Raw genomic sequence first — 230,686 nt, forward strand, 5'->3', positions numbered from 1 at the left:
GCCGCAAATTCATTCGAATTTACAATTAATGCTGAATCAATTGCTGAAACTGGAATAGAAAATAACGGCAGCCCAGTTGTTATAAACGTTTCACCAAATCCAGCAACAATAAATAGTAATATTCAATTGCAATATAATATTAATTCAGGAGATGCGAAATATGAATTGTATTCTGTAACAGGAAATTTAATTCAGACAAATAACATAAATGCATTTTCAAATAATACAATTTCAATATTAAATATTCAGGCAGGAAATTATTTTCTGTTTGTTTATGATGGCGCAGAACGATTTGTAGCTCCACTTACGATAGTGGAATAATAATTTTGGATTTTGGTTTTGAGTATAGGCGGAAGGATGTTCAGTAAATGATATCCTTTCGCCATTTTTAATAAAAAAATAAAATGAAACATACAGTAAAATATATTGTTCTTTTGGGATTAATTGCCGGTGCGGTTCTGCATCAATCATGTAATGTTGATATTCCTGCATATACAAGTTATGATCCTTATTTATATTCTTCCATGGATGAAACAGGAGGTGATTGGGAGTTGATCTATCTGACCGGAACCAATTTATTTGAAATTCCCGAACCAAAAGATATTACCTCATCTGAATATTTAGCCGAATTGGAAGAATTGAAAAATTATAATTCAGCATTGAGCGAAGAGGAGCTGGCAGCAATTGAATATTGGGGAAATAACAGTATGATTCGCTGGATGGAAATTGCAGAAGAACTCACGGCGAAATATAATCTTGCACCTGCCCCCGATGCTAACGGAGAATATAGTGTACCCGATCCTGTATTTCCGGAACTCTACCCTTATTTTCCATTTTCCAATCCACCATATTCTTGCAGAGCTTATGCATATTTAAGTGTGGCTACTTATGATGCATTAATTACAACCTGGCATTATAAATATTTATATAATAGACCTGCGCCTTATAAAACTGATGTAAGTATTCAACCGGAACTTCCCGATAATGATATTCCTTCCTTTCCTTCAGAGGATGCGGTTATCGCTTCTGTTGCGCAGGAATTACTTACCTATTTATTTCCACTGGAAGTAAATTATATCAATGAAAAAGCAGATGAACTCCGCAATATGAGAAAATGGGCAGGCATGAATGTACAAAGCGATATTGACGCAGGTGATTCAATAGGTAAAACAATTGCAGAAATTTTTATTGGCAGAGCAAAAACGGATAGCATGAAATTCGCTCAGGTGGAAGAATATGAATATCCTGTATTCGAAACAAATGCAGATCTTTTATTTGGAGATCAATGGCCGCATTGGGAAAATTTAGAAACTCCACAAAGACCAATTGGTATCACACCTAAATTCGGACATGTGTCGCCCTGGTTTATTCCTTCAGTAGAAGCTGTTCGTCCGGGTCCGCCACCAGCATTTTTTTCTCCGGAATATGAAACGGCAAAAAATGAATTAATAGACCTTACCAAAAAAACTACGAAAGAGCAGGAGAGGATCGCATTTTATTGGGGAGATGGATTTAGCACTTATACTCCTGCTGGTCACTGGAATACCATTGCAATAGACTACATTGTTGAAGATAAATTAAATCCTTTGCGCACAGCAAGAGTGTATGCGTATTTAAATGCTGCAATGATGGATGCCGGTATCAGTTGTTGGGATACCAAATATTATTACATGTATCCTCGTCCTCCGCAGGCTGATGAAAATATTAAATGTTTATTCGGAGTGCCAAATTTCCCCTCCTATACTTCAGGCCACTCTACATTTTCAGCAGCAGCCGCAACGGTATTGGGATATATATTTCCGGCAGATGTAAATACATTTAATGAGTACGCAAAAGAAGCATCTGATTCAAGAATTTATTCACGTATACATTTTCGATTTGATTGTGAAGTGGGATTGGAAGTAGGAACAAATATTGGAAATTACGCAGTGGAAGTTGCAAAGGTGGATGGAGCGGATTAATTTATTCCTTTTCTAATTTATCCAGATCCTCATTCAATTTTTTTAATTCTTCAAGAATGGAATCCTGTTTAGTGTTATTATTAAAAATGGATTTCAGAAACGCACCGATTTCATGTCCGGTGGAATCGTTGATCAGTATATTTTCTTTAGAAATTCCTTTAATTACCTTGTTATGATCTAGTAAAGGGCCAGAATCTCCGGTAATTAAAACAATAGTGCCTTCACCTGAAAACCCGGATCTGATTCTAAAGGTTGCATCTGCATATAACTCTATTTCATTATCTATTTGCACTACGGTTATAACAGAATTTTTTTCATTAATATACATGTCTTTAACTTTCCCAACCATAAATCCGTCAATTGCAACCGGAGTTCCTTTTTTTATTCCATCTACAGAATCAAACTGTAAACTCACCTCATAGGTATTATTACAGGAAGCAATGATCAGTATTAATATGGGCAATATTTTTTTCAATAGTCCTTATTATAATAAAGTGAATAGGATTTGAAGTTAAACAAAAAAACCTTTCCGATAAACGGAAAGGTTCACAAATTTGTAATTTTTGGAATTTTAAACTCAAGGTTGTGAAGGATTTGCACCTCCACCGAACTCATTTTTCAATTGGTCATCCAGCCAATCTGCCCATAGACCCATGTCGTTAACACAGGTAACGGTCTCATTGTAATCCATACCGTTGATATCGCGTTCGTAGGTAGCATATACCCAATCTTTGTCGGGAGCAGCATTTGGAACAACCGTAAGTTTAACACCTAAACTTTGGTCGCTTATTTCCATACAACGGCGATAAAAATGTTCTTTGTTTGTAGCAGGAACCATCATCAAACCGCTGAAAATACGCAGGTAGTGACGGCTGGTGCCATCGTTTTGGGGGTGACTGGATACAAACACTTCCAATTTAGCAGAGCCTTTGAAAATGTAATATGCCTTGTTTTGTTCATTCCAGCAGGTTGCGGGATCAACACCAACACTGGTGATGAATTGTTTAACATTGTCCAGAATTTCTTGTGGAGTGGCCATAAAAATTGTTTTTTTGGATTAATAAAACGGAAAATTAATAATATTTTTTAATGTATAAAACTTTCACAGCAGATTCACTAAATATGATGAATCTGCGGTGAAAGTTTTACAATTCTTTAAAGTTTTTCTAATAATATCACTCAAATGTCACCTTCCCCACCACATACTTCTTCCCCTTCTCTGCATAAATGATCAATTCATTTTCATTCACCTGTTCTGAAACGATTGGACGCATAATAACACCTTCTTCTTTATTGCTGAAAAGGGCACTTTTTTCCCAATCACCATTTCCTTTAATACTTACAAGCGTAGCGTATGAATTTTTACCATCGTAAGCATATATCTTTTCGGGATTCTTTTCATCCAGATTTTTTTCGTTGTCATTAAAGATTAAATAGATCATATCATCTTTCACATGCGATGCATAAGATAAATAGAAACCTGAACTGGAAGCTTGTCTCTTGGGAATTTTTGTAGCCCATGCAACTGTATTATCGGGATTGATATTAATCACAATGATATCGTTGTAGTGATAAGTTGTTGTAGTGGTTGTACTTCCGTTGGAGTTTGTATAAGTGCTATGTGTGATATAATATTTTTCTCCAAGTAAAATAGCGCCACCATCTTCCCTTAAAATGATCTCATCCAGATCGAAATTAGATAATTCAGCACCTTTTTCTGCTTTATTATCAGAGACAAATAATTTTAAGAATTCCTTATCAAAATCAGTAACCCCTTTTGATAAAACAGATTTCGTTTCGGGATCTATGGTCATAAAAAATGTTCCTTTAATAGACGCTGTTCCTTTGTCGGAATAAAAACCAGTACATACTATTTTATTATCATTTGTTAAAGTAAAACTGCAATCTGTGATGAATTTTTCATCCAAAGAAATTTTATATTCTGCTTTATCTTTTCCGTTATTTCTGAATGCTGTGAGAATATATTGGTAATTGGGAAGACCACGAACTTTAGATTTTGCTTTTTCATTATACAATATTCCCATAAAATAAAAATTACCGGCATTGTCAAGATCTACACCTGTTATGCTATATAATTTTTCCTCATATGGTAAAGTAAAATCCATTTCCCATTTTTTCTCCATTTTATCGCCATAAACTGCTATACTTCCTTTCGTTTCTTCTTTATTCGAGCTGAATTGAATAGGAATTCCAGCCAATACCATCGATTTTTTAATATATCCTGGTAAGCCATAAAAGGCAAGCGTTTGTTCATCATTTGAAAGTACATAATTAGCTAATGCAATACTGCCATTATCCGTTTCCTGTATTGATTTTAATAAAACGGGATTCCCCTTTGTATTTAGCGTTTTAGGATCTACTTCGTGATAATAAACATTTGTTTTTTTAGTTTTTTTAATTATTGTGCTGCCAAATAAATAGATCTTATCGTGAAAATAAAAGGGATTGCTATAATGCATGTCCTCTCCATCCATTTCAAATTCATAATCTCGTATGGTCATGAATTTTAATGCCTTACTGTATTTCTCCATGGAAATATTTAAAGAGTAAAAACCTTTTCGGGTATATCTTCCAAATACAAATCCACCATCATCATAACCAACAACATCAAATACAGTTGAGTTTTTTGGTTCTTCATAAAGTTCACTGAGTTCTACATTCACTTTGTGTTGTGCAGAAACAGTAAATGTTATCAAGGTGAATAGAAAAGTAATTGCAAAATAATGTAAACCCCGCTTATGCAGGTGTAGTGGTTTTAGAATTTTCATTTGAATGGCTGTTTTATTTAGAGGCTAAAGATATTAAAAACCGCGTAATAATGTAAATAAAAAAATCCCGCTTGTTTAAAAGCAGGATTTTTAATCAATGATTTTACTAATAAATGCTTTACCTAAACACTCTCCTCAGTTAATTTAGCATCAGTACCTTTTGTATCTTTTTCATTCAACCTCCATCCACACCTATCGTAATAGTAGCTTTTAAACTTTTCTTTTTCTTCCGGAGTCATATGCTCCATTTTTTGTTCCATACGATGTTTCCAGTAGCTGCGGTCATACATTCCATGACCTTTCCAGGCGTGTTTGCTTTTCCAGTTATGCCGACCCATTCCGCCGAATCCCGTGAGTAATTTTCCTAATGCGAGCAAACCAATAGCCTGCCAGAAAGTGACGGTAACTCCGTTAAAAACTGCCGGTATAAGCCAGTTCCACAAATACATAGTTGCGAAACCCATTATAGTGATCATAAAAGCACCTGCAATTAACCAACCGATGCCGTATTTAATTTTTTTTGTGAATTTGTGTTTGAATTCTGCTTTGAATTCATCCTTAAATTCGTTTTTGTATCTGTTATTAGATTCCATAAAAATATTTTTTATTCTAGTTCTTTATTAAAAAAATCGTCGTATAAACCTTGTAGTTTTTCGCGTAAATGCAAAACTGCATAACGTTTTCGCGATAAAAGCGTGTTAACGGAAACACCTGTTTCTTCCGAAATCTCGTTGAAGCTTTTACTTTCCAATTCATGTAAAATAAAAACCTCGCGTTGTTCGGCAGGTAATTCGCTTAAGGCCTCATACATGGTTTCCCATACCATCTGGCGTTCAAATACCTGATCGGGATTATCAGAATCGGAGGCAGAAATAGTGGATAATCCTGAAAAATATCCATCCTCCTCATCATCACCATAAGCCGCTGAAGTGTCTATTGATTCTGTTTTGCGTTTGCGATACCAGTCTATGATCTTGTTTCTGGTAACCCTATAGAGCCACGAAGCCATGTTCTCTATATTTTCTACCATACCGCGGTTTGAAGCTAACTGGTAAAAGACATCCTGAAGAATGTCGCGGGCATCTTCCTCATTTGCCACACGGGTCTTGATAAACTGCAATAGCTTTTTGCGTTCATTTTTAACCGCTTGTTCAATAATGGCATTTTGTTGCTGAGTCATTAAGTTGCCCAAATGTAAACTATCGTCCATACAGTTTGTATTGACGATTTCAGGTGTAAAGATATTTTAAAAGAAGAGAGAATTGTGGTGAGAGTCCGCAGTTAACAGTCAACAGTGGGCAGTTGGCAGTTTGACGGGAAGGAGGTTTTCGTAAGCCCATAACTTACAACTCAGAAAATATTGGGTCAATGGTGAGTAGTGAGTGTTGAGTTTGATCCGAGAGGGGATCGGACTCACCAAATGAGTAATGAGTAATGAGTGATGAGTTTGATCCGCGAACTAACTCAGAACCCAGAACTCCGAACTTAATGGGTGGGTGGTGAATGGTGAGGGGTGAGGAAACCCATCAAAAACCGAGAACTAACTCAGAACTCAGAACTCAGAACACAGAACACAGAACTCAGAACACAGAACTCAGAACACAGAACACAAAACAAAAGACCTCCAAGTTTCATCCTGATCGCAATCCCGGCTGTTCAATTCTCAATTCTCAACTCTCAATTCTCAATTCTTTTGGAGCCATGCTGTAACCGCTTCCCAATAATACTCATTCGCCGGATCGCTGCTCCAGAGCGCTTTTGAGCCGTGGGTGCCTTTGGTGTCGGGGTAGAATTGTGTTAATACATTTTCGGGAAGGTGTTTAAATGCTTTTTCAAGAGCACCGGCTTCTTTTTCGGTGGAGGTGATAAAAATTGGTTTGGTATTGTAGTTTTTGAAGTAATCTGCAGCGGAAGTTCCATCATCAAATTTAGCGATCGGACTGAATCCTATCACAGCCTTCACATGTTCATTATCCATGGCAACCTTTAAACATAAAGATGCCGAATAACTGCTTCCCCAAAGGATCACGGGTTGACCCCAGGTTTCATATGCGAGATTTACACCTGCTTCAATATCGGGTAGCGAGGAGGGATAACTTGTAGCCTTATTTGCAGCAAGTGCATTGGCATTTGTTTTATTGTCGTGTGCGTCAATTGCTCCGCCACTTCTTTGGTCCAATGCAAGGCAATTGTAACCCATGGCATTCAATTTCGGTGCTATTTCTGCATATTCATAATTGTTCATTTTAGCCTGATGGCAAAGAACGATAACAGGTGAGGTGCTGTCGATGGAATACATCACAGCTCTCATTGTTAACCCATCGGCGGAGGGAAATTCAATAGTATCCTGACGCATGCCGCTTACAGTAATGGGTTGTTGTTCAGGAATATCCGTTATAGTATCCTGTTCCGATTTATCTTTTTTCCCTTTACAGGCCATTAATAATGAACCTGTAAGTATTAATACAAGCAGTGAATAACCTTTCATAAGATTTTTTTTGCGAAGATAAGGCACTTCGTAATTGTTAGAGAAATGTAAATTTTAAAAGCTATGTAAATATTTGGCTACCTTTGAAGCATAAACAAATCGTTTTTTGCGTTATCCCGCTAACTAAGATTATGCATTTCAGAAAGATCCGGGTTCACCTCCTTTTAACCATTTCCGCAATCCTCATTTTATCGACACAAAGTTGTCGCAGAGATATATTTGTAACAGATGCAAACGCTAAACTGCAATTCAGTGAGGATACAGTGCATTTCGACACCGTTTTTACAACGGTTGGTTCCATCACCATCCCCCTTAAAATTTTTAATACCTATAACGATCCCATTTCCATATCCACTATCGAACTTTCCGGTGGTGAAGCTTCTCAATTTAGAATGAATGTGGATGGAGAATCAGGTGTTGTTTTTCACGATATTGAAATTCCCGGAAACGATAGTTTATATGTATTTATAGAGGTAACTGTTGATCCGAATGCAGACGCACTTCCATATATTATCGAAGATTCAATACTTTTCGAAACAAATGAAAATTGGCAGAATGTGAAACTGATCGCACTTGGCCAAAATGCACATTTTCATTTTGGGGAAATTATTTGCGATACAACCTGGACAGATGATCTGCCGCATGTAATTATCGGGTCTGTGTTAGTGGATAGTTTATGCACTCTCACTATAACAGAAGGAACGAATATACACATGCATGGAGGAAGTTATTTTTATGTGTTAGGAACATTAAATGTGATCGGAACAAAAGATAGTATAGTTTCTTTTCAGGGAGATAGATTGGAAGATTTTTATAAGGATGTGCCGGGTCAATGGGAAGGAATTTATTATTTGCGCGGAAGTTTTACCAACACCATGATCTATGCCGAAATAAAAAACGCAAACGACGGAATTGCTCTTGGATACAGCACTACACCCGATCTGGAATATTATAAAGATTATTTACCGGAACTCACTATTTCCAATTCTATGATACACGATTGTCAGAATAACGGATTATTATCTCTCAACAGTAAAATAAAAGCGACCAATGTTTTGATATATAATATCGGACTTAGTAATTGTGCTTTATTTATGGGTGGAGATTATGATTTCAGACATTGCACATTCGCGAATTATAGTTCAACATATCTCGCACATCAAACTCCAATTTTAGGAATATTTGATTATTTTGCGTTCAATCAGGATAATATTATTCAGGATGTTTTAACTAAAGCAAATTTTACAAACTGTATTGTTGAAGGGTCGATTGCAGAGGGCAATGAAATTGTTATTGATACTCTTAATGAAGGTGATCCCTTAAATTTTAATTTCGAATATTGTATTCTGCGCACCGATATCAATCAGGATCTCCTAAACGATGCAAATTGCATCTTTAATGAAAATGCTTCTTTTGCAAATATTGGAGAAAGAAATTATTGTCCGGGTGAATTTTCACCTGCACTCAATGCCGGAACATTTATTCTGGCTGACCCTGTTATTGATGATATCAGAGGTGAAGTGAGACCATTTGCCGGTACTTTACCCGACATTGGGGCATATGAAACTACTGCTGAGTAGTTACCTTACATCAAATCTTTATTAAATTGTTGACATCTCTTTGGTTGTTTAGACATAGGTTTTCTATATTTGAATACATTTTTTAACCTAAAACCACAACTATGTTTAAATTCAACATTACCCACCAGGAGTCGTACTCCCGCGGTGAATTATTACTCCGATCCTTTTTTGGATGGTTGTATATTCTGATACCGCATATGATATTGCTTTTATTTTACGGAATCTGGGTAGCCATTGCACAATTTGTTGCATGGTGGATCATATTGTTTACCGGTAAAACACCTGAATTTTATTACACAGCCATGTTGGCATATACACGCTGGGGCTTAAGGCTCGGAGCACGTCTTGTGAACTTAAGTGATGGTTATCCTTCTTTTGGGCCTAATGGTACCGACGACAAAACAGAGGTACATTTTGATCATAATAATATTGGCCGCGGACAGCTATTATTGAGATCCTTTTTTGGATGGTTGTACGTTGGAATTCCTCATGGTTTTTGTTTGATGGTGAGAATGATCGGAGTTTATGTATTGGTTTTTCTCGCATGGTGGGTAGTTCTGTTTACAGGCAAATACCCTGCAGGCTGGCATAAGTTTAATGTAGGTACTTTTAGATGGGCTACAAGAGTGAATCTATATTTGTCATTTTTTCTTGATGTTTATCCTCCATTTAACGGCAAACCCGATGAAATGGAAGCAGAAGAAAAACCATTGGATCAAGTTTAATATTTGTTTAAATATTTTATATTTGTTAGAAACCGGCAGATTTGTTTTGCCGGTTTCTATTTTTTTTGGAGATGATAAACGATGTGATATATAATAAATTGCGACATTATTGTGCATATCAGGAGCGATGTCATGAAGAGGTGCGCACAAAATTATTATCGCTGAAAATTTACGGTTCTGATCTGGAAGAAATAATTAATAAATTAATTGAAGATGATTTTTTAAATGAGGAACGTTTTGCAAAAGCATATGCCGGTGGAAAATTCCGAATTAAAAAATGGGGCAGGGGAAAGATCATAAATGAATTAAAAAAACGCAAAGTTTCTGCCTATTGCATTAAAAAAGGAATGGAAGAAATAGGGGAGGAGGATTATTTAAATACCTTGAATAAACTTCTTTCCACCACCATAAAAAAATACAAAACAAACAACGATTACGAAACAAAAAATAAAGTTGCACGATATCTAATTTCGAGAGGGTTTGAATCGGAGTTGGTTTGGGGGATGATAAATAATAAATTTAGTGATTGATTGAAATGTAGAAACAGCCGGAACCCGCCAGTTGGCGGACAGGCGCGGATGACGCTGATTGGGCGGAAAAAAAAGGATAAAAAAAGTTGATATAGAAGTATAAACAATAATAATATTACCCTAGTTAAATTAATTCGACACGTTTAAGTCCTGAAAGGACGACACATCTTGTAACCACGGACTTCAGTCCGTGCGAATTAAAAAAGGGAACACGGATGACGCTGATTGGGCGAAAAAAAAAGGATAAAAAAAGTTGTTATAGAAGTATAAACAATAATAATATTACCCTAGTTAAATTAATTCGACACATTTAAGTCCTGAAAGGACGACACATCTTGTAACCACGGACTTCAGTCCGTGCGAATTAAAAAAGGGAACACGGATGACGCTGATTGGGCGAAAAAAAAAGGATAAAAAAAGTTGTTATAGAAGTATAAACAATAATAATATTACCCTAGTTAAATTAATTCGACACGTTTAAGTCCTGAAAGGACGACACATCTTGTAACCACGGACTTCAGTCCGTGCGAGGAAAACTGTAAGCACATACTTTAGGGCATAGATGAATAACCCCCGGCTTTAGCCGGTGGGAAAAGACGTAATAATGATCGGGCTTTAGCCCAAACGTCAATCATCAATGATAAGATATTGTAAAAATCGAATGAGAAAACAAAACCCATTCTACAAAAATTACATCAGTAAAATTTTCAATGCATAATAAATTTAGTAACGTAACTCTGATCCTCTGATACTACTTTTAAAAAATAATACCCTTGTTCTAAGTTTAAATCGCCAACAGTAAAATAATTTGATTCGGAATTATTACTGATCAATGTATTCTGATAAATAATTTGCCCTGTCGTATTAATTATTTCATATTCGAATTCTTCGGACTTATTGTTTGTAAAAACAAAGTGTAGCTCATCAGTGTTTGTAGGATTCGGAAAAATAGTTAATTTGTGATCAGTATCAGATAAATGTTCACCTGAATTCTTAAACAACGCCGGAGCCGGCGCCCACCAATTTCTGCTGATCACAATAAGGGATAATAATTTAATGGTATTACCATAATAACCATCGCGATTTAGGGAAACGGTTTTCATATAATTCCATAAACTATTTAGCCAAACCTGATTAGTATTATCAATCATAGCACTTACTGCAAATGGAGCTTGAAAGGAGAGGTCGTTGTAATTACTTCCGGGTAAAACAGTTCCGAGATCCAGGTCATATCCACTTTTAATATTTGCGGGAATGGAACCTGTTTTTGTTTTTATCCAGGCATTAATTGGCACTAATGCATTATAGGCACGTGCATCGCCATAAATTAAATAATCTGTTGCTGTGCGCCATGGGAAACGGCATGCATTGTAATTATAATCTCCATCATAATCTGATTCTAAAAAATTTGGTGGGGCAGGATCGGGTGACGTATTGGTATGGCGGATAAAATCAGGCATTAATCCTGTAGCAGGAGAAAAATTTGTTCTGATGGAACTATTGATAGTATAACATCTGTCAATGGTGAGGTTCCAGTTATTATCACCAGTAGCCTCATAAAAACTTCTAAAATGGTCAGGCATAAAATCGCTGGACCGTGTGGAATACGACATGGGTGAAGTGCTTCCGCTCACCCAATCGCCTAATTTAATTGTTTGATTATTGTGATTTATTTCTGAAGTATAAATAGCATCAATTAATGTATTTGCTTCTGACAAATAATTAATAACTCCGGCGCTTCCCCATTGTGCATGCGCCAGCAATAATGCATAAGCAATATCCAGATCGCCATCTGTTGCTGCATCCGCTCCGGGAACATCTTCACATCCTTCTATTTGCTGCCATGCCATTAAAGTGGGGTTAATTATACTTGGATGCGCTTTATAATAATTATACAAACCGTCGAAATACAGTTTTGCATTCAGATCATACCCGGCCATTATTGCGGTGATCATCATTCCATAACCTTGTGCCTCGCTTACGCATATTGCATTGGATGGATCTGCACCTCCCTCGTAATTATAAAATACATAATATTGTTCAGGTTCGCAGCCATTTACCAAATAACGTGTTTTCCATTTATTATAGAATTGTTTAACAACTTTATCTAATCCTGCTTGTGAAGCAACTGTGGGTTTGATGCTGCCTGCTGTGTAAGTTGTATGTTGTGGAAAGGGATATGCGGGGGATTGTGAATGTAATATTTGTATAAAAATTAAAGCTGTAAATATCAATACTATTTTCTTCATAAAATTATTTATAAAATTAATTAATAATTAAGTTGCAGATCTTCCAACATCATTTTAAGAAAAACGGAATCCTCCTCAGGTTTCAAAATTCTGTTATATCCCGACGATTCTTTATATTCTCTTTTTACAGAATTTATTTCTCATTGATTAAGAAGTTGATTTAATTCTGCCTGATCATAATATAATTCAAATGAAATAAAATGGTCTTTTTTATCCAAGGTTGAAACAGGGCGGCTATATTCGTAAGTATTTGGATATAAGAAAATAGAATCGGAATTCATTCTTGCAACTCGTAAATAATAATACATAGAACTATTTTCTTCAGAACGCATGCAATAAATATCCCCAACCTGTGGTGAAGCAACAAACGCGGATTTTTGTTTCGAAACATTTTGAGTATTAATAGTAATCCAGATGATCAAACATGCCACAAGCAATAATCCTGAAAACAAATAGATTGGAGTATTGGTGGTAGCCTGGTAATTATCCAACCTGTCACTGGAATTATTGCCATGTCCGCACTTAGTGCATGTTACAATGGTATCTTTTGAACCTAACGGAAAGAAGGGGATCCAAAAAATATGAAAATATTCTCTATACACTTCAAACTTCAAATCATGAGCACTACAGGTGGTGCATCGCCCTGTATTGTCGTAATGTGTTTTGATCTTAGCCTTTTTTCTTCCGTAAATTAATAACATGATGGAGATAAATTGTGGTTTAATTCCCAAATATAGAAATACTTGCCAAAATATTCTCAATTCTACTCTTCAATATCTCTATCAACTCCGGATCCAAATATTCGTACTCATCCTCAATATTAATATTTTCGATACGAGGAACGTTGGAAGTTCTGAATTGATCTTGTATCCGATTTTTCTGACTGTTATCCATTACAATTATCAGATCGGCCCATTCCACGAGTTTGGAATTTATTACCACTTCACTTTGTGCACTTAATCCGGCACTTTTAATATTGAGTCTGCTGTCGTTTTTATATAAATACTCCGCCGTTCTGCTTCGCCTTTTATTGCGACCGCAAACAACAAGTATATGGGGTTTAGTTTTGAATTCCGGCATTGTTTTAATGAGCAATTACAATTTTATTTTTTAATATAACTCCAGATTCGGTTATTATCTCTATAAAATATAAACCGGATTTCAGATCCCTAACATTAATTTTATTATAAGGATGAATTATCGAAATCGTTTTACTTCCGTGTAGATCGAATATGGAAAGAGAATAAATATTCTGATCCGATACATTTATAAATATTTCCTCAGAAGTTGGATTTGGGAAAACTTTGAGAACCATTTCTGCACCACCCGAAGTTATATTAATAGGTGGGAAATTATTTTTTACATACCAGGGATCTGCATCGAAGCGGTCGTTCGGATTTGTTGTGTTTGTATTCTGGTAAGCTACCACAAAACTCATATCCCCATTTGGTGCGAAGGAGGGCTCACCTAATGCAAGTGCATTCCCTTTTGAAATTACCATTTCTTCCTCTACCCAACTATCCCAATTGCCCGGTATTGCCTGTCGCGAACGATATATATCAAAATTGCGACCATAATATAAATAGGTATTTAATCCGTCAAAATATAATTGAGGAGTTTCCAAATGTCCTGCATCATTATTAAGAGAAGAAATAAGTGTAGGTTCATCCCATGTTAGCCCATCATCATAACTAAATACGTACATAAAATCCCGCAAAGCACCATCGGTATATTTTTCATAAATTAGTAAGAGTGTATCCGAATTATTTATTCTTTTTAATATGGGATTATCAGCAGAAAATTCATCCGAAGCTGGATTAATTGGTTCCGGAAGTCGAATGGCTGATGCTATATTTTCAGGATTTATACTTGTATTATTGATCATCCAGATATCATTATTACCTGTAAATAAAAAATGTTCAGCAACATTCGGATCTACGGACGATTGTAAAGGAAACGGTCCTCCTTCTATAAAAGCGGGTCTTTGCATTCCGGATAATTCCCAGGATTCGAAATTTTCGTCCAAACTATTTCTATGCGCATATAAAATATCAATATTTAATGCGGTATCACAACCAAAAATATTTGTTGTCATATCCATTCCATGATCATCTGCATAGGTTCGTAAAAATGCACCGGTACCAAATATATCGCAGGGTGGGAGAGCAATATTTAAATTGATATAATCGACCCAGGATAACAAATCGGCGGGGGCATATAATGCATAAAGATTTAGGCCATCAGACGAGATTTGCAATCCATCCTCCCATCCATAATCTGCCAAAGGCATTCGAAATGGAGTTTCGTACTGATCTGTAAAGGATCCAACAACAATAGGGTGCGTGTTGGTTTTCACAGAGTCCCAGATTTCGGATGGTATTGTCAATTGCGCTTGAATAGGGCTGCGCATTATTAGCAATACAATTACCAATATAAAAAGGTGTTTGAGCTTCATTATTACCCGATTTGTATTTATTACAAAGTACTAAGGTAACAAATAGGGACAAAAAAAGCCGGCAGATTGCGCTGCCGGCTTCGTTAAACAAAATTTAAATACTATTTTGTTATGAGTATTTTTTGTATGGATTGTTCAACTCCATTTGATACGGATATTAAATATAATCCAGATGATAATGAATTTGTATTAATTATGATATTATTATCACCCTTAACTATTGATTTATTTATTAAAGGTAGAATTACTTTTCCAGTTATATCAAGAACTGAAATTACTGCATCAAAACTTTCTGTTGCAATAACATTTGCATTAATAATATCAGTTGCAGGGTTAGGATAAATACTTATTGCATTAATACCTGTAAGGTCAGAAATTGCAACAGAAAAATTAAGTTGCTGCTCCGAAACATTTACATCGGCACAAGTTCCTACTGCAGTTAATGCTACATTAAATATTCCAAGATCGGTATAGGTATACGTGGGGTTTGCATCAGTGCTGAAATCAAGATCAGATAATGGATCACCAAAATCCCATGTATAAGAAACTGCATTGGAGGAAGTATTTGCAAAGTTTACTGTAAGTCCTACATTGTCAAAAGTAAATGATGCAATAGCCGGTGCTATGGTTCCGGGAACTTCACCATAATTTGTATTTTGCGGATCCCAGTTTGCCCAACATGATGTCCAATTCAATGTTCCGAATGCACCGCGATAAGCAACATTATTAAATCCGGCTAATTCGGGAGCAGCAAATGAAGCTCCTGTTAATAAAGGAGATCCAGCCATAGGAACACAATTTGGCGAGGTAACATTATATGCATCAGTTAGCATAAGGTCGCTGCTCAGATCATAAATTGTATTATTATAAGCAGGAGTATTAAACCATGCTGCAATGTCGAATGTACTTCCCACAGCTAATTCAAAATCATTATTATGACCTGCAATTATTGTGTTCTGAATTTTGAGTGTATTTGCTAAAGCGCTTGCTTCACATAATGCACCATCTATCATTATTCCACTTGGATAACCAACTATAACAGAATTAAAGATATCTGTAGATGTATTTCTGCGTAAATGTGCTCCGCGTTTATAATTAACATTAATGATATCACCTTCATTTTGAATTGCACCAATAACAGTGATATTACTGAAGGTAGGATTTGTTTGTGGTGAATTTGCGCTTCCTGTTGCATCATTATCACTTTCAAATCCATTTGAACCTGATACATCCGCAAAATTCGGGTCACGTTTCACTAAACCGAATTGAACTTTTCCGGAAAATCCGAAATCCGTATCAAAATCATCGTCATAAGTATTGTGTGCAATTAAATAATTGGCATTAACTGTTCCGCCAAAAAATTCAAAGGCATCATCACCTGAGCGGCTCACCATAACATGATCTAATAAAGTTCCGTTACCAACACCTCCGCAAGTAAGGCCGTTGATCTCATTTCCCGGAACGAATGCAATACCAGGATATTCAATTCGCACATATACCAGTGCTCCGGAATTATCAGATGCATTTGCACCACCATAAGAAGCATCGCCTTCCGGTGTATCAACTCCGCCTTCAATAACAGCAACACCTCCCGGAACGTTAATTGGTGCATCTCCTAAAATAATTAATCCACCCCAATCACCATAATTTCTGGTTCCTTCGGATTGATTACTTGTAAATACGATCGGTTGATCCACAGTTCCATTTGCATAAATTTTTGAACCACGTGTAATAATTAAAGTACCTTTTGTATCCTTATCGCCACGTATAATGGTGCCTGGTTCTATATTTAAAGTTGCACCATCTTCCACGTATACGAATCCGTTTAAAATATAAACGGTATCATTCACGAGATTGCGTGTTACACCTGAAATTTCACCTGATAAGGTGTGTGTTGGTAATTGTGCGTTTGTTAATGCTGTAATAAACAGCAAGGAGAAAATTGTTAATGTTAATTGCAGTTTTTTCATAATACTAGTTTTAAAATTTGTAATTAATAGATAATGATACTTTAGCACCACCGTCGATGCTTCGTATTGTGTTGTCAAGTGTTTCATCATATTTTCCATTCTCATCGAGATCCTGATAAAAAATTGCATTTTTATTTAAAAGATCGCTCACATTAATTTTAACGGAACCTTTTTCTTTTAAGAATGGAATGGATACTTGTGCGTCAAAAAGGGGTCTTGGGTTTTCATAAATATTGTCGTATTGTGCATTGCCATATTCAGAAATTCTACGACCGATCTGATTAAATAAGGTAGTAATTGATAAACCTGTTTGGGGATTGATGTAGGTGATTCCGAAATTCATTACGTAATCAGACTGACCTTGTAATTGTCTTTCAGCAGTTCCGGCCAAAGCAGTATCTGCTATATGTAATAAAGTATTCGAACGAATAAGGGATAGATTTGTGCTGAAAGTAAATTGTTCTAAAACTTTTGCACTGCGATTAATAAAAGCTAAATTTTTTCGCAACTCAAATTCAGCGCCATATACTGTTGCAACGGAATCATTTACCGGTTTTAATTCACGTGCAGTTCCAAAAAAGAATCGTTGTCCTATCGGATTAATAAATCTTTTATAAAATACACCTGCTGAAATAATTTGTCCTGCCCCAAAAAAATGTTCAACCTTGATATCACCGTTATAAATATCAGTTGCTAATAAAGATGGATTTCCAATTATACTTGAATTTGTTTCAATATCATAAAATCCGAAAGGTGCAAGTTCTCTTAATTCGGGACGTGCTACGGTTTTGTAACCGGATAAACGTAAATTAGACTTTTCATTTAAGGCATAGGTAATATTAATGGATGGTAAAAGATCAAATCTCAAACCAACACTATCCGTTTCTGCTGAATTTACTTCAATTGGTTCCGGATTTGGATTTGCTGTATATTCAAAAGAACTTAATGTCTGCACAAAAAATTCTGTTCTTACACCCCAAACAATACGCAGGTCTTTTCCAACTTTATTATCGAACATCGCATAGACCGATTTATTTGTTTGTTGAGCAGTGTAGCTATCGGAAGCGTTTGTAGTTTCATCTATATAATATAGGCTGTCGGAAAAATTTTCTGATGCAAATTGTTCAGCCGGTGTCATCGCAACAATTGCAAAATAATTTGGATTAAAGAATATTTCATTGGAAGTTGCAACACCCATGGTGCGGGCATCAAATACACGGTCTTTCAACATATATCCTCCTCCAAAACCAAAGTTTTGTTTTGTTTCTCCGATTAGGAATGGATAGGTAAAATCTATGTTAGCCGAATAGGTTTGTTCATCCATGTAAGAATAAAATATTCCCATATTATCGGGAGATGCAAATGGAGAAGGAGAGGTTTGAAAAGAAGTATCTCCCTCAAATGCAGGTGTGATATTTTTCAGATAATTTACCGTTCTGTAATTAGGCTGATCGCGAACTAAGGTATTTACACCTAAACCCCATTTTGCTTTTAATTTTGAACCCGGTAAATAATGATCACCGCCCAATATTGTGGAGAATAATTGGTTAGAACTAAAATAATAATATTCATTTTGTACATATGCGGCTTTAGAATAATTAATTCCACTGCGCATTGTTGTAATATCTGTAGAGTTTACAGAATAAGAATTTTTTAATGTGAATTTATTGTTGTCGTTAGCTTTAAAGGAAAGATTTAATAATCCACCCCATAAAATATTGTTTTTATATTGATTATCTTCATATTCATACAACGGGGTTATTTCATTATCAAAATCTTTACGTTCAGAAATATTGGTTACATAAGAATTGTTATAAGTTAGGGCACCTATCAACCCAAATTCACCGGCTCCTTTAAATTTTTGAATAATTCCGCCGGATAATTGATAACTCTGATCAACCGGAGCTGAAGGATTACTATATGCTCCCCAAGGCGAAAAATCTTTTCCAAGATTTGCTTTTTCCTCTAACGGTATATCAATAAATTCATCACGGGTGGAGGGGAAAGCAGAGGGAAGTTGTCGTATTCCATCATCAATACCAAGCCAGTCAGTTTTTCCTCCTGTATAAGTATAATATTCTTTAAAAGTACTAACTGTATTATATCCTGCACCAGCAGAAACCGAAAAAAAGTTTTGATCAGGAATATCTCTGGTATTCATGGAAATTATTCCTCCTGCAAAATCTCCGGGTAAATTTGGTTGTGCCGATTTATATACAATTAAATTATCCAACATCGCCGAAGGAAAAAGATCAAATGCAAATGTTTTTCTGTCGGGTTCAGTACTTGGCAATAGATTTCCATTTACAAGTGCGAGATTATATCTATCACTTAAACCACGAATCACAACAAATTTTTGATCAACAATGGATGTTGCGCTCATCATTTTTAATGCATCGCCGGTTGTTTTGCCGGGTGAACGAGAAATCACATCTCTTGACAATACTTCCGAAGGCCCCATATTGTTTTTCTGTATGGTTAAAACCGATTGAATAGTTTCTTGTCCGGGTCTACCTTTTATTATTAGTTGCAATGAATCTCCTAAAGCACTTCTGAACTCAGTATTTAATACTATATCTACTACAGTTACTTCATTATTTTCAACAGTAACACCTTCTACTAATTTTGTCTCATAGGAAACGTAGGTAATCTTTAAAGTATAAGTACCAGGATTTAAACCCGAAATATTATATCTTCCATCAATATCTGTCCCCGTAATAAACCCTGCAGCATTTTCAACATTAACTGTAGCTCCAATTAACGTTTCAGAATTATCAGCATCAATAATAACTCCCGCAATAGTGCCCGACTGCGCATAAATAATGCTTGAAATACCTGAAATTAAAAGGAAAAATACTATTTTGAGATTTCTAAACATGTTGTTTAATATTTACATGCAAAGAACTCGCTTTAATGTTACCTAATCTTTATTGTAACATTAGTTAAACATAAATCGAATGTAAACAAAAAAGCCTCCCGAACGAATTCGGGAGGCTTACAATCATACTGCAATTAACATTTTATTTACTTATTACTAACTCTTTGGTAACATTAACATTTTCACCGTTAACATTTACTAAATATATTCCTGATTCTAAGTTGCTTACAGAAAGGTCGATTGTAGTAAATCCATCAACCAAAATATTATTATTTTCATACACAACTTGTCCAACCATATTTACGATAGATACATTAACTGTTCCATTTGCTTCAATTGTCAATTCTACATTTTCAGAAGCAGGGTTAGGGTTGATCTGAATTAAATTCTCGTCAACAATAACATTGTTTTCTAAACGCAAAGGTAGTGTGGTGAAAGAAATAAATGCTGTTGGAGTAGATGCTCCACCACCACAATTGGTTATTATGCGCACTTGATATACTGATGAAGCGAGCAAGCCTGTAATTGTTTTTGTGTTAGTAAAAGCAGTTGGAAGCGAAGTCCAAGGTTTAACCGGAAATTTGCGATATTGAACTGTATAATTATTTGTTCCACAAACGTCAGACCAATTTATAATTGCTGAACTTGAAGTTATTCCTGTTGCAACAATACCTGTAACTTGGCTACAAAGAGCAGTTGTGGCAGTTTTTTTAGCCCATGCACTTTTTTCTGCAGTTGCACATTTCGATCTTATTTGAAAATCATAACTTGTGTTTGCTAATAAACCTGTAAAGGTAAAGTTTGTAACAGCACCAACATTCACTGGAGATGAATAAGTTCCACCAGTAATTGCATAACGTACTTCATAAGTAGTAGCACCCGGCGCAGCATTCCAACTTATTTTAGCACTGCAATGCTTAATTTCAGTTGCTACTAATGCAGTTGGTTTTTGAACAGTAACATCATTAACTGTGTATGTTGCAGATGCGGAACATCCATTACTTGTAACAGTAATTGTATAACTTCCTGCTGCTAAACCTGAACGGTCTTGCGTGGTTGGACCATCGCTCCAGGCATAAGTATAAATTCCAACTCCACCTGAAGGTGTTACATCAATTGAACCTGTATTTGGACAAGTCATGCTGCTAACTGTACCTGCAATTGTCGGATTATTATTAATTCCGGGAGTTGAATATGGTGTTGATTGAGGATCAAAATTAACCCATGATTCATCCGTCCAGTTGTTGGTAGTTGAAAATGCACCAGCATAACTTGTGGCAGTGAAAAAAGGATCACTTAATAAACCTGCAAAATATGTTCCGATAGTTGTAGGAGCCGAGCCTGCAGTTGGACGTGGGTCAGGGTTTGATAAATTAAATGCATTAACCAAACCTACTCCTGAATTTAAAAGAATAGTTTGATTACCGTTTGAAGAACCATATGTGTCAATATTAAAACCTGCATCGCAAGTGGTGCATAAATAATCGTCACCATTGCCGGAAAGAATATTGTTTTTGAATTGTAAATTATCTGCAGCAGCATTTAATGAAGTGTTTGTTCCTTCAATTTTAAATCCAGCTTCAGGATAACCCATGATAATAGAATTATAAATAGATGTCATTGTATTTCTTCTTTGATGAGCACCTCTTTTATAGTTTACGTTTATTACATCTCCTGTATTTACTTTAGGACCTGCAATGGTGATATTTGAAAATAATCCTCTTGAGATGGGTGTATTTCCTGAACCAGTTGCATCATTATCAGATTCAAATCCATTTGAACCTGAAACATCTCCAACATTTGGATCACGTAAAACATAACCGAATTGTACTTTTCCGGAATAACCAAAGTCAGTATCAAAATCATCGTCAAATCCACGGTATGCAATTAAATATTTAGCATTTACAGATCCACCAAACCATTCAAATGAATCATCACCTGAATAAGAAATTTGAATGTGATCAATAGTAGTTCCTGAACCAACTCCACCCATGGTTAAACCATTAATTTCATTACCCGGTACAAAAGGAATACCTGCAAATTCGATACGCACATATTTAAAAGTACCACTGTTGTCGGATGCGTTTGCTCCGCCATAAGCGCCATCTCCTTCAGGTGTGTCAACTCCTCCTTCAATAATTGCACTTCCACCAGGTACATTGATCGGAGCTTCTCCTAAAATAATAACTCCACCCCAATCACCATAGGTTCTTGAACCCGCAGGTTCATTAGAAGTAAATACAATTGGCTCGCAAGAAGTACCTACTGCATTAATGTTTCCGGTTTTTGTGATAATTAAAGTTCCTTTAGTTGCCTTGTCTCCTTTAATAATAGTGCCTTCTTCAATAGTTAAGGTTGCACCATCTTCAACATAAACAAAACCATTTAATTGATAAATATTGTTGTTGGTCCACGTTGTGTTGGTCGTTATCTCGCCTGATACGAAAGTAACCTGAGCTTGCATCGCGGTGAATCCTGTCGCGACTGTCAGTAAACCTAGTAATAATTTTTTCATTGTTTATTGCTTTTTAGTTAGAAATTAATGAGGGCAAAAGTAGAAGTGCAGTATTAATACCATTGTGATATTAAATTATAATAATCTGATTTAACTGTAAACTAAAATGTTGAAAATCAGGCGAGTGATAATAAATTGTAAAGTTAATGTGCCATTAAAAATGAAAGGTTGTATAACTGCTTACACAACCTTTCTACTAAACATATAATAATATGTAGATCAAAAATAGGATTTCATTTATAAGGAAAGATAATTTCGATAATAAATTACATTAAAATAACATTTAATGCATATTAAATAAATATACTGATAAATATGTACGAGAATATTACGAGGTGAATAAATTAAATGTAATAAATGATTGAGAAGATAAATTTAAACCATTTGGAGTTCACCAACCATTTGTATACATTCTTTTTTGATTTCTTCTCTTACAATTCGAAAATCAGCCAATATCTTATCATAATCATTTGATTGCAATGGATCCGGGAACCTGAATTCTTTTATAATGGGAGAGCCTTCTATAGATTCATTTGGTGTGGAATTAATAAAGATCACCAGATCAGGAATAAATACACTTTTGGTTTTCTTATCCGTTTCATATTCAATTCCATCTTCTGATAAAACCTGTTCTGCCAATGGATGAATCACCCTTGTTTTACCTGATATTGATACATTGAACCTATTTTCGCTGTAAAATCTCAGATATCCACTCATGATCTCTGCCAATCCCGATGTGGAATCGCTTTTGATCAATATATGGAGAGTCCCTGTCATGTTTGTGTATATTAATTTAACAACAAATTAATAGAACTGTTGATTTATGCATGTAAAAATAAAATTATAATACTAAATTGCAAACTCTATTTTAAATAACCATTTCGCGAGAGTAATGTTCAGAACCCAGTTTCCCATATTCCCTAACCCTGTAACCATTAGCCAGGAATCATCTGTGTTTTTGATCGGATCATGTTTTTCTGAACACATTTCTCAAAATCTGGCAAATTATAAATTTGATGTTTTGTCAAACCCTTTCGGTATTCTTTTTAATCCTGTTTCACTTGCCAATCAATTACGACGTCAAATGAAGGGAAATTGGGTGCAACCGGTAGAAATATTTGAAAATGTCAGTTTATTCAGATCCTTCGATTTTCACAGCAGTTGTACTCATCCCGATAAAGAGGAAGCAATAAGACGAATGAATGAGGCGATTCGCAGCGGCAAAATTTTTTTGGAAAAATGCACCCATCTTATAATTACCTTCGGAACTTCCCTGGTTTATTCATTAAAAAGTTCTGGTAGGGTAGTAGCAAATAATCATAAAATGCCTTCTGCTTTGTTTGAAAAAAGACAATTATCGTCTGACGAAATTGTTGCAGATTGGTCAGATCTTATCACGGAATTAAAAATAAAATATCCGCGATTGCAAATTATTTTTACCTTAAGTCCGGTTCGGCATTTAAAGGATGGAGCGGTTGAAAATGCTTTAAGTAAGGCAGTTTTATTACAATCCATTCATCAACTCAAAAATAAATTCCCGGATATATATTATTTCCCGGCTTATGAAATAATGATGGATGATCTGCGCGATTATCGTTTTTATACGAAAGACATGTTACATCCAAATGAAGTGGCAATTGATTATATCTGGAACATTTTTAAAAAAGTTTGTATAAATGAAAACTGTTATGATCTTATAGAACAATTAGATCAAATTCACACAGCAATGTTCCACAAACCATTTTTTCCGGAACTAAAGGAGCACAAGGAATTTAAATTAAACATGTTCGATAAAATCGAAAAATTGCAAAAGGAATTTCCGAAGCTGAATTTAAGTGTGGAACGAAATTTTTTTACGTGAATCGTAATCAAATTTCAACTCAGAACGTAGAACCTGAATGAAGTCGCAGTCACAGTCACAGTATTCAGTTTTGACATGAGCAAAATTTTACTCCGAATAAAACAATTTCAAACGGTTGAACGATACGTCGATAATTAATCTTGAACACAGAACTCAGAACCCAGAATAGAACTCATCCCTAAACTTTCAGCTCCGAATCCACAGCGTTCGCTACGCGTAACACTGTGGGGACACTTTATGGGGTGGTGAACTTAGAACCTAGAACCTGCCAGACGCTGACACAGTCGCAGGCAGGCTCAGAACTAAAACATGTAGTGATCGACGAAGGAGATCTACTACATGTCAGAACCCAGAACAATAATATCGAATAAAGAACAAGGAATAAAGAACAACAAACAAACCACACACGAGTGATTTTCCTCCGTCTTGAACCCAGAACGCAGAACCCAGAACCCAGAACTCAGAACGAAGAACAATCAATCATCCTCAATCATCGCATCATTAATTATCGTCCCAGGCAAAACCTTTTTCCCTTGCACACCAAGTTTTCTTAATTTCTCTGCCTGACCAATAAGATTTCCGCTGCCGTCTTTTAATTGTTTCATGGCATCTTCATAACTTTTTTGTGATCTTCCGATATGGTCGCCAATATCTACTAGATTTTCCACAAAGCCGACAAATTTATCATACATGGCGGCACCTCTTTCTGCAATAGCAACAGCATTTTTATTTTGTTCTTCTTTTTTCCAGATCTCGGAGATAAGTTTTATTGCTGCAATTAAATTAGTCGGGGAGATGAGTATCACTCTTTTTTTATATGCATAATTCCACAGGTCAGCATCTTTTTGAATTGCTAATAAATAGGCAGGTTCAATAGGAACGAACATCATGACAAAATCCAAACCTTTTACAAACTGTGAATAATTCCTTTTATTTAATTCATCCACATGATTGTATATTGCAGCGATATGATTTTGCAAAGCTACCTTCTGTTCCATATCTTCTTCTGAAGAATTATATCTTTCATAAGCACTTAAAGAAACTTTACTATCTATTATAACCTTTCGTTTATCGGGATATTGTAATATAAAATCCGGTTGCATTTTTTTTCCATCATCGTTCATGATGGTATTGCCTGCTTCGTCTTTAATAAATTCTTGTCTGAAATACTCCCTGCCTTCTGTTAATCCGCTTTCTTGTAAAATATTTTCTAAGATCATTTCTCCCCAGTCACCTTGTGTTTTTCGCTGACCTTTAAGTGCTTTGGTAAGATTATTGGCTTCTTCACTTATTTTCTGATTTAATACGACCAGATCTTTTATTTTTTCCTCCAAAGAGAACCGTTGTTTATTTTCTTTTTCATAGGTTTCTTCCACTTTCCTTTTAAAATCCTTGATATCATTATTAAGTGGCTCTAATATTAATTTGATATTTTTCTGATTTTCTTCAGTAAATCTTTTGCTTTTATCTTCTAAGATCTCATTCGCCAGGTTTTTAAACTGCGAAGTATATTTTTCACCTATTTCTTCAATCTCTTTTTTTATGGTATTGTTTTTTTCTTTTAATACTTCATTCTCCGATCTTATTTTGAGAATATAATCTTTTAATTCATTAGTTTGTGAAAGATTATTTTCCTGTATTGTTTTTAATTCCGTGTGATCCTTTTCGAGTTTTTCTAAAGATGTTTGTGATGATGCTAATAAAAGATTATTTTTTTCTTTTTCCTCTACAGCGCGTTTTAAATCCAGTTCTGTATTTGTAACCAGCTGCTGTAAATCGTTGAGTTTTTCCTGCAAAAAAGTAAGTTTACTTTCGGCCTGAGTGAGTTGGTTGCGTTTATCCTCCAGGTCAGTTCTTCCGACCATGTTTTTTTCTGCAACCAATTTTCTTATAAACCAGGCCAGTATTGCACCTATTGCTAAACCCGCCAATATATAAACCAAGGGATCCATGTTGTTAATTTGGGCATGAAGGTAATTAAAAAGTAGCGTTTTGCAGACCCGGTCATACAAAAAAGGTTTTTGATTAAAAGTTCGTATCTAAAGTTTGCCACTTTCTCGAATTATTCTCTACCTTGCATTTAAACTTTCAATCAATATGGAACAACAAAAGGATACGGGGTTGTTATACTTTATAAATAATATGCTTCCTATACATCGCTTGATAGTGAGTTTGGTAATTGCCATAATTACTTTTTTTTTATTTGCAAAAGGCACTGATCAATTAATGCGTTTTATGTTTTGCTGGATCGTCTTTTCAGCTGCATATCTAATTATAAGTTGGATCATTTTAATTAATAGAAAAGTAAAGGATATCCGTGTTCATGCAAACCTTGATGACGGCAGTAAATCATTTGTATTTATTATGATTCTGTTATCCTCGTTTAGTGGAATGTTGATGGTTTTATTATTAATGATCTCCTCTGCATCGGAAGCCCAGGATAAATGGATCTTTTTAATTATAGCCATATCAGGAATGTTATTATCCTGGATCATGGTGCATACTATTTTTACCTTTCACTATGCACATTTATATTACGACGATATTAATAAGGATAATAAAAAAGTTGCGGAAGGATTAAATTTTCCCGAAACAAAAGAACCTGATTATATTGATTTTGCTTATTTTTCTTTTGTTATTGGGTGTACTTTTCAGGTTTCAGATGTTGTTATTACATCTCCAAAAATGAGGAGAATTGTTTTGTTGCATGGTTTACTTGCATTTGGGCTGAATACTTTTGTTGTAGCACTTACCATAAATTTAGTTGCCGGATTAGGAAAATAAAAGTATTTGGTAATTTGGTAAGTGGATAATTTGGTAAATGTATAACCCGAAAAATTAAACCCATTTCTCGGAGCGAGATCGCCATTTGCTAATTTGCTAATCTTGTTTACCTTCCATGAAAAGAAAAACCCATCCCCTAGAAATATTTTCAATTGGAGGATGGGTTCATTTGATAATTTGCTAATCAACTGTTTTCAGTACAGTACATATTTAAATTATAATGGAATATTAATAACCCCTATATTGGTAACATTACCTGTCTGCACATTTACATCAGATACAGTAATTTCGGTATATCCAGCAACCGGTGAAAATGTTACATCATAATTTCCCGCCGGTACTCCACTAATTAAAAATGATCCATCATCCGCGATCAATGTTCCAATAGTATCCGTTGGAGTAGTAGCCATTACATAAAATGCCGCATCAAAAGGATTTATAGTTCCGGATATTGCACCGGTTTCCGCCTGAGTATAAACGTGGATTACCGGTTTGAGTGAATAATCTCCGTTACCTTTTTCTACTATCGATTGTTCTGCATCAAAATCCATCCATAATTCATAGGCAATTCCTGCTTCGAAAGTATAATGCACATTTAATTTTAAACCTGATGTTTCAGCAGATGGAGTTGCTAAGTCATGTATTACACCGTCAACAACAACACTATTATTATCCCCTAAAATCAACCTTATTTGAGAAATGGTTTGTGGGGCAATATCTTCATCAATGATGAGTGTATCAATTCCTGAATTAAATTTTAAAAGATCATAAATACCGGGATTAATAACATTTAAGGTCCTCCAACCATCCGCATCCGAATGTATTTCCACTGATTGAACATCAATATAAACCGCATCATATTCGGCAGGAGCATCCGTAAGATATATTTTTAATTGTGAAGTATCTCCATTGTTATTTCCGCCATCTTCCTTACATGATATTAATAGTGTTAAAACCAAGGCAAATATGCCCGAGGAAATGATAAACTTTCTCATACTGCAAATTTTATCAATAATGGTTCAAATAGTGTTCCATTACTCCAAAGTCTTGCTCACCAGCTATTATCTCCCAAAGAAAAATTGAAGATCACCGGGATTTGGGGAAAATTCGCACAGTTGTACATACACATTTTTTAATTTGTTAAGTGCTTAATTTGATAATTGTACAACCCCGAAAATTAAACACATAGCTCGAAGCGAGATCCCCATTTGCTAATTTGCTAATTAGCTAATTTGCTAATCATTTTCATTTTTGTTTGATCAAACTGTAATTAAAAAACCCAACTATCATTATCGATAATTGGGTTTATTCGTAGCGTGAGGGAGACTCGAACTCTCGACCTCAGCATTATGAGTGCTGCGCTCTAACCGGCTGAGCTACCACGCCATTGTTTTAAGTGAAAAAAACCAAAATTTCAATCACTTCGGGCGGCAAAGATAATAATTTGTGAATTTAAATGAAAGAATGGGGATAATACTTTAGCATATTTTAAAAAAGAGCAGTTACCGGAATCTCCGATAAGCTGTAAAATTCCTTTGGTCGAATGCCTTTATCTGTCATTTGCAGGGTGCAACATTCGTTAACGGCATCATGCTCAAAGAACAGGATATATTTTTTGTCATTAGCCTCCTTTAAAAAGCTCTCCTTTTCTTTAATCGAAACCAGTGGGCGAATATCGTAGCCCATAACGTAAGGGATAGGAATATGTGCATAGGATGGCAAAAGATCGGCGCAATACACAATGGTTTTATCCCTGAATTTAATTACCGGTAACATCATCGCTTCCGTATGTCCGTAGGTCCAGATGGTAGAAAAACCCGGAAATAATTCTTCGTGTTCCTCAATAAAATGAAGCACACCATGTTGTTGCAACGGTAAAATATTTTCCTTTAAAAAAGACGCTTTTTCACGTGAATTAGGATTTGTAGCCCAATTCCATTGTTTTTCATTGCTCCAATAGCGCGCATTTGGATATGCCGGAACCAGTTTGCCTCTATCATCTTTTTTAACAGCGCCACCACAGTGATCAAAATGTAAATGGGTTAAAAAAACATCCGTAATATCTTCGGGTAAAATGCCATTTTCTTTTAAATTACTATTTAGGGTAAAATCACCATGAGGTTCGTAATGACTGAAAAATTTTTCATCCTGTTTAGTTCCCATACCGCAATCGATCAACACAACTTTTCCGGAAGCAACTACTACCAGATTGCGCATTGCCCAGGTGCATAAATTGTTTTCATCAGCAGGAATTAACTTATTCCAGATCTTTTTTGGCACCACGCCAAACATGGCACCACCATCTAATTTAAACATTCCAGAGTTTACCGATATGAGTTGCATAGGGCTAAAGTAATTAATTATTTGCTAATGCGTAATTTTCCAGCAGTTTCCTGATCAAATAAAACATTACATATCCGGGCAATCCCCGAAATCCATATTAATCCGTGATTCCAATGTTGTGGCTTCCCGAAGACCTCTCCATTGTGCAGCAGTTTCCTAATCAATTAAAACATTACAAATCCGCGCAATCCGCGAAATCCATAATAATCCGCGATTCCAATGTTGTGGATTCGCGCAATGTTTGCATGCTAAATCAACCTCTCACGAAGTGCAGCCATTTTGAGAGCTGTAACTGCTGACTCATCCCCCTTATTTCCATATTTGCCACCAGAGCGATCTAATGCCTGTTGTTCATCATTTGTAGTGAGCACACCGAAAATAACCGGTGTGGAATAATCAATACTTAAATTCATAATGCCATGCGCTACTGCAGCAGCAATATAATGATCGTGTGTAGTTTCCCCTTTAATGATGCAACCTAAACAAATAATTGCATCCAATTCCTGCGATTCCAATAATAATTGAGCAGCCTGAGGTAATTCAAAACTGCCCGGAACATACACCGTAATAATATTTTCCGACTTTGTATTATATTTTAATAATGAGGCGTGACAACCCTGATATAATTTTTCGGTGATCACAGAATTCCATTCAGAAACAACAATTCCGAAACGAAATTTTTCGCCAGAGGGAACTGTTTCTTCACGAATATGTGAAAGATTCTGATGTTTAGAGCCCATTATTATTTATTCACCAAGTTTGGTTTCAGCATATGAAATATCGCTGTCGATATTCATTCCTTCCGGTGAAAGTGGATAGAGTTGTTTTATTTTTCTATACATTTCCAAAGCACCTTTTAAATCATTTTCCTCCGACATAAGATCGCCGGCGAATTTATAATATAAAGGACTTTGCAGATTATTATCCGCCGATTCTCCGGCTTTAATATATAGATCAATTGCTTTTTTATATTCTTTTTTATCGGCATACATATGACCTAATAATTCATACGTTTTTCCTGCAATTTCGTCGGTGCCTGGTTTGTAGGCTTCCAGTTGTTTTATTGCATTGTCAATATCGTTATTTTTCATATAACAAACACCTGCATAATAATGAGCAAGATTTCCTGTAGGAGTATTACCATACTGATCAATTATACTCAAAAATCCCATTGTAGCACCATCGCCATTTAATGCGAGGTCGATGGAATCTTTCATAAAATAATTCTGTGCTCCGGAAATTGTATTCTGTGCATCAGCTACACGCGGCTCCATGTATAATTTTTTATAACCGAAATATCCGCCTATTCCAACAACAATAATGGCAAGTACACCAATTATCATATTGCGGTTCTTCATGAAGAAGTCTTCCACATTTAAATAGGTTCCCTTTTCTTCTGCGGGAGTTTCTTCAGTTATTTTTTTAATTTCTGCCATAACGTATTTTATAAATTAGTCTTTAATAAATGGGTAATCTTGTTGCATATAAATATCTTCAAATATCGCATCATCCTGCGGATATGGAGATTCTTCCGAAAACTTCACACATTCCTCAATTTCTTTTTCAATGCGTTCATGCATATCATCAATCTCTTTCTGATTTGCATATTTTTTATCCAATATTTTCTGCAAAGTAGTTTCCAAAGGATCGCGCATTTTATATTCTTCCACCTCTTCCTTTTTTCTGTATTTTGCAGGATCGCTCATGGAGTGACCGCGATATCTATATGTTCTTATTTCTAAAAATGTTGGACCTTCTCCGTTTCTCGCTCTTTCCACCGCTTCATAAATAGATGCGTGCACTGTTTCCGGTTGCATACCATCTACGGGATAAGAAGGCATATCGTATGCAGCGCCAATTTTATACATGTCCAATTGATTTGTGGAACGTTCCAAAGAGGTTCCCATTGCATATCCGTTGTTTTCACAAATAAATACTACGGGCAATTTCCACAACATCGCCATATTGAAGGTTTCATGCACAGAACCCTGACGAACTGCTCCATCTCCAAAATAACAGAGACAAACATTGCCACTTCCCTTATATTGCTCGGCAAATGCTATTCCGGCACCCATTGGAATTTGAGCTCCAACTATTCCATGTCCTCCAAAAAAATAATTTTCTTTTGAGAAAAAGTGCATAGATCCACCCTTTCCTTTGGTGCATCCGGTAACTTTTCCAAACAATTCTGCCATGGCCGCATTACAACTTATTCCTTTTGCAATCGCTAATCCGTGGTCGCGGTAAGCAGTGATAATTGGATCTTCATGCTTAGTGGCACTAATGGTTCCGGCAGCAATTGCCTCCTGACCAATATATAAATGACAAAACCCTCTGATCTTTTGCTGCCCGTACAATTGCCCTGCTTTTTCCTCAAAGCGACGCATTTTGTACATCAGTTCATACCATTCGAGGTAGGTTTCTTTTGTTATTTTTGAGCGATCCATGTATCTTCTTCGAAAATTCGAAGTGCAAAGGTAAGAAAAGCGGGTTACAATTTAAACAAACAGTGTTTTTAACAGGTATTCACATCCTTCAATACAAGAACTACGGCGAGGTTTCCGTCAGTTTTGAGAACAAATTCTGCCTTATCAATGGTTTGAACGGCTCCGGCAAAACAAATCTCATTGATGCAATTCACTATTTGTGTATGTGTAAAAGTTATTTTACCCGCTCCGATCTTAACGTTCTTAACCATGGATCGGAGTTTTTTCGTTTGGATGGTGATTTTATGTTGGGGGATGAAAAAACCAGTATTACCTGCAAGTTCACGAAACAAAAAAAGGAATTTCTAAAAAACGGAGTTGTTTACGATAAACTCAGTGATCATATAGGAAGTATTCCCGTGGTAATGGTGGCTCCCGATGATATTGGCATAATTAACGATGGGAGCGAGGAGAGGAGGCGATTTTTAGATGCTGCCATTGCACAGGTGAATAATATTTATTTGCAGAGATTAATCACCTATAATAAAATATTGCTACAGCGCAATTCGCTATTAAGAAATTTTGGTAACACAGAATTTCCCGATGAAACTTTATTAAATGTTCTTAGCGGACAACTTGCAGGGCATGGTGATTTTATTTTTGAGGAAAGAAAAAAATATCTGGATGCATTTTTACCGGTATTTTCAAACTTATATGGATTGATTTCCGAAGAAAAAGAAGTAGGATCCATAGAATATATTTCCAATTTATCCATGGAAAATCATATACAATTATTAAGGGAAAGTTTGCGGGAGGATATAAATGCACAGCGCACCACAACCGGAATTCACAAAGATGATATTCGTTTTTCCATCAACGAAAATTTGTTGCGCGATATCGGCAGTCAGGGACAAATTAAATCATTTCTCATTGCGTTAAAATTGGCGCAATTTAAAATGATGTATTTGTTAACCGGAAAAAAAGCGATCTTGTTATTGGATGATGTTTTTGAAAAACTGGATAAACGCCGGCTCGAAATATTATTTAAAATTTTATCCACCGAAGAATTCGTTCAAATATTCATCACCGATGCCGATGAACACCGCAGCGTTGAGTTTTGTGAAGAACATTTGGAAATATTTGATCATTTTAACGTAGTTAACGGAACAATTCACTAAATTTAATCTGTGAAAAAGGACAACGAAAAAGAAATAGGTAAAGAAATAAAACTTTTATTCAAAAGTTACCATCTCGACGAAAAGATCGCAGAAGTTCGTATTAAAGAACTATGGGAAACCATCATGGGTAAAAGCATAAAAAATTACACCACCGGTATGCATTTGTATAAAGGCGTATTAACAGTATTCATCGAATCAGCTCCCTTAAAACAAGACCTCAAATTTTCTAAAGAAAATATTATTGCACGCATTAATGAGGAGTTGGGGGAGAGGATGGTTAAGGACATAATCATAAAGTGAGTATTTAGTATATAGTATTTAGTAGTTAGAGTTTACGCCAAGGAGATTTTAGATAGATGAAACTATTTTTACCTTCTAATAAATATCGTTAAATTCGTTTATCACATGAAGCTATACATTTTTCTTATTCTTTTATTTCATACATTAAGTTCACATTCACAAATATTTAATGGTCCTGCTGATATGTATGGAGGCGATAAAAAACAAATAAAGGATTCATTAAAGGCAGTAGAAAAAAGCTCAAAATTATATGTGGTACCTGCAATTTATTTAGTGAATTCCAGCGATTTAACCAAACGTATTGAATTAGAATCAAATATTGGATTTAGTGTTGAATATGCAGAGGCTGTCAGCGATACTTTGTATAATATGAAAAAAACTGAAGTTGGAGGTTTTATTAAGTCGATTGATGATGATTTTTTTGTAATGAATGTTACCAGTGTAACTTTTAATTATTTAGATACTGTTGATAACAATTATTATGATTATATCAGAACAGATCAGTATAATACTGTACTACCTGATTATAGTCGTATTGATCTTTCAACTCAACCCATAATAACACGACAAAGTGGCTTCCAAATGGGAATGGAGAATTTTGCTGGTGCTGCATTAACAATTTCCTCTATTTCGGCCCTTTTAATTTCTCCGTTAATCAGCATTCGTTATAAAGAAGGAGGATTTAATTCCAATCTCTATTTTAAAGCCGCAGGATTCAGTCTTCTAGGCGCAGCTTTAACAATCCCGCTATTTATTTATTCAAGGGAAAGGCATTATTTAATTCAGCCTAAAGGGACGGTTTCTAGCGGTGATTACTGGTATCTTGAGGAGCAGTAGGTGTTACCTAGTTTATAGTATTTAGACCCAGGCCAAAATATTTTCCGATCAAATGTACTTATTTTACCCCATTTGCGCTAACACATTTCTTCTATACTTTTATTAAACAAAACTATGTTTTTCTGCAACAAACTTAATAAACCAGATCGAAAAAATTATATAACTAATATTAATTATCGAATAAATTATCTTTCTACTTATGGATAATTTTTTGCAATTCGCAATGAAACGAAGGTCGCCGTCATTTTTACCATAAAATTTAATATTAAAAACGTAAATTGCTATGAATCCTAAAAAAAGTATTATTTTAAATTCTGACCCGAACTGAACTAAATAGAGAAAAAGGGTAAAAAGGTTTAATATCTGTGGGATCGTCAAAAAAAATATGGTTATGCTGGAATGACGATCCTTATCCATCCACCATATATTTTTAATGGGTACATAAAACATATAAAAATAAAATTCATACAATTCCTTTAATATATTTATCATCAGAGGACATCCATTTAATTATATTCAAATTTTCATACGTATTGTAATAAAAGTTTAAAATAATATTTAAGTATTAATTCGAAGCAATTCGCTTCAATGTTTCAAACTGCCCACTGCCCACTGCTCACTGTTGACTTGTTACATACTTCAAAAATGTGAAACCTTTGTTAACTATTACACCTTTATTACAAATATATGCAACATCCCACCCCTTTTTTCCGTAAATTAGCGTTTGATAAAGAACACAGCCGAAATTATGGAGAATCTAACAATAGAAAAATTAACCCAGGACTATACACAATACACCCCCGAACATTTTAAGGTTTGGGAAATACTATTCGATCGCCAAATGGCCTTGTTAAAAGATCGTGCGGCTCAGGTGTTTATGGATGGCATTGAAACCATTCACTTTACTGCCGACTCCATTCCGAAATTCGACGAATTTAATATCAGATTAGACACACTTACAGGATGGAATGCAGTTGTGGTGCCCGGACTCATCGGCAACAAAGAGTTTTTCGAATTACTAAAGAACCGAAAATTCCCTGCAAGCACCTGGTTGAGAACCATGGAGCAATTGGATTATCTGGAGGAACCTGATATGTTTCACGATGTATTTGCCCATCTTCCGCTTTTAACCAATAAGACATATTGTGCATATTTATACGGCTTGAGTAAAATAGCACTCAGTTATATCGATAATCCCGTGGGAGTAGAACTTATTTCAAGAATCTACTGGTATACCGTGGAGTTCGGCTTAATTCGCGACAACGGATTGTTGCGCATTTATGGTTCCGGAATATTATCCTCCCAAGGCGAAAGTATTTATTGTTTAAAATCAGGAATTCCCTCCAAACGATTGGATTACAATCCCGATAAAATTTTAGATACTCCTTATATCAAGGATAAATTTCAGGCAACCTATTTTGTAATAGATTCCTGTCTCGATCTTTTCGAAAGTCTCCCCGACATTGAACAAGGAATTATCAAAAGAATCGAACATCCTGAACTCTTTATTCCCTGAACATCCAATTTTTTTGGTGATGCGTGGTAAAAAATAATAACCACAAAGCACAATGGAACACACAAGGGACACAAAGTGTTATTTGTATTTATAGTGTTCTTTGTGGGTTTCCTTGTGTCCATTGTGGTAAAAAAAAATAACCACAAAGCGCACAATGGAACACACAAGGGACACAAAGTGTTATTTGTATTCATAGTGTTCTTTGTGGGTTCCCTTGTGTCCTTGTGGTAAAAAAAATAACCACAAAGCGCACAATGGAACACACAATGGACACAAAGTGTTATTTGTATTCATAGTGTTCTTTGTGGGTTTCCTTGTGTCCATTGTGGTAAAAAAAAATAACCACAAAGCGCACAATGGAACACACAAGGGACACAAAGTGTTATTTGTATTCATAGGGTTCTTTGTGGGTTCCCTTGTGTCCCTTGTGGTAAAAAAAAATAACCACAAAGAGCACAAGAGAACACACAAGGGACACAAAGTGTTATTTGTATTCATAGTGTTCTTTGAGGGTTCCCTTGTGTCCCTTGTGGTAAAAAAAAATAACTCTATCGCATTTGAGCACACCGGTATCTTTTATTAAATTTGAGTTAGCACAATAATTTGGCACAAGATTTCGTATTTGTGTGTAATATGAATAAAAACCACGTTGCCGGATGTTTATAATACTGTACATCAGGCAATTACTTAACTAATAAGTTATACGATTATAGCCAATATCTCTACGCTTTTAGCTGTTTATTTGTATTTATAATTTAGGCAAGCTGAATCAATATTGTAAATTTATTTAAATAGATACTAATTATGGTTTTATCATTCATTCTGCAGATACAAGACACAGCTGTGTCAACACTTACCACTCCCGCTGTTGAACCAGTGGAAAAATTGAGAATATTTGAACTTCTTGCAAAGGGTGGTCCGGTAATGATACCGATCGCAATTTTGTTGGTGATCACAATTTATGTTTGGATATATAAATTTATCACCATAAATGCACAATCAAAAATTGATAACAGATTAATTCCGCAGGTAAGAGATCAACTCGTTTTAGGAAATTTAAAGTCTGCAAAAGGATATGTAGCAAATGTAAATACTTCCGTAGCCAGAGTTGTTGACACAGGTTTGGACATGGTTGGTAGTCCGATGAATGAAGTGGAATCCGGTTTGGAAACTGCTTCCAATATCGAAATTCTGGAAATGGAAAAACATATGGGTGTGTTGAGAATTGTTGCAGGTATAGCTCCCATGCTCGGATTTATAGGAACCATTGCCGGTGTTATCACTATCTTTTATGATATATCCACAACAAATGATATCAGTATCTCTGTAATCTCCGCAGGTTTATATCAGAAAATGATCACCAGCGGTTTCGGATTGCTTACAGGTATTATCGCATATGGTGCATTTAATTTACTTACGATGAAAATTGAACGTTTTGCATTGAGATTGCAACGTGCAGCTTTCGATTTTATACGTATCATTAATACTAAAGAATAATGAAAATAGGAAGAAAAAAACATTACGATCTCGAAGTGTTTTCATCAACGATGAACGATATCATGTTCTTCCTGATGTTATTCTTTTTGATCATTTCCACTTTGGCAAATCCCAATGTGATAAAAGTATTACTGCCGCAAAGCGGAACTACAGATACCTATAGCAAACAAGATGTAACCCTCACCGTTAATGCTGCAAAAGAATATTTTATTGACGATCGCCAAGTGAGTTTCGACATGCTCGAAATGGAACTCAACAACGCAACAGCTAACTCTGCAGAAAAAGTAGTTGTACTTCGCGCAGATGCAACATTAACTATTCAGGATCTTGTGGATGTGCTTCAAATTGGAGCTAAGAATCATGTGAGGATTGTTATGGCTACGGATAAGAGTAATTTCTGAGGGGAAATAGGAAGTAGGAAATAGGAAGTAGGACATAGGATTGACATAGGACATGGGAAATCGGACATAGGATTTGATTTGATTTTAATTGAGAATTAATTTCTAATTGGAGATTTTTTTCAGGCCGTAAATTATGCCTCGGAGGAGTGAGGCTCTCGCTCTTCGCGAGGGTCTCACTAAAGGTATAGAAAGCAGAAAGGACATGGGAAATCGGACATAGGATTTAATTTGATTTTAATTCAGAATTAATTTCTATTTGGAGATTTTTTTCAGGCCGTAAATTATTCATCGGAGGAGTGAGGCTCTCGCTCTTCGCGAGGGTCTCACTAAAGGCATAACAATACAACATAGGGATAGAAAAAGACATGTCATATCAAAATTTCGCCAGAAATTTAAACTCCTATTTTGGTATCAGGAATCAAGTATCAGGAAAACAAACTCAGTGATTTGAAAAAAAATCGAAGAAATTTCAACTCCTTTCTCATTTCTCATATTTTGGTATCAGGAATCAAGTATCAGGAAACACATAATAGTGTTTAGCAAAATTTCGCCAGAAATTTAATCTCCTTTCTCCTCTCTCCTCACTCCTTTTTAAATTTGATCTAAATTACCGAAATTTGGTGAAAATTGACCAAACCCTCTTAACTATAACCTAAACCACACTACTCATGAAATTTTCACTAAAATTTATTTGCATTATTTTTTTATTTTCTATTAATTTATTAGTGTATGGGCAAATAAAAGTTCATTATTATTCAAAATCAGTGTTTGCAGAAAACATTGAGACGTTAAAGAAAACTACTTTGGTTTTTGTGGTCACAGATAACTATAAAGATTCTTTAGATGTAATTGAAAAGGCCTTAGAAAAATCTTGGACACTAACAAAGTACGAAGTGATCACATACGATGAGTTAAAATATTATGTGAATGAAGATGGATATTCTTACATGAAAATGCAAGGATTTCTTGCTACTCCCAAAATTTTATCAACTGTGTATTTTGAATTACAATTAAAAGTAGAAAACTCAGATAAGACTAAAATAACGTGGAAACCGATTGCTTACATGAACCTATATATTGATAGGACAAATAATACGGAAGGAATTGAAAAGGGAGAAGAATATCTTTATGAAATACAATATCATAATTATAATGCCGGTTTTTTAAAATTATTTGTGAAGACGATAAATGACTATATTCTTGCAGGAAAACCTATAGGCGAATTTGATACTGATATATCTATCCCTTCTGAGGTCGAAAAATTAAAAATGGATACCTTATATATTCCGGACTACACATTGAAATTGTCTAAAAAATACGTAAGCGAAAGTAAATTTAAGGTCAGAAGTCACGAAGAATTTCTTGAGGATTATCCTTATGAGGCCACAATATTGAGCGCAGATGAGTTAGGTAATAAAATTTTAAATGGCTCTATTGACTATGCACTTATTTATACGAGTGATAGTGAATTAATTTCTTTTATGGTTTACAACGTTAAAACCGGTGAATTAATTTATGGAAAATTTTTAGAGTTTAAGGAAAATCTTAAATCGAAAGATCTTTTAGATATTTTTGAGGAAAATTAGAAGTAGGACATAGGACCTAGGACATAGGACCTAGGACCTAGAACATGACAAGGACATGACAAGGACATGACAAGGACATGACAAGGACAGAAAAGAGTGGGGTAAATTTCGCAAGAAATTTAAACTTCTTTTCCAATATTCCTGCCTCTGAGTAGTAAGACATACACTTTAAATTATTCTACTTAAGCTTATTGCTTCACAAATTTTTGCGACCATGAATTCATTCCATCTTCTATTTTAATTATATAAATACCACTTCCAACATTTTGCAAATCGATAATGAAACTGTTTTCAGATGTAATTATTGTTTGCAGAATTTGACCTATCGCATCGGTTAAATAAATTGATTTTTCGGTAGAGAAATCTGTTTCGATCGCGATGTAATTAAATGCAGGATTTGGGTATATTGAAAAAGTATTTTCTACTGTATTGTTAGCTTCTCTGCATGGCACACTCACAGTAATTGTATTTGAATTTTTGAAACAACCGGTAGCTATTTTTGTTACACGGCATTTATAATTTCCGGTGGTAGTGGCTATATAGTTTGTTGATGTTGCACCGGATATTACTGATGCACCTTTGTACCATTGATAGCTGCTTGCTCCTACAGGAACCTCGGTTAAGGTTACACTTCCTCCTGCACAAAAGGTAGTTGCACCCGTTGCGGTTATAGATGCACCGGGGTTTTTATTTACAATTACTGGAATTAAAGTTGAAGTTGCTGTGCCACATATACTTGTTGTTTCACATGTATAATCCCCTTTTTTAGTAACTGTATACGAGGTACCGGTTGCACCTGCAATATTTACTCCGTTCTTTTTCCACTGGAGAGATGTGCCAGAATGTATTGCAGTTAAAACAACAGAACCTCCCTGACAAAACGTTGTAGCTCCGCCGGCAGAAATGGAAATGGTTAACACAACTCCATCATCAATTATTCCATTGCAATCATCATCCAAAGAATTACATGTTTCCGGAAAAGGTGTGCAAGCAGGTCCAACCAGTTTTACAACCCAATAATCACTACCACCTAAGTTTGCTTCGGTTTTATCACCGGAAATTCCGGATTGTGAGTATCCCCCGAGAATATATCCGCTATCAGTGGTTTGTTGGAGGGTAATCAGATAATCATAATGACTCCCTCCAATGGTATTCTGCCATTCGATGGCACCAATGCTGTTTATTTTCACTACCCAATAATCATTAGCACCCAACAATGTTTCAGTTTTATCACCGGAAATACCAGAAAAGGAGTATCCCCCCATAATATATCCACCATCGGTGGTTTGTTCGATGGATATCAGAAAATCATTATTGTTCCCACCAATGGTATTTTGCCATTCGATTGCTCCGCTGCCGTTGAGTTTCACTACCCAATAATCATAATCACCCAAGGAAGCTTCGGTTTTATCCCCGGAAATACCAGACCCAGAGTATCCCCCCAGAATATAACCGCCGTCGGTGGTTTGTTGAATGGAAAACAGCAAATCATCACTGCTCCCCCCAATAGTATTCTGCCATTCGATTGTACCGCTGCTGTTGAGTTTGACTACCCAATAATCGGAAATACCACCCAAAAATGCTTCGGTTTTATCACCAGAAATTCCGGAATTAGAGTATCCACCAAGTATATATCCGCCATCGGTGGTTTCTTGTATAGGAAAAAGGAAATCATCACCGCTTCCCCCAATTGTATTCTGCCATTCGATTGCGCCGATACTGTTTAATTTCACTACCCAATAATCATCAACACCCAACGATGCTTCGGTTTTATCCCCTGAATTACCGGAAGTGGAATATCCCCCCAGTATATATCCGCCATCTGTGGTTTGTCGGATTGAACGCAATTGATCATCATGACTACCTCCAATGGTATTCTGCCATTCGATCGTGCCGCTGCTATTTAGTTTCACTACCCAATAATCACCCAAACCCACTGAACCTTCGGTTTTATCGACCGAAATACCAGAATAGGAATATCCCCCTATTATATATCCGCCATCGGTGGTTTGTTGGATGGTAGCCAGATAATCTCCAGCTCCTCCGCCTATAGTATTCTGCCACTCAATAGTGCCGCTACTGTTAAGTTTCACTACCCAATAATCATAACTACCTGATAAGAGTTCGGTTTTGTCACCGGAAATACCGGAGCTGGAGAATCCACCTAGTATATATCCGCCATCGGTGGTTTGTTGTAAAGACCGCAGATAATCAAAATTACTCCCTCCAATAGTATTCTGCCATTCGATTGCAGGTGCCTGTGCAAATAAGTAATTAGTAATAACTAAGAAGAAGGAAAAAATCAGCGGCGATATTAATTTCAGTTTATTCATGTGTTTTATTTTTTAGGTGGGAATATTTATTATTTAATAAATTTTTGACATATTCGTTATCATTAATGTTTATTTAAATATAAAACATGCAGATGCGAAATTGAATTTTATAATGCACTTCGGTTTAAAGACTGGATTTTAGACAAATATCGTTGTTTTTAAATTCCTGTGTAACTTTTTGATCATTCGTAGGTTAGCATAATATACTATTGAACATTCTTCACCCAATTTTCCCCTAACTTTACACCATGTTATTCAACACAATTCCACTCGCCGAACGCCTTCGCCCCAAAAACCTCGATGAATTTATTGGGCAGCAGCATTTAGTGGGGGAGGGACAGGTTTTGCGGAGGATGATACAAAGCGGAAAATTGGTTTCCATGATATTCTGGGGACCACCGGGAGTTGGAAAAACCACTCTCGCCAATATTATAGCAAGATCGGCAAACCTTCCGTTTTTTTCGCTGAGTGCAGTTTCTTCGGGGGTTAAGGATGTGAGGGAAGTAATTGAAAAAGGAGAACGTGGCGGAAAAATAGTTTTATTTATTGATGAGATACATCGTTTTAATAAAGCACAACAGGATTCGTTGTTGGGTGCAGTGGAAAAAGGGACCATTTTATTAATTGGTGCCACTACGGAAAATCCTTCCTTTGAAGTTATTTCCGCATTATTGTCGAGAAGTCAGGTATTTGTATTAAAAGAATTTACCAAAGAAGACTTACAGCAATTAATTAAACGCGCAATTACGGAAGATGAAATATTATCCAAACGAAAAATAATTATTGAAGAAGAAGAGGCGCTTTTACAATTAAGTGGAGGTGATGCAAGAAAATTATTAAACCTGCTCGAATTAATTGAAGAATCTGTAGCCGAAGAAAAATTAATTATTACCAATGATCTCGTAAAACAAATTGCACAGAAAAAACTTGTTTTATACGATAAGAATGGCGAACAACATTACGATATCATTTCCGCATTTATAAAAAGTATGCGCGGAAGTGATCCTAATGCTGCGATATATTACATGGTGCGCATGATAGAAGGAGGGGAGGACCCGAAATTTATAGCCCGACGCATGTTGGTGCTTGCAAGTGAGGATATTGGAAATGCAAATCCCAACGCTTTATTATTAGCAACAAGTTGTTTTCAGGCAGTCACCATGTTAGGTTATCCCGAATGCCGACTAACCCTCGCACAAACCGTTATTTATCTGGCAACCTCACCAAAAAGTAATGCCTCTTATGTCGCTTTACAAAATGCCACCAATATTGTAAGAGAAAAAGGTGATCTGCAAATTCCTTTACCCATAAGAAATGCTCCCACCAAATTAATGAAGGAATTAAATTACGGTAAAGAATATAAATACGCCCACGACTACGAAAATAATTTCACCGAAATGGAATTTCTCCCCGAAGAAATAAAAGGCACAAAAATTTTCGAACCCGGAAATAATGCGAAGGAGAATGAGATGAGGAGGTTTTTGAAAGAGCGCTGGGGGGATAAGTACGGTTATTGAGACACGGGATATGGGACACGGGATATAGGACACGGGACACGGGACACGGGACTGGACATAGGACATTGGAAATGTGACATAGGAATCCAAAATTGTATCGGGTATAATGTATCAGGAAAGCAATTGGTGGGATTTGCAAAAATTTCGCAAGAAATTTAAACTCCTTTCTTGTGAGTATCAAGTATCAGGTATCATGTATCAGGAAAACAAACGGTGGGATCAAATCAAATTTCGAAGAAATTTAAACTCCTTTCTCCTTTCTCCTCTTTCCTTTCTCCTCTCTGCTCTCTCCTCTCTCATTTTTGTTTTTTATTTATTATTTGTATATCATTATCTTCCACAATATATTCCGGAAGTTTTTGACTGTCGAAGCTTTCAAATGCTCCAAGTTTGTAACCCATGTTTTTAAGTGAGTCGATAGTATTTTCTGGAGGAAACCAGGCATAAACATTTTTAGAGGAATAAAACATTGCATCTATTTCACACATCGATTTGCAATTAAAAATAATATCAACATCCGGGGCGATATTGTCGATCTCTCTATAAATTGCAGTGTTCCATAACTTCAAGTCCTTTTCGTTTTCAGTATACATGCTTTTGCCTTTAACATGGGAGAATTTGATGTCTCTAAATGAAATGATATATGCAGAAATTCCAAATAAGGTGACAAATAAAAATGCATACTTAATATAATTTTGTTTAAAAAAATCTGAGATATAATCAATCACTACAATGAGTCCCTTGCTGAAGATCAAAATTATTAGTGGAGCAATATAGTATACATAGGAATATGATTTGGACTTCGCAATGCTAAAAACAACATATACGATTATTATGCAAGTAATAAATGAAATCCATAATGTTTTATTTTGCCCCTTTCTGAAAATGAATATTAACCCTAGAATAAGTAATAGTATGGAAAATTGTCCATACTGCTGTAAATATAAATTTAAATAATGATACCATTCTCCGGAATGTCCTTCCAAAACTTCCGTGAAATGTCTTTTATTAAATTCGTATTCATAAGCACTTTCTAATGGCCATTTTTTCCAAACGTAAATCTGCCACGGCATAAATGTCAGGAAACTAAGCAATAATGCACCTGTAATTTTAAGATATTCTATATTTTTATGTATAATTAATCTATCGAGAAGCGAATGAATTCCCCAAACACCAAATATGAACAATCCCGGAAGCCATTTATTTAATATCGCAATTCCGGAAAATACGCCAATTCCCACAACATAAATAATACTCCCTTGTTTCAAATATTTTAAATAACACCAAATACTTAAAGTGGTATAGAACATAAATGATATATCATTATGATCCATGCCAATTACTCCGGCCGTTTGTTCTAACTGGTAAAATGAAAAACAAAACATCAGAGCGGCAGCAAATCCCACCTTTTTATTAAATAAATAGGTCCCCATGCTTAAAATAAGAATAGTAGCGAGCGCTCCCATGATTACACTAGGCAACCTTACGGCAAATTCAGTTGGACCTAGTAATTTAATACTCGCAGCAATTTGCCATAAAAAGAAAGGTTGTTTGTGTACCCAAATGTGATTTCCTGTCCACGAAGTATAATCATATGGTAAGACCGGTTCAGTTCTTAACATGGGTTTAAATGGATGTTCAGCCATGTTTTTACCAACAAGAGCATGATATCTTTCGTCATAATTATGTAAATAATTATCCTGCTCCGCAATAAACACTCTAATAAGAAAGGCACTTGTAAAAAGAAATAAATACATACCTGCTTTTATGTTTTTCAACATAAAAATAAATGCGATCATGCCTGATAAAAATGATAAATATATTAAATAGTCCTTTTCCATTAATTTTTATTGTATTAAAATTGGATGTTCCCAATTCTAAATGCGGGTAATGCTATAAAATATTTCAATTTGTAAAATTACAAAATAAGATTTGAAGGAAAACCTGAGCGCCCTAGCAACTGCATTTTTAACATGAATAAAAGTCTGCTAAACTGCATGTGATTAAAAACTAGATTACACCAATATGTATATTTTTTACTACACTGTATAAATACTACTTTTTTTCTTTTAGAATGTTTGATTATCTTTAATTGAATTAATTAATATTAAAGTGAGACCTATGAAACTCCAGTTTTTAATTCTTCTTCTTTTTTATCCTTTGTTTTCCTTCACTCAATGTAAGTTGGATTACAGTGGTTGGGGAACTCCGGTTTTTGAGGACGATTTTAATTATACCTCTATATCAGAATTATCACCCAAGTGGCTTTTTGAATACTATGGGGGAATTAGAACTCTTAATTATGATAGTGAATGGGGAAACATAGAAGATGAATTGTATTTTCCAGATCAATTTGAATTACCCGGTGATGGAACTGTTAAAATAATTGCGGAAAAACTGGATACTCAGGAACCCTATTTTTGGGATGGCAATTTTCTAGGTTTCTATCATTATCATTCAGGATTACTTCGTGCAAATTATGCTAATAACGCGTGCAGTGGTTATGGACAAACACATGGTTTTAATTATGGTTTATATGAGATAAGATGTAAAATGCCCTCTCAGTCGGGCATGTGGGCAGCATTTTGGCTGCAATGGGGCCCCACTGAATTTGATATTGTAGAGTTATTTAATGAAGAAACATTTACCGCAAGAAGGTTTCTTTCCAATGTATTTAATCATAATGAGTCTTATAGTTCTAGTGTTAATTTTTTATATGGTGCTGATGATGATCTATCAGATGATTTTCATACTTATTCCTTAGTTTGGATTCCTGCCATTGGTGCAAATCCACCACAAGCAACGTTCTTTTTTGATGGTTATGAATTATATACTGTAAGGGCTCCGGAAGTTCCCGGAAATGTTTGCCCTTTAGATATGCATATTAACCTTGCTGTACACAGAGATAATGATCCGGCCGATTATGGAGATTTTATAATTGATTATGTTAGGGTTTACCAAAAAACGGATTATTCAGCGCCATACAAGGAAGAAGAAACATACATGAGTGCTCCGCTTGATTATTCATTTAATCCTGGAAGAGCAGCTTTTAACGGTAAAAATACTATTGCCGTAAATTCTAACGATACCAGGGTTTATTACAGAGGTATTGATAATAAGATGCATTTATATACCTGGTTAAATGCAACCAATAGTTGGCAAAATAGTTTACTTTACCTTGCAGATGTATCGGAAGATCAGAAAATTTCAGGTGATATTGTTGCCTCAGGAACTAATACCGTATTCTATAGGGGAGAGGATGAATATTTACAAAGTTATAGTAAAGTTGATGGTGCTTGGAAGCATACTTTTTTAGGAGTGTCAGACTCAGACCCCTTAACACATAGAGTATCTTCTTCTAACAAATCAATATCAATGGGACCAGATGGGAATGTTTATTATAGAGGAGCAGATAATAAAATTCATAGATATTATTATACTGATGGAATTTGGGAGCATGAATGGATCGACAACACCGTTCCCACTTTAGAAAGAGTTTCTGGTGATATCGCAGTGGCGCCGGATGGAAAGATATTTTATCGCGGTAATGATGGTTTTATTCAATACTACTCATTTAATGGTACGATATGGCAACATTTTTGGATCGAATCAAATACAGCTGATGTTTCAACAAAAATATCAAGTGAACCTAATTCCCTTGCAATTTCAAATGACAATAAAGTTTGTTATCGCGGCACGAATAATAAAATACACAGATATATTAATTCTGGTGATGCCTATGTTCATTCGCAAATTACAGTACCATTTGTTGATTATCAAGTAAAGGGCAATTTACAATTAGGTAATAACGGGGAAATTTATTTTTTAAATGACGAAAATTATATTCGTTATGTAAAACCTGGTCTGGTTGTTTGGAAAATGTATGAAATTGAAAATAAAACTTGGTATGATCCAAGGATATCACCCTATTTTACTGCTGCCGGAGTAGGTAATAAAATTTATTGGCGACATGAAGATGGTGACATTTTTAATTATTATTTTGATGTATGTGAAAATTTAAATCCCGTTGAACAAACCTGGATCTGCGAACCCTATTGCGAACCAATATTTAAACATGCGAATACCAGTTTCAACAAAGACTTGCAAATTGAGATTTATCCAAACCCAAGTTCAAATTTTTTAAATGTTGAATTTACCCAATTAATGCCGGAAATGATAGTAAATATATACGGTTTGAACGGTGAAAAAATTTATTCGCTTTCATACAACAATATCTACAACCTGACAATAGATGTATCTGCAATTTCTAATGGTGTTTATTTTATTGAATTTATTACTAATGAAAACACAATAGTTAAAAAGTTTATTAAAGAATAGGGGGGAAAGGGGAAATAGGAAGTAGGAAGTAGGAAATAGGACTTACTTATCTTAGGTCCTACGTCTTCCTACTTCCTACTTCCTACTTCCTATTTCACATTTTTCCTTACCTTTAACCTAAATTCATAATCAAATGCAACCAAACCTCGACGACAAACTCTGGAAAATGGCGCAAAAACGCGTTTCATTTCGCAGACATAGAATTGTATTTATACTTGTGAATATTGCATTGGCAGTAATTTGGTATTTAAGTTGGGATCAGACCGCTGAAAGGGGACCACTCACATATTGGTTTTTGTATACTTTATGTGGATGGGGAATTGGTCTAGTGATCCATTATTGGAATGCATATCATGATGATGAAAGTTCTGTTGAACGCGAATACAATAAACTCAAGGAAAATAAAATAATAGAACCTGAAAAAAAACCTGCTGAGCAAATTAAATCAGTAAACGAAAATCAATAATTTTTCAGGGATTTAATTCTACATCGTAGTCTTTTAAATAAAAATTTCCGCTGACTGGACCTCTTTCAGTTTGGGCAACAAATACATACATTCCTTCCGGATAATTTTCAACATTTAAAAGGAATTTATTAGTTTGGAGCGTATTAATATTTTCTGATAATATTTTTTCTCCTTCCAAATTATAAATAACACAAGAGAGTTCATTTTGTTTTATACCGGGAATTTCTATGGTAATTCCATCCATTGTTTTTGCAGGATAAAATTTAATTGCTTGTTCCACAGGATCGCGATAATTTAATTTATTGTTCTCAAAATATCCGGTGGTATCGTTTTCACATGCTTCCCATTGTGCGCCTGCTTTATACCACCAGCTTGCAACAGTATCGGTCTCGAAAAAATTGATCAGCATTTTTGCTTCCTTATATTTACCGATCTCCTCTAAATGAAATCCACCTCCGGTGTCGTCATCCCTGTAATCTTCGCATGGCCAGGTGAGAAAATCTCCACCTCTCGGATTAACACCATCCGCCCAAAAATATGGTCCCCAATTTACATAAGGTGCAACACGTCCTTCTCCCTCAAAATCCAATAAAGGATCTCCATTTATCTGCCGTTCAATTAATTCTTTTATTGCAAGATTTCCCCAATAACCTTTAGGCTCCACAAGAAAATCATATAACTCATGTTCGGGATGTGTGTATCCGGTGTAATGAAATCCGCTTAAATACACCATTTTTAAATTGGGCATACTATCGAGCATAACATGCATAAGGGTAGTGTATTGATCGGCAACATAATCAATATAATATGCAATATCGGGTGTATCTAATTCACTCTGTTCGAGGATCCAAACAATCTGCACCTGTTCCCAGGTATCATTGCGATTAAATAAACGACCTTGAAGCTCGTCCCAATAAAAAGTTGAAGTAGTATCTATCATATCGTGCAGATCCTTGCCGCCATAAAAAAGCCCTTTCACGTTCATACACTGACTGGTTCCTTTCCAATCGTAATGTTTCATAGTATCAATAAACATATTATAGGCATTGGACGCGTTGGAACCACCCATTCCTATAAAAAGAACTTGGCCGTTATCATAACTCACTGTTCCTGCATCATTTAAAGGTTCGATGGTATGTGATATGTCAATGCCTTTTTGTTGGTGCACAGCAGGTCGCGTATTGCTGCCACCCGGATATAATCCTCCCTGTATACCTTCGTAAAACCCTGTCCCTAGGTCGGTTAGCGGAATAAGTCCTGAGTTATCGTTCCCGCAATTTAAAGTTAACTGCGCATGGGAATACGGAGGAAATGCCAATACCAATAGTATGGTGATGATCCTGATATTTTTCATGTGTGTGTATGCAAGGCAAATGTAATATTTTTATTGAATTTCGGAAAGGCAATTTAGGTAAAATACAATTTACACCTGCTTAAGGAACCATTCTTTCATAAGAAATTCACTTTCAAGAATTTCCTTCCTGAGTTTATCCGCATTTTTTTGATCAGGATCTAATTTAAGTTTAATCATCAAATTCATTAATTTACAAAATGTAAGTCCCGACGTTTTAATAACACCTTCAATAGTCTCAGAATTGTAATTAATAAAATGTTTAAAACTGTCAATATAGGAATGCAATACCTGGAATTCACCCTTCTCAAAATAAATCATGGCCTGCAAAGTGCGTAAGCTGTATTTGATCACAATATTTTCTGATTCTATAGGAATTAAATATTGGTGAGCAGCTTCAGCTTCTCCTTTATAAAAACTTATCCAGGCATTACATAAATTAATAATATGACTGCGGACTGAAGCAGATATCAGCGGGCCATATTTTTCGATTACTTCCTCAGCATATTGTATTTTACCCAGGATCAATGACGTTTGTATGATATTTAATAATGAGGTGTAAGCAAAATCAGCATGTAATTTCCAGAAATTTTTATTTAATCGGAAGTCATATATCTCAAACATTTCATTTAACCATTTTCTTTCTCCGGTTTCGCCTCTCGGGAAAACAAAATCAATTAATACAACAAATAAATTGGCGCTATCGTTGGCCGGCAATGACTGATCATCCTCAAATAGAATTTCTTTTAATTTGAAATAGAATTCCTCATTCCCTGTAATGGCTATTTTTGTCGCAAGGTAATATGCATTAACAAAGCTATCGTTGCTAGTTAATCCTTTCTCATAAATATATAAATAATGTTCTACAAAACTGTAATCAAATTTTTCTTTTACAATCTTACTTGCTCTAATATGATTCAAAATATGAAGTAAAGATTTACCTAATGCATAATCCATTATTTTTTTTGGTCGATCAACATCTAACATCAGTTTAGTGATATTTTCATGTTTGTTTCGGTTCCTTCTGATATGCAAATTGATGGTATAATCATCTATCCGTATTTTCTGATATAATTTTTTGGGATGTGGCAACTGCGATTTGTCAATTAAAAGATCCGTTTGTTTAATATTTTTTTCTAAAAGATTAAATAATCCTGCTTTTAATAATGCCTCGTTCCTGAATTGCGCAATATCATGAGGTGCATTATGAAATTCTTCCTCCGCCAAATAATTAATTACAATTTCCAACATATCAGAACATAAATTTCTGTAATAGGAATCACTAAAATTTTTTCCCGATATTTTTTCACAAATTTGTTGTTTCTGAAGTTCACTTATTTCAAAATCCGGTGCAAATTCCTTTATCTCCTCCCAAAAACTTAAAAGAGTTATTTTTTTAGTGAAATACGGTGACCTCAAGTAATCTGAAAACGTTTTCAGGTCCTTTTTCATGAACTTCTGCAACACTTCCTGTAACTGCGTATTTTGCATATACGAATATAAAACGTTTTCTGGAAAGATAGAAAAATTTATAATTTGATAGTAGGCGGCACCCGTGAGATATGATATAGGAAATAGGACATAGGACATATGACATAGGACACAGAACATAGGAAAACAAAGGGTGGAGTTTGCAATAATACTTACTCCTTGAAGCTCTCGCTCGCATCGAGGTTTTCACTAATGAAAATGTCCATCACCAGTAAGGCTCTCGCCATTAGGGGGTCTCACTAATGATAATCTCCATCACCAGTGAGGCTCTCGCTCCCGCCGAGGTCTCTGCTTTGTCTTTTACCTTTATTGAGACCTTCGCTAAGAGAGCGAAAGCCTCAAAACTCCCGCCGGATGGGACTTTAGTTTACAAGTATAAACTAAAGGAAGTTATATATAAAGACAAATTATAATTCGAAGCAATTTGCTTCAATATTACAAACTGCGACTGCGACGGGCCCCCTGCCCCAAAGGGGAGTTAAGTTTTTCAAAAATTAAAAATATAATTTCGAAGCGAAAATCTCCAATGTTACAAACTGCCCACTGCCCACTGTTGACTGTTTACTGCCCCAAAGGGGAGTTAAGTTTTTCAAAAATTAAAAATATAATTTCGAAGCGAAAATCTCCAATGTTACACACTGCCCACTGCCCACTGCTCACTACCCCTACTACAATCTCCATTTTTTCTCCTTGCCCGATTCATTAAAAATGAGTCAATTTGCAGTATAAAATTTCAAACCTTTTATATGAAAAAAATATTACTCATCGCGATCTGTATTAGTACAGGATTGCACGCCCAATACACACTGGAGCTGATTAAGGACCTTAATCCAGGGGAACCGAACAGTGACCCCGGCTGGTTCGTGGAGATAAATGATGTAGTTTATTTCCCTGCTAACGACGGCACAAATGGAATTGAGCTATGGCGGACCGATGCTACTGAGGCCGGAACTTCGATGGTTAAAAACATTGGCACCGGCGCCAGTTCCATGTGCGAATCGGTGTATGGTTGCGGAAGCGAACATATAGTGATGAACGATATTTTGTATTTCAGGGCGACAGATAATGTGCATGGAGCGGAGATCTGGAGAAGTGATGGAACGGATGCCGGAACTTATATGGTAAAGGATATAAACCCGGGACTAGGTGATAACTCCAATTCGATATTTATGTCGGCGCAATATTTTGCCGAAATGAACGATGTTTTATATTTCGCTGCCGATGGTGGTGGAAATAATATTGAACTATGGAGAAGCGATGGAACAGAGGCAGGAACATATCTTGTGAAAGATCTTGCATTGGGTGGTAGTAGCGTTCCGGAATTTATAACTGCAATAGAAAATAATATTTATTTCAGGTGCAAAAACGACGATGGTGAATCTGAATTATGGAAAAGCGACGGCACCGAAGCAGGAACAATTTTATTAAAACAAATGTGGGTTACTGCCACAGAATATCAGAATATGTTTATCGCATACGATGGTTTTATTTATTTTAGGGGAGGAGTTGGAGATCCTTATGATCAGGAATTATGGCGCACAGATGGAACTCCTGCGGGAACAGAATTATTCATGAATATAAATGAAGACGATGGAGATGGGTCAGATCCAAAACAATTTTTTATATTAAATGATAAATTGTTTTTTGTGGCAGATAATGGTGATGATGATTTTATTTTCACCAGTGATGGAACAGTTGCAGGCACACAAAAATTATTGGACGAAAATGGTGATGATGTTTTACCCGGAAATTACGCATTTCTTCCCTCAGAAAATAAAATATATTTTTCTGCAACTAATGCTGATTTTGATGATGGTTTATGGGTGACTGATGGTACGAATGCAGGCACTAAATTTTTATCGGAATATGGTTCCGGTGCATTTGATGCATCAACCGCAACTGTGGTAAACGGCAATAATATTGTTTACAGTGGTTATGATGATGACAATGGTTGCACTACTGTTTTTCAAAGCAATGGCACTGTAGCCGGCACTTTTCAGTTATTGGAATGCGATGAGTTGAGTTATCCATATTCGATGATCACCTACAACGGAATGGCAATCTTAAATGGCAATGCAGATGCAGTAGGAGCGGAGCTATGGAAATTGGAAACGGAATTTGAAGTGGGTTTGGAGGAGAATAATAAACTGTCGAATATTAATATCTTCCCAAATCCAGCCGCAGATATTTTGCATATAAATAGTCGGAATGCGGAATTTGCAATATCTGAAATACAAATTTTTACGATTGACGGAAAATGTTTATTGCAAACAAAAGGAACTTCCCAATTAAATATTTCTGCATTTCCTGCCGGACTTTACTTCATCAGGATTTTAGATGCTTTTTATCAATTTGAAAAAATGTAGATTTCGGCAACAGCACCGATCAATAAATTAAAACCCTTATAAACAGGCTGTTATAAGTCATAAAAAGTTATGTAACCGTTTGGTTTCATAACTTTTTTATGACTTTTTGTTTTATTAAAACTTTCAGATACAAATTGAAAATTTTCTCTTTTATATCCTTTGCAATTCTCTGTTTTTTTGTCCTATTATTTTAACCTAAAAATTAATATTATGAAAAATCGAATCTATCTTTTTACGGCAATACTTATTTGTATTTCTGTTCAGCTAAAGGCACAAACAAATACATTTCCATTATCGGGAAGTGTGGGAGTTGGAACTCTTTCACCAAATGGATCTGCAGCAGTTGAAGTAGTATCAACTACCCAAGGATTGCTTGCCCCGAGAATGACCAAAGTGCAACGTGATGCAATTGTAGCACCTGCTACTGGTTTGTTAATATTTCAAACAAACGCCACTCCCGGATTTTACTTTTATACCGGTGCTGCATGGACACCAATTTCAAGCAAAGGAGCTAATACAAGTTTATCCAATTTGGTAAGCACTGCAATAAACCAGGCATTACTACCTAATGCTACCGGAACTCTTGATCTTGGAAGCTCTGCCATGCGTTGGGATGAAGGTTATATTAACACTTTGCGCTTTTCTGATGGAACATCCATGAACACAGCTGCAGTTGGCGGTGGAGGCGGAGTAGGAGGAAGTGGCACAACCAATTATCTTCCAAAATTTACCGGAACTACAACACTAGGTAATTCAGCTATTTACGAAAGTGCAGGATCAATTGGAATTGGAACTACATCTCCTTCCTACAAAGTAGATGTAAGAACTACAGGAACTTCCACTTTAATGAATATATCAAAAGCATGGACCGGAACAGGGACTACAAACTTTCCTCTTTTATTGGTAGGTAATACTTATACATTTGGATATGGAACTGGTATTCAGGCTGGTGGAGGCCAAACAGGTGTTAAAGGAACGGCATCGAATGGTGATCAAACCGGTTATGGTATTTACGGTCTAGGTTTTGGAGCTACGGGTGATACTTATGGTGTTTACGGAACGGCATCAACAACAGCAGGAACATCCTACGGTGTTTATGGAACCGTTACTGCCGGTTCAGGATGGGCTGGTTATTTTGTGGGAAAAGGATATTTTAGTGGTAATCTTGGATTAGGGGTTACATCTGCTGCCACAAGATTGCAAATAGACGGCGGAACTGACGCAGGTTTAGGATCTGGTGGATTTATTACAAATGGTTTAACAACCTCAACAAATCTTGTTCTCGACAACAATGAAATAATGGCGAGAAATAATGGTGCTGCTTCCACACTTTATTTAAATAATGATGGAGGAAATATCAGCATGTGTTATTCAAGTGGAAGTGTAATGATAGGTGCATCAGTTCCTGCAACAGGATATTTGTTCAGTGTGGATGGAAAGATCATGTGCGAAGAATTAAAAGTGCAAATGAGCGAAAGCTGGCCTGATTATGTTTTTGCAGATGAATATAAATTACCCTCTCTTTATGAACTGGAAAAACAAATTAAATTAAATAAACATTTACCCGGAATTCCTTCCGCAAAAGAAGTGGAAGCAAATGGATTTGAAGTTGGCGAAATGCAGGCAAACATGATGGAGAAAATTGAAGAACTTACACTTTACATCATCCAATTGCAAAAACAAATAGACCAATTAAAAGATCAGCAATAATTTGAATTCATCTTTAAACTTTATCTTATGAAAAAGTTATTAATAACAGGATGTTTTTTGTTGGTCTGTATCATAACATCAACAAAAGCACAAAATGTATCCAGAGAAGATCTGCAGAATAAAAAATACAGCTTGTATCTTCATCCGGAAAGCACACCAGGCTGGATAGAATTCAGGAGGGATGCACCCTACACGGCAGATGCACTATTTAAACAACAACCTGATATGTTTGGTATGAAGGGCGACGATGAAATGCGTATACTTAAAACCAATACCGATCTTGCCGGAAATAAACACTATAAATACGCGCAATTTTATAAAGGAATTCGTGTGGAAGGTATAGAACATATCACCCACGAAAGAAATGGAAAAATTCACCTCGCAAATGGTTATTTTGTAAACGATCTGCAATTAAATGTAAGTCCGGATATTTCTTCCCAGCGCGCCATTGAAATTGCATTGGCAAATTTTCCCGCAGAAAAATATATGTGGCAGGATGCTGAAAAAGAAAATTCTTTTAAAACAAAAAAGAAAGATGTCAATGCAACACTTTATCCAACTCCGGAATTATTGATCGTGAAAAAAAATGTGAAAGGAGAAATGAAAGCGGATAATTATGTATTGGCGTATCGCATGTATGTTTTTGCCATTCTGCCATATATTGCAGAGTATGTTTATGTGGATGCACATAGTGGTGAAATTATCAGAACAAAAAGTTTGGATGTAACATGTAATCCATCAACAATAGGAACAACTTTTAATGGCGATCAAACTGTAAATACAGATTATAGAACAGAAGATTGCGGAAGTGGTGGTGATGAAAGTACAGATTATTTTTCCATCGATGACTGTAATCCTTCTACGGAAATTAAAAGTTATTATTCTGCCTCCTATGGTACGTTTTATTATGGTGATGATTGGCTAATATGCGATAACGATAATGATTGGGAAGATTGGGTATCCGGTTCTAATAGGATGGTGCTCACTACATTATGGTCGGTTAAACGAGCATATACCTATTACGTAAATAATCATGGTCATTACAGTTTCGATGGCAGCGACGGATTAATTGATGCATTTAATAATAAAACATATTTTGATGATGACGATAATCCGTATTGCACCAATGCAAATTATACGAATATCATTGATAACCTGAATTTCGGGAGCGGAAACGATTGTGAGGAAGGATCATCTGATGATTATAATACACTCGATATTGTAGGACATGAATATACGCATGGAGTAATTGAATACGCACATTTTGATGCATTGGATTATTCGGAAGAAAGTGGTGCATTAAACGAATCGTTTGCAGATATTTTCGGTGAAATGGTGGAATATTATGTGGAAGGTGGAACATTAAGTTGGTTAATGGCTGAAGACAGAGGTGCAATTCGTTCTTATTCTGATCCTAATGATTATGGTGATCCTGATACGTATTTAGGTGATAATTGGGCAAGTTTAGATGGTGATGATAATGGAGGAGTGCACACAAATAGCGGTGTTCAAAATCATATGTTTTATTTGTTGAGTGAAGGTGGTGAAGGTACAAATGATCATGGTGTTGATTATCTGGTGGAAGGAATTGGTTATGATCATGCACGTGATATTGCCTGGCATGCGATGATGAATTATTTAAACAGTGATGATGGTTATTTAATTGCGAGAAGCGCGTGGATACAATCTGCTATTGATCTTTTTGGCAGTTGTTCTCAAGAGGTGATTTCTGTGGGCCAAGCATTTCAGGCAGTGGGTGTAACTTATTATACAAGTTATGATCTGGCGCAAATGTGTGGTACGTATATTTTATCCGGATTTATTGATGCTACTTATGGAATTGAAAATTCAACATTGTTCTTTGGAGGTTTTATCGGCGATTGTGTAACTACAGTGAATTCAACAGCAATAGTAACTTTAGAATCCGGATATTATGTAAATCTCAATCCCGGTTTTGAAGCCAAATCAGGTTGCACATTTGTAGCAATGATCGATGAATGTGAAGTAAGTGAATATGATCCGGATGATCTGAGAACTGCTTCAGAACAAACACCTGAAACAGAAAGTGAAGAATTATCATCCATTAATATTTATCCAAATCCTGCAAATACAGAAATAAAAATTGAATTTGATCTTGCTGATCTATCTGCAGTTGATATCACCTTATTTGATATTTCCGGAAGACAGATCGCAATTTGGAAACAAAATGAAATATTGGATGCAGGGAATCATAATTTTGAATTTAACACCTCCGAATTATTATCCGGTATTTATTTCTGCAGCATAAAAACAAATGATGGTATTTCAACAAACAAATTTGTAATACAACATTGATCACACCTTAATGATATTCGCCCAATAAGCGGATAGGTTTGAAATCCTGCCTCGTTAGTTCGGGGCAGGTTTTTTTGTGGAAATAGGAAGTAGGACATAGGAAATAGGATACAGGATGTTGGACTTGATATGGGACATTGGAAAAATGATATAGGACTTAGATTGATTTTACCTCAAAGTATTCATACGGTCTTAAATTGCCAATCATTTTATTAACTTGTCTTTTATATTTTACCATATAGACCCAAGTTGATTTTGAAATTATCATCCTATTTGTATCATTTCATCAATATTTTTTATCTTTTAAATCCACCCGATCCATGTCGTAGTAGGTTGGGTAAATAAAAACCCGGCTCCATCTAGCGACTTTACCGGGTATCCCCATGAAAACACAATCTTTATAATAATTTATTCTTTTACAAATTTTACACTTACATCTCCATCTTGCGTTTTAATTTTCAACAAATAAATACCAGATGTAAATATACTTACATCAATTTCTACTGGTGATGTTACGCTATCATCCATCCACAAAATTTGCCCCGAAATATTCATGATCACAATAGTCGATTTCTCATATCCCGTATATTCAACAAATAAAATATTCTCCGTCGGATTCGGATAAACTTTGATCGAATTTAAAATAGTTTCGTTTATCGCCAATCCCTCGTCAATCAATTCATTACAATCATCATCAATACCATTTAGTATCTCTTCTGCACCGGGATAAACGAAAGGATTGGTGTCATCGCAGTCAGAATCATCATCCACAAAACCATCTGGAATTTCGCAGGAGAGTGAATCAACGTTTATGTTTCCATAATTATCTGAATCAGCATCTTCGAAAGAATGAATATATGAGAGATTGTCGTCAATAATTCCATCACAATCATTGTCAAGATAGTCGCAGATTTCTATTGCGCCCGGGTAAATTAGATTGTTGGTATCATTGCAGTCGGTTGAATCAAAAACGTATCCTGCAATTATTTCTAAACAAGAAATGATAAATATATCTGCATTGCCAAAATTATCTGCATCTGCATCCACATAAAAGGTGTTGACCGTTAATCCCTCATCAATAGCCAGATTGCAGTTGTCATCAATATCGTTGCATATCTCGATTGCAAGAGGGTTTATTTCTGCATTCATATCATTGCAGTCTGTATTGTCGATCACATATCCGATTAAAGTATAACATGATAATGAATCAAGAAAGGGATCGCCAAATTCATCAGAATCGTTATCTAAATACCAGGTTGCAAATATTGCATCTTCATCAATTAAACCATTGCAATTATCATCCATTGTATTACAGATGTCTGTTGCGAAGGGAAATATTAATTCGTTTGTATCATCGCAATCGGTACTGTCTGAAACGTATCCAATTGGCAAACTGCATGCGAGTGAGTCATTAAATACATCTCCAAAACCATCTAAATCATTATCCGCGAAGTATATTTGTTCAATACAATTTCCTTCTAATTTAACCACCCAAAAATCTGATTCCCCATGATTAAAGGTTACATCAAAATCATCGGAATATGCAAAGCCAGCTATTATAATTCCATCATCGGAGGTAATTTCAATACTTTTGGGAATTTCCGTTTTAGTTCCACCCAATGTTTTTTCCCATATTATTTCACCTGCAGTATCAATATTGCATAACCAATAATCAGCATAAAAATAGCTTCCATGATGAAGCGTTACATTTCCATCGCTGGATCCAGAAGATCCTGAAACGATATAATTACCATCTATCAACTGCTTTAATGAAAAGCCTTGATCAGTTTTTGAACCTCCATAAGTCTTTTGCCACACTATTTCACCCAAAGTATTAGTTTTGACCACCCAATAGTCTGAAAACCCTCCATGAAAACTGCTTACATCACCATTATTTGAGCGAGTCCACCCACAGATAATGAAACCATTATCTTGAGTTTGCAGGCATGATTGTCCATAGTCCTCCTCAGAACCTCCACAAGAATTTTCCCATTCAATTTCACCTTCCGGATTTAATTTTAAGAGCCAGAAATCGGATAAACCTTGATTAGTGCTAACATCGAAATTATTTGAAAATGAATGTCCAATTACAATATATCCGCCATCTATAGTTTGTTTAATATCTTTCGCTTCATCGTCCAATGTACCTCCATAGGAACTCTCCCATTCCAGATTACCAATGTTGTCCATTTTTATTACCCATAAATCACTTGTACTGGCTGGACCATGATGGTTAGAAATATCACCATCATTAGATCGGGAATCACCAGCAAGAATAAAACCACCATCACTGCTTTGTAATATACTAGCTCCAATATCAGGCCCAGATCCGCCAAACGAACTTTCCCATTCTATATTCCCATTCTCATCAAGTTTAACGACCCAACAATCAGCGCCACCATTATTTATCGTCACGTCCCCATCATTTGAATAAGTATATCCTGTAAAAATATATCCACCGTCATTAGTTAAGGCAATAGATCTTGCATATTCACTCAAACTGCCACCATACGATTTTTCCCACTCAATAATGCCTAAATTGTCAACTTTTACAACCCAACAATCTGAGTTTCCATAATTTATACTGACATCACCATCAGTTGAGCTACTAGATCCAAATATTACATAGCCACCATCATTTGTTTGTTTAATACAATTGGTATCTTCAAAATCACTTCCACCATATGTTGCTTGCCATTCTATTTCGGGGGCCTGAGCAGGGGCATAAATAAAGAAAAGTAATGAACCTAAAACTAATAAAATTTTATGCATAATAAGTGGTTTAAGAGTAATAAAATTACAGACCTTTAGTGATATTTCCTAATAAAATAATTGGTTTTTTATTTTTCGATAAGGAATTTAATATAATTTTCTAGTTAAAAATTTGGAATTTAAAATTAAAAATACTAGATTTCGTTTTAATTGGAACCAATTCCCATATTCCCGATCTAGACGAGACTTTCCTTGTTCCAATTCGTAATCTATTAAACTCACTCACCATATGGTGGTAAATGACTTATTATGAAAAACTCTAAAATTGAGTTTTGGAGCCTCAGTGCTACCCAAGCTCGTTTAATTACAATTTCGCTGTTGTTATTTTTAATGCTTAATATAACTGCAAATAGTAAACACTTTATTGTTGGTGACAATAATGTATTATCTATTATACCTTTACCTGATACTTTATATGAAGATTCAACGGCTGCTTTTATTTCAGGTGATACTGTTGAGACATATTTGGATGGGCCTAATGAAGTCCATGTTTTGTTTAGTGATACAATCACAATTCCAGACAGTTTGGTGGAAAATCTGTGGTTATTTACTGATAACCAACCCTTGATAAGGATTGAGTTAGCCCATAATAATGGTGAGGTGGAAAAAGGGTTATTTGGAATAAATATTTCTGGAATGTTTGAAGAAGGGTTAGCAAAGCCTGGTGATTTAACTAAGTATGATTTAGATCCTGATCCTTGGGATTATTTGAGTGATTTAAAACCATCGGTTCTGAGATTTCCAAGTGGCGCCGGAAGTAAGTTTATGCAACTGCTAGGAGTTAGTGCTGGCGGAACCAATGTTTTTAAAGGATATGGTTATGATATAGATGAAATTCTTCCGTACTATGATAAAACTAACCTCTTTATGAATGAAGTCCTCTATTCTGAAATCTTAGATGATTTAGATGATAATGGACTGTGCGATGCTTGTGGAGAGTGGATGGACCTAACTTTTAAAAAAGATTTAGAAGGCGTTTTTAAAAAATGGGACGAACAAGAATTTTTTAATGCCTCTGGACTTGCTCTTTGGCAGCAAAATGATTTGGCCATAAACCAGTTCATTGATTTAATTGATAAAATCGAAACTGATAATATTGCCACCGGCCACATAGTGGATGTTATTGTATGCTTAGATATATTGAACACCACAGCAACTGAGGCAGTGGAGATAGTTGAATATTTACGTAGTAACAATAAGCATAATGTAAATGTAGTTGCGGTTGAATTAGGGAATGAGGTTATGGCAAAATTCTTCCGGCAAGCTATGTTTTTTAAGGGATTTGACTACTATTATGATTATATAAATGGTGGTAATTACTCGGGCCTTCCTGGTACTTTCGATATTTCTGATGCGGTTCCTACCGATGTATTAGGAGATCATAATTTTATTAGTGCACTAAAATCTGCATCGAGTATAAATGACATAGTAAAAATAGGCTTACCAGGTGCAAATTTACCAAATTGCGGTTTTTATCCATTTAAAACGGATCCTGAAGAAACGGATCAGGACGTATTTGAGATGTTAGGAATTGGTGACCCTTGTACATATCCTGAATGGAACACAGATATGCTTGATAATTACGATGACGTAATTACTACGGATTTTGTTTCCAGATATGCGTTTGATGCAATTGTAATACACCCATACTACACTGCAACAAATACACATGATCCAATTGAATTTATTAATACTAATTGGGGAGGAATATTGATACCAGAATATCCCGAGGTTTGTTTAGATGGTAATGATGGAACTGAAATATTAAATTATTATATAGGACAAGATCCATGGGATTATGTCACTATGGACACCAGATTACAATGTGCCTTTGAAGGATTAGTCGGGGTGGGTTTATTAGATGGCAACTTTAAAGAGTTTATTAAAATCCGCTACAACGATGCATATGAAAAACATGCAGAGGAACTTTTATTCGAGGATACGGATACCGATCCGGATAATAAGGAAATTTGGACTACTGAATGGAATTTTCAGGACAGCGAAGAAAATGCGACTGGAATTGAAAAAGATTTTTATGGGGTGGCGACCAACAGCTTTGTTCACGCGGAGTTGTTGCAGGAATGGTTTTTAAAAAATGTTAAAGCAAACTTTGACCCGCATTTCAGAGACAATTTTTTCACATATGCCACATTACAAAATTACATGGGAACTACGGGTATTAGTTTGCTAACTCCATCCAAATTGCGCGATCAAGTTGAATTAGGGCTAGAGGACGTTGTAGACTGCGACGATGATGAATTGGGAAATTATTATGTTCCTAAAACAACATATCATGAAATGGATCTATTAAAAGAAATTTCAAGTAATGATCTAAATTTCCTAAAATCCACAACAACAATGTACTCAGGAAATATAAATCAACCACCAACAGTATTTATTCCAGGCCCTGCGCCAGCTTTAGCTAATCAAGATGTTTATGTGTATTTTACTAATGTTAAAGATGACTATCAAATTTATTGCATTGATCCGGGTACTTTAGGACAAATATTCACTCCAGATTTGGAAATTGAATTAGATTTTGATGATATAACAGTTTTTTCAATTGAAGCAGATCAGCTGTATTCAAATTCTGGGACCAGTACACTATTTTCTATTAATGATCACTATGATGTTTGTGATGAATTAGAACCAAACATGTTTGAAATTAATGGCCTAACATCTTATGTTGGAAACGTAAGTTGTCCTGGTGGATGGGGTGTGGATGGTGGTGTTTGCGTTAGAGTAAATGCTTATAGCACAGGATATTTCATTATTCCATATGATGCTGAACTAAGAATAGGTGAGGTGCAGGATTTATTTATGATTTACCCTAACCCTGCTTCCACACATTTTATTGTTCAGCAGATGGATATTGAAATACAAGATCTGCAAAGCATGCAGGTTGAAATATATAACATCTATGGTGGGTTAATTCAAAAAGTTACTGCTGAGGAAGGTCAATCAATAGATATATCTCAACTACCTGTGGGAGTGTATACAGTTTTAATTGGAAGTGAAGGAAATAACCCTGAAACTGAAACTTTAATTAAAATGAAATAGAAGAATAAATTTGATAAATCAAAAACATTCAACAACCCGCTAAATTTTAAAGGCGGGTTGTTGAATAATTTAAAAAAAATCCTTTTGGGAGGAAGATGAATATAAATCCCAGATTTATTTTAGGACATATAAAATCTACATGAAATCATAGTTGAATCCCAAAACGATCAATCTGCAACTATTTTTAGTTTTTTATCAAATGCAATTTTAGAATTGAATCAAGTTAAAACTATAAGGCCGACTTTATTTAAGAAATCAGTTGAAACTTAATTATTAAATTTGTTCATGTTGATGTAAATTGAAATCGTTCGATTTGTTCAATACAATTTTTATAAAGTCTTCCAGACAATTCATTATTCTGAAATGGAAATGCAGGAAGAAGAAACCATTCAGCATCAATTTTAGCTTTTGCAAGCGCCATTCTAGACTCATCTATGTATTCACGTATGATTTGGAGATAAGTAACCCAATAAATAAGTAAAACTGGATAGAGAGGTAGAAACTCAATATTTATAGGGGTAAATTCTGCTTTATAAATTCCCTTTTCAAACTCAACAATTCTATCACTGTGAAATATTGCAGTATTAATTGTTATCAAACCAAAAGACTTTGGTTCTTCGTCAAAATAAAGCTGTTCAAATGCTTTATTGTGAGATCCATATATCCAAATCTTCGAATTTTCGCACTTCTCTCCCCCCTAAAACCTTCATTTATGTCAGAGTTTTTCCTAGAAAAGCTATTTTTCTGAAATTTTGTCTGACCTTTGCGCCTCAATTAGCAAAAATGCCCTGTGGCACAATATCTGACAGGCGGGCGGTAACACAAAACTTACTTAATCAACAAAAAATCAAATATGGCGAAGAAAATCGAAACGGCTAAGGCCAAAGTGAACATCACGATCAAACCTTTGGCTGATCGGGTATTGGTATTACCTGCGGAAGCAGAAACCGTTACTAAAGGTGGTATCATAATTCCCGATACTGCAAAAGAAAAACCACAAAAAGGCACTATAGTAGCTGCAGGTCCGGGTAAAAAAGATGAACCTGTAACTGTAAAAGTTGGCGATTCCGTTCTCTACGGAAAATATGCCGGAACTGAAATAAGTGTTGATGGAAAAGAATACCTAATCATGCGCGAATCTGACATTTTTGCCATTCTTTAATGGTCGGAACGTCACTCAATTATCAAATTAATAAACTAACAAATTACCAAATATAACTTATGGCAAAAATTATAAAATTCGATACCGAAGCACGTGAAAAACTGAAAGCCGGTGTTGATGCATTAGCAAATGCAGTAAAAGTAACCTTGGGCCCTAAAGGTCGCAATGTGGTTATTGAGAAAAAATACGGAGCTCCAAACGTTACCAAAGACGGAGTTACCGTTGCAAAAGAAATTGAATTGGAAGATCCTATTGAAAATATGGGAGCTCAGATGGTGAAGGAAGTTGCTTCTAAAACTTCAGATGTTGCCGGCGACGGAACAACAACTGCAACAGTTTTAGCGCAGGCAATTATGGCTTCAGGTTTAAAAAATGTTGCTGCAGGCGCAAATCCTATGGACTTGAAACGTGGTATCGACAAAGCAGTTGAATCTGTTGTAAATGAATTGAAAAAAATGGCTCAGCATGTTGGCAACGACAATAAAAAAATTGAGCAGGTTGCTTCCATTTCTGCAAATAATGATGCAGAAATTGGAAAATTGATCGCTGAAGCAATGATAAAGGTTACTAAAGATGGTGTTATTACTGTTGAGGAATCTAAAGGAACAAATACCTATAGCGAAGTAGTGGAAGGTATGCAATTTGACCGCGGATATTTATCTCCGTATTTCATTACAAATGCGGAAGACATGGAAGCAGAAATGGAACGCGGTTATGTATTGATCTATGATAAAAAGATCAGTGCAATGAAAGACCTTCTTCCAATTTTGGAAAAAGTTGCACAACAGGGTGCACAAATGTTGATCATCGCAGAAGATATTGATGGTGAAGCTTTGGCTACATTGGTTGTAAATAAAATAAGAGGAACCATTAAAGTATGTGCCGTTAAAGCACCTGGTTTCGGAGATCGCAGAAAAGAAATGTTACAGGATATCGCAGTATTAACCGGTGGTATCGTTATAAGCGAAGAACAAGGATATAAATTGGAAAATGCTGACCTTACTTATTTAGGAAAAGCAGAACGTATCACTATCGACAAAGACAATACTACAATTGTTGGTGGAAAAGGTAAAAAAGAAGATATCAAATCTCGTATCGCTGAGATCAAAAATCAAATTGAAAAAACAACTTCTGATTACGATCGCGAAAAATTGCAGGAACGTCTTGCTAAATTAAGTGGTGGTGTTGCTGTTCTTTATATCGGTGCAGCTACAGAAGTTGCCATGAAAGAAAAGAAAGATCGTGTTGATGATGCATTACATGCAACCCGCGCTGCAGTGGAAGAAGGAATTGTTCCTGGTGGAGGAGTTGCTTATATCCGCGCAATGGTTGGTTTAGATAAAATGAAAGTGGTGAATGATGATGAACGTATTGGTGTTGAAATTATCAAACGTGCATTGGAAGAACCGATCAGAACCATTGTTGCAAATGCAGGAATTGAAGGTTCCATCGTTGTACAAAAAGTAAAAGAAGGAAAAGACGATTACGGATTTAATGCCCGCACAGAAAAATACGAAAATCTGTTAAAAGCAGGTGTTATCGATCCGGTAAAAGTAACCCGCGTAGCATTGGAAAATGCAGCATCAATTGCAGGTCTCCTTTTAACAACCGAATGCACCATCGTTGACAAACCTGAGAAAAAAGACAATCCAATGGGCGGAGGAATGCCTGGTGGAATGGATGGAATGATGTAAGATGGTGAGTGGGGAGTGGTGAGTAGTGAGTAGGGTGGTGAGTAGAAAGTAGTGAGTGGGATCGAAACCCGAAAAGCATCGCTTCGAATTTATACTTTAATGAAATTAAAACCTTTCTGGAGTTTTTCAGGAAGGTTTTTTTATGAATGAGTAATGAGTTATGAGTAATGAGTTTGATCCTGCTCACATTGGTGCTTTGAATTCCTTTTTGAAAATTTTGCTAACCTGATGCTCAGAACCCAGAACTCAGAACCCAGAACTCAGAACCCAGAACTCAGAACCCAGAACTCAGAACCCAGAACTCAGAACCCAGAACTCAGAACCCAGAACTCAGAACCCAGAACTCAGAACCCAGAACTCAGAACCCAGAACTCAGAACCCAGAACTCATTACCTTTGCAATCCAATGACCTCCGTCTTTTTATTCACCCCACCCTTCACCCAACTCAATACCCCTTATCCTGGTACCGTTTATTTAAAAGGCTTTTTAAATACACGCAATATTTCCTGTTATCAGGCGGATCTTGGAATTGAAGTTACAGACACCATTTTTTCAAAACAGGGTTTGATCAATTTATTTGAAGCAGTAAATACAACGGCCGAAAACATATCAGAAAATTCCTCAAGAATTATTGCTCTTAAAGAAGATTATATCAATACAATTGATCATGTAATGCATTTTTTGCGTGGGAAAAATCCTTCTTTAGCTCATGTAATTTGTTTAGGTGATTTTTTGCCTGAAGCATCGCGATTCGAACAGATTGAAGATCTCGAATGGGCTTTCGGAACCATGGGAAAACAAGACCAGGCGAAATATCTTTCAACTATGTATCTGGAAGATATTTCAGACCTTATCCGTGAATGCGTGGATCCCTTTTTTGGATTTAGCAGGTACGCAGAGAAACTTGGTAGATCGGCAAACAGTTTCGATGAACTATACGAGTTATTGCAGGGCCCAAATACCTATGTTGACGGCATTTTACTAAACATCTTAAAACAAAATTTGGACAATGTCCAAATTTCTATAGTTGGTATTTCCGTTCCTTTTCCGGGAAATTTATATTCCTCATTCCGATGCGCGCAATTCATCAAAAAACATTACCCGCATATAAAAATTATTATGGGAGGAGGATTTCCAAACACCGAATTGCGATCTCTTTCCGACCCGCGTGTTTTTGAATTTTATGATTTTATTTGTCTGGATGACGGCGAAGCACCTCTTGAAAATATAATTAAATTTTCGAAAGGGGAGATACAACTAAACGAATTAAAAAGAACATTTACCTTAATTGATGGAGTGGTTACCTATATTAATAATCCGGCAACTAAAGATTATAAACAAGGGGAGATAGGTACACCGGATTACAGTGATCTGTTTCTGGATAAATATATTTCGGCAATTGAGATCATGAATCCCATGCACAGTTTATGGAGCGATGGACGCTGGAATAAGCTTACCATGGCGCATGGATGTTATTGGGGTAAATGTACTTTCTGTGATATTTCATTGGATTATATAAAACTCTACGAACCTGTTGCAGCATCGCTTTTAGCCGATAGAGTAGAGGAACTAATTAAACAAACAGGACAATCCGGATTTCATTTCGTAGATGAAGCAGCACCACCGGCATTAATGCGTGCATTTGCCATTGAAATTATTCGACGCAACATTAAAATAAGTTGGTGGACGAATATTCGTTTCGAAAAAAGTTTTACAAAAGACCTTTGTATTTTATTAAAAGCAAGTGGATGTATTGCAGTGTCGGGAGGATTGGAAGTTGCCTCCGACAGATTATTGGAATTAATTCAGAAAGGTGTGACTGTCGCACAAGTTGCAAAGGTTAATCGCAATTTTACGGAAGCGGGAATTATGGTACATGCATATTTAATGTACGGTTTTCCCACTCAAACTACGCAGGAAACTATTGATGCACTTGAAATGGTGCGACAACTATTTTCTGCGGGAATAATGCAATCGGGGTTTTGGCATCAGTTCGCAATGACTGCCCACAGTCCTGTCGGATTAGATCCATCATTTTTCAAAGTAAAAAAAATAAATGATACTATTGGAACCTTTGCTAATAACGACATCGAATTTATAGATGATACAAGAACCGACCATGAAAAATTCAGTTTCGGATTAAAAAAATCGTTGCTTAATTACATGCATGGAATTGGGTTGGAAGATGATCTTCAAAATTGGTTTGATTTTAAAATACCGAAAACTTTAATTCCACCTAATTATATTAAAAGAGTTTTAACGGAAAAGGATTTTAAGGATATTAATCCCTCAACAAAAATTATCTGGTTGGGAAATCCGCCTGTAATGGAAAATGTATCATCAACAAAAAAACCATCCGATATTGAAATGGTCAGACTTTTGTTTGTTGATAAAACAACAGAATTCAATATTTTATTACAAAAAGATCATGGATTGTGGCTGACTAAAGTTTTGCCAAAACTTTCCGTAAATAATTCCTTAATAATGACATTAAAAGAACTACAGGAAACTTATACTACCGCTGGCCTGACTCAATTTGAACAATTCATTAACAGCAAGCCTATGGCGGGTTTGTTCGATAATGGATTATTACTCCTATAATTTTTCGAAATAATAATTTTGAGATAAACCATTTATTTCAATTCGAATCAAATAAATTCCTGGAAGTAATTCCGATGTATTTATTGAATTGCCATTTAAAAGTATTTCGTTTTTAATACAAGTTCCATCAATTGCAAAGATGGAAAAATTAATATCTGTTAAAACATCAGGATTCTTTATAAAAAGTTGATCCGTCGCCGGATTAGGATATAAAATAAACGTTTGATCTGATATATTATGTTCATCAAGCGAAGTTATTACTTCATTTTTATAGGCTACTCCTACAAATCCGTTTGCATAAACAAAGGCTCCATCATATTCCAAATTAGTAATTTTATATGGAGTAATAAGATCCTGAATCCAATCGGCACCACCATTTGTAGTTTTGTAAATAATAGTATCATTTGATACTATGAATCCATTATTTTCGGTGGTGAAAACTATTGCTTCTATATCTGTATGTCCTACATTCTCCACGAAATTCCACATATCCCCGCCATCAGAAGTTTTAAATAATAAACCATCTGCAGAAATTACAAAACCAATTTCTGTATCTACAAAACTCATATCTGTAAAGGGAAAATTGGATAAAGTATTTACCGTGATATATTCAAAATTAATTCCACCATCCTCACTTTTAATTACAACGGAATCACTTATAATAATAAATTGTGCTGGCCCGTTTGAAATTATTTTATTTGCAAGAAATCCGGGTGTAACTGGTGTATCTTCCCATGTTTCCCCTGCATCTATACTGCGAAAAGTGCCTGCAAGTCCGCTATAAAGTCCAATATTTTCATTTGCAAAACAGATGGAAGTTATTAGGCAACCACAATTATCTACAATATTCCAATCCTCACCACCATTTATAGTTCTTTGAATTTCACCCAAAGGTCCGCTGGCAAACCCTATATTTTCATTGATAAAAAATCCTGCAAATCCTGCTGCACCTGTCGGGTATGAAATATCTGTAAAAGTTTCGCCACCGTCAAAACTTTTTAAAACTGTTCCATAATCACCGAACATAAAAAGGCTATCCTTGCCAAGACATTGCAATTCAAATAGAGCGTCTTCTGTTTCGGTTTCGAGTGATAACCAGCCTGTTTGAGTGAAACTTTTGCAAAAAAGGCAGCATACTGCCAGAAAAGTTATAAGTGTTTTTTTCATTGGGGATGGATTCTTTAGTGAAGATAAAAAAAAAGAAATATCCGTTGCTTTAAGCTTGTAAATCTCCCAAAAAACGTTTCTTTTTAAGACTCCACTTATATTCTGCCTATCTTTGCACCATGCAGAAGGCTAAATACGATCTGAATAAGATACTCAATAATTTTAAAATTGATGCACTCAATGAAATGCAAATTGCAACCATTGAGGCAAATAAAAAACATGCGGATGTAGTTGTTCTCTCTGCCACAGGTTCAGGTAAAACACTTGCTTTTTTATTGCCTGTTCTTGAATTGCTGGATCAAAGTAATAAAAAAACACAAGCGATGATCATTGTTCCTACGCGTGAATTGGCTTTACAGATCGATCAGGTTTTTAAAACAATGGGCACAGGGTTTAAGATCAGTTGTTGTTACGGGGGACATAAAAGAGAAACAGAGGAAAATAATTTAATTCAACCTCCTGCCTTAATTGTTGGAACTGCAGGAAGATTGGCAGATCATATTCGAAGAGGAAATATCACAACTGATACAATTACCACTCTAGTTTTAGACGAATTTGATAAAAGTATGGAAATGGGTTTTACTGATGAAATGTCTTTTATAATTTCTTCACTACCATCCATCAATAAAAGAATATTAACTTCTGCAACACATACCCATAGCATCCCCGAATTTATCGGAATTAAAGATCCGGAATATCTTGAATTTGTGGGTGAGGAAAAAAGTGCTACAACACAATTAGCGATGCAAATTGTTTTTTCTCCGGATAAGGATAAAGCGGATACCTTATTCAAATTATTATGTTATATCGGCAACAGATCAGCAATAGTATTTTGTAATCACCGTGAATCAGTAGAACGCACGAGTGAATTATTAACTCAAAAAGGAATATATAATGTTTTTTATCACGGTGCAATGGAACAGCAGGAGAGGGATAGTGCATTAATTAAATTCCGAAATGGAACTTTTGATGTTTTAGTAACCACAGATCTTGCAAGTCGCGGATTGGATATTCCGAATATTCGTTATATCATCCATTATCATTTACCCCACACCGAAGACATGTTCATTCACCGCAACGGGAGAACAGCGCGCATGGATGCCAGCGGAACAATTATATTAATTTTATCAGAGGAAGAAAAATTACCGGAATACGTTAAACATGTTGACGAAGAAATTCAATTACCCGAAACAGAAATTCTTCCCGACAAACCAAAATGGTCAACATTATATATTTCAGTCGGCAAAAAAGATAAAGTAAATAAAATAGATATAGTTGGCTATCTCACCAAACGCGGCGATCTTAAAATGGAAGATATCGGATTAATAGAAGTAAAAGATTTCTTCAGTTTCGTTGCAGTGCGTAAAACAAAAATTAATCAGGCCTTGCATCTTTTAAAAGAACACCGGCTTAAGAATAAAAAGGTGAAGGTGGAAGTGGCGAAGTGAGCTGGGGCAGTGGGCAGTTTTCAGTTGGCAGTGGCAGTAGGCAGTTTGTAACATTGGAGATTATTTCTTCGAATTGAAATTTTTTTTTTATTCGAACGAAAACTTAAGCTCTCATTGGGGCAGGGAATAGTCAACAGTCAACAGTGGGCAGTGGGCAGTTTGTAAAATTGGAGATTATTTCTTCGAATTGAAAATTTTTTTTTATTCGAACGAAAACTTAAACTCCCCTTTGGGGCATGGTATAGTAAACAGTCAACAGTGGGCAGTGGGCAGCTTGTAACATTGGAGATTATTTCTTCGAATTGAAAATTTATTTTTATTCGAACGAAAACTTAAACTCCCCTTTGGGGCATGGTATAGTAAACAGTCAACAGTGGGCAGTTTGTAACATTGGAGATTTTAGGTTCGAAATAAAATTTCATTGTAAGAAAAACTAAACTCCCCTTTGGGTTGGGGGCCTGTCGCAGTCGCAGTCGCAGTCGCAGTCGCAGTCGCAGTCGCAGTCGCAGTCGCAGTCGCAGTCGCAGTATTATTAAATGTTAATTTGAAAAAAGTTCAGTCTTAATATAAATATCTTGCAGATCTAAAATGTTTCATTCAAAGTAATCGTCGGCTGTTCCATTTGCTAATTAGCCGAAGGCCTCCACATTTGCTAATTAATAATACTTCGGCCGTTCCCGTCGCAAGAAGTATAGGCATTGGTACATTAATTTGAATGTTCATCGGTACATTGGTACATTTAGACCGTAGGTCCGGCTGTTCATCGGTACATTGGTACATTTATACCGCAGGTCCGGCTGTTCATCGGTACATTGGTACATTTAGACCGTAGGTCCGGCTGTTAATCGGTACATTGGTACATTTAGACCGTAGGTCCGGCTGTTAATCGGTTCATTGGTACATTTAGACCGCAGGTCCGGCTGTTCATCGGTACATTGGTACATTTAGACCGCAGGTCCGGCTGTTCATCGGTACATTGGTACATTTAGACCGCAGGTCCGGCTGTTAATTGGTACATCAATAAGTTATCGCAAAGTTTCAACATACAACTCCTCCACCTTCTTCCTCGCCCAAGGCGTTTTTCTTAAAAAAGTTAAACTTGATTTTATACTCGGATTATCGTTAAAACAATTGATCCTAATTATCATTCCAAGATCTTCCCATCCATATTCTTTCACAAGAAATTCTAAAATATATTGTAATGTTTTTCCATGTAAAGGATCTTTGTTTATTTCTGTCATTATTTAGATTATAATTTCACAAATTTAAAAGTTTCCCTCTTAATTCCGCTGTTAAATGTAATAAAATAAATGCCCGCAGCAAGATCAGCGACGGAAATTTCATCTTCCGAAATTGCAGCATCCATAGTGGTTTCAAAGTTTTTTACTACTACGCCATTTATATCAATTACACGCACATTAATGTTTGCATCCGGCTTGTAATTTAAAGTGTAATGCAACAAATCATTCACCGGGTTGGGAAATATTTGTGCTGAAAATCCATTCGAAGGCGCCTCTAATTTTGCTCCGCTTATATCACCGCTTGCAATAATTTCTATTTCGGCAATTGCTCCAATTTCGTTACCATAAAATGTCCCACTTATATCTTTTAATTTAACGCGAACACTTTGTGCTATCACATCGGCAAAAGTTGCATGTTTTCCATTTACCGGAACATTATTAATATTTTTTGATATGATAGGAATTAATCCATTGGCATCAGAATATAAAGTAACAGTAGTTTTATTTAATGCGATGGTGGAATTACCTTCCCCACCAGAAGGAACGTTATATAAAACAATAGTGCGTATAGTAATTGGAACCGGAAATTTTAATAATACCCATTGATTATCACTGGTTCCAATTGCTGAATTCCACACTTGCCAGTCTTCGCCTTTTTGCACTCTTCTGTCAATTACATGTTTATTTAATGCAGCATCTCTGGTACTCGAAACTTCTACAGTTGCACCGGGAGCAAGGTTAGTAAATTCGGAAGCTTCACGAGTTGCGGGAACAGGTATCATACTGTGGCCGCTATGACATCCCACACATGTTGCTTTTGCACCTTCTCTGCTGAAATTCATTCCCGCAACATGTGCAACTCCATTATCAAAAGGTTCTCCTGCCATCGGAACATTATAACCTAATGGATTACTGCTCCTTAATTGTTCAAATAATGGAACATTTGCTGGTGCATTTGGTTCGGAAACAAATCCATCCGGTTTTATGGTTTTTTCATTTAATAAAATAGGCCAATCCAATGTTGGAAATGATCCAGGACTAGTGCGCTGATGATCAATAAAAAAACGAATTGTTTTTGCAGATCCAATTGCCGGTGCACTCGCGATATCTACATCTATCTGATCGTTATAATAAACATTAAAACATTCGAAAGTAAATACACCATCACCATTAAATGGTCCTGCAGCTGTCGGTGGTAATAACGAGGGAAACGTAAATACCGAATCTGAAATAATAGGAGGGAGTGGTCTTGCTTTAACTGCTTTTATTCTCAATTCCGTTGTTAAAGGATTGTCGTAGATCAAAGTTTTACCTGAACCATCTGCATTCATAACATATAAACCATATTGCTGATTGTAGTCGGCACACCAACTGAACATAATTCTTCCGTCAGGTAAAACATCAGGTTCGCCTGCATATTCACTGTTGTAAATTCCATATGAAGTGGGATCAGTTTCATGCGCATAATTATCAACGGAAATATCTGTTATGCCGAATAATTGTTCGTAAACACCGGGACCTCTTTCGTATTTTCTCAAACCTCCAAAACCCGCAGCTTCAGTCATGTTAAACATTGGAAAAAAATTGGTTATTAAATCTCCTGAGGGTGTAAATGCACAGCCATAAATATGATTTGCAACATCACTTTGTATTCCTCCTGCAAACATTTTAATATCAGATCCGTCGGGATTTATTGTTGCTGCGTGCCAGGCATTTCTCCACATCATATCCGCTCCGCCAACCATAATATTTCTATCTGATGATAATCCTGATTTAAATAAAAATCCATCTCCATCAGCAACTGTAGTCATTTCATCATAAGGGAATCGATGATTTCTCCACCAACGCGAATAAACTATACGTCCGGTTTGCGGATCCACAACGGGTCTGTCGGCACCATTGCGTTCACTTGTGATGCGATGTAAATTGGAGCCATCCGCATTTACAACAAATAAATTGGTAGTTCTTACGCCACTATATTGCGCAAAAGAAGGATATCGTGTAGAAGAAAATACAATTCTTCCATCAGGCAAATAACATGGATCCGTATCGTCATATCCCATAAGTCCACTTGCAGCATCTCCAAACTGAGAATAATCCAAAACCATATCGCTAAAGGTCAATTGCGTTAATCCTGATCCATCTTTATTAATGGTATATAATCTCCATGCATTGGGATTGGAATTCGGAGCAGTATCATATTCCTCTCCAACCGGAGCAGCAGGTAAACCTGCAAATACGATCTTATTTCCCGCATAATTTACTTCAGGAGCGCTTACATCTATCAAATACAGTGATGCAGCTGTAGGATTACTGCCATCTATTAAAGTAACCAATGCGCCATTTGCCTTATACATCAATAATTTGCCCGGCGAACACACTCTGAAACGCGAATGTGGCCCAACTCCGGGCATGTCGTTTGCTTCATCCCAATAAATACTTCCGTTTTCGGGAATTTGTCGCGATACAAAAACAACGGAATAAGGGACAGGGCTTGGTATCAAAGGGGAAGCAGCCAAAAACGGAGAGGTAAAACTTAAATTTTCCAACCCGGAACCGCTAACATCCTTTTTATAAATTGAGCCAACAAATAGGAGGAGTGTCAATAAAATGCCTGTGGAAAGAAATAACAGATTGGTTTTACGGGGAAGAACTAAAGAGTAGATATTTTTAGGCATATCCGGAAAGTTTAGGGTGACTGAAACAAGAATAAAATTAACATAACCAGGGAAAAAAAGGTAATTTCTGTAATTTTTTATGAACCTGTATTTTAATTGTGCTAAAAATACCCTGTGTTGAATGAAATTCGTTTCTTAAAAATACTTATTAATATCTTTACTAAAAATAAGAATACAAATAATGAAAATAATAATTACCGGTTTTTTATGCTCCTTTGTTTTCCTTTTATCTGCTCAAACATATACTGAAAAGTTAGAGGAGCACAGAGAAAAATATATCAGTGATTTTTTGACGGATGAACATTCTCCGCTTACTAAAAAAGACATTAAACATTTGGATTTTTATGCTATCGATTCAACATATGCCGTAACTGGAATGATCACCCTTACCCCGGATGCAATTCCTTTCGACATGGCAACATCCCTCGGTATTATTAAAAGATATGTTCAATATGGAACAATTACTTTTCAGTTACACGACTCCACGTTCACCCTGAGTATTTATCAAAGTATGAAATTGCGTGAGCAGGAGGAATACAAAGATTATTTATTTGTTCCCTTCAACGATAATACAAATTATACCGAAACTTATGGCGGAGGCAGATATATGGATTTCAGGATGGGCGAAATAGTTGAAGGTAAATTACTAGTTGATTTTAATAAAGCCTATAATCCATATTGTGCTTACTCAGGAGGATATGCCTGTCCTGTTCCTCCTGCAGAAAACAAACTGAATACGAATATTAAAGCAGGAGAAAAGCAGTATAAAAAGAAATAAAAACAACTAACATTTTATTAGATGCAAAAACAATATCGCACAAACGGAGCTGCCGGTGCATTTATGGATATTTATGAAAATGTATTGGAAGAATTAAAATATATTATTTCCGATATAAGCACTGATGAATTAAAACATATAGCGGATCCACTTACAAAGGATGTAAATTGCAGGTCGATACAAACTGTACTTTCGCATGTGGTAAAAGCAGGCCATAATTATGTAATTGCCATCAGAAATAATTTGGGGGAGGAGAATACATTTCATGAAATAATATTGTTGGACAACATTCCGGAATATATTTCTGCGATGGACGAATTGATTCGAATCACTGAGAAATTATTTAATGATTTTCCCAACATACAATTGGAGGTTTTTAATAATGATGATAAAATAGTTTCCCGTTGGGGACAACAATACGATCCCGAACAATTATTGGAACATGCGATTGTACACGTAATGCGTCACCAGCGCCAGATAGAGCGATTTTTGCAGGGTATGAGACTACATTTTAATTTTTAGTGAATTTATTTCCTTCCCTATTGTTATTGGTGAAAATTAACTTATGAAAGTAGAAATTTGGAGTGATGTAATGTGTCCCTTTTGTTATATTGGTAAACGTAAATTTGAACTTGCGCTGGAAAAATTTCCTCAACGCGATACTGTAGAAATTACCTGGAAAAGTTTTCAGCTTAACCCCGATATGATAACAGATCCTGATAAAAACATCAACCAATATTTGGCAGAAGTTAAAGGTTGGAGCGTGAAACAAGCGGAAGATGCCAATAATTATGTAACGGATATTGCTAAAAAAGTAGGGTTGACCTATAATATGGATAAGTCTATTGTCGCAAATTCTTTTGATGCACATCGTTTATCTCATTTGGCGAAAAAATATAATAAACAGGATGCATTGGAAGAACGTTTATTTCTAGCCTATTTTACCGAAGGTAAAAATACAGCTGATCATGATACATTGATTGCGATAGGAGTAGAGATAGGATTGGAGGAAAATGAAATTAAATCCATGTTGGAAAGTAACGAATTTTCTGCCCAGGTGAACAGAGATATACTCGAAGCGCAAATGGTGGGCGCACGCGGAGTGCCATTTTTTGTTTTCGACAGAAAATATGCTGTTTCCGGTGCGCAGGATCCTGCAGCTTTTGAACAGGTTTTAAATACAATTTGGGAGGAACAAACAAAACTGACCCCCATTACATTAAATGAGAATGCAGGTGATGTTTGTGGTCCCGATGGTTGCGATTAATTATATTGTCACTGTTTAATTAATTTAGAAAAAGTAATATTTCCATCAATTCCCTTGATTTTAACAATGTACATCCCGGGCGCATAATTTTTAATATCAAATTGCGTATTTTGTTGGATATTATTTGATTTTAAAAGGATCTTACCATCAGTATTCCAAATTTCCATTTCTTGAACAACAGTATTAGCGGAAATTGTAAATTTAGAAGTTACCGGATTTGGGGAAATAGTTACGTCCATTTCTGATATTTCTTCTTCCACATTAATTATCACATCATTTGGAACAATTCGGGTAATGAAATAATCGTCGTTGGGAGAAATTCCTTCAGCATGGCCGAGAACCACTATTTTCCCATCCGGTTGTAACATCATTTTTGTACCTACAATTTCTTCACTTATTAGTGCATCAGGTATTGATATTTCGAAAACACCAGGAGTTGCACCGCTTGTAAATGATTCATCCAAACTTCCATTTGTTAATAGTTTAACGAGATAGGTATTTATTGTTGCATCTGCATCAGGATGGGTAACAAATCCAATTATTGGTTGATTGGACGCATCAACCTCTAAGCCAAAGATTGTATAGAAGGTTCCCTCTTCCAGATAAACATAACCTTGATCTCCAAATTCCGTTTCAATAACACCCTGGTCATTTATTTTTATTACTATCAATTTATCGGGGGTTGACGAAATCCATCCTGCGGCATAAATAGAACCGTCGGGAGCTTGTTTAATAGCTTGAAAAGAAAGCCCTGTGTTTTCTAACAACGGTGTAGGATAAAAACTTCCATCAGTTCCAAAACTTTCATCCAGAGTTCCATCCGAATTTAAACAAGTAATAAAGGCATTTACTTCGCTACCCAAATAAGTTACATTTCCTGCAACCACAATTCGTCCGTCAGCAAGCGAAGTCATACATTCGGCGATAGTGAATTGTGCTAAATTATAGGTTCTATATCCAAAATCTGTATCGTAAAGGCCATCTGCATTAAATTTTGCAATTCCAAAACCCAGGTCATAATCATGATCATATCCTGACAAGTAATAATTATCACTATTATCTTTACAGGTGGCGCTAATCAGAATACTTTGTGCCGCAGTTGCTATTAAAATTCCATCAGTACCATAATCAGTATTTATTGTTCCGGTTCCGGTAATGTTCTCTAAAAAGGGACTGAAAAATTCTTCATCAGGATATTTTTGTCCTGCAACCATATACCCATCTCCATGTGTGTAAATATCCATTGCTGCGGATGACGATTCTATAAAAAATTCGCCAACTCCTTCCTCTCCAAAACTCATATCATGTGTTCCGTTATTATTCAAACGATGAATATTAAAACCCGTAGGATTAAATTCATTAATAAAAAGTATTTTATCTGTACTAATTTCATAAGTAAGGCCCGATGGCGTTTCAATTTGATTACTACCAGAATAGAAATCGGGACCTGTTACAAATCCGTTACCGTTAAATCCTGGGTCATAAATTTGTGCTGACAATACTGAAGTGTACAGTAGTGATATGATCAAGTAATTTTTCATTATTATTATTTCCAGCAAAAATGCAAGTGGAATGGGCAACTACATATACCACAATTTGGGGAGGATGATTATATTTGTATGATCATACTGACAGTCCAGAAGCATTTTCCACTATGAAAAAAACGCTATTCACTTCCTTTTTTTTGTTATTTATAATCACCGGCCTAAATGCCCAGGTGGACTTTACCGATTCTAATTTGCCTATCGTTGTGATAAATACCTTCGGGCAAGATATCATAGATGAAGAAAAGATCACTTGTGAAATGGGTATCATAAATAATGGTCCAGGTATGCGCAATTATCTCACCGATCCATACAATGATTATTTTGGAGATATAGGCATAGAATTACGCGGATCAACTTCTCAACAATATCCCAAAAAATCGTATGGTGTTGAAACCCGAGATTCGTTGGGATTTAAATTAAATACATCTATATTAGGAATGCCCAGTGAAAATGATTGGATATTATATGGTGCATATCCGGATAAATCGCTTATGCGCAATGAGATCACCTTTAGTATTTTTTCCAGAATGCAACCATGGTCGCCGCGATATGTTTATTGCGAATTGATGTTAAATGGTTCTTACAGAGGTGTATATACTTTTATAGAACGCATAAAAAGAGATGATAATAGGATCGCTATTGCCACTTTGGATTCTGATGACATTGCCGGTGATTCACTTACGGGAGGATATATTTTTAAAATAGATAAATTAACAGGAAGCAGTGTTACAACCTGGACTTCACCCTATCAGGATAAATTACTTTATTTATATCATGACCCGGAGGATATTGAATTAACTATTGAACAATCGGATTATATTAAAAATTATGTAACAGCATTTGAAAATGCAGTATATGGTCCCGATTTTTCTGACCCTGAGATTGGATTCAGAAAATATATTGATATGTCAACCTTTGTTGATTTTTTTCTCATGCAGGAATTAGGTCGAACTGTTGATGGATATCGTTCAAGCAGTTTTATGTATAAGGATAAGGACAGCAATGGGGGAAAATTAAAGTGCGGACCCATGTGGGATTTTAATCTTTCTTATGGAAATGCCGATTATTGTGACGCATTTGATACCACCGGATGGCAATATAATTTCGCAACGGTGTGTCCCGATTTCCCTACAGAACCTCCACATTGGTGGCCGGTACTGTTGGAAGATATTGGATACAGGCGACTTGTAAAATGCAGATGGGTTGCATTGCGGAGTTCTATACTACATACAGATTCCATAAATGCTTGGATAGATTCCGTAGCTGCATATCTTGACGAATCGCAAGACCGAAATTTTGAAAAGTGGGATATTTTGGGAACCTATGTCAACTGGAATTATTTTGTAGGTGATACTTATGCAGAAGAAATAGAATATTTAAAGGGTTGGTTCAAGGCGCGCTCTGAATGGTTGGATAACAACCTGCCAAATATAGTTGGCGATTGTGGTATTAAACCATATGATTTTGAGGAACCTGCGGTTGGTGTTGATGAAATGGAGATATCGCAAATACTTGTTTTTCCAAACCCCTTTAATACTTCCGCTACTTTCGAACTCAGCACCTTGTCCTCAGAGAACAGGGTTTTATTGATCTATACTGTTATTGGTGATCTTGTAAAACAGATCAATGTGCCTGCTAATGTAAGTTCTATAACCGTTACTGCTGAAAATTTGTCGACCGGTGTTTATCTTTTCCGTTTGGTTGATAATACAGATACTCTTACTACAGGGGCTTTTGAGATAAATTAGCAGATTGCAATTTTTATTATCGCCTTAGATTTTTTACATAAAAAAAGCAGAGTTTGTCTCAGAATGAGACTCCCTCTGCTATCCCCATGAAAACACGAAGCAATGATAACGAGTATATTTGAGATTCCCAAATTTTTTTATAAATTTTATTTGCACAATTTGCAAGTTCGTGACAGGCCTAAGTGAGTCTGAAGAAAGTTGTTATAAAAGGATGGAATATTAACTTTGGAAGTATTGGCTGAATATTAAATAAACTTGGATGCTGTGCGTAAAATGTGGATTTCTTAAAACCCTATTTAAAGATTTACGTATAATTGCAGGATAAAATTAATAACTATGGCAAAAGGTAAAAACACGGTTAAGGAAACAAAGAAAAAACCTGAGAAAACGAAAAAAGAAAAAAGAGCTGAAAAAATAGCTAAAAAAGCAAAATAGTTTTTCAGGTAAAAAAGAAAGCCTGCAATATCCATTATTGCGGGCTTTGTTATTTTATTGACCACAGAAGAGTTTGAAATGTTTCCCGCAGAGGACGCAGAGGGGCAGAGTTAGCAGAGTTTGTAGGGTGTGTTATTTTTTTGTTGCACAAAAAAAATACGATGTGTATTTTAAAAAAGGTGATTAAAAAATAATAATCATTAATTAATTTAGGTATCTTGAATTTTTATCCGCTAAGGATAAAATATTTTCAGCAAAAAAATAAATTCAATAAATTCTATCACAGCATTTTATCCCTTTAGGGATAAAATATTTCCTCTGGGTTCTCTGCCCCTCTGCGTCCTCTGTGGGAAATTTTTTTCACATCGTGCGAATATTTTTTTTTTTCACAACCTACGAGAAACTTTTTTCACATCCTGCGGGGATAAAAAAAGCCGAAAATGTTTTGCATTTCCGGCTGTGTATTTATTTCTGCGTGAAATTAATTCGCGAACCTGCGGGCACCTGAATTATTAGCACTGCGATTTCCATTTCTGGTTGGACTGGAAGTTCTTCTTCCCGCCGCATTTGCATTGCGATTAAAATTGCGCGCAAATGGTTTCTTTTCACCATCAAAGGTTACAGGATCGTTGCTGTTCATCACGAAAGGATGTTTTTCAACAATAGGAATAATTTTACCAGTTAATTTCTGAATATCGCGTAAGTATTCTTTTTCTTCCATATCGCAAAAAGAAATTGCTATTCCGCTTGCCCCGGCTCTGCCTGTGCGGCCGATACGGTGAACATAGGTTTCTGCAATATTTGATATTTCGAAATTAATTACGTGTGTTAATTCATCCACATCAATTCCCCTTGCTGCAATATCTGTTGCAACCAATACTCTGGTGCGTTTGGATTTAAAATTCGACAAAGCATTTTGTCTTGCATTCTGCGATTTATTTCCGTGAATTGCTTCTGCTTTTATACCTGCTTTAATTAAGTCTTTACAAACCTTATCAGCTCCATGTTTGGTGCGGGTAAATACCAATGCAGTTACTATTTCATCATCTTTCAATAAATGTAATAATAAATTCTTTTTATTTGTTCTGTTCACAAAATAAACTGATTGGTCGATAATTTCCACGGTAGAAGAAACAGGAGTTACTGCAACTTTTACGGGATTAACCAATAATGAATTTGCAAGTGCTGCAATTTCTCCGGGCATAGTTGCAGAAAAGAATAACGTTTGTTTCTTAACCGGCAATTTTGCCACCACTTTTTTAACATCGTGAATAAATCCCATGTCCAACATTCTGTCGGCTTCATCCAAAACAAATATTTGTATGGAATTTAATCTGATAAATCCCTGATTCATAAGATCCAACAATCTACCGGGAGTTGCGATCAAAATATCAACACCTCTTTTTAATTGTTGTGTTTGAGAAAATTGTGATACACCACCAAATATAGCAGTGTGGTGTAATCCGGTGTATTTACCATAAGCCGCAAAACTTTCTCCGATCTGTATCGCTAATTCTCGGGTTGGAGTGAGGATGAGTGATTTAATGGTTCTTTGTGTATTGCCCTCTTTTTTTTGTTCGTGCAATAATTGCAAAATTGGAATAGCAAAGGCCGCTGTTTTTCCGGTTCCTGTCTGGGCGCAACCCAACAGATCTTGTTTTTGTAATACCACAGGAATAGCTTGTTCCTGAATTGGCGTAGGACGGATATAACCCTCCTGTTTCAGAGCCTTAGTTATAGGCTCAATGAGTTGTAAATTGTCAAAAGACATTATTAAAATGTTTATTTTTTATAAGGCGGGAAAAAGTTACAGATACAAATTCGGCGGTTGCCTTTGATGTAGTGTTCTTCTCTAATTGTTTTAACTCCTTATCTGTTAATTATAGCGCTTTTTCTCTAGTGATCTTCTAAATTTTTCATCTGAACACAACCTGAAAACAATCCACTGAAAAAGCAATCTGGTGCAAAGATACGAATAAATCGGGACATTTACAACTTCTGCCTGAAAGCCAACATAGATGAGGGTTTTAAAGGAGAGAGGAGAGAGGAGTGAGGAGAAAGGAGTTTAAATTTCTTGCGAAATTTTGCAAGGCCACTATTTGTGTTTCCTACTTCTTATTTCCTATTTCCTACTTCCTACTTCCAGCGTCTTATTTCCTCTTTCCAAAAAGCATAGCACAATATCGAATAAAGAACAAAGAATAAAGAACAACAAACAATCCACGCCCGGGTGATTTTCCTCCGTATTGAACTCAGAACTCAGAACACAGAACTCAGAACACAGAACTGAAACATGTAGTGATCGACGCAGGAGATCTACTACATGTCAGAACACAGAAAAAATAATATCGAATAAAGAACAAGGAATAAATAACATTAAACAGATCGACCACCTGGAAGATTTTCCTCCGTATTGAACCCAGAACTCAGAACTGAAACATATAGTGATCGACGCAGGAGATCTACTACATGTCAGAACTCAGAAAAAATAATATCGAATAAAGAACAAGGAATAAAGAACATTAAACAGATCGACCACCTGGAAGATTTTCCTCCGTATTGAACGCAGAACTCAGAACTGAAACATGTAGTGATCGACGCAGGAGATCTACTACATGTCAGAACTCAGAACCATAATATCGAATAAAGAACAAGGAATAAAGAACAACAAACAATCCACGCCCAGGTGATTTTCCTCCGTATTGAACTCAGAACTCAGAACTCAGAACTCAGAACTCAGAACACAGAACTGAACAATTTAGACGCCTAAAACCAACTTCAACCTTCCATAACCACTTTTACTCACCGGAACCTTTGCTCCGTTTTTTAGAATGGCTATGTGACTATCTTTTTCGTATATTTCGAGACGGGTTATTTGTTGAACATCTACAATATAACTTCGGTGGCAGCGAACGAATTGATTTTTGTCGAGAGCATTTTCGAAAAAAATCATTGTTTTATGTTTCATGAATCTTCCTTCTGCAGTGTGTACAAAAACATAATCTTCTGCAGCTTCGAGATAAATGATCTCATTAAAAGGAATGATCTTTATTTTATTGTTTAATTTGATCACAACACGTTGAGGCTGATTATCTGCTTCTGCGAGTGTGTCTGCAAGTGCTGCAGTCTTTTCTTCGGCGTTGGGTTTTGTATCTCTCCAACGATTGAGAGCTTTGTCGAAACGTTCTTTATTAAATGGTTTTAATAAATAATCGATCGCATTTATTTCAAAAGCTTTAATTGCATACTCATCAAAGGCGGTTGTGAAAATTACGGATGGTTTTTCTTCCAACAATTCCAACATTTCGAAACCGTTTATTTTGGGCATTTGTATATCCAAAAAAAGCAGGTCGGGCTTGTGAGTGGATATTGCTTTTACTCCATCGAAACCATCACCACATTCAGCAACTATTTCTATATCAGGATAATTTTGAAGGTATTCTCTTACCAGGCTGCGAGCTAATGGCTCATCGTCAATAATAATAACTTTGATCATACAGGTTGCGGAATTTTTAATGTGGTGGTAAATATATTGTTTTCAGAAGAAGTATGCAGCAGATCATTGCGTGAAAATAAAAGGTATAGTCGCCGTTGTACTGCATTTAAACCGAATCCGGTTCCTTTTTTTGGATGATTGCTTGTAGCATCAAACGGATTTTTAATGGTGACGATCAGATCGTTGTTTAATTTAATTGCATGTATGGTAATGGTAACTTCTTCAAGCGTATCGTACAATCCGAATTTAATTGCATTCTCGAGTACAGGTTGCAATAAAAGGGAGGGTATTTTAAGATTCACACAATTTTCATCAAATTTAATTTCTGTTTTTAACCGATGTCCGAAACGCACCTTTTCAATTTCAAAATATAAATTCAAGTGATTTAATTCCTCTTGAAGTGGAATTAATTGGGCATTATCTTTTCTTATTGTACCTCTTAAAAAATCGGATAATTGTTGCACCATCTTTCTCGCTTCCTCCGGTTTGGAACCGGCAAGAGCACTGATGGAATTAAGACTATTAAATAAAAAATGAGGCTGCAACTGACTTCGCAGGTCGTATAATTCAGCTTCTTTTGTCAGTTTCTCCGCTTCGTGTTTGCGCATTACATTTTCTTTCTGAGCTTCCAGTGTGGTAATTAAAATATTTACCATGCTTGTGCATGCCGACAATAAAAATGCAATTCCAATGCGCACAGGGTTGGAGCGATTTATAAAATTAATATAATCATCGTTATTGCTGTAAATGGATCGTAAAATAAAACTACTGGTAAAGGTTACAATAACAGCCATTAATCCGCCGGTTAATATAATATAGGGAGCCTTATCTTTTTTGGGCAAATAAAATTGCATGATATAAAGCTGTGAAAAACATATTAGTGCCAGCGTTACATTAAATATTAAACTATCTACTATAGAAATGATCCAGTTAAATTCCATCCAATAAATAAATCCAGCATGGAACCCGATCCATACCAACCAGCTCAAAAGAAAAGGCCACAAAAATTTTCCGGAAGAAATTAAATTACTGGCCATGTGTTAATTCATCTGAATTTATTTTGTTGAATCCTTTATTCACCACCAAGATCTTTATTTAAGGCATTAAAAAATAATCTTTGTGAAACCTTTGTGCCTTAGAATCTTAGTGGCAATTTTTATATAATTATTTCAATAACTCTTGATCTCTATCCCCCCAAAAACAGAAGTGCCCTTTAATAAAAGTACTTTATTTGTATCAACGCTCACATTGTGAGTCGGTCTGTTATCTTCCACTCCACCAAATATATTTACAAACTCTGTTTTAAGATCCCAGTGCGGAGGAATTATAAGAGTGCATCCACCAAATATCTGAGTAAGTTCTAATTTCACACTACCCTCAAAATCCGATTGCATTAAATTTAATTCCGTTCCTCCAAAAATACTTGTGGCATCACCACCTTTAAATTGTTTGGAAATTACATTTTTATTCACCCCTCCAAAAATGGAAACCACATCAATATAATCATCGGCAAGTGCGTTGTCGGAGGCTAATCCTCTTTCGATGGTTTCTCTTGAATTCCGGATATTTCTAGCCTTGCGAGAATGGAATTTTGGAACGAAAAGGAAATAAGCCCCAAGTAAAATAAATGCCAAGGGTCCATAATAAAGGCGGAGATTGTAATTCGGGAAAAACTCATCTAATTTAAAGTATACCCCAATACCAATAAGGATCAACCAGCTAAATCCTGCGAAATTACTCCTTTCGCCAACAAAGATGCCAATGAGAATAAGTATCAATTCCCATCCGAAAAAATCAAAATTCAGGTAAATATTGCCATTCCTGTCGAGAAAATAGATGATACCTGCTGCAACCAAAGCTAAACCGGTAAAATAAAAGCGTTTTGGTCTTACACTCTCGGGATTAGGTTGTGGTGCGTTGGGATCGTTAATAATATTCATTTTCACTTATTTTAAACAAATGTATTCCGAATATGCAGGTTAAAGAACAATACATACGCGAATTAACCCGTTTTTTCGATGAACAAAGGCTTTTGAACGATGAAAAAGCTTTAATTCATCCAAGAATTATAAATATCTTTGACCTCAATTATGAAGCTCTTAAAGAAACTGTTTATTGTGGGTTTAATTTTGGCACCTGCTCTTGTAATAATTTCCTGTAATAATAAGGAGCCTGAGGCTCCGGTTAAACACGATACTCAACCTAAATTTGAAAAGGAAGGGGAACTTCTTTTCTTAAAACCCGACGGTTCATCCATAGTGAAGGTAAATATCGAAATTGCCGATAATGATGCTGAACGTCAAATGGGATTAATGAATCGCTCATTTATGAATAACAGTCAGGCGATGTTATTTATCTTTGATGTAGAAGAACCACAGGCCTTTTGGATGAAGAATACTATAATTCCACTCGATATTATTTATGTGAACTCCAATAAGGAAATAGTTTCCATTGCTGCGAATACAGAGCCCTATTCCGAAAAATCGTTGCCATCAGGCAGACCCGCAATTTATGTTGTGGAAGTTAATGGTGGTTTTTGCGATCAATATGGAATTGCCGCCGGCAGTAAAATTTCGTTTACACGTAATCCCTAAACAGGGAACGCTTTTTGCTTGTTGAGGGTTTAACTTCAAAATGAAGGTGAAACTATTCAGTTGTTTGCTAATTCTATTTCTAGGTCTTCAATTAAAGGCTCAGAATTATAGTATTAAATCATTTAACGAGGTTGATTCATTTTTAAATAACACAAACGACACTTTATATATCATTAATTTTTGGGCAACCTGGTGTAAACCCTGCATTGAGGAATTGCCAAATTTTGAAAAAGTAAATGCTCTTAGTTCAGAAAGAAATGTTAAAGTGATTCTGGTTTCTCTTGATTCTGAGACAAATCGCAAAAGAAGTCTTGAACCCTTTCTCGAACGCAATAAATTAACCAGTGAAATTTGGGTTATGCCCGATAAAAAACCCATTGACTGGATAGATAAAATAAATCCCACATGGCAAGGCAGTATTCCTGCAACTTATTTCTTTAATAATGTTAAAGATATTCATGTATTTAATGAACATCCATTTACTTATGAAGAACTGATGACAAAAATTAATTCTTTTTAACAATAATTAAAATATCAATATTATAAATTTGCAATTATGAATATATTATTTTCAGCAATTCTGACCTTAGGTCTGCTAAACAATGATCCTGCAACAACTCCTGCTCCTGTTGGTTATGCAGTTGGTGATGTGGTTAATAATTTTTCGTTGATGAATGTCGACGGGAAAAATGTTTCCTTAAACGATTATATAGATAAGGAAGGTGTAATTGTTGTATTTACATGCAATCATTGTCCTTATGCAAAAGCATATGAAACAAGAATTATGGAATTGGATGCAAAATATGCCGGATTAAACTATCCGGTAATTGCGATCAATCCTAATGATCCAATAAAAGAACCTGATGATTCTCCCGAAAATATGAAAAAAAGAGCGGAAGAAAAAAATTATTCTTTTCCCTATTTATTTGACGCAACTCAACAAGTTGCAAAAGATTTTGGTGCCACAAGAACTCCTCACGTATTTTTATTACAAAAAGTAAACGGCCAATTTAAAGTTGCCTACATCGGTGCAATCGACGACAATACCGACGACGCCTCAAAAGCAGAAAATAAATTTGTTGAAGACGCGATTGCCTCACTCAAAAAAGGGGAGCAACCAGTAGTGAGTTTTACGAAGGCGATAGGCTGCACTATCAAATGGAAGTAGGACATAGGACATAGGATATAGGATATAGGACTGGACATAGGACAATGAAGAATTGACATAGGACTTAGCTTAAGGGTGGGATAGAGGTTTGATTTTCTATTTATATGAATTGTTGAGGATGTAAATTTTCGTTTTATGTTCCGGTATTTATTTTTTGTTTGAAGCGGAATATCTTTCCTTGTAGAATATGGAGTTTATTTAGAAAAGTGGAAGTAGGAAATAGGACACAGGACACGGGACTTGACATAGGACAATGAAGAATTGACATAGGACTTAGCTTAAGGGTGGGATAGAGGTTTGAATTTCTATTTATATGAATAGTTGAGGATGTAAATTTTCGTTTTATGTTCCGGTATTTATTTTTTGTTTGAAACGGAATTTTTTTCTTTGGAGAATATGGAGTTTATTTGGATAAGTGGAAGTAGGAAATAGGAAGTAGGAAATAGGACACAGGACACGAGACTTGACATAGGACAATGAAGAATTGACATAGGACTTAGGTTAAGGGTGGGATAGAGGTTTGATTTTCTATTTATATGAATTGTTGAGGATGTAAATTTTCGTTTTATGTTCCGGTATTTATTTTTTGTTTGAAGCGGAATATCTTTCTTTGTAGAATATGGAGTTTATTTAGGATTGGGGATAAATTTTCTTCTGAAATGTATCCAAGTTCTTTGGCTAAAATTAAATGTGTTTCCAATTCATATGATGATCCTTTTGCAATAGCGAGAAAATAATTAAAATCTTTATCAGTATCTCTACCGCATCCTTCAGCTATATTAGCCGGAATTGATATTGCAGACCGTCTTATTTGATCTGTTAATCCATAAATTTCTTCCTTAGGAAAATCCTTGGTCAGTTGATAAACCATTTTAGTTAGTTCAATCCCATCTTTCCAAATCTCTAATTCTCTATAATTATGATTCATATTTTTATTCTGCTATTAAATAAATACCTGAATAAATCTCATTTTATTCAAGATAAAAAATTTAGTATTAGCAAAATTAAAATTGTGTAATAATCTCATCCTTATATTAGTCGACTATATCCGAATATAATCGGTTATAACCGCTTAAGGTATTTTTTTTATATATTAAATGATTTTAATTTGTAGGTAGATCAATTTTAAAGTCTAGTATCCATATCAAAAGTCCTTTCTCAAGTCCTGTGTCCAATTTCCCTTGTCCTATGTCCAGTCTCGTGTCCCGTATCCCGTGTCCCGTGTCCCTCTTCGCGCGTCTCGCGCCCTACATGACGCTGGTCATCAACAAATTAATATCAGTATACTTCAATTCCATCTTTTGCGCAATATACTGGTTGGTGAGATATCCTTTGTAAATATAAACTCCGTGGCGAACACCTTCTAATATTCTGATGAGATTATCGAGACCGCCATATTCATTAAATTGCATTAAAGTACTTGATGCAATATTGCTGATCGCATAACTTGCTGTGCGTGGAACTCGTGAGGCGATGTTGGGAACACAGTAGTGAATTACATCGTGTTTTATAAAAGTGGGATTATTATGTGTTGTTACTTCACTTGTTTCTATACATCCTCCCTGATCTATACTTACATCAATAATAACAGATCCTGGTTTCATTTCCATTACCATACTTTCTGTAACTATAACGGGAGTTCTACCACCTTCCGAATGTATGGCTCCTACAACAACATCTGCATGTCGGATATCATTTAATAATCTGCGGTTATTAATTACGGAAGTATAAAAACGTTCGCCGATATTATTTTGTAAACGCGATAATTTATATACGTTATTATCGTAAATTTTTACTGCGGCACCTAAACCTAATGCTGCGCGAGTTGCAAATTCTCCAACAACTCCTGCGCCGAGAATTAAAACTTGTGTTGGTGGAATTCCGGATAATCCACCCAATAAATATCCTCTGCCGTTTTTTGCATCCGCCAATAATTCGCTTGCAATTAAAATGGAACTGCTTCCTGCAATTTCACTCATGCAGCGCACAAATGCGTAGGTATTACTTTCATCTTTAATATATTCAAATGCAAGTGCGGTGACTTGTTTTTTCATTAATTCGTTGATCACCTCTCTTTTTAATGTGGGAAGATGTAATGGAGTAATCAGGGTTTGATTGTGTTTAATTAATTCCATTTCATCCAATGCGGGAGGGGCTACTTTCAGAATAATATCTGCATCATACACTTGTTTTCTGTCGTACACTATTTGTGCACCAGAATCACTGTAATCCTTATCGCTGAAACGTGCACCTTCTCCGGCTTTGCTTTCGATAACTATTTTATGACCCTGAGCAATTAATGTCTCCACACTATCGGGCGTAAGTGGAACACGGTTTTCCTGAAAGGCGTTTTCTTTGGGAATTCCGATATATAAACGCTGCTTTTTTACGTCAATATCAGCATATTTTTCCAGTGTTTGCAAGCCCGCAGCAGCAGCCAGCTCGCTTAATAACGATTTATGTGTTTGCTCACTCATGATCCTAAGGTAATGATTCTTTTTTGATTTGGGTCTGTTTCAATATAGATACTGGCCCATAATTCTTTATCCATCAATGGTTCCAATAACTCCGGCCATTCTACGAACATATAATTTCCACTGTCAAGATATTCTTCTATACCTATAGCCAGTAATTCTTCTAGGTTTTTAATGCGATACAGATCAAAATGATATATTTTTTCCCGTCCGTTATATTCATTCACAATGGCAAAGGTAGGAGAGGAGGTATTTTCCACAACACCCAAATGCAAACAGATCTCCTTTATCAAAGTAGTTTTCCCCGCACCCATTTCTCCATAAAATGCGATCATTTTTTTTGGGGAGATGGAAGTGATTATTGCCTTTGCAATTTCATTTAATTCCGAAAGGTCATTAGCTTCCCATTGGGTGGTCATGGGGCAAAGATAGATTATTATCTTATTTGTTGTTCCTGGGAGTTGCCGCAGCAGTGTCTTCAAATGTGAATAAATAATATATCATATATCTAGAAATATCAGGGAAAAATTTGATCTTCATTTTGAGAAAAAGGTGAGACGCTGCTGCTGGGATGTGATCTGAAATCTTTCTCATTTAATAAATACAATTGTAGTGAAGACCCTAAATAAGTAATCCTACAATATGAAGGTGTGATGTCATCAGGATATCTACGGATTGAGATGTCGTTTTTTTTTAAGCTATTAAAATGGTATTTTTGATAAATAATCACACCTTAAATTTTAATTTAGTAATATGAAAATATTCGTTAATTTAATATTATTCATAACATTATTTTCACTTTCTACATGTACTGAAAATAGAGACACATTAATCTACAATGAACTTAAACCTCGATTTTCAAACAAATATATGGCTATGGATTTCAGTGTTTCGCATGTTAATGATACACTTAATTTAATATTTGAGGACACTTTCAAGAGATTTTCTATGCCATATTCTGACTTGAGAGCAGTTTATGCTACTTTACTTTCAAGAGATTTTTTACCTGAATTTGCCGCTATTCGAATTATAGAAAGGAATTTGTATGACACCATTGCTGTGGAGCGTTACGAAACCAATAAATATGAAAGATTGTTTTATGGTGAAAGTTTAGCCTCTGATATAGAGAATTGTTTTGTTGGCGATAACTATCGTTATGCTATGATTTTAAATTATATACTTAGCAATATTACTCCAGAAGAATATGATCAATTATATTTTGAACATATAGATAATTCAAATATTTTGGTTGGTTATGAAGGTGATGAAAAATTTTTAGATTTTTTATTAAAATATGTGCTAAGATGCAATAATGGAATCATAACTGATAGCTTAATTTATAAGGAAATTCGCATGTTGGGTTGGTTATATAGGCATGAACCATACCATGCAAGAACAGAGCTGATAAATTACATACTTGTAGTTTGCGGAAATCCGCGTTTGGACCCTAATGAGGAATTGCCATTTGAGCTTACAGAGGAATTTAAAGAAAGTTTAAATTTAGGTAAAAAAGAGTAGTTGATTAATTTTTAAAATAGTTAACCATTAAAATCATTAAGGTTGCACGAGGTCGGCAGCGTCTCACTGCATAATTATTTATATAGGAAGGAGGACATTGCCTTGGCCCTCATCAAAGTACACCCACGCACCCCTTTTCCCACCCTACTCACTCCCTCACCACTCCCTACTCCCCACTTACCTCAAAAGCTTTCAAACACCGCAAACGGTACCACCATCTCCTCCAAACTCACTCCACCATGTTGAAACGTATTTTTAAAATAATTCACATAGTGATTATAATTATTCGGGTAAGCAAAAAAACAATCTTCTTTCGCAAAAATAAAGGTGCTGCTGATATGTTGTTTTGGTAATCCCGCATCTACGGGAACCTTTACTTCAAATACATCTTTTTTATTGTATTGCAGATTTTTTCCGCTTTTATAACGCAGATTTGTAGTTGCATTTCTGTCGGCTAAAACTTTACTCGGAGTGTTTACTCTAATTGTTCCGTGATCGGTTGTAATAATGAGACGAATTTTTTTATCTGCCAATTTTCGCAAAGCATTATACAATGGTGAATGATCGAACCATGAACGTGTTAAGGAACGATATGCCGTTTCATCACTCGCCAGTTCTTTTAATACCTCCATCTCTGTGCGCGCATGTGAAAGCATATCCACGAAGTTATAAACGATCACATTCAGATCGTTTGTCATTAAATTCAAAATATTATCCTCTAGATTCTTTCCTTCCGAGTGATTTAATATTTTGTGATAACTGTATTTAATACTCAAACGATTTCTTACAATATTGTCCTTTAAAAATTCAGGCTCCTGTAAGTTTTTTCCTCCTTCATCTTCATCGTTCAACCATAAATTAGGCAAACGTTTTTCAATTTCACTTGGTAATAATCCTGCAAAAATTGCATTACGTGCATATTGCGTAGCCGTAGGGAGAATGCTATAAAAATGATCCTCCGATTTTAATTTAAATGATTCTGAAATTAACGGTTCAATTATTTTCCATTGATCAAATCGCAAATTATCAATTAAAATAAAAAAGGTGGGAATTGTATCACTTAAAAGTGGAAATACTTTCTCCTTCATCACCGTATGCGACATAATTGGCGCAGAAGTTTTTCCACTCAACCAATTTAAATAATTTCTATCAATAAATTTTCCGAATTCCACATTTGCTTCTGCTTTTTGAGAAGTGAGTACTTCTTTCATATTGGTTGCACCGGTTTTATCCAACTGAATTTCCCAATGCACCAATTTTTTATAAATATCGAACCACTGCTCATGATCCAGATTATCCTGCAGTGTAAAAAATATCTTCTGAAAATCTTTTTGATAATTGCTGTCGGTTTTTTCAGATACCAATCGTTTATTATCAATTATCTTTTTTAAGGTCAATAAAATTTGTTGTGATTTTACCGGTTTGATCAGATAATCACTTATCTGCGAACCAATAGCTTCTTCCATCAAACCCTCTGTTTCATTTTTAGTGATCATTACGATCGGGACAGAGGGACGTTTATCCTTTATCAGAGAAAGTGTCTCCAAACCGGATAAACCCGGCATACCTTCATCCAAAAATATTACATCAATATCCGGGTCGGTGCATTTTTCCACGGCGTCTTGTCCGTTACTCACGCCTTCCACATGATAACCTTTTTCCTCCAAAAAGAGAATTTGTGGTTTCAACATGTCAATCTCATCATCAGCCCATAAAATGGTTATATCGGTTTTCATAAATACTGTAATTTTGTGATCTTAAAACTTAGGTGCAAAGATACCGCCAAAAAAATCTATGCAATTGTATCTCATTGATTAAAAGCTAATTAAACAGGAGTGTTTTGAATAAAAGAAAGATTATAAACGACCCTGTCTACGGTTTTATTACCATCCCTTACGAAATAGTTTTTGATATTATAGAACATCCCTGGTTTCAAAGATTAAGGAGAATTCAGCAATTGGGATTAAGCAACCTTGTGTATCCGGGGGCAATTCATACCCGTTTTAATCACGCACTTGGGGCAATGCATCTCATGGGTAAAGCAATAAACACCCTTCGTTCCAAAGGAAAAGAAATTACAGATAAGGAAGCAGAAGCCGCAACCATCGCAATTTTGTTACATGATATTGGTCACGGACCATTTTCGCATGCACTGGAAAGAACAATAATTTCCAATGTGCATCACGAACAATTATCCCACATTTTTATGAATAACCTGAATAAAGAATTCGGTGGGCGATTGAGTTTAGCGATGGATATTTTTACCAACCAATATCACAAGAAATTTCTTCATCAATTAGTATCGAGTCAGCTGGATGTCGACAGACTCGATTATCTCACTCGCGACAGCTATTTTACAGGGGTTCATGAAGGAGTGATCGGTTACGACCGACTCATCGAAATGATGGATGTGGAGAATGACGATCTCGTAATTGAACAAAAGGGAATTTATTCGGTTGAAAAATTCATAATTGCCCGCCGTGTAATGTATTGGCAGGTTTATTTGCATAAAACCGTGATCTGCGCTGAACAAATGTTGATCAAAACCCTAAAAAGAGCAAAATATCTTGCACAAAGCGGAGTAGAATTATTTGCAACCCCGGCTTTGCAATATTTTCTTTATCACGATGTGGAATTGCAACATTTTTACGATGATCAGGAAATTATCCACAGGTATTCCAATCTTGATGATATCGATATATATGCTTCCCTTAAACAATGGCAATATAGTTCAGATACCGTTTTATCTTTCTTAAGTGCAGCTTTAATTAATAGAGAACTCTTTAAGATCGAACTGGAAAATGAACCCTTCAGTGCCGCAGCGATCAATAAGATCAGGGAAAAAGTGAGAAAAAAGTATAAAGTGCAGGATGAATTCGACCTTCAGTATTACGTTTTGAATGATGTTACAACCAACAGCGCCTACAATCTGGAGGCAAACAATATCAATATTAAGTTCAGAAGTGGCAAAATTGTGGATGTTACCAATGCAAGCGATCATCTCAACCTTGCTGCTTTAGCGGATACCGTTGTAAAGCACTATATTTGCTACCCGAAAGAAAACTGATTGAATGGAGTTTACTGCACAAGAATTATGTGATTTTTTAGAAGGTACGCTAGAGGGAAATCCCGCTGTAAAAGTGCGTAAACCGGCTAAAATTGAGGAAGGAGTGGAGGGAGATGTGTGTTTTCTTGCAAATCCAAAATATCTCGCATATGCCTATACCACCGGTGCTTCCATTCTTATTGTAAACGATGATCAGGTATTTGAACAACCGGTTAATGCAACAATAATCCGTGTAAAGAATGCCTATACAAGTATTGCCAAGGTTTTAGATCAATATAAGATCATGAATGGAAATTCTGGTCGCCAAAAACAAGTGGATAAAATGGCATTTGTTTCAGATTCCGCAAAAATTGGAGAAAATGTATTTATCGGAATTTTTGCCGCGATAGGTGATGGAGTAGAGATCGGTGCAGAATCGTATATCCACCCACAGGTTTATTTGGGAAAAAATGTAAAGATCGGTTCACACACCACTATTTTTCCCGGAGCAGTAATTTTAGAAGATTGTATCATCGGAAATCACTGTATTATAGGTTCAGGCACTATTATTGGCAGCGACGGCTTTGGATTTGCACCACAGGAGGATGGAACCTATAAAAAAGTAGCTCAAACAGGCAATGTGGTGATGGAAGACCATGTGGAAGTTGGTGCTAATTCAACAATTGATCGTGCAACTATGGGTTCCACCATTATCAGGAAAGGTGCAAAACTGGATAACCTTATTCAGATAGCACACAACGTTGAAATTGGTGAAAACACCGTTATTGCTGCACAATCGGGCATTTCAGGAAGCACCAAGATCGGGAAGAATTGTGTGATTGGCGGGCAGGTTGGTATAGTTGGTCACCTAATCATTGCCGACGGAACCAAAATAAACGCACAAAGCGGTGTCGCAAAAAACATAAAGGAAGTTAATCGCTCCTTTACCGGTTCACCGGCCTTTGATTACAATGCAAGTATGCGTAGTCAGGTCATTTTCAGAAAATTACCTGAATTATTTGAAAAAATAATCGCACTTGAACAAACCATCAACGAAATGAAAAAAACAGGAGTTTAATCCCAAGGGTGATAATTTCTAAAGAAATATATTCAATATCAATAATTAAATAAGTTGTAATTCATTTTGATCAACTTTATTAATTGTGATCGATTAGAAAAAAGTGCATGAATAAAGAATATCAGCAAACAATTAAAAGATCAATAACCGTTTCAGGCGTTGGATTGCATACAGGCTCTCAAGTGGATATGACCTTTAATCCCGCGGCTCCAAACCACGGATATAAATTCAGAAGAATAGATCTGGCCGGTCAGCCTATAATTGAAGCCGATGCAGACCTTGTAATAGATACAGCGCGTGGAACTACCATTGCCCGAAATGGAGCAAGTGTTTCTACTATCGAACATACCCTTGCAGCTTTGGTTGGAATGGGCATCGATAATGTGTTGATCGATCTCAATGGTCCCGAAACGCCCATCATGGACGGTTCTTCCAAAATGTTTATGCAGGCTTTGGGCAATGTTGGCGTTGAAATTCAGGATGCGGAAAGAGAATACATTACAATTAGCCAAAATATCACTTACAAGGATCCACTTCGCCAGACGGAAATTACCATTATGCCTGCTGATGATTATCAGGTTACGGTAATGATAGATTTTGACTCAAAGGTGCTTGGAAAACAACACGCCACTTTAAATCATATATCTGAATTTCGCGATCAAATTGCAGATAGCAGAACCTTTTGTTTTTTGCACGAACTGGAGATGTTGTATGAAAATAACCTGATAAAAGGTGGTGACCTCAATAACGCTATTGTTATTGTAGATAAAGAAGTTACCGCCGACGAAATGGTTAAACTCAAAAAGATGTTTAACAAGGAGTCGGTAAGTGTTAAGAAGGAAGGAATACTTAATAATCTTGAATTACATTGGAACAATGAACCAGCTCGTCATAAATTACTCGACGTGGTTGGTGATCTTGCTCTTGCAGGAAAACCTATCCGCGGAAAGATAATTGCAAGTCGTCCGGGGCATCCTTCCAATGTTGAATTTGCAAAGAGAATTAAAGCTTTTTATAAAACTAAAAAGAACACTGTGGACGTGCCAAGATATGACCATACAGCAGAACCTGTTTATGATATCAACCAAATAATTAAAATGTTGCCACATCGATATCCATTTTTATTAGTGGATAAGATAATCGACATGGGTGAAAATCACATTGTGGGGGTTAAAAATGTAACATTTAATGAAGGCTTCTTTCAGGGACATTTTCCGAATAATCCCGTATTTCCAGGTGTTTTACAAGTTGAAGCATTAGCACAAACAGGAGGTATCTTCGTATTAAGCAAGGTGCCTGATCCTGAAAATTACGATACTTATTTTTTAAAGATCGATAAGGTTAAATTTAAACGCAAGGTTCTTCCGGGCGATTGTTTATTGCTCAAAATGGAGCTTATAAATCCGATAAGAAGAGGAATTTGCGAAATGAAAGCCACTGCATACGTAGGAAATAACATCGTAACAGAAGGAGAATTAACTGCTCAAGTTGTAAAGCGCAATCAAAATTCATGAATCAGCCATTAGCATATGTACATCCGCAAGCACAAATAGCCGACAATGTGGTTATTGAACCGTTTGCATCCATTTCAAAAAACGTAGTTATCGGAGAAGGCACCTGGATAGGAGCAAACGTAAGTATAATGCCCGGAGCACGTATTGGAAAAAATTGCCGGATCTTCCCTGGAGCCGTTATTTCTGCTGTTCCACAAGATCTAAAATATATGGGTGAAGATACAGAGGTTGTTATTGGGGATAATACAACTATCAGAGAGTGTGTAACAATCAACCGTGGAACAAAATACGCTTTCAGAACCGTGGTTGGTAACAATTGTCTCCTCATGGCATATTCGCACGTGGCACACGATTGTGCTATCGGAAATAACGTGATATTGGCGAATTCCGTAAATCTTGCCGGACATATTGAAGTTGGAGATTGGGCAATTATGGAAGGATTGGTTGCCGTTCAGCAATTCATTAAAATTGGTGCGCATGCATTTATTGCGGGAGGATCGTTGGTGAGAAAGGATGTTCCGCCATTTGTAAAAGCCGGTCGCGAACCATTGAGTTATGTTGGGGTGAATTCGGTGGGTTTGAGAAGAAGAGGGTATAGCGCAGAAACCATTCAGCATATTCAGGAAATATATCGTTTATTATTTGTTCGCGGATATAATGTTACCAAAGCCTTGTATATCATTGAAGCTGAAGTACCTGCATCTGCCGAACGCGATATGATCGTGACCTTTATCCGCAATTCTAAGGAAGGTGTTATGAAAGGATTCCGCCATATTAACGAATGAAAATTGAACTCCGCGGTGTTTCCAAAAGATTTAATTACGAATGGATTTTTCGTGACCTGACCTTCGATTTTGAAAGCGGAAATAGTTACGGTATCACTGGCCAAAATGGTTCAGGTAAGTCAACTTTGATAAAGATAATCTCCGGTCAGCTTACCCCTTCTGAGGGGATAATTACTTATCATGATACTAAACCCTGTTCGGTAGAAAATATTTACGCTGAAGTCGCATTTACAGCACCATATATCGACCTTGTGGACGATTTTAACCTCTCTGAGTATCTTCAATTTCACTTTTCCTTTAAAAAAATATTGAAAGGTCATTCTCAAAGCGATCTGTTAGAAATTTCCGGATTGCAGAAACACCGGAATAAATCGCTCAAGACATTCTCCTCTGGGATGAAACAACGGGTTAAATTAATTACTACAATCTTGTCGGATACAAAACTATTATTACTGGATGAGCCTACTTCCAACCTCGATGCAGCAGGTGTTTCCTGGTATGGTCAATTAATGGAAGACTATAGAAACGATCGTATTGTAATTGTTGGATCCAATATGGAAAGGGAATATCAATTTTGTAATAAAAGCCTTGATATCGCTGATTATAAAAAGTGAGGAAGGTTTAATTAGGTCTGGACGTTAATAATTTCATTTTTAATTCAGATTGAATAACTATTTTTGACTTGGGAATAATTTCCCATCACGATGGTGCATGCAAACACACACAAATTTTTCGCATGGAGCATAACGGCATTATTATGTTCGTTACTCACATTTGCCTCAACTACTCAGGCACAAACCATTTTACTGGATCCTCTCGGCGATGGAGGTTTTGAAAATGGAGTTGATTTTACATCCAACGGTTGGACTCTGGTAAATAATATTTCAATAAAACAATCAGGATGGTTTATTGATACGAATGTGAGTAACACGGAATGGACAATGCCGGTTTCCAATTGCGCCTTTATTTCCGACAGCTTGGGTGAAAACTGGACCTACAATTCAGCCTGGTTGCCGAATTCCGGAGTTGGAACAAAATCTTCAACAGTACATTTCTACCGAGATATTGCATTTCCTGCAGGGGAAACAAACATAAATCTATCCTTTGATCTGCTTTGTAATGGGGAGGGATTTAATTACGATGTATTTTATGTGTGGTTATGTCCGGTTTCTCTAACGCCAACTGTAAACAGCCCTGTTGGAATGTCGGATATAACTGTTTGGGATGGTACTGGTGAATCCACAATAATTTTTAAACAGCAGGGTACTTCCAGCTCTAGCATTCGTCCTGTTTCACATATAAATATTAGCATACCGGTTGAGTTGTTAGACAATTGTACCGAAACTCAGAATAAACGAATTGTATTTGGATGGAAAAATGATGCGTCTTTGCAGTTTGATCCGCCTGTAGCTATAGATAATATTTCAATTACCAGTAAACCTGAAAGTTTTACAGAAGGAGTTGCCTTTTATACAATTAACAATTCTTTGCCCGCCGGATTAAATAATTTTATTGATTTTTCCTCGGCTATAAGTTATTTGAATGCTGCATCGCACTGCAGCAATTTGACGGATTCCATCATTTTTGAAGTAGCTGCGGGTCAGGAGTTTATCGAGAATTTACCTGTTATTACCGCAACAGGATTTGAGGATGCACCCATTATTTTCAGAAAATCGGGGGTTGGTTCCAATCCAATAATTTTATCAACCGGAACCGGATCTTTTGAAGATGCCGGCATTGCAATCAGCGGAGGCGATTATTTCACCTTTGAGGGTATTGATGTGAAGCTGCTTTCCGGAATGGATCTCGAGTTCGGCTATTTGATTCAAAATGCCTCACCAACAAATGGTGCTTCTCACAATACGATTAAGAATTGTGATATCTCCCTAACAAAAAAGAACGTAAAATCGATCGGGATCATTCAATCTGCTACCAACATAGGGGTAGGTTTCGAACCCTCTTCCCTAAGTGGGGCCAATGATGGAAACAAATACCAGGATATAACGGTTAAAGCTTGTTATAATGGAATACTGATCACAAACCAATCATCATTATTTCCAGATAACGATACGGAGGTTTCCGGTTGTAAGATCGGAGCGGATTATATCGGAATTCCTGATGGAAACCTTGGTGGAGCAGGGGTTTCGGTATATGGAATGCAAATAAAAAATCAGAAAAATTGCACCATCACCAATAATGCTATCAGTAATCTTACTTCATTCGGTACAAGTGTAAGAGGAATTCATCTTCTAAACGGCATTGGTACTATTACAATCTCAAGAAACAAAGTCAACGGACTTAAAAACACAGACGATACCAACACCAGTGCTGCTATTGGTTATGATATAATGCTGAATACAGAAGCCGGGGTAAATACGGCAAATGTCTTTAACAATTTTGCAAGCGATATTACCTGCGCTTATGCCGGTAGTTCCACACTTGACAGAGCCGTTAAGGGAATAATTTTAAGAGGAGGAAATTCGGCTTCCGTATTTAACATCGACTTTAATTCCATAAGTATTAATGCCGGTGGATCCCCTAAAGTGTCGAGTGTGATTCTTGAAGTTACCTCTATAATACCAACCATCAATATTAGAAATAACATTTTTGCGAATTACACACCAAACCAATCTGGAAATTGCGGGCATTATTTTTATGCTACACCCTTATCAAATCAAATTGCCAAGGCGGGATCAGTGATTAATTATAATGTTTATCATTTACCATTTACCACTAAAGGTTTTTTCGCAAGGGCAAATGCAACAAATATTTCAACCTTGGCCACCTGGAAAACAAATATGTCGATGAATCCGGGCACTGATGTCAATTCATTTCAAGTTGATCCGCTTTTTTTAGACCCCACGCAAAATTTACATGCTACTGCTGCTTCACTTAATGCGGCAGCAAATATGTTGGGTATAACCTGGGTTAATGCGGATTTTGATGGCGACTCAAGGTCAATTACTCCCGATATCGGAGCAGATGAATTTTCAACCTCTACCATTGATCTGGAATTGAGTGAAATACTAATACCTTCTGCATCGGGCTGTTTTAACAGCAGCGATTCCATTACTGTTCAAATTCACAACACTGCAGCTTTTACCTTAAATTTTCTTGGTAATCCAAGCACGATCTCCATTGATGTTACCGGTCCCATTTCTTATTCCTCATCATTAATTCTCAATACTGGAATAATAAGTGCTTTTGCAACTCAGGATATTAAACTACCTGTAAATTTTGATCAAAGTTACCCGGGAGAGTATACTCTCACCGCTGCTGTTAGTGCTATCGGTGATGTAAGCGCTCTTAATAATAGCTTCGTTGCGGAAAGAGATGTAAACCTTATATCAGCAGACCTTCCTTATTCTGAAGACTTTAATTTAGAGGAAGAAATACCGGAAGGGTGGGTGCTCTCCGGATTTGAAGTTGGTAAACATGCCGGTGCAAGAGAATCTAATCAGGTCTATTCTAACATCTCTACATCAAACCCTTCAAGCAATTTTACCATCAGAAAAATTGGTCCGGTTACAGAAAATGCCGTCCTATCCTTTGATTATAGAATGATTGATATTACCGATACTACTACTACAGAATCAGATGCCATGTGGGGTGAACTTATAATTTCTGCCTCAGCTGATTGCGGTGAAAGTTATACCCAAATCGGGACCATAACATCAACAATTTTTGCCTATTCAAATGTTCAATTCCCAATTTCAGAATTTGCGGGAAGTGATATAATCTTCAAATTTGATATTTCCTGGGGCGGCGGAGAAAATGCAGATTTTTGGATGGATATTGATAATATTGACATTTTTAATTCCTCCTGCTCTGAGCCAATAGGAAATACTATCATTAATCCCATTGATATTGGTGACCTGTCCTTACCTTATATAGTGAATGAGAACAACCTTGTAAATAACTGTTGGTCAAATGAATATGGATATATTTCACCCGATATCTTTTATAAATTTACCCCTGTTTGTGTTGGTGATCTCACAGTTTCACTTTGTGGAAGTGAATTCAATACAGTGCTTTATCTTTTGAATTCGGAGGGTGAATTACTTGTTTCCAATGATGATTTTTGTGGAACGTCTTCAGAACTTACTTTTTCAATTATTACTCCCGGTGAATCCTATTATATTGTTGTGGAGGGTAAAACTGCATCAACCGGGAATTATAACCTGTATGCAGAATTAATTACTACTCCTTTAAACTATTTCGTCGATCTTGATGAAGATACTTATGGCGATATAACAAATTCCTTTATATCCTGTGAAACCTCTTTTTCAGGTTATGTTTTGAATAGTTTGGATTGCGACGATCTAAATGCATCCATAAACCCTTCAGCTATGGAAATATGCGATGGAATTGATAATAATTGTAACGGAGAAACAGATGACAATACAGACCTTGCTTCCATATTGCAAGGAACCAATGTGGCAATCTGTAAGGGCACTTCAACGGTGCTCAATGCTAATACCGGTGCAGGTTATACCTATGTGTGGTTTAAAAATGGAAATGTAATTCCCGGAGCTACAAACAGTACTTTATCTACACAAAAGCCGGGGAATTACCAGGTTCAGGTGAACTTCCCTTCGGGATGTTTTGGAATATCTCAGATAACAACCATTACCGTAAATCCATTACCGGTTGTTTCCATAACTGCGCCTTTTGGATTAAGTTTATGCACCTATGTGGGTTTGTCGGCTACAATTGGAACAGGATTTACCTACCAGTGGTTTAAAAATGGAAATTTGATCACAAGTGCTACAAATCAACAGTATCACCCTGTAAATGTCGGCTCATATTATTGCAGAGTTACTGATGCAAACGGTTGTATAAAAAACACAAATACCTTGGTAACAGTTGCTTGCAGAGAAGAAACTGACGTATCGGGTGTGGAATATTTCGCAATTTCCCCTAATCCCGCCTCTGCATTTGTGCATATGGAACTTCAGCTTATCGATCAGGAGGATGGAATGGTTTCTATTGAGTTAATTAACACATTGGGTCAAACTATTAAAGTGCACACAGAGTCCATATCATATGGAAAAATGCTTGCAGATATTGCTGTGGATGAATTGGCAGAGGGGATTTACCATGTTGTAATATCCCATAGATCAGCTAAATACACAAACGTTTTTACTGTGGTCAGATAGCCAATGGATACTGTAAGCCATTTCCAAAATAATGCATTGTTTATTTATTAATATGTTTTTGAAATTATCAAATTATTGATAGACCTTAGCAAGTAACAATCACCTAAACTTTTAAATTGCGGTTATGAAAAATTTCGTTTATAAAAGCTTCATTTTAGTTTTCGCAACATCAATATTGGCGGGTTGCGGCCTTTCAGCCGACAATAAAGCTGCACAGGAAACAGTTTCAAAATTTTACGATGCATTAAAAGATGGCAACGCACCGCTGGCAGCATCTTATTGCGGAACGGATGAAAAAATGACTGCACAGGCTTGGGAGGAAATACTTTCCATCAATGTTAATAGCATGGGAAATGTTACCAGTTATGAGAAAAGCAATGGATTTAGTGTGTCCAAGGAAAATCGTACATCACGGGTCAAACTTTCATATACGGTGAATTATGTAGATGGCAAAAGCGAAGATTCACTGGAATTGGTGAATAAAGGGGATGGATTTAAACTATATGTTTACAGCCCGGTTTTGATCCAGGCTACCTATCAGGATGAAATGAATCGCGCAGAAAAAAATGTAATTGCTTATTATAATGCACTTCAAAGTGGTGATTATCAAACGGCAATTTCCATGATTGGATATTCAGGATTGGAAAAACATCCAACTGATGAATGGCTTAACTTTTTCCGATATGCAGAAACTGCAGGAGGTAAAATATCGGCATACAATATCGACAAATCCGCCTCCAAATCTTATCTTCATACGCCTCATACAGAATCCGGAATGGGAAATACATATTCATTCCTCATCAAAACCACCCGCAACAACAACGAAATTTTCGAACACGTGGACCTTTTCCAACCCAAATACGGAGAACCGTTGTTGATTGTGGCGCATAATATCGAGTAAGGATGGGTGAGTGGTGAATGGTGAGTAGGGAGTAGTGAGTCAACACAGAACTCAGAACACAGAACTCAAAACCCAGAACTCAGAACACAGAACTCAGAACTCAGAACACAGAACTCAGAACTCAGAACTCAAAACCCAGAACCCCGAACTCAAAACTTTTCCCTATCTTTGCACCTTTATTAACATTCTACAGCAACTCTGCTATAATTCAAGGAACACAAACACCGTTACCTGTCCGAATTGTGACGGGGATCTGTTAGAGCATTTACATTTTTAAATATTTATGAAGACTTTTCAGGATCTTGGGCTGTCGAAGCCTGTACTAGACGCTATTGAGGCGCTTGGTTTTATTAACCCAACACCAATTCAGCAGGAAGTAATTCCCGCAATGTTGGCAGAATCGCAGGATATTATCGCCCTTGCACATACCGGAACAGGCAAAACTGCAGCTTTCGGATTACCGTTGATCGAACTGATCGATACCACTACAAAAAAGCCTCAAGCGCTTATTTTGGCTCCAACACGTGAGTTATGCGTTCAAATTGAGAACGATCTTAAACTTTTTGCTAAAAACACTAGGAATTTCAATTCAGTGGCAGTTTATGGCGGCGCTAATATCCGCAACCAAATTGACAGTATCAGAAGAGGAGTGCAGGTTGTAGTAGCCACACCCGGACGTCTGATAGACCTTTTAGGCCGTAAAGCGGTTGATCTTACCCAGATCAAATACCTTGTTTTAGATGAGGCAGACGAAATGTTGAACATGGGATTTCAGGAGGATATAGATGAAATTTTATCCACCACCCCAAAAGAGAAGGTAACCTGGCTGTTTTCAGCTACCATGCCTTCTGAGATAAAGCAGATCTCTAAAAAATACATGCACAAGCCACTGGAGATCTCAGCTGGTAAAATGGAACAGGGTAATGTGAATATTGAACACCAATATTATATTGTTTCCCCTAAAAATAAATATCCCGCATTAAAACGTATTCTTGATTACAATCCTGATATCTACGGTATCATATTTTGCCGCACAAAGGCTGAAACGCAGGACGTTGCCGAACGTTTGATAAAAGACGGTTATAATGCCGACAGTTTACACGGAGATCTTAGCCAAATGCAACGCGACAAGGTAATGGCAGCATTCAGGGAGCGCACCTTACAAATGCTTATTGCAACAGATGTTGCAGCAAGAGGTATCGACGTTACCGATCTTACCCACATCATCAATTTGCATTTACCGGATGATATCGATTTTTATACACATAGGAGCGGTCGCACGGGAAGAGCCGGAAAAAGTGGTATTTCCTTAGCACTTGTTTCTGAGAAGGATATGTATCGCATCAAACAATTGGAGCGAAAACTTACCAAACCATTCAAAAAAATGATGGTGCCTACCGGAATAGAAGTGTGTGAGAAACAATTACTTAGCCTCATTCACCGTGTACGTGAGGTGAAGGTGGATGAGAAAGAAATTTCGAAGTATTTACCCATGATAGAAAAGGAATTCGAAAATCTGAATAAGGAAGAAGTGATCAAACGATTTGCTTCCCTGGAGTTCAACAGATTTCTGAATTATTACCGTTTTGCTGAAGATCTTAACATGCGTGAAGCCAGAGGAGAGAACAGAGAACGCTCCGTTAGAAAGGGTGATGCAGATCTTATGTTCATAAACCTCGGTAAAATGGACCACATGGTGGAAAAAGACCTTGTGGAAATGATCAAACAGGTGGGTGGATTGAAACCCAATGAAATTGGAGATATTCGACTGAAAGGTGCATATTCATTCTTCGAGGTTCCTGCAAATATGTCGGAAAAGGTAGTTCGCGCCTTCAACGGATTTATTTTCCGTGGTCGTCGTGTTCGCATCGAGATCCAAAACGAACGCCAGGAACGCAACGACTTCCCCAAAAAGAAAGCTGGCGGCCGCGATCGCAGACCAATGAAAAGAAGGTAATTGACAATTGATAATTGACAATTGACAATGGGAAAAACCTGCGGTTTTTCTATGTTGATATATTAGGTAAAAGTCATAAATTACTGATTACAGGTAATTTATGACTTTTTTGTTTTGAATTAAAACCACACCTTTGTTCTAGGAATCTAAGTTTGATCTAAACGAGAGCTCCAAATTCTCAATTCTCCATTATTTTAGAAACTATTCAGTTCAGAATTAAAATGTTTAAAGCTTTCGTATCATCAAAATTGTCAATTGTCAATTGTCAATTGTCAATTTTTTTTCCACCGCGCTCATTTTTAAAGTATTGCTCCAATACATATATTCGCCCCGTTAATCAGAGCAATTTCAGATGATTCATTATCAAACTTGGCAATTACCTTATGCAGTTAACCCTGCATTCAAGCAGCGCACAGCCTATTTCTGCATGGAATTTGGGATCCATCAGGCATTGAAAATATATAGCGGGGGTTTGGGATACCTTGCGGGAAGTCATATGCGCAGTGCATTTGAACTCAAACAGAACCTTATTGGAATTGGAATTTTATGGCGCCACGGATATTATGATCAGGTACGCGACGATCATGGTTTTATGGCAGTTCAATTCCAGAAAAAATTATATACTTTTTTGCAACAGACTGATATTCAGTTTACTATGAAAATAGATGGCAAAGATGTCCAGGTAAAGGTATATTATTTACCACCCGATGTTTTTGGTTCGGCACCCATGTTTCTGATGAGTACAGATTTTCCGGAAAATGAGGAGGAGATCAGAAAATATACTCATAAACTTTATGATCACGATACAAATACGAGGGTAGCACAAAATATGATCCTTGGGATAGGCGGCGCCACTGTTGTTGAAATGCTTGGCGGAGCTGATATTTATCACATGAATGAGGGACATGCTCTCGCGATGACCTTTTATCTTTTCAACCAGTTAAAAGACGTTGATAAGGTGAGAAATAAAGTGGTTTTTACAACCCACACACCGGAAAAGGCGGGGAACGAAGAACATGATATCAATTTATTAAATACCATGGGATTCTTCAGTGGTGTTCCTCTGGAATTAGTTCGCCACATTACCAAAACAGAGGGTGATATGCTTGGATACACTCCATCCTCCCTTTATATGGCAAAAATTGCTAATGGGGTTAGTCAGTTGCACGGTGAAGTAAGTAAAGAAATGTGGAAGGATTATGAAGGCACCTGTAATATCATCAGCATCACAAATGCGCAGCAGAAGAAGTTTTGGGCGGATAAAGAATTGAACCAGGCCTATGTTAACCGCGATGACGATGGTTTAGTGATGATCAAAAAAGAACTAAAAACGGAGTTGTTCGAGGTTGTCGCAAATCAGACCGGTAAGATTTATGATCCTAACGTATTTACAATTGTTTGGGCACGTCGTTTTGCTGAATATAAAAGAGCTAACCTTTTGTTGCGAAATAAGGAGCGTTTCCTGAATTTTATCAACAATACCAAATATCCGGTGCAGATCATTTGGGCCGGCAAACCTTATCCATTTGATCATGGTGCCGTAAGTACTTTCAACGACCTCATCTCATTCTCTCAGGATCGCCAGAACCTTTCGGTTTTGGTGGGTTACGAGATAGGATTGAGTTATTTGTTAAAAAGGGGGGCAGATGTTTGGCTCAATACACCTCGTCGCCCTCGTGAAGCCTCCGGTACCAGCGGAATGACCGCCGCAATGAACGGAGCAGTTAATGTGAGTGTATTGGATGGTTGGATTCCTGAATTTGCCAAACACGGAGAAAATAGCTTTATAATTCCTCCGGTTGATCATAATTCTATGGATACTATATCCATCGACAACCTCGATTATGAGAACCTGATGAATGTGTTGGAAAATGAGGTAGTTCCTGCTTATTACGACAATCCTAAAAAATGGTTAGGCATAGTAAAAAACAGCATGCATGATGTTTATCCGTATTTCGACAGCGATCGTATGGCAGGCGAATACTATCAGAAAATGTATCAGTTTGCCTATAATCCGGTGGATAGGTTGTTGAATTCGGTTTTGGAGAAGAAGGATTAGTGGGCAGTGGCAGTGGCAGTGGCAGTGGCAGTGGCAGTGGCAGTGGCAGTGGCAGTGGCAGTATTTGCGGCGTAAAATTAATCTAATCCAGGGCTTTTATAAATAGGTGAGTGGTGAATAGGGAGTGGTGAGATTGACTCTCGAGTGCCGGATGTTTTTACTCCTGACTAATGACTCTTGACAATCATGAGGCGTGAATCGTGAATCGTGAGTCCGCTTTCGATAGCCGGATGTTTTTACTCCTGACCAATGACTCCTGACAATTGGTAATCAAACTATCTACGCCCAATTGATTTTCCTCCGTAATGAACTCAGAACTGAAACATGTAGTGATCGACGCAGGAGATCTACTAAATGTCAGAACTCAGAACACAGAACTGAAACATGTAGTGATCGACGCAGGAGATCTACTACATGTCAGAACACAGAACACAGAACTCAGAACACAGAACTGAAACATGTAGTGATCGACGAAGGAGATCTACTACATGTCAGAACTTAAAACGAATCAAACAATCCCACCCCTCGTAGCAAAAATCTTGGCTGCACGTTGCGCATCTTCCGACATTTTTTTGAAGGTTGAATGGATATCGGCCAACATTAAAGGGGTAAAAAATTCCTTCAATTCTTCCCAATTACTAAAATCTGCTTCGCGAAATTTGTATGATTGTTCGAAAAGACCCGCTTCAATTTTAACGATATACTTTTCGCTCCAGCTAAAAACGCTGATCTTAAAAATCGGATGGTCAATGGAACCTACTATTCTCATAATTATGGAATTTGTTTTGAAATGGAGTTTAAAATAGGTACAACTGCGGGACAGATCTCCGCATTAACTAAAGTGAGTTCAGCGATCTGATAGATCTTTTTGCGATTAGTGTGTGGGTATTCACTGCATGCTTTTGGTCGCACATCATAAATACTACATTTATTATCCGGAAGTAAGAAAGGGCATGGGATAGTATAAAATACCCAATCACCCTCTTCATCCAACAATAGATATTTGCTTACAAACTCGTTTTGTTTAAAGTGAAGATGTTTGGATATTCTCTCCATATCCTTTTGCAGGATGATAGGCGAATGCGTTTTGCAACAATTTGCACAATCCAGACAATTGATCCCTGAAAAAACCTCATCATGCACCTCGCTGATCAAATCGTCGTAATTACCTGATTTGCGTTTGCGTAAGGTTGCAAATAATTTACGATACTGCGTTTTTTGCGCAGCCGATAATTTGCCGGGAATTTGCATTTTCAAAATCAGAATGGAAGATCATCTTCTCCTTCCGGAAGCGGAGTTGATTCAACAACTGGCTGACTAACTGCCGGAGTAGATGTGGATTCAGAAAGTTTTTCCATCTTCCAAACATCCAGATTTACGAAGTAACTCGTGCGACCTTCTTTTTCCCATTTTGATCCTTTGATGTTAAAGGTAACCTTAACATCATCACCAACTTTATAAGCATCGAGCAGGGCACAACGATCCTGAATTAATTGAAATTTGATAGTATCGGTAAACACGCGGTCGCTGGCCGTTTCTGTCTTCTCAACAACAAATTCTCTCTTCTTGAAAGTGGCAGATACTTCCTGCGTTGGAAATAGTTCCAATAATTTTCCTGATAATTCGTATGGCATATGAATTTTTTTCAAAGATAATTCGATTTATTCTATCCTAAAAATTAGAAGCTAACATAAGTGGTGGAAATTATAAAAGCGGCTTAGCTATTGATTCAATTGAGTTTTACGATTTAAAAGGAAACAAAATCTGAAAATACTGTGCGTTGGAATCAAAAGGATGTTATTAATGATCGAAAAAAGAAAAATTGTTATTGCAATTTCCAAGAAGGAGCAATGTTAAGAAATAATGAAAACCCGCATTTGGCAATGTAAATTTAATATTAATAAAATGCGTATTCTATGTAAACACAGCGTTATATTTGTGTTAACAAAAATCGCAAATTATGATAGGCTGTATTATAAACCTGATGTTGTTAAGCTCCCCGATCCAAATGCCGGAAATGGCAGCTGCGGAGCTTTCCTCTCAAATGATCGAACTTCCCGGTGAATTAACGGAGGTGATCTATTTAGATGAAAAGGGCAATCTCGTGCAAAGAGGTTATATGATAGATGGAAAAAAAACCGGAACATGGATCACCTATAATGCAAAAGGAGAAATTACTGCTAAAGCAAATTACGAGAACGGAGAAAAACAGGGCAAGTGGAAGATTTATAACAATGCCGGTGAATTGGAATACAAGATATGTTATAAAAACAATAAAAAGGTTTGGGCACAACAATATAATACTGAAGGCGAATTGACTGCCTTTACCTATAAATGATTTTTCATTGTTAATTGCAATTACACCCGGTTCGCAAGGCCGGGTTTTTTTATGTACTTTTGAGAATAATTATCTGATATGAAAAATATTTGTTTGGGTCTTCTGATCATTTCATCAATATTGCTAAATGCGCAATTACCTGAATTTGAGATCTATGGTTCGAAATTGATAAACAATAATGGAACATTGCAAATTACAGATGTAATTAATCTTTCCAATCACGATGGATATGATAATCAGCCTTCATTTACTCCGGACGGTAAAATGATCTATTTTTCTTCTGTAAGAGATGGTATTCAATCCGATATTTATGCAATTGATCTCAGCGATAAATCAACGCATCAAATTACGAATACATTGGAGAGTGAATATTCGCCTGTGTTCACAAATAATGGAAATTCATTTATTGTTGTAAGAGTAGAAAAAGATTCGGCACAACGAATGTGGGAATTTACAAAAGATGCCTCTTCACAAAAAGTGATCCTGCCTAAAATTGATAGTGTTGGATATTACTGTAAGATAGACGAAAAACAATTTGCATTTTTTATGGTGACAGAACCTTCAACTATGGTAATTGCAGATGCAAAAAAACAAACCACCATCACCATCGATAAAAATATCGGGCGGTGTATTAAACGTATTCCGGGAGAAAATGCGATCAGTTATATTGTAAAAAAATCGGAAAAAGAATGGGTTATTAAAAAATACGATCTGGATAAAAACATAATCAACATCATTTCCATTATTCCACCTGTGAGTGAAGATTTTATTTGGACAAGCGACAGTAAAATATTAATGGCCCGCAATAATCAATTCTGGATTTACGATTACAAATCTGAATCACCCGAATGGAAAATGATCTCAGAAATAAAAGAATTATCCGGCAAAAAAATCTATCGCCTTGCATTAGCTGCTGATGGGGTAACGCTTGCGTTTGTAGCAGATGAGTAAAAAGAATTGATAATTGACAATTGACAATTGAGAATTGGCGCAACTGCATAGGATGGTAATTTCACTTTCAAATGGAGAATATTCAACACTCAGAAGCATGTCAGTAGTTATTAGTCAAGAGTAAAAAGGTCCATCCTTCGAGAATCAAACTCATTACTCATTACTCATTACTCATTTTCGTGAATCATCAATCGTGAGTCCGTCCGATCAAGGAATGGAGCTACTTATTCGGACATCAAACTTTAGGTTGTCGAGGAGCATACTCACTACTCACCCTTCACAACTTCCCGTCAATAGTAATTAGTCAGTAGTAAATACTTACTTCGAACGAGAGGCAATCTCAGTAATCACTCACCACTCACCCAAAGTCAGCAGTCAATAGTCAGGAGTAAAAACATCCGGCTATCGAGAGGCAATCTCAGTACTCACTACTCACCACTCACCCATAGTGAAGCGTTATTAATCATGAGTAAAAACTATCGGTAATCGAGAGTCCAACTCATTACTCATCACTCATCACTCATTCAATTCCTCATTCCTTCACGAATGATTTCAAAATATCAAACCCTGAATTAATTATACGTGCATGATAAATTCCGCCTGGTAATTTTTCCAGTGGTATATCAATTATATAATTTACAGAAGTATTTAACGAATAAACATTTTCTCCAAGCGAATTCAAAATTTCTATTTGTGTATCACCATTTAAAAAATGAATATCCAAACTAATAAATTCACCTGCGGGATTTGGAAATAATTTTATTTGTTCAGCGAAATTATTTTCTTCAATTCCATCAAGATAAATATCCAATTGATCACTTAAAGCTTCACAGCCCTCTGCTGAATAAACGATCACTGAATAAGTGCCGGTTTCTGTTGCAGTATATGTTGAAGAGGTAGCACCCGGAATAATTTCACCATTCAATAACCATTGGTAAGTAGTTCCTCCGCTGGCAGTTAAAGTTGCTCCGGTTGCTGTAATATCAGTTACAGGTAATGGTGCTACGAAAACAGTAACAGTATCAATTCCTGTGCATCCACCTGCATCAGTACCCGTTAAAAAATAGGTAGTATTTGCGGTTGGGAAAGAATAAGGATCATCAATATATGGGTTATCTAAAAAATCGGTAGGGAACCAGCTATAAGTTAATGCTCCTGCTCCACCTAACTGAACACTATCTCCAATACAAATTGTTTGATCCTGTCCGGCATCTACTGTGATAGAACAAGCAGCATCCACACAACAATTACCTCCATCGCTCATATCATAAGAACCGCTCAAGATGCCATATTGAAAATAACCGTAGCGGATACTTCCACCCAATTCGGTAATAAAATAATCTGTAGCCTGGTCTACTGTATTACATCCTCCAGGGATATAAGCTGTATCACATTCGTATGCGCAAACCATATAATCGTTGCCATCTTCATCAAATAAGGTAACGGGAGGATACATTAAAATGTCTACCAGTCCTGCATCAACACCTGTTACACTTGTTGTAAGATCAGCATTATAACCAGCATATAATACCTGAGTTACATTCGAGGCATATGCACCTGTAATTGTTACATGAAAATCCGCATAAGAACACAATCCAATCCGGATGTCAGGAATGTTTTCATCAATATTGATCGTAAAATCTCCACCGTCATAATTGGAGTAAATGATCAAATTACCGGCAGGGTTGCAAATGCCTTGTGCGTTTAAGTTGAATAAACAAAAGGTAATAGCAATTGCAGAGAGGAGTAAGTTTTTTTTCATAGTTATATTTTGTACCTGTCAAATATAAGGGTTTATTAAATAATTTAATATTTACTTTTTGTTAATTATTGAACACCTTTTTGGGTATGCGAGTGAGGTGATTTTCACCCCCATTTACATTTCTTTTACAATTAAAGTATCAGTCGCGCATTGCAGGTTTATAGATTTGTGACTTCGTGAACTAATTGGAAGTATGCATGAGAGTGGGGGAGCACACATATAAAATTCTATTGACCTTATTTTTAGCCGGTATTTGCTGTATCCCGGAGGCTGAAGCCCATGTAAAATGGTTCACCGACGGAAGTTATGCCGACAGGCCTTTGAGACTCAGCGAAGTTACCGAGGGCAGATTCTTTTATGGATTACTGGCACTTTGTTTACTAGTGGTTATTCTTGGGGTTTGGTTGGACAGCCGAATTTCTAAATCAGGTTGGTATATTAAAATTGATACCTGGCTTGAAACCAGAAAGTCGTTTGCACCCATCGTTTTACGAGTGGCAGCAGCAATGGTTCTCATATTATCATGGCAAAGCAACGCAATGATAGTTCCCACCATTCCTATTCCAAAAGAGTATGCGTGGTTAGGATGGTTTCAATTTGTACTTGCATTTTGTTTACTTATTCCCAAATTGGTTCCTGTTGGTGGTTTAGGTATTGTGTTGATCTGGATAATGGGAAATATCACACTGCATCCCTTCCACATGCTGGATTATCTGATGATCGCAGGATGTGGTATCTATTTGATATTCAGTAGTTTGCGAAATGCAAAATTCCATGATATCGGTGTTGTGATCTTATATGCCACCGTAGGTTTCTCCCTTTGTTGGGTTGCTTTGGAAAAATTCATTTATCCTAATTGGGCGCTTTTCCTTATCAAGGAACATCCAAAAATTGCCATGGGGCTCAATTTTAATTTTTTCCTTGAATCCATTGGTTTTGTTGAGTTTGGACTCGGTTTTTTGCTTTTGATCTGTTTTCTTCAGCGGCCATTGGCAATCACCATAACTATTGTATTTTTCATAACATCCTCCATTTTCGGTAAGGTGGAGATCATTGGGCATACCATGATACATGGCGCCCTGATCGTTTTTCTGTTGGAGGGCCCGGGGAAATACTATATAAAACTCAGGGAGAAATTTAAAAATGTTTTTCGAAGAATGGCCTTTGCAGCTATCACTTTTGTTGCACTATTTGCCTGTATGGTGATGGGTTATTCTGAATTAGCAAACAATAAATACGAAAAAAAATTAGAGTTTTTAGCAAAAAAACCGAATAATCAGGGTGGACAATTAGAGTTAGCCGGTTACCCGAAATCTGAATTGCCTAGTATTTGGATGGAAATAAAAAAGGATGCTGTTAGTGGATATAATATTCAGTTCAATACCATAAAATTTGACTTTACACCTGATAAGATCAATACAGAACATGTTATGGGTGAAGGGTTTGTAAATTTATACGTGAACGGTGAAAAAGTATCGCGAGTATATAGTGATAAGTTTCATCTCGATCTTAAAGAACCCGGCACTTACGAAATAGTGGCTACACTTAACACCAATATGCAAAGTGAATATTGTGTGAGAGGCACTCCCATCTCCGCCAAGGAAAATATCATTATAGATGATAATTAGATATGGCCTTATTATATGTTGAAAAGGCTGATGTCTTTTTAACTCCTGTTTTATTACATTTGCCAATATGACTGAAGTTGATATTTTCATTCCTTGTTTTATTGATCAGCTGTTTCCTGAAACCGGGTTTAATATGGTGAAGGTTTTAGAAAAGGCAGGTTGTAAAGTACACTATAACCCAAATCAAACCTGTTGCGGACAACCATCATTTAATGCCGGCCATTGGAAGGAAATGGAGGATGTAGGAAAGAAATTTTTAGCGGATTTTGCTAATTCCGATCGCTCGGTTGTTGGTCCTTCGGGCTCCTGCGTTGGATTTGTGCGAAATTTTTATGGCGAATTATATGCGAATACTCCGGTGCATAACTACCACAAAAATTTAAAGAAAAATCTCTTCGAATTCAGTGAATTTATGGTGGATGTGCTAAAAGTGACAGACCTGGGTGGAAAATTAAAAGCAAAGATCACTTATCATGATGCGTGCGGTGCATTAAGGGAATGTAAAATAAAAGAGGCGCCAAGAAAACTTCTTTCCAATATTGAGGGTTTAGAGATTGTCGAGATGCAAAATTCGGAAACCTGTTGTGGATTTGGTGGAACCTTTGCAGTTAAATTTGAGCCAATTTCAACAGGAATGGCAGATTCAAAGGTAAAAGATGCATTGGCCACCGGTGCAGAATATATTGTTTCCACAGATTATAGCTGTTTAATGCATATTGACGCGTATATCAAAAAACAAAATAAGAACATCAAAGTAATGCATCTTGCAGATCTATTGGCCTTGAGTTTAGGATGAATTTCCATTTTGTTTTTTTGAAAATAATTCCGTTAGTTAATTGTTATCTAAAAAATATTTCATGACCTCCTTTGCAGAAATTGAGTTGCAGATAAATAAATATAAGGAGCAGGGACTTTCGCTTTTCAGCAGTTCTTCTTTTCAAACCCATAGTACGGTTTTATTGCATTTGATATCCAGGATCGACAAAAAAATTCCGGTTTATTTTCTGCATACCGGATTTCATTTTCCGGAAACTATTATCTACAAAAATCAGATCACCGAGTTGTTCGGTATTAATACTATAGATTTAAAATCATCCACACCTAAATTAATGCAAGTGGATGAACACGGTAAATTTCTTTTTACTAGCGATCCCGATTATTGTTGTTATTTAAATAAAATACAACCATTAGAACCGGCATTAGATAGTTTTGATGTCTGGATAAACGGCGTGCGCGCTGATCAAAATTCCAACCGGGCCAATTTTAATATGGAAGAAAAAACCAATCACAAAGCGTTTCGTTTTCATCCTATGTTGGAATGGACAAATAAAATGATCTATGCATATATCAGAGAATTTAACATACCTAAACATCCACTGGATGAAAAGGGATATTTAAGTGTGGGTTGCGAGCCATGTACGCGCAAGATCGACCCTGAACTTATGCTTGATGAACGACAAGCAAGATGGTATGGTATGAATAAAACAGAATGTGGTTTACACACAGAATTAATTAAAAAATGAATATTTTAATAACAGGCGGCGCCGGATATATTGGATTTGCATTGGCAGAAAAACTTGCTGAAAATCCGGCAGTGGATAAAATTGTATTATACGATAATTTAAGCAGGCACAATGAAAATGTTTTTTTTGGTAAACTGGTTCACCCTGAAAAATTTCACCTTGTTCGGGCAGATATATTAGACGGCAGAAAATTAAATAATGCTTTAAAGAATATTGATATTGTTTATCATCTTGCAGCTAAGGTAATTACTCCTTTTGCAAATCAGGACCCTCATTTTTTTGAGCAGATAAATCATTGGGGGACTTCTGAATTAGTTGATGCCGTGGAGAAAAATAGCATTAAAAAATTAATTTATCTAAGCAGTGCATCTGTTTACGATAGAATAGTGGAGGAGGCAACAGAAGATACTATCCCCAACCCAAATACTTATTATGGGATTTCTAAATTGAGGGGCGAAGAACATATTCATAGGTTACTGAATACTTCATCAAAATATATTATAAGATGCGGAAACGTATACGGTTATAGTAAATCTATGCGTTTTGATGCGGTGATAAACAACTTCATGTTACAGGCTAATTTTGAAAATAAGATATCCATTCACGGAACCGGAGCTCAAACCAGAGCTTTTATCCATATTGAAAACGCCGCAGAAGCGCTTTCAAAGTTAGTGGATGCTGAAATACCCTCCGGCACTTTTAACCTTGTTACAAAAAACCTTGCGGTAAACGATATTGCAGAAGCCGTTCTGGAACTTTATCCATCTTGCGAACGAATATTTGTAAATCAGCATTTAAATCTTGGCAGCATAAAGGTTAGTGTAAAATCTACACTATGGGAGCATATTTCCATAAATGAAAATTCGTTGTTGGAAGAACTTTTGGCATTTAAAGAAAAATTTGCTTTCGCAAGAAATAATTAATTATTTGATCACAAAGTAATGCAAACAATTCATACCATATTAAAACAATATTACGGGTATGATCAATTTCGTCCTTTGCAGGAGGATATCATTAATTCAGTTCTTGCAGGACAGGATACTCTTGCGCTTTTACCTACGGGCGGAGGAAAATCATTGTGTTTCCAAATTCCGGCATTATACATGGAAGGCATTTGTATTGTTGTAACTCCCCTCATTGCTTTAATGAAGGATCAGGTACACAATCTCAAAAAAAGAAATATTGAAGCAATTGCGATCTATAGCGGCATGAGTTATAAAGAAACGGATGCAGCTTTGGATAGTTGCGTTTATAAAGATATTAAATTTCTATATGTTTCTCCTGAACGTTTACTTACCGAAATGTTTCGCGAGCGGGTAAAAAAAATGAAACTCAATTTGATCGCAATCGACGAAGCGCATTGTATTTCACAATGGGGTTACGATTTCAGACCACCATATTTACAAATTGCAGAGTTGCGACCATTATTTCCAAGTGTACCCGTTATTGCGCTCACTGCTTCTGCAACTACAAAAGTGTGTGAGGATATTCAGGATAAACTCCAATTTAAAAAAAGAAATATTTTTCGATCGAGTTTTGTGCGTCCGAATTTAAGTTTTATTGTGCGGGAAACCGATAACAAAGAAGAAAAGTTAATTGAAATTTTGCGCAATGTTCCGGGGACCGGAGTTGTATATGTTCGCAACAGAAAAAAAACAAAAGATATTGCAGATTTCTTGCTCAGAAAAAAGATCAGTGCAAATTTTTATCACGCTGGTCTTGAACACGAAGTGCGAAACACAAGGCAAGAGAATTGGATAAATAACAAGACCAGAGTAATAGTTTGCACCAATGCATTTGGCATGGGCATCGACAAACCCGAAGTGCGCATAGTGGTGCATCTGGATATTCCGGAAAGTTTGGAGGCGTATTATCAGGAGGCTGGAAGAGCTGGCCGTGATGGATTTAAAGCCTATGCCGGGTTATTATTTGATGAACATGATATTATTGCACTGAAAGAATTTTTGGACAAACAATTTCCAGATATCACCTTTATAAGGAATGTGTATCACCAGTTGGGAAATTATTTTCAATTGGCATTCGGAGCAGGAGAGGGAGAAAATTTTGATTTCGATCTCATGGAATTCTGCAAACAATTTCAACTGAAACCTGCAGAAACAAAAAGTGCCTTAAAAATAATCGAGCAAAATAATTATATTTATGTAAGTGATGCATTAAATAAACTTTCCGGTATTTATATCCCCGTTGACAGAGAAACTATTTATCGGTTTCAAATTGAGAATAAACAATTTGAGCCAATAATTAAATTGATATTGCGAACCTCACCCGGTGTTTTCGATAATAGTATGCCTATTCATGAAAGAGAGCTCGCTTATCATTTATCCATAAGTATTGAAAAGCTGATAGAGATTCTCCAATTTTTGCACGATCAGGGAGTTCTGGAATATACACCCGTGAAAACTAGGCCACAATTAACGTTTGTTGCAGCACGGGTTAATGCAACGCAATTGAATATAGATCAAAAACTTCTCGCACATTTAAAACAAACGGCTGAGATCAGGTATCAGGCTATTACTTCTTATGTGAGAAACAAATCGGAATGCAGGGTTAAAAATTTATTGCGTTATTTTGATGAGGAAACTGAAAATTGCGGACAATGCGATATTTGTGTCGAAAAAGGAAAGTTGGATATTACTGAAAAGGAATTTGACCTGATATATAAATGGATGGAAGAACAACTAAGAGCAAAAATTATGATGCCCGAAGAACTGTTCAAATTAAAATTACCGGTTAGAAAAGAAAAGGTTGCAGATGCCTTGAGTTTTTTAACAGACAATAAAAAAATAAAACATACAAAAGATAATTTACTTATCTGGTGCGCATGAAAAAAATAGTTTTTACCGTTACAAATGATATTACCTACGATCAGCGGATGGAACGTATTTGCACCTCCCTCAGCAGTAATAACTATGATGTTACACTTATTGGATTTTATAAAAAAAGATCAGTAAAACGGGAAAATAAACCCTATAAACAAATACGATTGTCCGTTTTTTTTAAAAGGGGAAAATTATTTTATCTGGAATACAATTTTCGTTTATTTTGGTTTTTACTTTTTAAAAAGTACGATATTTACTGCGGAATTGATCTTGACACGCTGCTGCCGGTTTATCTAAATGCAAAATTGAAAGGTAAACCTTGTGTTTATGATGCACATGAATATTACACCGAATTGCCCGAGATAGTAGACCGTCCATTGATAAAAAAAATGTGGACCCAATTAGAACGATGGTTATTACCACGGATTAAATACAATTATACCGTAGGTTTCTCTATTGCTGAAGCTTTGTCAAAAAAATACAAACAGCCTTATATAGTGATAAGGAATGTTCCGGTATTGTCTGAAAATCAACCCACAATTGCTAAACAAAATTTCATTTTATATCAGGGAGCTTTAAACAAGGGCAGGGGATTGGAGAATTTGATGTTGGCAATGGAAAAAATTAATGCCCAATTGTATATTGCGGGAGAAGGTGATCTTTCTAAAGAATTAAGATATTTTGCATCACAATTACCCCACGCTAATAAAATTCGATTTTTAGGATATGTCCGGCCGGCTGAATTAAAACAATATACCCTGCAAGCAAAACTGGGCGTTAATTTTATTGAAAATATGGGATTGAGTTATTACTTCTCTCTCTCCAATAAATTTTTCGATTATATTCATGCAGGATTACCGCAGGTAACGATGAATTTCCCCGAATATAAAAAATTGAATGATCAATATCATGTAGCTTTGTTAATAGATGATCTCGAACCGATCACGATTGCCAAAAATATAAACCAATTAATTTCGGATGCAACATTATATGAAAATTTGAAAAATAATTGCAGGAATGCAGCACAGGAATTAAATTGGCAAAAGGAAGAGAAGGATCTTATTAAATTTTACAATGACATCCCCTGATAGACATATAAATATCATTTCCTTTGATGTGCCTTATCCGCCGAATTATGGCGGAGTTATTGATGTTTATTATAAAATAAAGGCTTTGTACAATGCAGGAATAAAAGTACATCTGCATTGTTTTGAATACGGAAGGGGTTCTGCTATGGAATTAAACACCATTTGCGAAGAGGTTTTTTATTATAAACGGGAAAAAATGTGGAAGGGTTTTTTATCGGATAAACCTTTTATCGTTCAGACAAGAAATAATAAATTACTTAAAAATAATCTCCTCAAAAATAATTATCCAGTTTTGTTTGAAGGATTACACTGTTGTTATTTTTTAGGAGATGAATTTTTGCGCGGACGGCTCAAGATGGTGCGCATGCACAACGATGAGGCTAAGTATTACCTCGACCTTGCCAAAAGGGAAGATCGGTTTGCAAAAAAGATATATTATTTTGCGGAATATCGCCGCTTGTTAAAATATGAAAGGGTATTGCAATTTGCAGATATTATTTATTGTATATCTCCAAGGGAAACAACACTTTATCAAAATAAATTTCGTGGCGTGCAATATCTCGCACCCTTCCATGGAAATAACCAGCTGAACATTTTGGAGGGAAAAGGAAATTATATTCTTTACCATGGCAACCTCGATGTGAGTGAAAATAATGAAGCAGCCTTATATCTGGTAAAAAATATTTTTAATAAATTAAATTTTCCTTTTATCATCGCCGGAAATGCTCCTTCAGCGGAATTATATCAGGCTTCTGAAAATCTGAAACACATAAATATAGTTGAAAATCCCGATGATAAACAATTAATGAAACTTATTCAGGAAGCCCACATTAATTTACTCCCTACATTTCAAAACACCGGAATAAAATTAAAATTATTAAATGCTCTGTTTAATGGTCGTTTTTGTATCGTGAATAGTATGATGACGGAACATACAGGTTTAGAAAAATACTGTGAAATAGCAGATGATCCACAAATGATGAGCGAAATTATTTCCCAAAAAATGGAAACTATCTTTTCAAGTGAAATGATAATCCAAAGATCTGCACTTCAAAATGAATTTTCAGATAAGGAGGAAATAAAAAAAATAATTACACAGTTGCAGCTTGCCCTTCCTGAATAAGTTGACCATTTAGTGTGCGCAGAATTCGCATTGGAAATTTTTCCAGAATATTATAATTATGTGTTGCCATTAAAATGGTGGTATTATACTCTTTATTTAAAAAACGTAAAAGCTGCATAATATCATCAGAAGTTTCAGGGTCAAGATTTCCTGTTGGCTCGTCGGCAATAATTGCAGTCGGATCATTAATAATGGCTCGAGCTATTACAACTCTTTGTTGTTCGCCACCCGAAAGTTCATGCGGCATTTTAAAACCTTTTGATTGCAGGCCAACACGTTTCAGGGCTTCATCAATTTTAAGGCGAATTAATGCTTTGTCGTTTGTTCCCGTTGCCCTCAACACGAATTCAAGGTTATCGTCCACCGATCTATCCATTAATAATTGAAAATCCTGGAATATTATACCGAGTTTCCGGCGAAGAAAAGGAACTGTTTTCCAGGTAAGTGTAGAAAGGTCGAAACCCGCTACCTGTGCACTTCCTGAATGTAATTTCAGATCACCGTATATCGTTTTTAATAAACTGCTTTTTCCTGTACCCGTTTTTCCTATCAGGTAAACAAATTCTCCATGAGATATTGTAAAAGTGACATCACTCAATACCAAATTTTTGCCTTGAAAAATATTTACATCAGAAAAAATGATATCGTTATTCATATTACAAACTTTAAAGCGAAGGTAATTTCAAAAAATAGATATGAACAAAAACTTATTCACACCATTTAATAGTATTGTAACGTAATTTTGCGCGATGAAATTGGAAAACGACCTGTTAATTAGGACTGCGAATAAGGAAATAGTGGAAAGACCACCCGTTTGGTTAATGCGTCAGGCCGGTAGAATTTTACCTGAATACCGTGCCCTGCGTGAAAAAGTGAAGGGATTTAAGAATCTTGTGGAAAATCCGGAATTGGTTTGTGAGGTAACCATTCAGCCCGTTAAAGCCTTAGGAGTAGATGCGGCGATATTGTTTTCCGATATACTTGTAATTCCCGAAGCCATGGGCCTTCCCTACCAGATGGTGGAGTCGAAAGGCCCTTGGTTTGAGAAAACCATTGATACACCGGAGGATATTAAAAATCTTAAAATTGCAGATCCCGAAACCGACCTGAAATTTGTGACTGATGGTATTATTTTGATAAAAAATGAATTAAACAATAAAATTCCACTCATAGGTTTTGCCGGTGCCCCCTGGACCATTTTCTCTTATATGATAGAAGGAAAAGGGTCGAAAACATTTTCAAAGGCCAGAACATTTTTGTATCAACACCCTGAAGCATCACATCAACTTTTAGAAATGATAACTGCTTCCACAATAAAATATTTGCAAGCTCAGGTAACTGCAGGAGTCAATATTATTCAACTTTTCGATAGTTGGGCAGGAATTTTATCTCCCCAACAATACAACACCTTTTCATTGCCTTACATCGAGAGAATTTGTAATGCAGTGAATGGGGTTCCAAAAATTGTTTTTGCAAAAGGAGCATTTTTTGCGAGAAAGGCACTTTCTGATATCAATTGTAATGTGATCGGGCTTGATTGGAATATGGATATTACAGAATCTAAAAATATTATTGGAGACAAAAAAGTGTTACAGGGAAATCTTGATCCATGTGTTCTTTTTGCAGATACTGCAGTTGTAAAACAGGCTACAAATGAAATGTTGCGGCAATTCGGAACAAAACATATAGCAAATCTCGGTCATGGAGTATATCCTGATACTCCTTTGGATAATGTGAAATGTTTTGTAGATACCGTTAAGGCGTATTCTTACTAATTAATTTCGGTAAATAATGTTTGGCCTTTGAATTGCCTTCAAAATACCTGAATAGGTATTTAAAGGCGGTTTATTCGGATTGATCTGCTTTATTTTACCAATTATAATTGTGTTACAAATTCCCCACTTATATAAATTTGTGTCAAAGGAACCGCACTTAATATGTTGATATTAAGGCCTTCCCTAAAAAACAGAACCCTAAACATTGTTTATCTTTATGCCATATTATGCTTAGTGAACTGCTTATTATTTTATTGTTAATTGTGTTAAATGGAATACTTGCCATGAGCGAAATTTCCATGGTGAGTGCCAAAAAGATCCGTCTGGAAAATCTTGCTAAAAGAGGAGATCTGCGTGCGAAAAGAGCATTAAAATTGCATAATGAACCAGCTAAATTCTTAAGCACGGTTCAAATAGGAATTACCCTCATTAGTATTTTAACGGGTATTTTTTCAGGTGCAGAGATAAAATCCATAGTGGAAGGATGGTTGCTCAATATCGGGCTGGCTGCGGAATACGCCGACACCATTGCCTTAATTCTCGTTCTTATTGTGATCACATCCTTTTCTTTAATTGTTGGCGAATTAGTGCCAAAACGAATTGGAATGCGTTTCCCCGAACCCATTGCCATGGTTTTAGCGGGACCGATGTTGGTTTTATCGGGAATTACTAAACCTTTTGTTTGGTTTTTGACGAAGTCGAGTGATGTTTTGATCAAAATATTAGGTGTAAAAGCGTCCAGCGACGATCAGGTGACGGAGGAAGAGATAAAAGCTATGATCCAACAAGGAACCAACACAGGAGAGATAGACGAAATAGAACAGGATATTGTGGAACGCGTATTTCATTTAGGCGATCGCAAAATCGGAAGTTTAATGACGCATCGTGATGAAATTATTTGGTTGGATGTAAATGAGCCTCTTGAAAAAATTCTTGCTGATATTGAAAGTGAAGTGCATAGTATTTATCCGGCATGTGATACCGAATTTGATAATACCCTGGGTATAGTTTATATAAAAGATCTTTTTATTGCAGATGCAAGAAAGAGTTTAAATAATTTGCGCGACCTTGTAAAACCGGTTTTATATCTGCCTGATAATAATACTGCATATACCGTTCTTGCAAAATTCAAAGAGTCTAAGATCCATTATGCATTGATCGTCGACGAATATGGCAGAACGCAGGGCATGGTTACCATCAATGATATTTTAGAGGCATTGGTTGGTGAATTTGATGAATTGAATATGCCGGGATATTCCATAATTCCGAGAGAAGATGGCTCGTTCTTAGTGGATGCTGCATTACCATTTTATGATTTTATCAAGTATTTTGAAATGGAAGATGAGTTTGAAATGTTGGATGAATTAGAATACAATACCCTTGCCGGATTTATTCTGCATCAAATGGAAAGGATACCGGAAGAAGGAGAAAAACTGGACTGGAAACAATATGAATTTGAAATTGTAGATATGGATTCTACCCGTATAGATAAAGTTTTGTTCATGAAAAAATAATAACACTGCGCTGTTGGTCGATACTACACATAATATTGAAATGAAACTCATTGCAGACAGCGGATCTACAAAAACAGATTGGATATTAATTGATGGTAGTAATAATATAGTAACAACCTTTTCCACAAAAGGATTAAATCCCAATATTGTTTCTGATGAACAAATTGTATTTGAATTAAACAATGAAATACAATTAAAAGAATATTCCGGATCACCACTCAAACTTTTTTTTTATGGAGCGGGATGTTCAGGTGCTAATAATTTGCACCGAATGCAAAAAGCGCTTCAATCCTTTTTTATAAATGCCTTAATTGAAGTGAGATCTGACATAGAAGCGGCAGTATATGCAACTTGTGATGATCAGCCTGCCATAGTCGCCATTCTTGGAACAGGTTCGAATTCGTGTTTATTTACGGGTGAAGAAATAAAAGGCAATGATTTTAGTTTGGGTTATATTTTAGGTGATGAGGGAAGTGGAAATTATTTCGGAAAAAAATTGTTGCGTGATTATTTTTACGGGGATTTACCATCAGACCTTCAAATTAAATTTTTGGAGCAATTCGAAATATCAAGGGACGAGTTAATACAAAGAGTTTATAAAGAGCCTTTACCCAATGAGTTTATTGCGTCTTTTCTTCCTTTTTTTTCTGAAAATATAGAGCACACGTATTGTGATAATACTATTTCTTTGGGGGTTGAAGAATTTTTGCGCATCTATATTAAACGGTTTAAGGAGCATTCAAAATTGCCTATTCATTTTGTTGGGTCTGCAGCATATTATTTTGATCATCAACTTTATGAAATGTGTGCAAAACATAATTTGCGTGTCGGGAAGATATTAAAATCTCCAATATCGGAATTAGCGGAATACCATATTAAAAAATATAAATCATAGCTACTGTAAACAATGCTTCCAAAACTAGATTTTAAAGAAACCCGATCCTATCAAAAATTAAAAGCGGAATTTGATAGGATAAAAGAAAAACATCTACGCGATCTTTTTTCGGAAGATAAAGATCGATTTGAACATTTTCATATTCAAATGGAGGAAATACTTTTTGATTACTCCAAAAACAAGATCGATTCGCTGGTTTTAGATCAATTGATTTCTTTGGCGGAGGAATTAAAATTGCATGATGCAATAGAATCCATGTTTAATGGTGAAAAGATAAATGAAACAGAAAACAGAGCAGTTTTACATACGGCGTTAAGAAATTTTTCGGAGGAAACACTTAATTTGGATGGTTTAAATATTATTCCGGCAATTCGCAACGTACAGGAAAAAATGAAATTATTTTCCAATGATGTTATTTCCGGAAAATTAAAAGGATATACCGGCAAACCATTTACGGATGTTGTAAATATTGGCATTGGAGGCTCCGATCTGGGACCATATATGGTTTGTGAAGCATTAAAACATTATAAAGTTCCACATTTAAATATTCATTTTGTTTCCAACGTTGATGGAACACATATAACTGAAACACTAAAGAAATTAAATCCGGAAACTACACTTTTTTTAATTGCCTCTAAAACTTTTACTACGCAGGAAACAATGACCAATGCACATACCGCTCGCAATTGGTTTTTGGATTCCGCAATGGAGGAAAAAAATATTGCAGCACATTTTGTAGCATTGTCAACTGCAGAAAAAGAAGTAATAGCTTTCGGCATAGATAAGAATAATATGTTCGGATTTTGGGATTGGGTAGGAGGGAGATATAGTTTATGGAGTGCCATTGGTTTGTCGATATGCCTTGCAGTTGGGTATGAAAATTTTGAACAACTATTAAAAGGTGCTGAAACAACTGACAAACATTTTCGAAAAACGGAATTTAAAAATAACATTCCCGTATTAATGGGATTGATCGGATTTTGGTATACAGAATTTTTTAATTACAAAACCTGTGCAGTTATTCCTTACGATCAGTATTTGCATCGGTTCACTGCCTATCTGCAGCAAGCCGACATGGAAAGCAATGGAAAATCGGTTGATCGCAACGGCAATAAAATTAAATATTCTACGGGCCCTGTAATATGGGGTGAACCCGGAACCAATGGTCAGCACGCTTTTTTTCAACTCATGCACCAGGGAACTGATATAATTCCCGCCGATTTTATTGCTCCGGCAATATCGCTCAATAAATCAGGCGATCATCATAATATATTATTATCCAATTTTTTTGCTCAAACGGAAGCATTGATGAACGGAAAAACTGCTGATGAAGTGAAGGAAGAATTAAGAATAAAAGGATTAAGTGAAACAGAAATTAATTTTCACTTTCCATTTCGCGTTTTTGAAGGTAACAGACCAACCAATACTATATTATTAAATAAAATAACACCCTATAATTTAGGTTCTTTGATCGCATTATACGAACATAAAATATTTGTCCAGGGAATTATCTGGAACATTTTTAGTTTCGACCAATGGGGAGTGGAATTGGGGAAAAAACTCGCGTCAGCTATATTACCGGAGTTGAAAACAAGTCAGGTAGTAACATCACATGATGCATCCACTAATGGGTTAATTGCAGCAGTAAAAAAAATGAGAAAGGAGTAAATTTAATTAACCAATTAGTGCTCTAGTATAATTGCAAAACCATTTTGAATCTGTGCAATAATATCACTCGCAATTAAATTTTGACCCTCTGTTTCATTTAGTGCAATATCTCCGGCTAATCCATGCAAATAAACACCGAGCATTGTTGCATTTTGTGGAGAATATTTTTGTGCAAGTAATCCAGTAATAATTCCTGTTAATACATCCCCGCTTCCTGCGGTTGCCATTCCGGCATTACCGGTAGAATTGAAAAATATATTTCCATCAGGCAAACCAACTATTGTATAAGCTCTTTTGTACACTATAATGCAATTGTACTTTTTTGCATTTTCTGAAATTAATTCGAGTAATAAATCCCACGAATTGTATGTCCCAAATAATCGTTCAAATTCTTTCGGGTGAGGGGTGAGAATTGAATTTTTTGGAAGTATTTCCAATAATTGTTTGTTTTGGGCCAGACAATTTAATGCATCTGCATCTAACACAATAGGAAATGCGATAAGAGGGAGAATATTTTTCAGCATTTCAATTATTTCCTCCTTTGTTCCCAAACCCGGTCCAATTCCCGCAACATTGTATTTAGAATTTTTTAATTGTTCAGGAATTAAAGGAAATGGAATCGTCATTAATTCAGGATGTTCCATTGCCACTTCATCGGAGGAGATAGTTACTAAACCGGCACCTGTTGTTAAACATGCAATTCCGCAAAGCTGCGCTGCACCCGGCATACCGGCAGAGCCAGCAATTATTAATGCATGTCCATAACTTCCTTTATGCGAAAAAATTTTTCTTGATGAAATTATTCCGGTTAAATTTTCTTCAGTAATAAAGTGATACCTGGTTTCACATTTAGAAATAACATTTTGAGATAGACCTATTTTTTTTATGATCCATTCCCCGATATATTTTTTATTTTCAGGAAAAAAGAAACACAATTTTGGCAATTCAAATGAAAAAGTAATATCAGCTTCAACACAAATATGATCAGAAGGAATATCAGCAAATAAACCGGATGGCATATCCAATGCAATTTTAAATGCATCTGCATTATTGATACATTCTATTGCTTCTTTGTAAATTCCTTCCGGAGCTCTGTTTAAACCTGTGCCAAAAATGCAATCCAGTATACAATCGCATTCTACTATATGCGGAACGTCCTTTTTATTAAAAGATCTGACATTTTTTGCTGCCAATTTCAGAAGTCTGTTATAATTTAAGGTAAAATCATCACTCGCTTTTGTAATATCGCCAACAATATAGACCTGAACCTTTTTTCCTGTTAATATTAAATGACGAGCAACACATAAACCATCCCCTCCGTTATTGCCGGTGCCACAATAAATTTGAATTGATTCGAAAAAATTAAAATTAACGGTAAACCAATTACTGAATACTTTTGATGCACGCTCCATTAATTCGCTGCTGTGCAGTTCTTGGTCCCTGATGGTAAACTCATCAGCCTCCCGAATTTGTTGGGCGGATAATATTTTCATAAAACCCTTTTTATAATACGAAGTTTATGGGTGTATTTTTTTAATTCTTTATTATAAATACCATAATGATCAATATTATCAATTCTAACCGAACCCGAAGCATGAATGATCTGATCATTATTTAATATAATACCCGTATGCGTAATTTTTTCATCTTCATTATCAAAAAATGCTATATCGCCTTCCCGTGCTTCATTTATAAAATGAAGGGTCTTTCCTAACTCGGATTGCTGATAAGCATCTCTGGGGAGATTTACACCATATAATTTAAATACGATCTGTGTTAAACCGGAGCAGTCGATTCCGAAAGGACTTCTTCCTCCCCATTGATACGGTGCATGCAAAAATTTGAGTGCAAATTTTCTGATATGTTCCCCGTTGAGCAGATCCGATTTTTCATTTATCGCTTGTCCTGAATAAACGAATTTTTCTTTCCCAAGTTTAAAATTCATTCCGTCAAAATCATATAAAGTGCTTCCTATTAAAATGGGAAAACTTTTATCGTTATTAGTTATCGTAAATACTAACTCAGCAGCAACCGATCTTGTCGATTTCTGCAATTTTTCCAACTCGGTTTCACTCAAACCACGGTGTTGTTTCTCGTGTATCCAGCCGCTATAGGAATCAAAATCGGTTTTTATTCTTAACCAATTCTCCTTTTGTTCATGCACTACATACAATTCTCCGAACAGCAATTGTGTTACTTGCTCAGCTGCATGGTCGGGTTTGGATCTGACTGGTATTAAACTTTGAAATGCGATTCCGTGATACATTACTTTATTTTATTGTTGCAAAGTTATAATTCATAAATGGTATACTCAGTATTTCTTGTTACAACCTTAAAAGGCAGTACAGCCTCATTTGGTAGGATAATATGTGTTATACCCTTTTCCTTTTTTAGTTCCCTGAGCCTTTCCGGTGTTATTTTTAATAAGTTTTCGTCGGCTTTATTCATAGCCTCGAAACTTATCTCCAGGGAAGTAAGAGCATTAATACCATAAACATCCTCAAACCTTACTGCCCATTCCTTTAGAAAACTTTTTGAATGCGTTAATGCTTTATAATCAACATAAGAACTTCTTTGTCCGTAATATTTTAATTCATCTAAACTACAGGGCTCAATAAACAATGCATTTTTTGGAGTTAGTCTTTGTGCTTGTTTACTAATATCTATTTCTGGGGTCATTTTTGTATAAAAAGGGAATTCATAAGCAGTATCCTTTTTTAGCACCTGTACACCGGGAAAAACTATGGAGATCCAGGCTGCACAAATAAGGATAATTATCAGAAAAAATTGTTTAATTCGTTTTTCCTCGTTTAATTGCGGAATTATTCTTCGAATAAATAATAGAGCAGCTATCACCCCAAAAAATTCTAACCACATGGTTGTTTTAAACCATTGCGCCTCAGCAACTAGCGGACTCTTTAAAACTTCCACTCCAATTGTGTAAATTATACAACCGATGATGATCAGAATACTGAGAATAAAAATGTTCTTGTTTACCCGATAAAAAAGTATGGGTGTAAACAAATAGAGTGGAGTTAATATAATAATATCCTTCAAAACAAATTGGGAAGGGATGTAATGATGCGCATTTCGAAATACAAAGAAAGTGCGAAAAAAATCAGCGGAATCGAAAGGGACATCATTTAAACGACCATTTAAAGAAATAATAAATAATCCCGCAGTAAAAATATATAACAACACCAGAGGGAATATGTTTTTTAAGTACTGTTTAATATTCCCTTTTTGTATCGCAGTGATAAATAAAGTTCCGGATATCAATAAAAATGCCTGCAGACCAGCCAAGGGGTGAAATAATGTGGAGATGATCAGGAAAATGTAGGTTCGAATAGTTTTTCCCTGCAGCCAGGATAAAATGGCCCATGCAGAAAAAGTATCCGATGCAAGGGTTGCACTAAATTCAGAACTGTGAAGTTCATTTAATCCAAGTGTATGAAATAATAAAGGGAAAAACAATAAGAGTATAGAGGCATATGCATAAAGATCATTCTTAAGAAAAAATTGTGCGATCCTGAATAATGCGAAAAGCAGCAGAAGCATGAAAATACAATACTCTATAAATACAACCCATTCCATTGCCGATCCAAATGGCTGAACCAAATAAATGAAAAACGACCTTTCGTTCGGGAAATTCTTTACAGCATTCTGAACAAAAAAATCATTTGGGAATAATGTATTGTCATTCAGATATTGTGCATAGGGAATAAGCTGAATACTGTTGTTATGGCCAAAGTTATAACCCCAGACAGCTAACAATGCCAGAAAAATTAACGTTAACCAACCCAGTATTTTAATATTTTCTTTCCCTGTCATTTTTATTTTATAATATAAGTAAAAACAATAAAAACAGTGACTAAAATAATACTATAAACCGATAACTGAGTTATCGGAATATATTGTTTTAATCTCACCCCGTTCTTATTAAGGCTTTGTGCCAATATTAGTTTATTTACAACAAAGGCGATCACAGTTCCATATGCAATACCTTGTAAACCGATAAAATGCATTAAACTTAAACTTATCGAAATATTTAAAATAAATTCTATAAGGGAGGCTCTCAGTATCTCTTTGGTTTTTCCCAAACCCAATAAAATGGAATGTGGAAACACCATTCGCGGAATTAAAAGCAGAAGATAGATATTGAAATAAACATAACTCTCCTTAAAATTTGGATTAAATATGATTGGATACAACCATTGACTCACGATGAGTAAAATAATACAAACAGGAAACAGTTGTTTGATCAGCTTGAGTGATCCCGATCTCACCATCTCCATATTTTGCGTGTCTTTAGAAACCTGGAGTGCCATTGCTGCACTGAATGCATTTGCTAATAACAACGAAAGGGGAAACTCCCGCGCACCATATTGAAACATAGCAAAAGTGGCCTTGTCGTAAAAATTATTTACAATAATGCCATCCGCATAAATTGCCATGCCACCTAAAAAAAATGTGAGCATTAGAGGAGATGCCAAGATCAAAAAGCTCCGCATCAATTTTGTATCAATTTGGAAGGAACCGTTTTTAAATAGTAATATAAGTGTTATTAGAAATTTAATAGCGATAAAAATGATCAATCCATTGATCACCATATCGTAACTTCCATAAAAGAATGCAGGTAGTGCCAATAATGCAGTTTGAAACAGCAGATGGTATGTTCCGAGATATATTAGTGCCTTACTATTCTCTTTGGCTAGAAAAAGGTAATCGGTTAGAAAAGTTAGATTATTAAACAGAAAATATAATAAAAATAGAATAAAAAGATTTCCGCTGATATCGAATTTGAATAAATTAAGTATTGGTTGTTTAACAAATACTAAAATTATGATCATCAATAATGAAAAGCCAAGTAGTATAATTGCTGTGTTAGTAATAAGGGATTTTTTATCCTCGGTTTTATGAAATTGCGATAAAAAATTCTGCAGTATGCCATTCACCCAAAAAAAACTAAGTGTTCCCGACATTAGAATAAAGGTTTCATAATGACCAATATCATCCTGCGTTAAACTGCTTTTTGTAAGTAATATAGAAGTCAATACCAGTGCGCCATACCTTGCGATCTGAAAAAATTGCATGGCTGTGGTTGGGCTTAGCGATCTTGTGTTTATGCCACCCACTCAACTTGTTTTTTTTGTTTTCAGGAGTATGGAATTACCAATTACAAATACATCGGAAAATGCCATAGAAAGTGCTGCAATTATCGGACTTAATAATCCAACCGCGGCAACGGGAATGGCGATCACATTATAAAAAAATGCCCAGAATAAATTTTGTTTTATTGTTTTTAATGTAAGTATGCTAAGTTGATGCGCAGTTGTAAGATGTTTTAAATTTCCGTTCAATAAAATGATCTGTGCAGAATTTATGGCTATTTGAGTGGCATTGCTCATGGATATTCCGATGTGTGCCATTTCCAGAGATGGGGAATCATTGATACCGTCGCCAACCATGGTTGTAATTCCCGACATGGTAAGTGTTTTTATTTTGATCAGTTTTTCTGCAGGAGTTTGTTTGCTGTAATATTCATCTATACCTATCGCTGCAGCAATTTCTCTGCATTTAATTTCGGAATCACCACTTAATAAAATGGTTTTAATTTTTTTCGATTTAAAATAATTTATTGTTTCAGCTGCATCTGCTTTTAATTCATCACTAATATTTAAACCCGCTAATAATTTATTGTTCTTCACAACGTAAATATCATGTCCTTGTAATTGCAGATCTTTAAATAATGAAGCAGAACCTACTCCATAAGAATTATTCTGTGGATCATAAGCCAACATTCCTGCACCTTTTACTTCCTCCGTTTTTGTGAATAAAAGATCATTATCGGATTTGTAATAAGCAGCTAATGACCTGGCAATGGGATGAGATGATCTGCTTTCCAGTGCGTGAATTATTGATGTGATTTCTTTTTCTTCTCCCTCATAAATTTTAAATCCCGATACCGTGAAATTTCCTGTTGTGAGTGTTCCGGTCTTATCAAAAACAACCACTGCAGTTTTGGCAAAGGTTTCTATTGTGTTCGCACCTTTAATTAAAATTCCGTTTTTTGCCGATCGCCCTAATCCAACCATGATGGCAGTTGGAGTGGCAAGTCCCATAGCACATGGACAAGCAATTACTAAAACTGCAATGCTTTGCATCAGCGATCTTTCCAGCGATACATTAAAAACAAATGCTGCAACAAAAAATGTGATCAAAGAAATACTAATTACAACAGGAACGAAAATGCTGCTTATTTTATCGGCAGTTTTTTGAATAGTAGGTTTGTCGGTTTGTGCTTTCTTTACCAATTCAATTATCGCTGCTAAAGCCGAATTTTCAGATGTTGCTGTCACTTTTATTTTCAAATTGCCATCCAAATTTATTGTTCCACCTGTTACAGCATCATTTTTTCCTTTTTTAAGTGGAATACTTTCTCCGGTCAACATCGATTCATCCACTATACTTTCCCCTGAAATTATTATTCCATCAGCCGGAATTTTATCTCCGGTATTTACCAATACCATATCATTTTTTTGTAACTGATGCACCGGAATTTCTTCCACCTGATCAATTCCACTCAGCAGATCAAACATTACCTTTTTTGCAAATTCAGGTTGCAATTGTTTTAATTCACGAATAGCTGTGGTAGTTTGTTTTACACTGCGTTGCTCTAATAAGTTACCGAGTAAAACAAGGGTGATGATACTAGCAGCAGTTTCAAAAAACATATATTCCATGCCAAGCCCACGTATATATCCATATAAACTGTAAATAAATGCTGCGGTGCTTCCGGTGATAATTAAAACATCCATGTTTGGCACTCCCGTTTTCAGAGAACTGATCGCACTTCTGCCAAAATGTAAGGCACCAATAATATAAACAGGCGTACAAAGTATTAGTTGAATAAGAGGATCATGCAATATATGAAAAGCAGGAACCATCGATAATAAAAGTGGTAGTGTGAAAATGAGCGATATAAAAAACTTGCGTTCGGTTGAACTCAGTAAATTCTTTTTTTCTGTTTTTGCAGATTCTGTTATTACTTTATATCCCAATTTATTAATTCCCTGCACCACACTTTCCAGATTCTTTTCGCCATTGAGATCAAAATACACCTCTCCGGTAGCAAAATTAACATTTACTTTTTTAAGACCTCTCTGTTCGAGGTATCTGCTTATTCCCAGTGCACAATTTGAACAGGTCATTCCCTCAACCTGCAATTGTGTTGTATCCTTGTTATCGCTCATTACTGTGGTTGTAAAGGTAAATAATCCCTTTGCGAAATTTTTACAATTAATTGCACGAAATTTGTTTAATTTTATAGTTTACAATAAAAATTAAACCGTTTTATAATATGAAAAATTCAAATACAAATTCGCGCCGGGCTTTTATTAAGAAAAGCGCAGTGGCAGCATTGGGGTTAGGAGTTTTTAATTCTTTGAAAATGGAAGATCTGGCAGCCGCTAATAAGATCAATCTGCTGGAAATTGAACCTGTTCACGGTGCATTCGAACTACCTGCACTGGGTTACGAATACAATGCTCTGGAGCCTTTTATCGATGCAACTACAATGACAATCCATCACAGCAAACACCATCAGGCTTATATTACAAAGTTGAATGAAGCAGTGGAAAAAACTCCTGAACTTCAGCACAAATCGCTCATGGAGCTTATTACAAACATTAATGGCACGCCCGAATCTGTTCGTATGGCAATCAGAAATCACGGCGGCGGGCATTTTAACCATAGCTTTTTTTGGCAATTGATGTCCCCTTCAGCAAAGAGTTCTACGGCCGGAGAGGCTTTATTAACAGCTATTAATACAAAATGGGGCAGTATGGATAACTTCAAAGTTGAATTCGCAAAATCCGCAACGGGTGTTTTTGGCTCGGGATGGGCCTGGCTTGTTAAGGATAAGGAAAACGCCCTCAGTATAATGACCACTCCAAATCAGGACAATCCCGTAATGGACATCATGCCTCAAAAGGCTAAACCTATCATGGGAATTGATGTTTGGGAACATGCTTATTATCTCAAACACCAAAACAAACGCGCCGATTATATCACCGATTTCTGGAACGTTATCGATTGGGCGCAGGTTACAAAATGGTATGCGGAAGGTTAAGTAACCGTTTGGTTACATATCTTTTTCTGACCTGAAAGTCTTGGGAAATGGGAATTCCTTTAAAATTTTAAAATTGGAATTCCCTTTTTTCATTTTCTGAATCCACTTTTTTGGATTACCTTTGCCCACCAATAAATGGTGATTGTAGCTCAGTTGGTTAGAGCATCGGTTTGTGGTTCCGAGGGTCGTGGGTTCGAGCCCCATCATTCACCCTGAAGGCCGGAAGTTTTTCCGGTCTTTTTTGTTAGGCCCGGAGGAAAGTATTTGAGCCCTGTTTATTTGAGTTGTAAATCGACTGATCAAACATCACAAGTTTATCTACGCCATGGAGCTTTTTTAATATGTCATCCCTACGGGATTAGGATAGTCTTTCTTTTCACTTGTTACCGATATTTCGTCCCTAACGGGACTAGTTTATATTATGATCAACAATTAGTAGGATTGCATTTTATCAGAAAATAATGCCCCGCCATAACAACAAAGGTTTAAAAAACAAATCGCAAGGCATAAATTAGAACGAAGGTACTGTCATCCGCAGCAGATGCTATATTGGCACACTAAATCCAATACCAAAGCATAGTATAGTTGGCATGGCATATCTGTAATACCGTATTCCAAAGAGTAGCATAGTGCTGTAGGCACGGTATATCGGTAACACCGAAATCAAAAGAGATGCCTAGTGCTGTAGGCACGACATATAAAAAATGCTCAGGGGAAAATCAAATTTCAGTTGTAAATGATTGCCTCTGATGATGTTGTTATTAATTTTGAATATATTTTATGAGATTGTGCACCTTCGATTTTATAAGCCTTAACCGAATAATAATGCATTTGGACTTAATTGTGTGAGTTAACTCGATCAATTTTAATAGTCCGCGCTGTGAAAATTGCAAAAAGAACTAAGAATAGCACTGACTGAATCTGAATAAGTAAATACCCATATTGCCAGTGTAATATCATAAATAAAGCACCCATGGAAAAGGAGAGGAGCCATATTACTTTTAAATAGTCAGTTAATTTCTTTGCTTTTTTGAGTAGAAAATGAATTATATAAACGAGTGAGATACCGGATAAGCCGATCATTATCATCAGATCAGCTCCAGCCCAGTGAAGGATCTTTATTAAAAAGCCTGCTACTGATATTATGATCAATAAAACCATTAATGTGATGAACATTTTGGATTTTATTAAACTTCCTTCCTTTAATAAAATAATTAAAGCTGCGAGGCGACCAAAAGCACTTATAATTCTTTGTAGTGAATCAAGATCATGAACATTATAATAAAGTAATACTTCGCCAATTATTGCGATAATTAGAATAATTAAAATTATTAGTGGTAAGGATATTTTCTTCATTTAATATTTTATAAACCGAAATCAATTCCCACAAATCTCCAATTGCAATAACAACATTTCATTTTCATCCCTGAAAGCTTTTCTTCCTAAAAGTTGTTGTGTTTCCATAAATATATTGCGCAGTTTGTCGAGGTTGGTTTCATGATAACCCAATTCAGTTATATATTCTAAAGGTGTATGCAGGAAATCATTCATTTGGATTCGTTGTTCATTTGTGATAAAGGTTTGCATACTTTCCTCATGAAGTATTTCGGTCAATATTTTTTTCAAAGGGATCTCTTTGACCTTGAGCGTAGAAGTGGCTGTTACTGCTGCAGCTCGTGATAAATTTTGGGTATAAATGGGATGTAAAGCCTCGTCCAATTGTTTGAAAATTTCGGCATACTCCAACATTTTTTTATCCGTTTGAAACATGCGTTCATAGGCTTTAATGAGATTTTCTTTGTTTATTTCTGAAGCCTTATGATAGAAAAACCGAAATATCTTTTTATCTTCTTCCAATAATTCCCCATTTATTACTTCCATCTCCTCCTGTAAAAATTTTCGCAAATTTGGAATGTCGAATTTTGTATATTTAGTACCGTCAAATTCAAATGTTTTTATTGGATGTCCGGGTATTTCTAATTGTGATAAAATATGTAGATCTGAAATAATTCCTTTTATTTTATAGGGTATCTGTAAAACAGCATCGGAATAGACTTTTTCAAATGATAAATCCTTCGGATCATTTGTAGTGTTTTTTAATTCTTCCAGTTCAAATGTTTTAATGTCGCGTCCATCATAATATCCACTATATGCCTTGTCGAAATAATTCTCTTTAAGTTTATCCTCATACATGGAATTAAATTGTTTAACATTAAACAACTCCGGTGTTGATTTAAATGTTGCATTTGCATAAATGATGTCAGTTGCTTGTTTTTGCCATTGTTCTGCATTTTGAAACAGGTCCCAGGCGGGAGAATTATCAATTTCTGCACTCAGGTTAAATTTTTGTAAATATTTTTCCCTGTCCTGATTATCGGGATGTGATGCCCATTGGTCCTTGATCACAATGCGTGAGGTGTTGAATCGGCTAAAGGTGTTGGCATCCACAACAGGATAACCATTTTTTAATTCCACACCCATTTGTATACTTGTGTATTTTACCACTTCTGCCAATTGTGGATATACATTCTCCGGTTTTTTATTATCGCTTAAAACAGAGTTATAAAAATCCATTAATTTTTGAAAACAAGATTGCACCATATCGATCTTGTATAGGGAATTTGTTATATTATTGGTTCCGCTGGCAGATGCAGCCACAGTATCAGCATGAAATTCCATTTGACGGGATAAACTCAAATGTGCCTTATTAACCAACTTATACATTTGTTTTTGCACAAATTGAATTCCCTGAACTATATATACCGTAAGGCTGGCAAGCAAGGCAAATATGCCGTGAATTTGTGCCCAGGCTGTTATTGTGGAACTATATCCTTCATTTTCATAAAGCATATTGTAAATGATCTTATTTACATTGTATACATAAGATCCAAGTTTCATACTATGTTGCGAAAAATGTCCGAACTCATGTGCCAATACAGCTTTTAATTCGCTGGTATTTAAACTGTTCACCAATCCTAATCCTATCAATAAATTTTTGCGGACAGGAAAAAACATGCTCCACAAACCGGAATTATAAAACACCGCTGCATTAACATCCGATGCGAGATAAACCTTTTTGGGAAAAGGTGCTTTTGTTTCCTCCGATATCCTGCGAATAAATTCAAATAAAACGGGCTCCTCTTCTTCTGTAATTTGGATCAAATTACTTCTGTCAACCTTATTCGTGGTGAACATGAATTTGAAAATAAAGTATATTAGCATTGCCGATAATACCATCAATCCCAATCCTCCAATTATAGTTATAAAATGGATTCCGGCTGTCATCACCATGATCCCTAAATAAAAACTCAGTGCAGAAATTCCGGCAACTACTCCAATTAATAGGAGGTAGGTTAAAATAAATGCAACAATTGCGAATGTAACTTTGGTTACTTCTTTTTTGTAATCCTTGGAAACGTAAAGTATTGTTGGATCAACATTGGCAGGGGAGGGAGGATAATTTAGTGTGGTTTGAGTGGACATGGGTGTTGGATTTAGGAGTTAGATTTTTCAAAAGTAAAATCTTTTATTCGAATTTACATCCTTGTAAAATAATGTATAATAATAAAATCGTTCTTATTTCTCTTTAACCTCTTTTAATAAATTAATCTAAACGCATTAAATATAGCCTGATGCGCAATTGTTGCATGATCTTCATCAGGAAGATAGTCAAAATGGACAAAAACCCTTGAGCTTTCTGATGAAGCAATTTTTTCTGCGAGTAAATTAGCATCCACTTCCATTACATGCGGAATTGCACTAGGACCTAATCCTTCCTTTCCTACACCGATATAGATGTCGGTTTTTTGTGTAAATTCTTTTTTCATCAGATCAGATTCCAACTTTAACAGAGAGGCATCATCCCACCATAAACTTGGGCTTACAATGATATATTTATTAAATAGGGTTGGTTTTTTTAAAAGAATTTCGGTTGCAAGTAGTCCTCCTAACGACTGACCAATTATAGTTCTCGAAGAATCGGTTTTATATTCCTTTCCGATATAAGGTATCAATTCTTTTTCCAGGAATGAAATAAAATTTTCCGAATGACCTGTGGTGGGATATGTTTTTTTGTCTTCTTCGATAGTGGTTGGATATGTAAAATCTCTTCTTCGGTCAACCGTGGCTATACCCACAACGATGGATGGAGGTATTTGATCTATCCACGGAAAAGTATTAAACTGCACTATACCAACAACATGTATAAAATCTTCATCGGCGGAACCATCCAGCAAATAAATCACAGGATATTTTATTGTATCAGCAGCATCATATCCTTCGGGCAAATAAATGTTTAAAATACGTTTTTCAGAAAGTATTTTTGAATCCAGCTCCTCTATCACCCCCAAAATAAATGGTTTTTTTTCCTTTGGCGCGGAGGATTGTGCAAAGGAAGTCAGGATAATTAAAAATGCTACTGATAATGTTATTATTTTGCGCATAACATATAAATTAAAGGGAATTACTATTGGTTACAGATACTATTCTACCACCAATTTACCCGTATTTAAAATTCCATTTTCGTTTCGCAATTGAAATAGGTAAACCGAAGCCGGTAAGTTTTGAATATCAAAGGAGGAATTTTGACCTGTGATTTCATATTGTGTAACAAGTTGACCGTAAATATTCAAAAGATCCAAGGTTAATTTGTTTTCTATAATTAGATCTGTCAGTTGAATGTTAAATTTATTATTGGCAGGATTTGGGAAAATATTAACGGATGATCTAGTATTTACATTATCAAGACCTGATGTAATTTGTTCCGCATCTAAATTATACAATAAATTATCGTTATGATCATAAATAAAAATGCTCATCAATGGATTTAAAATATACCATTGGTAGTCGATTCCACCTCCGCCATAATCTTCCTTAACTCTTACTACATCAGTATATGTTTTTGTTGGCGTTATAAGTGTTCCATATCCATCGTAAGTGATCTCCACACTGTTAGGGCTCTCACCGGTTTTTTGCCAGGTGTCGGTTGCAGAGTCAAGATAATTAAAAGGAAATATCAAATTTGTCCTCGGATTAGGGGTATAATCATTTCCAATTCCCGGTGTTGTGATAACATAAGCAAGAACTTCCATTTTATCCGCGGAAAATTTGAAAAAACTATAATTTCCTGCAAATGCATAAGCATAATTTGATGTTGGAAACGATGCACCAATAGGGGAGGTTGCAGGGTCAATTACATCAATTACTCCTACAGGTGTAAAACTCACTGTGCTGAAGTCCCATATTTGATCAGCACCACCGCTTCCAACTCCGGCAGAGGGAGTGCCCAGTGAAACTGGTGCAGAATATCCGGGATCGGGTATATTATCGCCGTTAATAATCACGGGTTGTGCAAAAACTGATACGGTTGAAATAGATAGAGCAATGAGTAATGATCTTTTCATCTTGTTTGTTTAAATGTTATTCCTACTCGTAAGGCTTTTCGGTAACGCCAATTTTTAAAATAAAGCTTTATATTTTAATTGTTGCAATATTACCTTTTATTAAAATATATTTATATGACTTTTCATATAATTAATATTGCGAACTGGAAAATTTGTTTTCTTCATCAATTATGAGTCCATTTTCAGAAAACCACTTTGTAAAGTCATCGTAAGCAGTTTTATGAGTATCATACCATTTATCAAATCCTTTCAAATCTCCCTGCATTAATATCCAATGGTTATACGATTCCATATGTCCGGCTTCTTTAATTTGTTTTTGATAACTGAACAACACATTCGGATAACTTTCGTCGTGTTTATTGGTAAAATAACTATCTACAAAAATACTTCTTATGGTGTCTAATGAATTGATGTCGGTTGCTCTTACAGCTAGAAGCGACAGCATTAAAGTAGGTTCGTAAACTCCAATACCATAAGGCATTTTAAACTTTGTAGGGTCAGAAAGGTCGCTGATGTTTATTGTGGCATTCTGACTGAAACTAATGGAAAAAGTAGTGTCGTTTGTAAACTGAATTTGGCTGTTGTAAGTATCATAAAGTAATTTACTTATTTCCACCGTTCTTTTGCTGTTGCGTTCCAGATTCATGAATATTTCACCGTAGATCATACCCCAAACCTCTTCTGAGGAGTTGCAATATATCCTAGCAGCCCAATAATAATTAGAGGGAAATTGAGGATCAACTTCAATGCCTTTTTCATAATAATCTAATGCTTTATTGTATTCCTCTTTCCCCATTTGCATGATCCCTAATTCTAAATACAAATTCCCTGCATTCGGAAATTTCTTTACACCTTTTTCATACATTTCGATCGCATCTTCCGGTTTTCCGATCATGTCGTAACTATTGCCCAACAATTGGAAAAGTTGAGCAGTAACATCTTTGTGTTTTTCTACCTTTTCCAGAATTTTTATAGCGCCTTTATAATCTTTCTTCAAATAGTGTGCATATGCTAATTCATAAGGATAATCAAATCTGTCAGGATCCAATTTTTGTGCTTCCTCTAGTAATTCTATACTTGCTTCGATCTTCCCATTATCCATAAGTTCTATGGCTTTCATCCCTTTTTCATAGGCCTTTTCCTCATTTGTTTGGGCAAAGGTGAGTTGGCAAAATGTAATGAACATTATAGCCATTAGGGTTTTGGTAGTTATTGTCATGTCAGGAGGGTTTAGGTGTGTTATTTAAATAGTTTTATTTACCAAAGGGTGGTTTAATTAACAATATTACAAATTAATTTAAAATATGCCTATAATTTCATAGCATTTTTGGCACCTTTTTTAATTTCTAATACAAGTTCCATATAGTTTGATGTAATGGAGGGTATGAATATGGTATCGGGACCACCAACTCCAAACCGACTACTTCGTTTTGGCCACAGGTAAAAAAAAATAGTCCAGTTATTTCCCTTTACGATCATAGTTCCATGATAATATTTGTTAATAACGGCAATTTGATTTAAATTTATTTCCGTTACATGTTCATTCGCAAAGTGAAATTTTAAAATATTGTTTTCAATGCTAAATTTCCCTTCAGCTAGCTGATACAGATTTTTGTTTGAGAGGTATATGCCTAAACAAAAAGCGAGCACTGTTACTAATCCTATAATAAAAAAAGTCCAAAATGGAAGATCAGGTTCCATATTTTGCATTGGAATGATGATAATTGAAAATAACAACAATATTACAATTGTAAATACTATGGAAGATCGTATAGTAACCATTTTGATAAATGGTGGCATTTTGTTCTTATCGATGTAAAATTTATTCATTAAATTATTTCGTTGCTTAGAAGAGGATTTTTTTTGGGGATATAAATTATTATATAATTAGTCAGGACTTAACTACTTTATAATTATCAATAACTTTTTTATGTATCCAGGTTGTGAAAGTGAGGAAATTGATAAATTTTAAAAGATATTCATCAGTACAAATTTGTATAAGGGTATCAGGATAACAATCATAACATTTAACAGGCATTTCATAACAATTTAAAAATTCTTTAATTCCGGAAATAAATTCAGAAGCAGCTAAAGTATAGGGAAAGCTGCGATAATCGCCATAAGTATATTCCTCACCTTTTAGTGTGATTTTTTCCGCTAAAATTGGAATTTCACCGGTGCTTGCATTAATTAATGCAAAGGTGTTATTGTTCTTTCTTAGGAAAAGAATCAGATTTTGACCAATTTCGACTGTGTCATAACGTTTATCACATATCCACTCCTGAAATGGCTCCACGTTTATAATTGTGTCTGAAGTACCTTTAATATATTCTGTGATCTTAAAAGAATAAGTTTTTTCGCCAACATCTACAATTTTCCCCACCACGATCAGATCTGCTTGTAATGCGACCAGTTCAATTGGAAGTGACTCCTTTTTCGCCCATGAGTTCGTTGAAATCGTTAACAGAAATAGTGTTAAAACTCGGGAGATTTTAGACATAAAAACAAAGTTGAGGAATTTGAAATATAGTTATAAAGATATCTTATATTTTTTAAGATTCAAGGGTGATGAATCTATGTTGTTTAGCATTACTTATAATTAAACCTCAGCAAACTTGGTTTTTTATCCTGCCCTTCATTCGTAATAAGCATATCCCCATTCTCAAAAAAGGTAATACCTTCTGCCTTATTAAACATTTCAGGGTCGAGTTGTTCTATATGTTCTATTTCACCTAAGCTGTTAAACATAAAGATCAAATGATCGGTTGCAGAGAGTACGTAAAGTTGAGAGGTGATCGGATGAATGCCAATAGCCGAAATCGCAAATTTTATGATGGGTTCCGTTATCTGTCCCTTCTTTTTTGTTCGGGTTGGAAGATCAACTTTTTCCTCCAATGCAAATTGTTTGATCACCTGAAGGTTAAATTCATAAACGGGTTCCTCACTTAATTTTTTAGTGGAAAGATCAAACCCGTAGATCACTCGTTTGTCTTTAAATTCCGGACCTTTTCCAATTTTGCCTTTACATGCGATCAGCAATCTGTTATTTTCAACATCGTAACAAAGTCCCTCATTATTATCGGCAGGAATTCCGGTGTAATACGAAAATATTTTAAAATCCGGAGTTGTATAATCCGTGATCTCAAAAAGTATCCCATCACTTTGCAAAACATATAATTTCTGTCCCACACGCGTTATGCCTTCATAATCGCCATCGTAATTGAAAGTGTATTGTTCCTTTATTTTATTATTGATAATATCATACATAAAAATATATCCATTTTCATCCTGAACACAGGCAATGGTATTTGCATCTATAAGGGTAAGTCCTGATATTTCATGTAAAATTTCCGGTAAAAATAAGGTTACATTAGGTGCATGAAATTTATATTCTGACTTTTTAAGATTGTGATTATTGGATACACTGCAGCCAGTGGTTATTATAAAAATTAAGAAAATATATTTGGATATTGTATGTAACATTATTTTTGATTGACCCTTACAATGCTTTTGTATAACATTTTTTTAAATTGAAATAGATAACCAGATAAAAGTATAAAAAATTAATAATAATTCCTAAAACAGTAAACAGTTCGATAATTACTGCTTTTTTTTCGATCCTGTGGAAGTAAAGGCTTTGTAAACAATTTTTCCTATTGTATTTATTCTTTCAAAATTTTCTTTGAAAGGAGAGGGGGATAGTACCGAATACTGGAAATTAATATCCGCAGTGTTAAATTCAGATTGGAATGGGAAAAGTAAAATAAAACTGAATGGCTCGAAATATTTATTGAGTTTGGCAGGAATCTGTTCTAATACCGGGATGTAGGAAACACTTTTTTGTCTTGCGCTTACCACAATAAAAAGATCATCCGGAGTAAGTTCATTGGCTATACTTTTAAAATCGTCCCAATCAGTAAATTCACTGTAAGTGGCATCGAGTTTAAAATTTTTGGCGTTGATAGCATCTATTAATTCGAGTGTTTTGCGTTCACCCCAAAAAATACAGGGTGCTCCAATTTGTTTTGACAATTGATTGATCCCTTCCAGCCATCGGAAAAATCCACTTTCAAATTCAGCATTCGGTGGCATTAATACGGCGATTTTATTAAAGGTATTTACCGGTTTAATTATTTTACTTATCCATAACATTTGTTCATTGCCGTGAATGATATTATGTAATAAGGAACCAAAAATTCTGTCGCTGGTGGTAATTTTTTCATGCCAACCCATAACAACTTCGGTAATACCTAATTCTTTTATTGCTCTGGAAATACCTGAGGCAATATTCACATCTACCCTTGTAAGAACTTGAACACTTGTGTCTGCTGATGAAATATGTTCCGCAGCAAGCTCTAGCCCGCGTTTACTGCGCAATATTTTTTCTTTGGTATCAGCATCATCTTCAATAACTGCAAGCGGATATATAGGTTCTTTGGAACCTGGATTTCGTATTAATAAAGCGAGATCCAATAAATTATGTGCAGAGTCGGGATTTCCCACCGGAACCAGAATACGTTCCAATATTTCAGGATCGGTATCAATTTTTCTGTTTTGTGCAATTACATATTTTCGTCCTGCAGCTTCTGTAACAAAAGAACTGACAAGGCAGCTCACTAAAATTACGATAATTGTTCCGTTGAGAATATTTTCACTTAATAATCCGAGGTCAAATCCCACCAAAATAATCGCGAGAGTTGCGGCAGCGTGAGCAGTACTTAAACCGAAAATTAAATTTCCTTCATTGGAAGTAAACCTATATATTTTTTGAGTAATAATTGCTGCGATATATTTAGTACTTAGTGCAACTACCACTAGTACTCCTGCAACATAAAGTGCATAGGTGCCGTTAAATAATACCTGTAAATTAATGATCATTCCTACATTGATGAGAAAAAATGGAATGAAAATATTATTCCCCACAAAAACCAACCTGTTTTTGAGTGCCGATTGATGTGGAATTAATCTGTTGAGCGCAATTCCCGCAAGAAAGGCTCCAATAATATGTTCTAAACCGGCAAGTTGTGATAAAAAGGCAGCCAGAAATACGATGGTTAAAACAAATATAAATTGTGATCCGCCTTCCCCTTCCAGTTTGCGAAAAAACCATTTTGCGATTATGGGAAATATGTATAAAACAATAAATGCAAACGCAATCACGGAAATGCCTAACCTCACCCAAAAAATACTATCTGTTTTTGCCAGTGAAAAATTGGTGATCACCGAAAATAATAATAATACCAGTGTATCGGTTATAATTGTTCCGCCCACGGTTAAACTTACCGGTCGGGCTTTTGTAATTCCCAATCGCGTGATAATAGGATATGCAATTAATGTTTGTGTGGAAAACATACTCGCTGTTATCAGGGATGGAATTAATTCGAGATGCAATAAATTTTTACAAACAACGTATCCGATAATAAATGGAATAATAAATGTTAAAAGTCCGAAAACGGTACTTTTAGTGGCATTTTTCTTAAAACCGGTCATTTCAATCTCCAGCCCTGCAAGAAACATGATATACAATAAACCAACTGTTCCAAACAAAACGATTGCTCCGTCTCTTTCCAGTAAATTAAATCCATGCGGCCCGATCACCACACCTGCAATTATCATCCCCACAATAGAAGGGATCCTTAAACGATTAAGTAAAACCGGTGATAACAGAATTATACACAGAACAATAGAAAATATAATGACCGGCTCCTTAAAAGGAGTGCTAAGATCTACAAGCAGCGGCAGCACAAAAGTCATTTCGCCGCAAAGTTAAGGGATAATTGACAATTGACAATTTGAAAAATTCGAATGCCATGATTATTAACACTCTCCGATGGGCAATCAGATATGAGTTTACATATTGGAATTGTTATAATTAATCTTATAAAATATAATGTGAAATTTCTTTACCACAATTCTGCTAAGAATAGGAGATTCCTTTAATCACGGCTAACGATACGAATTTTCAAATAGGAATCAATTTTTATCCCTTAGTTAAACAAGTCCTTTGTCCTATTTTCCTTGTCCTGCATCCAGTCCTACTTCCTACTTCCTATTTCCTATGTCCCTATTGAATCATGTCCGAAATTATCTTGAGCAAATTAGAATAAAAATTACCTTTTATTTCACGGATGAAAACAAATTTATCGCTTGCTGCGCCAAAGAAGGGGCGGAGTGTCCAGGCGAGTTGGGTGCCGACAAATGCGTATAGTATCATCCAGATTCGAACTACTGTTCTTCTTTTATTATATAATGCAACTTCTTCCTTGCTGTCGCTTAAAATGGTATAATAAAAAAAGCGAACTCCTACCAAGCCGGAGATGGTAAAAAATATTACATTTAAAAATTGAAATACTGCATCATTGTTATTGGTAATTAAAAATAATAATGTAACAGGTGCGAATCCTACTAATAATATTCCGATAATACATGTTGCAGTTAAGGCAATTGCCATGGATTGCAACATACTCGCTTTTGAACCGATAAAACTATCGAAAATGAAAAATGCGGGCATGCAAATGGCAAGCGTGATCAGATATAAACAGGGCAATTTTATCATACTTGCCAATGCATATAAAATGTTCTCATGTAAACCAATAATAAACCCATAAGTGCCAAATGCAATGGCACCGGTAATTGTGAGACTTATTATTCGTTTTTTAAGATCATCTGACGATCTTATTTCTGTTACAAATTGGGTGCGGTTTTGGAGTAGTGTGGTTACGAGATTCATAAGTGAGTATTTAGTAGTTAGTATTTAGTATATAGATAGGTCTGCCTGTTTTTTATAGTTATTTATTTTGATGGAATGGTTGCATATTATTAACGGGTTTAAAATATTTTTACACTTCAGTTTCCGGGATTTTTTCATAATACTTGAATTTTTTCCCCCAATATAAAATTCCAATTGAAAGGCCAATTGAATAGGATAAAAAGGCTTCCCATAACATCGGTTCCGTGAGGTTTTGTGGAAATGGTTTGTTGCGAAGAAAAAATATATACAATGTAGCGAAACACAATAAATAACTAAAAATGCAGAGGATAAAATTAAATGTATATTTGGTTTTTGTAAATTTTTCAACTGCTATGATCGTATAAATTAAAATTAAAAATGCGAGGATACTTCTAAATAGTGAAATTCCAATAAAAACAATTAATAAAATAAACAACCCACTTACATCACTAAGTTTGTTAACTCCCTCACCATCTATTAAAGTTGTAATTAGCAAAAAAATTGTGCTACCTGATAATACAGAACAGAACCAAATTTTAAGTGCGTAGGGAACATATGGTGGCATTAGTATATATTTTGATCTGAATAAAATCTAAAATTTTCAAAGAAAGCATAATAAAGTACTACCAATATGCTTATGGATGCATACATGAGTAATGCTATTTGTATAAAAGTTCCTTTGAATTGAATGTCGGTAACAATATTGTCGCGCTGAGCCGAATATTTCAATTGTATCATCGCTTTTAGGTTTACCAAAATGGTAATGATGGGCAAACCAACCATTATCATAAGGGTTAGGAGGGAGGATACTCTGTCGACCGGAATCATGATATGTTCCATGATGATAGGTTTTTCAAAAAATACCGCCAAAAAAATACCCAGCCAAAATAAAGAGGGTACCGCCATAAGAATCAATCCCGTCGCCGTTGCGAAGTTGTCGGGATGCATTGATGTTGATTTTTTCATTTTTTTTAAGTTTTTGATCATTACCTGAACAATTGGACGCAATGAAACCATAGATCACCCAAATGCTGACTAAATAAGGTAGCAGCGATATTAAAGTATCACTCACCGAATGGGAGTTTCTGTCAATTGCGATGAAAAACCAGACATTGCCCATTATTGCACAAATACTGATGAGTGACCCTGTTATTGTTATTGGAAAATAGATCCAACCGACCTTTTTGAATAATTTCATCGCAAATAAGTTTTAATATCAAACTACTTTGAGATACAAAGTTAATGAAATTTTCGAATCTGCAAGGAAAAAAGAATTTTTTTTTAAAAAAATTGATGAGAAAAGCTGAAAACCTGAGGGGAAACCATACAGGGCAAGGAAAAGAAGTTTTTTTCAACCTAAAAAACCAACCAAAAACAAATTACGTAAGTATGCCAGAAAAAATTTATAGTTCAACCTTGCTTGTGTGTTCGTTTCCTCACTGTGAGTTCGCCGATGAGGTGGATAAAGCGGTGGGGATTTTTTAGTCTTTACCCAGTATTTCCAAGGCCTTAAGTGTAATTGCGGAATCCACAGGAACAGTCATTCGCTGCGCATTTTCTACTGATTCGCTGAGAAGCGAAGGAGTTTCGCGAATCATCTTCTTGGTTTTTAAAATGTCTTTTTCAGCAGCAACCTTTTCATAATACCGCTTGGGATCGGTATATAATAAATATGCATTATCAATAAATCCACTGGAAAATTCAGCGAGAGTGGCATCGGCATTCATGATCAGAATTACCTGATTTTTTTCTATTTCTTTTTTAAGATCCACCTCCCATACTTCCAATAATTTTGTATCACTTTCCGGAACAACTTTATTGTTGTAATACCAATATTTACCGTTGTCGAAAACATTTTGCATAACGCCTAAATATAAAAATCCGCGGTAATAACTATCAGCTACGGCAAGTGTTTTCACTTTAGTGACATCGGGTAAAGCAGCATATCCGAATTTAGGATAAGCCATCATCATACCTTCAGGCGGAGTCTTTAATTTCGCCTTTCCTAAAATATCGGCATCACGAACTTTTGGAGCTGCCGGATAATCAATTTCCTTCCAGCGAAGATGCGGCAAATGTATATTGCGCATTTGTTCAAAATAGGAGATGAGCGAATCAGCAGCAAGTACTTCTCCATAATAACTCCAGTGATGTCCGTATTGAGGGAACAAGGGATATTTTGAATAAGGTTTCATTTCCAGAAACCAGGATTGAAAATCCACAAAATGAATATTGTAATCCTTAATTTTTTGAGTATATACTTCGTAGTTGGTTGTTGATCGGGGATATTTTAAATATTTGGAGGGAAGGTATTCCGAATAATAGGTTCCTTTGCCCGGTGCAAAAACTACAACAAGGTCAATACCCTTTCTTTTTAAGGTATCCGCTACTACCTGAGTTTTGCGCAATTGTTCCGTTATAATATCTTCACCAACAAAATCTCTTCCAAGATAAGCATTGATATAAGGTATATTAAAAATATAATCATCCTTACCCAATACGAACTCATTCACATTTATTTTATGAAACCAATCAAAGTCAATTTGATTTTTTAGGGGAATAGATTTTGAACCGAGAGTAGAACTTTTTTTCAGACGTTCCTCACGGTTACTTTGGTAACTGTGATCAAACCAGCTGCTTAGTGTGAATTTTACACTATCATCGGTTTTTGTTTTAGGGTCAGTTTCAGGTTTTTGCAACTGAATAATTAATACTATGGCAAAAAACAATAAGATAATATACCACAATGCAGTAATAACAGCAGGTTGTGTATGCTTTTTTTGAATCTCAGGGGTCGGAATCTCTTTTTTATTTTGTTTTGCCATAAACTCAGAATCTGAAATAAATGAAAGGATTAAAAGTGGAGGCACTTACATACATCACACAAATGAGATAAACAAAAATCCCGGCCAAGGTGAATACTATATATTCCTTTTGTTTTAAAACGCCATAAAATAAACGATCGTGTAAAGGTTTGATTCTTTTGCTCAGGGTGATGAACGAAAATAAAATGGCTGCAAAAACAACATAATCAAAATCATTTAATGTTACTATATTTTTACTTGCATTAAAATCGAAAGCAAACATTGTTTTCACATAATTAAAAGCATCTCCGATATTTTCCAATCGGAAAAATACCCATCCTACAACCACAACTATAAAACAATAAATGATACCTATAATTTTACCTGCTTTATTTAGCAGTTTCAATAAGAAACTTCTTTCCAAAATTAAAAATACTCCGTGGTAAACTCCCCAGAATACAAAGTTCCAGCTAGCTCCATGCCATAATCCGGAAGCAAAAAAAACGATCCCGAGATTAATATAAGTTCGCATGGCGCTACCCTTATTTCCTCCTAAGGGAATGTATAAATAATTTTTCATCCATGCACCCAAGGTTATATGCCATCGGCGCCAAAATTCTGTGATACTTGTTGCTGTATAAGGACTATTAAAATTTTCCGGAAGTTTAAATCCCATAAATTTCCCGATCCCAATTGCCATATCCGAATAACCAGAAAAATCGAAATAGATCTGGAAAGTGTATGCAATTGCACCAATCCAGGTTGCAGTGGTATTCAGTGAGGCAGCATCCATTCCGAAAATGGCATCCGCCTGCGCTCCCATGGTATTTGCGATCAGAACTTTTTTGCTCAACCCTATGCAAAATTGAATGAAACCCGAAAGTTTATTATTAGCAGTTTCATTGTTCACATGGTCTTTAATCTGATCAGAAATATCAATATAACGAACAATGGGACCTGCAATTAATTTCGGAAATAACAATATATATAATTGATATTCCCAAAAATTATCCAATGGTTTGTGCACTCTTCTATATACATCAACAGCGTATGTAATGCTTTCAAATGTGTAAAAGGAAATACCTATAGGTAGCAGGATTTTAGCTATTTCAATTGCGGGTAATCCGAAAATATGGGTGAAAGAATTGAGGTTGTCTACAAAAAAATTGCAATATTTAAAATATAGGAGTAATCCCAGATTAACGGAAAGTGATAATATAAAAAGCAGTATCTTATTCCGTTTGGTCGTGGCATTATACATGAACTTTACAAACCAAAAATCAAGAAAGGTTGCTGCGAGAATGATAAAAATAAACTGAGGTCCACCCCAGCTGTAAAAAAATATGGAACTTCCTAAAATAAAGAAATTCTTGATACCGGCTTTTTTGGGTAACAGACTGTAAATTATTACAAACAGCGGTAAAAAGATCGTTAAAAAGTAGGAGCTGCTAAAAACCATAGAATTAAAACAAGGTGCAAATAAAAGGAAAAAGGGCAGCATTTAAAAATTGCAGATGCCTGTAAAGGGTAGATAATGCAATAATCTGTCAATAAGGCCTTACCTGTTTGATATAAAGACCTTTTGCCCCATCAAATTTGAATTCTATATCGAGACTGTAATCCCTGTAACCGTAATGCGAGGAATGTTTGGAATAAAAGTGGGTTTTTATTTCACCAAGTGCTAAATATAAATCATTAATTTGACGTTCGGAAAGGACAGGAATTCCATTGTTTTGATTTGAAAAGGTGATATAATCCGTAACTGTCTGATCCCCGCGATCTCCAATCTCAATTGTATTGTAAACTACAAACTGGTCGCAAATAATACTGTCGCCGGGCTCAACCACTGAAATCTCACCTATCTGCACATTGATCACAAATCCCGGAAAATCGTTGCGGTATAAATTGGTAGTGATGCAAACACCATTCGCGGTTTCCTCGGGAAAAGAACGATGCACAAGAACTCCCATATAAACGGAGGGTTCATAAATATTAAAAATTGCGCGTTCCTGATATGCGCGAAATGTAAATGTACTCGCCCAAACATCTTTTATTGCGCGTTCAATACTTTTTGCGGAGTCGTATAAAATTCCGGTTTTAGAATCATATAACCCCGCACCATTAAATCCCTCCAGATCTTCAGCATTGGTGGATGATCTAAACCGATAAGCATATCCTGCATTATTTGTGATGATCTTATTTTCAATACTCGAAATTAATTTTTTATCGATTGGCGCGGTTTTTATCGCTTTCCTAATTTTTTTTAAATGCTCCTCCAATAATTCGTTGTTATGTTGAATTGCAGAATCAAGGTAAAGAATATTCAACAAGCTATCAATATTTTTTTGCCCTACATGTTGTTTGTAAAAATAAAAAGGAATGGCAAAACCAACTTCCGGAATCTTAAACCCGGCTCGTTGTTGAATGAGATTTAATTCACCGAAATTAGCTGCTTTACTTCCTACAATTTGGTAAGAACCATAATTGAAATTTTTGACGTCCAATATATAATTTATACTAAGATCGCTTTTCAATTTTTTTAATTTATGTGTTGGAAGTTTACTCCAAAATTTTTCTGCATCTGCCAACTTTGCCTCCTCTATAAAAAACGTATCATTTTCTACCGTGAGTTTTATAAGTTTGTTTTCCATTTTTTTTAATAAAACATCAAACCATGCTTCTGTGTACATCATACAAACCATGCCCCTGTTGTGACTCAGCACATTTACGTGACTGAGCGGAGTTTGAAATTGGGTTGAAATAATTGCAACGCATTCGGGTAGATTTATTGGATTTTCATTTATCATCATGATGTCATGAGTTCCGATACTATCTACCGCATTATCAATATGGTGGATCCTTTTTAAATACCCAAATGCAACACCACTGTTAACAGACTGATATTGTTGTTCTTTGAAAACAACATCAGGTGTGGTATAAGGTATAGACAATTTTTTTTCACTGATCAATTTTTGAATGTGTGATGTATTTGCCAGTAATGTAAGCGATTCTCCAAAAAATGTTTTGTCTTTTATTTTATTGAATAAAAATGCAATATCATTTTCATTACTTATATCAGAACCTGCAAATTCGACAGTATAAAGTTTGGCATTCGGAAAATAATTTATTGTTGCAAGAATAAAGTTTCTATCCGACCCTGAACTGTAGCTGGAAAAATTAAAAGTGCCGAGCCCGTACGGAACATTTAATACCTCCAGTGCAAAATCGTAATGAAAATTATATCTCGAGGATTCAATAAAATATAATTTTTGAGCCTCCAGATCATATAAAACTTTTACAGCTTCAATGTCACTATATTTATCGGATAGTGCTTCTCCTTTTAATTTATCAAAAATTTCCCTGTTGGGGATTTCTTCAGTATAATCACCATTAAAACTGATATTGGAATTAGAAAAACAGCCTGCAAATCCCAAATTAAACACTATAAATATTACAAGTGTTTTAAAAGTTATTTGTGAGGGTAAAAATTCTATTCTCATGGCACCGGAGTATTGACAAACGCAAGAATACCGATAAAAATTTTAAGTTAAGATGCTCCAATGCGTAAAATTACACAGGGTTCCAACCAATTATAAGGAAATTTTATGAGCAAAATTTGAATTTTTCAAATAATGTATATACATTTATCTGCTAAATCAGGCTAAAATGAAAAAAATACATTTACTCCTATTATTATGCTTTGCCTTGTCGGGTACAATGCAAGCTACCATTCACATTATTAACGTTTCCAACTTTGTATTTACGCCAAATGCACTTACGGTGAATTGTAATGATACCATTCAATTTCATCGCGTGAATGGCACCCATCCTGTGGTTTCAGAATCGGGTGCATGGACTACTTTTACAATGAGTGGAGCACTTATCAACCAAAATATTGCTTTATCTACCGCAGGAACTTATGCTTATTATTGCGATTTTCATGGTGGGGCAGGCGGAGTAGGTATGGCAGGAACTATTACGGTTACTTGTGCACCTCCAACCTGTACAACACCAGGTGGGGTTACATCAGCTATGATAACTTCAACAACTGCCAAAATTTCATGGTCAGCAGTTGTTGGCGCAACTAAATATCAGATACAATACAGACCGGTAGGAACACCAACATGGTTGAAAAAAAATTCAACAACCCTAACTAAAAAACTTGTCGGCCTTACACCCTCAACTACATATCAATATAAGGTAAAAGCAATTTGTGCGGTAGGAAGCAGTCCCTTTAGTACGATTCAAACCTTCACCACACTTGCGTTCGATGATGGAGGTGGTGATACGAAACAAGAAATAGCTCCTGTTCAGGAAGAGCATGTTACGCAAATGGGAGTTTATCCGAATCCGAATTCCGGAGAATTTCAAGTAGTTATGATGCATGTGCATCAGGATGGTGTGAAAGTTCAGGTTTACGATATGACGGGGAAACTGATTTTGGAACAACCTGTAACATTGATGGATATGGATTTTGTTGAAAATATTAAACTTCCGGATGGTTTCAAAGGAAATGCAATTATTAAGGTTACTGTTGATGGAAAGGATTATACAAAGGATATATTGGTGCAGTAATTTTTTAAAACGGTTTTAAATTTAAAGTAAAATTCCAGGTTTTAATTGCCACTTATACATGAATTTTTACTCGTGTATTCGGGGCAATTTTTTTTTGTCCATAAAGTGGGTTAAATGCTAGCCACGAATGCACGAATGAACAACCGGAGGGTGGGTCGCCTTATCGGGAAAAAAAATAATTTTTATTCGTGCATTCGGGGCAATTTTTTTGTCCATAATGTGGGTTAAATGCTAGCCACGAATGCACGAATGAACAACCGGATTGTGGGTCGCCTTATCGGGAAAAAAAATAATTTTTATTCGTGCATTCGTGGCAATTTTTTTTTGTCCATACTGTGGGTTAAATGCTAGCCACGAATGCACGAATGAACAACCGGATTGTGGGTCGCCTTATCGGGAAAAAAAATAATTTTTATTCGTGCATTCGGGGCAATTTTTTTTGTCCATAATGTGGGTTAAATGATAGCCACGAATGCACGAATGAACAACCGGAGGGTGGGTCGCCTTATCGGGAAAAAAAATAATTTTTATTCGTGCATTCGTGGCAATTTTTTTTGTCCATAATGTGGGTTAAATGCTAGCCACGAATGCACGAATGAACAACCGGAGGGTGGGTCGCCTTATCGGGAAAAAAAATAATTTTTATTATTGCATTCGGGGCAATTCTTTTTGTCCATAATGTGGGTTAAATGCTAGCCACGAATGCACGAATGAACAACCGGATTGTGGGTCGCCTTATCGGGAAAAAAAATAATTTTTATTCGTGCATTCGGGGCAATTTTTTTTTGTCCATAATGTGGGTTAAATGCTAGCCACGAATGCACGAATGAACAACCGGATTGTGGGTCGCCTTATCGGGAAAAAAAATAATTTTTATTCGTGCATTCGTGGCAATTTTTTTTTGTCCATAATGTGGGTTAAATGCTAGCCACGAATGCACGAATGAACAACCGGATTGTGGGTCGCCTTATCGGGAAAAAGAATAATTTTTATTCGTGCATTCGTGGCAATTTTTTTTGTCCATACTGTGGGTTAAATGCTAGCCACGAATGCACGAATGAACAACCGGAGGGTGGGTCGCCTTATCGGGAAAAAAAATAATTTTTATTCGTGCATTCGTGGCAATTTTTTTTGTCCATACTGTGGGTTAAATGCTAGCCACGAATGCACGAATGAACAACCGGAGGGTGGGTCGCCTTATCGGGAAAAAAAAATATTTTTATTCGTGCATTGGTGGCAATTTTTTTTGTCACTCGTGCATTCGTGGCAACTTTGCATCCATTTTGTGGGATAAAAATGATGAAGCCACGAACCTGCTTGCCGAGGTAATCAGGCAGGTGCAGAAATGAACAGCCTGATACAAAGAAGCCTTCAGAGTTATAGAAGGAAATTAAATGTAGTATAAATAGTTCTGCAATAAAACACCAGCCTTTTTTTTATTACTTTCGCACCATGCGCATTTTACTACTTCCTTTTGCATGGATATATGGAGCACTGATACTAATTAGAAATTATTTTTACGATAAAGGATGGCTTCGAAGTTTTGAATTTGATTTTCCTGTTATATTGGTTGGAAACCTTTCTACAGGCGGCACAGGAAAAACTCCCCATGTTGAATATTTACTTCGTTTGTTAATGCCTGATTACAAGGTGGCAACACTTAGTCGCGGTTACAAACGCAAAATGAAAGGTTATGGACTGGCTACAGAATTAAGTTTGGTGGAGGATATTGGCGATGAGCCAAAATTATATAAACAAAAATATCCTGATGCGGAAGTTGCAGTAAGTGAAAAACGTGTTATCGGAATTTATTATTTATTAAATGATGAACCCGATGTAAAAGTGGTGATACTGGATGATGGAATGCAACATAGAAGGTTAAAGGCCGGGTTTCAAATTTTATTGACGCAATACAACAAACTTTTTACGGAAGATCACATGCTTCCTGCAGGTAACCTTAGAGAACCCTCTTCTGGCAAAAAGAGAGCATACGTTATTATAGTAACCAAATGTCCTGAATCATTATCTTCCTCGGAAAAAAATAATATCAAAGAAAAAATTGATCCTCATCAAAACCAAAAAGTATTTTTTACAACACAACAATATGGAAATTTATATCCTTTGTTTGATGATCAAAAAATAAAAAATGTTACCACTGAACAAGATGCAATAATGGTGACAGGTATAGCAGGTAATAAGGAGATGGAAGTCTACTTAAATAAAAATTTTAAAACCATAAAAAATATTTCCTTCAGCGACCATCACTATTATACAGATGATAATATCAAATTCATCCAACTCAGATCGGAGGGTAAAATTATTATCACCACAGAAAAAGATGCCATGCGGTTGATGGAAAAAAAAGAAACAATTCTACAGCACGGGCTTTCTATTTTTGTTTTGCCTATTGAAATAAAATTTTTGGAGGATAAGGAGGTATTTTCAGATAAGGTCATAAATTATATAAAAAGTTATGCCAATGCTGAAAGTTCTTCGAATTAATAGCTTTTGACCCTGTAAGTTAACCCTCATCTACATGCATTATCTTTGCACAATAAATGTTTAATGAAATGGATACATTAATGGATAGATTGAATGAAGCTGTATTCTTCATTCGCCAACGCACTGCCTTTCAACCCGAGTATGGCATTATATTAGGAACTGGGTTGGGAAATTTAGTTAAGGATATCAAGGTAGAAAATGAGATAAATTATTCACTGATCCCGCATTTTCAGGTTTCTACGGTGGAAAGTCACAGTGGTAAACTGATTTTCGGAACCATAGGGGATAAAAAAGTTGTGGCAATGCAGGGCCGTTTTCACTATTATGAAGGTTATACCATGGAGGAAGTAGTATTTCCCGTTAGAGCACTCAAATTATTGGGGATTAAAAAACTTTTTATTTCTAATGCCGCAGGGAGCTTAAATACACATATCAATAAGGGTGATCTGATGATAATTCGCGACCATATCAATCTTCAGCCTTCCAATCCGCTTATTGGCCCCAACGATTATGATCTTGGTCCTCGTTTTCCTGATCTTTTCCGCTGTTATGATCCTGAACTTATTGCAAAGGCGATGGAAATTGCCCTTGCAAACAATATAACCTGTCACTCCGGTGTTTATGTGAGTGTTCCCGGACCAAATCTCGAAACAGCGGCAGAATATAAATATCTGCATATTATTGGTGGAGATGCAGTGGGGATGAGTACCGTGCCTGAGGTGTTGGCGGCAGTGCATATGGGTTTACCGGTATTTGCTATTTCGGTGATAACGGATAAGGGTTATCCGCACGATGAAATAGAACCTGTAAGTATAGAAAGTGTAATTGCAGTAGCAAAAGAGGCAGAACCAAAAATGACGATCATATTAAAGGAGATGATAGCAGGATTGTAAATTAATTACAAGATTTAAATTTTAAATGGAAGAAGAAATATTAAAAAATATCGCCACACAGCTTCGTCAACCACAGGGTGAATTTGCCATTCAGGTAGGGGAGAGGATGAACAAGGGTAATTTGTTTATTAATATGTTTACCCTTGATGCATTAAATTTAAATGGCGAGGAAAACATTCTGGAGATTGGGATGGGGAATGGTTTTTTTGTAAAAGATTTGTTGAATAAATATCCGAAAGTTACTTATTCCGGTTGCGATTATTCTGAAATAATGGTTGAGGAATCCAGGAAGAACAATACCGAATTTATACAAAATGGACGTGCCGATTTTATTTGCGGACAAGCAGATAAATTGCCATTTGCAGATGCAACTTTTGATAAAATATTTACCATAAATACTTTATATTTTTGGGAGGATACCACGGTTGTTTTTAATGAATTAAAAAGAGTGCTTAAACCATCAGGTCAGATCATAATTGCAGTAAGACCCAAAAAGGTGATGGAAAAATATCCCTTTGTAAAATACGGATTTAAAATGTACGATAGAGAAACTCTGATCTCTTTAGTAACGGATAATAATTTCAGTATAATTGATGTATTAGAATCAGAGGAACCTACACAGGAAATTAATAATATCCAAATGCCGGTTTCCACATTGCTGGTGAGTGCAGAATTAAAACGTGTTTAAATGATCTTAAAACAGATAATTTTAATATTAAGGTCATTAAGGTTTGTAAAAAACAATTTGTGGGCTAAACTGCATTTTTTGTTGTTGTTATCTGGTATGTTAATGATTTCTTCTACTTCGTTGGCTCAAACAGATACCACCCAGGTGGATTCGATCAAAACAGGAGTTCTTTTCGATTATACTATTGCCAGAGTGGAATATTTTGTTGGAAGTGACATTGATAATTTTATAAAAGTAGACACCACACTTAATCATTTTCAAAAATTTAATCCCGTAAGAAAATCGTTATTTGAAAATACCTATCTTGGGAATTTGGGTTCGCCATATTATTCAAGATGGTTTGATCTTGACAGGGAAATCGGATTTGACTATGGGCGTCATGAACGGGATCTTTATCTATTCGATATTGATGAATTAAAATATTATCGCAATAATGTTCCATTCACTGATCTGTATTATGTAACAGGTTCGGATGCAGAACAATTATTTCATATAACGCATGCAAGAAATATTGGTAAGGATATAAATATCGCCCTCGACTTTGATAAAATTTCGTCAGATGGATATTATCAACGCATGAAAAATGAATATACCAATGTAGCACTCACAGGTTGGTATAAAACTCCCGGTGGAAAATATTCGGTGTATGCAGGTGGTATTTATTCCCAAAATAAAAGTGATGAAAATGGAGGGATAAATAATGATACGCTATTCAACTATCCCAATCCCGACCTTGCGGAACCTTTTCGGTATGAAGCTTTCACGGAGTGGAAAAACTGGCAAGGACAGATCACGCAGCAATATCACTTCGGTAAAACAAAAAGTTATGTAATTGATGATTCTACCTCCGGAACCTATTTTGCTCCTTCCGTTGCTTTAACGCATACCTTCGGACTTCATAATTATTTTTATTTATTTGAGGATGCTGAGATCGATCAGAGTTTTTATGGTTTTATTTATTCCGAAGCTGATACACTCCGCGATCAAGCGGATGTGGATGGATTTTATAATAGATTTTCGGTGGGCAGCGAAAAGTTTAAAACAATTTCCAAAGATTCTCTTGTTGCCACTAAATTCAACTGGGAAATTTTCGGATTGCAACAGTATCATGAATTATCTGATCAATCAGGCGAATATATTTACAATAATTTAATTGCGGGCGCTTCCATTGGAGCAAAGTATATGTTCGATTCACTTTTTAATTTTAAAATTAAAGGAGAATATGATCTCGAAACAAATGATTATGAAGGGAATATTCATATTAAATTTCCCGGGCTACCTTTAAATCCTGCAATCAAATTCACTAATGCTTTGTATTCTCCCACTGTGATACAAAATCATTATTATGGATTCAACAATAGATGGGATCAGGATCTTGATAAAATTCAACATACAAAATTAGCCTTTACCTTATCAAACTTAACATTTGGGTTTAAATTGACTGCGAGTTACGAAATTGATAAAAATTTTATTTTATATGATGAATATGGCGAACCCTGGAATCATAGTTTAAATATTAAGCAGATTGTATTAAGTCAAAATTTCACCTTAGGAAATTTTCATTTGCATAATGTTGTAGGAGCACAAGTATTTAAGAAAGCATTTTTATTCTCCGGGTTTGAGTTGCCTAAGTTGTTGGCAAATATTTCCTGGTATTACGAAAACCATTTATTTAAAAGTGCCTTGTTTTTCCAAACAGGAATCGATGCCTGGTACTGTTCAGAATATGCACTATCGGGATATGAATTTATTTCCGGCAGTTGGATAAACTCCGCTGGTTACAATGATCCGGAATTTGTCAATTTTATGCCTGTTATCGACGTCTTCGCCAATTTCGATATTCGCACCTTCCGCTTCTTCGTTAAAATGGATAATGTTGCACAGGGTTTATTTAATAAAGGATACTACGAAGCACCTCATTATCCCATGCAACCAAGAGGGTTTAAGTTAGGAGTTGATTGGTTTCTGTTTTACTGAGGGGGAAATAGGACATAGGACATATGACATAGGACACAAGACACAGGACAAGACACAGGACATGGGAAACGGGACACTGGAAAACAAACGGTGGAATCCGGTAAAATTTCGCAAGAAATTTAAACTCCTTCCTGCTCACTCCTTTCTCTTTTTTTTGACACGGGACATAAGAAATAGGTTTATTATCTTGAATGCCTAATTTTATACAATGACGCGGCTGTTTAATTGTCAATTATCAATTGTCAATTATCAATTTCTCTCTAAGTTTTCTGTTTTTGTTTTTTTGCAGCTGGAAATAAAACATTATTTAATATCAATCTATATCCCGCAGAATTCGGATGCAATTCTAATTCTGTTGGAGGATCGCCGACATAATGTTTATAATCTTCAGGATCATGGCCGCCGTAGAATGACCAAGTGCCGTAACCAAATTCACCGTGAATATAACGCGCTTCGTTTGCCGATTTATTTTCACCCATGATTAATACAGAACTTTTAATGAGTTCTTTTTTAAATCCGGTGGTTTGGCCATAAAATCCTGCAATTGTTCTTTCATGACATTGGGTCAACATAGTTGGAACAGGATCCCATTTTGCGGAGAAATCAAATAAAGTAAAAAAGTCTAATTCCTTCGGGACATTTCGCGATTGAGAAACATCAATATTAGAAATTGCATATTCATAAGGATTTCTGCTAATGGTATAATCTTTAAAGGCAAAGGTTTTACTATAATCTAATTTCTGTTGTGAGTTTGGGTCTGCAGGATCACCATCAAACATACTTTCACAAATATCCACACCCTCGGCACTTAAAGCAATATCATAACTATCAGCTGCACTGCACATCGCAAATAAAAATCCGCCCCCACTTACAAAATCTCTTATTTTATGTGTCACTGCCAATTTCAACTGAGAAACTTTGGTGAATCCGAATTCGGTTGCTATTGTTTCATTTTCCATCACCTGTTGCTGATACCAGGCCTGTGTATGATAAGCACTCCAGAATTTTCCATACTGACCTGTAAAATCTTCATGGTGTAAATGCAACCAGTCGTATTTTGGCAATTCGCCATTCATTACTTCTTCATCATAAACTAATGTGTATGGTATTTCGGAATATGTAAGAACCAAAGTAACTGCATCATCCCAGGGTTGTTTTGATTTTGGAGAATATACCGCTACTTTCGGAGCTTTTTCCAGTTTCATCACATCCATATTTACCTCGGGATCACCAATGTCTGATACAATTTTATTGTAACTCGCATCCGGAATTATTTCATAACTCACATTGCGTATCAAACATTCCTTTTCCAAAAGATCGGAATAGGCGAAACAAAAACTTCCACCCCGGTAATTGAGCATCCAATCCAGTTTTGAGCCATTTTCCAAAACCCAAAAGGCAATTCCATAACATTTTAAATGGTCCTTCTGAGCATCATCCATAGGTAGCAGCAAATAGGAAGCCTGCACCGGTAAAAGTGAAAAGGATAACAAAATGATAATTAAAACTTTTTTCATCATGATAATGTTACAAATCTAACGCAAAAATTGCTCCGTGATTTTATTCGGCAGGTTAAATTTTGTGAAAACTATTAACAACTTGTCTAAATAGGGTTTTAAACAGCAATAATATATGAATTTAAACATTGCTGCTTTACATTTGCAATTGCGATAAAAACATATGCATGAGTTGGTTTAATACGTTTCTTACTTCTTCCATTGGCCGTAAATTGGTGATGGCTATAACCGGATTGTTCCTGATCACTTTCCTGATTGTGCATTGTGCAATAAATTCGATGATCTTTTTTAACGACGGTGGGAAAACCTTCAATCTGGCGGCCCATTTTATGGGTTCCAATGTGATCATACGTTTTATGGAGATCGTTTTGTTTGCGGGAATTATTCTCCATATCATTCAGGCCTATTTGCTCTATTTTCAAAATCAAAAGGCCCGGCCAATTGGATATGCCGTTAATAAACCTCAACAAAACAGCAAATGGTATAGCAGAAGCATGACTCTTTTGGGAACGCTGCTTTTAATGTTTCTAGTACTGCATATCAATCACTTTTGGAAAGAATCGAGAATGGGTGGAATTGGAAGTATCGAAGCCCTGCCGGAAGTAATGATAGGAGATAAGCCGGTTCTGAATTTATACAGCGAAATGGTGGCTACCTTTCATAGTCCGCTTATAGTTGTTATTTATATTCTCGGAGTGATCTCTCTTTGCTGGCATTTAATCCATGGATTTCAATCAGCCTTTCAAACATTAGGAATAAATCATAAAAAATATACACCATTCATTAAAAGTGTAGGGATAGGATTTTCGGTGCTTATCAGTTTAATTTTTATAATGATGCCGTTGGCGTTGCATTTTGGGTGGGTGAGGTAGGTGGGAGTAACCAGTGGGCAGTAAACAGTGGGCAGTAACAGTGGGCAGTAACAGTGGGCAGTAACAGTGGGCAGTAACAGTGGGCAGTAAACAGTGGGCAGTAAACAAACAGTGGGCAGTTTGTAACATTGGAGATTATTGCTTCGAATTGAAAATGTATTTTCATTCGAACGAAATCGAAAGCTCCCCTATGGGGTTGGGGGCCCGTGGGCAGTTTGTAACATTGGAGAGTTGTGCACCGAAATTAAACTGGGTGAAATAAAAAATAACAATCAAAAAATAAAAAACATTAAACGGAACGTAGCCCTGAAACTTTTAAAAACCAAGTAAACTTTTACTAACCCAGAACTCAGAACTCAGAACCCAGAACCCAGAACTCAGAACTCAGAACCCAGAACTCAGAACTCAGAACCCAGAAAAAAAATTATAACTAAAAATATATGTCGCTCGATTCAAAAATACCGGAAGGCCCATTAGACGAAAAGTGGACGAACTATAAAGATCATGTGAAGCTGGTGAATCCGGCAAACAAACGCAAACTCGAAATTATTGTGATCGGAACGGGATTGGCGGGAGCGTCGGCGGCGGCTTCGTTGGCGGAGTTGGGTTATAAGGTGAAAGCGTTTTGTTTTCAGGACAGTCCGAGAAGAGCGCATAGCATTGCTGCTCAAGGCGGGATAAATGCTGCGAAAAATTATAAGAATGACGGAGATTCGGTACATAGATTATTCTATGACACCATTAAAGGAGGCGATTTTAGAGCCAGAGAAGGAAATGTGCACAGATTAGCTGAAGTGAGTGTGAATATCATTGATCAATGCGTTGCGCAAGGAGTTCCATTTGCAAGAGAATATGGTGGATTATTAGATAATCGTTCCTTTGGAGGAGCACAGGTATCGAGAACATTTTATGCAAGGGGTCAGACGGGACAACAATTATTAATTGGTGCCTATCAGGCTTTGGAGCGACAAATTGGTGTGGGTAATGTGGAGATGTTTTCACGTCACGAGATGCTTGATATTGTTGTTATTGATGGCAAAGCAAGAGGAATTATAGCTAGGGATCTTGTGGATGGAAAATTGGAGCGTCATTTCGGACATGCAGTTTTACTTTGCACAGGTGGATATGGAAACGTTTTTTTCCTCTCTACCAATGCCATGGGAAGTAATGTTACTGCTGCCTGGAAAGCATATAAACGCGGAGCATATTTTGGAAATCCTTGTTATACGCAGATACATCCGACCTGTATTCCGGTTTCCGGTGAGTTTCAGAGCAAACTTACGCTCATGAGTGAAAGTTTGCGGAATGATGGTCGTGTTTGGGTTCCAAAAACGCAGGAAGACGCAAAAGCCATCAGGACCGGAGCAAAAAAACCTACCGATATCCCCGAAAACGATCGGGATTACTATCTGGAACGAAAATACCCCTCATATGGCAATTTAGCTCCCCGCGATATTTCGAGTCGTGCAGCCAAGGAAGCATGCGATGATGGTCGTGGAGTTGGTGAAAGTGGTCTTTCTGTTTACCTCGATTTTGCCGACGCAATTAAACGTTTAGGTCAGGCAACAATTGAGGAACGATATGGTAATTTGTTCGAAATGTATTCCCATATCACAGGTGAAGATCCATATCAGGTTCCGATGCGCATCTATCCGGCAGTGCATTACACAATGGGGGGATTATGGGTGGATTATGAACTTATGACCTCCGTTCCGGGATTGTACGCACTCGGTGAAGCAAACTTTAGTGACCATGGAGCCAATAGGTTAGGAGCTTCAGCTCTTATGCAAGGTTTGGCAGATGGATACTTCGTAATACCTTATACTATTGGGTCCTATTTGTCGGATGAGATCTTTACCAAAGCAATTCCTACCGACCATCCTGCATTTGAGGAGGCAGAAAATAATGTGCGTGGAACCATCGAAAAATTGTTATCCATTCAGGGTAATAAGTCAGTGGATCAATACCACAAAGAACTCGGCAAGATCATGTGGGATTATTGCGGAATGGCGAGAACTGCGGAAGGATTGACAAAGGCAAAACAAATGGTGCGTGAATTAAGGGAAGAATTCTGGAAAAACGTTCGTGTAACTGGTAAATCCGGCGAATTGAACCAAGACCTTGAAAAAGCTTGGAGAGTTGCCGATTTCTTTGAACTCGGAGAATTAATGATAAAAGATGCGCTCGACAGAAATGAGAGCTGTGGAGGCCATTTCCGTGTGGAATATCAGGAATCTGGAGAAGCGAAAAGAGACGATGCTAACTACGCTTATGTTGCAGCTTGGCAGTTTCAAGGTATTGATAATGAACCTGTTATGCATAAGGAGGAATTGGTGTTTGAGAATATTAAGTTGGCGGTGAGGAGCTATAAATAGGTGAGTGGTGAGTAGGGAGTGGGGTGGCTCCGGCCAGGTGAATGAATCCTACTATTCAAAGAAGTCACTGGAGGAGTAATGAGTTATGAGTAATGAGTAGGTTCTCGATAGTCAAACGTTTCTACTCCTGACTAATGACTCTTGACGATTCGATGCTTAAAGGGTGCAATTTTTTGGGTAGTACCGGATTCACGATTCACGATTGCCGATTCACGAAAAGGGAGCAAAAAAAGAATAAAATCACGATCAAAATATAATCGTACATGAATTTTAAATTAAAGATCTGGCGGCAGGCAAATACCACTTCACAGGGTAAGTTGGTGGAATATGCCATTGAAAATATCAGTTCTAACACTTCCTTTTTGGAGATGGTGGATATTTTGAATGAGCAACTTATTAATAAGGGTGAAGAACCAGTGGCCTTTGATCATGATTGTCGCGAAGGGATATGTGGAAGTTGCAGCATGTATATTAATGGACGCGCGCATGGCCCTCAAAAATTATCTACTACCTGTCAGTTATATATGCGTAATTTTTCCGATGGGGAGACTATAACGTTGGAACCATTCCGCGCAAAAGGTTTCCCTGTTTTAAAGGATCTTGTTGTTGACCGCACTGCGTTTGACAGAATTATAGCAGCCGGCGGATATATTGGAGTTTCCACGGGTCAGGCCCAGGATGCCAATGCAATTCCCGTTGAAAAACATATGGCTGACGCAGCAATGGATGCTGCGGCGTGTATAGGATGTGGTGCCTGTGTTGCAGCATGTAAAAATGCTTCGGCAATGTTATTTGTCTCCGCAAAAGTTTCTCATCTCGCATTATTACCTCAAGGAGACCCCGAACGCAAAAAACGCGCTCTTGCCATGGTGGCCCAAATGGACGCCGAAGGTTTCGGTTCCTGCACAAACACCTACGCCTGCGAAGCCGAATGCCCAAAAGGAATTTCCGTTGCCAATATTGCACGTCTAAATCGGGAATATTTGAGTGCCAGTTTAGGGTCGGAGGAGAAGTTGAAGTGAGTTATGGGTTCTGAGTTCAGGGTTCAGAGTTCTGAGTTCAGGGTTCTGGGTTCTGAGTTCTGGGTTCTGAGTTCTGAGTTCAGGGTTAAAGGATATCGGGATGTTAATTCACGATTCACACCTCACGATTCACGAAAAGAGTCAGGAGTCATTAGTCAGGAGTAAAAACGCCCGGCTTGCGTGGATCAAACTCATAACTCATTACTCATTCTCTCAGGAGTGAGGAGGGAGAAGTAGAAGTTTCAAAATGTCAACCATATTGGTTGAATAATTGACCTTGCTAAAAAGTATTTCGTAGACCCGAAGCGTTCACTACTATCTACTCGTTTTCGCCCATTCTCAATTCTCAATTATCAATTCTCAATTGGTTTGCAATTTTTTGTAAATTCCTCTTGTTTAACCCTTAATCAATAATATCACAAACAAATTACAATTAATTTTATAGATGGTATTAAAATATGTCGTAAATTCGACATTGAAATAGGACGATGAAGAATATTTTACTGCGATCAGGGCTTGTATTTTTAATTATTTCAGGATTTTCGCTATCCTTATTTGCTACGCATAATCGGGCAGGAGAGATCACTTATACACACGTAGCTGATCTTACTTACGAATTTACTATTACAACTTATACCGATCCGAATTCACTTGCCGACCGGGATGCACTTTATATAGATTGGGGTGATGGGACGGGTGACACTCTATTTCGCAATAGTATAGAAACTCTTACAGATTATATTCAGAAAAACGAATATATCGGACAACATTCATTCTCCGGTGCAGGAGAGTTTGTAATTAGTATGGTGGATCCGAACAGAGTGGAAAACATATTAAATATTGATGGATCAGTAAATGTTCCGTTTTGTCTGGTTGATACTTTTGTGATTTTTGATCCCTTATTATTCGGATATAATAATTCCCCTTTATTATTGAATCCTCCTATTGATTTTGCGAATGTGGGAGAAATTTTTATTCACAATCCCGATGCATTTGATATAGATGGTGATTCACTTTCTTATGAACTGGTAGTTCCGTATCAATACCCGGGAATCGTAGTTCCGGGATACCAATATCCTGATGATTGGTCTGAATGTTCTACCGATATTTTTTCTATAAATTCATTTACCGGCGATGTTGTATGGGATGCGCCTTGTGATGAAGGAATTTATAATTTCGCTATTTTAATTACAGAATATCGTAATGGTGTTCGGCTTGGTACCATTTTGCGTGATATGGAAATATTTGTTATTGAAACAAATAATCATGCTCCTGTAATTGGTGAGGTAAATGATACTTGTATATATGCGGGAGAAGAATTAAACTTATTAATTACAGCAACGGATGCTGATGTTACTCAAACAATTACTTTAACAGCAGATGGCGGACCGTTCTTTATTGATGAAAGTCCTGCAGAATTTTTCAGCACTCCTGATCAGGCTTTGGTAGAAGGCACTTTTACCTGGGAAACAATTTGCAATCATGTTCGCTCACAATTTTATCAGGTAGTTTTTCGTGCGGAAGATGATTTTAAATTGGGTTTTGATGAAATTCCTTTAGTGGATCTTGAAACGTGGCTTATTTATGTAATTGCACCTCCACCCGTTATTTTAGATGCGGTTCCTACTGCCAATGAAATTACAGTCACCTGGCAGGATCCATATTCCTGCGAGGATTCAGAGAATTTTTTGGGATTTTCCGTGTGGAGAAAAATTGGATGTGATTCCATCGTATTTGACAAATGTCAGAGAGGATTGGGAGGCACAGGTTACGACTCCATAGCTTTTGTGGAAGATGTTTATGAATATATAGACAATGCAATTGTTTACGGACAGGAATATTCTTATCGTATACTTGCAGAATTTGGTGAACGCAGCGATATCGTTCCTGATTTTATTTACAATAGAGTTGCAAGTGCACCGTCAGATAATGTATGTGCGGAATTAAAACGCGATCTTCCGATCATTAATCATGCAAGTGTAAGAACTACAAGCACAACTAATGGTTCTGTTTATGTGGGATGGTACAAACCGCTAGGAACAGATCTTGACACTGCCATTTTTACTCCGCCATATAAATATGAAGTCGTTCGATATGAAGGATTTACTGCAACTGGAACGGAAACATTAATTTCTACCTTTACAGCTCCAACTTTTTATGATCTTACGGATACTTCGTATATCGATACTTTAATAAATACTTTTGCCGGTCCTTTTACCTATAAAATAAAATTTTATTTTACTGATCTTGGAAATTTTGAATTGTTGGGAAGTACACATGCGGCATCTACGGTTTATCTCGAGGCAGCACCGGGAGATAATAAATTAAATCTCAGTTGGAATTTCGAAGTGCCGTGGACAAATTTTCAATACGATATTTATAAAGAAAAACCATTGGGTTCAGGTGATTATGAATTACTTACCACAACAACAGAACAATCGTATATCGATGCTGGATTAAATAATGGTGTTGAGTATTGTTATTATATTAAAGCATATGGGAATTATACCATCGAAAGTTTACCGGATACCCTTATTAATTTTTCAGAAATAAAATGTGGAGTTCCAATCGACAATGAAGCACCTTGTCCTCCGACATTAATAGTTGAAAATATTTGTCAGGAAGAAACTGTTGGTTCGGTTGATGAGAACGATCTCAAAAACGAACTTATATGGACCAATCCAAATAATTATTGTTCTGATGATGTGGTTAAATATTATATTTATTATGCATCGCAGGAAGGGCAAACTCTTGTTTTATTAGATACCAATGAACCTGCGGATGATACAACCTATACACATGATAATTTATCTTCCATTGCAGGATGTTATGCAGTGGTTGCGGTTGATTCATTTAATAATGAAAGTTTATTGAGTAATGTAGTGTGCGTGGATAATTGTTCCGACTATAATCTTCCGAATGCATTTACTCCAAATGGCGATGGATTTAATGATCTTTTCACTCCAATATTACCATATCGATTTATTGATCACGTTGATATGAAAATTTTTGATCGATGGGGAAGTTTAGTATTTACCACCTCTGATCCAATGTTGAACTGGGATGGAAAGGACAGTAAATTGGGTAAGGATGTGAATGAGGGAGTGTATTATTATGTCTGCACTGTTTACGAAATTACAGTGGGCGGTGTAGTGCCATTTGAACAACCTAAAAAGGGATATATACATTTATACCGTCAGGATAAAAGCGAAAAATAATCCACTTACCTTTGTTACATGTTTACAGGAATAATTGAAACCACTGGCAAAGTGATATCTCTGCAGAAGGAAGGTTCTAATTTACATATTACGATCCAATCCTCCATCAGCGATCAATTGTCGATCGATCAGAGTGTAAGCCATAATGGAGTTTGTCTCACTGTAGTTAAAACAGCTGGAAATTCGCATATGGTAACTGCAATTCAGGAAACTTTAATAAAATCAAATCTGGCTACTTTGGCAGAAAATAGCGTTGTTAATTTAGAACGCTGCCTAAAGATCGGCGATCGTTTGGATGGACACATGGTACAAGGTCACGTGGATACAACAGCACAACTTATAAATAAAAAAGAGGAGCAGGGGAGTTACATGTTAACCTTTATCATAAATGAAGATCACAAAAATTTAATTGTAGAAAAAGGCAGTATTTGTTTAAATGGAATAAGTCTCACCTTGGTAGATGTCGGCGACGATAAATTTTCCGTCGCAATAATTCCCTACACCTGGCAAAACACCAATTTGCAAAATCTAAATATCGGTGATAATGTGAATATTGAGTTTGATGTTATTGGGAAATATGTAAACAGGATCATGGAAAAGTAAATTAACATTCCTTTCCACTAATTTATAAAATCCCACCATAAAAACATTGCATGCGCAGCATGCACTTTCTACAAAAATAGCGCAAGCCTCAGGCTTGTGCAACCTTCATCGAAGCGTCCGCTTCCTGTAAAAAATAGCCAGGAACTTTAAAAAACAAAATTTATTTTGTATAATTGTTAAACAATAGCATCCATACTATGCGATATTTCATCCTCAGCTTTATTTTCACCTTAGGCACTACTATAAGCTTGCAAGGGCAGGATTGCAATTATGAACCGGTTTCTATTACTCCAATAGATACCTGCAACTTTGACCTTGACAGTTGTGGTTACCTTGTCGATTTGGATACTTCAAATACTTGGGTTAAAGGTTTTCCGCAAAAATCTTTTTTTGGCGATGCCCACACGTTTCCCAATGCAATTATGACCGATTCAGTAAATCCATATCCAAAAAATAATAATGATTTTATTCAATTCGATATTCCAATTGTTGATGAAATATTTTGGTCAAATGTATATGTAGAATTTTGGCACAAGTTTCAATTTGATACATTAAATGATGGTGGATATTTTATGGTTTCCTTTGATGAGTCACCCTATTATTCGAAAGAACAAATAGAATATGGCGACTTACCAGAAAATTATCTACAATGGATAGATTTTTGCGGAACATATTATGAGTATGGAGATTTGTTTGCCGACTCTATAAATGGTTTTACAGGAGCTATTACTGATTGGTCATATACCAGGATATTATTTGTTTTTAATACTCCTGTAAAAAATGGCGATATTTCTTTAAGATCATCAGATTATGCAACTGATACTATTCATCTCCGGTTTTATATTTTATCTGATTCGATAGAAGGCGGTGAAGCAGGTTGGATATTGGATGATTTTCTATATGGAACTTCAGACCTAGGTGGAAACATACATCAATCTGAATTAAACCTGCAAATAAAAACATACCCTAATCCCGTTTCAAACGAAGTTAATATTTTAATTCAAGGACTTGTGAAAACCAAAATTAATATTGATCTCCATGATATCAACGGACGAAAGGTAAAAAGTTTCGATAATATTTTCACAGATGAAGGAGGATATACTAAACTTGATATCACAGATATTCCATCCGGTATTTGGGTCATTAAAATCGCTAGTGAAAATGAAAATTATTATTCCAAAATTATAAAACAATAATCCATGTTTTCAAGTACCTAATATATTCAATCTCCTTACTCCAAACCGTGCATCAGCCGCGGCTGATGCACGCCAAAACCAAATAGCGCAAGCCTCAGGCTTGTGCAACGTTCATCGAAGCGTCCGCTTCCCGTAAATGTAAATTAGTTTATACCAGATAAAAAATTCAATACCCTCTCACTAAAAATCCTATCCTCCTCCATATTCGACAAATGGCCTGCATTATCAATTATATGTAATTCCGAATCTTTAATATTCTCATGTAAAAACTGTGCGCGATCAGGTGGCGTTATTTTATCTTCCTTGCCACAAATAATGAGTGTAGGGATTTTTATTTTGTTTAGAATGCTGCATGTTTCTCTTCTTCCTGCTAATGCCTTCAAAGTACTTGTAACAGTAGATACTTTTGTGGAAAGAATAATATTTCTGATCTGATCCACAATTTCAGGTTTTCTGTTAAAAGTTTCCTCATAGAAAATATTTTTCAAAAATCCTTCCGTAAATTCAGTGAGTCCGTTTGAATTTATGGAGTCAATTGTTTTAAATCTTTTTTCCGCCCCTTCAGGAGTATCTGCGATACATTGCGTGTCACATAAAATTAATGCCTTAAATCTTTCAGGATAGCGGTCAATTGCATTTAAAATGATATATCCACCCATCGACAACCCGCAAACAATAGCAGAGGAAATATCCAAAGCATCCATAAAATGAACCAGATCGTCAGCAAATAGATCCATACTAAATGCTTCCGCATCAGCCTCAGAATTCCCAAATCCTCTAAGATCATAATTGATCATCCTGTAATTTGATCCAATCGCTTCCAATTGCGGATCCCAGGCACTTTTATCGAAAGGAAATCCGTGAAGAAAAATTATTGGCGTGCTTTCATTGCCACTGTCCTGGTAAGCAATATTCAGTCCGTTTAAATTGATATTTAGTTCGTTCATTTTTTTAAGTTTTAGTTATTAATATAATTTATTTCCTCCATCTGAGAATTATTTTTCTCAAGAATATGAAAATAGTCGTTTAAATTTAATTAATCGCTTATTCTCCCTAAAGATACTAAAATAAACTAATTTAAAAAAAATCTATTACAAAATTTGGGTTTAAACAATATTTCATGTGAGATATTGAGATTTCATAGTTTTTATTATTTTCTGATTTGTATACATTTGTGAAAATATTAGTCATTATGGGCATAACAATACATTATTCCGGGAGATTGAAAGAAGCTGAAATTTTGCCTGCTTTGATAGAAGAAGTAAAAGATATTGCACAGGCAAATCATTGGAAGTATCATATTTTCGAAACACTGATAGCTGCTGATAAATTTGGCGCGGAGAAATACGATAATAATATTTACGGTATATTATTTAGTCCTCCTGAATCGGAGCCTGTCTGGCTCACATTTTTATCAAACGGACGAATGTGTATGTGCAACAGTCTCGAATTTTATGGAAATTCAGATCAAGAGCAGGACAAAGAATTCTTATATTATTTATTCACAAAAACCCAATTTGCCGGACCTGAAATTCATAAACAAATAATTAATATTCTTCGTCATATCAGCAATAAATATTTGTTGGATTTTACGTTAACTGATGAAGGAAATTATTGGGATACTGAAGATGAAGAAAAATTAACCGCAACATTTAAACGTTATTCATTTTTAATTGATTCTTTCGCTACGGGTTTGGAAAATAGTGATAAGCTACCAGATGAGTCTTTGGAGGATTATATAGTAAGAATAGCGAAGACGGTTAAATAGAGTGGCAGTGGGCAGTTTGTAACATTGGTGATTGTGGTTTCGGGTTGAGATTTAATTTAAATGTGAGGGGACTAAGATAAGTCACAGTTGCAGTCGCAGTGGGTAATTTGTATCATTGAAATAAATTCCTCCGACATAAACTCTTTCAACCATTTGAATAAAAAAATCTTAAAATGAACACAGATACATTCAATCAATTAAAAGATTAATTTATTTCCTGTAGTAAAACCTTAAATAATTAATAAAATATTCATCGAAAATTAACCCCCTTTTTTATCCCTTACACACCTTCCTTCCTTCATTTCCTTAGAACCTTCCCCTTCTCCCTTCGAATCTTCAAAAACCCTTCGAATCTTCAAAAACCCTTCGATTCTTATAAAACCTTACCCTTCATCGCCTTACTGATCGCCATATCCATCAACCTCTCTGCAAAAGGCCTGGTATATTCATTTAATTCATCTATCAACATGTGAATTTCATCTTTATCTTCTGAAGATAATTTTGATTTTAGTTGGGAGATAAGATCATTTGTTCCGGTTATTTCTTCTTCGGATAAAAGAGTTGCATTTTTTGTAACAAATCTTTCACAGGTATCGATCATGGTTGAGGCTTCTACTTTTGCTTCTACTAATGCGCGGGTAGCCATATCTTCTTTAGCATTTTTAATGGAGTCGATGAGCATCAAACTCATTTCTTCTTCAGTTAATCCGTATTGAGGAATTATTTCAATGCTCTGTTCTACGCCACTTCTTAATTCCGTTGCTTTTACAGTTAATATTCCATCTGCATTTAATTGAAAAACAATTTCAATTTTTGGTAATCCGGCAGGCATTCCCGGAATATTTTTTAATACAAATTCTCCTAATTTTCTATTATCGCGCACCAGATCACGCTCACCTTGAAACACACTTATTTTTAAACTTCCTTGTCCGTCTAAACTCGTGGTATATTGTCTTCCTGCCGATGTGGGAATTTTCGAATTGCGCGGAATAATTACATCCATTAATCCTCCCATGGTTTCAATTCCAAGACTCAAAGGAGTAATATCCAACAACAACATGTCCTTTTGATTTCCTGCAAGAATATCAGCCTGAATAGCGGCGCCTAATGCAACAACTTCATCGGGATCAAGCGTATCGTTCACTGGTTTATTAAAAAATCCGGAGACAGTTCTTTTTACAAAAGGCGTTCTCGTGCTTCCTCCAACCATAATTACTGCATCCATATTTTCAATGGATAATTTTGCATCCTTTAATGCACTTTTACATGCATGAATTGTTTTTTCTACTAACGGAGATATCAATAATTCGAAGGTGGCGATATCGAGATCACAATTTATATTATTTATAACTCCGGTATAAACTTCGTTGGCAGTTAAATGTTTTTTTGCTTCCTCTGCCTTTAATCTTAATTCCTGTAATTGATTTATATTCAGATCAGCAGCAGAAACATTATTTTGTGAAAACCAGTATTCCACTATAAGTCTGTCAAAATCATCTCCCCCCAAAAAAGTATCACCATGAGTGGATAAAACTTCAAAAATTCCGTTCTGTATTTTGAGAATAGAAATATCAAAAGTTCCACCTCCAAGATCGTACACTGCAATGGTATGTTCATCCTCCTGTTTTATTCCTAAACCGTATGCAAGACTTGCTGCGGTAGGTTCATTCACAATTCTAAGGACATCTAATCCTGCAAGTTTTCCGGCATCACGGGTCGCTTGTCGCTGTGCATCATTAAAATATGCCGGGACGGTAATTACGGCTTTAGTAATTTGTTGATGCAATAATTTTTCAGCCCGTAATTTTAATTCTTTCAAAATAAATGATGATAATTCAATTGGGGAATAAAATTTATCATCCACTTTAATTTTTACTAATCGTTCAGTATCGTCATTAATTATTTTATAACCGAGATGCGATTGAATTTCAGCAACATCAGTATACGATTTCCCCATTAATCTTTTTACGGAATAAATAGTGCGCTCCGGGTGATCTATCAGGTGTTTTTTAGCATCATTTCCAACAATTATTTCTCCATTTTCTCCGAAATAAATAATGGATGGAACTATACTCGTTTTTGCCTCATCCTTTAATGCGAGAGGTTTGCCATTTTCCTTTTCGATGACGGCAACAAGACTATTTGTTGTACCCAGATCTATCCCCACAATTATTTCTTCTCTTCGAAGTGTTCCTTCCTTTATATTGATCGCTATTTGTGCCATTTTTTAAAATTAATTGCAAAGATACGTGTTTGCGGATATGTGCTTAAAACAAAAAGAACCGATAGCATTCACTATCAGTTCTTTAAAAGCTGTTTATGTACTAATTTATTTGCCTCCTAACCACAATTTCTTCTCATATCTGTTTTTTCCGACAATTAATTGCGTAAAATAAATTCCCTCCGCAATATCGCCAATGGAAAATTGTTGCTCCTTCGAAGTAATTCCGGAAGAAAATACGAGTTTGCCGGCAGCATCGAGAAGCTGTAAAGTGCTTCCATCTTCCGGAGTATTTGTAAAGGAAACATAAATGATATTTTCAGCACTATAAATATCAATTCCGGCTTCTGCTAAATTATTGATAGAGAGTTGATCATCATCCATAATAGTGTATTCCAGCAATTCACTGGCTACATCCGTGATACAATCGCCGGTAACATTTGTCAGTTCAAAAACTACTACTTCATCTCCTTCAACGGCAAGGTCTTCATTAAATAGCACCGTAAACTCTGCTGTAGTTGGTCCACCACTGGTGAAAGTTAAAGTTTGTGGGTCATCAAAAGTAAAATCTACCCCATTATCTGCAGTGCTTAATGCTGTATTAACCTGTACATCAATACTGCAATCGTTTGCCACATCAATATTTACGGCGAGATTAACAGCATCTGTTTCTTCAATTATGGCATCTGTTATCCAACTAAATGAAATAACGGAGGGATCGGGACCAGTTGCATCATTTTCAAGAATACGCAAAGTTGTTTGATCGGGCTCTCCCAAAATACAACCAGTAGCAGCAGAAAGGTTAAAAACGATGTCTTCGTCTCCTTCCATAATAACATCGTCAATAATACTCACATTAAAGGTCTGAGATATTGGACCGCCACTTACAAATGTAACAGGTGAAGGAACTGAAAAAGTAAAATCAGAACCCTCGGTTGCAGTTGTTAATGCATCATTTAACGTTACTTCCACTGTACAATCATAAGAATCGCTCAAATGAATTGTGATAGGGAAATCGGTACCAATTTCCGCCGTTTCTTCCTCTGCATTTACAAAAGAAACTGCAGGAGGAGCATCGTTATCATTAATTGTTAAAGTATGTGTTGGAACAGCGCCCATGATACATGAACCGCTAATATCCACCAAATTGAAAACAATGGTCTCCGGTATTTCGAAATCCACATCATCAAAAACAGCAATATCAAAGGTTGCAGTTGTTGCGCCCCCGGCTGTAAATACAATTGGCGATGGGTCAACATAATTAAAATCAGCTCCTTCAGTTGCAGTTGTTAGTCCGCCATCAATTTCAACCCCAACCGTACAATCATTTGGATCGGATATTTCTATTTCTACCGTGACAGTTCCAACACCTTCATCCTCAGTAACTGCAGCATCGTTAAAAGTAATCTCTGAATCAGCAGCGCCCATATCTCCGGCAATGATCATTTCATCAGGATTGGAGTTATATGCCCAATCTTTGATCGTAAAAGAAACCGGAGTAACGAAAATATCTAATCGCATCCATCCATAATGTAATTCGCCGTCGATGTCGAATTTAAATCCGAGATATTTATCTGTCTCATCAGCCCAGGGGCCATAGGTAGAGCCTGAAAAAACGGAAGCGAAAATTGCATAATTTGCTGCATTGGATACAAAGGAAGCACCGGCACTAATTGTGGCTCCGCTGTCAAGTGCACTTGCATAAGGGAAAATATCTCCGGCATAACCCTGAAATGCATTATTTGGCCCGCCGTATCCTGCTGAACTCAAATTTCCGAATCCATTTACGTAAGTCCAAGGATACATAGTATTTGAAGCTGCTTGAAGAATTATATCATTGTAACCACCTCCATCTATATCCAAAGGAATATAAAATCCGAGATCAACGGTTATATCCGTGATATCCACATAAATGATCTGAGCATCGGCTTCTGTTGCGCCGGCAATAAATGCAGCAGCCATTGCCGAATATCCGGCCAATTTCTTTTTGTTGAGAAGTGTAGATTTTTTCATTAATAATTTTTCTTTTTAAATGATTTTAAAATTTGGCACTAAAATAATTAAATATTATGGGTGAAATATCATTCAACCGTAATATTTTAAAAATCAAATTTCCAACAATTTGTTAAGGGAGTGCTATTGATAGAATTTCCTGCGTGCGGGAGTTTATAAACATCTTCTATTGTGCGAAGTATGGTATGGTGATCGATATATTCATCATAAATTCCCTGTTTAACATTTCTACCGGTAATAAATGTGGTAATTAAATTAGTGCCGGAAGAGTAACTGCTTTCATCAAAGGTGAGAATGAATAAACTATTATTGCGTTTTGCCCAATTGATATAGTCCTTAAAATGTGTTTTCAACCAATCGTCTCCGGTTTTAATCGAACCATCGTGCATGCTGTTAACAAGATCGGGTATTATATAACACACGGTTGGAAGATCATCATAATTTTCCGGAAAATGGGTAAAGGGTTGATTGGTACTCGAATCCACCTGATTTTCTCCAAAACCCATCCAATTGGCTACAGGATTGTGTTTTCTCACGTATAATCCGTTAATATCACCATCAAAACCGGTATGTGGCAATCCCTCAGAATAAGTAACAAAGGAATATCCATTGTTTATTAATGAATATGCGAGATTTGGAGTTGTAAAAGACGCGGGAGGGCGGTCGTTATTAATAATTCCCTGATTTGATCCTGAAAATATTTCGAAATAATTTGGCTGACTCGGATGTCCGAAAGCATTGGAATTTGTAAACAAGGCGCTGTGTTTTCCGTATGCAATACTTTGAATAAAAGGAGCTTCGGTGGAATCCATTATTTGATGAAAAGAATAATTTTCAAAAAAAACGATCACCACATGATCCGGGGAAGGCAGTTTTGCATCAGTTTGCGGGGGTATTTCCTCTTTGCAGGAAACCATTACAACCATCGATAACAAAAACATCCAGATTTTAACCATTATGATTTCCCTTTTAATTAGAATTGCATTCCAGACTCAAATTTTATTTCGCAACAACAAATGTAAAAACAATATCTTATTTTCTTTAATTTTACAGCATGTGTTCCAGTTATACTTCCAAGTCGAAAATGAAAAAGGAGGAATATGAATTGGCCTATGGTGCTGAATGGGATAAAGATGATGTGGATGCTAAAAATACTTATACTGACGAAAGTGGAAAAAATACCATTGGTTATCCCGGAATTACCATGCCGGTTATTACAATTGATAAACCAAAAATAATTCAGGATTATCGTTTCGGATTTATTGCACATTGGTTAAATGCGGATAAATTAAATGAGGTGCGAAATACATTTAATGCACGCATCGAAACAATTTCAGAACTCGCAACCTGGCGCGATGCATGGAAAAATAAACAGCGATGTGTGGTATTAACAAATGGATTTTACGAACACGATAAAAAAAGAAAAATAAAAGTATTTTTTCATTTAAAAGAATCGGAAAATTTTTATTACGCAGGTATCTACAATGATTATATCAATAAAAAAACCGGTGAAATAATTAAAACCATGGCAATAGTAACTACCACTGCCAACGAATTAATTTCTGAAGTACACACCCGCATGCCCGTAATGCTTCGTCCCGGTGACGAAAAATTATGGATGGATAAAGACGCGGACCTTAATCATTTATTAATTCAATATGGTCAGCCGCTTAATGCATCTTATATCATTATGGAGGATGAAGAACCGAAAGCTACTAAAGTGGGGCAGGGGAGTTTGTTTTAACCCTTCCCTCACAGAGTTCCTTCGGTAACTCTGTGGGGACACTTAGTAGAATCGAGCACTCAGAACTCAGAACTCAGAACTCAGAACCCAGAACTCAGAACTCAGAACACAGAACTCAGAACTCAGAACTGTGAATTATTTACGCATATTCCCCCATCCACAACTTCAAACAATACATCTCCGAAACAATTAACGTAAATGCATTAAAACTTTCCTGCACGCGTCCTTTTAAGAGATAACAATTTTTTCCTTTAAATCGATATTGTTTTGCGGAGGCTGGAAAATGTGCCGTGTCTAACCAATTTCCTTCCGCATCCACAAAGGTTCCCAGATACATCAGTTCGCCGCTTTTGGTGCTGGTTGATTTTGTGGTGATGAGATATCCGGTTATCTCCACATTACGTCCCACCAACTTCGGAAAATCTTTTACCAAAACTTGTTTATTGGGGATGTGCAATACATCATCTATCATAGTAAAAGGACTGCACAAAGGAAATCCCATGAGTTTAATTTCATCCCAGGCGTCCTCTCTTTTTTCGAAATGCAATTCGGGAAATTGATAGGGCTCCGGTTTTTCTTTTTCAAATAATTCTTTTACGGGATTTGTTTTTTTTGTTTTATTTAAACGGCAATATGCTTCAACTAATAATTCGCGTTTCGAAATTCCGGTGAAACGCAGGGCATTTATCGTGATTAATATTTCTAATTGTTCGAGGTTGATGGAAATACGTTTTAAAAGATCATCCATATCTGTATAATCTCCATTTTTTTCCCGTTCGAGAATTAAATTTTCCACTAAAGCAGATTCCATTCCTTTTACATGAATAAATCCCAAATAAATTGTTTTATCGTATAAACATGTATGCATAAAACTTTTATTGATACAAGGTCCTTCAATAATTGCACCCGACCGCCTTGCTTCATGTACATACAGATCGGTGCTATAATATCCTCCGAAATTATTAATTACCGCAACCATAAATTCGATGGGATAATACGTTTTTAAATATAAACTCTGATAACTCTCCACTGCATAGGATGCGGAATGTCCCTTGGCAAAAGAATATCCCGCAAAACTTTCTATCTGAAACCATACATCATGCGCGAGTTTTTCGTCGTATCCCAATTCTTTGCAATTGGAAAAATATTTTTCTTTAATTAATTGAAATTCATTTTTGCTGCGCGATTTTCCGCTCATTCCGCGACGCAGAACATCGGCCTCCGACAAAGTGAGTTTTGCAAAATAATGTGCCACTTTAATTACATCTTCCTGATAAACCATTACACCATAAGTATCGGGCATAATTTCACCCATAACGGGATGTATATCTTTTCGATATTCGGGAAAACGATGTCGTTTGATATAGGCATCCATCATACCCGATTGTGCAACACCCGGGCGAATAATAGAACTCGCTGCAACCAACGTAAGATAATCGTCGCATAATAATTTATTTAACAGACTCCGCATTGCAGGTGATTCAATATAAAAACATCCGATCGTATTACCCGATTTTAATTGGTGATTGAGATTTGCATCCTCTTTAAATTTTTTGGTCTGATGAATATCGATATCTATTCCGCGGTTGCTTTTTACTAATTCCACTGCATCTTTAATATGCCCCAAACCACGCTGACTCAAAATATCAAATTTATATAATCCGATATCCTCTGCTACATGCATGTCGAATTGTGTTGTTGGAAATCCTTTGGGGGGAAGATGTGTTGCGGTATAATAATAAATGGGTTTATCCGAAATTAAAATTCCACCTGCATGTATACTTAAATGATTGGGATGTCCGTGCAGATATCCGCCGAAGGAATAAATACTGCGCGCAATTTTATCGGGAATACGAATATCATCACCAAATCTTCTTTCTCCATAATTTTTTACCATGGCAGCAATTTCATGGTCGGGTAATCCGAATGTTTTTGCCACCTCGCGAATAAAGGAACGATCTTTAAAAGTGGTATAGGTTGCAAGCAGACTGGTATGTTCTTCACCATATTTATCAAAAATATAATGTGTAACATCATCACGATCTTTCCACGAAAAATCGAGGTCGAAATCGGGTGGAGTTTCTCGGAATAAATTAATGAAGCGTTCAAAATACAGATCCAGTTCCAGCGGATCCACATCGGTGATGCGCAGACAATACGCAATTAAACTATTTGCCCCGCTGCCTCTGCCAATGGTGTAAAAACCCTGGTTGCGGGCGTATAATACAATGTCGCGGTTGATCAAAAAATAAGAAACAAATCCTTTCTGAATTACAATATCGAGTTCTTTATTGATGCGATCCTGAATTTCTTTGGTAATTTTTCCGTAGCGATAGGTAACACCTTCGTAGGTGAGTTGCAATAATAAATTAATGTCTTCTTTGGTGCTGCCGGTAAAAAGTTGAATATTTTTATTGGTATGAAAAGTGAAATCAAAGCTGCATTGATCTATTAATTTTTGAGCATTGTGTAATAAATAGGCGTGATCATCATAGGCCTTGATCAATTCATCATAGGTTTCAAATTGTTCGTTTTGTTTTGCGAGATCTTCATCGGTTAATTTGGTGATGATGCTCAGTTTATCCATCGCCCTCAAAATGCGATGTGCGCTAAAGTCTTTTTTATTTGCAAAGGTTACGGTTTGCAAAGCCACCATTTTATCTTTTAATTGCCGTTTTTTTGGGAAACGCAATTTTGTGAGATCATTTTTATTTACGCCGATGTATTCATTTTCATTTAACTGATATGTTTTATCTTCGTTGTAAGGATAAATAATAAATACATTTTTAAACGTTGGCGCTTCAGTAGGAATATCGAGTTTATTTTTTAAATAATAGGAGAGATAGCGGTTCAATTCCGCAAATCCATCCGCATTTTTTGCAATACCGATAAATAATTTTGTATTGCCATTTCTGAATTCAATACCTGCCTTAACATCAATATTTACCTTTCGCGCTTCTTGCAATAATTCATACCATCCCGAAGTATTATTGATATCGGTAAGCACAAACGACGTAATATTTTTCTTCTGCGCTTCTTCCAATAAACGCTCCACAGAAAGAATTCCGTAGCGAAGACTGTAATATGAATGGACGTTTAAATACAATTAGCAAGTAAATGTACCAATGTAAAAATGTACCAATGTACCAATGGGCGATCTCGTTAAAGTCAAGTTTGATGTTTTCATGATATTTATTTTATACTGATTAGTTGTCGATTAATGTGGAATTAAATTAACAATTTACCCAATAAGCTGCGGCTGATTAACAAATGAATAAATACACCAAAAACTTATAAAATACAAATGGCCACAAACGAAAATTAGTAAATGTGGTAATTAGCCAATTAGCAAATTTGAAATTTTCGCTAAATGGTAATTTAATTTCCTCCATATATTTTTTCATATTTATAAATTTTCTAAAACTTTCAATTGGAACCTCAATCATCATTCTGCGTTGGGTTCCATTTGCTAATTGGCTAATTTGCTAATTGTTTTTCTTCCCATTAAACGGATTAAACTGCTTAAACTCATACCCCATTGCCGAAACGCGTTGCACTGCTTTATCACCGTATCTTTTGCGTACGAAATCCATTTCCTGATAGAGCTGAATAATACTTTCTGAATCTTCCAATAAATTGATCTGATATCCACCGCTTACCAATCCCGAAAAACGTACACCAACTAATCGTATTAAAACCCTGCGCTCAAATAATTTATCGAATAATTCTTTCACCACTTTCATTAAAGTATGATCGGTGGAGGTGTAGGGAATACGCATTTGTTTTGTATGTGTATCAAAATCGGAATAACGGATCTTTACCGATATATTCGATGTTAATTTATTTTCTTTGCGCAATTGAAAGGCTAATTTTTCCGTCATTGCCATAAGTATTGTTTTTATTTTTTTTATATCAATGGTATCCGTTGAAAATGTTTCCTCACTGGAAATGGATTTTCTTTCTGTATAAGGTTCCACCGGAGAATTATCGATACCGTTTGCTTTGCGCCAAATGGTTTTACCATTTTCACCCAAAATATTATCCATAACCTGCAAAGGCATTTCCTGTACTGTCTTAATTTTTACGATGCCCATTTTCCGCAATAACTGTGAAGTAACTTCTCCCACCATCGGAATTTTTCTCACCGGTAATGGCGCAAGAAATTGTTTTTCAATACCGAGATCTATTTTTAAATGATTATTTGGTTTTGCTTCACCCGTTGCAACTTTCGACACCGTTTTATTTTCTGATAACCCGAATGAAATTGGCAAACCTGTTTCTTTAATGATCCTGTTGCGCACATCCTTCATATAATTATAAGTGCCGAAAAATTTATCCATGCCACTCATATCAATATAAAATTCATCTATCGACGACTTCTCATATAAAGGCACTTTTTCCTCCACAATTTCCGTCACCATATTGGAGTAATAGGAGTAATGCTCGTAATCGCCGCGCACCACTATTACTTCGGGGCACAACATTCTGGCCTGACGCATCGGCATGGCTGAATGCACCCCAAATGCCCTCGCTTCATAGCTACAACTCGCCACCACCCCTCTGTCGCCGGTTCCGCCTACCACAACCGGTTTATTGATCAGGCGGGCATCTTTGAGCCTCTCCACCGACACAAAAAATGTATCCAGATCCATGTGGACTATCAATCGCTCCCTCTCCATTTGCTGACAATTTTCGTTCTAAAAGTCAAATATACTGACTATTTCTTGACATTTGCAAGGAATTTTGACAAATGTTGACATTTTAATTGACAAATGGTGAGTGGTGAGTGGGGAGTGGTGAGTCTCCTCGCTAGCGCTTCGGAGGATGGGTGAGTGGGGTGGGAAAGGGTGAGTGGGTGGAGGAGGAAATGGGTGGATGGGTGGGTTGGGAGGCAAGTGAGGATCCCACTTTTTCAGTGGGGGTCTCACTGGGGTAGTGGTGAGGGAGTGAGTGGGGTGGGAAGGGGGTGGATGGGTAGAGGGGGAAATGGGTGGGGTAGGTGGCTTCGGATCACGATTTACGATTCACGTAAATGAGTAATGAGTTATGAGTAATGAGTTTGACTGCCGGAAAGAACCTCTCCGAATTGAGCGAATTATTCCGGAGTCAAGATTCACGAATAACGATTGACGAAAACGAGTTTGTCTCCAGGAACCGAGTGCTCAAAACCCCGGGTAGGGGTGACATTATTATAGAAAAACAAATACAATGTAGACCACAACCCCGGGTAGGGGTGGAATTATATCCCAATTTATAAACACATGCATAGCAATAAATTGAGACCTGGGAAAATGATATAAAAAAAAGATCAATTTTTTTATAAATAAGCTTTATGGTAGATAAAAAATTGAATAATATTTTTGAAATTCGATTAATATATCAAAATCGTTATGTAGGGTGGGATATAATGCCACCCCTAACCGGGGTTAAATTTCTTCTGGATTTAAAAATCTTCTATAATAATGTCACCCCTATCCGGGGTTGAATTTGTAAGCACCCCAAAAACGCAATAGTGATCGCTTTCCTAAAAATTTCATGTTTCAACTGACTGAATCAGAGGTTGAATTCATGGTATCGCAATTTGCGATACCATCCAAACAGGCACTGGGTGGGCATTTGCCTTGAAGAAGACAAAGAAATTAGGACACAGGACACAAGACTGGACACAGGACAAGGAAAAGGGGACAAAGCAAAACAAACGGTGAGTCTTTTATTACGCCATGTGGACTTTTCTTCACCCTCCAGTGGTTGGTGAAAAACACACAACCACGGCGTACGGGACGGACTCACGAATCACGATTGACGATTCACGAAAATGAATATCCTTCGAATTTAAATTATTAAGCCAGTAAATAATCCTCAGGTTTTATTCCAGTAAATCCTATGTCCAATTTCCCATGTCCTATGTCAGTCCTATGTCCTATGTCATATGTCCTATGTCCCGCTCAAATGAATTCCACATCCATCCCCATCTTATATCGCATTAAATATTCCACTCCCGCATTTACATTTAAATTTTCAAAAATACCGGAGGCGAGGGTTTTGATGATGGGGCAATTTACGTTGTAATAATTTGCGAGGCCATTTGCGATGCGGATGGTGTTGATACCTTCTGCAACTTCTTCCATCGAATGAATAATATCATTTATTTTTTCTCCCTTCGCCAAACGAAATCCAACAGTGTAATTTCTACTGCTAGGAGAGGAGCAGGTTGCAATAATATCGCCTATACCTGCTAAACCTAAAAACGATTTAACATCTGCACCTAAGGCTTCACTTAATTTAATTATCTCTGCCCAACCTTTGGTAATTAATAAGGCACGCGCATTTTCACCCATATTTAATCCGGTAATTATACCGCTGCCGATTGCGAGAATATTTTTTAATACTCCCGCTAATTCCACTCCAACAATATCATAACTTCCATACACCTGAAAGCGCGGACCTTTTAATGCATTTTGTCCTTCATGTATCACTTCATCAAAACGACTCGCAATAACAGTTGCTGCCGGAAGGCCCTGCGCAATTTCTTTCGCAAGATTCGGTCCCGCCATACAACCAACGCGCACAACAACCGACTCACTGCGAATTAATTCGCTCATGGTGAGTACATTCTTTCCTGCTATGCGCGATTTTGCTTTTAATTTTTCTAATCCTTTTTTCTTTACTGCCAATCCTTTTGTTCCGTGAATTAAAATATGATCGGGTCGAAGGAATGGTGACATAGTGCGTATCATATCCTTAAATCCATCACTGGAAACAATGGGAAAAATTAAATAACATTCTTTTGCAACAAGTGCAATATCATTTGTAACGGTAATATTTTTATGCAGAATTTGATTTGCAGATCTATTATTTGCGATGATCTCCGCAACATTTTCGGGGCGACGTGAATATAAATATACATGGTTATTTTCTGCCAACAAATTAGCAACTGCGGTCCCAAAACTTCCCGCACCAACTACGCCAACAGATTCTTTTTTAGACATGGTCTTCTAATCCGTAACCTTCCAGTCGGTTATGATAAAATAATAATAATTTCATATCCTGACATTTTATTGTTCCGGATTTAGTAATTAATAAAGGACGTTTATTGTGATATACTCCGAGTTTTTTAGTAGCATATTTTATCATTTCATTCACATCTTCCGCAAGAACAATTGGATCTAATCTTATTTCACCCTTATGTTCCATTTTGGAAAGTTCTTTTACTACTTTTTTTACGGCAGCGGTTAATTCCTCCATGGTTAACTCTCGAAACTCTTCTGCCATGCGCAATACAGAATAAAGATCGCTGTTGTGATGTTTCTTTTGAAAGGTTTTAAATGCCGCATAAGCAACTACATTTTCAGGAAGTGCAACATTGTTCTTTCTAAATGCTTTGAGAATTCCTTCACTCAACATTTTGGTATACACTGCATCGCGTTGTGTATCATATTTTAAAACACCCTTCGATTTAAAATAATCGCGGATGTCAATTTCGTTTCCATTATTATCCAGACTTTTTCCGCTATCATCCACCGGATTTCCGAAGATATCCATACATCTGCCAAAAGAAATTGTAAAGTCAGCATCGGCACTAAAAAAACGATACATGAATTTTACAATTTTATAAGAGGAAGATGATTTATCACTCGGAACAAAATATCTCTCCTTTCCAACATTTTTTAAATAATCATCAATTAATTCCGGTGCTTCCAATACGAAACCATAATTTAAATTAACAGGTACTACATATATCTTTTTATAATCCACTCCCTGAGAATCGATAATTAATCTGCGTTGCGCTTCCAGTGCAGTTCCAAGCAAACCTAATTTTAATTGTGATTCAATCATATTGCTGCGCGAACGCGTTCCTCCCGGAAAAAATAAACTATGTCCGCCCCGCATGATCACCTCTGTGGAATATACTTTTAATGCTTCAAGATAAATTGCATTTTTCTTTCTTCTGTCTACACGATATGCACCCAATCTATTCATAAAAAATGCAAGAAAACGCACTGAAAATAAATTCATTCCTGCACCATAAAAAAATGCCGGCAAACCAATAGCGGAAATTCCCCAACCAACTGTTATTGAATCTATATTACTTGTATGCGTTGGAACCATAACAATAATTCCATCCTTTGCCAAATTCCGCAATTGTTCAATTTCACCAACCAGATGAATGCTATTTAAGAGATCTTTTTTATTATTAAATAATCTTCTGAATGCGCGGCTATGCGATGCATTTAATAAACGATTAAAAGCGAAAGGAACAAATCGCTCAGAAAAATTATAAGTGCGTTTACTAAAATTCCCGACAATTTCTGAAACATATCTTTTTAATATACTTTTCAGAATTGCTTTTTCTTCTTCAATTTTATTATCGGGGTGACTTTCTAGTTTAATTAAATTATTTTTCACCGACGACCAGAATTCCTTATCATCGGAAGGGTCGGTTTTCCAAGGTCTTTCAACGCGAATTTTTTCCAAATACACTGCTTTGGCAAGCTCATTTTGCAATGCTTTTTCGGATGGATCTTTTTTGAGAATAGCCTGCAGTGTTTCCTCCACTACGTGGTCGATCAGCCATGCCCGTTGATTGCTCAATTTCGCGATTGGCCAATCGTCGATATTCGGTAATATCCTTTTATAAGGGTGTGTTGCCCGTTTATGTTTTCCGTTTTCTTCCCCCATGCGATGCAAATATAAAGGGTTTGCCTTGTTTTAAAGGATTGAAGGCGGTATTTGAACGTTTAGGCGTATTTTTGCATTATTATAGCACTTAAGCACACTTTTTGCTTATGCAATAAAAACCTGGGGTTGACAGGAATTGACAGCATTGTTCATTGACAAGTAAGCATGCAGAGCATTGTAATTTGGCTCTTTAATCTCAAGCTACGAAACAATTTTACACGGCGAGTCTAACTACGCCATGGCAGCTTAATTCCAAGAATTAAGTAGCCTTCGTTCTCAGAATCGATTGTCTGATACGGTTTTGAAGGACGTCACAACATCAGAATAGGGATGTAATTTTCCGCTGCACCCCGAGATAAAGGAAATAAGGATATTCTCAGGTCCGACCGTTCACCCTGAATATCCCGAAAACCAAGAATGGCCTAAGCATGTAGAAAGCTTGTAAATGCTTTGGCTGGACGTGGGTTCGATTCCCACCAGCTCCACGAAGACGGTCTTAACGCTATAGCGTTAAGACCGTTATTTTTCATCATAACTTTGCTTTGATGAAGCACACTCGTTTATTTCTCAATCAATTTCAGTAAATTTTATCTGTCTTGAAAAGACAAATTTTGACATTCATTTTATCATCTTTGACGATTTTGATATTTAGAAAATACCGGATTAGATCCAATAATCACCAAATATCAGTGGTAATTATCATTACTTGTTTAGGTGTGAAAATTACATTACCTTTGAATAAAAGAAGAAATGGCTAAAAATTATACAATTGATCAAAGTGCCACTACAGGCTTTTGGTATTGGCAATGCAAGGATGGCAGCTCTGAAGGGTATGCAGGTACGAAAAGCGAAGCGAAAGCAGCGGCACAAAGCGCTTGTTCTGCTGGATATGTTATCACGCCACCTAAGGTAGATGCAACTGTTATTTCTGGATATTTGGCTACATTTTCGGCAAAGGATTTAAATAATCAAATAAACACTTTTAGTGTCGGAGAAATTTCTGAAAACTCTTTTTGTGGTTTTTTTGGACTTGACTGCTTTGAAAATTCGCAATCAAGTGATGTCCTAAAAGCTACTACAATTTTGAAAATTTGGGGAATTTACAGAGGTGGAATTACTTCAACACAAATTAAAACCTTGCATTATTTAAATAATACAGAATTCAATAAACTAATTGCTCGTCAATATTTTGGCTTAGAAATTACAATTAATGATAATGGCACAATTTCTTGGAGTTTTCCTTCTTAATTATTATTTTTTGTTTCCAATTGGGAATAATCCTACTGGGACTATTGCAGGTCCCGGAAAAGAATTTTATGTAGATGAATATGAAATAACTAATTTAGCTTGGAGAGAATTTTTATTTTTTATGGAAGAAAAAGATTCCAATAATTTAAGTAAGCTAGTACCTGATTCTGCAAGTTGGTATAAAGTTTATTCTGGTAATTATTTAAAACCAAATGATTTTGACAATTACCCAGTTGTAGGGATTGATTTTTTTCAAGTCAGTCTTTTTTGTGAATGGAGAAGTGAAGTTGTAAGCAAACGAACTGGGAAGGAAATTATTTATTATTTGCCTTCTAAAGAGGAGTTTAATTTAGCAGTTGATTTTTTTAATAAAAATGAATTCACTGCAAAACTTTCAGATGTTCATATAATTGATAAAAAAAGTAAGGTGAAAGGCCTTTGTTCAAATGTTTCGGAAATGACCAATGTCGAAGGTTTTGCTATGGGCGCAAATTGGAATAGTGAATCAGCCAGTTGTTATTTACAATCAACTTATACTGAAAATTCTGAATATGTAGGATTTCGATGTTTTGCCAAGTTTGTTAAATAAATATAATCAATCTTGATCGTCGGAGTAATGGGATGGACGTAATCCTGTTATAATTTTACTTTGGGTATTTAAGTATATGGCAAGAACAAAAGCTTATTGTATTTTTATACAATTCCTTCATTTTCAATATTATCGGGTTCGATAACGGTACCCTCAACTCCACGAAGACGGTCTTAACGCTATAGCGTTAAGACCGTCTTTTTTTTATCAAAACTTTGCTTAAGGATGAACACTCATTTATTTCTCAATCAATTAGGGATATTTTGAGCAACTAAAAATTGAAATTAAATCAGCAATTTTTGGGAATGTAGTGAAATTTATTTCAGAAATAGAAATGTATAGAATTACCAATTAAATTAAATAAAAACGTATTGGGGTTAATGCCTATTAAATAATAATTTCAGGTTTTCGTAAATTATTTAAGGCAAAGAGATTTCTGTCGAGTAATTTTTATTCTCTGAGACAATTTTGACTATATTTATTCCAGATGGTTGTAATAATTCAAAAGAAAAAAACGAATCAGTCATAAAACGTGAAAGTATTTACTTTTCCTGAAGATCGAAAATGAAAATTCCTGATTCTCCAACCAATTTATTTAGGTTGATATAAACTCTTTGGAACAACGCTAGTATTGGTAGTTGCAAAAGTACAGAAAAGGCCTACTTTTTTGCCTACTTACATAGGTGTTTTTTCCATAGATCAAAATAGTTTTGAATTATTGCAAATTAACTTTGTCAGTTCTATGTTGTTTTTCATCAGAAATCAACTCAACAACATACATGCCTTTTGATTCTCTTAATTTTATTTCAGTAAATTGATTAATCAGTGTACCGGAATAAACTTCTTTTCCTTTTAAATCATAAATATGAACTTCAACCTTATTGATTACATCATTTAAATTTATATAAATCGTAGTATTAAAAGAGTAAACAGTGGCTTGTAATATATTTGTTTCATTAATCCCAACTGTTGTTGTATCACCAATCATATCGCCTGCAGCAATTCCGACATCACATTTTGCTTCATACGCAAAATCTTTAACAGTTATTTCTTTGCCACTGTTTTTTACATCGCAACGTATCCAACCGTAATGGTAACACCCCTCGATATCTTTGAAATAAACACCTAAATAATGATCTAGAACTTCTGGATACCATTCACCACCTTCGTGAGAATATGCCCCTTTATCTGTTGTATATCGAAAAGCCACAACTTCTAACCCAAATTCCTGAAAGCTTAAACTATCATTAATATTTTCGCCTTCTGCTAAGGCATATGGAAAATACATTGTAAAAGTACCAGCTGCTGAACCACCCCATATTTCAGTAAATCCTGCGATATAATTTCCTGCTATTTTTGGGCCGGCATTAATTACACTCAAATGAGAAGTTACATATCCAGAATAGTAAGTAGTGGCTAAAAAGTCGAATGATCTTTTTAAAACAGAAAAATCCAAAATTCCGTCATTGTTCATATCAATATCAAATAGCTCCATGTGATAATTGATAACGGTATCAGGAATGTCAGTATAAACAGCTTCTGCTGCTGCTTCTTCATGTAAGAGAAGAAAACAGACAGCAGACGCTGAATACCCTTGGATATTAAATTTTGCTCTTTTCATTGCTTAACAAGCTCTTTAACAACGAAGTTATTGTCATCAAATCTAACCATTATTTGATAAACTCCTACACTCAAACGGGAGATGTCCAGAGCCTTACCATTGCTAAGCTCCGTCTCTCGAGTTACCTCCCATTCATTTTGAATAAATCCCGAGTAATTTTCATTTTGCCTGAATTTTATTAAATTTGAGGTGTAATCCATTATGAAAAACACTTTCAAAAAACTCCTTGCGTATTCCTCAAGTGCAAATGCATTTTTGTTAATGGCGCCCAATGCAAACGGACAAGTCGTTTATCATAATATTGATCCTGATACCTTGTTACAGGGTGCCTATATTGATGACTTAAATGATTCACTTAATGTTGATTTTAATGGTGATGGTGTTACAGATATTCAAATCAGATATAATGGGGCGATTGAGTGGTATGTTGTGGGCGAATTGGAAACGAATGCTTATGGTATAATGACTGCTTCTATAAAACAATTTAATGCAGTAATTAAAAACACAGACTACCCCGGTCTTTATGGTGCAGATAATCTGGCTTCCGGTTTTTCGATCAATAACTATGGCGAGTGGAATGAACTTGATTCTATCAGGCTCTTTTATTTTAATCAATATTATTCATCCATACCCTTTGAAAATTGGTTTGAAGAAAATCAATACCTCGGAGTACAATTTATGATCGGTCCTGAAATGCATTATGGATGGGTCAGATTGAGTATTAGTAACTATGGTATTACGGGAAGAACACCATTTGTTGCCGTTCAGGATTTTGCCTACGAAATGACACCTAACACTCCGTTGATCATTGCAAATCCCACCGCATCAATTGCAGAGCATGTATTCATGACGGACGAGTTTGACTATCAGAATTCCTCTGACTTTAAAGTGCAATTTAATAAAGCCATTGATGAATCTACCATTAGCGCTTACCGCATTTTTTTATATAAGTATAATTATCCTTCAATTACGCCTCCTTCTGTCGCACTGTTGGAAACCTTGCCGCCGGAGCGATATTTTGAAGTCTTACCTACAGGTTCTCCCATGTATGAAACGATGCTTCCGGCATCGCTGACTGATATCAACGGCGACCCGATCCTGACCGGTTATCCCAATTATTATAAAGCCATAATTTTATCTGTGGCTGATGGTGTTTTAGCTGTAGAAAATAATGCTTCATTACCTAGTATTAACGTTGTAGATGTATTGACTAAAGTGGAAGGCCCCTATAACCTGACAATTAACAAACCAACGGAAAATTGTGATATAACGGATTTCACTGTTACCTTTCATAAAGCAAACGATGAATCCTATATCGCTGAATACAGAGTTTATATTTTAAATGATGACCACGGTATAATCTCTGAAAATGATCCATCTTATTACGTTTCTGTGATTCCTGATGGTACTGACAATTATTCAGTTACACCAACAGCAGATAAATTAGTATTTGAAGACACGATACCAATTTTATTTCAAAATTATTATGCGGAGATCATGACCATTGGTGATAGCATTCATGCTACCTTGGCAAATTTTAATTATACCCGATATGGTCAATCCTATTACGAAGGAGATGAGGAAGAGTTATATTGTGAGCACTATGATCACACGCCGGTTATTTCATTTATAGATACTACCAAGACCCCGGCAGACATTCAGGTGCAGTTTAACGGTCCTGCTAAAATTAGCGGACTGAGTGAATACAGAATTTTTATCGTACCGGAAGCGGAAGTTGATGAATTTACAGTTAGTAAGGCCGCAGATATTCCATGGATGAATTATTATAAAGTTATCGAGCCTGTCACGGATCTGAATGTAGAGCTGCCGGCCAACCTTCCGGATATAAACGGAGATACTGTTACTCTCGAAAAAAGATATGCAGTCATTATTGCCCTATTCGATACAAATATTCCGGCGAAGATCGCTATATCGTCTCCGTCTGAAATGTTCAATTTTATTAGCGATGAAGGAAACTTACCCTTGCCATATTCCTATATTTATAACGACGTATTATATGTGATCAGCAAAGACGATCAGCCGTATACTTTAATTATGTACAATATGGCTGGCATAACGGTGATGACTTATGAAATAACATCAGCCATAACATTAATTGACCTCAGCGACTTACCCAAAGGGACTTATATCATTAAAAGTAAATCCGCGGCAGGATTGCCCGTTACTAAAGTATTTATCGGGCATGCAGGGTATTGAATTGTGCATTTTTAATAAGTAAAATGATGACCACTATCTTGGAGACAAAATGTTAAAGGAAATTTACTCTTTATGGTTCAACAAATTAATTTAAATAATTATTATTTTTTTACTCGACAAAACTTTACCATCACTTAAAATACTTATAATATAAATTCCTGATGGATAAGATTTTAAGTCAACTATTGTTTGATTGCCAGTAATTTCATTTAATAATATCGTTTGACCCAAATAGGAGGAAATATTATAGGTTATATCTTTTAATTTATTTATCTCATCAATATTAATCGTTACCTGATTATCAAAATTTATGATCTCAATTTCCGGAAAATAGTTTGGTTCACTTATTGAGGTTGACGCCGTGTCTTCCGAAATTAAATAACAGGAAAGATCGCGGTTGTAGCCATCTCCGGTTGCAGAAATAACTGCATAATAGTACTTATTTAAATCGATTGATTCTCCTGTAACGGTATAAATGTTATCACTTAAATTAACAGAATAATATGGAGCACCTGTTTTTGGAACTGAAGTGCTGTATCCGTCTAGCAATAAATTATTGAGATCAAAGCCTTCTGTCGGATCTTCTATCAACCCAATTTTATATGATCCAATATCACTTTCGTCTTCATCTTTACTGAAGATCACTGTTAGGTCTGCAGCTGTGCCAGTATCATCAACTTTTATAACAGATGAACCAAGTGAAAGTGAACATGACTGTTTAATAGCTTTGAAAATTGGGCAAGGAGTTGATAATGTAATATGCGAGGTATCTCCATCGAGTGGAATTTTCATAAAATATGCCGTATAATAATTATCAGGATCATAATTGTCGCCATTTATAGTTTTAGTTGTTGCATCAAAATATTTATAAATGTAGGTATATGGAATTATTGTATCTCCACTGATTGTACTATAATTTGATGGATCTAAAGCCATTGCATCTGAAACTGAAAAATTAGTTGCATCAGAAAAATTATCAATTAAATAAATTCTTAATTCTGAATAATCTGTTAAATATGCGGAAGAATATTTATACACCAACTCCGAAAAATCGTCAGCATCCGTAGAATTAATAAATATAGGATCAATATTTTCTCCGGGAACATTTGTGTAACATGCGATAGGTGTATTTGCTAATGTTTCGTATCCAAGATCATAAATTACCAGCGAATAATCAATGCCATACCAGTCATCAAAATAGAATTCGTTGTCAATATCGCCTATTGACAACCTCACCCAACCATAATGTATGGAATCCTCGATATTTAATTTAATGGGCAAATAATTGTTAAAACCATTAAAATTACCTTGTGAATACACATTATAACCAGTCCCGGAAGTCCAGCTTCTCCATGCAGTTGCAATATTTTGGCCATCATCTTTCCAACCAATAAATTCATCAACAATGGAACCTGCGTTAAAAGCATAAACATTATACGCATTTAAATCGTATAATTCGTAATCTTCCTCTGCTCCAATTGCGATCACTTTGTCATAAATTTCTACACCTATCGATGCATAACCTCCCGAAGACTCATAATCAAATACAAGATCATCTATCCCGTTGTCATCAATATCAATTCGAAGGGTGTCATGAGATATAAAAGGAGAATTCCATTTAACAATTCTGAGATCCTGGTCAAAATCCAATATTGTAACTTGAGCATTCAATTTGTTGAGACCAACGAATGAAGTAGCCAAAATTGCATATGCTTCAAGTGAATATTTGCTGCGTTTCATTATGTAGTGGAGGTTAGCTCTTATAAAATTAGTCCAAAAATCGGAATTTGAAGTAGTAATTGTTTGAAATGCATCATTTTTTGTGTGAATTGTAGTATATATTTAGTAAGGTAGGATTTTTAAATTCTTTGTTGAGTTCTGATTTACCTATACCATTCTCCATTAGCAAAACTTTTAAACTTCCCTCTTTATGCAATCCCTTCACTTTTGCATCCGATAAGAAAATCATTCACTTAACCAACTAAAACCAATTGTATGAGACCCATTTTCTTAATTTTCGGAATTGTTTTTTTATTGCTTAATGCTTGTTCATCTAATTCGATGGAGGAAAGTAAAAGTTCGCAAGAGCAAACCAAGGTTTTACTAAAAACGAATGCACCGGTCACTATTACCGATTTGGAACCAACGGTAATTCCGGAGGATAGAAAGATCATTAAATCCGGAGAAGTAGTTTTCGAAACAAATAACGTTTCTGAGACAGAAAAATTCTTAAAATCTGCCGTTAAACAATTTGATGCATTCATTGCGATGGAATCGATAAGAAGTATTGACAGTGTTGATCAAAATGTAATAGAGATAAGAGTTCCTGCAGTTTATTTTGATGCTTTGTTGAGTGCTGTTTCCATTCAGGCTGGTAGTTTGATAAAAAAGGAAATTTCTTCAGAAGATGTCACCGAAGAATATGTTGATACGGAATCGCGTATTCGCTCTGAAAAGCAATTGGAAGCGCGTTATTTCGAGTTATTAAAAAATTGCAAGACCATAGATGAGATGCTTAAAATGGAAGCCGTATTATTAAAGGTGCGCACAGCAATTGAAGTTTCTCAGGGAAGATTGAATTATATAGATGCAAGATCAAATTACAGCACCTTGCGCATCATTTATTATGAGCCGCAAAAGAATATTGCATTAGTTTCCTCTCCAACTTATTTCGATCATATTAAATCAGCATTTAATTCGGGTTGGATATTTGTGCAGAAATTATCCATTGGATTAATTACTATTTGGCCATTGCTCATTTTTACAGGAGCGGGGTTGTTTATTGTTTGGAGGATAAGGAGGACGAAGATGCGGAAGGGGATTGTAAGTTGAAACCTGTAGTTAAAAGGAGTTATTATGTTAAATCGTGATTTGACTTTTAGAGCTGGGAAAAGCAGCATCGGCAGTAAACAATCCTATATCCCATTTCCCATGTCCTATATCAGTCCTTTATCCTGTGTCCTTCATCCTATGTCCCAATTCCCATGTCCTATATCAGTCCTATGTCCATCATCCTAAATCCCTTTCCCTATCTTTGCACAATGACCGATTTTTTATCCAAAGAATACTGGGAAGAACGTTACGCAACCGGCGAAACTGCCTGGGATATGGGTATTGTTTCTCCTCCCTTAAAAGCCTATTTTGATCAACTGACCAATAAGGATCTGAGCATATTAATTCCCGGAGCAGGTAATTCGCATGAAGCGGAATATCTAGCAAATGCAGGGTTTACAAATATTACCGTGATCGATATCGCCGCCGCACCTGTAGAGCGATTAAAAAATGTATTGGGAGATTTTATTGATGATACATGCCACGTAATTCAAACCGATTTTTTTGAACATCAAGGTGAATATGATCTTGTAGTAGAACAAACATTTTTTTGCGCTCTTCCGCGATCCATGCGCGAAGATTATGTAAAAAAAATGTCGGAATTATTATCTCCCCAGGGAAAAATAACCGGAGTAATGTTCAAAACAGAATTCGAAAATCCGGGTCCCCCCTTTGGCGGAACACCGGATGAATATCGCAAATTATTTGAACCACTTTTTGAAATAAAAATATTGGAAAATTGTTATAACTCACATCCAAAAAGAGAAAAGAATGAAGTATTTGTTCAATTTGTGAAACGCGGTTAAAACAAAAGTTTTATTTCATATTAAATTTCGATTTAATAAAGATCAGACTTTTTGCATAGGCATCTGCTGCTAATTCAGCATTGTGTTTTGGATTGCTCGGATTTGCAAATGCGTGATCCGCATCGTATTCTTCCACTTTTAAAGGTTTATTCAGTGCAAGCATATCTGCTTTAAATTGATCAACTACTGTTGCTGTTATCCATTTATCTTTATTAGGCCAGATCATTAAAACATCGGCATTTAATTTGGAAAGTTTTGCTGTATCTGTTTCCGGGAAATCCGTAATACATAACGCTTCCTACAGCCTTTTCACCCGCTGCAATGCCCGCCTGTAAAGAAAATGCACCACCCATACACCAACCTATAGTTACGATCTCCGCTTTTTTTCCGACGTGATCCAATACACCCTCCAGTATTATTTTTGCTCTTTGCTGATCAAGGTTTTTCATATAGTTCTGCGCGCTGTCTTTTGTAATTGCCACTTTACCGTCGTACATATCAATTGCAAGAACATTTACATTTCCCCCAAGATCTTTATATAATTTTTCTGATTCCAATCTTATATAATCATTTAATCCCCACCACTCATGAAATACCAATAAATATTTATCGGTTTTTTCTGTTGCTTTAAGAGCAAATGCATTTGCATCTTTTCCATCACTGCATTTAAATGTGATCATTTCCCCATTTTCGCTGATAAAATTAAAAGGCAAAGGTTCATCATGCATATTTACAAAAGCAAGATCATCCGTAAATGCCGCAAATCTTTCAGGTGCCGAACAGCAACTTGCATTTTGAGCAAATGCATAGTTGATTCCTATAATGCTGATTATTAATACGATTATTTTTTTCATAATTGTTGATATTTATTGGTTAAAATTAATGAAAAATGAGGGAAATGAACAAAGAGTGCGTAAAAAGGGGGGAACGCTGATGACGCGGATTTGGCGGATTTAAAGGATAAAAAAAATAAATAATTCGGAATTGGGGAGCGAGTGAGGCTCTCGCTCTTCGCGAGGGTCTCACTAGTGGTAAACAACCCGCGGCTCTTGCTCATGGCGAGGGTCTCACTAACGGTAAACTGCCCACTGCTCTTACTCTTCGCGAGGGTCTCACTAACGGTAACAACCCCTGCTCTGCTCTTAAGAGGAATCTGACTTACAGTGTTGACCTAAAAATTAACGTTTTCAGATTTATTATTAACATGTGGTTTGTATTGCGGATGGCGAGGCCACGAAGACTCTAAGGGCGCGAAGGTACGCGAAGTAGTTAGTCTTGGGAAGATTGATTTATTACAACATGATAATTGTGATTTGCAAAAAAATTATGGTAGTAAAAAAGATGGGATTAACTAGGAGTCAAGTTTCATTAGTCAATAGACATTAGTCAGGAACTTAAACATTCGGTTATCGAAGAGCATTCTCAGTACTCACTACTCACTCAATGTCTAAATCCTCAGGCAAATACAAAGCCGGATTCACGAATCACACCTCACGATCAACCTACCTGCAAAATCAACCCCTTCAAATAATTCGTCTCCTCCACACCCCAAACTATCGGATGATCCTTCGACTGGGTTAAAAACTGCACTTCGCGAATTGTTTTTTTTGCATCTTTTGCGGCGGAAGAAACAACATCGTAAAATAAATTCACATCCATAAAATGAGAACAACTAAAGGTGACCAAAAAACCTCCGGGTTTTAGCATTTTCATTCCGCGGAGATTAATTTCTTTGTATCCTTTTATTGCATTTTCAATCCCTTTTCTGTTTTTAGTAAATGCAGGAGGATCTAATATCACAACATCAAATAAACGATTTTCTTTTGCCCAGAGTGGTAAAATATCAAACGCATTTTCACAAATACATTCAATATTATCGTAATTATTTAAAATAGCGTTTCTTTTTGTTTGTTCAATGGCATCTGCTGAAATATCCAATGCTGTGACGTGTTTGGCACCAAAATGTGATGCAAATAAAGCGAAGGAACCTGTATACGTAAAACAGTCTAAAATAGTTGCGTTTTTAACTATATTTTTTATTGCTAAACGGTTCTCTTTTTGGTCGAGAAAGAACCCTGTTTTCTGCCCGTTTGCCAGATCCACGTGCATTTTGACACCATTTTCTTCGATCACAATGTTTGTGTCAAATTCTGCGGATAAAAAACCTTTAATTTCTTCCAAACCTTCCAGTTTTCGAACCGGAACATCATTTCTTTCATAAATCCCCTTTGCATTAAAATCAGAAAGTAAAATTTCCACAATAACCGATTTCCATTTATCCATTCCTGCACTGAGGGTTTGAATAACATAATTATCATTGAATTTATCTATAACTAATGCGGGTAAAAAATCTCCTTCTCCAAAACATAAACGATAATTTTCTGTGTAATTTAATTTCTCCCGATACGTTTTGCATTCCAATAATTTTTTTCTGAAAAAATCTATATCTATATTTTCTGATTTATTTCTTGAAAGAATTCTTACAGTGATCTGCGAAAGTTCATTGATATATCCCTTGCCAATAAATTCGTTGCGAAAATTATAGACTTCCACGATATCACCGGTTTTAGGTTCGCCCACTATGGTATCAATTTCGTTGCCATACACCCATGGGTGGCCATCTTCCACCCGTCTTCCTTTACCTCTTTGTAATATTACCTGCACAATTATTTAATTTTGGGTGAAAATTACGTATAATAATTGAGGGCAATTCTTCGCAATATCGCAAACTGGGTCTTTTATGGCAATATCATGATCGCCGTATGTGCCATGTGTTTTACATTGCAAGCATATTATTTACTGCGTATTGAACCCATATTTGATATCCTTATTTTAATGAGTGGAGTGTCCACTTTGTTTACTTATTTATTGATTAGGATAGCTGCGGTTTCTCGTATTAAAAATTATCAGCCCGAACCGAGATGGGATTTTTTTCTTCGTCAGATGTTTTGGATGCGTTTGCTTACTATACTTTCTGCAACCGCAACTATAATTCTCTATTTTCTATTGCCCCGTTCCGTGCAGATAATTTTATTGATCCCTGGGTTAATTTCTTTATTATACGGCATTACCATTAAATTTAATGGCAAACAAATTAAATTGCGCGATCTTGGATTTGTAAAAATATTTCTTATCGCAATGGTATGGGCATTTGCAGGGTCTTATTTGCCGGCTATTAATGCAGGAGAAAATGTTTATTCTTTATCTGTTTTGATGTTATTTCTAGCTAATTTCTTTTATATTTTTGCCATTACACTTCCCTTCGATATAAAGGATATGACCATTGATGCAATGAATAATGTTAGAACACTTCCCACAAAATTAGGCGTGCGATCAACAATTTATCTTTGTTATATTTTGTTACTTATCAGCGGTATCTTTCATTGGTATTTACAGGAGGTGATCTTAAAAACAACAAATGGAAATACAATGGCAATAGCGCTTTCACTTATTGCTACAGGTGTTGCAATTAAGTTTACTCAACGGAAAAATAATGATACTGCTTATTTCGGATTATTGGATGGAATGATAATATTGCAATTTTTATTAGTCTTGCTTTTTAGTTTTTAATCGCAATTGCAATCACTATCGGCAACAATAAATTTACTGATTATATTGCCATCTTCCCCACTTTCAACATTAAACTGGACAGTCTTATCTGACGAAGTTTTACCTTCTATTGTGTAATTTGTTACATGACAATTTCCCGGCTCACATTTTCCGTAATTCACATTTTTAATATCGAGTAAAGGGATAATTTCTGCACTGCTGATATCATTACACAACATTAAACATTCCGTTTTTTTGTCGAATATAATTTCCTGTTGTTGAAGATCGGTCAATAATTTCGCATCGAGGGCTTTTACATCGGCAGCGGGTTCATTTTCAACGGGTTCTTTAATTATAAATGCTGCACATACTATTAGGATTGTTGTGGTGATTACTACTAAACCTTGTTTTTTATATATTGGATTCATAATCGTTAATTTTTTATTAAAAATTGCCTAGCTTAAACGTTATTGGTATATTGATTATTTATATTTATTGGAACGATCCCGAATAAGAAAATTTATGAAAATTTGATTTAAGCCCCAAAAATACTACCTAATTTTCTATTCGGGATAAGCCCAACTAATGCAATAGTTAAATCGCGATGCTCTTAACTATTGTATAAGAGGATCCCGAATAAGAAAATTTATGAAAATTTGATTTAAGCCCCAAAAATACTACCTAATTTTCTATTCGGGATAAGCCCAACTAATGCAATAGTGTATTCGCAAGCTCATCACAATTGCATAAGTTGGGCTAAAAGTAGCATTTTTGCATAAAATTTAGTCAAAAATATGATTCGCAACAACTGGACAAAGGAGGAAATTGGGGAGATTTATAATTTACCTGTATTGGAGCTGATTTACAATGCAAGTGTTGTACACCGTGAGTTTCACAGCACGGGAGAGGTGCAGGTCTGCACCTTATTGTCGGTAAAAACCGGTGGTTGTCCGGAGGATTGTGCTTATTGTCCTCAGGCTGCACGATATTCTACGGATGTGGAAGCACATAAATTGCTGGAATTTGATGAGGTGATCACAAAGGCCTTAATTGCCAAAGAAAATGGCTCCACGCGTTTTTGTATGGGAGCTGCATGGCGAAATGTTAAGGACAATAAGGATTTTGACAATGTTTTACAAATGGTGAAAGGTGTTGCCGAACTGGATCTGGAAGTGTGTTGCACTTTGGGGATGTTGAGTGAAGATCAGGCACATAAATTAAAGGAAGCGGGTTTATATGCATATAATCACAACCTCGACAGTGGTGAGGAATTTTACGAACAAATAATTACCACCAGAAAATACGACGACCGCTTAGAAACGATAAATAATGTTCAAAAAGCAAATATTTCAGTTTGCAGCGGAGGAATTATTGGATTGGGAGAAACGGATCACGACAGAATCGATATGCTTTTCACGCTCAGCAATTTAAAAACACATCCGGAATCTGTTCCGGTAAATGCCTTGGTTGCGGTGAAAGGAACACCTTTGGAAAACATGAAAAGAGTAAGTGTTTGGGAAATGGTGCGTATGATAGCAACTGCAAGAATTTTAATGCCTAAAGCAATGGTGCGATTAAGTGCAGGAAGAAATGAAATGAGTATAGAAGAACAGGCATTGTGTTTTATGGCAGGAGCAAATTCTATTTTTGCAGGAGATAAATTATTGACAACCCCGAATCCTGAAGTTAATGAAGATAAAAAAATGTTTGAATTACTCGGATTAAAACCCAGAGAAGCATACAAGGGAATTGAAGTGAGTGTATCATGACTTTATCAGAACGATTAAACGAAGAACTGGAAGCACGAAAATTATCCGATGCTTTTCGTTCCTTAAAACTCGTTCAAGGAAAAGTGGATTTCAGTTCTAATGATTATTTGGGTTTTGCGCGAGATTCTGATTTGCATAAATTAATCTTATCTGAAATAAATAATCTCCGGAAATTTGGTTCCACCGGCTCTAGGTTACTCACCGGAAATCATTCACTTACAGAACAATTGGAAAGGGAAATTGCGTTATTTCATGATGCGGAATCAGCACTTTTTTTTAATTCAGGGTATGAGGCGAATTCGGGTTTAATTTCTACTATCACCAAAAGAAATGATACCATTATTTTTGATGAATTGTGTCATGCATCACTGCGTGAAGGAATAAGATTATCCAATGCTAATTCCTGGTCTTTTAAACACAACGATCTTACCGACCTCGAATTAAAATTGCAAAAAGCGGAAGGCGAAAAATTTATTGTTGTGGAATCTGTGTATTCTATGGATGGAGATATTTGCCCCTTGAAAGAAATTGTTTTATTTGCTGAAAAATACAAAGCAAATTTAATTTTGGATGAAGCACATGCAACAGGGGTAATAGGCAGTAAGGGAGAGGGCTTGGCACAACATTTACATTTGCACAAAAAAATATTTGTTAGGGTTCACACCTGCGGAAAAGGGATTGGTAATAATGGTGCTTTTATTTTTGGTTCGGCAATATTACGCGATTATCTCATTAATTTTTGTCGTCCATTTATTTATACCACTGCTCCAAATTTGATGCAGGTTATTGCTGTGCGTGAAGCATATCGAAAATTGGAAAAATCACAGGATTTATTGAGTCAATTACAAGAAAATTGTTCTTATTTCAAAAATCAGATAAAAAAACATCCTCAAATAAAACTTTTGCCATCTGACTCTGCAATTTTTAGTGTGTTGATTCCCGGAAATGCGGAGGTAAAACTGGCTTCTGTTTATTTGAGCAATGCGAATCAGGATGTGCGACCAATTTTATCACCAACAGTTAAGGCAGGAGAGGAGCGATTGAGAATTTGTATGCATAGTTTTAATACTAAATTGGAAATTGAAAGATTGATCAAATTACTTGATCAGATAACAGAAGTGATCAACCGGGAAGAAATGGAATAGTTAGTGTGTTAACGACCCAATTTATGAATTGCATGGAGGGTTTAAAATATAGTTAATGCAACTATTGACCTGGATTGATAATCTTAGAAGTATAATATGCGCCCCATACTATTAATGCTCCCTCTATTTATTTGCTTTTCCTGCAAACCTGACGATAAAATTGCAGAGATAAAAGTGCCTTGTTCAGAACTTTATGAAGATATTTATACGGATACCATATTCGGCACCGTTTTCCTGGATTGTAATGAAACTCCCGCGGAAGGATATTTAATTATTGCACAGGAAGAAAGAGTAAGGAACTGGAATTCTTACTTTGAAACGGATTCGATTTTTACAGATGAAAACGGCAATTTTATGTATGTATGGAATACATTTTGTCAAGATAGGGAATTCGGATTCGAAAATTTTCTGGAGTTCTATGTAAAAAAAGATCCTGGAATTATTGGTGATAATTTCAATACCATTAATATATCTTTTCCAACCAATACGAACCAAAATTTTACTTATGTAATAAATGATACTGTAAACTTAAAAATTCAGTTTCATTTTAATCAGGCATTAACTGCTTCTGATACCTTATGGTACTCAAGAAGGATGAGTTTTGAAAATAACTTTATAGTTGGTCCTCTTGTTGATACTGTTGTTACACTCGCTGCATATTCGGCAAACGAAAATATATTTACTGATAATATGTCGTCTCAGTTTTTGAATTGGGCGATAGGATATGAAGATTTTACTTACTGGAATTCTATTTTTCAACCCGGAACCCATCAAGTGGAATACTTTCATCAAACTTGTGCCGACGAAGATTTATGCAGCATTGTTGTTCAATAATTATTTGATGAATTAACATATCTTTAGGCCAATAATTATATTCTCCATCATGTTATTGGATTCGATCGTAGATTTAGTTGCAACACCTGCTCAGTCAAAAAATGAAACGGAGATTCGGAAACTTATCCGGTTAAAGTTGAATTTGACGGGTGATTTTTATTTTAAACTTTTAAAGCGATCTATAGATGCAAGATCAAAAAATATAAAAATTAACTTACGGGTGCAGGTCTCCTCTGAGCCTCTTCCCGAGACTAATTTTTTCATCCCTCAATATGCTTCAGTAGAAAAAAAAAGACCGGTAGCCATAATTGGTTCCGGACCTGCAGGTTTATTTGCAGCACTTACATTATTGGAACGAGGAATTAAACCCGTAATTTTTGAACGGGGGAAAAATGTACGCGATCGAAGACGAGATCTTGCAGCAATTAATAAAGAGGGAATCGTAAATCCGGAAAGTAATTATTGTTTTGGGGAAGGAGGAGCAGGAACCTACAGCGACGGAAAATTATATACCCGTAGCGATAAACGCGGTAATATTAAAAGTATTCTTGAAACCTTTGTGCGTTTTGGTGCGGATAAAGATATTTTGGTGGATGCGCATCCGCATATTGGGACAAATAAATTACCCGATATCATTCAGAAAATGCGGGAGGTGATTTTAGATTCCGGTGGGGAAATTCATTTTAATGCTAAGGTGACTGATATTGAAATTCAGTTTGATGCTGTAACATCTCTGCAAATAAATAATACAGATACTTTTAAATGTGATCAGATCATTCTTGCAACCGGTCATTCGGCAAGAGATATTTTTGAATTATTACATAAACGAAAAATATTAATTGAAGCCAAACCATTTGCCCTAGGTGTCCGCATAGAACATCCACAACAGATAATCGATAAAATGCAATACCATTGCGACTCCCGTGGTGAATATTTACCTCCTGCATCTTACAGCATTGTAAAAAATTTTAATGGGAGAGGAGTGTACTCCTTTTGTATGTGTCCCGGTGGAATTATTGCTCCATGTGCAACGAATAACAATGAAGTAGTCACCAACGGATGGAGTCCAAGCAAAAGAAATAATCCATTCGCAAATTCAGGATTTGTTGTGAGCATCGAATTAAGCGACCTCAAAGAATTTCAAAAATATGGTCCCCTTGCAGGCATGTATTTTCAAAAACAAATAGAAGAAAAATGTTTCATCGCCGGAGGAAAAGATCAAGGCGCTCCTGCTCAGAGAATGATAGATTTTGTTAATAATAAATTATCCTCCTCATTGCCCGATTGCTCCTATCAACCCGGAATTATTTCTACATCACTAGATACAGTTTTACCTGAATTTATTATCAATGCACTTCGCAATGCATTTTTGCAAACTAAAGATCTACGCAGCGGTTATTTTACAAATGAAGCAGTATTAGTCGCCCCCGAATCGCGAACATCATCTCCAATTAAAATTCCACGCGATGAGAATACTTTACAACATATCCAAATTAAAGGTTTATTTCCTTGCGGCGAAGGAGCGGGATATGCAGGGGGAATTATAAGTGCGGCGATTGATGGGATTAGGGTGGGGGAAAGCGTGAATCGTTAATCGTGAGCCGTGAATCTGAATGAGAAATGAGTTATGATTAATGAGTTTGCTACTGCATGGATGAAACTTTAATGTCTTTATTGGAAGCTTTAGATAATTGGTGAGTGGTGAATAGTGAGTACTGAGTATTGATCCGAGTTAACCGAAAAGTTTCACATCACCCGTACGCCGTGGTTGTGTGTTTTTCACCAACCATTGGAGGAGATATCTTTTCGCTCTATAAAATGCAAGTCCCGTTAGGGACGAAATATCGGTAGCATTAATCCAACCCATACTGACCAAGTCCCGTCCGCCGCGGCGGATGACATAAAAGAAATTTTCATGCGGAGGAAGATCTTCATGTTTAAGAAATGGTGAATTAGAATATTGATTCCAACAATTTTTTAACTATAATGCATCATTGAAAATAGGATTATTTCCAAAACATTTTAACATGTCGTCCCTACAGGACTTGTGGGATTTTGTTTTTTAAAAGCTACCGATATTCCGTCCCGCTGGGACTAATTTAAATTTTTATCCTTTTTAAATCCGCCTAATTCGCGTCATCCGCTTTCCACTTTTTTTTCCACCCTTTATTTTTTCCGTACCGAATTGGTGTTTTTTTGGATTGATGCATTAGTGAGACCTTCGCAAATAGCGAGAGGTGTCAGGATGCATTAGTGAGACCTTCGCTAAGAGCGAAAGCCTCACTCGCTCCGAAAATATGGATCATCTCTTCGTGATTAGTAATTGCGTTAATCACATTATTATCATTATTATTTAAATCTAAATTATATAATTTTTTTTATCCTTTTTAATCCGCCAGATCAGCGTCATCCGCGTTCCCCTTTTTATTCCACCATTTGATATCCTGTCCAATTCCCTTGTCCTATGTCCAGTCATGTGTCCTTTATCCTGTGTCATGTATCCCTCCTCTAGAACAGACTCAAATTTTTTTGCGCAAAGGAAAAACTCCTCACCGTTTCATAATTCGAATACGCATCTGTCTTTACTAATTTTCTCCAGGTGATGGAATTGCATTCAAACTGTGCTTCATATTTTCTGTTTGCAAAATATTTTTTTGCTACCTGATATTGATCTTCTGAAAGTGTTCGTGCAATGGTGATGTGCGGAATTTTCCCGACATTAAAATCTACATCCTCGTCAAACTTTGCGGTTTTTATTTCTGCGGATAATTTTTTTCGTAAGGATGTTAAATGTGATTTGGATTGATCATCCGTGGAAATAAATATGGTGCGATTATTATAAAACTCATCAAAATCTTTTAAATGAATAGTAAAAGGTATTTGATTTCTGCAAATGATCTCCATACGTTTTTCTATCTGCGAAATTTTATTTTCATCTCCCATAGCTGCAAACAAAATGATGGAAGGATCAGAATAAAATGACGCATATTTTCCAATAACAGATTCCAAACCCTGTTTAAAAATTTTAATAGGTTCGGCGATATCGAAGGGCGGAGAAATTACTGCAGAATATACCTCCGTCATTTAATCTTCTTTAATAAATTCATAAGGCATAAAATCTATAAAATCGTTTATCGTAACTGTTACTGACATTACTCGCTCGTTTTCTACTGCAAATGGAATTTCTTTCACTCCCCAGTTAATAGGATCATAAGTGCACACAAAATCATTGCCTTTTAACAATTGCAATTTTCCTGTTAACTGCGGATGATGTTCGAAATACATATTGAGGTTTCCTTTTTCTAATTTTATTTCCATTTTTCCATAAACACTGTTGTAATAAGTTCCTGCATATTCTTTTAGTGGTAATTCGGCTTTGGCACCTTTTGCGGCGGTTGCATACCAATCAGAAATTTCCTGATCTTTTGCTTTTTCATTGCGTTCATAAAAACCATAAAAAGTGCTGCTTAAATTTCTGTAAGGCATATCAAAATATGCTTCAATTATTTGATATAATGCAGCCAGAAATAAATAATTAGCATCAGTATTTGTCAAAACCGAAATACCGAGTTCCTCATCAGGGATCATACAAACCGTTGTAACAAAACCATCAGCACCACCGGTGTGCCAAACCAATTGGCGACCTTCATAATCATTTAATCCAACACCTAATCCGTACAGATCAAAATGTTGCGATTTAAATAAACCTGATTGTCCATCACTTACTATTGATCTAGGAAATCTGGTATCCATGATCGCTTGTTCCGAAATAATTTCCTTTCCCTTGTATTTGCCTTCATCCAATTGTGTTATCATCCAATGCGAAATATCATTTACGCATGAATTAATACTTGCGCATGCAGCAATATTATTTAAATTATCATATCCTAATTTTACCAATTTCCCCTCCGACATTGTATATGCTTTACATGCGTTTTTATCTGCAACAATTTTTTCATAGGTAGTGGATGAACGATTCATTTCCATGGGAATAAAAAAATTGTGTAAAATAAAATCATCCCAACTCGTATCTGTAACTGCCGGAATTATTTCTCCTGCAGTAACAAATCCCGCATTGCAATAACCCCATGTATCACGAAAATCGTACACTACTTCATTATTGCCAATATTTTCTATTATCCTTTTTCTCGAAACATTATTTCCCCAATTAAAAAAATCACCCTGAAATGTTTCAAATCCCAATCGGTGAGATAAAATATCCTCAATAGTTACCATGGGTGTTAAAGTTTCGTTGTGCATTTTGAAATAAGGAATCCAATCAACCACCTTGTCTTCCATTGATATTTTTCCGTCGTTGGCTAACATAGCTAATGCTGATGCAGTAAATAATTTTGTATTACTTGCTATCATAAATAAAGTATTTTCATCTACTTTTTGTTTTGTTTCTATATCACTTACTCCATAACCTTTGGTTACCACGGTTTTGCCATTCTTTACTATTGCAACTGCCACTCCCGGAATTTTCCATCTCTCCATTTCGCGCTGAATATAAACATCCAGACTATCCGTAATAAATGCAGGTTGTTGTGCAGAAATATTGGTAATAACTACTGATAGTAAAAATAATACGATTAAATTTTTCATGTATCTGATTTTATAATTTTGCTAAATTTATTTTTCCGTCGTTAAAAATAAGGTCAATCATGCTAAGGTCGCTAAAAAAATCAAAGCGATCTGAAAATACCTGTGGATACTTAGGTAATTGCATTTTTAAGGGATTAATTGATTTTGGAGTAATAATATTTCTAAGATCTGTAAAACCCTCCGTGCCGGGTTCAATATAATGTTCGGTAAAACGAATTTCTGTTCTCACCTTACAAATTTTAAATAGCAATTGAAGCAGATCATAATTGAGATCAATTAAAAATTCATATTTTTTTTCATAATAAGGTGCCAGTGTATCTTCAAAAAATTCGAAATATGGAGAACGACGATAACAGCTCATCAAGGTCATCCAATGGATTTTTTGCCAGTTCTCTTCATAAGAAACTTTAACAGTTTTCATGGTATCTCTCGCACTTATAGCTTTGGATAGTGGCACACTTAAAGTTAAAACACCATTCGGACTCAATACCTTACACCTGTTTCTATAACTGGCTTTCACGTAATTGCTGCTCACATCGAGATACACGGTATCGTAATGAGCTACATTTAACACCCAGGAAATGGATGGGAGATAATGTGGTTCTATGAGAAGTGAATCTGACATTAATATGATACTAAAATTATCGCGTAAACTAAAGAAACTGTAATTTTAACATAAATTTCGTTCTATGAAAAAAATATTTGTTTTAACCGCAGCAATATTTTTATCGGCAACTGCATCTTTTTCCCAAACTCTGGCTGAAAATACCACTGTAAGATCATGTATGTTCATGCTTCCGGGGGAAGGTGCCTATATGGAAACCTATTTAATTGCCGGCGCGAATGCCATAGAATATCTCCCCGAAAAACCGAGAGGATTTAAAGGAGCAGTGGAAGTGCAGATATTGATCGTGGAAGGAGATAAGGTGGTGAATTTCGACAAATATCAACTCAATACTCCGATAGTTTATGATACCAATGCCATTAATTTCAGCATTATGGATCAAAAACGTTTGTTTATTCCGAATACTACTGTTTCGGTGGAAGTGAAAGTAATAGATGTGAACGATCCTGAAAATTTCTTTTCCTCCACAGAGGTTTTTACAGCTTTTGTAGAAAATTCGGTGCAAATTTCTGACATTCAATTTGTAGAATCATATAAAGAAACTTCAAAGGAAAATACTTTCACAAAAAATGGATTGGAATTACAACCACATCCTATAAATTTTTTCTCCTCTGAAAAAAAATCCATCATTTTTTATGGCGAGATATATAATTCAGATAAATATCTCACCGATGATCAATTTATGGTGACATATTCCATCAAAAATTCTGCTACCGACGAATTCAATCAGGAATTTTTTCAATACAGTAAATTAGATGTGCAACCTGTTGTTTCTTTCATAAAAGAAATTGATATTACTGATCTTCCCGGTGGAAATTATAATTTATTAGTGGAAGTTAAAAACAAAAGAAACGAATTGGTTACACAAAAAAAGGTATTTATTCAGCGTGCAAATTTCAATTCGATAAATGCCTGGGAAAATATTAAAATGATAAATACCAGCGGAACTTTTGCCGATGTGTATACAGAAGAACAATTGGATTATTTTCTGGATGTTATTAAACCCTTAGCAAGTTCATCTGATCTTAATCTTATCGAATCAGTAAGTCCAAGGGTTGATCCCGAATTAAAAAAGAAGGTTTTATACAATTTTTGGGTGGAAAGAAATCCGGAAGATCCCTATAAAGCATGGCTTAAATATCTCGATCTTGTAAAATCAGCAAATCAGAGTTTCGGAACTCCTTCGCGTCCGGGTTATAAAACGGACAGAGGTCGCGTTTATTTGCAATATGGCGCTCCATATGATGTTGTTACCGCTGTAAATGAACCGGGAGCATATCCATATGAGATATGGTTTTACACTACCTTACCCGACAAACAAACCAATATCGGATTTGCGTTTTATGAGCCTACCATGGTATCAAACGACTATATACTCATGCATTCTAATGCCCGCGGTGAATTACATGATGCGCGATGGAAGGTAAAACTGTATGAAAATGTGGCTTCACCTGCGGAGGTGCTGAATTTCGATAATGAGAGTGTGGAGGATAAGGTAGGTGGTTACAGGGCAGTTGATATGTATGAATTTTAACATATCTTTACCTGTGCATGCTTCAGGAAGATATTCTTTACAAACCCGTTGTTGCCTTAGTGATCCTTTCCTGGAATGGTCAGAAATTTCTTGAACAATTTTTACCGTCAGTTGTCCGATTAAAATATCAACCCCTGGATATTTATGTTGCAGATAATGCATCTACTGATAATTCCATCGAATTTCTTCAAAAAAATTATCCTGCAATTAAAATTATATCCATCAAAACAAATGAAGGTTTTGCCAAAGGATATAATATTGCTTTAAAGGAAGTTGTGGCAGATTATTATTTTCTGGTAAATCAGGATGTGGAACTAACGGAAAATTGCCTCGAACCACTTATTGAATTGATGGAAAGTGATGTAAATATCGCTGCCTGTCAACCAAAAATTTTAGCATATCACGACAAACATTTATTTGAACATGCCGGTGCTGCCGGTGGTTATATCGATAAATTAGGATATGTTTTTTGCAGAGGAAGAATTTTCGAATCACTGGAAAATGATACTCTTCAATATCAAAGTTCCGATGAAATATTTTGGGCGAGCGGAGCTGCATTTTTTGTCCGCACAGATCTTTTCAAACGATTTAAATGTTTTGATTCCGATTTTTTTGCGCATATGGAGGAAGTGGATCTCTGTTGGCGATTTAAAAGAGCAGGGTATAAGATCATGTATGTTCCCGAATCAACAGTATATCACGTAGGCGGTGGAAGTTTGCCAAAGGACAGTCCGCATAAGATTTATCTCAACTTCCGCAATAATTTATTCATGCAATTCAAAAATTACGAATCGCATGAATTAATATGGAAAATACCTGTGCGTATATTATTGGATAATGTTGCCTTTATCAAAGCATTATTACAACGAAAATGGCCCGAAGCCTTTGCAATTTTCAGAGCGGACTGGCACTTTTTTTTATCTCTCCCTCTCCAATTTAAAAAACGTTACGACAACTGGCGCTTATACCACAAAGTCCGAATTAATTCCTCCCGCGTACGACAAAAAGGCTATTACTCCGGCAGCGTCGTTTGGCAACATTTTATTAGAAAAAAGAAAAAGTTTACAGACCTATAAGCTCATGACTCTTGATTAGTTGGTGAGTGGTGAATAGAGAGTGGTGAGATAGCTCCGAGTTAAATTGAAACTCACGATTCACCATTGACGATTCACGAAAGGAGTAACACTCCTGTACGCCGAGGTTGGTGTTCGTACGCCGTGGTTGGTGTTTTTCACCAACCACTGGAGGGAGAGGAAAAATTTTTATGGTTTCGAAAAACCTAAGCAAGTTTTCATAAAATGAGTAATGAGTTATGAGTAATGAGAATGGAATAAGGTAGCCGGATGTTTACCTCCTGACTAATGACTCTTGACTAATGACTTCTAACCCTCCTCAAAAAAATGGATGTAACACCTTAATTCAGCGGTCTAAAAAATATTTGATCGCCAACCCATACCCCTCTAAACCTAACCCCACTATTAATCCCTTACATTTTCCCGTCAACACATCATTATGCCGAAATTCCTCCCGTGCAAAAGTATTAGAAATATGCACTTCCACAACCGGAGTTTTTATGGCAGAAATTGCATCGGCAATAGCAATAGAAGTATGTGAATATGCACCGGCATTAATTATAATTCCATCATAACTAAAACCCACCTCATGCAATTTATCTACAATTCCCCCTTCCCAATTACTTTGAAAATAGGATAATTCCACATTCGGAAATTTTTGTTTCAAAGTGATCATATAATCCTCAAATGTAGTGCTACCGTATATTTCAGGCTCTCTTTTTCCCAAAAGATTGAGGTTAGGTCCATTTATGATGCAGATTTTCATAAGTGGACAAATTTACGATTATTCACAAAACGAAATAGTATAAGGCAGCGCAACGTTCTTTTTAATGGCATTAACTTTTCACCGTGAATTGGGAGTCAGCAATAAAGGAATTCAAAACATATCTGCAATTGGAAAGGTCCTTATCACCGAATTCTGTGGAGGCTTATTTGCGTGATATCAATAAACTGGTGCAATTTCTTTCCACCCAAAATAATACTACAGCTCCCGAATTAATTGAACGAAAACATCTGGAGGGATTTCTGCTTTTTTTATATGTAATGGGTTTGAACGACAAATCGCAGGCACGAATTGTTTCCGGAATTCGTGCATTTTTTAAATTTTTGTTGATGGAAGATCATATCAATAATGATCCTTCACAATTGTTGGAATTGCCAAAATTAAAAAGAAAATTACCCGACACTTTGAGTTATGAGGATATAACCGCAATAATTAATGCAATAGATCTCAGCAAACCCGAAGGACAGCGCAACAAGGCGATCTATGAAACATTATACAGTTGTGGTTTGCGTGTTACCGAATTAGTGGAATTAAAAGTCTCCGATATTTTTACCGAAGGCGGTTATATTAAAGTGCGTGGTAAAGGCGATAAGGAGCGATTGGTTCCCATTGGCGACAGCGCACTAAAATATATTGAGATCTATAAAACAACCGTAAGAAATCACATAAATGTCCAAAAAGGTTTTGAGGACCATGTTTTTCTGAATAACAGAGGAAAAAAACTTACGAGGGTATATATTTTCCTGTTATTGCGCATTCTTGCAGAAAAAGCCGGCATTAAAAAATCCATCTCCCCCCACACTTTCCGCCACAGTTTCGCCACCCATCTCATAGAAGGCGGCGCCGATCTCCGCGCCGTCCAGGTAATGCTCGGCCACGAATCTATCACCACTACGGAGATATATACGCATCTTGACCGGGAGTTCCTACGGGCAACGCTTATACAGTTTCATCCAAGGTTTAAGTAGAATTGATAATTGACAATTGATAATTGACAATGGGAGTCAACTGGGGGAGAGTCCTTCGCTTGCTAATATTGTTTGTAGGAAGATCAAAAAGAATAATGGGAGTAAACCTTGTGTTTATCATCCGATTCAGATCATTGCTTCTTTAGGACCATAAAACTTAGGGTTGTAAATATTTTTATAATTATCAATTGTCAATTGTCAATTCTCAATTACCTTTGCGTTCTGCCCGGGTGGTGAAATTGGTAGACATACCAGCTTGAGGGGCTGGCGCCCGCAAGGGTGTGCAAGTTCGAATCTTGTCCCGGGCACTGATCCTACACTATCGATGTGAAATTTTGAGTGGAGACACTTGGGGTTTCACATTTTTTTTGAATTGAGAAATTCGTGAAATTTAGTTATTTGATTTTGAAGTGAGTTCGGTTTTGATATCGCATATCCGAAAATAGTTTGGATTTAATCCGTCGCAGCGAATGGGATTATTATATTAATACAATAAATTACCAATGAATTTAACCCCGGGTAGGGGTGACATTATTATAGTAATACAATAATTTATGAATGAATTTAATCCGCCGCGGCGGATGGCATTATAATACATATTACAAATAGCATAGGGTACCAAATAATAAATCAAACCAGGCTTAAATTTTAACTAATTCATGTTCCTTGGCGTTATGTAGGATGGGATATAATGTCATCCGCCGCGGCGGATTTTGATAATTTTTTAAATCCGTTATGCTATAATAATGCCATCCCTTCCCGGGGTTTTGGTAATTTTTTATTTACCTATTACTAATTTTATGAAAAATATTTGGATATTTATGTAGGGTGATTTTAAAGAAATATGCAGGTTTATACAAATAATATTATAGTTAAACACCAGAATAAAATTATTAGAACCTTTGTATAATATCTATAACGGATAATTTTAAAGATTATGAGGTCTATTTATATACTATTTGTTTTCTCCATTTATTTTATACAAAAAGGAATGGCCAATACTGAAATCCCAGTGGATTCATGTAAATCAATAAATTATACTGATAATGGTGGGGCCTTTTTTATGGTTATTGATATATCTGGTCTGAATGATAGTTGTGAAATTCTTCTTCCAACTAATCTTAAGAATAGTAAATTAATTGTTACTTCTAAAAAGGAAATAACCTCACACCAGTTTAATAAATTTTCAGAATTAATCACACCATATCTGCCGGCGATTAATTCACTAGAAGTAAATGTGTATGACCAGGAACTTAGGAATAATGTTTTACTACTATTCGCAGGACGCTCTCTGGATCGAATTATATTAAGCGTAAATGATTCATTAAGTTTGGATGAAAGTATCGTAAAAATAGCTTATGTTGATCGCCTTGACATCTTGTCGGATTCGTTGATTTATATACACGAAAACATTGCTCTTTTTAATGGACTTAATGACTTATATATTGAAAGTATTTGCAACCAAGATTTTAGCAACGAAATTTTTAAAATACAGACACTTAAAGAGTTAAGCATTGTTTTGACTAATTGCGCTGTAAATTATAATTTAAATGAAATTGTAAAAAGCAATCACCCAATTCATCTGAAATCCTTTGAGCTTGCAGCCCCTACAAGTGAAATCAATTTAAATTTGTCAATAATAGATACTGTCGATGTAATTTTATTTACTGTTGATAGTTTATTGAATTTTCCTTCTTTTTTTGTTGGCAAAACTGTATTTTCAAAAATTATTATCAAATATGCACTTAATGATATGGGAAAGGTTTCATCAAAAATTAAAGAATTAAAAGGTGTTGAATCAATTTATATTGGCCCAATTGATAATAACTCCCACCCTGATAAAAAATCAAAGAGGATCACCAAAAGCTTACAAAGATATTTTCCAGAAGCACAAATTGTTGTAATGGGTAAAAAATGAAAAATATTTATTGCTGCCTGTCATTTTTATCACTAGATATTTAAGAATTTATTAATAATTGGAAGAAGAGATAATATTCAGATAGAAATATATTATCCTCAATAAGCAATCGCATATAATTCACCAATGTTTTTAGAGGAAAGTAATTTGCCGGCTATTTCTATTACTGCCATTACCTGTTCTTTAGAAACGGTATCAAAGTCGACAAGAAATTCATCAACTGAAATGCCTTCTTCAAGATGATCAAACAAGGATTCGACCGGTACTCGGGTGCCTTTAAAAACTGGTTGCCCACCAAGTGTTTCAGGGTCAATAGTTATAACATCTTTGATGTTGTGCATATGTAAATTTACTTAAATTGTTTAAATGGGAAAATTTTAACTTAAATCAGGGTCTTAATTTGCCATTACATTGCCGGTTTAAATACTCGCCCTTCAGGTGATTTCTTGGTAATTAAATTGATAAATTTTTGTTTTTGCGATTTATTTAAGTAACTTTCAAATTATTATATCATGTAAAACCTCGGATATGAAAAATTTAACACTCTCTTTCCCTTTTAAAGGCATTAAACAAACTATTACGAGTATTTTCCTTTGTATTTTAATCTTCAGTGTAAAATTGGGCAAAACTCAATGCTCATGCGATCCGTTGTCATATGGCAGCTATTCTGTAAATCCTACGGTTGGACAAACAGCTGATGACTTTGATGTTGCTGGCGATGATTGGTCTGCAACAACTGTACTTCTTCAATTTGATTTTATTATAGATGTGAATTTTGTAATAAATAGTACTGATATAGCAATTATGCCAGGTGTGGAAATCACTGTTAATAGTGGAAAAACTTTAGTTATCTATAATGATAGTTACATCTCTGCTAAATCAGGTGAAGATATGTGGGAAAGTATCCATGTTTTGGCTGGGGGTACAGTTGTAATACAGGAATCTACAATTGCACATGCTGAAATGGGTGTCTTTTCTGATAACACAACTACCTCAGCAGCTGATTTTCAAATTACAAATGGTACATTATTCTGTAATAACGATATTGGCATTTACATTGATGCTTATACGGGAGGAGTTCATCCCGGATTAGTAGAAGATACCGAAATTTGTGCATTAAGTTTGATTGATCCTGTTTCGGGAAGTATTGGCTTGGCGGGAATATATGGTGATGGTATTAATGGAACCTCCTCAATAAATGTTGGGAACGGGAATTTCATTGGAATAGGTTCAGAATTCAACACTTTTCACGATTTGCAATATGGTATATTTTTAGTTAATGCTAATGCCACAATAACAAACAATAAATTTAATGATATTTTAAACAGTACGTCTCTTGGTATAGGAATTTATGGACGAGCCTCTGTGGCCACTCCTTGTCATGTTGACATTGGACCATCAACCACTTCTGCAGGAGTTTATAATTATTTCGAATCAGTTGAATATGGTATTGCACTAACGGATTATTATAGTTCAAATATTATGAAGAATATTTTTGTTGGGAATGCAACTGGGAGTTCATATGATATGAGGAAAGCAATTTTTATCGACGGTTGCCCCCAAACTCATTTTATTACCTTCAATGAAATTGAAAATGCCCATGAATATGGAATTTATTGCAATGATAATGAATCAGGTGATTTTTATATTCGAAGTAATGAAATTATCAACACACCTTCACTCTCTACAAGTCTTGTAAGAACCGGAATTTTTTATGATTTGAATGCACCTGAAACGACTGATGTAGTTATAACTGGTAATACCATCGAAAATGTCCAATGTGGAATCTTTGCAAGACATGTTCAGAATGGGTTACAAATTTCAACAAATATTATAGATTTCAAATTCCCGACAGGTGGGCTCGACATTGCCTCAGGGATTTCTATAGAAGATTGTTATTTTGCAAAGTTGGATTTGAATATCCTTGATGGACATGGTGCAACTTCAAGTTCCACGTTAGGAATTCGAATTGAAGCCAGTGAAGGTTTCCGTTGTTATTTTGCAAATGATATTTCCAATTGCGGATATGGTATTTATTGTGACCAGGATTCTCCTGACGGAAATATCGTTTGTAATACGATTACTAATTGCACCAGAGGCGTTTGTTTTAATGACATAGACGATGGTAATATTGGACCTATACAAGGAAATTTTTCCTCCCCATTTCTTCCAAGTGATAATAAATGGTACCCGAGCACAGGTGATCCTTCAACTTGGGGTAATAGAACTATTATGACTGGTGGAACCGATGGAAGCACATTAACATGGCGATATAGGGATGATGATGAAATTTATGATATGGTGGAGGCTGGTGGTACGGGTTTAAATATAACCATTACAGGGACTGTTATAAGCCCAATTTTATCAGCCGCAGGGCCTAGTGGCGAAGACATTTGTGAATTCACCGAATACGAACTACCCAGACTAAGTGGTGCTGAAAGAAAATTAGGAGTTGAAAACTCTTTAAAGTTAACTGATGATTTGGATTTAACCGGATATTTTGCAACCTATTATCAAAATTTAAGTAACAAATTAAATGAGGGTGCAACAATTAATGATATTTATCTTTTGCTTGACGCAGGGCTGAATATGATCAATAATGATTCTCTCTATATTGAACCCGATACGGCTACCGAACATCTTGAAATGTTAATTGCTGAAACTAACCTCGAAAACTATCGAAATATTTTCTCCTTAATTAATATTCGAGAATATAATGAAGCAGAAACAGTGCTAGCGGGAATCGAAACAATTAATTCATTGGAGGATAATATGTCTGCAGTAATTGATATTTATTTACAATCAATCAACGAAGATGGAGTTTTAGAAATAACAGAAGAAAATCGAGCATCCTTGATCGGAATAGCAACCCAAAAAAATAATGATGCAGGCAAAGCGGTTTATTTTGCAAGGGCTGTTCTTGATACAGTTATCTGTTTTCCTCCTCCTGATTTTGAAGATATGGAAGAGAGGGAAATTAATTCTATATCATTTTCACCTTATCCTAATCCAACAAACGGAATTTTTTATATTGAAATATCTAAATATTTTGAACCGGATAAAATATTAGTTACTGATTTGGCAGGAGCAGTTATATTAAACATGTCAATAGGTTTATTAACTGAAACAACCTATAACATGGATATTACCCAATTTAAAGCAGGTATTTACCTATTTACTTTTATAGATAAATCAGGTAATCAACAATTCGGTAAAATAATAAAATTATAGTAATATGATTTACAGAATTATTTTACTTTATCTACTGATAGTAATGATGAAGGAGTCAAATTGTCAAAATCAGATGAATAATTGGTTTTTTGGAGACTCCTTATTAATGACATTTTCCGGTGGAATAATGTGTGATACAGTAGCTGGTTCGATTATTCAAGAATCAAGCGCTTCAATATCTGACGACATGGGTAATCTATTATTTTACACTGATGGAAAGTATGTTTGGAACAGAGATCATGAAATAATGCCAAATGGATGTTGTCTGGATATTGATCAATATTGGGAAATAGGTTCAAGTGTTACACAAGGTGCACATATAATTCAGAGACCTAGCCATATCAATGAATATTATATTTTCATATTGTCAGTTAATGGTCTTTCATATAGTGTTGTTGACTTGAGCTTCGATGCTGGATCAGGTGATATAGTTTTGAAAAATTCAACTCTTATTGATCATCCTCTCACAGAGCAGATGACCTCAGTAAAACATGCAAACGGGAGAAATTGGTGGTTATTTGTCCATAAAAAAGGTATAGAGCCTGATGCATCCAATCTGTTCTACAAATTATTATTAACACCAGACACCATAACAATTGAAACTCAGGAAGTAGGTTTTAGTAGAATGGGAAATAATTTTGGTCAAATGATATTTTCACAAGATGGGAGTAAAATGGCTATTGCTGATACTAATTGTCTTGAAATATATTCATTTGATAGATGTGAGGGCTTGCTGGAACAATTATATTTTATTCCCAATGCAGATATTGCACTAGAGAAATTATATGGATGCGCTTTCAGCCCGGATGGAAATAAACTATATGTTTCTACTGAAGGCCTAATTGAACATTCTAAATTATTTCAATATTGCTTTAATTGTAATGATCCTTTTCCGGCAACAAAAACACTAATTTATGAACTTATTTCAGATGTAAATTTTGATGTTTATGAATATACAATAGGGCAAATTCAACTTGCTGCAAACGCCAAGCTTTATTTTACTACTTCCTATACAATTTTTCCAAATTTTATATACAGTGAGGAAACCATGAATTTAAATGTTATAAATTTCCCTGATGTAGAAGGAGTTTCATGCGATGTGGATTCAAATTCTATATGGCTTGGAGGCAGAAGATCATTATATGGTTTACCAAATTACCCAAACTATAATTTAGGCCCACTTACAGACAGCGAGTGCGACACTATAATTACAGGAATTATTGATCCGATAAAAAGTCACACAATTGACATTTACCCAAATCCAACAATTGGGATATTAAATATAGAATTTTCTGATCCATTTATCCCCCAAACAATTATTATCACTGATATATCCGGAACCATTCTGATAAAAGAGGAAATTTCAGAAAAATCTGGTGTTCCATTTAATTTTGACATAGAAAATCTTAAACCAGGTATATATTTAATTTCTGTTTCAAATAACCATGGGCAAATTTATCATGACAAAATCGTAAAATTATAATTGATTATTATGAGCTCACCTAAAGCTCTCCTACAAATCCCTCACCGGATCAATCTTATCCCTCACATAATTCTTCAAATTGATCCAAAAGGCAAGGATCATGTAAATGATGACAGGAGAGGCAAAGGTTAGAAATGTGACATACACGAAGAAGAGGCGCACACGACTGGAGGCAATACCCATTTTCTCGCCCAACCAAGAGCAAACACCAAAGGCGCCCGTTTCGATAAGATGTTTGAGTTTGTATAACATTTCTGTTTACAAAATTTATCAATTTTTTTCAGATTTCAAAATTTTGTGACCAATTGCACATTCCAGACAGCGTTTATAATCGCAATAATTTTTCTTCAACTCCAGCAAAGCCTGACTTTCGGCGGCGTGTGCGGGTTTTATGCCAAGACTTTCCCACTTGTGGATAATATTATTGTGTTCGGGTTCCAGGTGCTCCAAAAGATCAATGGCACGTGTAATGTATTGCAGTTCCCCGGTTTTTTGGCCGTAGAGGAAGAGGAGGGGAGAGATGGTATTGATTAGGATAAGATTGATCATATCATCCCCCAAAGCAGCCGATTTAACTGCCACCGCTTTTTTAAAATGATAATGCTCCTTCCAATAATCGCCGGCATGCACCTCAAATAATTTTTTTATTTTTTTGATATCATTTAATTCGAGGATGGTGGAAAATATTTTTTCTTTTGCCGCAACAAAATTTGCAAACTGACTCATGCGTATCGTTGGAAAATTAGCCGGTCGCATGCGCAAGAATTTCCATTCGAGAGTGCGAATTCCTTCCAACTGATATTTCTTTTTTAAAAATTGATATTCCGATTGCAATTGATTGGGATATAATTCGCGGAAATTTCCTTCTAAAAATCCTGCTTGTCCGAATAATAATGCCTCTACCTGCATGGGATTATTAATATGTTTCAAAATGGTTTTGTAGGGCAGACTTCTCGCAACGCGCTCGAAGGGCTCTGCATTTACATTGGTACCGAGATTGCGCGCAATTAATTGATAACAGGTTTCCTCCCAGTCGTTGGTATTTAATAATAATCGCTGCTCAAAATTCAATGCTTTTTTTTCGATGCGTTCGGTGAGTAAACGGTTGAGTTGCGTTTTGATAATGATCTCTTCCGTATTTTTAATATTTTTTTCACAAGGAATCCATGCGCTTGTTTGCATCATGAAATTATATTGAGAAATTAATTTAGCATCAATTCTGTCTTTCAGAATTAAAGTCGGCAATTTATTTTCTAAATCATCATGTTCAAACACAACATGTAATATCACATTGTCGTAAGCGCGATCTGAAACGTGTTTGTGAATTTTCCAATCTCCGGAGCGAATATGTATCTCTACATTGCCCGCCCAAGTGGTATCGCCGAGTTTTATTCTCGCATTCGTAAAATCGGGACCAGAGTGAAAATTGTGTTCACCGGAGTGAATAATAAGAAGAGGTTCACCATCCGTTGTTTTTAAATCGGTGGTATTGAACAACTTCATCTTCCAGATATACTGGATAAATGCTTCGTTCATAAAGGGTTTTTAGAGATAAACAATAATGAATATAAAAATGTATTAATTCGATTTTGTTAAACCAAATCAAGCTAATTTTTAAATTCAATAAATAAAATTAAACAATATTTTTTGCTTTCAAAAGAAATTTTATTTGTTTTTTACAAGTTTTAATTTTCTGTGGAGATGGTAACTTTTGTTGGAATTATCCGCTCAAATAATTGTTCGCGCTTTTGGCGTTTTGATTCGAGCTTATGTCAAAATAGGCTGGATTTAACCCCGGGTAGGGGTGACATTATTATAGTAATACCATAGATAATGAGCGAATTAACCCCGGGTAGGGGTGGCATTATAACCCAAAACACAAATTACGTTATGCTTTGCAAAAACGATGTTTCAAATCGCCTTACTTTCAATTTACGTAATTATTTTTAATCCGCGTAATGTAGGGTGGGATATAATGTCACCCCTAACCGGGGTTGTGGTAATTTTTTCTTAATTTTTACTATAATAATGCCACCCATAGCCGGGGTTGTGGTATTTTTTTTTCTATAATAATTTCATCCACACGGGTTGGTGGTTTTATATATACAAAAAATTATAAATGAATTTAATCCGATACAGCGGATGGTATAATTATAGTAACCAAATCAATTATAAATGCATTTAACCCCGGGTAGGGGTGACATTATTATAGTAACCCATTATTAATTAGCGAATTAACCCCGGGTAGGGGTGACATTATAACCCATAATACAAATTACGTATTTGTATGCAAAACCTATATTTCAAAAAAGAAATACGATTAAAATAACCAATTATTGTTCATGATCGTTTTTATAGGGTGGGATATAATGCCACCCCTACCGGGGTTGTGGTAATTTTTTATCTGTTTTTTTCTATAATAATGTCACCCCTAGCCGGGGTTGTGGTATTTTTTTCTATAATAATTTCATCCACAGGTTGGTTTTTTTATATATACAAAAAATTATAAATGAATTTAATTCGTTACGGCGGACGGTATTATTATAGTAACCAAATCAATTATAAATGCATTTAACCCCGGGTAGGGGTGACATTATTATAGTAACCCATTATTAATTAGCGAATTAACCCCGGTTAGGGGTGGCATTATTCCCCATAATACAAATTACGTATTTGTATGCAAAACCTATATTTCAAAAAAGAAATACGATTAAAATAACCAATTATTGTTCATGATCGTTTTTATAGGGTGGGATATAATGCCACCCCTACCGGGGTTGTGGTAATTTTTTATCTGTTTTTTTCTATAATAATGTCACCCCTAGCCGGGGTTGTGGTATTTATTTCTATAATAATTCCGCCCCTTCCCGAGGTTGAAGTAATATTTTATAAATGAAAAATGTAACTATTCGATTTTACTAAATCAAATCGTGCAAATTTCTTAATTCAAAAAATCGCCTTAAACAATATTTCTCTCCTGCAAAAGCACTTCCATTTCCTTCTGCACAACCAATGCTTTTTCTCTTGCTTTTTCTGCAAAATCTTCGCCGTTTGAAGCGTATATTATATCTCGTGTAGAATTTACTATTAATCCGCATTCGGCGTTCATTCCGTTGCGTGAAATAGCCTGCAGATCACCGCCTTGCGCGCCTACACCGGGAACTAAAAAGAAATTATCCGGTGCAATTTTTCTTATGCGGGTAAAATATTCGGGATGGGTTGCGCCGATAACGAACATTAAATTATTTGAATTGCCCCAGGTATTTGCGGTGCGAATTACGCGCTCAAATAATTGTTCGCCATTTTCTTCCATTAATTGGAAATCTTCACTTCCTGAATTGGATGTTAATGCTAATAATATCACCCATTTATTTTCAAATTGTAAAAAGGGAAGAACGGAATCTTTTCCCATATAAGGAGCAACCGTTATTGCATCAAAGGGCATGGTCTTAAAAAATGCTTCTGCATATCGGGAAGATGTATTTCCTATATCTCCACGTTTTGCATCCGCAATGGTAAAATGATCGGTGCCGATATATGCAATTGTTTTTTCTAAACTTTCCCAACCCTTACTTCCACTTGCTTCATAAAAAGCGATATTGGGTTTATATGCAATACAGAGATCTCGGGTGGCATCGATAATTTGTTTATTGAATTCGAATATCGGATCGTTGTAATGTTTTAAATGTGCAGGTATCTTTTCAATATCGGTATCCAACCCAACGCAGAGATAAGACCTTTTCTTTTTGATCTGTTGTAGGATCTCTTGTTTATTCATTCCGCTTTTGGAAAATAAATTAAGCTACGGTTTCTATTCCTCTAATAGAAGGAATTGCATTTCTGATACTTTGTTCCACACCCGCCTTCATCGTCATAAAACTCATGGGACAACTTTCGCAGGCACCAAGCAATTTTACGCGCACTATCATGTCGTCTGTTATTTCTACAACTTCTATATCACCACCGTCTTTATTGAGATAAGGGCGAATGGTATCGAGGGATGTTTCTACCTGGCTATAAATTTCTTTACTGATCGACATATTATATTATAATAGTGCAAAGTTACGGATTTAAATCATCATCGAATCATTTCCACAACTTTCGTTGCAGCCTTTTCATCATTTCTGATGGAAATAAATCGTGCTGTATTATTAATTACTTCTTCAAAAGCTGTGGAAGTTATTGCGTCATCATCCCTCAGCATAAATGGTTTTCCACTATCACCACCCTCGCGAATTCCCTGAACCAGCGGAATTTGTCCGAGTAAAGGAACCATTAATTCTCTCGCGAGCGTATTTCCTCCCCCTTTTCCAAAAATATAATATTTGTTTTCCGGCAATTCAGCAGGAGTGAAGTACGCCATATTTTCCACCACCCCGATTATCGGCACATTAATATTGGAAATTTTAAACATTCCCGCTGCCTTGCGTGCATCAGCTAAAGCAACTTCCTGCGGCGTTGTAACTATAATTGCACCCGTAACCGGAACCGTCTGCACCAAGGTTAAGTGAATATCTCCTGTTCCCGGAGGCATATCAATGATAAGATAATCTAAATCCCCCCAAATACAATCGGTAACAAATTGTTTCAAAGCGCTGCTCACCATGGGTCCGCGCCATACTACAGCCTGTTCTGGGTCCACTAAATAACCTATAGAAAGCGATTTTATGCCGTATTGCTCCAACGGAATCATCATCGCCTTGCCGTTTTGATCAATTACCTTGGGTTTGGCCTTGCTGAGGTTTAACATCAAAGGAACCGATGGGCCGTAGATATCAGCGTCCATCAAACCAACCTTTGCACCCGTTTTTGCCAGTCCCAGCGCAAGATTTACCGCAACTGTGGACTTACCTACTCCTCCTTTACCGGAGCAAACCGCAATAATATTCTTCACCCCGGGTAATAAAAGATCGTTGCTGTTTCGCACCGACGACACCCTGGAGGTCATATTTATATCCACAATCGCCTCTTTGTCCACCAAATGCTTCACAGCCGTGATACAGGCATGTCTGATCTCTTCCTTCATCGGACATGCCGGAGTAGTTAATTCGACAGTAAAGGTCACGTTCTTGCCCTCTACAGCCACATCTTTCACCATTCCCAGGGTTACGATATCCTTTTTCAGATCCGGATCATCCACATTGCGCAGGGCATTCAATATATTGGTTACGGAAAGCTCCATATTTATCATTTTAAGGTCAAAGTTACTGCGTGGAGAACAAAACTTGATCTGCAAAGGTTTATAAACTGGGGATAAAAAAATGGGGCGCAATGCTTGTATGTGAACGATAAATTTATCTTTGCACCCAACTAAAGTATTGAAATGGTAAAAAATCTGATGATCGTGGAGTCACCTGCAAAGGCAAAAACCATCGAAAAGTTTTTGGGGAAGGATTATGTGGTAAGGTCTTGTTTCGGACATATTCGCGATCTGGAGAAAACGAATTTCGGGATAGATTTTGAAAATAACTACGAACCGAAATACGTGGTTTCCGCCGATAAAGAAGCGCTGGTAAAGGAATTGAAGAAATTGGCGAAGGGTGCAGATGAAATTTTATTAGCGACGGATGAGGACCGTGAGGGTGAGGCAATTTCCTGGCATTTGAGTGAGGTTTTAGGACTGGATTCTAAAAATGCAAAACGCATCGTTTTTCACGAGATCACCAAAAAAGCAATTGAGGCTGCAGTTAAAAAACCGCGCAATATTGATATCAATCTGGTGGATGCACAACAGGCGCGAAGAATTTTAGACAGAATTGTAGGTTTTGAACTTTCTCCTTTGTTGTGGAGAAAAATAAATATGAAAACTTCCCTTTCTGCGGGAAGAGTGCAAAGTGTTGCGGTGCGATTAATAGTGGAACGCGAACAGGAAATATCAGCCTTCGGAGCAGTTTCACATTATAAAATAACAGCGAATTTTATTGTTAAAGATGATGCCGGAAAAGAATACACTTTAAAAGCTGAATTACCTGAAAAATTTGAAAAAGAAGATAATGTTGGGGCTTTTTTAAAGGATTGTATTGGTGCAGATTTTAAAGTTTCGGATATTGCAATTAAACCTGCTAAAAGAACTCCATCTGCTCCATTTACTACTTCAACTCTTCAACAGGAAGCGAGTACTAAAATGGGATTTTCCGTATCCCGCACCATGGTAATTGCACAAAAATTATATGAAGAAGGACATATCACTTATATGAGAACGGATTCCGTGAATTTAAGTGAAACAGCTTTGGATGCAACGAAAGCGGAGATCATAAAAAATTACGAAGAAAAATATCACAACCCACGTCAGTTTAAAACAAAATCATCAGGAGCACAGGAAGCGCATGAGGCCATTCGTCCTACCTACATGGAAAATCATGAGGTGGATATGGATTTTGATGAAAAACGTTTGTATAAACTCATCTGGAAACGCACCATGGCATCACAAATGGCGGATGCGGAGTTGGAAAAAACAATTGTAGATATTTCTATTTCCTCCCGCAAAGAAAATTTAGTTGCCAAAGGAGAAATAATAAAATTCGACGGATTTTTAAAGGTGTATACCGAAGCATTGGAAGATGTAAAAGATGATGATGCAACGTTATTACCTCCGTTAAAAAAAGGTCAGGATCTTGCGTTAATTGAAATGTTCGGAATACAAAAATTTTCCAAACCATCAGCAAGATATACGGAAGCAAGTTTGGTGAAAAAATTGGAGGAATTAGGAATTGGACGACCATCCACTTACGCACCAACAATATCCACCGTACAAAAAAGAGAATACGTTGTAAAACAGGATAAAGAAGGAGTGGAGCGTCAATTTATTCAATATGAGTTAAAGGATAAAAAAGTAGATAAAAAAATATTGACGGAGACGTACGGAACAGAAAGGATGAAATTATTTCCTACTGATCTTGGTGTTTTAGTAACGGAATTTTTAACTACAAATTTTCCGCAAATATTGGATTATAATTTTACTGCGAGCGTTGAAAATAAATTTGATGAAATAGCAGTCGGAAAAGTGGAATGGCGAAAAATGATAGATGAATTTTATGTGCCTTTTCACGAACACATGAAAATTACCACGCAAACCGCACAAAAAGTGACCGGTGAACGTTTATTAGGTATTCATCCAACAACAAATGAACCCATTAAAGTAATGATGGGAAAATACGGAGCTATGGTTGTGATGGGAGAAACCTTGGATCCAAAAGAAGCAAAGAAAAATCCTGATGCAAAAAAACCAAAATTTGCAGGTTTATTAAAAACACAAAATCTTGCAGACCTAACATTAGAAGAAGCAATTAAATTATTTGAATTACCAAAAACAATAGGAACATACAGAGAAGATGATGTGGTTGTAGGAATCGGAAGATTTGGTCCTTATGTAAGAAATAATAAAAAATTCTATTCCATTCCAAAAGGAACCGAAGCTGCAGCTATTACCTTAGAAGAAGCAATTGTTCTGATCGACGAAAAAGACCTGAAGGATAAAAATAAATTAATACACGATTTCCCCGAACACGAAATTCAGGTATTAAATGGTTTATACGGAGCTTATATTAAAAAGGGAAAAGAAAATTATAAAATTCCGAAGGATAAGGTGGCTTTAGAATTGACGTTGGATGATGTGTTGGATATTATTAAGAATACGGATCCATCGGTGAAGGGAAAACGTAAGTTTGGTAAAAAGAAGGCTTGAGCCGGACACAGGATGCAGGATACAGGACACAAGACTTTGACATAGGACAATGGAAAGTTGACATAAGACTTAATTCTGCTAACCTTGTAAACCTTGCCAACCCTGTAAACTTTATAAAAAATGCCGGTAAGTCGGTGAGATCGGTAAGTATTCGGTAAGTTTAGATTTAATTCTTCCCGGTTTCTTCCCGCACTCCCCGTCTTCCCGGCCTAAAAATGAGAAATGAGTAATGAGTTTGATCCTCCTTAGCCGGATGTATTTCCTCCTGACTAATGACTATTGACAATTGAAAAATTTAACATCGCACCATAAAAGTAGCACACACTACAAAATTTGAGCAACACGAACGAAATAGCTGCATTAATTTCTCTTCTGGACGATAACGATCCTGAAGTATTCGATCATGTGGCAGAGAAACTACTTTCTCTCGGGCCGGTGGTGATCGATAAGTTGGAGGATGCATATACTTCTATTCCGAATCCGGTGATGCAGGAGAGGATAGAGGAGATCATTCATAAAATTCAATTTTCGGAAGTAGAAAAAGATTTTGAGCAGTGGGTGCAATTTGAGAGCACCGATCTTTTGAAAGGCATAATGATAGTTACGCGACATCAATACGCCGAACTCGATGAAGAACAATTATTAAAAACAATTTCCCGCATTCAAAAAGATATCTGGATAGGAATTAATTCTTATTTATCGCCACTCGAACAAATGAATGTGGTGAATCAGGCTTTATTTTCCCATTATCAATTTTTAGGATTACAAAATAATGATGATGAATTGCGTTACATGTATCTCAACAATGTTTTAGATGCATTTAAAGGAAATCATTTTTCGATAGGATTATTATATTTGGTTTTATGTCAGCAATTAGACCTGCCCGTTTACGGAGTGCGCCTAAACACCCATTTCATCCTAGTCCGCACCAAAGATTATATAACAGATTTTGAAGATACCGAAAACAATAAAGAAGAAGTTTTATTCTACATAAATCCCTACAACAAGGGCTTAGCCTTCAGCGACCGCGAAATAAAAAATTATCTCCAAAAACTGGATATCGAAGCCAGTGATAAATATTTTCTACCTGCATCGAATAAGAATATTATTAAAGAATATATCCAATATTTAATGCGCCTGCATGACAAACCCAATGATCAGTGGAAGTTGGATGATTTGAGGAAGTTGGAGGGGTTGTGTGAGGAAGGGGAGGAGTAGTTTTTCTCGCAAATTGATTTTAATTTAATACATTTTATTTTGCATTATACAGCGGCTGTTTCTTTGCGCCTTTGCGGCTTTGCGTGATTTATTTTTTTCTCGCAAAGCCGCAAAGGTAGGATGGGTTAAAAAAATAATATTTGAAATTTAATTTCTGACCCTGAAAGGGTCACATGTATATAGATAAAATATTCGTTATAGAACCGACCCGGAAAGGGTCGCATGTAAAGATCACATAGGTGGAGAATACTTTTTTGTATTATGTGTTAAACATGCGACCACCTTCGGGGTCGAAATTCAATTTTGAGAATTTGTCTATAAACATGTGATCCCTTCGGGATCGAGGTTACCTAAAGAGTGATGATTTTTTTATCCTTTTAAATCCGCCAAATCAGCGTCATCCGTGTTCCCTTTTTTTTCCACCCTATTGAAAAGTCTCAATAAAGGTAAAAACCAAAAGAGATTTTGAGTCGCTTCGGTTTTTGGGTTATTACCCTTACTGAGAGCCTCGCTAAGAGCGAGACCCTCAGTCGCTCCGTTGGGGATACCGCTTATCAAATAGTATTATTAACCTTAGTGTTAAATATACACTAAGGTTAATTCATATTATTTTATACTAACAAATAAACACTAAAATATTTAATTATATTATAGCACCTTTTGCATATCATAAAAAACATCACCTCCATGCACGGAAGCAGATAATCCTGCATTTATAAATCCCGCTTTTTCATAGTAGGGGATAAGATGTTTTTCACAGGTAAGTGTGATGCCTTTTCTGTTATTTTTTCGCGAA

177 protein-coding genes, 3 tRNA genes, 1 other RNA gene and 1 pseudogene (2 of these 182 running past the window's edge) are annotated in these 230,686 nt (G+C 36.0%); 92 read left to right on the forward strand and 90 right to left on the reverse strand.

Features of this window, described 5'->3' with window-relative positions; translation table 11 throughout:
- Positions 1-321, forward strand: the 3' end of a protein-coding gene (locus IPI31_11580) for a T9SS type A sorting domain-containing protein (protein ID MBK7568453.1). 1,035 nt of this gene lie to the left of the window's left edge; 321 of the gene's 1,356 nt are visible here — the last part of the coding sequence; its start codon lies beyond the left edge, outside the window; its stop codon occupies positions 319-321.
- Between the two features lie 83 nt (positions 322-404).
- Positions 405-1,961 carry a phosphatase PAP2 family protein gene (locus IPI31_11585; protein ID MBK7568454.1) on the forward strand — a complete coding sequence of 519 codons (1,557 nt, stop codon included), beginning with the start codon at positions 405-407 and terminating at the stop codon, positions 1,959-1,961.
- Between the two features lies 1 nt (position 1,962).
- Here IPI31_11585 and IPI31_11590 read toward each other — a convergent pair whose 3' ends face one another.
- From IPI31_11590 to IPI31_11615, 6 genes are all read right to left on the reverse strand, one after another.
- The gene (locus tag IPI31_11590; GenBank protein ID MBK7568455.1) at positions 1,963-2,436 is read right to left on the reverse strand and encodes an MCE family protein; all 474 of its coding nucleotides are present in this window, start codon (positions 2,434-2,436) and stop codon (positions 1,963-1,965) included.
- Between the two features lie 102 nt (positions 2,437-2,538).
- Positions 2,539-3,000: a YbjN domain-containing protein gene (locus IPI31_11595; protein MBK7568456.1), complete on the reverse strand. Its 462-nt coding sequence runs from the start codon at positions 2,998-3,000 to the stop codon at positions 2,539-2,541.
- A 136-nt stretch (positions 3,001-3,136) separates the two neighbouring features.
- Positions 3,137-4,750 (reverse strand): hypothetical protein, encoded by a 1,614-nt coding sequence (locus tag IPI31_11600; GenBank protein ID MBK7568457.1) that lies wholly within the window; start codon positions 4,748-4,750, stop codon positions 3,137-3,139.
- Between the two features lie 122 nt (positions 4,751-4,872).
- Positions 4,873-5,343 carry a hypothetical protein gene (locus IPI31_11605; GenBank protein ID MBK7568458.1) on the reverse strand — a complete coding sequence of 157 codons (471 nt, stop codon included), beginning with the start codon at positions 5,341-5,343 and terminating at the stop codon, positions 4,873-4,875.
- A gap of 11 nt (positions 5,344-5,354) precedes the next feature.
- Positions 5,355-5,930, reverse strand: coding sequence for an RNA polymerase sigma factor (locus tag IPI31_11610; protein MBK7568459.1), 576 nt, complete (start codon positions 5,928-5,930; stop codon positions 5,355-5,357).
- Between the two features lie 504 nt (positions 5,931-6,434).
- Positions 6,435-7,238: an alpha/beta hydrolase gene (locus IPI31_11615; protein MBK7568460.1), complete on the reverse strand. Its 804-nt coding sequence runs from the start codon at positions 7,236-7,238 to the stop codon at positions 6,435-6,437.
- Between the two features lie 131 nt (positions 7,239-7,369).
- Here IPI31_11615 and IPI31_11620 point away from each other — a divergent pair, with 131 nt between their 5' ends.
- From IPI31_11620 to IPI31_11630, 3 genes are all read left to right on the forward strand, one after another.
- Positions 7,370-8,818: a hypothetical protein gene (locus IPI31_11620; protein ID MBK7568461.1), complete on the forward strand. Its 1,449-nt coding sequence runs from the start codon at positions 7,370-7,372 to the stop codon at positions 8,816-8,818.
- A 101-nt stretch (positions 8,819-8,919) separates the two neighbouring features.
- A complete protein-coding gene (locus IPI31_11625; protein ID MBK7568462.1) occupies positions 8,920-9,543 on the forward strand; it encodes a DUF4389 domain-containing protein in 624 nt (207 codons plus the stop codon).
- A gap of 71 nt (positions 9,544-9,614) precedes the next feature.
- On the forward strand, positions 9,615-10,073 hold the full coding sequence (locus tag IPI31_11630; protein ID MBK7568463.1) for a RecX family transcriptional regulator: 459 nt from the start codon (positions 9,615-9,617) through the stop codon (positions 10,071-10,073).
- A gap of 707 nt (positions 10,074-10,780) precedes the next feature.
- Here IPI31_11630 and IPI31_11635 read toward each other — a convergent pair.
- The 8 genes from IPI31_11635 to IPI31_11670 form a co-directional block, all read right to left on the reverse strand.
- Entirely contained in the window at positions 10,781-12,322 is a 1,542-nt protein-coding gene (locus IPI31_11635; GenBank protein MBK7568464.1) for a T9SS type A sorting domain-containing protein, read from the reverse strand.
- A 140-nt stretch (positions 12,323-12,462) separates the two neighbouring features.
- A complete protein-coding gene (locus IPI31_11640) occupies positions 12,463-13,023 on the reverse strand; it encodes a zinc-ribbon domain-containing protein (protein MBK7568465.1) in 561 nt (186 codons plus the stop codon).
- 19 nt (positions 13,024-13,042) lie between these two features.
- A complete protein-coding gene (locus IPI31_11645; GenBank protein ID MBK7568466.1) occupies positions 13,043-13,402 on the reverse strand; it encodes a protein-tyrosine-phosphatase in 360 nt (119 codons plus the stop codon).
- Between the two features lie 4 nt (positions 13,403-13,406).
- A complete protein-coding gene (locus tag IPI31_11650; protein MBK7568467.1) occupies positions 13,407-14,777 on the reverse strand; it encodes a T9SS type A sorting domain-containing protein in 1,371 nt (456 codons plus the stop codon).
- Between the two features lie 101 nt (positions 14,778-14,878).
- Positions 14,879-16,747: a T9SS type A sorting domain-containing protein gene (locus IPI31_11655; protein MBK7568468.1), complete on the reverse strand. Its 1,869-nt coding sequence runs from the start codon at positions 16,745-16,747 to the stop codon at positions 14,879-14,881.
- A 10-nt stretch (positions 16,748-16,757) separates the two neighbouring features.
- Positions 16,758-19,625, reverse strand: coding sequence for an outer membrane beta-barrel protein (locus IPI31_11660; protein ID MBK7568469.1), 2,868 nt, complete (start codon positions 19,623-19,625; stop codon positions 16,758-16,760).
- 142 nt (positions 19,626-19,767) lie between these two features.
- On the reverse strand, positions 19,768-22,140 hold the full coding sequence (locus tag IPI31_11665) for a fibronectin type III domain-containing protein (GenBank protein MBK7568470.1): 2,373 nt from the start codon (positions 22,138-22,140) through the stop codon (positions 19,768-19,770).
- Between the two features lie 375 nt (positions 22,141-22,515).
- Positions 22,516-22,917: a hypothetical protein gene (locus tag IPI31_11670; GenBank protein MBK7568471.1), complete on the reverse strand. Its 402-nt coding sequence runs from the start codon at positions 22,915-22,917 to the stop codon at positions 22,516-22,518.
- Positions 22,918-23,032: 115 nt separating this feature from the next.
- Here IPI31_11670 and IPI31_11675 point away from each other — a divergent pair, with 115 nt between their 5' ends.
- The gene (locus IPI31_11675) at positions 23,033-24,001 is read left to right on the forward strand and encodes a GSCFA domain-containing protein (GenBank protein MBK7568472.1); all 969 of its coding nucleotides are present in this window, start codon (positions 23,033-23,035) and stop codon (positions 23,999-24,001) included.
- Positions 24,002-24,477: 476 nt separating this feature from the next.
- Here the strand turns inward: IPI31_11675 and rmuC are convergent, their stop codons facing one another.
- Complete coding sequence (rmuC, locus tag IPI31_11680; protein ID MBK7568473.1) at positions 24,478-25,953, reverse strand: DNA recombination protein RmuC; 1,476 nt, start codon at positions 25,951-25,953, stop codon at positions 24,478-24,480.
- A 190-nt stretch (positions 25,954-26,143) separates the two neighbouring features.
- On the opposite strand from rmuC, the gene IPI31_11685 reads away from it, so the two are divergent.
- On the forward strand, positions 26,144-26,785 hold the full coding sequence (locus tag IPI31_11685; protein MBK7568474.1) for a DUF1345 domain-containing protein: 642 nt from the start codon (positions 26,144-26,146) through the stop codon (positions 26,783-26,785).
- A gap of 215 nt (positions 26,786-27,000) precedes the next feature.
- Here IPI31_11685 and IPI31_11690 read toward each other — a convergent pair whose 3' ends face one another.
- From IPI31_11690 to pdhA, 6 genes are all read right to left on the reverse strand, one after another.
- Positions 27,001-27,780: a DUF4382 domain-containing protein gene (locus IPI31_11690; protein MBK7568475.1), complete on the reverse strand. Its 780-nt coding sequence runs from the start codon at positions 27,778-27,780 to the stop codon at positions 27,001-27,003.
- Positions 27,781-28,097: 317 nt separating this feature from the next.
- Positions 28,098-28,171 (reverse strand) — tRNA-Met (locus tag IPI31_11695).
- 102 nt (positions 28,172-28,273) lie between these two features.
- A complete protein-coding gene (locus tag IPI31_11700) occupies positions 28,274-29,128 on the reverse strand; it encodes an MBL fold metallo-hydrolase (protein ID MBK7568476.1) in 855 nt (284 codons plus the stop codon).
- 248 nt (positions 29,129-29,376) lie between these two features.
- Positions 29,377-29,868: a 6,7-dimethyl-8-ribityllumazine synthase gene (locus IPI31_11705; GenBank protein MBK7568477.1), complete on the reverse strand. Its 492-nt coding sequence runs from the start codon at positions 29,866-29,868 to the stop codon at positions 29,377-29,379.
- A gap of 6 nt (positions 29,869-29,874) precedes the next feature.
- Entirely contained in the window at positions 29,875-30,564 is a 690-nt protein-coding gene (locus tag IPI31_11710) for a tetratricopeptide repeat protein (protein ID MBK7568478.1), read from the reverse strand.
- A gap of 15 nt (positions 30,565-30,579) precedes the next feature.
- On the reverse strand, positions 30,580-31,575 hold the full coding sequence (gene pdhA, locus IPI31_11715; GenBank protein MBK7568479.1) for a pyruvate dehydrogenase (acetyl-transferring) E1 component subunit alpha: 996 nt from the start codon (positions 31,573-31,575) through the stop codon (positions 30,580-30,582).
- A gap of 62 nt (positions 31,576-31,637) precedes the next feature.
- On the opposite strand from pdhA, the gene recF reads away from it, so the two are divergent.
- The 3 genes from recF (at position 31,638) to IPI31_11730 (ending at position 33,869) form a co-directional block, all read left to right on the forward strand.
- Positions 31,638-32,732 (forward strand): DNA replication and repair protein RecF, encoded by a 1,095-nt coding sequence (gene recF / locus IPI31_11720; GenBank protein MBK7568480.1) that lies wholly within the window; start codon positions 31,638-31,640, stop codon positions 32,730-32,732.
- A gap of 9 nt (positions 32,733-32,741) precedes the next feature.
- The gene (locus IPI31_11725; protein MBK7568481.1) at positions 32,742-33,032 is read left to right on the forward strand and encodes a DUF721 domain-containing protein; all 291 of its coding nucleotides are present in this window, start codon (positions 32,742-32,744) and stop codon (positions 33,030-33,032) included.
- Positions 33,033-33,137: 105 nt separating this feature from the next.
- Complete coding sequence (locus IPI31_11730; protein ID MBK7568482.1) at positions 33,138-33,869, forward strand: hypothetical protein; 732 nt, start codon at positions 33,138-33,140, stop codon at positions 33,867-33,869.
- A gap of 102 nt (positions 33,870-33,971) precedes the next feature.
- On the opposite strand, the gene IPI31_11735 is transcribed toward IPI31_11730, so the two are convergent.
- Positions 33,972-34,361, reverse strand: a complete 390-nt coding sequence (locus tag IPI31_11735) for a hypothetical protein (GenBank protein MBK7568483.1) — start codon at positions 34,359-34,361, stop codon at positions 33,972-33,974.
- Positions 34,362-34,617: 256 nt separating this feature from the next.
- Between IPI31_11735 and IPI31_11740 the strand changes: the two genes are divergently transcribed.
- The 4 genes from IPI31_11740 to IPI31_11755 all read left to right on the forward strand — a co-directional run bounded on the left by IPI31_11740 (position 34,618) and on the right by IPI31_11755 (position 38,869).
- A complete protein-coding gene (locus tag IPI31_11740; GenBank protein ID MBK7568484.1) occupies positions 34,618-35,385 on the forward strand; it encodes a phenylalanine 4-monooxygenase in 768 nt (255 codons plus the stop codon).
- Positions 35,386-36,189: 804 nt separating this feature from the next.
- On the forward strand, positions 36,190-36,882 hold the full coding sequence (locus IPI31_11745) for a MotA/TolQ/ExbB proton channel family protein (GenBank protein MBK7568485.1): 693 nt from the start codon (positions 36,190-36,192) through the stop codon (positions 36,880-36,882).
- Positions 36,882-37,283, forward strand: coding sequence for a biopolymer transporter ExbD (locus IPI31_11750; protein MBK7568486.1), 402 nt, complete (start codon positions 36,882-36,884; stop codon positions 37,281-37,283). Before IPI31_11745 ends, IPI31_11750 begins: the two co-directional genes overlap by 1 nt.
- A 668-nt stretch (positions 37,284-37,951) precedes the next feature.
- Positions 37,952-38,869 carry a hypothetical protein gene (locus IPI31_11755; protein MBK7568487.1) on the forward strand — a complete coding sequence of 306 codons (918 nt, stop codon included), beginning with the start codon at positions 37,952-37,954 and terminating at the stop codon, positions 38,867-38,869.
- A gap of 188 nt (positions 38,870-39,057) precedes the next feature.
- On the opposite strand, the gene IPI31_11760 is transcribed toward IPI31_11755, so the two are convergent.
- Positions 39,058-41,202 carry a T9SS type A sorting domain-containing protein gene (locus tag IPI31_11760; protein MBK7568488.1) on the reverse strand — a complete coding sequence of 715 codons (2,145 nt, stop codon included), beginning with the start codon at positions 41,200-41,202 and terminating at the stop codon, positions 39,058-39,060.
- Positions 41,203-41,450: 248 nt separating this feature from the next.
- Here IPI31_11760 and IPI31_11765 point away from each other — a divergent pair, with 248 nt between their 5' ends.
- On the forward strand, positions 41,451-42,719 hold the full coding sequence (locus tag IPI31_11765) for a replication-associated recombination protein A (protein ID MBK7568489.1): 1,269 nt from the start codon (positions 41,451-41,453) through the stop codon (positions 42,717-42,719).
- A 296-nt stretch (positions 42,720-43,015) separates the two neighbouring features.
- Here IPI31_11765 and IPI31_11770 read toward each other — a convergent pair whose 3' ends face one another.
- Positions 43,016-44,560, reverse strand: a complete 1,545-nt coding sequence (locus IPI31_11770) for a glycosyltransferase family 39 protein (protein ID MBK7568490.1) — start codon at positions 44,558-44,560, stop codon at positions 43,016-43,018.
- A gap of 280 nt (positions 44,561-44,840) precedes the next feature.
- Here IPI31_11770 and IPI31_11775 point away from each other — a divergent pair, with 280 nt between their 5' ends.
- On the forward strand, positions 44,841-47,057 hold the full coding sequence (locus tag IPI31_11775; protein ID MBK7568491.1) for a family 16 glycosylhydrolase: 2,217 nt from the start codon (positions 44,841-44,843) through the stop codon (positions 47,055-47,057).
- 133 nt (positions 47,058-47,190) lie between these two features.
- Entirely contained in the window at positions 47,191-47,523 is a 333-nt protein-coding gene (locus tag IPI31_11780) for a 2TM domain-containing protein (protein ID MBK7568492.1), read from the forward strand.
- A gap of 4 nt (positions 47,524-47,527) precedes the next feature.
- Here the strand turns inward: IPI31_11780 and IPI31_11785 are convergent, their stop codons facing one another.
- Together IPI31_11785 and IPI31_11790 are read right to left on the reverse strand one after the other, a co-directional pair.
- Positions 47,528-48,877, reverse strand: coding sequence for a hypothetical protein (locus IPI31_11785; GenBank protein ID MBK7568493.1), 1,350 nt, complete (start codon positions 48,875-48,877; stop codon positions 47,528-47,530).
- A 69-nt stretch (positions 48,878-48,946) separates the two neighbouring features.
- Positions 48,947-50,365 (reverse strand): hypothetical protein, encoded by a 1,419-nt coding sequence (locus IPI31_11790; protein MBK7568494.1) that lies wholly within the window; start codon positions 50,363-50,365, stop codon positions 48,947-48,949.
- A 746-nt stretch (positions 50,366-51,111) separates the two neighbouring features.
- On the opposite strand from IPI31_11790, the gene IPI31_11795 reads away from it, so the two are divergent.
- The 3 genes from IPI31_11795 to IPI31_11805 all read left to right on the forward strand — a co-directional run bounded on the left by IPI31_11795 (position 51,112) and on the right by IPI31_11805 (position 56,775).
- Positions 51,112-52,731 (forward strand): T9SS type A sorting domain-containing protein, encoded by a 1,620-nt coding sequence (locus IPI31_11795; protein MBK7568495.1) that lies wholly within the window; start codon positions 51,112-51,114, stop codon positions 52,729-52,731.
- 210 nt (positions 52,732-52,941) lie between these two features.
- Complete coding sequence (locus tag IPI31_11800) at positions 52,942-54,441, forward strand: hypothetical protein (GenBank protein MBK7568496.1); 1,500 nt, start codon at positions 52,942-52,944, stop codon at positions 54,439-54,441.
- Positions 54,442-54,468: 27 nt separating this feature from the next.
- Positions 54,469-56,775, forward strand: a complete 2,307-nt coding sequence (locus tag IPI31_11805) for a M4 family metallopeptidase (GenBank protein MBK7568497.1) — start codon at positions 54,469-54,471, stop codon at positions 56,773-56,775.
- Between the two features lie 408 nt (positions 56,776-57,183).
- Here the strand turns inward: IPI31_11805 and IPI31_11810 are convergent, their stop codons facing one another.
- On the reverse strand, positions 57,184-59,547 hold the full coding sequence (locus IPI31_11810) for a T9SS type A sorting domain-containing protein (GenBank protein ID MBK7568498.1): 2,364 nt from the start codon (positions 59,545-59,547) through the stop codon (positions 57,184-57,186).
- A 249-nt stretch (positions 59,548-59,796) separates the two neighbouring features.
- Between IPI31_11810 and IPI31_11815 the strand changes: the two genes are divergently transcribed.
- Positions 59,797-62,607 (forward strand): T9SS type A sorting domain-containing protein, encoded by a 2,811-nt coding sequence (locus tag IPI31_11815; GenBank protein MBK7568499.1) that lies wholly within the window; start codon positions 59,797-59,799, stop codon positions 62,605-62,607.
- Positions 62,608-62,890: 283 nt separating this feature from the next.
- Here the strand turns inward: IPI31_11815 and IPI31_11820 are convergent, their stop codons facing one another.
- Entirely contained in the window at positions 62,891-63,205 is a 315-nt protein-coding gene (locus IPI31_11820; protein ID MBK7568500.1) for a hypothetical protein, read from the reverse strand.
- 255 nt (positions 63,206-63,460) lie between these two features.
- Here IPI31_11820 and IPI31_11825 point away from each other — a divergent pair, with 255 nt between their 5' ends.
- The 3 genes from IPI31_11825 to IPI31_11835 all read left to right on the forward strand — a co-directional run bounded on the left by IPI31_11825 (position 63,461) and on the right by IPI31_11835 (position 68,064).
- Positions 63,461-63,769 carry a co-chaperone GroES gene (locus IPI31_11825; protein MBK7568501.1) on the forward strand — a complete coding sequence of 103 codons (309 nt, stop codon included), beginning with the start codon at positions 63,461-63,463 and terminating at the stop codon, positions 63,767-63,769.
- A gap of 59 nt (positions 63,770-63,828) precedes the next feature.
- Positions 63,829-65,463, forward strand: a complete 1,635-nt coding sequence (gene groL / locus IPI31_11830; GenBank protein ID MBK7568502.1) for a chaperonin GroEL — start codon at positions 63,829-63,831, stop codon at positions 65,461-65,463.
- A 405-nt stretch (positions 65,464-65,868) separates the two neighbouring features.
- The gene (locus IPI31_11835; GenBank protein ID MBK7568503.1) at positions 65,869-68,064 is read left to right on the forward strand and encodes a radical SAM protein; all 2,196 of its coding nucleotides are present in this window, start codon (positions 65,869-65,871) and stop codon (positions 68,062-68,064) included.
- Here the strand turns inward: IPI31_11835 and IPI31_11840 are convergent.
- Entirely contained in the window at positions 68,059-69,231 is a 1,173-nt protein-coding gene (locus IPI31_11840) for a T9SS type A sorting domain-containing protein (GenBank protein MBK7568504.1), read from the reverse strand. The two genes, IPI31_11835 and IPI31_11840, sit on opposite strands and share 6 nt — an antisense overlap.
- A gap of 119 nt (positions 69,232-69,350) precedes the next feature.
- Here IPI31_11840 and IPI31_11845 point away from each other — a divergent pair, with 119 nt between their 5' ends.
- A complete protein-coding gene (locus IPI31_11845) occupies positions 69,351-70,679 on the forward strand; it encodes a DEAD/DEAH box helicase (GenBank protein ID MBK7568505.1) in 1,329 nt (442 codons plus the stop codon).
- 1,025 nt (positions 70,680-71,704) lie between these two features.
- On the opposite strand, the gene IPI31_11850 is transcribed toward IPI31_11845, so the two are convergent.
- Both IPI31_11850 and IPI31_11855 read right to left on the reverse strand, forming a co-directional pair.
- Positions 71,705-71,920, reverse strand: coding sequence for a DUF2132 domain-containing protein (locus IPI31_11850; protein ID MBK7568506.1), 216 nt, complete (start codon positions 71,918-71,920; stop codon positions 71,705-71,707).
- 8 nt (positions 71,921-71,928) lie between these two features.
- Positions 71,929-74,598: a T9SS type A sorting domain-containing protein gene (locus IPI31_11855; GenBank protein ID MBK7568507.1), complete on the reverse strand. Its 2,670-nt coding sequence runs from the start codon at positions 74,596-74,598 to the stop codon at positions 71,929-71,931.
- Between the two features lie 181 nt (positions 74,599-74,779).
- Here IPI31_11855 and IPI31_11860 point away from each other — a divergent pair, with 181 nt between their 5' ends.
- Genes IPI31_11860 through IPI31_11870 form a run of 3 tightly spaced genes read left to right on the forward strand, consistent with a single transcriptional unit; the run spans position 74,780 to position 76,643 of the window.
- Positions 74,780-75,376 (forward strand): DUF1684 domain-containing protein, encoded by a 597-nt coding sequence (locus tag IPI31_11860; protein ID MBK7568508.1) that lies wholly within the window; start codon positions 74,780-74,782, stop codon positions 75,374-75,376.
- 21 nt (positions 75,377-75,397) lie between these two features.
- Positions 75,398-75,898 (forward strand): DinB family protein, encoded by a 501-nt coding sequence (locus tag IPI31_11865; GenBank protein ID MBK7568509.1) that lies wholly within the window; start codon positions 75,398-75,400, stop codon positions 75,896-75,898.
- A 43-nt stretch (positions 75,899-75,941) separates the two neighbouring features.
- A complete protein-coding gene (locus tag IPI31_11870) occupies positions 75,942-76,643 on the forward strand; it encodes a DsbA family oxidoreductase (GenBank protein ID MBK7568510.1) in 702 nt (233 codons plus the stop codon).
- An 8-nt stretch (positions 76,644-76,651) separates the two neighbouring features.
- Here IPI31_11870 and IPI31_11875 read toward each other — a convergent pair whose 3' ends face one another.
- A complete protein-coding gene (locus tag IPI31_11875) occupies positions 76,652-78,184 on the reverse strand; it encodes a T9SS type A sorting domain-containing protein (GenBank protein ID MBK7568511.1) in 1,533 nt (510 codons plus the stop codon).
- 113 nt (positions 78,185-78,297) lie between these two features.
- Between IPI31_11875 and IPI31_11880 the strand changes: the two genes are divergently transcribed.
- Positions 78,298-79,938 (forward strand): CotH kinase family protein, encoded by a 1,641-nt coding sequence (locus IPI31_11880; GenBank protein MBK7568512.1) that lies wholly within the window; start codon positions 78,298-78,300, stop codon positions 79,936-79,938.
- A 916-nt stretch (positions 79,939-80,854) separates the two neighbouring features.
- On the opposite strand, the gene IPI31_11885 is transcribed toward IPI31_11880, so the two are convergent.
- From IPI31_11885 to IPI31_11900, 4 genes are all read right to left on the reverse strand, one after another.
- Positions 80,855-82,144 (reverse strand): DEAD/DEAH box helicase, encoded by a 1,290-nt coding sequence (locus tag IPI31_11885; GenBank protein MBK7568513.1) that lies wholly within the window; start codon positions 82,142-82,144, stop codon positions 80,855-80,857.
- Between the two features lie 987 nt (positions 82,145-83,131).
- Complete coding sequence (locus IPI31_11890) at positions 83,132-83,869, reverse strand: response regulator (protein ID MBK7568514.1); 738 nt, start codon at positions 83,867-83,869, stop codon at positions 83,132-83,134.
- The gene (locus IPI31_11895) at positions 83,866-84,906 is read right to left on the reverse strand and encodes a histidine kinase (GenBank protein MBK7568515.1); all 1,041 of its coding nucleotides are present in this window, start codon (positions 84,904-84,906) and stop codon (positions 83,866-83,868) included. The genes IPI31_11890 and IPI31_11895 overlap by 4 nt, the downstream gene beginning before the upstream one ends.
- Positions 84,907-85,038: 132 nt before the next feature.
- Complete coding sequence (locus IPI31_11900; protein ID MBK7568516.1) at positions 85,039-85,809, reverse strand: hypothetical protein; 771 nt, start codon at positions 85,807-85,809, stop codon at positions 85,039-85,041.
- 150 nt (positions 85,810-85,959) lie between these two features.
- On the opposite strand from IPI31_11900, the gene IPI31_11905 reads away from it, so the two are divergent.
- From IPI31_11905 to IPI31_11915, 3 genes are read left to right on the forward strand one after another with little or no spacing between them, the layout of a single operon-like run.
- Positions 85,960-86,463, forward strand: coding sequence for a DUF192 domain-containing protein (locus IPI31_11905; protein ID MBK7568517.1), 504 nt, complete (start codon positions 85,960-85,962; stop codon positions 86,461-86,463).
- Between the two features lie 40 nt (positions 86,464-86,503).
- Positions 86,504-86,983 (forward strand): TlpA family protein disulfide reductase, encoded by a 480-nt coding sequence (locus IPI31_11910; protein MBK7568518.1) that lies wholly within the window; start codon positions 86,504-86,506, stop codon positions 86,981-86,983.
- A gap of 36 nt (positions 86,984-87,019) precedes the next feature.
- The gene (locus IPI31_11915) at positions 87,020-87,631 is read left to right on the forward strand and encodes a thioredoxin family protein (protein MBK7568519.1); all 612 of its coding nucleotides are present in this window, start codon (positions 87,020-87,022) and stop codon (positions 87,629-87,631) included.
- A gap of 565 nt (positions 87,632-88,196) precedes the next feature.
- Here IPI31_11915 and IPI31_11920 read toward each other — a convergent pair.
- The 3 genes from IPI31_11920 to tsaE all read right to left on the reverse strand — a co-directional run bounded on the left by IPI31_11920 (position 88,197) and on the right by tsaE (position 90,524).
- On the reverse strand, positions 88,197-88,559 hold the full coding sequence (locus tag IPI31_11920; GenBank protein ID MBK7568520.1) for a four helix bundle protein: 363 nt from the start codon (positions 88,557-88,559) through the stop codon (positions 88,197-88,199).
- A 319-nt stretch (positions 88,560-88,878) separates the two neighbouring features.
- Complete coding sequence (locus IPI31_11925) at positions 88,879-90,108, reverse strand: alanine dehydrogenase (GenBank protein ID MBK7568521.1); 1,230 nt, start codon at positions 90,106-90,108, stop codon at positions 88,879-88,881.
- Entirely contained in the window at positions 90,105-90,524 is a 420-nt protein-coding gene (gene tsaE, locus IPI31_11930) for a tRNA (adenosine(37)-N6)-threonylcarbamoyltransferase complex ATPase subunit type 1 TsaE (GenBank protein ID MBK7568522.1), read from the reverse strand. Before tsaE ends, IPI31_11925 begins: the two co-directional genes overlap by 4 nt.
- A 334-nt stretch (positions 90,525-90,858) precedes the next feature.
- Between tsaE and IPI31_11935 the strand changes: the two genes are divergently transcribed.
- Positions 90,859-91,623: a hypothetical protein gene (locus IPI31_11935; GenBank protein ID MBK7568523.1), complete on the forward strand. Its 765-nt coding sequence runs from the start codon at positions 90,859-90,861 to the stop codon at positions 91,621-91,623.
- Positions 91,624-91,805: 182 nt separating this feature from the next.
- Here the strand turns inward: IPI31_11935 and IPI31_11940 are convergent, their stop codons facing one another.
- A complete protein-coding gene (locus IPI31_11940; GenBank protein MBK7568524.1) occupies positions 91,806-93,359 on the reverse strand; it encodes a PglZ domain-containing protein in 1,554 nt (517 codons plus the stop codon).
- A 104-nt stretch (positions 93,360-93,463) separates the two neighbouring features.
- Between IPI31_11940 and IPI31_11945 the strand changes: the two genes are divergently transcribed.
- The 9 genes from IPI31_11945 (at position 93,464) to glgP (ending at position 108,122) form a co-directional block, all read left to right on the forward strand.
- Positions 93,464-94,690 (forward strand): HD domain-containing protein, encoded by a 1,227-nt coding sequence (locus IPI31_11945; protein MBK7568525.1) that lies wholly within the window; start codon positions 93,464-93,466, stop codon positions 94,688-94,690.
- Positions 94,691-94,694: 4 nt separating this feature from the next.
- A complete protein-coding gene (gene lpxD, locus IPI31_11950; protein ID MBK7568526.1) occupies positions 94,695-95,747 on the forward strand; it encodes a UDP-3-O-(3-hydroxymyristoyl)glucosamine N-acyltransferase in 1,053 nt (350 codons plus the stop codon).
- Between the two features lie 107 nt (positions 95,748-95,854).
- Positions 95,855-97,261, forward strand: a complete 1,407-nt coding sequence (locus IPI31_11955; GenBank protein ID MBK7568527.1) for a bifunctional UDP-3-O-[3-hydroxymyristoyl] N-acetylglucosamine deacetylase/3-hydroxyacyl-ACP dehydratase — start codon at positions 95,855-95,857, stop codon at positions 97,259-97,261.
- The gene (gene lpxA / locus IPI31_11960) at positions 97,258-98,046 is read left to right on the forward strand and encodes an acyl-ACP--UDP-N-acetylglucosamine O-acyltransferase (protein ID MBK7568528.1); all 789 of its coding nucleotides are present in this window, start codon (positions 97,258-97,260) and stop codon (positions 98,044-98,046) included. Before IPI31_11955 ends, lpxA begins: the two co-directional genes overlap by 4 nt.
- Positions 98,043-98,660: an ABC transporter ATP-binding protein gene (locus IPI31_11965; protein ID MBK7568529.1), complete on the forward strand. Its 618-nt coding sequence runs from the start codon at positions 98,043-98,045 to the stop codon at positions 98,658-98,660. Before lpxA ends, IPI31_11965 begins: the two co-directional genes overlap by 4 nt.
- Positions 98,661-98,750: 90 nt before the next feature.
- Positions 98,751-103,205 carry a putative metal-binding motif-containing protein gene (locus tag IPI31_11970; protein ID MBK7568530.1) on the forward strand — a complete coding sequence of 1,485 codons (4,455 nt, stop codon included), beginning with the start codon at positions 98,751-98,753 and terminating at the stop codon, positions 103,203-103,205.
- A gap of 124 nt (positions 103,206-103,329) precedes the next feature.
- A complete protein-coding gene (locus tag IPI31_11975) occupies positions 103,330-104,106 on the forward strand; it encodes a hypothetical protein (GenBank protein ID MBK7568531.1) in 777 nt (258 codons plus the stop codon).
- Between the two features lie 283 nt (positions 104,107-104,389).
- On the forward strand, positions 104,390-106,063 hold the full coding sequence (locus IPI31_11980; protein MBK7568532.1) for a DEAD/DEAH box helicase: 1,674 nt from the start codon (positions 104,390-104,392) through the stop codon (positions 106,061-106,063).
- Between the two features lie 352 nt (positions 106,064-106,415).
- Positions 106,416-108,122 carry an alpha-glucan family phosphorylase gene (gene glgP / locus IPI31_11985; protein ID MBK7568533.1) on the forward strand — a complete coding sequence of 569 codons (1,707 nt, stop codon included), beginning with the start codon at positions 106,416-106,418 and terminating at the stop codon, positions 108,120-108,122.
- Positions 108,123-108,630: 508 nt separating this feature from the next.
- Here the strand turns inward: glgP and IPI31_11990 are convergent.
- The 3 genes from IPI31_11990 to IPI31_12000 are packed head-to-tail and all read right to left on the reverse strand — an operon-like array spanning position 108,631 to position 109,756.
- Complete coding sequence (locus IPI31_11990) at positions 108,631-108,891, reverse strand: hypothetical protein (protein MBK7568534.1); 261 nt, start codon at positions 108,889-108,891, stop codon at positions 108,631-108,633.
- Positions 108,892-108,893: 2 nt separating this feature from the next.
- Complete coding sequence (locus IPI31_11995; GenBank protein MBK7568535.1) at positions 108,894-109,373, reverse strand: YkgJ family cysteine cluster protein; 480 nt, start codon at positions 109,371-109,373, stop codon at positions 108,894-108,896.
- Positions 109,374-109,381: 8 nt separating this feature from the next.
- Entirely contained in the window at positions 109,382-109,756 is a 375-nt protein-coding gene (locus IPI31_12000; protein MBK7568536.1) for a DUF3127 domain-containing protein, read from the reverse strand.
- Between the two features lie 326 nt (positions 109,757-110,082).
- Between IPI31_12000 and IPI31_12005 the strand changes: the two genes are divergently transcribed.
- A complete protein-coding gene (locus IPI31_12005) occupies positions 110,083-110,460 on the forward strand; it encodes a hypothetical protein (protein ID MBK7568537.1) in 378 nt (125 codons plus the stop codon).
- A 78-nt stretch (positions 110,461-110,538) separates the two neighbouring features.
- Positions 110,539-111,411: a PD40 domain-containing protein gene (locus IPI31_12010; GenBank protein ID MBK7568538.1), complete on the forward strand. Its 873-nt coding sequence runs from the start codon at positions 110,539-110,541 to the stop codon at positions 111,409-111,411.
- Between the two features lie 532 nt (positions 111,412-111,943).
- On the opposite strand, the gene IPI31_12015 is transcribed toward IPI31_12010, so the two are convergent.
- A complete protein-coding gene (locus IPI31_12015) occupies positions 111,944-113,173 on the reverse strand; it encodes a T9SS type A sorting domain-containing protein (GenBank protein ID MBK7568539.1) in 1,230 nt (409 codons plus the stop codon).
- A 230-nt stretch (positions 113,174-113,403) separates the two neighbouring features.
- Between IPI31_12015 and IPI31_12020 the strand changes: the two genes are divergently transcribed.
- From IPI31_12020 to IPI31_12050, 7 genes are all read left to right on the forward strand, one after another.
- Positions 113,404-114,801: a hypothetical protein gene (locus tag IPI31_12020; GenBank protein MBK7568540.1), complete on the forward strand. Its 1,398-nt coding sequence runs from the start codon at positions 113,404-113,406 to the stop codon at positions 114,799-114,801.
- Positions 114,802-114,868: 67 nt separating this feature from the next.
- Complete coding sequence (locus IPI31_12025) at positions 114,869-115,597, forward strand: (Fe-S)-binding protein (GenBank protein ID MBK7568541.1); 729 nt, start codon at positions 114,869-114,871, stop codon at positions 115,595-115,597.
- 61 nt (positions 115,598-115,658) lie between these two features.
- Positions 115,659-116,324 carry a phosphoadenylyl-sulfate reductase gene (locus IPI31_12030; protein ID MBK7568542.1) on the forward strand — a complete coding sequence of 222 codons (666 nt, stop codon included), beginning with the start codon at positions 115,659-115,661 and terminating at the stop codon, positions 116,322-116,324.
- A complete protein-coding gene (locus IPI31_12035) occupies positions 116,321-117,247 on the forward strand; it encodes an NAD-dependent epimerase/dehydratase (GenBank protein MBK7568543.1) in 927 nt (308 codons plus the stop codon). The genes IPI31_12030 and IPI31_12035 overlap by 4 nt, the downstream gene beginning before the upstream one ends.
- 18 nt (positions 117,248-117,265) lie before the next feature.
- Positions 117,266-119,170, forward strand: coding sequence for a RecQ family ATP-dependent DNA helicase (locus tag IPI31_12040; GenBank protein ID MBK7568544.1), 1,905 nt, complete (start codon positions 117,266-117,268; stop codon positions 119,168-119,170).
- Complete coding sequence (locus IPI31_12045) at positions 119,167-120,252, forward strand: glycosyltransferase (GenBank protein MBK7568545.1); 1,086 nt, start codon at positions 119,167-119,169, stop codon at positions 120,250-120,252. The genes IPI31_12040 and IPI31_12045 overlap by 4 nt, the downstream gene beginning before the upstream one ends.
- Positions 120,239-121,375, forward strand: a complete 1,137-nt coding sequence (locus IPI31_12050) for a glycosyltransferase (GenBank protein MBK7568546.1) — start codon at positions 120,239-120,241, stop codon at positions 121,373-121,375. Before IPI31_12045 ends, IPI31_12050 begins: the two co-directional genes overlap by 14 nt.
- Here the strand turns inward: IPI31_12050 and IPI31_12055 are convergent.
- A complete protein-coding gene (locus IPI31_12055; protein ID MBK7568547.1) occupies positions 121,344-122,030 on the reverse strand; it encodes an ATP-binding cassette domain-containing protein in 687 nt (228 codons plus the stop codon). The two genes, IPI31_12050 and IPI31_12055, sit on opposite strands and share 32 nt — an antisense overlap.
- Positions 122,031-122,124: 94 nt before the next feature.
- On the opposite strand from IPI31_12055, the gene hemE reads away from it, so the two are divergent.
- The 4 genes from hemE (at position 122,125) to pgi (ending at position 127,227) form a co-directional block, all read left to right on the forward strand.
- Positions 122,125-123,150: a uroporphyrinogen decarboxylase gene (gene hemE / locus IPI31_12060; GenBank protein ID MBK7568548.1), complete on the forward strand. Its 1,026-nt coding sequence runs from the start codon at positions 122,125-122,127 to the stop codon at positions 123,148-123,150.
- A 227-nt stretch (positions 123,151-123,377) separates the two neighbouring features.
- Complete coding sequence (locus IPI31_12065; protein MBK7568549.1) at positions 123,378-124,664, forward strand: HlyC/CorC family transporter; 1,287 nt, start codon at positions 123,378-123,380, stop codon at positions 124,662-124,664.
- 40 nt (positions 124,665-124,704) lie between these two features.
- A complete protein-coding gene (locus IPI31_12070) occupies positions 124,705-125,559 on the forward strand; it encodes an N-acetylglucosamine kinase (protein MBK7568550.1) in 855 nt (284 codons plus the stop codon).
- Between the two features lie 12 nt (positions 125,560-125,571).
- Positions 125,572-127,227: a glucose-6-phosphate isomerase gene (gene pgi, locus IPI31_12075; protein MBK7568551.1), complete on the forward strand. Its 1,656-nt coding sequence runs from the start codon at positions 125,572-125,574 to the stop codon at positions 127,225-127,227.
- Between the two features lie 14 nt (positions 127,228-127,241).
- Here pgi and IPI31_12080 read toward each other — a convergent pair whose 3' ends face one another.
- The 5 genes from IPI31_12080 to cadA are packed head-to-tail and all read right to left on the reverse strand — an operon-like array spanning position 127,242 to position 134,480.
- Entirely contained in the window at positions 127,242-128,720 is a 1,479-nt protein-coding gene (locus IPI31_12080; GenBank protein MBK7568552.1) for an NAD(P)H-hydrate dehydratase, read from the reverse strand.
- Positions 128,717-129,493 (reverse strand): C40 family peptidase, encoded by a 777-nt coding sequence (locus tag IPI31_12085; GenBank protein MBK7568553.1) that lies wholly within the window; start codon positions 129,491-129,493, stop codon positions 128,717-128,719. The genes IPI31_12080 and IPI31_12085 overlap by 4 nt, the downstream gene beginning before the upstream one ends.
- A 23-nt stretch (positions 129,494-129,516) precedes the next feature.
- Entirely contained in the window at positions 129,517-131,058 is a 1,542-nt protein-coding gene (locus tag IPI31_12090; GenBank protein ID MBK7568554.1) for a hypothetical protein, read from the reverse strand.
- A gap of 2 nt (positions 131,059-131,060) precedes the next feature.
- Positions 131,061-132,362, reverse strand: coding sequence for a polysaccharide biosynthesis C-terminal domain-containing protein (locus tag IPI31_12095; protein ID MBK7568555.1), 1,302 nt, complete (start codon positions 132,360-132,362; stop codon positions 131,061-131,063).
- A complete protein-coding gene (gene cadA, locus IPI31_12100) occupies positions 132,363-134,480 on the reverse strand; it encodes a cadmium-translocating P-type ATPase (protein MBK7568556.1) in 2,118 nt (705 codons plus the stop codon).
- A gap of 107 nt (positions 134,481-134,587) precedes the next feature.
- Here cadA and IPI31_12105 point away from each other — a divergent pair, with 107 nt between their 5' ends.
- Together IPI31_12105 and IPI31_12110 are read left to right on the forward strand one after the other, a co-directional pair.
- Positions 134,588-135,358, forward strand: a complete 771-nt coding sequence (locus IPI31_12105) for a superoxide dismutase (protein MBK7568557.1) — start codon at positions 134,588-134,590, stop codon at positions 135,356-135,358.
- A 137-nt stretch (positions 135,359-135,495) separates the two neighbouring features.
- Positions 135,496-135,571: transfer RNA gene (locus tag IPI31_12110), tRNA-His, on the forward strand.
- A gap of 624 nt (positions 135,572-136,195) precedes the next feature.
- On the opposite strand, the gene IPI31_12115 is transcribed toward IPI31_12110, so the two are convergent.
- The 13 genes from IPI31_12115 to IPI31_12175 all read right to left on the reverse strand — a co-directional run bounded on the left by IPI31_12115 (position 136,196) and on the right by IPI31_12175 (position 148,688).
- A complete protein-coding gene (locus tag IPI31_12115) occupies positions 136,196-136,714 on the reverse strand; it encodes a hypothetical protein (GenBank protein ID MBK7568558.1) in 519 nt (172 codons plus the stop codon).
- Positions 136,715-136,735: 21 nt separating this feature from the next.
- The gene (locus IPI31_12120) at positions 136,736-138,841 is read right to left on the reverse strand and encodes a M48 family metalloprotease (GenBank protein ID MBK7568559.1); all 2,106 of its coding nucleotides are present in this window, start codon (positions 138,839-138,841) and stop codon (positions 136,736-136,738) included.
- Positions 138,842-138,954: 113 nt separating this feature from the next.
- Positions 138,955-139,800 (reverse strand): alpha/beta hydrolase, encoded by an 846-nt coding sequence (locus IPI31_12125; protein MBK7568560.1) that lies wholly within the window; start codon positions 139,798-139,800, stop codon positions 138,955-138,957.
- A 39-nt stretch (positions 139,801-139,839) separates the two neighbouring features.
- On the reverse strand, positions 139,840-140,760 hold the full coding sequence (locus IPI31_12130; protein ID MBK7568561.1) for a T9SS type A sorting domain-containing protein: 921 nt from the start codon (positions 140,758-140,760) through the stop codon (positions 139,840-139,842).
- Between the two features lie 130 nt (positions 140,761-140,890).
- Complete coding sequence (locus tag IPI31_12135) at positions 140,891-141,979, reverse strand: tetratricopeptide repeat protein (GenBank protein MBK7568562.1); 1,089 nt, start codon at positions 141,977-141,979, stop codon at positions 140,891-140,893.
- An 89-nt stretch (positions 141,980-142,068) separates the two neighbouring features.
- Positions 142,069-142,590: a hypothetical protein gene (locus IPI31_12140; GenBank protein ID MBK7568563.1), complete on the reverse strand. Its 522-nt coding sequence runs from the start codon at positions 142,588-142,590 to the stop codon at positions 142,069-142,071.
- 61 nt (positions 142,591-142,651) lie between these two features.
- Positions 142,652-143,260: a hypothetical protein gene (locus IPI31_12145; GenBank protein MBK7568564.1), complete on the reverse strand. Its 609-nt coding sequence runs from the start codon at positions 143,258-143,260 to the stop codon at positions 142,652-142,654.
- 89 nt (positions 143,261-143,349) lie between these two features.
- Positions 143,350-144,243 (reverse strand): hypothetical protein, encoded by an 894-nt coding sequence (locus tag IPI31_12150; GenBank protein MBK7568565.1) that lies wholly within the window; start codon positions 144,241-144,243, stop codon positions 143,350-143,352.
- 117 nt (positions 144,244-144,360) lie between these two features.
- Positions 144,361-146,514, reverse strand: coding sequence for a cation:proton antiporter (locus IPI31_12155; GenBank protein ID MBK7568566.1), 2,154 nt, complete (start codon positions 146,512-146,514; stop codon positions 144,361-144,363).
- A gap of 310 nt (positions 146,515-146,824) precedes the next feature.
- The gene (locus IPI31_12160) at positions 146,825-147,490 is read right to left on the reverse strand and encodes an actin-binding WH2 domain-containing protein (protein ID MBK7568567.1); all 666 of its coding nucleotides are present in this window, start codon (positions 147,488-147,490) and stop codon (positions 146,825-146,827) included.
- A gap of 109 nt (positions 147,491-147,599) precedes the next feature.
- The gene (locus IPI31_12165; protein MBK7568568.1) at positions 147,600-148,055 is read right to left on the reverse strand and encodes a hypothetical protein; all 456 of its coding nucleotides are present in this window, start codon (positions 148,053-148,055) and stop codon (positions 147,600-147,602) included.
- Positions 148,055-148,330, reverse strand: coding sequence for a hypothetical protein (locus tag IPI31_12170; protein ID MBK7568569.1), 276 nt, complete (start codon positions 148,328-148,330; stop codon positions 148,055-148,057). Before IPI31_12170 ends, IPI31_12165 begins: the two co-directional genes overlap by 1 nt.
- A 13-nt stretch (positions 148,331-148,343) precedes the next feature.
- Positions 148,344-148,688, reverse strand: a complete 345-nt coding sequence (locus tag IPI31_12175) for a hypothetical protein (protein ID MBK7568570.1) — start codon at positions 148,686-148,688, stop codon at positions 148,344-148,346.
- A gap of 95 nt (positions 148,689-148,783) precedes the next feature.
- Here IPI31_12175 and IPI31_12180 point away from each other — a divergent pair, with 95 nt between their 5' ends.
- Complete coding sequence (locus IPI31_12180; GenBank protein MBK7568571.1) at positions 148,784-148,975, forward strand: hypothetical protein; 192 nt, start codon at positions 148,784-148,786, stop codon at positions 148,973-148,975.
- Here the strand turns inward: IPI31_12180 and IPI31_12185 are convergent.
- The 3 genes from IPI31_12185 to IPI31_12195 all read right to left on the reverse strand — a co-directional run bounded on the left by IPI31_12185 (position 148,972) and on the right by IPI31_12195 (position 153,794).
- Positions 148,972-150,315: a hypothetical protein gene (locus IPI31_12185; GenBank protein MBK7568572.1), complete on the reverse strand. Its 1,344-nt coding sequence runs from the start codon at positions 150,313-150,315 to the stop codon at positions 148,972-148,974. The genes IPI31_12180 and IPI31_12185 overlap by 4 nt on opposite strands.
- A 4-nt stretch (positions 150,316-150,319) precedes the next feature.
- Positions 150,320-151,753 (reverse strand): MBOAT family protein, encoded by a 1,434-nt coding sequence (locus tag IPI31_12190; protein MBK7568573.1) that lies wholly within the window; start codon positions 151,751-151,753, stop codon positions 150,320-150,322.
- Between the two features lie 88 nt (positions 151,754-151,841).
- Positions 151,842-153,794: a hypothetical protein gene (locus IPI31_12195; protein ID MBK7568574.1), complete on the reverse strand. Its 1,953-nt coding sequence runs from the start codon at positions 153,792-153,794 to the stop codon at positions 151,842-151,844.
- Positions 153,795-153,960: 166 nt separating this feature from the next.
- Here IPI31_12195 and IPI31_12200 point away from each other — a divergent pair, with 166 nt between their 5' ends.
- The 5 genes from IPI31_12200 to IPI31_12220 all read left to right on the forward strand — a co-directional run bounded on the left by IPI31_12200 (position 153,961) and on the right by IPI31_12220 (position 160,929).
- Positions 153,961-154,869 (forward strand): fibronectin type III domain-containing protein, encoded by a 909-nt coding sequence (locus IPI31_12200; protein MBK7568575.1) that lies wholly within the window; start codon positions 153,961-153,963, stop codon positions 154,867-154,869.
- A gap of 1,452 nt (positions 154,870-156,321) precedes the next feature.
- Entirely contained in the window at positions 156,322-157,371 is a 1,050-nt protein-coding gene (gene lpxK, locus IPI31_12205) for a tetraacyldisaccharide 4'-kinase (GenBank protein ID MBK7568576.1), read from the forward strand.
- 68 nt (positions 157,372-157,439) lie between these two features.
- Positions 157,440-158,264, forward strand: a complete 825-nt coding sequence (locus IPI31_12210) for a purine-nucleoside phosphorylase (protein ID MBK7568577.1) — start codon at positions 157,440-157,442, stop codon at positions 158,262-158,264.
- 25 nt (positions 158,265-158,289) lie between these two features.
- Positions 158,290-158,952, forward strand: coding sequence for a class I SAM-dependent methyltransferase (locus tag IPI31_12215; protein ID MBK7568578.1), 663 nt, complete (start codon positions 158,290-158,292; stop codon positions 158,950-158,952).
- Complete coding sequence (locus tag IPI31_12220) at positions 158,953-160,929, forward strand: hypothetical protein (protein ID MBK7568579.1); 1,977 nt, start codon at positions 158,953-158,955, stop codon at positions 160,927-160,929.
- Positions 160,930-161,189: 260 nt separating this feature from the next.
- Here the strand turns inward: IPI31_12220 and IPI31_12225 are convergent, their stop codons facing one another.
- Positions 161,190-162,449, reverse strand: a complete 1,260-nt coding sequence (locus IPI31_12225) for an asparagine synthetase B (protein MBK7568580.1) — start codon at positions 162,447-162,449, stop codon at positions 161,190-161,192.
- A gap of 164 nt (positions 162,450-162,613) precedes the next feature.
- On the opposite strand from IPI31_12225, the gene IPI31_12230 reads away from it, so the two are divergent.
- The 6 genes from IPI31_12230 (at position 162,614) to IPI31_12255 (ending at position 171,732) form a co-directional block, all read left to right on the forward strand.
- Positions 162,614-163,318, forward strand: coding sequence for a succinate dehydrogenase cytochrome b subunit (locus tag IPI31_12230; protein MBK7568581.1), 705 nt, complete (start codon positions 162,614-162,616; stop codon positions 163,316-163,318).
- A 440-nt stretch (positions 163,319-163,758) separates the two neighbouring features.
- Positions 163,759-165,693, forward strand: a complete 1,935-nt coding sequence (locus tag IPI31_12235) for a fumarate reductase/succinate dehydrogenase flavoprotein subunit (GenBank protein MBK7568582.1) — start codon at positions 163,759-163,761, stop codon at positions 165,691-165,693.
- Between the two features lie 263 nt (positions 165,694-165,956).
- Positions 165,957-166,715, forward strand: a complete 759-nt coding sequence (locus tag IPI31_12240) for a succinate dehydrogenase/fumarate reductase iron-sulfur subunit (GenBank protein MBK7568583.1) — start codon at positions 165,957-165,959, stop codon at positions 166,713-166,715.
- Between the two features lie 488 nt (positions 166,716-167,203).
- Entirely contained in the window at positions 167,204-169,933 is a 2,730-nt protein-coding gene (locus IPI31_12245) for a gliding motility-associated C-terminal domain-containing protein (GenBank protein ID MBK7568584.1), read from the forward strand.
- 18 nt (positions 169,934-169,951) lie between these two features.
- Positions 169,952-170,536, forward strand: a complete 585-nt coding sequence (locus IPI31_12250) for a riboflavin synthase (protein MBK7568585.1) — start codon at positions 169,952-169,954, stop codon at positions 170,534-170,536.
- A gap of 197 nt (positions 170,537-170,733) precedes the next feature.
- Positions 170,734-171,732: a T9SS type A sorting domain-containing protein gene (locus IPI31_12255; GenBank protein MBK7568586.1), complete on the forward strand. Its 999-nt coding sequence runs from the start codon at positions 170,734-170,736 to the stop codon at positions 171,730-171,732.
- Between the two features lie 143 nt (positions 171,733-171,875).
- Here IPI31_12255 and IPI31_12260 read toward each other — a convergent pair whose 3' ends face one another.
- A complete protein-coding gene (locus IPI31_12260; GenBank protein MBK7568587.1) occupies positions 171,876-172,679 on the reverse strand; it encodes an alpha/beta fold hydrolase in 804 nt (267 codons plus the stop codon).
- A gap of 245 nt (positions 172,680-172,924) precedes the next feature.
- Between IPI31_12260 and IPI31_12265 the strand changes: the two genes are divergently transcribed.
- The gene (locus IPI31_12265) at positions 172,925-173,500 is read left to right on the forward strand and encodes a hypothetical protein (protein ID MBK7568588.1); all 576 of its coding nucleotides are present in this window, start codon (positions 172,925-172,927) and stop codon (positions 173,498-173,500) included.
- Positions 173,501-173,873: 373 nt separating this feature from the next.
- Here IPI31_12265 and hscA read toward each other — a convergent pair whose 3' ends face one another.
- The 3 genes from hscA to IPI31_12280 form a co-directional block, all read right to left on the reverse strand.
- Positions 173,874-175,724 (reverse strand): Fe-S protein assembly chaperone HscA, encoded by a 1,851-nt coding sequence (gene hscA, locus IPI31_12270; GenBank protein ID MBK7568589.1) that lies wholly within the window; start codon positions 175,722-175,724, stop codon positions 173,874-173,876.
- A gap of 105 nt (positions 175,725-175,829) precedes the next feature.
- Entirely contained in the window at positions 175,830-177,734 is a 1,905-nt protein-coding gene (locus tag IPI31_12275; protein MBK7568590.1) for a T9SS type A sorting domain-containing protein, read from the reverse strand.
- Between the two features lie 86 nt (positions 177,735-177,820).
- Positions 177,821-178,690 carry an acid phosphatase gene (locus IPI31_12280; GenBank protein ID MBK7568591.1) on the reverse strand — a complete coding sequence of 290 codons (870 nt, stop codon included), beginning with the start codon at positions 178,688-178,690 and terminating at the stop codon, positions 177,821-177,823.
- Positions 178,691-178,788: 98 nt separating this feature from the next.
- On the opposite strand from IPI31_12280, the gene IPI31_12285 reads away from it, so the two are divergent.
- Positions 178,789-179,478 (forward strand): SOS response-associated peptidase, encoded by a 690-nt coding sequence (locus IPI31_12285; GenBank protein ID MBK7568592.1) that lies wholly within the window; start codon positions 178,789-178,791, stop codon positions 179,476-179,478.
- Between the two features lie 139 nt (positions 179,479-179,617).
- Here IPI31_12285 and IPI31_12290 read toward each other — a convergent pair whose 3' ends face one another.
- Positions 179,618-182,584, reverse strand: a complete 2,967-nt coding sequence (locus tag IPI31_12290; protein MBK7568593.1) for a DNA polymerase III subunit alpha — start codon at positions 182,582-182,584, stop codon at positions 179,618-179,620.
- A gap of 379 nt (positions 182,585-182,963) precedes the next feature.
- Positions 182,964-184,157, reverse strand: coding sequence for a DNA polymerase IV (gene dinB, locus IPI31_12295; GenBank protein MBK7568594.1), 1,194 nt, complete (start codon positions 184,155-184,157; stop codon positions 182,964-182,966).
- An 856-nt stretch (positions 184,158-185,013) separates the two neighbouring features.
- Between dinB and IPI31_12300 the strand changes: the two genes are divergently transcribed.
- Positions 185,014-185,103, forward strand: a complete 90-nt coding sequence (locus tag IPI31_12300) for a hypothetical protein (protein ID MBK7568595.1) — start codon at positions 185,014-185,016, stop codon at positions 185,101-185,103.
- A 320-nt stretch (positions 185,104-185,423) separates the two neighbouring features.
- Here IPI31_12300 and IPI31_12305 read toward each other — a convergent pair whose 3' ends face one another.
- Both IPI31_12305 and IPI31_12310 read right to left on the reverse strand, forming a co-directional pair.
- Positions 185,424-186,467, reverse strand: a complete 1,044-nt coding sequence (locus IPI31_12305) for an NAD(P)-dependent glycerol-3-phosphate dehydrogenase (GenBank protein ID MBK7568596.1) — start codon at positions 186,465-186,467, stop codon at positions 185,424-185,426.
- Positions 186,460-188,157 (reverse strand): 1-acyl-sn-glycerol-3-phosphate acyltransferase, encoded by a 1,698-nt coding sequence (locus tag IPI31_12310; protein ID MBK7568597.1) that lies wholly within the window; start codon positions 188,155-188,157, stop codon positions 186,460-186,462. Before IPI31_12310 ends, IPI31_12305 begins: the two co-directional genes overlap by 8 nt.
- Positions 188,158-188,279: 122 nt before the next feature.
- Between IPI31_12310 and ssrA the strand changes: the two genes are divergently transcribed.
- The 3 genes from ssrA to IPI31_12325 all read left to right on the forward strand — a co-directional run bounded on the left by ssrA (position 188,280) and on the right by IPI31_12325 (position 189,994).
- Positions 188,280-188,645: a transfer-messenger RNA gene (ssrA, locus tag IPI31_12315) on the forward strand.
- Between the two features lie 262 nt (positions 188,646-188,907).
- Complete coding sequence (locus IPI31_12320) at positions 188,908-189,405, forward strand: hypothetical protein (GenBank protein MBK7568598.1); 498 nt, start codon at positions 188,908-188,910, stop codon at positions 189,403-189,405.
- Positions 189,374-189,994 carry an SUMF1/EgtB/PvdO family nonheme iron enzyme gene (locus tag IPI31_12325; GenBank protein ID MBK7568599.1) on the forward strand — a complete coding sequence of 207 codons (621 nt, stop codon included), beginning with the start codon at positions 189,374-189,376 and terminating at the stop codon, positions 189,992-189,994. Before IPI31_12320 ends, IPI31_12325 begins: the two co-directional genes overlap by 32 nt.
- A 715-nt stretch (positions 189,995-190,709) precedes the next feature.
- Here IPI31_12325 and IPI31_12330 read toward each other — a convergent pair.
- On the reverse strand, positions 190,710-191,615 hold the full coding sequence (locus IPI31_12330) for a T9SS type A sorting domain-containing protein (GenBank protein MBK7568600.1): 906 nt from the start codon (positions 191,613-191,615) through the stop codon (positions 190,710-190,712).
- 201 nt (positions 191,616-191,816) lie between these two features.
- Here IPI31_12330 and IPI31_12335 point away from each other — a divergent pair, with 201 nt between their 5' ends.
- Complete coding sequence (locus IPI31_12335) at positions 191,817-193,832, forward strand: T9SS type A sorting domain-containing protein (GenBank protein MBK7568601.1); 2,016 nt, start codon at positions 191,817-191,819, stop codon at positions 193,830-193,832.
- Positions 193,833-193,922: 90 nt separating this feature from the next.
- On the opposite strand, the gene IPI31_12340 is transcribed toward IPI31_12335, so the two are convergent.
- Positions 193,923-195,572, reverse strand: coding sequence for a T9SS type A sorting domain-containing protein (locus tag IPI31_12340; protein ID MBK7568602.1), 1,650 nt, complete (start codon positions 195,570-195,572; stop codon positions 193,923-193,925).
- A gap of 255 nt (positions 195,573-195,827) precedes the next feature.
- Between IPI31_12340 and IPI31_12345 the strand changes: the two genes are divergently transcribed.
- Positions 195,828-196,664 carry a DUF4349 domain-containing protein gene (locus tag IPI31_12345; GenBank protein MBK7568603.1) on the forward strand — a complete coding sequence of 279 codons (837 nt, stop codon included), beginning with the start codon at positions 195,828-195,830 and terminating at the stop codon, positions 196,662-196,664.
- Between the two features lie 209 nt (positions 196,665-196,873).
- On the forward strand, positions 196,874-197,470 hold the full coding sequence (locus tag IPI31_12350) for an SAM-dependent methyltransferase (protein ID MBK7568604.1): 597 nt from the start codon (positions 196,874-196,876) through the stop codon (positions 197,468-197,470).
- Between the two features lie 10 nt (positions 197,471-197,480).
- Here the strand turns inward: IPI31_12350 and IPI31_12355 are convergent.
- Positions 197,481-198,324, reverse strand: a pseudogene (locus IPI31_12355) (dienelactone hydrolase family protein).
- 643 nt (positions 198,325-198,967) lie between these two features.
- The gene (locus IPI31_12360) at positions 198,968-200,137 is read right to left on the reverse strand and encodes a class I SAM-dependent rRNA methyltransferase (protein ID MBK7568605.1); all 1,170 of its coding nucleotides are present in this window, start codon (positions 200,135-200,137) and stop codon (positions 198,968-198,970) included.
- A 33-nt stretch (positions 200,138-200,170) separates the two neighbouring features.
- Between IPI31_12360 and IPI31_12365 the strand changes: the two genes are divergently transcribed.
- On the forward strand, positions 200,171-201,040 hold the full coding sequence (locus tag IPI31_12365) for a UbiA family prenyltransferase (GenBank protein ID MBK7568606.1): 870 nt from the start codon (positions 200,171-200,173) through the stop codon (positions 201,038-201,040).
- On the opposite strand, the gene IPI31_12370 is transcribed toward IPI31_12365, so the two are convergent.
- Positions 201,037-201,447: a hypothetical protein gene (locus tag IPI31_12370; protein MBK7568607.1), complete on the reverse strand. Its 411-nt coding sequence runs from the start codon at positions 201,445-201,447 to the stop codon at positions 201,037-201,039. The genes IPI31_12365 and IPI31_12370 overlap by 4 nt on opposite strands.
- A gap of 366 nt (positions 201,448-201,813) precedes the next feature.
- Here IPI31_12370 and bioB point away from each other — a divergent pair, with 366 nt between their 5' ends.
- The 4 genes from bioB to IPI31_12390 all read left to right on the forward strand — a co-directional run bounded on the left by bioB (position 201,814) and on the right by IPI31_12390 (position 206,361).
- Positions 201,814-202,788, forward strand: coding sequence for a biotin synthase BioB (gene bioB / locus IPI31_12375; GenBank protein ID MBK7568608.1), 975 nt, complete (start codon positions 201,814-201,816; stop codon positions 202,786-202,788).
- Positions 202,785-203,933 carry a pyridoxal phosphate-dependent aminotransferase family protein gene (locus tag IPI31_12380; protein ID MBK7568609.1) on the forward strand — a complete coding sequence of 383 codons (1,149 nt, stop codon included), beginning with the start codon at positions 202,785-202,787 and terminating at the stop codon, positions 203,931-203,933. Before bioB ends, IPI31_12380 begins: the two co-directional genes overlap by 4 nt.
- Positions 203,934-204,029: 96 nt before the next feature.
- Complete coding sequence (locus IPI31_12385) at positions 204,030-204,767, forward strand: hypothetical protein (GenBank protein ID MBK7568610.1); 738 nt, start codon at positions 204,030-204,032, stop codon at positions 204,765-204,767.
- A gap of 49 nt (positions 204,768-204,816) precedes the next feature.
- The gene (locus tag IPI31_12390; protein MBK7568611.1) at positions 204,817-206,361 is read left to right on the forward strand and encodes an FAD-dependent monooxygenase; all 1,545 of its coding nucleotides are present in this window, start codon (positions 204,817-204,819) and stop codon (positions 206,359-206,361) included.
- A gap of 914 nt (positions 206,362-207,275) precedes the next feature.
- Here the strand turns inward: IPI31_12390 and IPI31_12395 are convergent.
- Genes IPI31_12395 through IPI31_12405 form a run of 3 tightly spaced genes read right to left on the reverse strand, consistent with a single transcriptional unit; the run spans position 207,276 to position 209,997 of the window.
- Positions 207,276-207,851: a 2'-5' RNA ligase family protein gene (locus IPI31_12395; GenBank protein MBK7568612.1), complete on the reverse strand. Its 576-nt coding sequence runs from the start codon at positions 207,849-207,851 to the stop codon at positions 207,276-207,278.
- Complete coding sequence (locus IPI31_12400) at positions 207,852-209,372, reverse strand: serine hydrolase (GenBank protein ID MBK7568613.1); 1,521 nt, start codon at positions 209,370-209,372, stop codon at positions 207,852-207,854. It lies immediately after the preceding gene.
- A 10-nt stretch (positions 209,373-209,382) separates the two neighbouring features.
- Entirely contained in the window at positions 209,383-209,997 is a 615-nt protein-coding gene (locus IPI31_12405; protein MBK7568614.1) for a WbqC family protein, read from the reverse strand.
- A 64-nt stretch (positions 209,998-210,061) separates the two neighbouring features.
- Here IPI31_12405 and IPI31_12410 point away from each other — a divergent pair, with 64 nt between their 5' ends.
- The gene (locus tag IPI31_12410; protein ID MBK7568615.1) at positions 210,062-211,531 is read left to right on the forward strand and encodes a GWxTD domain-containing protein; all 1,470 of its coding nucleotides are present in this window, start codon (positions 210,062-210,064) and stop codon (positions 211,529-211,531) included.
- Between the two features lie 32 nt (positions 211,532-211,563).
- Positions 211,564-212,607, forward strand: coding sequence for a glycosyltransferase family 2 protein (locus IPI31_12415; protein MBK7568616.1), 1,044 nt, complete (start codon positions 211,564-211,566; stop codon positions 212,605-212,607).
- A 343-nt stretch (positions 212,608-212,950) separates the two neighbouring features.
- On the opposite strand, the gene aroQ is transcribed toward IPI31_12415, so the two are convergent.
- On the reverse strand, positions 212,951-213,370 hold the full coding sequence (gene aroQ, locus IPI31_12420) for a type II 3-dehydroquinate dehydratase (GenBank protein ID MBK7568617.1): 420 nt from the start codon (positions 213,368-213,370) through the stop codon (positions 212,951-212,953).
- Positions 213,371-213,453: 83 nt separating this feature from the next.
- Between aroQ and xerD the strand changes: the two genes are divergently transcribed.
- From xerD to IPI31_12435, 3 genes are all read left to right on the forward strand, one after another.
- On the forward strand, positions 213,454-214,356 hold the full coding sequence (xerD, locus tag IPI31_12425; GenBank protein ID MBK7568618.1) for a site-specific tyrosine recombinase XerD: 903 nt from the start codon (positions 213,454-213,456) through the stop codon (positions 214,354-214,356).
- A 224-nt stretch (positions 214,357-214,580) separates the two neighbouring features.
- A tRNA-Leu gene (locus IPI31_12430) sits at positions 214,581-214,664 on the forward strand.
- Positions 214,665-215,347: 683 nt separating this feature from the next.
- Positions 215,348-216,274: a hypothetical protein gene (locus IPI31_12435; protein MBK7568619.1), complete on the forward strand. Its 927-nt coding sequence runs from the start codon at positions 215,348-215,350 to the stop codon at positions 216,272-216,274.
- A gap of 98 nt (positions 216,275-216,372) precedes the next feature.
- On the opposite strand, the gene IPI31_12440 is transcribed toward IPI31_12435, so the two are convergent.
- A complete protein-coding gene (locus IPI31_12440) occupies positions 216,373-216,615 on the reverse strand; it encodes a DUF433 domain-containing protein (protein ID MBK7568620.1) in 243 nt (80 codons plus the stop codon).
- A 187-nt stretch (positions 216,616-216,802) separates the two neighbouring features.
- Between IPI31_12440 and IPI31_12445 the strand changes: the two genes are divergently transcribed.
- Together IPI31_12445 and IPI31_12450 are read left to right on the forward strand one after the other, a co-directional pair.
- Positions 216,803-219,505: a T9SS type A sorting domain-containing protein gene (locus tag IPI31_12445; protein ID MBK7568621.1), complete on the forward strand. Its 2,703-nt coding sequence runs from the start codon at positions 216,803-216,805 to the stop codon at positions 219,503-219,505.
- A gap of 4 nt (positions 219,506-219,509) precedes the next feature.
- The gene (locus IPI31_12450; protein ID MBK7568622.1) at positions 219,510-220,988 is read left to right on the forward strand and encodes a T9SS type A sorting domain-containing protein; all 1,479 of its coding nucleotides are present in this window, start codon (positions 219,510-219,512) and stop codon (positions 220,986-220,988) included.
- A 270-nt stretch (positions 220,989-221,258) separates the two neighbouring features.
- Here IPI31_12450 and IPI31_12455 read toward each other — a convergent pair whose 3' ends face one another.
- From IPI31_12455 to IPI31_12470, 4 genes are all read right to left on the reverse strand, one after another.
- Positions 221,259-222,524, reverse strand: coding sequence for a DUF2851 family protein (locus IPI31_12455; protein MBK7568623.1), 1,266 nt, complete (start codon positions 222,522-222,524; stop codon positions 221,259-221,261).
- 1,423 nt (positions 222,525-223,947) lie between these two features.
- Entirely contained in the window at positions 223,948-224,766 is an 819-nt protein-coding gene (gene pyrF / locus IPI31_12460) for an orotidine-5'-phosphate decarboxylase (GenBank protein ID MBK7568624.1), read from the reverse strand.
- A 19-nt stretch (positions 224,767-224,785) separates the two neighbouring features.
- Entirely contained in the window at positions 224,786-225,028 is a 243-nt protein-coding gene (locus tag IPI31_12465; GenBank protein ID MBK7568625.1) for a NifU family protein, read from the reverse strand.
- Positions 225,029-225,066: 38 nt separating this feature from the next.
- Positions 225,067-226,170: an Mrp/NBP35 family ATP-binding protein gene (locus IPI31_12470; GenBank protein ID MBK7568626.1), complete on the reverse strand. Its 1,104-nt coding sequence runs from the start codon at positions 226,168-226,170 to the stop codon at positions 225,067-225,069.
- 141 nt (positions 226,171-226,311) lie between these two features.
- Between IPI31_12470 and topA the strand changes: the two genes are divergently transcribed.
- Complete coding sequence (gene topA / locus IPI31_12475; protein ID MBK7568627.1) at positions 226,312-228,672, forward strand: type I DNA topoisomerase; 2,361 nt, start codon at positions 226,312-226,314, stop codon at positions 228,670-228,672.
- A 333-nt stretch (positions 228,673-229,005) separates the two neighbouring features.
- Positions 229,006-229,890: a transglutaminase family protein gene (locus IPI31_12480; GenBank protein MBK7568628.1), complete on the forward strand. Its 885-nt coding sequence runs from the start codon at positions 229,006-229,008 to the stop codon at positions 229,888-229,890.
- 648 nt (positions 229,891-230,538) lie between these two features.
- Here the strand turns inward: IPI31_12480 and IPI31_12485 are convergent.
- Positions 230,539-230,686, reverse strand: the 3' portion of a protein-coding gene (locus IPI31_12485) for a GNAT family N-acetyltransferase (protein MBK7568629.1). It continues 335 nt past the right edge of the window; only the last 148 of its 483 coding nucleotides appear in the window; its start codon lies off the right edge, out of view; the stop codon is at positions 230,539-230,541.

The organism is Bacteroidota bacterium, assembly GCA_016706865.1.
Classification (GTDB): Bacteria; Bacteroidota; Bacteroidia; order Chitinophagales; family BACL12; genus UBA7236.

What these genes read in the sequence shown, in the direction of transcription:
- IPI31_11965 (MBK7568529.1), top strand. Translation starts at nt 98,043, where the DNA reads ATGAAAATTGAACTCCGCGGTGTTTCCAAAAGATTTAATTACGAATGG.
- IPI31_12180 (MBK7568571.1), top strand. Translation starts at nt 148,784, where the DNA reads ATGAGAAAAGCTGAAAACCTGAGGGGAAACCATACAGGGCAAGGAAAA.
- hscA (MBK7568589.1), bottom strand. Translation starts at nt 175,724, where the DNA reads ATGGCACAAATAGCGATCAATATAAAGGAAGGAACACTTCGAAGAGAA.
- IPI31_11850 (MBK7568506.1), bottom strand. Translation starts at nt 71,920, where the DNA reads ATGACAGAAATAAACAAAGATCCTTTACATGGAAAAACATTACAATAT.
- IPI31_12220 (MBK7568579.1), top strand. Translation starts at nt 158,953, where the DNA reads ATGATCTTAAAACAGATAATTTTAATATTAAGGTCATTAAGGTTTGTA.
- IPI31_11840 (MBK7568504.1), bottom strand. Translation starts at nt 69,231, where the DNA reads ATGAAAAAAACACTTATAACTTTTCTGGCAGTATGCTGCCTTTTTTGC.
- IPI31_12310 (MBK7568597.1), bottom strand. Translation starts at nt 188,157, where the DNA reads ATGGGGGAAGAAAACGGAAAACATAAACGGGCAACACACCCTTATAAA.
- IPI31_11585 (MBK7568454.1), top strand. Translation starts at nt 405, where the DNA reads ATGAAACATACAGTAAAATATATTGTTCTTTTGGGATTAATTGCCGGT.
- IPI31_12325 (MBK7568599.1), top strand. Translation starts at nt 189,374, where the DNA reads ATGGCACAATTTCTTGGAGTTTTCCTTCTTAATTATTATTTTTTGTTT.
- IPI31_12195 (MBK7568574.1), bottom strand. Translation starts at nt 153,794, where the DNA reads ATGAGAATAGAATTTTTACCCTCACAAATAACTTTTAAAACACTTGTA.
- IPI31_12470 (MBK7568626.1), bottom strand. Translation starts at nt 226,170, where the DNA reads ATGGAGCTTTCCGTAACCAATATATTGAATGCCCTGCGCAATGTGGAT.
- IPI31_12000 (MBK7568536.1), bottom strand. Translation starts at nt 109,756, where the DNA reads ATGCCATACGAATTATCAGGAAAATTATTGGAACTATTTCCAACGCAG.
- IPI31_11800 (MBK7568496.1), top strand. Translation starts at nt 52,942, where the DNA reads ATGAAAAATCGAATCTATCTTTTTACGGCAATACTTATTTGTATTTCT.
- IPI31_11890 (MBK7568514.1), bottom strand. Translation starts at nt 83,869, where the DNA reads ATGATCAAAGTTATTATTATTGACGATGAGCCATTAGCTCGCAGCCTG.
- IPI31_12185 (MBK7568572.1), bottom strand. Translation starts at nt 150,315, where the DNA reads ATGGCAAAACAAAATAAAAAAGAGATTCCGACCCCTGAGATTCAAAAA.
- IPI31_11970 (MBK7568530.1), top strand. Translation starts at nt 98,751, where the DNA reads ATGGTGCATGCAAACACACACAAATTTTTCGCATGGAGCATAACGGCA.
- topA (MBK7568627.1), top strand. Translation starts at nt 226,312, where the DNA reads ATGGTAAAAAATCTGATGATCGTGGAGTCACCTGCAAAGGCAAAAACC.
- IPI31_12065 (MBK7568549.1), top strand. Translation starts at nt 123,378, where the DNA reads ATGCTTAGTGAACTGCTTATTATTTTATTGTTAATTGTGTTAAATGGA.
- IPI31_12190 (MBK7568573.1), bottom strand. Translation starts at nt 151,753, where the DNA reads ATGGTTTTTAGCAGCTCCTACTTTTTAACGATCTTTTTACCGCTGTTT.
- IPI31_11815 (MBK7568499.1), top strand. Translation starts at nt 59,797, where the DNA reads ATGAAAAACTCTAAAATTGAGTTTTGGAGCCTCAGTGCTACCCAAGCT.
- IPI31_11750 (MBK7568486.1), top strand. Translation starts at nt 36,882, where the DNA reads ATGAAAATAGGAAGAAAAAAACATTACGATCTCGAAGTGTTTTCATCA.
- IPI31_11905 (MBK7568517.1), top strand. Translation starts at nt 85,960, where the DNA reads ATGAAGCTCTTAAAGAAACTGTTTATTGTGGGTTTAATTTTGGCACCT.
- IPI31_12030 (MBK7568542.1), top strand. Translation starts at nt 115,659, where the DNA reads ATGACCTCCTTTGCAGAAATTGAGTTGCAGATAAATAAATATAAGGAG.
- IPI31_11770 (MBK7568490.1), bottom strand. Translation starts at nt 44,560, where the DNA reads ATGGAAAAGGACTATTTAATATATTTATCATTTTTATCAGGCATGATC.
- IPI31_12350 (MBK7568604.1), top strand. Translation starts at nt 196,874, where the DNA reads ATGACCGATTTTTTATCCAAAGAATACTGGGAAGAACGTTACGCAACC.
- IPI31_12025 (MBK7568541.1), top strand. Translation starts at nt 114,869, where the DNA reads ATGACTGAAGTTGATATTTTCATTCCTTGTTTTATTGATCAGCTGTTT.
- IPI31_11615 (MBK7568460.1), bottom strand. Translation starts at nt 7,238, where the DNA reads ATGAAAGGTTATTCACTGCTTGTATTAATACTTACAGGTTCATTATTA.
- IPI31_11630 (MBK7568463.1), top strand. Translation starts at nt 9,615, where the DNA reads ATGATAAACGATGTGATATATAATAAATTGCGACATTATTGTGCATAT.
- IPI31_12130 (MBK7568561.1), bottom strand. Translation starts at nt 140,760, where the DNA reads ATGAAAAGATCATTACTCATTGCTCTATCTATTTCAACCGTATCAGTT.
- IPI31_12045 (MBK7568545.1), top strand. Translation starts at nt 119,167, where the DNA reads ATGAAAAAAATAGTTTTTACCGTTACAAATGATATTACCTACGATCAG.
- aroQ (MBK7568617.1), bottom strand. Translation starts at nt 213,370, where the DNA reads ATGAAAATCTGCATCATAAATGGACCTAACCTCAATCTTTTGGGAAAA.
- IPI31_11655 (MBK7568468.1), bottom strand. Translation starts at nt 16,747, where the DNA reads ATGAAAAAACTGCAATTAACATTAACAATTTTCTCCTTGCTGTTTATT.
- IPI31_11935 (MBK7568523.1), top strand. Translation starts at nt 90,859, where the DNA reads ATGAAAATATTCGTTAATTTAATATTATTCATAACATTATTTTCACTT.
- IPI31_11760 (MBK7568488.1), bottom strand. Translation starts at nt 41,202, where the DNA reads ATGAATAAACTGAAATTAATATCGCCGCTGATTTTTTCCTTCTTCTTA.
- IPI31_11865 (MBK7568509.1), top strand. Translation starts at nt 75,398, where the DNA reads ATGCAAAAACAATATCGCACAAACGGAGCTGCCGGTGCATTTATGGAT.
- IPI31_12340 (MBK7568602.1), bottom strand. Translation starts at nt 195,572, where the DNA reads ATGAAACGCAGCAAATATTCACTTGAAGCATATGCAATTTTGGCTACT.
- dinB (MBK7568594.1), bottom strand. Translation starts at nt 184,157, where the DNA reads ATGGAGAGGGAGCGATTGATAGTCCACATGGATCTGGATACATTTTTT.
- IPI31_12175 (MBK7568570.1), bottom strand. Translation starts at nt 148,688, where the DNA reads ATGAAATTATTCAAAAAGGTCGGTTGGATCTATTTTCCAATAACAATA.
- IPI31_11640 (MBK7568465.1), bottom strand. Translation starts at nt 13,023, where the DNA reads ATGTTATTAATTTACGGAAGAAAAAAGGCTAAGATCAAAACACATTAC.
- IPI31_12265 (MBK7568588.1), top strand. Translation starts at nt 172,925, where the DNA reads ATGGGCATAACAATACATTATTCCGGGAGATTGAAAGAAGCTGAAATT.
- IPI31_12390 (MBK7568611.1), top strand. Translation starts at nt 204,817, where the DNA reads ATGTTATTGGATTCGATCGTAGATTTAGTTGCAACACCTGCTCAGTCA.
- IPI31_11925 (MBK7568521.1), bottom strand. Translation starts at nt 90,108, where the DNA reads ATGAGTGAGCAAACACATAAATCGTTATTAAGCGAGCTGGCTGCTGCT.
- IPI31_11600 (MBK7568457.1), bottom strand. Translation starts at nt 4,750, where the DNA reads ATGAAAATTCTAAAACCACTACACCTGCATAAGCGGGGTTTACATTAT.
- IPI31_12040 (MBK7568544.1), top strand. Translation starts at nt 117,266, where the DNA reads ATGCAAACAATTCATACCATATTAAAACAATATTACGGGTATGATCAA.
- IPI31_11605 (MBK7568458.1), bottom strand. Translation starts at nt 5,343, where the DNA reads ATGGAATCTAATAACAGATACAAAAACGAATTTAAGGATGAATTCAAA.
- IPI31_11610 (MBK7568459.1), bottom strand. Translation starts at nt 5,930, where the DNA reads ATGACTCAGCAACAAAATGCCATTATTGAACAAGCGGTTAAAAATGAA.
- IPI31_12010 (MBK7568538.1), top strand. Translation starts at nt 110,539, where the DNA reads ATGAAAAATATTTGTTTGGGTCTTCTGATCATTTCATCAATATTGCTA.
- IPI31_12105 (MBK7568557.1), top strand. Translation starts at nt 134,588, where the DNA reads ATGAAAAATTCAAATACAAATTCGCGCCGGGCTTTTATTAAGAAAAGC.
- IPI31_11595 (MBK7568456.1), bottom strand. Translation starts at nt 3,000, where the DNA reads ATGGCCACTCCACAAGAAATTCTGGACAATGTTAAACAATTCATCACC.
- IPI31_12145 (MBK7568564.1), bottom strand. Translation starts at nt 143,260, where the DNA reads ATGTCTAAAATCTCCCGAGTTTTAACACTATTTCTGTTAACGATTTCA.
- IPI31_12435 (MBK7568619.1), top strand. Translation starts at nt 215,348, where the DNA reads ATGGCCAATACTGAAATCCCAGTGGATTCATGTAAATCAATAAATTAT.
- pdhA (MBK7568479.1), bottom strand. Translation starts at nt 31,575, where the DNA reads ATGGATCGCTCAAAAATAACAAAAGAAACCTACCTCGAATGGTATGAA.
- IPI31_12155 (MBK7568566.1), bottom strand. Translation starts at nt 146,514, where the DNA reads ATGACTTTTGTGCTGCCGCTGCTTGTAGATCTTAGCACTCCTTTTAAG.
- IPI31_12210 (MBK7568577.1), top strand. Translation starts at nt 157,440, where the DNA reads ATGGATACATTAATGGATAGATTGAATGAAGCTGTATTCTTCATTCGC.
- IPI31_11740 (MBK7568484.1), top strand. Translation starts at nt 34,618, where the DNA reads ATGGAGAATCTAACAATAGAAAAATTAACCCAGGACTATACACAATAC.
- IPI31_12015 (MBK7568539.1), bottom strand. Translation starts at nt 113,173, where the DNA reads ATGAAAAAAAACTTACTCCTCTCTGCAATTGCTATTACCTTTTGTTTA.
- IPI31_11875 (MBK7568511.1), bottom strand. Translation starts at nt 78,184, where the DNA reads ATGAAAAATTACTTGATCATATCACTACTGTACACTTCAGTATTGTCA.
- IPI31_12305 (MBK7568596.1), bottom strand. Translation starts at nt 186,467, where the DNA reads ATGTCTAAAAAAGAATCTGTTGGCGTAGTTGGTGCGGGAAGTTTTGGG.
- IPI31_12335 (MBK7568601.1), top strand. Translation starts at nt 191,817, where the DNA reads ATGAAAAACACTTTCAAAAAACTCCTTGCGTATTCCTCAAGTGCAAAT.
- IPI31_11665 (MBK7568470.1), bottom strand. Translation starts at nt 22,140, where the DNA reads ATGAAAAAATTATTACTAGGTTTACTGACAGTCGCGACAGGATTCACC.
- IPI31_11845 (MBK7568505.1), top strand. Translation starts at nt 69,351, where the DNA reads ATGCAGAAGGCTAAATACGATCTGAATAAGATACTCAATAATTTTAAA.
- IPI31_11705 (MBK7568477.1), bottom strand. Translation starts at nt 29,868, where the DNA reads ATGGGCTCTAAACATCAGAATCTTTCACATATTCGTGAAGAAACAGTT.
- IPI31_11670 (MBK7568471.1), bottom strand. Translation starts at nt 22,917, where the DNA reads ATGACAGGGACTCTCCATATATTGATCAAAAGCGATTCCACATCGGGA.
- IPI31_12380 (MBK7568609.1), top strand. Translation starts at nt 202,785, where the DNA reads ATGACTTTATCAGAACGATTAAACGAAGAACTGGAAGCACGAAAATTA.
- IPI31_12440 (MBK7568620.1), bottom strand. Translation starts at nt 216,615, where the DNA reads ATGCACAACATCAAAGATGTTATAACTATTGACCCTGAAACACTTGGT.
- IPI31_11745 (MBK7568485.1), top strand. Translation starts at nt 36,190, where the DNA reads ATGGTTTTATCATTCATTCTGCAGATACAAGACACAGCTGTGTCAACA.
- IPI31_11685 (MBK7568474.1), top strand. Translation starts at nt 26,144, where the DNA reads ATGCTTCCTATACATCGCTTGATAGTGAGTTTGGTAATTGCCATAATT.
- lpxK (MBK7568576.1), top strand. Translation starts at nt 156,322, where the DNA reads ATGCGCATTTTACTACTTCCTTTTGCATGGATATATGGAGCACTGATA.
- IPI31_11765 (MBK7568489.1), top strand. Translation starts at nt 41,451, where the DNA reads ATGTTATTCAACACAATTCCACTCGCCGAACGCCTTCGCCCCAAAAAC.
- tsaE (MBK7568522.1), bottom strand. Translation starts at nt 90,524, where the DNA reads ATGACCACCCAATGGGAAGCTAATGACCTTTCGGAATTAAATGAAATT.
- IPI31_11625 (MBK7568462.1), top strand. Translation starts at nt 8,920, where the DNA reads ATGTTTAAATTCAACATTACCCACCAGGAGTCGTACTCCCGCGGTGAA.
- IPI31_11895 (MBK7568515.1), bottom strand. Translation starts at nt 84,906, where the DNA reads ATGGCCAGTAATTTAATTTCTTCCGGAAAATTTTTGTGGCCTTTTCTT.
- IPI31_11735 (MBK7568483.1), bottom strand. Translation starts at nt 34,361, where the DNA reads ATGATAAATATATTAAAGGAATTGTATGAATTTTATTTTTATATGTTT.
- IPI31_11660 (MBK7568469.1), bottom strand. Translation starts at nt 19,625, where the DNA reads ATGTTTAGAAATCTCAAAATAGTATTTTTCCTTTTAATTTCAGGTATT.
- IPI31_11790 (MBK7568494.1), bottom strand. Translation starts at nt 50,365, where the DNA reads ATGCAAAATACGCAGTTACAGGAAGTGTTGCAGAAGTTCATGAAAAAG.
- hemE (MBK7568548.1), top strand. Translation starts at nt 122,125, where the DNA reads ATGAAATTGGAAAACGACCTGTTAATTAGGACTGCGAATAAGGAAATA.
- IPI31_11700 (MBK7568476.1), bottom strand. Translation starts at nt 29,128, where the DNA reads ATGCAACTCATATCGGTAAACTCTGGAATGTTTAAATTAGATGGTGGT.
- IPI31_12370 (MBK7568607.1), bottom strand. Translation starts at nt 201,447, where the DNA reads ATGAATCCAATATATAAAAAACAAGGTTTAGTAGTAATCACCACAACA.
- IPI31_12035 (MBK7568543.1), top strand. Translation starts at nt 116,321, where the DNA reads ATGAATATTTTAATAACAGGCGGCGCCGGATATATTGGATTTGCATTG.
- IPI31_11880 (MBK7568512.1), top strand. Translation starts at nt 78,298, where the DNA reads ATGAAAAAAACGCTATTCACTTCCTTTTTTTTGTTATTTATAATCACC.
- IPI31_12260 (MBK7568587.1), bottom strand. Translation starts at nt 172,679, where the DNA reads ATGAACGAACTAAATATCAATTTAAACGGACTGAATATTGCTTACCAG.
- IPI31_11810 (MBK7568498.1), bottom strand. Translation starts at nt 59,547, where the DNA reads ATGCATAAAATTTTATTAGTTTTAGGTTCATTACTTTTCTTTATTTAT.
- IPI31_11990 (MBK7568534.1), bottom strand. Translation starts at nt 108,891, where the DNA reads ATGAGAATAGTAGGTTCCATTGACCATCCGATTTTTAAGATCAGCGTT.
- IPI31_11870 (MBK7568510.1), top strand. Translation starts at nt 75,942, where the DNA reads ATGAAAGTAGAAATTTGGAGTGATGTAATGTGTCCCTTTTGTTATATT.
- IPI31_12150 (MBK7568565.1), bottom strand. Translation starts at nt 144,243, where the DNA reads ATGTTACATACAATATCCAAATATATTTTCTTAATTTTTATAATAACC.
- IPI31_12410 (MBK7568615.1), top strand. Translation starts at nt 210,062, where the DNA reads ATGAAAAAAATATTTGTTTTAACCGCAGCAATATTTTTATCGGCAACT.
- IPI31_12280 (MBK7568591.1), bottom strand. Translation starts at nt 178,690, where the DNA reads ATGGTTAAAATCTGGATGTTTTTGTTATCGATGGTTGTAATGGTTTCC.
- IPI31_12385 (MBK7568610.1), top strand. Translation starts at nt 204,030, where the DNA reads ATGCGCCCCATACTATTAATGCTCCCTCTATTTATTTGCTTTTCCTGC.
- IPI31_12275 (MBK7568590.1), bottom strand. Translation starts at nt 177,734, where the DNA reads ATGAAAAAATCTACACTTCTCAACAAAAAGAAATTGGCCGGATATTCG.
- IPI31_11755 (MBK7568487.1), top strand. Translation starts at nt 37,952, where the DNA reads ATGAAATTTTCACTAAAATTTATTTGCATTATTTTTTTATTTTCTATT.
- IPI31_11885 (MBK7568513.1), bottom strand. Translation starts at nt 82,144, where the DNA reads ATGTCTTTTGACAATTTACAACTCATTGAGCCTATAACTAAGGCTCTG.
- IPI31_12200 (MBK7568575.1), top strand. Translation starts at nt 153,961, where the DNA reads ATGAAAAAAATACATTTACTCCTATTATTATGCTTTGCCTTGTCGGGT.
- IPI31_11635 (MBK7568464.1), bottom strand. Translation starts at nt 12,322, where the DNA reads ATGAAGAAAATAGTATTGATATTTACAGCTTTAATTTTTATACAAATA.
- pgi (MBK7568551.1), top strand. Translation starts at nt 125,572, where the DNA reads ATGCTTCCAAAACTAGATTTTAAAGAAACCCGATCCTATCAAAAATTA.
- IPI31_11995 (MBK7568535.1), bottom strand. Translation starts at nt 109,373, where the DNA reads ATGCAAATTCCCGGCAAATTATCGGCTGCGCAAAAAACGCAGTATCGT.
- IPI31_11780 (MBK7568492.1), top strand. Translation starts at nt 47,191, where the DNA reads ATGCAACCAAACCTCGACGACAAACTCTGGAAAATGGCGCAAAAACGC.
- IPI31_12085 (MBK7568553.1), bottom strand. Translation starts at nt 129,493, where the DNA reads ATGTATCACGGAATCGCATTTCAAAGTTTAATACCAGTCAGATCCAAA.
- pyrF (MBK7568624.1), bottom strand. Translation starts at nt 224,766, where the DNA reads ATGAATAAACAAGAGATCCTACAACAGATCAAAAAGAAAAGGTCTTAT.
- IPI31_12405 (MBK7568614.1), bottom strand. Translation starts at nt 209,997, where the DNA reads ATGTCAGATTCACTTCTCATAGAACCACATTATCTCCCATCCATTTCC.
- IPI31_12090 (MBK7568554.1), bottom strand. Translation starts at nt 131,058, where the DNA reads ATGACAGGGAAAGAAAATATTAAAATACTGGGTTGGTTAACGTTAATT.
- IPI31_12120 (MBK7568559.1), bottom strand. Translation starts at nt 138,841, where the DNA reads ATGTCCACTCAAACCACACTAAATTATCCTCCCTCCCCTGCCAATGTT.
- IPI31_12050 (MBK7568546.1), top strand. Translation starts at nt 120,239, where the DNA reads ATGACATCCCCTGATAGACATATAAATATCATTTCCTTTGATGTGCCT.
- IPI31_12230 (MBK7568581.1), top strand. Translation starts at nt 162,614, where the DNA reads ATGAGTTGGTTTAATACGTTTCTTACTTCTTCCATTGGCCGTAAATTG.
- IPI31_12255 (MBK7568586.1), top strand. Translation starts at nt 170,734, where the DNA reads ATGCGATATTTCATCCTCAGCTTTATTTTCACCTTAGGCACTACTATA.
- IPI31_12320 (MBK7568598.1), top strand. Translation starts at nt 188,908, where the DNA reads ATGGCTAAAAATTATACAATTGATCAAAGTGCCACTACAGGCTTTTGG.
- IPI31_11795 (MBK7568495.1), top strand. Translation starts at nt 51,112, where the DNA reads ATGAAAAAAATATTACTCATCGCGATCTGTATTAGTACAGGATTGCAC.
- IPI31_12225 (MBK7568580.1), bottom strand. Translation starts at nt 162,449, where the DNA reads ATGATGAAAAAAGTTTTAATTATCATTTTGTTATCCTTTTCACTTTTA.
- IPI31_12445 (MBK7568621.1), top strand. Translation starts at nt 216,803, where the DNA reads ATGAAAAATTTAACACTCTCTTTCCCTTTTAAAGGCATTAAACAAACT.
- IPI31_11955 (MBK7568527.1), top strand. Translation starts at nt 95,855, where the DNA reads ATGAATAAAGAATATCAGCAAACAATTAAAAGATCAATAACCGTTTCA.
- IPI31_11940 (MBK7568524.1), bottom strand. Translation starts at nt 93,359, where the DNA reads ATGAAAACCGATATAACCATTTTATGGGCTGATGATGAGATTGACATG.
- IPI31_12395 (MBK7568612.1), bottom strand. Translation starts at nt 207,851, where the DNA reads ATGACGGAGGTATATTCTGCAGTAATTTCTCCGCCCTTCGATATCGCC.
- bioB (MBK7568608.1), top strand. Translation starts at nt 201,814, where the DNA reads ATGATTCGCAACAACTGGACAAAGGAGGAAATTGGGGAGATTTATAAT.
- IPI31_11650 (MBK7568467.1), bottom strand. Translation starts at nt 14,777, where the DNA reads ATGAAGCTCAAACACCTTTTTATATTGGTAATTGTATTGCTAATAATG.
- IPI31_11910 (MBK7568518.1), top strand. Translation starts at nt 86,504, where the DNA reads ATGAAGGTGAAACTATTCAGTTGTTTGCTAATTCTATTTCTAGGTCTT.
- IPI31_12450 (MBK7568622.1), top strand. Translation starts at nt 219,510, where the DNA reads ATGATTTACAGAATTATTTTACTTTATCTACTGATAGTAATGATGAAG.
- IPI31_11805 (MBK7568497.1), top strand. Translation starts at nt 54,469, where the DNA reads ATGAAAAAGTTATTAATAACAGGATGTTTTTTGTTGGTCTGTATCATA.
- IPI31_12245 (MBK7568584.1), top strand. Translation starts at nt 167,204, where the DNA reads ATGAAGAATATTTTACTGCGATCAGGGCTTGTATTTTTAATTATTTCA.
- IPI31_11860 (MBK7568508.1), top strand. Translation starts at nt 74,780, where the DNA reads ATGAAAATAATAATTACCGGTTTTTTATGCTCCTTTGTTTTCCTTTTA.
- IPI31_12240 (MBK7568583.1), top strand. Translation starts at nt 165,957, where the DNA reads ATGAATTTTAAATTAAAGATCTGGCGGCAGGCAAATACCACTTCACAG.
- lpxA (MBK7568528.1), top strand. Translation starts at nt 97,258, where the DNA reads ATGAATCAGCCATTAGCATATGTACATCCGCAAGCACAAATAGCCGAC.
- IPI31_12250 (MBK7568585.1), top strand. Translation starts at nt 169,952, where the DNA reads ATGTTTACAGGAATAATTGAAACCACTGGCAAAGTGATATCTCTGCAG.
- IPI31_11980 (MBK7568532.1), top strand. Translation starts at nt 104,390, where the DNA reads ATGAAGACTTTTCAGGATCTTGGGCTGTCGAAGCCTGTACTAGACGCT.
- IPI31_12140 (MBK7568563.1), bottom strand. Translation starts at nt 142,590, where the DNA reads ATGAATAAATTTTACATCGATAAGAACAAAATGCCACCATTTATCAAA.
- IPI31_11900 (MBK7568516.1), bottom strand. Translation starts at nt 85,809, where the DNA reads ATGAATATTATTAACGATCCCAACGCACCACAACCTAATCCCGAGAGT.
- IPI31_12115 (MBK7568558.1), bottom strand. Translation starts at nt 136,714, where the DNA reads ATGAAGAAAATATCCTTACCACTAATAATTTTAATTATTCTAATTATC.
- IPI31_12345 (MBK7568603.1), top strand. Translation starts at nt 195,828, where the DNA reads ATGAGACCCATTTTCTTAATTTTCGGAATTGTTTTTTTATTGCTTAAT.
- IPI31_12235 (MBK7568582.1), top strand. Translation starts at nt 163,759, where the DNA reads ATGTCGCTCGATTCAAAAATACCGGAAGGCCCATTAGACGAAAAGTGG.
- IPI31_11920 (MBK7568520.1), bottom strand. Translation starts at nt 88,559, where the DNA reads ATGAATCATAATTATAGAGAATTAGAGATTTGGAAAGATGGGATTGAA.
- groL (MBK7568502.1), top strand. Translation starts at nt 63,829, where the DNA reads ATGGCAAAAATTATAAAATTCGATACCGAAGCACGTGAAAAACTGAAA.
- IPI31_12005 (MBK7568537.1), top strand. Translation starts at nt 110,083, where the DNA reads ATGATAGGCTGTATTATAAACCTGATGTTGTTAAGCTCCCCGATCCAA.
- IPI31_11710 (MBK7568478.1), bottom strand. Translation starts at nt 30,564, where the DNA reads ATGGCAGAAATTAAAAAAATAACTGAAGAAACTCCCGCAGAAGAAAAG.
- IPI31_11775 (MBK7568491.1), top strand. Translation starts at nt 44,841, where the DNA reads ATGAAACTCCAGTTTTTAATTCTTCTTCTTTTTTATCCTTTGTTTTCC.
- IPI31_12165 (MBK7568568.1), bottom strand. Translation starts at nt 148,055, where the DNA reads ATGCCACCATATGTTCCCTACGCACTTAAAATTTGGTTCTGTTCTGTA.
- IPI31_11730 (MBK7568482.1), top strand. Translation starts at nt 33,138, where the DNA reads ATGAAGCTATACATTTTTCTTATTCTTTTATTTCATACATTAAGTTCA.
- IPI31_11675 (MBK7568472.1), top strand. Translation starts at nt 23,033, where the DNA reads ATGTTCAGAACCCAGTTTCCCATATTCCCTAACCCTGTAACCATTAGC.
- IPI31_12170 (MBK7568569.1), bottom strand. Translation starts at nt 148,330, where the DNA reads ATGGAACATATCATGATTCCGGTCGACAGAGTATCCTCCCTCCTAACC.
- IPI31_11975 (MBK7568531.1), top strand. Translation starts at nt 103,330, where the DNA reads ATGAAAAATTTCGTTTATAAAAGCTTCATTTTAGTTTTCGCAACATCA.
- IPI31_12300 (MBK7568595.1), top strand. Translation starts at nt 185,014, where the DNA reads ATGTTTCAACTGACTGAATCAGAGGTTGAATTCATGGTATCGCAATTT.
- IPI31_12125 (MBK7568560.1), bottom strand. Translation starts at nt 139,800, where the DNA reads ATGCGCAAAATAATAACATTATCAGTAGCATTTTTAATTATCCTGACT.
- IPI31_12055 (MBK7568547.1), bottom strand. Translation starts at nt 122,030, where the DNA reads ATGAATAACGATATCATTTTTTCTGATGTAAATATTTTTCAAGGCAAA.
- IPI31_11915 (MBK7568519.1), top strand. Translation starts at nt 87,020, where the DNA reads ATGAATATATTATTTTCAGCAATTCTGACCTTAGGTCTGCTAAACAAT.
- IPI31_12465 (MBK7568625.1), bottom strand. Translation starts at nt 225,028, where the DNA reads ATGTCGATCAGTAAAGAAATTTATAGCCAGGTAGAAACATCCCTCGAT.
- IPI31_11825 (MBK7568501.1), top strand. Translation starts at nt 63,461, where the DNA reads ATGGCGAAGAAAATCGAAACGGCTAAGGCCAAAGTGAACATCACGATC.
- IPI31_12160 (MBK7568567.1), bottom strand. Translation starts at nt 147,490, where the DNA reads ATGAATCTCGTAACCACACTACTCCAAAACCGCACCCAATTTGTAACA.
- lpxD (MBK7568526.1), top strand. Translation starts at nt 94,695, where the DNA reads ATGGAGTTTACTGCACAAGAATTATGTGATTTTTTAGAAGGTACGCTA.
- IPI31_12215 (MBK7568578.1), top strand. Translation starts at nt 158,290, where the DNA reads ATGGAAGAAGAAATATTAAAAAATATCGCCACACAGCTTCGTCAACCA.
- IPI31_12455 (MBK7568623.1), bottom strand. Translation starts at nt 222,524, where the DNA reads ATGAACGAAGCATTTATCCAGTATATCTGGAAGATGAAGTTGTTCAAT.
- IPI31_11645 (MBK7568466.1), bottom strand. Translation starts at nt 13,402, where the DNA reads ATGCCGGAATTCAAAACTAAACCCCATATACTTGTTGTTTGCGGTCGC.
- cadA (MBK7568556.1), bottom strand. Translation starts at nt 134,480, where the DNA reads ATGAGCGATAACAAGGATACAACACAATTGCAGGTTGAGGGAATGACC.
- IPI31_12330 (MBK7568600.1), bottom strand. Translation starts at nt 191,615, where the DNA reads ATGAAAAGAGCAAAATTTAATATCCAAGGGTATTCAGCGTCTGCTGTC.
- IPI31_11690 (MBK7568475.1), bottom strand. Translation starts at nt 27,780, where the DNA reads ATGAGAAAGTTTATCATTTCCTCGGGCATATTTGCCTTGGTTTTAACA.
- IPI31_12070 (MBK7568550.1), top strand. Translation starts at nt 124,705, where the DNA reads ATGAAACTCATTGCAGACAGCGGATCTACAAAAACAGATTGGATATTA.
- glgP (MBK7568533.1), top strand. Translation starts at nt 106,416, where the DNA reads ATGATTCATTATCAAACTTGGCAATTACCTTATGCAGTTAACCCTGCA.
- IPI31_12135 (MBK7568562.1), bottom strand. Translation starts at nt 141,979, where the DNA reads ATGACAATAACTACCAAAACCCTAATGGCTATAATGTTCATTACATTT.
- IPI31_12400 (MBK7568613.1), bottom strand. Translation starts at nt 209,372, where the DNA reads ATGAAAAATTTAATCGTATTATTTTTACTATCAGTAGTTATTACCAAT.
- IPI31_11855 (MBK7568507.1), bottom strand. Translation starts at nt 74,598, where the DNA reads ATGCCTAAAAATATCTACTCTTTAGTTCTTCCCCGTAAAACCAATCTG.
- IPI31_11835 (MBK7568503.1), top strand. Translation starts at nt 65,869, where the DNA reads ATGACCTCCGTCTTTTTATTCACCCCACCCTTCACCCAACTCAATACC.
- IPI31_11785 (MBK7568493.1), bottom strand. Translation starts at nt 48,877, where the DNA reads ATGAAAAATATCAGGATCATCACCATACTATTGGTATTGGCATTTCCT.
- rmuC (MBK7568473.1), bottom strand. Translation starts at nt 25,953, where the DNA reads ATGGATCCCTTGGTTTATATATTGGCGGGTTTAGCAATAGGTGCAATA.
- IPI31_12080 (MBK7568552.1), bottom strand. Translation starts at nt 128,720, where the DNA reads ATGAAAATATTATCCGCCCAACAAATTCGGGAGGCTGATGAGTTTACC.
- IPI31_12285 (MBK7568592.1), top strand. Translation starts at nt 178,789, where the DNA reads ATGTGTTCCAGTTATACTTCCAAGTCGAAAATGAAAAAGGAGGAATAT.
- IPI31_11620 (MBK7568461.1), top strand. Translation starts at nt 7,370, where the DNA reads ATGCATTTCAGAAAGATCCGGGTTCACCTCCTTTTAACCATTTCCGCA.